This is a genomic window from Methylobacterium sp. TK26 (genome assembly GCF_055361565.1).
The window spans coordinates 3,216,522-3,439,856 of record NZ_CM143965.1; the positions used below are offsets into that span (position 1 = coordinate 3,216,522).

At 70.2% G+C, this 223,335-nt stretch carries 204 protein-coding genes, 2 tRNA genes and 2 pseudogenes (2 of these 208 running past the window's edge); 107 read left to right on the forward strand and 101 right to left on the reverse strand.

Going from position 1 to position 223,335, the window contains the following annotated elements; translation table 11 throughout:
• Positions 1–820, forward strand: partial view of a bifunctional diguanylate cyclase/phosphodiesterase gene (locus ACXJ1Y_RS15630; RefSeq protein WP_463847103.1) — the 3' end only. 1,808 nt of this gene lie to the left of the window's left edge; 820 of the gene's 2,628 nt are visible here — the last part of the coding sequence; its start codon lies beyond the left edge, outside the window; the stop codon is at positions 818–820.
• 15 nt (positions 821–835) lie between these two features.
• Entirely contained in the window at positions 836–1,420 is a 585-nt protein-coding gene (locus ACXJ1Y_RS15635) for a PilZ domain-containing protein (protein ID WP_463847104.1), read from the forward strand.
• A 72-nt stretch (positions 1,421–1,492) separates the two neighbouring features.
• Here the strand turns inward: ACXJ1Y_RS15635 and ACXJ1Y_RS15640 are convergent, their stop codons facing one another.
• The 3 genes from ACXJ1Y_RS15640 to ACXJ1Y_RS15650 all read right to left on the reverse strand — a co-directional run bounded on the left by ACXJ1Y_RS15640 (position 1,493) and on the right by ACXJ1Y_RS15650 (position 4,985).
• Positions 1,493–2,980 (reverse strand): carbohydrate porin, encoded by a 1,488-nt coding sequence (locus ACXJ1Y_RS15640; protein ID WP_463847105.1) that lies wholly within the window; start codon positions 2,978–2,980, stop codon positions 1,493–1,495.
• Between the two features lie 59 nt (positions 2,981–3,039).
• Complete coding sequence (locus ACXJ1Y_RS15645) at positions 3,040–3,228, reverse strand: hypothetical protein (RefSeq protein WP_463847106.1); 189 nt, start codon at positions 3,226–3,228, stop codon at positions 3,040–3,042.
• An 83-nt stretch (positions 3,229–3,311) separates the two neighbouring features.
• Positions 3,312–4,985 carry a thiamine pyrophosphate-binding protein gene (locus tag ACXJ1Y_RS15650; RefSeq protein WP_463847107.1) on the reverse strand — a complete coding sequence of 558 codons (1,674 nt, stop codon included), beginning with the start codon at positions 4,983–4,985 and terminating at the stop codon, positions 3,312–3,314.
• Between the two features lie 235 nt (positions 4,986–5,220).
• On the opposite strand from ACXJ1Y_RS15650, the gene ACXJ1Y_RS15655 reads away from it, so the two are divergent.
• The 9 genes from ACXJ1Y_RS15655 to ACXJ1Y_RS15695 all read left to right on the forward strand — a co-directional run bounded on the left by ACXJ1Y_RS15655 (position 5,221) and on the right by ACXJ1Y_RS15695 (position 15,948).
• Positions 5,221–6,453 (forward strand): ABC transporter substrate-binding protein, encoded by a 1,233-nt coding sequence (locus tag ACXJ1Y_RS15655; protein ID WP_463847108.1) that lies wholly within the window; start codon positions 5,221–5,223, stop codon positions 6,451–6,453.
• 13 nt (positions 6,454–6,466) lie between these two features.
• The gene (locus ACXJ1Y_RS15660; RefSeq protein WP_243956639.1) at positions 6,467–7,342 is read left to right on the forward strand and encodes a branched-chain amino acid ABC transporter permease; all 876 of its coding nucleotides are present in this window, start codon (positions 6,467–6,469) and stop codon (positions 7,340–7,342) included.
• On the forward strand, positions 7,342–8,262 hold the full coding sequence (locus ACXJ1Y_RS15665) for a branched-chain amino acid ABC transporter permease (protein WP_463847109.1): 921 nt from the start codon (positions 7,342–7,344) through the stop codon (positions 8,260–8,262). The genes ACXJ1Y_RS15660 and ACXJ1Y_RS15665 overlap by 1 nt, the downstream gene beginning before the upstream one ends.
• On the forward strand, positions 8,259–9,761 hold the full coding sequence (locus ACXJ1Y_RS15670; protein WP_463847110.1) for an ATP-binding cassette domain-containing protein: 1,503 nt from the start codon (positions 8,259–8,261) through the stop codon (positions 9,759–9,761). The genes ACXJ1Y_RS15665 and ACXJ1Y_RS15670 overlap by 4 nt, the downstream gene beginning before the upstream one ends.
• Before the next feature lie 38 nt (positions 9,762–9,799).
• A complete protein-coding gene (locus tag ACXJ1Y_RS15675; RefSeq protein WP_463847111.1) occupies positions 9,800–11,029 on the forward strand; it encodes an acyl-CoA dehydrogenase family protein in 1,230 nt (409 codons plus the stop codon).
• On the forward strand, positions 11,026–12,084 hold the full coding sequence (locus ACXJ1Y_RS15680) for a phosphotransferase family protein (protein WP_463847112.1): 1,059 nt from the start codon (positions 11,026–11,028) through the stop codon (positions 12,082–12,084). The genes ACXJ1Y_RS15675 and ACXJ1Y_RS15680 overlap by 4 nt, the downstream gene beginning before the upstream one ends.
• 10 nt (positions 12,085–12,094) lie before the next feature.
• A complete protein-coding gene (locus ACXJ1Y_RS15685; RefSeq protein ID WP_463847113.1) occupies positions 12,095–12,865 on the forward strand; it encodes an SDR family NAD(P)-dependent oxidoreductase in 771 nt (256 codons plus the stop codon).
• The gene (locus ACXJ1Y_RS15690; RefSeq protein ID WP_463847114.1) at positions 12,862–14,598 is read left to right on the forward strand and encodes a class I adenylate-forming enzyme family protein; all 1,737 of its coding nucleotides are present in this window, start codon (positions 12,862–12,864) and stop codon (positions 14,596–14,598) included. The genes ACXJ1Y_RS15685 and ACXJ1Y_RS15690 overlap by 4 nt, the downstream gene beginning before the upstream one ends.
• 102 nt (positions 14,599–14,700) lie before the next feature.
• Positions 14,701–15,948 (forward strand): ABC transporter substrate-binding protein, encoded by a 1,248-nt coding sequence (locus ACXJ1Y_RS15695; protein ID WP_463847115.1) that lies wholly within the window; start codon positions 14,701–14,703, stop codon positions 15,946–15,948.
• A 3-nt stretch (positions 15,949–15,951) separates the two neighbouring features.
• On the opposite strand, the gene ACXJ1Y_RS15700 is transcribed toward ACXJ1Y_RS15695, so the two are convergent.
• From ACXJ1Y_RS15700 to ACXJ1Y_RS15715, 4 genes are all read right to left on the reverse strand, one after another.
• On the reverse strand, positions 15,952–16,344 hold the full coding sequence (locus tag ACXJ1Y_RS15700; protein ID WP_463847116.1) for a hypothetical protein: 393 nt from the start codon (positions 16,342–16,344) through the stop codon (positions 15,952–15,954).
• 78 nt (positions 16,345–16,422) lie between these two features.
• Positions 16,423–17,115, reverse strand: a complete 693-nt coding sequence (locus ACXJ1Y_RS15705; RefSeq protein WP_463847117.1) for an HWE histidine kinase domain-containing protein — start codon at positions 17,113–17,115, stop codon at positions 16,423–16,425.
• A gap of 185 nt (positions 17,116–17,300) precedes the next feature.
• Positions 17,301–18,410: a fumarylacetoacetate hydrolase family protein gene (locus tag ACXJ1Y_RS15710; RefSeq protein ID WP_463847118.1), complete on the reverse strand. Its 1,110-nt coding sequence runs from the start codon at positions 18,408–18,410 to the stop codon at positions 17,301–17,303.
• Positions 18,411–18,505: 95 nt separating this feature from the next.
• The gene (locus tag ACXJ1Y_RS15715) at positions 18,506–20,812 is read right to left on the reverse strand and encodes a Tex family protein (RefSeq protein WP_463847119.1); all 2,307 of its coding nucleotides are present in this window, start codon (positions 20,810–20,812) and stop codon (positions 18,506–18,508) included.
• A 126-nt stretch (positions 20,813–20,938) separates the two neighbouring features.
• Here ACXJ1Y_RS15715 and ACXJ1Y_RS15720 point away from each other — a divergent pair.
• Positions 20,939–21,925: pseudogene (locus ACXJ1Y_RS15720) on the forward strand (L,D-transpeptidase family protein); the annotation flags it as partial.
• 122 nt (positions 21,926–22,047) lie between these two features.
• On the opposite strand, the gene ACXJ1Y_RS15725 reads toward ACXJ1Y_RS15720, so the two are convergent.
• The 5 genes from ACXJ1Y_RS15725 to ACXJ1Y_RS15745 form a co-directional block, all read right to left on the reverse strand.
• Entirely contained in the window at positions 22,048–23,118 is a 1,071-nt protein-coding gene (locus ACXJ1Y_RS15725; protein ID WP_463847120.1) for a hypothetical protein, read from the reverse strand.
• Between the two features lie 143 nt (positions 23,119–23,261).
• Entirely contained in the window at positions 23,262–24,602 is a 1,341-nt protein-coding gene (locus ACXJ1Y_RS15730; RefSeq protein WP_463847121.1) for an LLM class flavin-dependent oxidoreductase, read from the reverse strand.
• Complete coding sequence (locus ACXJ1Y_RS15735; RefSeq protein ID WP_463847122.1) at positions 24,599–25,252, reverse strand: methionine ABC transporter permease; 654 nt, start codon at positions 25,250–25,252, stop codon at positions 24,599–24,601. The genes ACXJ1Y_RS15730 and ACXJ1Y_RS15735 overlap by 4 nt, the downstream gene beginning before the upstream one ends.
• The gene (locus ACXJ1Y_RS15740) at positions 25,233–26,366 is read right to left on the reverse strand and encodes a methionine ABC transporter ATP-binding protein (protein WP_463847123.1); all 1,134 of its coding nucleotides are present in this window, start codon (positions 26,364–26,366) and stop codon (positions 25,233–25,235) included. The genes ACXJ1Y_RS15735 and ACXJ1Y_RS15740 overlap by 20 nt, the downstream gene beginning before the upstream one ends.
• Before the next feature lie 2 nt (positions 26,367–26,368).
• A complete protein-coding gene (locus tag ACXJ1Y_RS15745) occupies positions 26,369–27,169 on the reverse strand; it encodes a MetQ/NlpA family ABC transporter substrate-binding protein (protein ID WP_463847124.1) in 801 nt (266 codons plus the stop codon).
• A gap of 500 nt (positions 27,170–27,669) precedes the next feature.
• Here ACXJ1Y_RS15745 and ACXJ1Y_RS15750 point away from each other — a divergent pair, with 500 nt between their 5' ends.
• From ACXJ1Y_RS15750 to soxA, 8 genes are read left to right on the forward strand one after another with little or no spacing between them, the layout of a single operon-like run.
• Positions 27,670–28,131 carry a (2Fe-2S)-binding protein gene (locus ACXJ1Y_RS15750; protein ID WP_463847125.1) on the forward strand — a complete coding sequence of 154 codons (462 nt, stop codon included), beginning with the start codon at positions 27,670–27,672 and terminating at the stop codon, positions 28,129–28,131.
• Positions 28,132–28,141: 10 nt separating this feature from the next.
• Positions 28,142–30,325, forward strand: a complete 2,184-nt coding sequence (locus ACXJ1Y_RS15755) for a xanthine dehydrogenase family protein molybdopterin-binding subunit (protein ID WP_463847126.1) — start codon at positions 28,142–28,144, stop codon at positions 30,323–30,325.
• Positions 30,322–30,609, forward strand: coding sequence for a c-type cytochrome (locus ACXJ1Y_RS15760; RefSeq protein WP_463847127.1), 288 nt, complete (start codon positions 30,322–30,324; stop codon positions 30,607–30,609). The genes ACXJ1Y_RS15755 and ACXJ1Y_RS15760 overlap by 4 nt, the downstream gene beginning before the upstream one ends.
• Positions 30,606–31,874 carry an FAD-dependent oxidoreductase gene (locus tag ACXJ1Y_RS15765; protein ID WP_463847128.1) on the forward strand — a complete coding sequence of 423 codons (1,269 nt, stop codon included), beginning with the start codon at positions 30,606–30,608 and terminating at the stop codon, positions 31,872–31,874. Before ACXJ1Y_RS15760 ends, ACXJ1Y_RS15765 begins: the two co-directional genes overlap by 4 nt.
• Entirely contained in the window at positions 31,871–32,338 is a 468-nt protein-coding gene (soxX, locus tag ACXJ1Y_RS15770; RefSeq protein ID WP_463847129.1) for a sulfur oxidation c-type cytochrome SoxX, read from the forward strand. Before ACXJ1Y_RS15765 ends, soxX begins: the two co-directional genes overlap by 4 nt.
• Positions 32,335–32,814: a SoxY-related AACIE arm protein gene (locus ACXJ1Y_RS15775; RefSeq protein WP_463847130.1), complete on the forward strand. Its 480-nt coding sequence runs from the start codon at positions 32,335–32,337 to the stop codon at positions 32,812–32,814. Before soxX ends, ACXJ1Y_RS15775 begins: the two co-directional genes overlap by 4 nt.
• Positions 32,815–32,820: 6 nt before the next feature.
• The gene (locus ACXJ1Y_RS15780; RefSeq protein WP_463847131.1) at positions 32,821–33,141 is read left to right on the forward strand and encodes a thiosulfate oxidation carrier complex protein SoxZ; all 321 of its coding nucleotides are present in this window, start codon (positions 32,821–32,823) and stop codon (positions 33,139–33,141) included.
• Between the two features lie 8 nt (positions 33,142–33,149).
• Positions 33,150–33,941, forward strand: coding sequence for a sulfur oxidation c-type cytochrome SoxA (soxA, locus tag ACXJ1Y_RS15785; protein WP_463847132.1), 792 nt, complete (start codon positions 33,150–33,152; stop codon positions 33,939–33,941).
• A 1-nt stretch (position 33,942) separates the two neighbouring features.
• Here the strand turns inward: soxA and ACXJ1Y_RS15790 are convergent, their stop codons facing one another.
• The 6 genes from ACXJ1Y_RS15790 to ACXJ1Y_RS15815 all read right to left on the reverse strand — a co-directional run bounded on the left by ACXJ1Y_RS15790 (position 33,943) and on the right by ACXJ1Y_RS15815 (position 39,413).
• Positions 33,943–34,407 (reverse strand): four-helix bundle copper-binding protein, encoded by a 465-nt coding sequence (locus ACXJ1Y_RS15790; protein ID WP_463847133.1) that lies wholly within the window; start codon positions 34,405–34,407, stop codon positions 33,943–33,945.
• A gap of 202 nt (positions 34,408–34,609) precedes the next feature.
• Positions 34,610–36,469 (reverse strand): ABC transporter ATP-binding protein, encoded by a 1,860-nt coding sequence (locus ACXJ1Y_RS15795; protein WP_463847134.1) that lies wholly within the window; start codon positions 36,467–36,469, stop codon positions 34,610–34,612.
• Positions 36,470–36,503: 34 nt separating this feature from the next.
• Positions 36,504–36,713 (reverse strand): hypothetical protein, encoded by a 210-nt coding sequence (locus tag ACXJ1Y_RS15800; RefSeq protein ID WP_463847135.1) that lies wholly within the window; start codon positions 36,711–36,713, stop codon positions 36,504–36,506.
• A gap of 51 nt (positions 36,714–36,764) precedes the next feature.
• A complete protein-coding gene (locus ACXJ1Y_RS15805) occupies positions 36,765–37,637 on the reverse strand; it encodes a type 1 glutamine amidotransferase (RefSeq protein ID WP_463847136.1) in 873 nt (290 codons plus the stop codon).
• 130 nt (positions 37,638–37,767) lie between these two features.
• Positions 37,768–38,652, reverse strand: a complete 885-nt coding sequence (locus ACXJ1Y_RS15810) for an NAD(P)H-hydrate dehydratase (protein WP_463847137.1) — start codon at positions 38,650–38,652, stop codon at positions 37,768–37,770.
• Complete coding sequence (locus ACXJ1Y_RS15815) at positions 38,649–39,413, reverse strand: histidine phosphatase family protein (protein ID WP_463847138.1); 765 nt, start codon at positions 39,411–39,413, stop codon at positions 38,649–38,651. Before ACXJ1Y_RS15815 ends, ACXJ1Y_RS15810 begins: the two co-directional genes overlap by 4 nt.
• A 96-nt stretch (positions 39,414–39,509) precedes the next feature.
• On the opposite strand from ACXJ1Y_RS15815, the gene ACXJ1Y_RS15820 reads away from it, so the two are divergent.
• The gene (locus ACXJ1Y_RS15820) at positions 39,510–40,127 is read left to right on the forward strand and encodes a phosphatase PAP2 family protein (protein ID WP_463847139.1); all 618 of its coding nucleotides are present in this window, start codon (positions 39,510–39,512) and stop codon (positions 40,125–40,127) included.
• Positions 40,128–40,141: 14 nt separating this feature from the next.
• Here ACXJ1Y_RS15820 and ACXJ1Y_RS15825 read toward each other — a convergent pair whose 3' ends face one another.
• Entirely contained in the window at positions 40,142–41,197 is a 1,056-nt protein-coding gene (locus ACXJ1Y_RS15825) for a diguanylate cyclase domain-containing protein (RefSeq protein WP_463847140.1), read from the reverse strand.
• Between the two features lie 336 nt (positions 41,198–41,533).
• Between ACXJ1Y_RS15825 and ACXJ1Y_RS15830 the strand changes: the two genes are divergently transcribed.
• From ACXJ1Y_RS15830 to aqpZ, 4 genes are all read left to right on the forward strand, one after another.
• Complete coding sequence (locus ACXJ1Y_RS15830; protein WP_463847141.1) at positions 41,534–43,570, forward strand: YgiQ family radical SAM protein; 2,037 nt, start codon at positions 41,534–41,536, stop codon at positions 43,568–43,570.
• Between the two features lie 52 nt (positions 43,571–43,622).
• Positions 43,623–44,750 carry a metallophosphoesterase gene (locus ACXJ1Y_RS15835; RefSeq protein ID WP_463847142.1) on the forward strand — a complete coding sequence of 376 codons (1,128 nt, stop codon included), beginning with the start codon at positions 43,623–43,625 and terminating at the stop codon, positions 44,748–44,750.
• A gap of 7 nt (positions 44,751–44,757) precedes the next feature.
• The gene (locus ACXJ1Y_RS15840; protein WP_463847143.1) at positions 44,758–45,732 is read left to right on the forward strand and encodes an NAD(P)H-binding protein; all 975 of its coding nucleotides are present in this window, start codon (positions 44,758–44,760) and stop codon (positions 45,730–45,732) included.
• A gap of 340 nt (positions 45,733–46,072) precedes the next feature.
• Positions 46,073–46,810, forward strand: a complete 738-nt coding sequence (gene aqpZ / locus ACXJ1Y_RS15845) for an aquaporin Z (protein WP_463847144.1) — start codon at positions 46,073–46,075, stop codon at positions 46,808–46,810.
• A gap of 7 nt (positions 46,811–46,817) precedes the next feature.
• Here aqpZ and ACXJ1Y_RS15850 read toward each other — a convergent pair whose 3' ends face one another.
• The 5 genes from ACXJ1Y_RS15850 to ACXJ1Y_RS15870 form a co-directional block, all read right to left on the reverse strand.
• Positions 46,818–47,576 carry a DeoR/GlpR family DNA-binding transcription regulator gene (locus ACXJ1Y_RS15850; protein ID WP_463847145.1) on the reverse strand — a complete coding sequence of 253 codons (759 nt, stop codon included), beginning with the start codon at positions 47,574–47,576 and terminating at the stop codon, positions 46,818–46,820.
• 60 nt (positions 47,577–47,636) lie between these two features.
• The gene (pdxA, locus tag ACXJ1Y_RS15855) at positions 47,637–48,638 is read right to left on the reverse strand and encodes a 4-hydroxythreonine-4-phosphate dehydrogenase PdxA (protein ID WP_463847146.1); all 1,002 of its coding nucleotides are present in this window, start codon (positions 48,636–48,638) and stop codon (positions 47,637–47,639) included.
• Positions 48,635–49,879, reverse strand: a complete 1,245-nt coding sequence (locus tag ACXJ1Y_RS15860; protein WP_463847147.1) for a four-carbon acid sugar kinase family protein — start codon at positions 49,877–49,879, stop codon at positions 48,635–48,637. Before ACXJ1Y_RS15860 ends, pdxA begins: the two co-directional genes overlap by 4 nt.
• 1 nt (position 49,880) lies before the next feature.
• Positions 49,881–50,885 carry a 2-keto-3-deoxygluconate permease gene (locus ACXJ1Y_RS15865; protein WP_463847148.1) on the reverse strand — a complete coding sequence of 335 codons (1,005 nt, stop codon included), beginning with the start codon at positions 50,883–50,885 and terminating at the stop codon, positions 49,881–49,883.
• Positions 50,886–50,979: 94 nt separating this feature from the next.
• Positions 50,980–51,888 carry a LysR family transcriptional regulator gene (locus tag ACXJ1Y_RS15870; RefSeq protein ID WP_463847149.1) on the reverse strand — a complete coding sequence of 303 codons (909 nt, stop codon included), beginning with the start codon at positions 51,886–51,888 and terminating at the stop codon, positions 50,980–50,982.
• Positions 51,889–51,977: 89 nt separating this feature from the next.
• Here ACXJ1Y_RS15870 and ACXJ1Y_RS15875 point away from each other — a divergent pair, with 89 nt between their 5' ends.
• A complete protein-coding gene (locus ACXJ1Y_RS15875) occupies positions 51,978–52,421 on the forward strand; it encodes a PACE efflux transporter (protein WP_463847150.1) in 444 nt (147 codons plus the stop codon).
• A gap of 60 nt (positions 52,422–52,481) precedes the next feature.
• On the opposite strand, the gene ACXJ1Y_RS15880 is transcribed toward ACXJ1Y_RS15875, so the two are convergent.
• Complete coding sequence (locus tag ACXJ1Y_RS15880; protein WP_463847151.1) at positions 52,482–52,781, reverse strand: hypothetical protein; 300 nt, start codon at positions 52,779–52,781, stop codon at positions 52,482–52,484.
• A gap of 342 nt (positions 52,782–53,123) precedes the next feature.
• On the opposite strand from ACXJ1Y_RS15880, the gene ACXJ1Y_RS15885 reads away from it, so the two are divergent.
• Together ACXJ1Y_RS15885 and ACXJ1Y_RS15890 are read left to right on the forward strand one after the other, a co-directional pair.
• Positions 53,124–55,565, forward strand: coding sequence for a hybrid sensor histidine kinase/response regulator (locus ACXJ1Y_RS15885; RefSeq protein ID WP_463847152.1), 2,442 nt, complete (start codon positions 53,124–53,126; stop codon positions 55,563–55,565).
• A 131-nt stretch (positions 55,566–55,696) separates the two neighbouring features.
• Positions 55,697–58,417, forward strand: coding sequence for a hybrid sensor histidine kinase/response regulator (locus ACXJ1Y_RS15890; RefSeq protein ID WP_463847153.1), 2,721 nt, complete (start codon positions 55,697–55,699; stop codon positions 58,415–58,417).
• On the opposite strand, the gene ACXJ1Y_RS15895 is transcribed toward ACXJ1Y_RS15890, so the two are convergent.
• Positions 58,401–59,660, reverse strand: coding sequence for a flavin monoamine oxidase family protein (locus ACXJ1Y_RS15895; protein WP_463850136.1), 1,260 nt, complete (start codon positions 59,658–59,660; stop codon positions 58,401–58,403). The two genes, ACXJ1Y_RS15890 and ACXJ1Y_RS15895, sit on opposite strands and share 17 nt — an antisense overlap.
• Before the next feature lie 230 nt (positions 59,661–59,890).
• Between ACXJ1Y_RS15895 and ACXJ1Y_RS15900 the strand changes: the two genes are divergently transcribed.
• From ACXJ1Y_RS15900 to ACXJ1Y_RS15920, 5 genes are all read left to right on the forward strand, one after another.
• On the forward strand, positions 59,891–62,146 hold the full coding sequence (locus ACXJ1Y_RS15900; RefSeq protein WP_463847154.1) for an ATP-binding protein: 2,256 nt from the start codon (positions 59,891–59,893) through the stop codon (positions 62,144–62,146).
• Between the two features lies 1 nt (position 62,147).
• Positions 62,148–62,609: a response regulator gene (locus tag ACXJ1Y_RS15905; RefSeq protein WP_243956535.1), complete on the forward strand. Its 462-nt coding sequence runs from the start codon at positions 62,148–62,150 to the stop codon at positions 62,607–62,609.
• Positions 62,606–64,330: a hybrid sensor histidine kinase/response regulator gene (locus ACXJ1Y_RS15910; RefSeq protein WP_463847155.1), complete on the forward strand. Its 1,725-nt coding sequence runs from the start codon at positions 62,606–62,608 to the stop codon at positions 64,328–64,330. The genes ACXJ1Y_RS15905 and ACXJ1Y_RS15910 overlap by 4 nt, the downstream gene beginning before the upstream one ends.
• A gap of 44 nt (positions 64,331–64,374) precedes the next feature.
• Complete coding sequence (gene msrA, locus ACXJ1Y_RS15915) at positions 64,375–64,899, forward strand: peptide-methionine (S)-S-oxide reductase MsrA (RefSeq protein WP_463847156.1); 525 nt, start codon at positions 64,375–64,377, stop codon at positions 64,897–64,899.
• Positions 64,900–65,141: 242 nt separating this feature from the next.
• Positions 65,142–65,690 carry an SAM-dependent methyltransferase gene (locus ACXJ1Y_RS15920; protein ID WP_463850137.1) on the forward strand — a complete coding sequence of 183 codons (549 nt, stop codon included), beginning with the start codon at positions 65,142–65,144 and terminating at the stop codon, positions 65,688–65,690.
• 4 nt (positions 65,691–65,694) lie between these two features.
• Here ACXJ1Y_RS15920 and ACXJ1Y_RS15925 read toward each other — a convergent pair whose 3' ends face one another.
• Positions 65,695–67,008: an APC family permease gene (locus ACXJ1Y_RS15925; protein WP_463847157.1), complete on the reverse strand. Its 1,314-nt coding sequence runs from the start codon at positions 67,006–67,008 to the stop codon at positions 65,695–65,697.
• A gap of 251 nt (positions 67,009–67,259) precedes the next feature.
• Here ACXJ1Y_RS15925 and ACXJ1Y_RS15930 point away from each other — a divergent pair, with 251 nt between their 5' ends.
• The 4 genes from ACXJ1Y_RS15930 to ACXJ1Y_RS15945 all read left to right on the forward strand — a co-directional run bounded on the left by ACXJ1Y_RS15930 (position 67,260) and on the right by ACXJ1Y_RS15945 (position 72,173).
• Positions 67,260–67,538, forward strand: coding sequence for a hypothetical protein (locus tag ACXJ1Y_RS15930; RefSeq protein WP_463847158.1), 279 nt, complete (start codon positions 67,260–67,262; stop codon positions 67,536–67,538).
• A gap of 270 nt (positions 67,539–67,808) precedes the next feature.
• On the forward strand, positions 67,809–69,980 hold the full coding sequence (locus tag ACXJ1Y_RS15935) for a TonB-dependent receptor (RefSeq protein WP_463847159.1): 2,172 nt from the start codon (positions 67,809–67,811) through the stop codon (positions 69,978–69,980).
• A gap of 1 nt (position 69,981) precedes the next feature.
• Complete coding sequence (locus tag ACXJ1Y_RS15940; protein WP_463847160.1) at positions 69,982–71,532, forward strand: PepSY-associated TM helix domain-containing protein; 1,551 nt, start codon at positions 69,982–69,984, stop codon at positions 71,530–71,532.
• A 122-nt stretch (positions 71,533–71,654) separates the two neighbouring features.
• A complete protein-coding gene (locus tag ACXJ1Y_RS15945; RefSeq protein WP_463847161.1) occupies positions 71,655–72,173 on the forward strand; it encodes a cysteine dioxygenase in 519 nt (172 codons plus the stop codon).
• Positions 72,174–72,181: 8 nt separating this feature from the next.
• On the opposite strand, the gene ACXJ1Y_RS15950 is transcribed toward ACXJ1Y_RS15945, so the two are convergent.
• Positions 72,182–72,643, reverse strand: coding sequence for an Lrp/AsnC family transcriptional regulator (locus ACXJ1Y_RS15950; RefSeq protein WP_463847162.1), 462 nt, complete (start codon positions 72,641–72,643; stop codon positions 72,182–72,184).
• A gap of 353 nt (positions 72,644–72,996) precedes the next feature.
• On the opposite strand from ACXJ1Y_RS15950, the gene ACXJ1Y_RS15955 reads away from it, so the two are divergent.
• The 9 genes from ACXJ1Y_RS15955 to ACXJ1Y_RS15995 are packed head-to-tail and all read left to right on the forward strand — an operon-like array spanning position 72,997 to position 81,798.
• Positions 72,997–73,758, forward strand: a complete 762-nt coding sequence (locus tag ACXJ1Y_RS15955; protein WP_463847163.1) for a GntR family transcriptional regulator — start codon at positions 72,997–72,999, stop codon at positions 73,756–73,758.
• Positions 73,755–74,522: an ABC transporter ATP-binding protein gene (locus tag ACXJ1Y_RS15960; protein ID WP_463847164.1), complete on the forward strand. Its 768-nt coding sequence runs from the start codon at positions 73,755–73,757 to the stop codon at positions 74,520–74,522. Before ACXJ1Y_RS15955 ends, ACXJ1Y_RS15960 begins: the two co-directional genes overlap by 4 nt.
• A complete protein-coding gene (locus ACXJ1Y_RS15965; RefSeq protein ID WP_463847165.1) occupies positions 74,516–75,331 on the forward strand; it encodes an ABC transporter permease in 816 nt (271 codons plus the stop codon). The genes ACXJ1Y_RS15960 and ACXJ1Y_RS15965 overlap by 7 nt, the downstream gene beginning before the upstream one ends.
• Before the next feature lie 55 nt (positions 75,332–75,386).
• The gene (locus ACXJ1Y_RS15970) at positions 75,387–76,370 is read left to right on the forward strand and encodes an ABC transporter substrate-binding protein (RefSeq protein WP_463847166.1); all 984 of its coding nucleotides are present in this window, start codon (positions 75,387–75,389) and stop codon (positions 76,368–76,370) included.
• Between the two features lie 43 nt (positions 76,371–76,413).
• Entirely contained in the window at positions 76,414–77,418 is a 1,005-nt protein-coding gene (locus tag ACXJ1Y_RS15975) for an SDR family NAD(P)-dependent oxidoreductase (protein WP_495885046.1), read from the forward strand.
• A gap of 33 nt (positions 77,419–77,451) precedes the next feature.
• Positions 77,452–77,871, forward strand: coding sequence for a PaaI family thioesterase (locus tag ACXJ1Y_RS15980; protein ID WP_243956516.1), 420 nt, complete (start codon positions 77,452–77,454; stop codon positions 77,869–77,871).
• Positions 77,868–78,668: a VOC family protein gene (locus ACXJ1Y_RS15985; protein ID WP_463847168.1), complete on the forward strand. Its 801-nt coding sequence runs from the start codon at positions 77,868–77,870 to the stop codon at positions 78,666–78,668. Before ACXJ1Y_RS15980 ends, ACXJ1Y_RS15985 begins: the two co-directional genes overlap by 4 nt.
• Positions 78,665–80,182, forward strand: coding sequence for a class I adenylate-forming enzyme family protein (locus tag ACXJ1Y_RS15990; RefSeq protein ID WP_463847169.1), 1,518 nt, complete (start codon positions 78,665–78,667; stop codon positions 80,180–80,182). Before ACXJ1Y_RS15985 ends, ACXJ1Y_RS15990 begins: the two co-directional genes overlap by 4 nt.
• Positions 80,179–81,798 (forward strand): gamma-glutamyltransferase family protein, encoded by a 1,620-nt coding sequence (locus tag ACXJ1Y_RS15995; protein WP_463847170.1) that lies wholly within the window; start codon positions 80,179–80,181, stop codon positions 81,796–81,798. Before ACXJ1Y_RS15990 ends, ACXJ1Y_RS15995 begins: the two co-directional genes overlap by 4 nt.
• A 178-nt stretch (positions 81,799–81,976) precedes the next feature.
• Here the strand turns inward: ACXJ1Y_RS15995 and ACXJ1Y_RS16000 are convergent, their stop codons facing one another.
• Positions 81,977–85,609 (reverse strand): glycosyltransferase family protein, encoded by a 3,633-nt coding sequence (locus tag ACXJ1Y_RS16000; RefSeq protein ID WP_463847171.1) that lies wholly within the window; start codon positions 85,607–85,609, stop codon positions 81,977–81,979.
• Entirely contained in the window at positions 85,606–86,667 is a 1,062-nt protein-coding gene (locus ACXJ1Y_RS16005) for a CgeB family protein (RefSeq protein ID WP_463847172.1), read from the reverse strand. Before ACXJ1Y_RS16005 ends, ACXJ1Y_RS16000 begins: the two co-directional genes overlap by 4 nt.
• A gap of 161 nt (positions 86,668–86,828) precedes the next feature.
• Between ACXJ1Y_RS16005 and ACXJ1Y_RS16010 the strand changes: the two genes are divergently transcribed.
• Together ACXJ1Y_RS16010 and ACXJ1Y_RS16015 are read left to right on the forward strand one after the other, a co-directional pair.
• Positions 86,829–88,481, forward strand: a complete 1,653-nt coding sequence (locus ACXJ1Y_RS16010; RefSeq protein ID WP_463847173.1) for a hypothetical protein — start codon at positions 86,829–86,831, stop codon at positions 88,479–88,481.
• A 4-nt stretch (positions 88,482–88,485) separates the two neighbouring features.
• Positions 88,486–90,243, forward strand: coding sequence for a glycosyltransferase (locus tag ACXJ1Y_RS16015; RefSeq protein ID WP_463850138.1), 1,758 nt, complete (start codon positions 88,486–88,488; stop codon positions 90,241–90,243).
• 47 nt (positions 90,244–90,290) lie between these two features.
• On the opposite strand, the gene ACXJ1Y_RS16020 is transcribed toward ACXJ1Y_RS16015, so the two are convergent.
• Positions 90,291–91,079, reverse strand: coding sequence for a S1 family peptidase (locus ACXJ1Y_RS16020; protein ID WP_463847174.1), 789 nt, complete (start codon positions 91,077–91,079; stop codon positions 90,291–90,293).
• A gap of 331 nt (positions 91,080–91,410) precedes the next feature.
• Here ACXJ1Y_RS16020 and ACXJ1Y_RS16025 point away from each other — a divergent pair, with 331 nt between their 5' ends.
• The 14 genes from ACXJ1Y_RS16025 (at position 91,411) to ACXJ1Y_RS16090 (ending at position 103,370) form a co-directional block, all read left to right on the forward strand.
• Positions 91,411–93,300 carry a methanol/ethanol family PQQ-dependent dehydrogenase gene (locus tag ACXJ1Y_RS16025; RefSeq protein WP_463847175.1) on the forward strand — a complete coding sequence of 630 codons (1,890 nt, stop codon included), beginning with the start codon at positions 91,411–91,413 and terminating at the stop codon, positions 93,298–93,300.
• 83 nt (positions 93,301–93,383) lie between these two features.
• Positions 93,384–94,292 (forward strand): methanol oxidation system protein MoxJ, encoded by a 909-nt coding sequence (moxJ, locus tag ACXJ1Y_RS16030; protein WP_463847176.1) that lies wholly within the window; start codon positions 93,384–93,386, stop codon positions 94,290–94,292.
• A 43-nt stretch (positions 94,293–94,335) separates the two neighbouring features.
• On the forward strand, positions 94,336–94,929 hold the full coding sequence (gene moxG, locus ACXJ1Y_RS16035; protein ID WP_463847177.1) for a cytochrome c(L), periplasmic: 594 nt from the start codon (positions 94,336–94,338) through the stop codon (positions 94,927–94,929).
• A 56-nt stretch (positions 94,930–94,985) separates the two neighbouring features.
• A complete protein-coding gene (locus ACXJ1Y_RS16040; protein ID WP_463847178.1) occupies positions 94,986–95,273 on the forward strand; it encodes a methanol dehydrogenase [cytochrome c] subunit in 288 nt (95 codons plus the stop codon).
• 62 nt (positions 95,274–95,335) lie between these two features.
• Positions 95,336–96,367 carry an AAA family ATPase gene (locus ACXJ1Y_RS16045; protein WP_463847179.1) on the forward strand — a complete coding sequence of 344 codons (1,032 nt, stop codon included), beginning with the start codon at positions 95,336–95,338 and terminating at the stop codon, positions 96,365–96,367.
• The gene (locus ACXJ1Y_RS16050; protein WP_463847180.1) at positions 96,364–97,224 is read left to right on the forward strand and encodes a DUF58 domain-containing protein; all 861 of its coding nucleotides are present in this window, start codon (positions 96,364–96,366) and stop codon (positions 97,222–97,224) included. The genes ACXJ1Y_RS16045 and ACXJ1Y_RS16050 overlap by 4 nt, the downstream gene beginning before the upstream one ends.
• Before the next feature lies 1 nt (position 97,225).
• The gene (locus ACXJ1Y_RS16055; RefSeq protein ID WP_463847181.1) at positions 97,226–98,119 is read left to right on the forward strand and encodes a nonribosomal peptide synthetase MxaA; all 894 of its coding nucleotides are present in this window, start codon (positions 97,226–97,228) and stop codon (positions 98,117–98,119) included.
• A 1-nt stretch (position 98,120) separates the two neighbouring features.
• On the forward strand, positions 98,121–99,158 hold the full coding sequence (locus tag ACXJ1Y_RS16060; protein WP_463847182.1) for a vWA domain-containing protein: 1,038 nt from the start codon (positions 98,121–98,123) through the stop codon (positions 99,156–99,158).
• Positions 99,155–99,721, forward strand: coding sequence for an MxaK protein (locus ACXJ1Y_RS16065; protein WP_463847183.1), 567 nt, complete (start codon positions 99,155–99,157; stop codon positions 99,719–99,721). The genes ACXJ1Y_RS16060 and ACXJ1Y_RS16065 overlap by 4 nt, the downstream gene beginning before the upstream one ends.
• Complete coding sequence (locus ACXJ1Y_RS16070; protein WP_463847184.1) at positions 99,718–100,701, forward strand: vWA domain-containing protein; 984 nt, start codon at positions 99,718–99,720, stop codon at positions 100,699–100,701. Before ACXJ1Y_RS16065 ends, ACXJ1Y_RS16070 begins: the two co-directional genes overlap by 4 nt.
• Complete coding sequence (locus ACXJ1Y_RS16075; RefSeq protein ID WP_463847185.1) at positions 100,698–101,231, forward strand: SRPBCC family protein; 534 nt, start codon at positions 100,698–100,700, stop codon at positions 101,229–101,231. Before ACXJ1Y_RS16070 ends, ACXJ1Y_RS16075 begins: the two co-directional genes overlap by 4 nt.
• A complete protein-coding gene (locus ACXJ1Y_RS16080) occupies positions 101,228–102,163 on the forward strand; it encodes a YncE family protein (protein WP_463847186.1) in 936 nt (311 codons plus the stop codon). The genes ACXJ1Y_RS16075 and ACXJ1Y_RS16080 overlap by 4 nt, the downstream gene beginning before the upstream one ends.
• A complete protein-coding gene (locus ACXJ1Y_RS16085; protein WP_463847187.1) occupies positions 102,160–102,675 on the forward strand; it encodes an MxaH protein in 516 nt (171 codons plus the stop codon). The genes ACXJ1Y_RS16080 and ACXJ1Y_RS16085 overlap by 4 nt, the downstream gene beginning before the upstream one ends.
• A complete protein-coding gene (locus tag ACXJ1Y_RS16090) occupies positions 102,672–103,370 on the forward strand; it encodes a response regulator transcription factor (RefSeq protein WP_463847188.1) in 699 nt (232 codons plus the stop codon). The genes ACXJ1Y_RS16085 and ACXJ1Y_RS16090 overlap by 4 nt, the downstream gene beginning before the upstream one ends.
• A 9-nt stretch (positions 103,371–103,379) precedes the next feature.
• On the opposite strand, the gene ACXJ1Y_RS16095 is transcribed toward ACXJ1Y_RS16090, so the two are convergent.
• From ACXJ1Y_RS16095 to ACXJ1Y_RS16120, 6 genes are all read right to left on the reverse strand, one after another.
• On the reverse strand, positions 103,380–103,745 hold the full coding sequence (locus tag ACXJ1Y_RS16095) for a hypothetical protein (RefSeq protein WP_463847189.1): 366 nt from the start codon (positions 103,743–103,745) through the stop codon (positions 103,380–103,382).
• A 441-nt stretch (positions 103,746–104,186) separates the two neighbouring features.
• Positions 104,187–104,369, reverse strand: a complete 183-nt coding sequence (locus ACXJ1Y_RS16100) for a DUF3606 domain-containing protein (protein ID WP_003600567.1) — start codon at positions 104,367–104,369, stop codon at positions 104,187–104,189.
• 348 nt (positions 104,370–104,717) lie between these two features.
• On the reverse strand, positions 104,718–104,966 hold the full coding sequence (locus tag ACXJ1Y_RS16105) for a hypothetical protein (protein ID WP_463847190.1): 249 nt from the start codon (positions 104,964–104,966) through the stop codon (positions 104,718–104,720).
• A 396-nt stretch (positions 104,967–105,362) separates the two neighbouring features.
• Positions 105,363–105,803 (reverse strand): hypothetical protein, encoded by a 441-nt coding sequence (locus ACXJ1Y_RS16110; RefSeq protein WP_463847191.1) that lies wholly within the window; start codon positions 105,801–105,803, stop codon positions 105,363–105,365.
• A 361-nt stretch (positions 105,804–106,164) separates the two neighbouring features.
• Positions 106,165–106,380, reverse strand: a complete 216-nt coding sequence (locus ACXJ1Y_RS16115; RefSeq protein WP_463847192.1) for a hypothetical protein — start codon at positions 106,378–106,380, stop codon at positions 106,165–106,167.
• Complete coding sequence (locus ACXJ1Y_RS16120; RefSeq protein ID WP_463847193.1) at positions 106,377–106,613, reverse strand: hypothetical protein; 237 nt, start codon at positions 106,611–106,613, stop codon at positions 106,377–106,379. The genes ACXJ1Y_RS16115 and ACXJ1Y_RS16120 overlap by 4 nt, the downstream gene beginning before the upstream one ends.
• A gap of 444 nt (positions 106,614–107,057) precedes the next feature.
• Between ACXJ1Y_RS16120 and ACXJ1Y_RS16125 the strand changes: the two genes are divergently transcribed.
• Positions 107,058–109,682, forward strand: a complete 2,625-nt coding sequence (locus ACXJ1Y_RS16125; protein ID WP_463847194.1) for a cadherin-like domain-containing protein — start codon at positions 107,058–107,060, stop codon at positions 109,680–109,682.
• A gap of 45 nt (positions 109,683–109,727) precedes the next feature.
• On the opposite strand, the gene ACXJ1Y_RS16130 is transcribed toward ACXJ1Y_RS16125, so the two are convergent.
• The 7 genes from ACXJ1Y_RS16130 to ACXJ1Y_RS16160 form a co-directional block, all read right to left on the reverse strand.
• A complete protein-coding gene (locus tag ACXJ1Y_RS16130) occupies positions 109,728–111,623 on the reverse strand; it encodes a hypothetical protein (RefSeq protein ID WP_463847195.1) in 1,896 nt (631 codons plus the stop codon).
• 17 nt (positions 111,624–111,640) lie between these two features.
• Complete coding sequence (locus tag ACXJ1Y_RS16135) at positions 111,641–112,156, reverse strand: phage virion morphogenesis protein (protein ID WP_463847196.1); 516 nt, start codon at positions 112,154–112,156, stop codon at positions 111,641–111,643.
• A 259-nt stretch (positions 112,157–112,415) separates the two neighbouring features.
• Entirely contained in the window at positions 112,416–113,108 is a 693-nt protein-coding gene (locus ACXJ1Y_RS16140) for a hypothetical protein (RefSeq protein ID WP_463847197.1), read from the reverse strand.
• Positions 113,109–113,112: 4 nt separating this feature from the next.
• Entirely contained in the window at positions 113,113–113,505 is a 393-nt protein-coding gene (locus ACXJ1Y_RS16145; protein WP_463847198.1) for a hypothetical protein, read from the reverse strand.
• A 25-nt stretch (positions 113,506–113,530) separates the two neighbouring features.
• Positions 113,531–113,800 (reverse strand): hypothetical protein, encoded by a 270-nt coding sequence (locus ACXJ1Y_RS16150; RefSeq protein WP_463847199.1) that lies wholly within the window; start codon positions 113,798–113,800, stop codon positions 113,531–113,533.
• Positions 113,800–115,296, reverse strand: coding sequence for a hypothetical protein (locus ACXJ1Y_RS16155; protein ID WP_463847200.1), 1,497 nt, complete (start codon positions 115,294–115,296; stop codon positions 113,800–113,802). Before ACXJ1Y_RS16155 ends, ACXJ1Y_RS16150 begins: the two co-directional genes overlap by 1 nt.
• Positions 115,293–115,508, reverse strand: a complete 216-nt coding sequence (locus tag ACXJ1Y_RS16160) for a hypothetical protein (RefSeq protein ID WP_463847201.1) — start codon at positions 115,506–115,508, stop codon at positions 115,293–115,295. The genes ACXJ1Y_RS16155 and ACXJ1Y_RS16160 overlap by 4 nt, the downstream gene beginning before the upstream one ends.
• A 451-nt stretch (positions 115,509–115,959) precedes the next feature.
• On the opposite strand from ACXJ1Y_RS16160, the gene ACXJ1Y_RS16165 reads away from it, so the two are divergent.
• A complete protein-coding gene (locus tag ACXJ1Y_RS16165) occupies positions 115,960–116,223 on the forward strand; it encodes a hypothetical protein (RefSeq protein ID WP_463847202.1) in 264 nt (87 codons plus the stop codon).
• A gap of 496 nt (positions 116,224–116,719) precedes the next feature.
• On the opposite strand, the gene ACXJ1Y_RS16170 is transcribed toward ACXJ1Y_RS16165, so the two are convergent.
• The 8 genes from ACXJ1Y_RS16170 to ACXJ1Y_RS16205 form a co-directional block, all read right to left on the reverse strand.
• Positions 116,720–117,982, reverse strand: coding sequence for an AAA family ATPase (locus ACXJ1Y_RS16170; protein ID WP_463847203.1), 1,263 nt, complete (start codon positions 117,980–117,982; stop codon positions 116,720–116,722).
• Positions 117,982–118,242: a hypothetical protein gene (locus tag ACXJ1Y_RS16175; RefSeq protein WP_463847204.1), complete on the reverse strand. Its 261-nt coding sequence runs from the start codon at positions 118,240–118,242 to the stop codon at positions 117,982–117,984. Before ACXJ1Y_RS16175 ends, ACXJ1Y_RS16170 begins: the two co-directional genes overlap by 1 nt.
• On the reverse strand, positions 118,239–118,733 hold the full coding sequence (locus ACXJ1Y_RS16180; protein ID WP_463847205.1) for a RuvC family protein: 495 nt from the start codon (positions 118,731–118,733) through the stop codon (positions 118,239–118,241). The genes ACXJ1Y_RS16175 and ACXJ1Y_RS16180 overlap by 4 nt, the downstream gene beginning before the upstream one ends.
• A complete protein-coding gene (locus ACXJ1Y_RS16185; RefSeq protein ID WP_463847206.1) occupies positions 118,730–119,161 on the reverse strand; it encodes a hypothetical protein in 432 nt (143 codons plus the stop codon). Before ACXJ1Y_RS16185 ends, ACXJ1Y_RS16180 begins: the two co-directional genes overlap by 4 nt.
• A gap of 207 nt (positions 119,162–119,368) precedes the next feature.
• Positions 119,369–119,596 (reverse strand): helix-turn-helix domain-containing protein, encoded by a 228-nt coding sequence (locus ACXJ1Y_RS16190; RefSeq protein ID WP_463847207.1) that lies wholly within the window; start codon positions 119,594–119,596, stop codon positions 119,369–119,371.
• Between the two features lie 129 nt (positions 119,597–119,725).
• On the reverse strand, positions 119,726–120,271 hold the full coding sequence (locus ACXJ1Y_RS16195) for a hypothetical protein (RefSeq protein ID WP_463847208.1): 546 nt from the start codon (positions 120,269–120,271) through the stop codon (positions 119,726–119,728).
• A gap of 27 nt (positions 120,272–120,298) precedes the next feature.
• A complete protein-coding gene (locus ACXJ1Y_RS16200) occupies positions 120,299–121,477 on the reverse strand; it encodes a tyrosine-type recombinase/integrase (protein WP_463847209.1) in 1,179 nt (392 codons plus the stop codon).
• 143 nt (positions 121,478–121,620) lie between these two features.
• Positions 121,621–121,710: transfer RNA gene (locus ACXJ1Y_RS16205), tRNA-Ser, on the reverse strand.
• A gap of 229 nt (positions 121,711–121,939) precedes the next feature.
• Between ACXJ1Y_RS16205 and ACXJ1Y_RS16210 the strand changes: the two genes are divergently transcribed.
• The 3 genes from ACXJ1Y_RS16210 to ACXJ1Y_RS16220 all read left to right on the forward strand — a co-directional run bounded on the left by ACXJ1Y_RS16210 (position 121,940) and on the right by ACXJ1Y_RS16220 (position 127,128).
• Positions 121,940–124,087, forward strand: coding sequence for a xanthine dehydrogenase family protein molybdopterin-binding subunit (locus ACXJ1Y_RS16210; RefSeq protein ID WP_463847210.1), 2,148 nt, complete (start codon positions 121,940–121,942; stop codon positions 124,085–124,087).
• Between the two features lie 261 nt (positions 124,088–124,348).
• On the forward strand, positions 124,349–126,232 hold the full coding sequence (gene mdoH / locus ACXJ1Y_RS16215) for a glucans biosynthesis glucosyltransferase MdoH (RefSeq protein ID WP_463847211.1): 1,884 nt from the start codon (positions 124,349–124,351) through the stop codon (positions 126,230–126,232).
• Between the two features lie 230 nt (positions 126,233–126,462).
• Complete coding sequence (locus tag ACXJ1Y_RS16220; RefSeq protein WP_463847212.1) at positions 126,463–127,128, forward strand: L,D-transpeptidase; 666 nt, start codon at positions 126,463–126,465, stop codon at positions 127,126–127,128.
• A 62-nt stretch (positions 127,129–127,190) separates the two neighbouring features.
• Here ACXJ1Y_RS16220 and deoA read toward each other — a convergent pair whose 3' ends face one another.
• From deoA to ACXJ1Y_RS16255, 7 genes are all read right to left on the reverse strand, one after another.
• Positions 127,191–128,486 (reverse strand): thymidine phosphorylase, encoded by a 1,296-nt coding sequence (deoA, locus tag ACXJ1Y_RS16225; RefSeq protein WP_463847213.1) that lies wholly within the window; start codon positions 128,484–128,486, stop codon positions 127,191–127,193.
• A gap of 2 nt (positions 128,487–128,488) precedes the next feature.
• Positions 128,489–129,220 (reverse strand): deoxyribose-phosphate aldolase, encoded by a 732-nt coding sequence (gene deoC / locus ACXJ1Y_RS16230; RefSeq protein WP_463847214.1) that lies wholly within the window; start codon positions 129,218–129,220, stop codon positions 128,489–128,491.
• Positions 129,217–130,050: a purine-nucleoside phosphorylase gene (locus ACXJ1Y_RS16235; RefSeq protein WP_463847215.1), complete on the reverse strand. Its 834-nt coding sequence runs from the start codon at positions 130,048–130,050 to the stop codon at positions 129,217–129,219. The genes deoC and ACXJ1Y_RS16235 overlap by 4 nt, the downstream gene beginning before the upstream one ends.
• A complete protein-coding gene (gene cdd, locus ACXJ1Y_RS16240) occupies positions 130,032–130,463 on the reverse strand; it encodes a cytidine deaminase (protein ID WP_463847216.1) in 432 nt (143 codons plus the stop codon). The genes ACXJ1Y_RS16235 and cdd overlap by 19 nt, the downstream gene beginning before the upstream one ends.
• A gap of 42 nt (positions 130,464–130,505) precedes the next feature.
• Positions 130,506–131,252, reverse strand: a complete 747-nt coding sequence (locus ACXJ1Y_RS16245) for an anti-sigma factor family protein (protein WP_463847217.1) — start codon at positions 131,250–131,252, stop codon at positions 130,506–130,508.
• A gap of 78 nt (positions 131,253–131,330) precedes the next feature.
• Positions 131,331–131,927 (reverse strand): sigma-70 family RNA polymerase sigma factor, encoded by a 597-nt coding sequence (locus ACXJ1Y_RS16250; protein WP_463847218.1) that lies wholly within the window; start codon positions 131,925–131,927, stop codon positions 131,331–131,333.
• A 39-nt stretch (positions 131,928–131,966) separates the two neighbouring features.
• Positions 131,967–133,091, reverse strand: a complete 1,125-nt coding sequence (locus ACXJ1Y_RS16255) for a patatin-like phospholipase family protein (RefSeq protein ID WP_463847219.1) — start codon at positions 133,089–133,091, stop codon at positions 131,967–131,969.
• 240 nt (positions 133,092–133,331) lie between these two features.
• On the opposite strand from ACXJ1Y_RS16255, the gene ACXJ1Y_RS16260 reads away from it, so the two are divergent.
• The 3 genes from ACXJ1Y_RS16260 to ACXJ1Y_RS16270 are packed head-to-tail and all read left to right on the forward strand — an operon-like array spanning position 133,332 to position 135,117.
• Entirely contained in the window at positions 133,332–134,492 is a 1,161-nt protein-coding gene (locus tag ACXJ1Y_RS16260) for an iron-containing alcohol dehydrogenase (RefSeq protein ID WP_463847220.1), read from the forward strand.
• A gap of 59 nt (positions 134,493–134,551) precedes the next feature.
• On the forward strand, positions 134,552–134,836 hold the full coding sequence (locus ACXJ1Y_RS16265) for a CopG family ribbon-helix-helix protein (RefSeq protein WP_463847221.1): 285 nt from the start codon (positions 134,552–134,554) through the stop codon (positions 134,834–134,836).
• Positions 134,824–135,117, forward strand: a complete 294-nt coding sequence (locus ACXJ1Y_RS16270; protein ID WP_463847222.1) for a type II toxin-antitoxin system RelE/ParE family toxin — start codon at positions 134,824–134,826, stop codon at positions 135,115–135,117. The genes ACXJ1Y_RS16265 and ACXJ1Y_RS16270 overlap by 13 nt, the downstream gene beginning before the upstream one ends.
• Before the next feature lie 62 nt (positions 135,118–135,179).
• On the opposite strand, the gene ACXJ1Y_RS16275 is transcribed toward ACXJ1Y_RS16270, so the two are convergent.
• A complete protein-coding gene (locus tag ACXJ1Y_RS16275) occupies positions 135,180–136,421 on the reverse strand; it encodes an ABC transporter substrate-binding protein (protein WP_463847223.1) in 1,242 nt (413 codons plus the stop codon).
• A 255-nt stretch (positions 136,422–136,676) separates the two neighbouring features.
• Here ACXJ1Y_RS16275 and cpaB point away from each other — a divergent pair, with 255 nt between their 5' ends.
• The 7 genes from cpaB (at position 136,677) to ACXJ1Y_RS16310 (ending at position 144,614) form a co-directional block, all read left to right on the forward strand.
• Entirely contained in the window at positions 136,677–137,489 is an 813-nt protein-coding gene (cpaB, locus tag ACXJ1Y_RS16280) for a Flp pilus assembly protein CpaB (RefSeq protein ID WP_243951904.1), read from the forward strand.
• A gap of 35 nt (positions 137,490–137,524) precedes the next feature.
• Positions 137,525–139,060, forward strand: coding sequence for a type II and III secretion system protein family protein (locus ACXJ1Y_RS16285; RefSeq protein WP_463847224.1), 1,536 nt, complete (start codon positions 137,525–137,527; stop codon positions 139,058–139,060).
• 37 nt (positions 139,061–139,097) lie between these two features.
• The gene (locus ACXJ1Y_RS16290; RefSeq protein ID WP_463847225.1) at positions 139,098–139,853 is read left to right on the forward strand and encodes a CpaD family pilus assembly protein; all 756 of its coding nucleotides are present in this window, start codon (positions 139,098–139,100) and stop codon (positions 139,851–139,853) included.
• A gap of 67 nt (positions 139,854–139,920) precedes the next feature.
• Positions 139,921–141,174 carry a CpaE/TadZ family protein gene (locus ACXJ1Y_RS16295; RefSeq protein WP_463847226.1) on the forward strand — a complete coding sequence of 418 codons (1,254 nt, stop codon included), beginning with the start codon at positions 139,921–139,923 and terminating at the stop codon, positions 141,172–141,174.
• 18 nt (positions 141,175–141,192) lie between these two features.
• Positions 141,193–142,629 carry a TadA family conjugal transfer-associated ATPase gene (locus ACXJ1Y_RS16300; RefSeq protein ID WP_463847227.1) on the forward strand — a complete coding sequence of 479 codons (1,437 nt, stop codon included), beginning with the start codon at positions 141,193–141,195 and terminating at the stop codon, positions 142,627–142,629.
• Between the two features lie 4 nt (positions 142,630–142,633).
• Positions 142,634–143,635 carry a type II secretion system F family protein gene (locus tag ACXJ1Y_RS16305; protein WP_463847228.1) on the forward strand — a complete coding sequence of 334 codons (1,002 nt, stop codon included), beginning with the start codon at positions 142,634–142,636 and terminating at the stop codon, positions 143,633–143,635.
• Positions 143,636–143,645: 10 nt separating this feature from the next.
• Positions 143,646–144,614 carry a type II secretion system F family protein gene (locus ACXJ1Y_RS16310; RefSeq protein ID WP_463847229.1) on the forward strand — a complete coding sequence of 323 codons (969 nt, stop codon included), beginning with the start codon at positions 143,646–143,648 and terminating at the stop codon, positions 144,612–144,614.
• 13 nt (positions 144,615–144,627) lie between these two features.
• On the opposite strand, the gene sorB is transcribed toward ACXJ1Y_RS16310, so the two are convergent.
• From sorB to ACXJ1Y_RS16325, 3 genes are read right to left on the reverse strand one after another with little or no spacing between them, the layout of a single operon-like run.
• Positions 144,628–144,942 (reverse strand): SorB family sulfite dehydrogenase c-type cytochrome subunit, encoded by a 315-nt coding sequence (sorB, locus tag ACXJ1Y_RS16315; RefSeq protein WP_463847230.1) that lies wholly within the window; start codon positions 144,940–144,942, stop codon positions 144,628–144,630.
• Complete coding sequence (gene sorA / locus ACXJ1Y_RS16320; RefSeq protein WP_463847231.1) at positions 144,942–146,138, reverse strand: SorA family sulfite dehydrogenase catalytic subunit; 1,197 nt, start codon at positions 146,136–146,138, stop codon at positions 144,942–144,944. Before sorA ends, sorB begins: the two co-directional genes overlap by 1 nt.
• 20 nt (positions 146,139–146,158) lie before the next feature.
• Positions 146,159–147,529, reverse strand: coding sequence for an MFS transporter (locus ACXJ1Y_RS16325; RefSeq protein ID WP_463847232.1), 1,371 nt, complete (start codon positions 147,527–147,529; stop codon positions 146,159–146,161).
• Positions 147,530–147,881: 352 nt separating this feature from the next.
• Here ACXJ1Y_RS16325 and ACXJ1Y_RS16330 point away from each other — a divergent pair, with 352 nt between their 5' ends.
• From ACXJ1Y_RS16330 to ACXJ1Y_RS16350, 5 genes are all read left to right on the forward strand, one after another.
• Positions 147,882–148,646, forward strand: a complete 765-nt coding sequence (locus ACXJ1Y_RS16330; RefSeq protein ID WP_463847233.1) for a GntR family transcriptional regulator — start codon at positions 147,882–147,884, stop codon at positions 148,644–148,646.
• A gap of 68 nt (positions 148,647–148,714) precedes the next feature.
• The gene (locus ACXJ1Y_RS16335; RefSeq protein ID WP_463847234.1) at positions 148,715–149,002 is read left to right on the forward strand and encodes a UxaA family hydrolase; all 288 of its coding nucleotides are present in this window, start codon (positions 148,715–148,717) and stop codon (positions 149,000–149,002) included.
• Between the two features lie 7 nt (positions 149,003–149,009).
• Entirely contained in the window at positions 149,010–150,287 is a 1,278-nt protein-coding gene (locus tag ACXJ1Y_RS16340) for a UxaA family hydrolase (RefSeq protein WP_463847235.1), read from the forward strand.
• 195 nt (positions 150,288–150,482) lie between these two features.
• Positions 150,483–151,475: an Ldh family oxidoreductase gene (locus ACXJ1Y_RS16345; RefSeq protein ID WP_463847236.1), complete on the forward strand. Its 993-nt coding sequence runs from the start codon at positions 150,483–150,485 to the stop codon at positions 151,473–151,475.
• 20 nt (positions 151,476–151,495) lie between these two features.
• Positions 151,496–152,428 carry a hydroxyacid dehydrogenase gene (locus ACXJ1Y_RS16350; protein ID WP_463847237.1) on the forward strand — a complete coding sequence of 311 codons (933 nt, stop codon included), beginning with the start codon at positions 151,496–151,498 and terminating at the stop codon, positions 152,426–152,428.
• 4 nt (positions 152,429–152,432) lie between these two features.
• Here ACXJ1Y_RS16350 and ACXJ1Y_RS16355 read toward each other — a convergent pair whose 3' ends face one another.
• The 4 genes from ACXJ1Y_RS16355 to ACXJ1Y_RS16370 form a co-directional block, all read right to left on the reverse strand.
• The gene (locus tag ACXJ1Y_RS16355; protein ID WP_463847238.1) at positions 152,433–152,735 is read right to left on the reverse strand and encodes a type II toxin-antitoxin system RelE/ParE family toxin; all 303 of its coding nucleotides are present in this window, start codon (positions 152,733–152,735) and stop codon (positions 152,433–152,435) included.
• Entirely contained in the window at positions 152,728–152,997 is a 270-nt protein-coding gene (locus ACXJ1Y_RS16360; protein WP_463847239.1) for a type II toxin-antitoxin system ParD family antitoxin, read from the reverse strand. The genes ACXJ1Y_RS16355 and ACXJ1Y_RS16360 overlap by 8 nt, the downstream gene beginning before the upstream one ends.
• Positions 152,998–153,075: 78 nt before the next feature.
• Positions 153,076–156,213: an efflux RND transporter permease subunit gene (locus tag ACXJ1Y_RS16365; protein WP_463847240.1), complete on the reverse strand. Its 3,138-nt coding sequence runs from the start codon at positions 156,211–156,213 to the stop codon at positions 153,076–153,078.
• Positions 156,206–157,297 carry an efflux RND transporter periplasmic adaptor subunit gene (locus ACXJ1Y_RS16370; RefSeq protein ID WP_463850139.1) on the reverse strand — a complete coding sequence of 364 codons (1,092 nt, stop codon included), beginning with the start codon at positions 157,295–157,297 and terminating at the stop codon, positions 156,206–156,208. The genes ACXJ1Y_RS16365 and ACXJ1Y_RS16370 overlap by 8 nt, the downstream gene beginning before the upstream one ends.
• A gap of 172 nt (positions 157,298–157,469) precedes the next feature.
• Between ACXJ1Y_RS16370 and ACXJ1Y_RS16375 the strand changes: the two genes are divergently transcribed.
• Entirely contained in the window at positions 157,470–158,474 is a 1,005-nt protein-coding gene (locus ACXJ1Y_RS16375) for an SDR family oxidoreductase (RefSeq protein WP_463847241.1), read from the forward strand.
• Between the two features lie 38 nt (positions 158,475–158,512).
• Positions 158,513–159,331: an alpha/beta fold hydrolase gene (locus tag ACXJ1Y_RS16380; RefSeq protein ID WP_463847242.1), complete on the forward strand. Its 819-nt coding sequence runs from the start codon at positions 158,513–158,515 to the stop codon at positions 159,329–159,331.
• 14 nt (positions 159,332–159,345) lie between these two features.
• Here ACXJ1Y_RS16380 and ACXJ1Y_RS16385 read toward each other — a convergent pair whose 3' ends face one another.
• The 4 genes from ACXJ1Y_RS16385 to ACXJ1Y_RS16400 form a co-directional block, all read right to left on the reverse strand.
• Positions 159,346–159,672 (reverse strand): NIPSNAP family protein, encoded by a 327-nt coding sequence (locus tag ACXJ1Y_RS16385; protein WP_463847243.1) that lies wholly within the window; start codon positions 159,670–159,672, stop codon positions 159,346–159,348.
• Between the two features lie 79 nt (positions 159,673–159,751).
• Positions 159,752–162,127: a bifunctional diguanylate cyclase/phosphodiesterase gene (locus ACXJ1Y_RS16390; protein WP_463847244.1), complete on the reverse strand. Its 2,376-nt coding sequence runs from the start codon at positions 162,125–162,127 to the stop codon at positions 159,752–159,754.
• 153 nt (positions 162,128–162,280) lie between these two features.
• Positions 162,281–163,312: a fumarylacetoacetate hydrolase family protein gene (locus tag ACXJ1Y_RS16395; protein ID WP_463847245.1), complete on the reverse strand. Its 1,032-nt coding sequence runs from the start codon at positions 163,310–163,312 to the stop codon at positions 162,281–162,283.
• Between the two features lie 85 nt (positions 163,313–163,397).
• On the reverse strand, positions 163,398–166,574 hold the full coding sequence (locus ACXJ1Y_RS16400) for an efflux RND transporter permease subunit (RefSeq protein WP_463847246.1): 3,177 nt from the start codon (positions 166,572–166,574) through the stop codon (positions 163,398–163,400).
• Positions 166,575–166,671: 97 nt separating this feature from the next.
• Here ACXJ1Y_RS16400 and ACXJ1Y_RS16405 point away from each other — a divergent pair, with 97 nt between their 5' ends.
• A complete protein-coding gene (locus tag ACXJ1Y_RS16405; RefSeq protein ID WP_463847247.1) occupies positions 166,672–167,883 on the forward strand; it encodes an efflux RND transporter periplasmic adaptor subunit in 1,212 nt (403 codons plus the stop codon).
• Positions 167,870–168,172, forward strand: coding sequence for a hypothetical protein (locus ACXJ1Y_RS16410; RefSeq protein ID WP_463847248.1), 303 nt, complete (start codon positions 167,870–167,872; stop codon positions 168,170–168,172). Before ACXJ1Y_RS16405 ends, ACXJ1Y_RS16410 begins: the two co-directional genes overlap by 14 nt.
• A gap of 13 nt (positions 168,173–168,185) precedes the next feature.
• Here ACXJ1Y_RS16410 and ACXJ1Y_RS16415 read toward each other — a convergent pair whose 3' ends face one another.
• Both ACXJ1Y_RS16415 and ACXJ1Y_RS16420 read right to left on the reverse strand, forming a co-directional pair.
• Positions 168,186–175,796 (reverse strand): autotransporter-associated beta strand repeat-containing protein, encoded by a 7,611-nt coding sequence (locus tag ACXJ1Y_RS16415; protein ID WP_463850140.1) that lies wholly within the window; start codon positions 175,794–175,796, stop codon positions 168,186–168,188.
• 105 nt (positions 175,797–175,901) lie between these two features.
• Positions 175,902–176,534, reverse strand: a pseudogene (locus ACXJ1Y_RS16420) (hypothetical protein); the annotation flags it as partial.
• A 10-nt stretch (positions 176,535–176,544) separates the two neighbouring features.
• Here ACXJ1Y_RS16420 and ACXJ1Y_RS16425 point away from each other — a divergent pair.
• The 4 genes from ACXJ1Y_RS16425 to ACXJ1Y_RS16440 all read left to right on the forward strand — a co-directional run bounded on the left by ACXJ1Y_RS16425 (position 176,545) and on the right by ACXJ1Y_RS16440 (position 179,125).
• Positions 176,545–176,820, forward strand: coding sequence for a hypothetical protein (locus ACXJ1Y_RS16425; RefSeq protein ID WP_463850198.1), 276 nt, complete (start codon positions 176,545–176,547; stop codon positions 176,818–176,820).
• Positions 176,821–177,451: 631 nt separating this feature from the next.
• Entirely contained in the window at positions 177,452–177,661 is a 210-nt protein-coding gene (locus tag ACXJ1Y_RS16430) for a hypothetical protein (protein WP_463847249.1), read from the forward strand.
• A 24-nt stretch (positions 177,662–177,685) separates the two neighbouring features.
• On the forward strand, positions 177,686–177,814 hold the full coding sequence (locus ACXJ1Y_RS16435) for a hypothetical protein (RefSeq protein WP_463847250.1): 129 nt from the start codon (positions 177,686–177,688) through the stop codon (positions 177,812–177,814).
• Between the two features lie 417 nt (positions 177,815–178,231).
• Positions 178,232–179,125 (forward strand): outer membrane protein, encoded by an 894-nt coding sequence (locus ACXJ1Y_RS16440; protein WP_463847251.1) that lies wholly within the window; start codon positions 178,232–178,234, stop codon positions 179,123–179,125.
• A 101-nt stretch (positions 179,126–179,226) separates the two neighbouring features.
• On the opposite strand, the gene ACXJ1Y_RS16445 is transcribed toward ACXJ1Y_RS16440, so the two are convergent.
• Entirely contained in the window at positions 179,227–179,430 is a 204-nt protein-coding gene (locus tag ACXJ1Y_RS16445; protein ID WP_463847252.1) for a hypothetical protein, read from the reverse strand.
• 434 nt (positions 179,431–179,864) lie between these two features.
• Here ACXJ1Y_RS16445 and ACXJ1Y_RS16450 point away from each other — a divergent pair, with 434 nt between their 5' ends.
• Positions 179,865–180,434, forward strand: coding sequence for a peptidase S14 (locus tag ACXJ1Y_RS16450; RefSeq protein WP_463847253.1), 570 nt, complete (start codon positions 179,865–179,867; stop codon positions 180,432–180,434).
• A 76-nt stretch (positions 180,435–180,510) separates the two neighbouring features.
• Positions 180,511–180,969: a tellurite resistance TerB family protein gene (locus ACXJ1Y_RS16455; RefSeq protein WP_463847254.1), complete on the forward strand. Its 459-nt coding sequence runs from the start codon at positions 180,511–180,513 to the stop codon at positions 180,967–180,969.
• Between the two features lie 98 nt (positions 180,970–181,067).
• Here the strand turns inward: ACXJ1Y_RS16455 and ACXJ1Y_RS16460 are convergent, their stop codons facing one another.
• The 4 genes from ACXJ1Y_RS16460 to ACXJ1Y_RS16475 form a co-directional block, all read right to left on the reverse strand.
• The gene (locus tag ACXJ1Y_RS16460) at positions 181,068–181,286 is read right to left on the reverse strand and encodes a hypothetical protein (protein WP_463847255.1); all 219 of its coding nucleotides are present in this window, start codon (positions 181,284–181,286) and stop codon (positions 181,068–181,070) included.
• A 302-nt stretch (positions 181,287–181,588) separates the two neighbouring features.
• Positions 181,589–181,852 (reverse strand): hypothetical protein, encoded by a 264-nt coding sequence (locus ACXJ1Y_RS16465; RefSeq protein ID WP_463847256.1) that lies wholly within the window; start codon positions 181,850–181,852, stop codon positions 181,589–181,591.
• Between the two features lie 171 nt (positions 181,853–182,023).
• Complete coding sequence (locus ACXJ1Y_RS16470) at positions 182,024–182,299, reverse strand: hypothetical protein (RefSeq protein ID WP_463847257.1); 276 nt, start codon at positions 182,297–182,299, stop codon at positions 182,024–182,026.
• Positions 182,300–182,358: 59 nt separating this feature from the next.
• A tRNA-Ala gene (locus ACXJ1Y_RS16475) sits at positions 182,359–182,434 on the reverse strand.
• A 121-nt stretch (positions 182,435–182,555) separates the two neighbouring features.
• Between ACXJ1Y_RS16475 and ACXJ1Y_RS16480 the strand changes: the two genes are divergently transcribed.
• Together ACXJ1Y_RS16480 and ACXJ1Y_RS16485 are read left to right on the forward strand one after the other, a co-directional pair.
• Complete coding sequence (locus tag ACXJ1Y_RS16480; protein WP_238248522.1) at positions 182,556–182,858, forward strand: YggT family protein; 303 nt, start codon at positions 182,556–182,558, stop codon at positions 182,856–182,858.
• Between the two features lie 13 nt (positions 182,859–182,871).
• Entirely contained in the window at positions 182,872–183,915 is a 1,044-nt protein-coding gene (locus tag ACXJ1Y_RS16485; protein WP_463847258.1) for a MaoC family dehydratase, read from the forward strand.
• A 54-nt stretch (positions 183,916–183,969) separates the two neighbouring features.
• Here the strand turns inward: ACXJ1Y_RS16485 and ACXJ1Y_RS16490 are convergent, their stop codons facing one another.
• Complete coding sequence (locus ACXJ1Y_RS16490; protein ID WP_243956034.1) at positions 183,970–184,545, reverse strand: L,D-transpeptidase; 576 nt, start codon at positions 184,543–184,545, stop codon at positions 183,970–183,972.
• 237 nt (positions 184,546–184,782) lie between these two features.
• Here ACXJ1Y_RS16490 and ACXJ1Y_RS16495 point away from each other — a divergent pair, with 237 nt between their 5' ends.
• The 3 genes from ACXJ1Y_RS16495 to ACXJ1Y_RS16505 all read left to right on the forward strand — a co-directional run bounded on the left by ACXJ1Y_RS16495 (position 184,783) and on the right by ACXJ1Y_RS16505 (position 189,737).
• Positions 184,783–185,169 carry a hypothetical protein gene (locus ACXJ1Y_RS16495; RefSeq protein WP_463847259.1) on the forward strand — a complete coding sequence of 129 codons (387 nt, stop codon included), beginning with the start codon at positions 184,783–184,785 and terminating at the stop codon, positions 185,167–185,169.
• Between the two features lie 146 nt (positions 185,170–185,315).
• The gene (locus tag ACXJ1Y_RS16500; RefSeq protein ID WP_463847260.1) at positions 185,316–186,560 is read left to right on the forward strand and encodes an efflux RND transporter periplasmic adaptor subunit; all 1,245 of its coding nucleotides are present in this window, start codon (positions 185,316–185,318) and stop codon (positions 186,558–186,560) included.
• A 12-nt stretch (positions 186,561–186,572) separates the two neighbouring features.
• Positions 186,573–189,737, forward strand: a complete 3,165-nt coding sequence (locus ACXJ1Y_RS16505; protein WP_463847261.1) for a multidrug efflux RND transporter permease subunit — start codon at positions 186,573–186,575, stop codon at positions 189,735–189,737.
• A gap of 303 nt (positions 189,738–190,040) precedes the next feature.
• Here ACXJ1Y_RS16505 and purQ read toward each other — a convergent pair whose 3' ends face one another.
• The 5 genes from purQ to ACXJ1Y_RS16530 all read right to left on the reverse strand — a co-directional run bounded on the left by purQ (position 190,041) and on the right by ACXJ1Y_RS16530 (position 193,464).
• Complete coding sequence (purQ, locus tag ACXJ1Y_RS16510; RefSeq protein WP_463847262.1) at positions 190,041–190,721, reverse strand: phosphoribosylformylglycinamidine synthase subunit PurQ; 681 nt, start codon at positions 190,719–190,721, stop codon at positions 190,041–190,043.
• Positions 190,721–190,960: a phosphoribosylformylglycinamidine synthase subunit PurS gene (gene purS, locus ACXJ1Y_RS16515; protein WP_243956038.1), complete on the reverse strand. Its 240-nt coding sequence runs from the start codon at positions 190,958–190,960 to the stop codon at positions 190,721–190,723. Before purS ends, purQ begins: the two co-directional genes overlap by 1 nt.
• Positions 190,961–191,094: 134 nt before the next feature.
• Complete coding sequence (locus ACXJ1Y_RS16520; protein ID WP_463847263.1) at positions 191,095–191,325, reverse strand: hypothetical protein; 231 nt, start codon at positions 191,323–191,325, stop codon at positions 191,095–191,097.
• A 99-nt stretch (positions 191,326–191,424) separates the two neighbouring features.
• On the reverse strand, positions 191,425–192,024 hold the full coding sequence (locus ACXJ1Y_RS16525) for an ActR/PrrA/RegA family redox response regulator transcription factor (RefSeq protein WP_243956041.1): 600 nt from the start codon (positions 192,022–192,024) through the stop codon (positions 191,425–191,427).
• A 36-nt stretch (positions 192,025–192,060) separates the two neighbouring features.
• The gene (locus tag ACXJ1Y_RS16530) at positions 192,061–193,464 is read right to left on the reverse strand and encodes an ActS/PrrB/RegB family redox-sensitive histidine kinase (protein WP_463847264.1); all 1,404 of its coding nucleotides are present in this window, start codon (positions 193,462–193,464) and stop codon (positions 192,061–192,063) included.
• 189 nt (positions 193,465–193,653) lie between these two features.
• Between ACXJ1Y_RS16530 and ACXJ1Y_RS16535 the strand changes: the two genes are divergently transcribed.
• A complete protein-coding gene (locus tag ACXJ1Y_RS16535; protein WP_463847265.1) occupies positions 193,654–194,931 on the forward strand; it encodes a polyhydroxyalkanoate depolymerase in 1,278 nt (425 codons plus the stop codon).
• A gap of 12 nt (positions 194,932–194,943) precedes the next feature.
• Here the strand turns inward: ACXJ1Y_RS16535 and ACXJ1Y_RS16540 are convergent, their stop codons facing one another.
• From ACXJ1Y_RS16540 to tsaE, 4 genes are all read right to left on the reverse strand, one after another.
• Complete coding sequence (locus ACXJ1Y_RS16540) at positions 194,944–195,162, reverse strand: hypothetical protein (protein WP_463847266.1); 219 nt, start codon at positions 195,160–195,162, stop codon at positions 194,944–194,946.
• A gap of 140 nt (positions 195,163–195,302) precedes the next feature.
• The gene (locus ACXJ1Y_RS16545; protein WP_463847267.1) at positions 195,303–196,097 is read right to left on the reverse strand and encodes an SDR family NAD(P)-dependent oxidoreductase; all 795 of its coding nucleotides are present in this window, start codon (positions 196,095–196,097) and stop codon (positions 195,303–195,305) included.
• Between the two features lie 42 nt (positions 196,098–196,139).
• Positions 196,140–196,883, reverse strand: coding sequence for a nucleotidyltransferase family protein (locus ACXJ1Y_RS16550; RefSeq protein ID WP_463847268.1), 744 nt, complete (start codon positions 196,881–196,883; stop codon positions 196,140–196,142).
• A gap of 26 nt (positions 196,884–196,909) precedes the next feature.
• Positions 196,910–198,484, reverse strand: coding sequence for a tRNA (adenosine(37)-N6)-threonylcarbamoyltransferase complex ATPase subunit type 1 TsaE (tsaE, locus tag ACXJ1Y_RS16555; RefSeq protein WP_463847269.1), 1,575 nt, complete (start codon positions 198,482–198,484; stop codon positions 196,910–196,912).
• Between the two features lie 195 nt (positions 198,485–198,679).
• Between tsaE and cynS the strand changes: the two genes are divergently transcribed.
• Entirely contained in the window at positions 198,680–199,168 is a 489-nt protein-coding gene (cynS, locus tag ACXJ1Y_RS16560; protein WP_243956051.1) for a cyanase, read from the forward strand.
• 6 nt (positions 199,169–199,174) lie between these two features.
• Here cynS and ACXJ1Y_RS16565 read toward each other — a convergent pair whose 3' ends face one another.
• The 4 genes from ACXJ1Y_RS16565 to ACXJ1Y_RS16580 all read right to left on the reverse strand — a co-directional run bounded on the left by ACXJ1Y_RS16565 (position 199,175) and on the right by ACXJ1Y_RS16580 (position 203,221).
• Positions 199,175–199,342, reverse strand: coding sequence for a hypothetical protein (locus ACXJ1Y_RS16565; protein WP_463847270.1), 168 nt, complete (start codon positions 199,340–199,342; stop codon positions 199,175–199,177).
• Positions 199,343–199,429: 87 nt separating this feature from the next.
• Complete coding sequence (locus tag ACXJ1Y_RS16570) at positions 199,430–201,682, reverse strand: xanthine dehydrogenase family protein molybdopterin-binding subunit (protein WP_463847271.1); 2,253 nt, start codon at positions 201,680–201,682, stop codon at positions 199,430–199,432.
• 7 nt (positions 201,683–201,689) lie between these two features.
• Positions 201,690–202,697, reverse strand: coding sequence for an FAD binding domain-containing protein (locus ACXJ1Y_RS16575; RefSeq protein ID WP_463847272.1), 1,008 nt, complete (start codon positions 202,695–202,697; stop codon positions 201,690–201,692).
• Positions 202,694–203,221: a (2Fe-2S)-binding protein gene (locus ACXJ1Y_RS16580; RefSeq protein ID WP_243956060.1), complete on the reverse strand. Its 528-nt coding sequence runs from the start codon at positions 203,219–203,221 to the stop codon at positions 202,694–202,696. The genes ACXJ1Y_RS16575 and ACXJ1Y_RS16580 overlap by 4 nt, the downstream gene beginning before the upstream one ends.
• 214 nt (positions 203,222–203,435) lie before the next feature.
• On the opposite strand from ACXJ1Y_RS16580, the gene ACXJ1Y_RS16585 reads away from it, so the two are divergent.
• Together ACXJ1Y_RS16585 and ACXJ1Y_RS16590 are read left to right on the forward strand one after the other, a co-directional pair.
• The gene (locus ACXJ1Y_RS16585; RefSeq protein ID WP_463847273.1) at positions 203,436–204,824 is read left to right on the forward strand and encodes a M20/M25/M40 family metallo-hydrolase; all 1,389 of its coding nucleotides are present in this window, start codon (positions 203,436–203,438) and stop codon (positions 204,822–204,824) included.
• 108 nt (positions 204,825–204,932) lie between these two features.
• Positions 204,933–205,811: a transporter gene (locus tag ACXJ1Y_RS16590; RefSeq protein WP_463847274.1), complete on the forward strand. Its 879-nt coding sequence runs from the start codon at positions 204,933–204,935 to the stop codon at positions 205,809–205,811.
• An 89-nt stretch (positions 205,812–205,900) separates the two neighbouring features.
• Here the strand turns inward: ACXJ1Y_RS16590 and ACXJ1Y_RS16595 are convergent, their stop codons facing one another.
• The 4 genes from ACXJ1Y_RS16595 to ACXJ1Y_RS16610 form a co-directional block, all read right to left on the reverse strand.
• Positions 205,901–206,191, reverse strand: a complete 291-nt coding sequence (locus ACXJ1Y_RS16595; RefSeq protein WP_463847275.1) for a hypothetical protein — start codon at positions 206,189–206,191, stop codon at positions 205,901–205,903.
• 198 nt (positions 206,192–206,389) lie between these two features.
• Positions 206,390–207,073 (reverse strand): nucleotide-binding protein, encoded by a 684-nt coding sequence (locus ACXJ1Y_RS16600; protein WP_463847276.1) that lies wholly within the window; start codon positions 207,071–207,073, stop codon positions 206,390–206,392.
• Positions 207,074–207,195: 122 nt separating this feature from the next.
• Entirely contained in the window at positions 207,196–207,972 is a 777-nt protein-coding gene (locus ACXJ1Y_RS16605) for a YoaK family protein (RefSeq protein WP_463847277.1), read from the reverse strand.
• 68 nt (positions 207,973–208,040) lie between these two features.
• The gene (locus ACXJ1Y_RS16610; RefSeq protein WP_463847278.1) at positions 208,041–208,982 is read right to left on the reverse strand and encodes a class I SAM-dependent DNA methyltransferase; all 942 of its coding nucleotides are present in this window, start codon (positions 208,980–208,982) and stop codon (positions 208,041–208,043) included.
• A gap of 79 nt (positions 208,983–209,061) precedes the next feature.
• On the opposite strand from ACXJ1Y_RS16610, the gene ACXJ1Y_RS16615 reads away from it, so the two are divergent.
• The 4 genes from ACXJ1Y_RS16615 (at position 209,062) to ACXJ1Y_RS16630 (ending at position 213,175) form a co-directional block, all read left to right on the forward strand.
• Positions 209,062–210,108 carry a ligase-associated DNA damage response exonuclease gene (locus ACXJ1Y_RS16615; protein WP_463847279.1) on the forward strand — a complete coding sequence of 349 codons (1,047 nt, stop codon included), beginning with the start codon at positions 209,062–209,064 and terminating at the stop codon, positions 210,106–210,108.
• Positions 210,105–211,811 carry a cisplatin damage response ATP-dependent DNA ligase gene (locus tag ACXJ1Y_RS16620; RefSeq protein WP_463847280.1) on the forward strand — a complete coding sequence of 569 codons (1,707 nt, stop codon included), beginning with the start codon at positions 210,105–210,107 and terminating at the stop codon, positions 211,809–211,811. Before ACXJ1Y_RS16615 ends, ACXJ1Y_RS16620 begins: the two co-directional genes overlap by 4 nt.
• On the forward strand, positions 211,808–212,275 hold the full coding sequence (locus ACXJ1Y_RS16625) for a secondary thiamine-phosphate synthase enzyme YjbQ (protein ID WP_463847281.1): 468 nt from the start codon (positions 211,808–211,810) through the stop codon (positions 212,273–212,275). The genes ACXJ1Y_RS16620 and ACXJ1Y_RS16625 overlap by 4 nt, the downstream gene beginning before the upstream one ends.
• Before the next feature lie 108 nt (positions 212,276–212,383).
• Entirely contained in the window at positions 212,384–213,175 is a 792-nt protein-coding gene (locus tag ACXJ1Y_RS16630) for a flagellar hook basal-body protein (RefSeq protein ID WP_463847282.1), read from the forward strand.
• A 6-nt stretch (positions 213,176–213,181) separates the two neighbouring features.
• Here the strand turns inward: ACXJ1Y_RS16630 and ACXJ1Y_RS16635 are convergent, their stop codons facing one another.
• From ACXJ1Y_RS16635 to ACXJ1Y_RS16645, 3 genes are all read right to left on the reverse strand, one after another.
• Positions 213,182–214,747 carry an efflux transporter outer membrane subunit gene (locus ACXJ1Y_RS16635; protein WP_463847283.1) on the reverse strand — a complete coding sequence of 522 codons (1,566 nt, stop codon included), beginning with the start codon at positions 214,745–214,747 and terminating at the stop codon, positions 213,182–213,184.
• Between the two features lie 145 nt (positions 214,748–214,892).
• Positions 214,893–218,042 (reverse strand): efflux RND transporter permease subunit, encoded by a 3,150-nt coding sequence (locus ACXJ1Y_RS16640; protein WP_463847284.1) that lies wholly within the window; start codon positions 218,040–218,042, stop codon positions 214,893–214,895.
• Positions 218,043–218,052: 10 nt separating this feature from the next.
• Complete coding sequence (locus ACXJ1Y_RS16645) at positions 218,053–219,384, reverse strand: efflux RND transporter periplasmic adaptor subunit (RefSeq protein ID WP_463847285.1); 1,332 nt, start codon at positions 219,382–219,384, stop codon at positions 218,053–218,055.
• A gap of 313 nt (positions 219,385–219,697) precedes the next feature.
• Here ACXJ1Y_RS16645 and ACXJ1Y_RS16650 point away from each other — a divergent pair, with 313 nt between their 5' ends.
• A complete protein-coding gene (locus ACXJ1Y_RS16650) occupies positions 219,698–220,678 on the forward strand; it encodes a CobW family GTP-binding protein (RefSeq protein ID WP_463847286.1) in 981 nt (326 codons plus the stop codon).
• A 4-nt stretch (positions 220,679–220,682) separates the two neighbouring features.
• Here the strand turns inward: ACXJ1Y_RS16650 and ACXJ1Y_RS16655 are convergent, their stop codons facing one another.
• Positions 220,683–221,792 carry an ATP-dependent DNA helicase gene (locus ACXJ1Y_RS16655; protein WP_342162182.1) on the reverse strand — a complete coding sequence of 370 codons (1,110 nt, stop codon included), beginning with the start codon at positions 221,790–221,792 and terminating at the stop codon, positions 220,683–220,685.
• Positions 221,793–221,805: 13 nt separating this feature from the next.
• Positions 221,806–222,738, reverse strand: coding sequence for an oxygen-dependent coproporphyrinogen oxidase (hemF, locus tag ACXJ1Y_RS16660; RefSeq protein ID WP_463847287.1), 933 nt, complete (start codon positions 222,736–222,738; stop codon positions 221,806–221,808).
• A 146-nt stretch (positions 222,739–222,884) separates the two neighbouring features.
• Between hemF and addB the strand changes: the two genes are divergently transcribed.
• Positions 222,885–223,335, forward strand: the start of a protein-coding gene (addB, locus tag ACXJ1Y_RS16665; RefSeq protein WP_463847288.1) for a double-strand break repair protein AddB. 2,699 nt of this gene lie beyond the right edge of the window; only the first 451 of its 3,150 coding nucleotides appear in the window; its start codon is at positions 222,885–222,887; the stop codon falls past the right edge of the window.

Consider the following 223,335-nt stretch of genomic DNA (forward strand, 5'->3'; position numbering starts at 1 on the left):
GTCCGGGCGGAACACCTACTGCCGGTTCGAGGCCACCGTGCTCACCCGCAACTCGACGCGCGGCCTGCTCGCCCTCGACATGAAGGACGCGATCCGGCGGGGCGACTTCTTCCTCGTCTACCAGCCGGTCCTCGACGTGGTCTCCGGCGCGGTGGTGAGCTTCGAGGCGCTGATGCGCTGGCAGCACCCGACGCGCGGCATGATCTCCCCCGCCGACTTCATCCCCGTCGCGGAGGAGACCGGGATGATCGCCCAGCTCGGCGCCTGGGCCCTGGTGGAGGCCTGCCGCGAGGCCCGGACCTGGGACGAGGACTTGTGGATCGGCGTCAACGTCTCGCCGGTGCAGTTCCGCTGCGGCCTGGAACAGGCGGTGCTGGCCGCCCTCGCCGCCACGGGTCTGCCGGCCGGGCGCCTAAAGCTCGAAGTGACCGAAGGCGTGCTGATGCAGGACGCGGACGGGGCGATCGCCTGCCTGCACCGGCTGCGGGCGCTGGGGGTGCGCATCGCGCTGGACGATTTCGGCACCGGCTATTCCAGCCTGAGCTACCTGCGCCGCTTCCCCTTCGACAAGCTGAAGATCGACCGGGCCTTCATCCGCGACATCACCGAGCCCGACGCCGCCGCGATCATCCGCGCCGTCGTCGGCATCGGCCAGAGCCTCGGCATGAGCATCGTCGCCGAGGGCGTCGAGACGCCGGAGCAGTTGGAGGCGGTGCGGCGCGAGGGCTGCAACGAGGTCCAGGGCTTCCTCTTCAGCAAGCCCCTTCCGGCGGCGGAGGCCCGCGCCTTCGTCGCCAACCGCGCCGCCCGCGCGGCCTGACGGGACGACCCGCCGATGGCACACGCGCCGTTCGACAGCCCCTTGCCCGCCGACGCCGCCATCGACGGGCGCGTGTCGATCGCCGGGCAAGCCGAGGCGGCCTGCCGGGCGCTGTTCCTCGCGCCGGACGAAGCGCTCGTCGCCACGGCGGCGGTGGGCCGGGCGGGGCAGGACGCGATCTGCTACCTCGACGCCATCGGCGCCCTGCCCGGCCGGATCGGCGGACGGCGCGAGGACGGGTTCGTGCTGCACCTGAGCCTGACCCGGACGCGCGCGGCGCGGGTGGCGGCGCGGCTCCTGTGGCAGGCGGAGCAGCGCGGGCGCCCCGTGGAGCAGCGCGGCGACCCGCGCATCGTCCCCCAGCACAGGCAGGTGACGGTGCGGCTCCCCGACGGATCGGCGGCGGAGGGCCGGATCGACAACCTGTCGAAATCCGGCGCCCTCGTCACCCTCGCCGCCCCCGTGCGCCTGCGCGTCGGCGCGGGCGTGACGCTGGGCAAGCGCTACGCCACCGTGGTGCGGCTCCAGCGCGACGCCATCGCCGTGCAGTTCCGCCTGCCCTTCTGCGACGGGACCTTCCACCCCGGCCTCGTCCTGTGAGGCCGAGGGCGGCCACCGTGTCCCACACGCCGATGACGTACGCCCCTCCCCGACTCGACTGAGTCGCGGCGATCAGTATTGCACCGTCGCGCGCATCCCGAGCACCACGGCGTTCTTCACCCGGCCGGCATTGGGATCGCGGGGGTTGGCGATGCCGCCGCCGGGATGGAGCACGAGCTGCGCGTCCGGCTGGAGGGTGAAGCCGGGGACCACCACCGCCTGATAGGTCGCCTCCACGATGCTCTCCGCGCGGCGGCGGGGCATCGCCTGCCCGGTGACGCGGATCATGTCCGTGTCGGCGCGGCGGGCGTCGTCGCCGAGGCGGGCATAGGCGACGCTGAGGCCGACGGTGTCGTCGTCGCGGCCGGGGATCAGGCCCTTGTAGGCGAGGCCGGCGTCGAGATACGCGCTCACGAGGCTCGACCGGGTGGGCGAGTAGGCGGCGCGCACGAAGAAGCCGAGGCCCTCGTCGTCCTTGCCGGTTTCCCGGTAGAGGGTCTGGTCGTAGACGACGTAGATCCCCGCATTGCCGCGCAACGGGCGGCCGATGCCGGTGGCGTTGGGATCGGCGAGCGACAGCCCGGTGATGTCCGTGCGCAGGGAATCGAACCGGCCGAAATGCTGCCAGCCGCCGAGGGTGATGTCCCCCGGCAGTTCCCGCGATCCGGCCTCGGTGTTGTAGGCGTAGGTCGCCTCCGCCACGACGAGGGCGGGGTCGCCCAGGCGGAAATTGGTGCCGGTACGGTTGAGGCGCTGGGCCTCCGGGTCGTCGCCGGGGCGGCTGGCCCCGGCGGGGTCGCCGTCATAGAGGCCGACCTGCAGGGAGAACCCGTTGCCCGGCACGTATTTCGCCCGGATCGCTGGGGTCGCGAGGGGATAGGCGGGCCCGCCGCTCGGCAGGTCGAGGCCGGTGATGGCGGGCCAGCCGAAGGTCGAGTTCACGAACAGCGTCGCGGTCTGGCTGACGAAGAACTCGGTGTCGGCGGCCTGCTGGCCGATGCGCAGGCCGAGGGTGTTGTCGAACAATTGCTGGTCGAGCCACAGCACGTAGAGGCGGCTCGACGGCAGCGCCTCGATCACGCTGACCGGCAGCAGGTTGCCCACATAGTAGCGCGACAGGCCGGTGCCGTGGATGAAGTAGGCGTTGGCATGGATGGTGGCCCCCTCCCAGCCCGCCAGCCGCTCCAGATCGAGGTTGAGCCGCAGGTTCAGCCGGTCCTCCACCGCCGCGCCCCGGCGGACACCCCCGACCGGGTTGCCGAGGACGTCCGCGACGTAGGTCACGCTGTACTCGATGCCCTTTTCCTTCAGGACCGGGCGCAGGCCGAACGGGTCCCCAAACGGACCGAGGGAGGGCTCGATGGAGCGGCTGTAGCCGCCGGAGGCCTGGCTCGTCGTCTCGGGCTGCGAGACGGAGATGCGTGGGTCGCCACCGGCCCCCTCGAAGACCGGGCGGCTCTGTTCCGCCCGGGGCGAGCCGGCACCGAGGAGGCAGAGCCCGAGGACGCCGCCGACGAGGGAGACCCGACCGGATCCGCGCGCGCCGCGCCGGATGGGCATGACGACACCCTCGCCCCGTTCCATGAGGGAAGAGCGTTAGCGCGCGCCGGGACCCTTGCCTATCGCGCGGGCACCACAGGGGGCTCGGCCACGGTGGAGGACCCGAGCGTGATCCGCGTGGGCCGCGACGAACCGAACGGGGCGAAGGCCGGATAGATGCAAACCGACACCGCCAGCACGAGGAGCAGCATCTCCGGCAGCGTCAGGCTGCGGGCGGAGGATGGCGGAGCGGGCTTTTCGGCTTGCACGACACTCCCTCCCGACGACCTGGCGCCCTGAGTTAATCGACCGAAAGTTAATCCTCTCTTTTCAGAGCGTATCTGCGATTGCATCAGCGCCCGAGCGCCAGGGCGTCGTCGCGGATGGCGTCGAGGGTCCGGGTCGGGGTGAGGGCCTGCGGGTCCACGAGGCAGTGGAGCATCGCGGGCAGGCCGGAGGCGAGGGCCCGCTCGAAGGCGGGGGCGAAATCCTCGGTGCGCTCGACCCGCTCGCCGTGCCCGCCGAAGGCCGTCGCCAGGGCGCGGAAATCGGGGTTCCGCAGGCTCGTCGCCGAGACCCGGCCGGGATATTCGCGCTCCTGATGCATGCGGATCGTGCCGTACATGCCGTTGTCGAGCACCACCACGACGATGGCCGCGCCGTATTGCACGGCGGTGGCGAATTCCTGCACGCACATCATCACGTCGCCGTCGCCCGCGAAGGCCACGACGATCCGCTCCGGGTTCATGCGCTTGGCCATCACGGCGGCGGGCAGGCCGTAGCCCATCGAGCCGGAGGTCGGGGCGAGCTGCGTCCCGAAGGCGCGGAACCGGTGGTAGCGGTGGACCCAGGTCGCGAAGTTGCCCGCGCCGTTGCAGATCATCGCCTCGGGCGGCAGGCGCCCGCGCAGCCACAGGATCGCCTCGCCGTACTGGAACGCGCCGGGCTGGGGCGCGGGCGTCTCCGACCACGCGCGATAGGCGGCATGGGCCTCCGCCGCCCGCCCGTCGCCATGCTCCGGCGCGTCGAGGCCGGCGAGCGCCGCACAGAACGGGCCGGGGGCCGACGGGATGGCCAGCAGCGGCTGGTAGACCCGCCCCAACTCCTCCGCATCGGGATGGACATGGACGAGGGGCACGCCGGGCTCGGGGATGCCGAGCAATGTGTAGCCCTGCGCGGGCATCTCCGAGAGCCGCCCGCCGACCATCAGCAGCAGGTCCGATTGCCGGATGCGCTCGACGAGGGCGGGGTTCGGCCCGATGCCGAGTTCGCCCGCGTAGTTCGGGTGATCCGCCGGGAACAGGCCGGCGCGGCGGAAGGAATTGGCGACCGGCAGGTCGAACCGCTCCGCGAAGGCGGCGAGCGCCGCGCTATCGGCGGCCCGCCAGCGGGAGCCGCCGACCAGCACCAGCGGCGCGCGGGCCCGGGCCAGGAGGGCGGCGAGCCTGTCGAGGTCGGCGGGGGACGGCGCCGGTTCGGCGGGCTCGACGCGGGGGGCGTCGCCGACCTCCGCCACCTCGTCCAGCATGTCCTCCGGCAGGGCGACGACGACGGGGCCGGGCCTGCCCTGCATCGCCACCCGGAAGGCGCGGGCGACGATCTCCGGGATGCGCGCGGCCTCATCGATCTCCACCGCCCATTTGGCGAGGTCGCCGAAGGTCTGGCGGTAATCCACCTCCTGGAACGCCCCGCGCCCGCGCATCGACCGGGCGATCTGCCCGACGAACAGGATCATCGGCGTCGAATCCTGGCGGGCGATGTGCACGCCCGACGCCGCGTTGGTGGCGCCGGGCCCGCGCGTCACGAAGCAGATGCCCGGCCGCCCGGTGAGCTTGCCGGCGGCCTCGGCCATCATCGCCGCGCCCCCCTCCTGGCGGCAGACCATCACGTCCACGGCGGCGTCGTGCAGGGCGTCGAGCACCGCGAGGTAGCTCTCGCCCGGCACGCAGGTCAGCCGCTCGACCCCCTGCGCGACGAGTTGGTCCACGAGGATGCGGGCGCCGGTGCGGGGACGATGGGCCGTCATGGATCCCTCTCAACCTGTCTCGATCCCTCGCTGCCACCGTGCGGGCGGCAAAGCAATGCGGGCGGCAAGACTTCGCGAGGGCGGTATTGTCTCGCAGCTGCGAAGAGAAACAGGGCCCGGAACGAGAGATCGGGAAACGTCAGCGAAATCCCGGGCGGGCTCTTGCATCCGGCTACGGAGGGTTTCACACAATGAGACAAAATAAAGAATGACGACATAGTCGAGAGGAAACGCCATGTTCGACAAGGTCGGGCGGATACTATCCGCTGCGGTGACGGCGACGCTCGTTCTCAACGCGTCCGCGCAGGCGGCGGACCCGATCAGGATCGGCGTCATCGCCGAGGCGCAATCGGTGGCGGGGGCCTCGATCCCGCAGGCGGTGCAGCTCGCCGCCGACGAGATCAACGCCACGGGCGGCGTCGACGGGCGGATGATCCAGGTCGTCACCTACGACGACAAGTCCTCGGCGGCCGACGCGGTGCGCGCCTTCCAGCGGGCGGTGAGCGAGGACAAGGTGCAGCTCGTCATCGCGAGCTACATCTCGGAAGTCGTGCTGGCGCTGATGCCCTGGGCGGCGAGGCTGAAGACCCCCCTCATCACGCCGGGCGCGGCCTCGAACGAGATCAGCGTCAACGTCCACAAGGACTATGCGCGCAACAAGTACACGTTCCACGGCTACCTGACCTCGCATGCCCTGGCGCAGGCGGTGTGCGATTCCGCGAAGGAGACCCTGGTCGGGCTCCTGAAGGCGAAATCGGCGGCGATCATGAGCGAGGACGCGGCCTGGACCCGGCCGCTCGACGCCGCCTACCAGGAATGCCTGCCGAAGGCCGGGCTGAAGGTGGTGGAGCATGTCCGCTTCTCGCCGGATACCGGCGATTTCACCCCGATCTACAACAAGATCGAGGCGGCCAAGCCCGATCTCATCGTCACCGGCATCGCCCATGTCGGCGTGCAGCCCACGGTGCAGTGGCAGAACCAGCAGGTGCCCATCGCCATGACCGGCATCAGCGGGCAGGCCACCTCCTCGACCTTCTGGGCCAACACCAACGGCGGCACGCAGGGCGTGCTGTTCGACAGCGTGGCCCTGCCCGACGTGGCGCTGACACCGAAGACGATCCCCTTCACGCAGACCTTCACCAAGCGGTTCGGCGGGGCGCCCTCCTACGCGGGCTACATGGCCTACGACGCGACCTACTACACGGCGGAAGCAATCAAGCGGGCGGGCTCCACGGAGGCCGACAAGCTGATCGAGGCCCTGGAGAAGACCGACTACACCGGCACGGTCGGCCGCATCACCTTCTACGGCAAGGACGAGCCCTTCACCCATTCGATCCAGTACGGGCCGGGCCTGATGACCAGCGTCCTCGGCCAGTGGCAATCGGGCAAGCAGGTGGCGATCTGGCCGGCGAACGTCGCCACGGGCAAGATCGTCCTGCCACCCGCCGTCAAGCCGGCGGTCCAGTAGCGGGGCCGCACCGATGATCGGCCTCCAGATCCTCGTCGACGGCTTCGCCATCTCGGCGCTCTACGCGCTCGGCGCGATGGGCTTCACCCTCATCTTCGGCGTCTCGGGGGTGCTGAACCTCTCCCACGGGGCGCTCATGGTCACGGCGGCGGTGGCCGCCTGGGCGGCCTCCGCGCAATACGGCTTCGGCTCCTATGCCGGCGCGGCCATCGGCGTGGTCTGCGGCCTCCTCGGGGCGCTCGTCACGTACTTCGCGGTCGTCGCGCCCATCGAGCGCAGCAAGGCGATCCCCCGCGCCGAGAAGGAGATCTTCATCCTCACCGGCACGCTGCTCTGGGGGATCATGATCCAGCAGCTGGTCGCCTACTTCTACACCGACAACCCCAAGACCGTGCTGCCGTTGATCGAGGGCGTGGTGGAGTTCGCGGGCGTGCGGACGCCGCGCAACGAGTGGTTCACGGCTCTCGTCTGCTGGGTGGTGATCGCCCTGCTCTGGGCCTTCGTGAACAAGGCGAGGGCGGGCAAGGTGCTGCTCGCCGCCTCCATGAACCCGCGCGGCGTGACGCTGCTCGGCCACGACATGGGCCGCATCTACATCGCGGTCTGGGCGATCTACGGCCTGCTCGCGGGAATCGCCGGGGTGCTGCTCGGCATGTTCCTCGGCGTGTCGTCCTATTCGGTCGGGCCGCTCACCGCGAGTGCCTTCTCCATCGTGGTGCTGGGCGGGCTCGGCAGCGTCACCGGCTCGCTGATCGCGGCCTATGTGGTGGGCTACCTCGAAACCGCCACCGCCTACCTCGTCTCGCCCGCCTACCGGGTGATCCCGGCGCTCCTGCTCCTGGTGGCCGTCATGTACCTGCGTCCGCAGGGCTTCCTGGGGAGGCGCTGATGAGCCTGATCCCGGCCCGCTTCGTCCTGATCGCCCTGCCGATCCTCGCCGCGGCGGCGCTGCTGCCGCTCGGCGTCTCCGGCTACATCCTCGGCCTGCTCACCATCGCCTATTACTTCGCCGTGTTCTCCATGGCCTGGGACCTGCTCTTCGGCTTCGCGGGCGAGGTGAATTTCGGGCCGACCTTCCTGATCGGCCTCGGCGCCTACGGGGCCGGCATCCTCAACAACCGCTACGGGCTCGACATCCCCCTCTGCCTGCTCGCGGGCACGGCGCTCGCCGTCATCGGCGGCCTCGCCCTGGCGGTGCCGGCCCTGAAGCTCAGCGGGCCGTATTTCGGCCTCGTCACGCTCGTCGCCGTGCTGCTGCTGCAGAACCTGATCGTCGTCTTCTCGGACCTGACGGGGGGCGAGATCGGGCTGACCGTGCCCGACGTCATCTCCATCGACGCCGACACGAACTACTGGATCGCGCTCGGCTTCATGACCGTCTCCGGCCTGATCCTCACCGCCATCTCCCGCTCGCCCGCCGGGCTGATCCTGCAGGCGGCGGGGCAGGATCCGGTGGTGGCCGGGGCGCTCGGCTTCAACGTCGCCAAGCACAAGATCGCGGCGTTCGCCGTCAGCGCGGCCTTCTCCGGCCTCGCGGGGGGGCTCATCGTCTTCTACATGGGCACCGCCTCGGTCGGCACGCTGATCGACACGAGCGTCGGCGTGCAGATCATCATCGCCGCCGTGCTCGGCGGGCGGCGCACCATCGTCGGCGGGGCGCTCGGCGCGGTGTTCCTGATCGCGGCGGGCGAATTGCTGCGCCCGCTCGGCTCGCTCTCGACCTTCGTCGTCTCGGCGGCGGCGCTCGCCGTGATCCTGTTCGTGCCCACCGGGCTCCTGGGCCTCGCCTCGTTCCGGAGGGCGTCATGACGGTGGCCGTGAAACCGCCCGCCGCCGCGACCGTCAGGGCCGAGCCCTGCCTGACCGTGCGCGGCCTGACGAAGCGCTACGGCGGCCTGGTCGCGGCCAAGAACGTCGATCTCGACCTCCGGCCCGGCGAGATCCTGGGGCTGATCGGCCCGAACGGCTCGGGCAAGTCGACGGTGATGAAGCTGGTGATGGGGCTGGAAAAGCCCAGCGCCGGCTCGATCCGCCTCGACGGCACCGAGATCGCCGGCTGGCCCGCCCACAAGGTCGCCCGCGCCGGCATCGGCCTCGTCTTTCAGCACGCCAGGCCGCTGATGCGCCAGACGGTGCTGGAGAACATCGTGCTGGCGCTGCTGCCCGACAGCCTCCTGCGTCTGACCCCCGATTCCTCCGTGACGGACAGGGCGCGGGCCATCGCCGAGCGGGTCGGCCTCGGCGCCGTCATCGACCGGCGGCCGGGGACGCTGGCCTTCGCCGACCTGCGGCGGCTCGAACTCGCCAAGGCCATCGCCCGCGATCCCAAGGTCGTGCTGGTGGACGAGCCATTCGCCGGGCTCACCGGCCCGGAGGTCGCGACCTTCTCGGCGCTGATCCGGGGGTTCCGGGACGAGGGCAAGGCGGTGCTCCTCGTGGACCACAACGTGAAGAGCGTCGCGGCCCTCGTGGACCGGGTCTTCGCCCTGTATCTCGGCGAGCGCATCGCCGAGGGCAGCGCCGAATCCGTGATGGCCGACCCGACCGTGCGGCGGGTCTATCTCGGCGGCAGCATCGAGACGGCGGCCCGGCCGGAGGCTGCCTTCAAGACGGAATCGCTCCTGACCGTCGAGGGCGTCGATGTGCTCTACGGCAAGGCGCAGGCCCTGCGCGGCGTGTCGATCCACGTCCACGAGGGCGAGTTCGTCTCGGTGGTCGGCCTCAACGGCGCGGGCAAGACCACCCTGTTCAATGCGGTCTCCAACCTCGTGCCCCATGCGGGCACGATCCGTTTCGGCGGCCAGGACCTCGCCCGCATGACCCCCGCCGCCATCGCGCGGGCCGGCATCGTGCAGGTGCCCGAGACCCGCGAACTCTTCGGCGACCTCAGCGTGCTGGAAAACCTCGACCTCGGCGGCCATCACCTGTCGAAGGCGCAGGCCGCCAAGGAGCGGGACAAGCTCTACGAGCTGTTCCCGATCCTGAAGGCCCGCGAGGGGCAGAGCGCGCGCACCCTGTCCGGCGGCGAGCAGCAGATGCTGACCATCGCCCGCGCCCTGATGATGCGCCCGCGCCTTCTGATCCTCGACGAGCCGACGCTCGGCCTCGCGCCCGTCATCCTGGAGCAATTGTCGAAGGCGCTGGAACGGCTGCGGCAGACCACGCCGATCACGGTGCTGCTCGGCGAGCAGAATGTGACCTTCGCCCTGCCCCATGCCGACCGGGTCTACGTGCTGGAACAGGCGAAAATCGTCTGGGAAGGCCCGCCGGACCGCTTCGCCACGGAGATGGGGGCGGCCTACTTGTAGGCGCCCGGCGCACCCGATCACGGACCAGGAGCACTCGCTTGGATTTCAGCCTCTCGCCCACCCAGCGCCACTGGCTCGACCGCGTGCAGGCCTTCATCGCCCGCGAGATCGAGCCGGCCCAGGGCGCCGTGGCGGCGGAGCGGGCGACAGGCCCCTCCCCCACCATGGAGCGGCTGAAGGACAAGGCGCGGGGCGAGGGACTGTGGAACCTGTTCCTGCCGCCCTCGCCTGAGCACGACACGCCGGAATATCGCGGCGCCGGCCTCACCAACCTCGATTACGCCCTCTGCGCCGAGGCGATGGGCCGGGTCGGCATCGCCTCCGAGTGCTTCAACTGCGCGGCGCCCGACACCGGCAACATGGAGGTGCTGCACCGCTACGGCACCGACGCCCAGAAGGCGCGCTGGCTGAAGCCGCTGATGGCCGGCGAGATCCGCTCGGCCTTCCTGATGACCGAGCCGGATGTGGCCTCCTCCGACGCCACCAACATCGCCACATCGATGAAGCGGGAGGGCGACGAGTACGTCATCGACGGCCGCAAATGGTGGTCGACCGGCGTCGGCGATCCCCGCTGCCGGATCGCGATCCTGATGGGCAAGACCGCCCCGGACGCCCCGCGCCACGCGCAGCAATCGCAGATCCTCGTGCCCCTCGACACGCCCGGCCTGCGGGTGGCGCGCCTGCTGCCGGTCTTCGGCTACGAGGACGCACCCAAGGGCCACGGCGAGGTGGTGCTGGAGGGCGTGCGGGTGAGCGCCGACAACCTCATCCTCGGCGAGGGGCGCGGCTTCGAGGTGGCGCAGGGGCGCCTGGGGCCGGGGCGCATCCACCATTGCATGCGCACCATCGGCGTCGCCGAGGCGGCCCTGGAGGCCATGGCCCGGCGGCTCGTGTCGCGGGTCGCCTTCGGCAAGCGGATCAGCGATCAGTCGGTCTGGGAGCAGCGGGTGGCCGAGGCCCGCACCGGGATCGAGATGACCCGCCTCCTCTGCCTCAAGGCGGCGGACATGATGGACAAGGTCGGCAACAAGGGCGCCAAGCTCGAAATCGCCATGATCAAGGTCGCCGCCCCGCGCATGGCGCTGAAGGTCATCGACGACGCGATCCAGGCCCACGGCGCGGCGGGCGTCAGCGAGGATTTCGGCCTCGCCCATGCCTACGCCCATATCCGCACGCTGCGCCTCGCGGACGGGCCGGACGAGGTCCACAACCGCTCCATCGCGAGGCTCGAATTCGCCCGCCACACCCATGCGAGGGCGGGGGCGTGAGCGCGGCCCTCGACTTCACGGGGGTGAAGCCGGTCGAGCCCCGCCACCGGATCGACGAGGCCCGCCTCGCCGGGTGGATGGCCGAGCATGTGAAGGGCTTCGCCGGCCCGCTAACCGTGATGCAGTTCCGGGGCGGCCAGTCGAACCCGACCTACCGGCTTGAGACGCCGGGCCAAGCCTATGTGCTGCGTCGAAAACCCTTCGGCACGCTGCTGCCCTCGGCCCATGCGGTCGAGCGCGAGTTTCGGGTGATCGGCGCCCTCTACGCGGAGGATTTCCCCGTGCCGCGCCCCTTCGCCCTCTGCGAGGACGCGGGCGTGATCGGCGCGGCCTTCTACGTGATGGAGGCGGTGGAGGGCACGGTGCATTGGGACGGGGCGCTGCCCGGCCTCGACCCCCACGCCCGCCACCGGCATTACGCGGCGATGATCGGCACCCTGGCGCGGCTTCACGCCATCGACCCGGATTCGGCCGGGCTCTCGGATTACGGCAAGGCCGGCAACTCCTTCGCCCGGCAAGTGGACCGCTGGACGAAGCAGTACCGCGCCGCCGAGGACGGGCGGCTCGAAGAGGTCGAACGGCTGATCGACTGGCTGCCCCGCACCGTGCCGGAGCAGGCGGGCACGGCCATCGTCCACGGCGACTATCGCCTCGACAACCTCGTCTATCGCCCGGACGGCGCGGTGGCCGCCGTCCTCGACTGGGAACTCTCGACGCTCGGCGATCCCCTCGCCGACTTCAGCTACCTGCTGATGCAGTGGGAACTCCCCGCCGACGGCCGCAGCCCGCTGGGCGGGCTCGACCTGAAGGCCCTCGGCATCCCCGACCGGGACGAGGCGGCGGCGATCTATTGCCGGGCGGCGGGCCGGGCCGACATGCCCGCCCTCGACTGGTACTTCGCCTACAACCTGTTCCGGCTCGTCGGCATCCTGCAAGGCGTGGCGGCCCGCGCCCGGGCCGGCAACGCGGCGAGCGAGCATGCCGCCGCCATGGCCGCGCGGGTGCCGACGCTCGCCGCCGCCGCGTGGGCCTTCGCCGAACGGGCGGGGGCGTGAGGGAGGATCGATGTCGCTGTTCGACCTGACCGGCAAGGTCGCGCTCATCACCGGCTCCTCGAAGGGCATCGGCCGGGCCATCGCCCTGCGCATGGCCGAGCAGGGCGCGAAGGTGGTCATCTCCTCCCGCAGGCGCGAGGCCTGCGAGGCGGTGGTCCGCGAGATCGACGCCGCCCACGGCCCCGGCCGGGCGGTGGCGATCCCGGCGAGCATTTCCGTGAAGGAGGAGTTGCAGACCCTCGTCGCCGGGACGGAGGCGAGCCTCGGCCCGGTGGACATCCTCGTCTGCAACGCGGCGAGCAATCCCTATTACGGGCCGCTGGCCGAGATCACCGACGCCCAATTCCGCAAGATCCTCGACAACAACGTGCTGTCGAACCACTGGCTGATCCAGCTCTGCGCGCCGGGGATGGTCGCGCGGCGGGATGGGGCCATCGTGATAATGTCGTCCATCGGCGCCCTGAAGGGCTCTCCGGTGATCGGCGCCTACAACGTCTCGAAAGCGGCCGACCTGCAACTCGCGCGGAACTACGCGGTCGAGTACGGACCCCACAATGTGCGGGTGAACTGCCTCTGCCCGGGGCTGGTCCGCACCGATTTCGCCCGCGCCCTCTGGGAGGACCTCGCCATGCTGGCCCAGACCGAGGGCACCGCGCCGCTACGCCGGATCGGCGAGCCGGACGACATCGCGGGAGCGGCCGTGTTCCTCGCCTCCCCGGCGGGGCGGTTCGTGACCGGACAGGCCCTCGTCGCCGATGGCGGCGTGACCATCGCGCGATGACCAACCCGGCCCTCCCCCCCGGCTGGCCGGCGATGCCGTTCGCGGAGGCCGAGACGCGCCTGACCGCGCCGGGCTCGCCCTATGCCGTCGAGACCCGGACCATCCGGGGCGTGCCGACCCGGATCTGGGTGAACGCCCCGGGGACGCTGCGCGACCTGTTCCTCCGCGGGCAGGGCCACGGGGACCGGACCTTCCTTGTCTACCGCGACGAGCGGACGACGTTCTCGGGCTTCGCCAAGGCGGCGATCACGCTCGCCCATCACCTGATCGGCCTCGGCGTCACGAAGGGAGACCGGGTCGCCATCGCCATGCGCAACCTGCCGGAATGGCCCGTCTGCTATCACGGCGCGCTGCTCGTGGGCGCCGTCGCCACGCCATTGAACGCGTGGTGGACCGGGCCGGAACTCGCCTATGCGCTGGCCCATTCCGGCGCGCGGGTGCTGATCGCCGACGGCGACCGCCTCGCCCGGCTCGCGCCCCACCTGCCCGAATGTCCGGCGCTGACGCACGTGATCGCCACCCGCGCCGAGCCGGGCGCCGCCCCGGCGCTCACCGACCTCATCGGCCCCACGGGCGCGTGGGCCTCCCTGCCCGAGCGTCCCCTGCCGGGCCTCGCCCTCGACCCCGAGGACGACGCCACCCTGTTCTACACCTCCGGCACGACGGGGAAGCCGAAGGGCGCCATCGGCACCCACCGGGCGGCCGCCTCGACGGTGATGGCCTATCCCTATTCGGCGGCGCGCACGGCCCTGCGCAAGGGTGTGGCGCCGCCCCGGCCCGATCCGAACGCCCCTCAGCGGGTGGCCCTGCTGGCGATCCCGCTGTTCCACGTCACCGCCTGCCACGCCTCCCTCGGCAGCGCCCTGTATGGCGGGCACCGGCTGGTGATGATGCACCGCTGGGACCCGCAAGACGCCCTCGACCTCGTGGAGGCGGAGGGCTGCACCACGGCGGGCGGCGTGCCGACCATCGCATGGCAATTGGCGGAGGCCGCCCACGCGACCGGTCGCCCCCTGCCGAGCCTGGACGCGATCTCCTACGGCGGCGCCCCCGCCGCCGCCGACCTCGTGCGCCGTCTCGGCGACGCCTTCCCGAAGGTCGTGCCCGCGACGGGCTGGGGCATGACCGAGACCTCCGCCACCTTCACCCACCACCAGGGCGAGGATTACATCGCCCATCCCGGATCCTGCGGGCCGCCCCTGCCGGTCTGCGAGATCCGCATCCGCGATCTCCGCGGCCGCGACCTGCCGCCGGGGGAGGTCGGGGAACTCTGCGTGCGCGGGCCCGGCATCGTGCGCGGTTACTGGGACGCCCCCGAGGCCACGGCGGAGACGTTTCGCGACGGCTGGCTCCACACCGGCGACCTTGCGGTCGCCGACGCGGAGGGCTTCGTCACCGTCGTCGACCGGATGAAGGACATGCTGATCCGGGGCGGCGAGAACATCCATTGCATCGAGGTGGAGGACGTCCTGTTCGCCCATCCCGACGTGATCGACGCCGTCGTCCTGCCGGTGCCGCACCCGACCCTCGGCGAGGAGCCCGGCGCCGTCGTGACCCTCGCGGCCGGCTCCGGCGCCACGCCCGAAGCGATCCGCGCCTTCGCGGCCGGGCGGCTCGCCGCCTACAAGGTGCCCGTCCGGGTGCGGATCTGGGACGGGATGCTGCCGCGCAACCCCGCCGGCAAGATCATGAGACAAGCTTTGGGTGATGTTTTCACCCCGACTCCGAATTGAGCCGGGCGGCGCATTGCCATTCGCTCGTATTGGATACAGAATTCGTCAAGACGACCGAAGCCGAACTTCAAGAGAATCGGCACGGCGTCAGGAGGAAGCGTCATGTCCAACGCCGCCGGCCGCCGATTTTTTCTGCACAGTACCGCCCTCGCCACAGTCGCAGCCCTGGCCCTGTCCGGCCCGGCGCGGGCGGCGGACCCGATCAAGATCGGCGTCATCGCCGAGGCGCAGGCGGTGGTCGGCGCCTCGATCCCGCAGGCGGCGCAGCTCGCCGCCGACGAGATCAACGCCAAGGGCGGGGTCGAGGGGCGGATGATCCAGGTCGTCACCTACGACGACAAATCCTCCGCCGCCGACGCGGTGCGCGCCTTCCAGCGGGCGGTGAGCGAGGACAAGGTCCAAGTCGTCATCGCGAGCTACATCTCGGAAGTCGTGCTGGCGCTGATGCCCTGGGCGGCGCGGCTGAAGACGCCGATGATCACGCCGGGCGCCGCCTCGAACGAGATCAGCCTCGCGGTCCGTAAGGATTATGCCCGCAACAAATACACGTTCCACGGCTACCTGACCTCGGCCGCCCTGGCGCAATCGATCTGCGACGGCAGCAAGGCCGTGCTCATCGACCTGCTCAAGGCGAAGTCGGCGGCGATCATGAGCGAGGACGCGGCGTGGACCCGCCCGCTGGACGTCGGCTACGAGGAATGCCTGCCGAAGATCGGGCTGAAGGTGGTGGAGCACATCCGCTTCTCCCCCGACACGGGGGATTTCACGCCGATCTACAACCGGATCGAGGCGGCCAAGCCCGATCTGATCGTCACCGGCATCTCGCATGTCGGGGTGCAGCCGACGGTGCAGTGGAAGAACCAGCAGGTGCCGCTCGCCATGACCGGCATGAACTCGCAGGCCACCGCCTCGACCTTCTGGAACGACACCAACGGCGGCACGGACGGGGTGATCTTCCAGAGCCTCGCGGTGCCGGGCGTCGCCATGACCGACAAATCCGTGCCCTTCGGCGAGGCGTTCAAGAAGCGCTTCAACAGCGCCCCGTCCTACGCCGGCTACATGGCCTACGATCAGGTCTATTACGTCGCCGACGCGATCAAGCGGGCGGGGTCGAGCGAGGCCGACAAGCTCGTGGACGCCCTGGAGAAGACCGATTGGACGGGCGTCGCCGGCCGCATCCAGTTCCAGGGAAAGGACGATCCCTTCACCCACTCGATCAAGTACGGCGAGGGCTACGTCACCGGCCTCCTGGCGCAGTGGCAGGGGGGCAAGCAGATCGCCATCTGGCCGTCCAAGATCGCCAACGGTCAGGTGATCCTGCCCGCCGCCGTGAAGGCTGCCGCGCGCTGAGCGCTAATGCGGGGCGCCGGGCGCCGGGGAGACATCCCCGACCCGGCGGCCCGCCTCGCCGAGGCCGAGCTTCACCGCCTGCCGGTTGGCGAGGCCGAAGCGCAGCACCGCCTGCTCCAGATAGTCGATCGCGTCCACAAGGCCGGCGCGGGCGGTGTCGATCTCGTCCTCCTCGTCGGGCGGCGTCTCCGCGAGCTTGACGGCGGCGATGAGCACCCGGTCGCGCTCGTCCTCGATGCGGGGGTCGCGCTCCAGATGGCCGCGCACGTCGGCATCGTAGGCCTCGATCACCGCCCAGGGCAGCCTGTCCTTGGCCAGCACGCCCGGGAAGCGGTGGGCGTGACGGCGGGCCGAGGTGGCGGCGCGGGCGACGAGGTCGGCAAGCATCGTGACCATTCCCGTTCCCGCGCACCCGGCTCACCCCGCAAGTGGCAGCGCGGCCGGCTGTTGGCAACCGCTCTGGCGGCGGCGCATTCAGTCGCCCCCGGCGAGATAGCCCATGCGGGGCGGGAACGGGCAGCGGAGGGTCCAGTGCAGCCCGTCCGGCGCGAAGGCGAGGGTCGTCCGCCCGGCGAGGTCGTGGCCGACCATTTGGCTCAGCACCTCCGCGCCGAAGCCGCGCCGGGCCGGGGTGGCGAGCCCTCCCAGCCCGGTCTCCGTCCAGGCGAGGGTGAAGAGCGGATCGGGGTCGCCCGGCTCCACGTGCCAGGACACGGCGATCCGCCCCGTCTGCATCGCCGCGCCATGCTCCACCGCGTTGACCGCGAGTTCATGGATCGCCAGCCCCAGGACCTGCGCCGCCCGCGCCCGCAGGCGGATCCTGGGCCCGCTCAGGTGCAGGCGGTCGCCCTCCTGCACCGTGTAGGTCAGCAATTCCTCGGCGATGACCGCGTGCAGGTCGACGTCGCCGGTATGGTCGATGGCGACGTGCATCCGCACGATGGAATCGAGCCGGTCGCGCAGGTGCGCCGCGTATGCGGCGGCCTCCTCCCGCGCCTCGGCGGAGCGGTGGATGACCTCGCGCAGCAGGCCCAGGGTCGTGCGCAGGCGCTGGCGCAGGTCGGCGGGGGTGTCCCGCCGGTCGAGGAGCCGGCGCAAGCGCGCGTTGTCGGCCTCGAGCTCGGCGTTGCGCGCGATCAGGGCGGCGATCGACGTGTCGGGGTCCATCCGAGCCTCGCGTGTACCGGGGCATTCCGCTGCATCAACCGGCCGGTTCCGCGAAGCGATCCTGGCCTTCAGCGCACCAAACGGTCGCCGGCGGCGCGCGCCTGCCGGGGCTCGCCTGTCGGGGCGCGGCCGTGGGCCGGTCGCGTCCGAGAGGCCGTAGCGCTCCGTGCTGCGAGCTATGTCGCTCAGGCGAGCAGCCCCCGCCCGGCGAGGTTGCGCATCAGGGCGCCGATGCCCTCCGTCCAGGGGGCCGCGTCCTTCGAGGTGGTGACGCGGTTCACGAGCCGGCCGAGCCGGGGGCTCGCGATCGTCACCCGGTCCCCGACCTTGTGCGTGAAGCCCCGGCCGGGCTCGTCGCGGTCCTGGATCGGGGCGAACAGGGTGCCGAGGAACAGCACGAACCCGTCCGGGTACTGGTGCTCGCTGAGGGACTGGCGGACGAGATCGAGGGGATCGCGGCTGATCTGGCTCATCGCGCTGGCGCCCGCGAGGCGGTAGCCGTCCTCGCCCTCCACCACCAGTTCGAGTTCGGCGTGGCGCACGTCGTCCATGGTGAAGCGGTCATCGAACAGCCGCACCAGCGGGCCGAGGGAGCAGGAGGCGTTGTTGTCCTTGGCCTTGCCGAGGAGCAGGGCCGAACGGCCCTCGAAATCGCGCAGGTTGACGTCGTTGCCGAGGCTCGCCCCGACCGGCGTGCCGTCCGGGGCGACGAGCAGCACGATCTCCGGCTCGGGGTTGTTCCAGGTCGAATCCGAACGGATGCCGATCTCGGCCCCCCAGCCCAGGGTCGATAGGACGGGGGACTTGGTGAAGATCTCCGCATCCGGCCCGATGGCGACTTCGAGATACTGCGACCACAGGCCGTCCGCCATCAGGGCGCGCTTGAGGGCGGCGGCCTCCTCCGTGCCGGGCACGACGGCGCGCAGGCTTCCCCCGATCTGCCCTTCGAGGCGGGTGCGGATGGCGGCGGCGGCGGCCGGGTCGCCATCCGCGCGCTCCTCGATGACCCGCTCCAGGGCCGAGACCGCGAAGGTGACGCCGGAGGCCTTCACGCATTGCAGGTCGATGGGGCTGAGCAGGGCGAGGCCGTCCGGCCCGTCGAGAGGGCGCCCGCCCGCCCCGGTGAAATGTCGGGCCTCGACCAGCGCCGACACGGTCGGCGCGACGGCGGCCATGTCGTAGACGCGCCCGCCCTCGATTAAGATCGGGGACGGCCCCTCCGGCAGTCGCGCCCGGCCGAGGAACAGGCCCTCGCGCCAATCCGCCGGCAATGCCTCCGCCGCCGAAAATGCCATGCGCGTCGCGTCCCTGGTTCGGCGGCGCCGATGAGTCACCGCTCTCGTGATGATCTCCAGGGAGGGCCCGCGCGGCCGGGCCTGTCAAGCAAAGGCTAGCGGCCGGGCCGGGTCGTCGCCCGCCGGAGGGCGGCCGCCAGGGCGCCGTCCGGCGGGCTGGAGGGCGCGGGCGCAGGTGCGGGCCGCGCGGCCGGGGGCCGGGAACCGGTATTCGGGGCAGCGCGGTCGATCGGATCGTCGAGGCGCATCGAGAGGGCGATCCGCTTGCGCGGCACGTCCACCGACAGGACGAGGACGCGCACCACGTCCCCGGCCTTCACCACCTCGGAGGGGACGGAGATCCGCCGCCGCGCCATGGCCGAGATGTGGACGAGCCCGTCCTGGTGGACGCCGATATCCACGAAGGCCCCGAAGGCGGCGACGTTCGTCACCACGCCTTCGAGCTGCATGCCGGGCTTCAGGTCGCCGAGGGTCTCGACGCCCTCCTGGAACGTCGCCGTCCTGAAGGCGGGGCGCGGGTCGCGGCCGGGCTTTTCCAACTCGGCGATGATGTCGCGCACGGTCGGCACGCCGAAGCGCTCGTCCGCGAAGGCGGCGGGCGAGAGGGCCTTGAGCTTGGCGCCGTCGCCGATCAGGGCGCGGATGTCGCTCTTCGTCGTCTCCAGGATGCGCCGCACCACCGGATAGGCCTCCGGGTGGACGCCGGACCTGTCGAGGGGGTTCTCGCCGCCCTGGATGCGCAGGAAGCCCGCCGAGAGCTCGAAGGTCTTGGGGCCGAGACCCGGCACCTTCTTCAGCGCCACACGGCTGCGGAACGGGCCGTTCCCGTCGCGATAGGCCACGATGTTGGCGGCGAGCGACGCGCCGAGCCCCGAGACCTGCGCCAGCAGGGCGGGCGAGGCGGTGTTCACGTCGACACCCACCGCGTTCACCGCGTCCTCGACCACCGCCGAGAGGGAGCGCGAGAGCTTCGCCTCGGTCACGTCGTGCTGGTACTGGCCGACGCCGATGGATTTCGGGTCGATCTTCACGAGTTCGGCCAACGGATCCTGCAGCCGCCGGGCGATGGAGACCGCGCCGCGATGGGAGACGTCGAGGTCGGGCAGTTCCCGGCTCGCGATCTCGGAGGCCGAGTAGACCGAGGCGCCGGCTTCCGAGACCATGACCTTGGTCATCCTGAGGTCGGGGTTGGCGGCCAGCACCTCGGCGGCGAGCTTGTCGGTCTCGCGGGAGGCGGTGCCGTTGCCGATGGCCACGAGGTCCACCTTGTGCGCGCGGCAGAGCCGGCCGAGGGTTTCGACCGTCTCGCGCCAGCGGCGCTGCGGCTCGTGCGGATAGGTGGTCTCGACGGCCACAACCTTGCCGGTGGCGTCCACCACCGCGACCTTCACGCCGTTGCGGTAGCCGGGATCGAGCCCGATCGTCGCGCGGCCCCCCGCCGGGGCGGCCAGCAGCAGGTCCTTGAGGTTACCGGCGAAGACCTTCACCGCCTCGGCCTCGGCCTTCTCGAACAGGCGGGTGCGCAGGTCGGTCTTGATGCCGGTGCGGATCTTGGTGCGCCACGCCCCGCGCACCGTCTCCAGCAGCCACGCGTCGCCGGGGCGGCCATGGGCGGCGACACCGTGACGATGGCAGATCGCCCGCTCGAACGGGCCGGGGGTGCCGGCGGGCATGTCCTCGCCCTCGGCGGCGAGGTCGAGATCGAGGATGTCCTCCTTCTCGCCCCGGAACAGGGCGAGGATCCGGTGCGAGGGCATGCGCTCCAGCCGCTCGCTCCAGTCGAAGTAATCCGCGAACTTGGCGCCCGCCGCCTCCTTGCCCTTGCGGACGCGGGAGACCGCCTGGCCGGCGCGCCAGAAATCCTCGCGCAGGCGCCCGACGAGGTCGGCATCTTCCGCGAAGCGCTCCACGAGGATGTGCCGCGCGCCCTCCAGCGCCGCCTCGGCGCCGGGCACGCCCTTGTCCGGGGCGACGTAGCGGGTGGCGACGCCCGCCGGGCTCTGCGTCGGGTCGGCGAGCAGGGCCTCGGCCAGCGGGCCGAGACCGGCCTCGCGGGCGATCTGCGCCTTGGTCCGCCGCTTGGTCTTGTAGGGGAGGTAGATGTCCTCGAGCCGCGCCTTGGTGTCGGCGGCGGCGATGGCGGCGGCGAGTTGCGGCGTGAGCTTGCCCTGGGCGCGGATGCTCTCCAGCACGCTCGCCCGCCGGTCCCGGAGCTCGCGCAGGTAGCCGAGGCGCTCCTCCAGCAGGCGCAGCTGCGAATCGTCCAGCGAGCCCGTCGCCTCCTTCCGGTAGCGGGCGATGAAGGGGACGGTCGCGCCCCCGTCAAGGAGGGCGACGGCGGCCTCGACCTGGGCCTCCCGCACGCCGAGTTCCCCGGCGATCAGCTGATTCACCGACGTCATCTCGCCCCCTCGCCTTCCGCACCACCGTGAGGCGGGCGCTGTAGCGCCTGGCGGCGGTTCGGACCAGGGCCACGGGGTTCGTCGGCTGCCCCGGTCTGGCCAATCTCTTGGGACACAGGGGGTGGCATGATCCGCATCCGCGCCACGGCAGCTCTCCTGATCGGCCTGACCGGGCTCGCCGGCTGCCACGAGACCTCGACCCGCCACCTCGATCCGATCCCGCCCCGGACGCTCTCGCTGATGGCGAAAGCCGGCATGAGCCCAGCCGACCCGATCCTGATCCGCGCCTACAAGAAGGAATCGGAGATGGAGGTGTGGAAGCGGGGGCCGGACGGCCGCTACGCCCTGCTGAAGACCTATCCGGTCTGCCGCTGGTCCGGCCAGCTCGGGCCGAAGGTGAAGGAGGGCGACCGCCAGACGGTCGAGGGATTCTACACGATCACGCCGGGGCAGATGAACCCGAACTCGTCCTACTACCTCTCCTTCGACACCGGCTTCCCGAACGAGTTCGACCGCGCCAACGGCCGCACGGGCAGCTACCTGATGGTCCACGGCACCTGCTCGTCCATGGGCTGCTTCGCCATGACCGACCAGACCATCTCCGAGATCTACGCCCTGGCCCGGGAGGCCTTCGCGGGCGGGCAGCGGAGCTTCCAGTTCCAGGCCCTCCCGTTCCGCATGAACGCCCAGAACCTCGCCACCTTCCGCAACGACCCGAACATGCCGTTCTGGAAGAACCTGAAGGAGGGCTCGGACATCTTCGAGGCGACCGGCCAGGAGCCGCAGGTCGGCGTCTGCGGCCTGCGCTACAGCTTCGGCGGCCCGGAGATCGCCACGAACCCCTGCGCCCCCGTCATCGACCCGGCCGTGGCCGCCAAGCAGGCGGCCGACGAGCGCCGCGTGGCGGAACTCGCCGCGGGCGTGGCGGCCAAGCGCCTCGTCTACAAGGACGGCGGGCAGAACCCGGTCTTCAGCACGAACTTCGCGCCCCCCGCCGAGGAGGCCGCCCTGCCCTACAGCGCCAAGGAATACGGCCAGCGCGACCTCGGCACGGTCAGCCGCCCCGACGCCCTGGTCGGCGGCCCGCAGGAGATCGCCGCGACGGCCGGCGGCCCCGTGGCGGCGCGGCGCTAGGGCAGCGACGCACTCACTCCGTTCATGCGTCTCTGCCCTAGCTTCTTGTTTTTGCATCAATTTTTCTAGACACGGCTGACGCCGTCGTCTGGATCGATGCACTAGCGCATCCGCCAGGTCGGCCGCCCGATCAGGTCGGTCAGGCGCTCGATCCCGTCCTCGACGATGGCATCGACCCGCCGCAGCCACCGGGGCGGCGCCCGATGGCCCGCATGGGCCATCACATCCGCAACCAGCCCCTCGACCTCCGCCTCGCTCTCCGGCGACAGGGGCCGGCAAGCCAGCTCGTTCGGCGGGAGGCCGGGGCTGCGGGCCACGACCGCATCCCAGTTCCGCCCCCAGGCGAGGGCGGCGAGCCGTTCGTTCGCCTCTCCGTGATAGGCCTCGACGGCGGCGACCGCCTCGCGCGCCTCGCCCCGGAAGGTCTCGGCATCGAGGCCCCGCGCCCAGGCGAGGTTGTCGAGGAGATGCCCGAGCCGCCGCCTCTGCCCGGCGGCGCGGCGCTGCAGGCCGAGCGCGTGCAGGCGGCGGGACGCCTCCACGGCGAAGGGGCCGGACCTGCGGTTGCCCCGCTCCAGCAGGTCGCCGGACGCCAGCAGCGGATCGAGCCGTTCCGTCAGCCCCAGTTCCGCGAGGAGGCGCACGATTAGCGGCGCGGGCGAGCGCCGGTCGCGGACGGGCACGACGCGGATCCGCTCCCCGGCGGCGCGGCGCCAGGGATCGAGCAGGGCGAGGGGATCGTAGCGATCCGAAAAGCCCTCGCGCCGGACGAAGCCCCGGAAGGTCCGCGCCTCCGCGAGAACCTGCGTCCGCAGGGCGTAGGCGCAGGCCAGCCGCTCGGCCTGCGGCGTCGCCACCAGGGCCACCTCCATGGCGAAGCCGAACCGGCCGAACAAAGCGGCGAGGCGCGCAGGGCCGCCGGGATCGGACCGCTGCACGGAAAAATCCTCGCAGGCGACGATCACCGTGTCGGCGTCGGTCTCGGCCAGGATTGCGGCGAGGCGGGCGAGACGGTGATGGCTCACGTCGGCCGAGCCGTGCGGGACGGGCGGCGCGAGCTTCGGGAAGCACAGCCCGACCTCGCCGAGGCTCGGCCGCAGCCGCGTCAGCACCTCGTGGAACGAGGTCGCGCCGGTTCGCGGCAGGCCGAGGGTGACGATCGCGCGGCGCATCGGGCCAACTCCTGTGTGGGCATAATTCCCACTCGGCCCGGACACGACATCACGCCGCCCGAGCCCTCAAGCTTGCCCTCCGCTATAAGTGGGAATTTTGCCCACGCAAAGCCCGTCGGGACGCAGGGCGTGCGCCCTGGCACTCAGCCCGAGGCGCCCCGGCGGCGGCGGTCGCCCGCACCGAAGAGCTTGTTGCGGAGCGTGCCCGGCGCGTAGGCGGTCTTGTAGAGGCCGCGATCCTGCAATTCGGGGATCACGATGTCGATGAAGTCCGAAAAGCTTTCCGGCACGACGATGCGGCTGAGGTTGAACCCGTCGACCTCGCCTTCCTCGACCCAGGATTGCAGCTCGTCGGCGATGGACACGGCATCGCCGGTCAGCACCGCGTAGCGCCCGCCGAGCCCGAGTTCGCCCAGGAGATCGCGTTTGGTCAGGCCGCGCTGGGCGGCGGCGGCCGTGGCCGACTGGATCGCGTTGCCCGGCGCGTAGGGGATCGGCTCGTCGAGGCCGTAGCGGGCGAAGTCGATGCCGGTGGAGGCGGAGAAATGCGCGAGCCCCGCCTCGGAACTGGCGTAGCGGCGATACTCGTCGCGCTTGTCCTCCGCCTCGGCGCGGGTGCGGCCGGGGATGGCGGCGAGACCGAGGAACACCTTCACGTCCTGCGGGTCGCGCCCGGCGGCCGCCGCCTCGGCCCGGATGGCGCGGACGGAGTCGCGGGCCGTCGCCTTGTCCCGGGCGGAGATGAACACGCATTCCGCGTGGCGCCCGGCGAAGGCCCGGCCCCGGCCGGAGGCCCCCGCCTGGTAGAGGACGGGCGTGCGCTGGGGCGAGGGCTCGCAGAGATGGATGCCCTCCACCGACAGGAACTCCCCGCGATGGGCGATCTTGCGGATCCGCGCCGGATCGCTGAACACCCGCGCCTCCCGGTCCCGGCGCACGGCGGCATCGTCCCAGCTCTCCTCCCAGAGCTTGCCGAGCACTTCCAGATACTCGTCCGCGTAATCGTAGCGGCGGTCATGGGGCGGCAGCACCTCGCCCCGGCCGCGATGGGCGCTGTCGAGATAGCCGGTGACGACGTTCCAGCCGATCCGCCCGTTGGTCAGGTGGTCGAGGGTCGAGATCCGCCGGGCGAAGGTGTAGGGCGCCTCGGCGAAGACGTTCACGGTGACGCCGAAGCCGAGATGCTCCGTCACCGCCGCCATGGCCGGGACGATGAGGGTCGGGTCGTTGACGGGAAGCTGCACCGCCTCCCGCGCGGTCACGTCGATGCCGCCGCCGTAGATGTCGTAGACGCCGATGATGTCGGCGATGAACAGCCCGTCGAACAGGCCGCGCTCCAGGAGCTTCGCCTGATCGGTCCAGTAGGCGAGGGTGTTGTACTCGGGCGAGCGGTCGCGCGGATGGGTCCAGAGACCGTGGTTGATGTGGCCGACGCAGTTCATGTTGAACGCGTTGAGCCGGATCTGCTTGGCGGGGGGCTTCATCGCGCGCGGAGCCTCCGCACCGCACTGTCGCCCGCGAACTGCACGAGGCAGACGAGGGCGATCAGGATGGCGATCACCACCGTCATCACGGTGGTGTCGAAGCGTTGGTAGCCGTAGCGGATCGCGACGTCGCCGAGCCCCCCGGCCCCCACCGCCCCGGCCACCGCCGAGGCGCCGATCATCGAGACGAGGGTGATGGTGAGGCCGCCGACGATCCCCGGCAGGGCTTCCGGCAGCAGCACGTGGAGCAGGATGTGGCGGCGGCGGCAGCCGATGGACTGTGCCGCCTCGATCAGCCCCGGATCGACCTCCCGCAGGGACACCTCCGCGATCCGCGCGAAGAACGGCGTGGCGCTCACCGCCAGCGGCACGATGGCCGCCCAGACGCCGATGGTGGTGCCGACCACGAGCCGGGTGAAGGGGATGAGCGCCACGAGCAGCACGATGAAGGGCACGGCCCGGAAGCCGTTCACCACGATGCCGACCGCGCGGTTCGCGCGGGGCGCCGGGAAGATTCCGCCCGCCCCGGAGGTGACGAGGAACAGCGCCAGGGGGATGCCCGCCGCCACCGCGACCGAGGCCGACACGCCGACCATGAACAACGTGTCGAACGCCGCCTGCCAGAGGCGGTCAATCATCTGCGGCGACATGGCCGATCCCCTCGACGTTCAGCCCGATGGCCCGCAGGCGGGCCTCCGCCTCCGGCCGTTCGGCGGCGACGAGCATCCGCCCGACCGCGTGGCCCTGGATGCGCTCGATCTCCGCCTGGAGCAGCCGCACCGGCCCGCCCGCCGCCGCGACGAGGGCCGACAGGTCCGGCGCCTCCCGCCCGGCGAGGGCGATCCGCAGCAGGGCCCACGCGCCGGGCACGGGATGCGGCGTGACCCGCCCCGCCAGATCCTCCGGCAGGGCGCGGGTGAGCGGCGCGAGCAGCGCCCGCGTGGCCGGGTGCTCCGGCGCGCCGAAGACCCGCCAGACCGGCCCGGTCTCGGCGACCCGCCCGGCTTCCAGCACCACGACCTCGGAGCAGATCTCGCGGATCACGCTCATCTCGTGGGTGATGAGGATGATGGTGAGCCCGAGTCGCCGGTTGATGTCCCGCAGCAGGCCGAGGATCGACAGGGTGGTCTCGGGGTCCAGCGCCGAGGTCGCCTCGTCGCAGAGCAGGATCTCCGGGTCGCTGACCAGGGCGCGGGCGATGCCCACCCGCTGCTTCTGCCCGCCCGACAGGCGCGACGGATAGGAATCGGCCTTCCCCTCCAGCCCGACGAGGCGCAACGCCTCTTCCACCCGCCGGGCGGTCTCGGCCCGGTCCACCCCCGCGATCCGGAGGGGCAGCGCCACGTTCTGCCGGACGGTCTTGGCCGAGAGCAGGTTGAAGTGCTGGAAGATCATGCCGATGCGGCGGCGCAGGGCCACGAGCCCGTCCGTGCCGAGCCCGGCGATGGGCTCGCCGTCGATCAGCACCCGGCCGGAGGTCGGCTCCTCCAGCCGGTTCACCGTGCGCAGCAGGCTCGACTTCCCCGCCCCCGAGCGGCCGATGATGCCGACGATCGCGCCCGCCGGGACGGCGAGGGAGATGTCCTCCAGGGCGCGGACCTCGCCCCCGGCGGATTGGTAGGTCTTGGAGACGCCCTCGAACCGCACGGTCCCGCCCGTCCGGGGCGCGGCGGGCGCCGGGGCGGCCGCGACGGCGCGGGAGGCGGCGGCGCCCGCCGCCCAGGCCTCCGCGTCGTGGAGGCCGACGAAAGCCAAGCCGTCCATCGTCACTTCTGCCAGGCCAGCACGTACAGCTTGTCGCTGCCGGCGAAGGACTTGTGGATCTGTCGTTTCACGGCATCCGAGTTCTGGAACAGCGCCACGAACGTCTTGACGACCGGATCGTCCTTGCGCGCGGCCTTGGTGACGAAGCTCACCGTGAAGAGCTTGTCCTCGATGCCGGAATAGATGAGCGCGCCGGTCGGATCGAAGGTCCCGGCGGCGACGATGAAATGCGGGTAGCCCTGCGCGAGATCGACATCGCCGGTGATCCGCACGAGTTGCGGCCCCTCGACCTCGGTGAATTTCAGCTTCTTCGGGTTCTCGGTGATGTCGTCGACCGTGCCGAGGAAGCCGACGTCGTCCTTGAGCTTGATGAGCCCCGCCTTCTGCAGGAGCAGCAGGCCGCGCCCCTGGTTCACCGGATCGTTGGCGATGGCGACCTTCCCGCCCACGGGGATCTGGTCGAAGCTCTTATGCTTCAGGGAATACAGGCCGACATTCTGCAGGATGCCGAGGCCGACGATGTCGAACGCGTAGCCCTTCTGCTTGGAGGCGTTCTCCATGAAGGGCCGGTGCTGGAAGAAGTTCAGATCGATGTCGCCGGCATCCAGGGCGACGTTGGGCGTGGTCCAGTCGCTGAACTCCACGACCTTGATGTCGATGCCCTGCGCCTTGGCCTCCGGGATCAGCGCGTTGACGGCGTCGCTGTAGGCGCCCGGCACGGTGCCGACCTTCAGGGTCTCGGCCTGGGCCAACGTCGCGCCGAGGGTGAGAAGGGCGGCGGCGAACACTCTCGGAAGGCGCATCGGCGGGAAGCTCTGGCAGGCTGTTGTCGTCGGCAACTGTGTAGATCGGCCGGCCGCCTCCCGACATTCCAAAGATCTTCGCCCGCAAGGACGAATGATCTCTGCGGGCCCGGAAAAAGAGGAGCCCGTCGCGGCGGGTCGGGGCGCACGAAAGGCGATCCGCGCTGACGTGCGAAAACCGCGCATCGTTTTCGGCGCATCGTGCGTTCCCGCAAAGAGAGCATCAGCTCACGGGGGGATGGAACGACAGCGAGGAGGCAAATATGCTGCGTGGTGGATTGCTTTGGTTGTTGGGGATACCGCTGCCGATCATCCTGCTTCTGTGGTTCTTCGGCGTGTTCCACTAAGCATCGACAGACAGCGGGCGTCTTCCATGGACGGTCCTGGAGCGGCGCCCGCCCGCGACATTGTCTGCGGCGTGACTTGCGCCCTTGCCCCTTGAGGCGAACGCTCCTCCGAGGATACGGTATACATTACGCCTGTTCCAGAGAGGGAATCCGATGGCGCGTTTGAACGTCAACGGCGTCGTCCGCGAGGTCGATGCCGAGCCCGACACGCCGCTTCTCTGGGTGATCCGCGAGCAGATCGGATTGACCGGCACCAAGTATGGCTGCGGCATCGCCCAGTGCGGCGCCTGCACCGTGCATATCGACGGGGCGGCGGTGCGCTCCTGTTCGATGCCGCTCTCGGCGGTGGGGCCGGGGCAGAAGATCGTCACGATCGAGGGGCTGGCGGCGGGCGCCGCCCATCCGGTGCAGCAGGCCTGGGCCGAGCTCGACGTGCCGCAATGCGGCTTCTGCCAGCCGGGCATGATCATGGCCTCGGCGGCCCTGCTGGCGCAGACGCCGCACCCGAGCGAGGAGCAGATCCGCCAGGAGATCACCAACATCTGCCGCTGCGGCACCTACAACCGCGTGCTGGCGGGCATCAAGCTCGCCGCCGAGCGCGGCCAGTCCGGTTGAGGGGTTCCGCATGAGCGTCGATCAGAAGGCCCCCCGCCCCTCCCGCCGCGCGATGCTGGCCGGTGCCGGCCTGTTCACCCTCGGCTTCCACATCCCGTTCAAGGCCACGGCCGCGATCCTCGGCGGGGCGCCCCTGGCCCCGGAGGTGAACGCCTGGGTCGTGGTGAAGCCCGACGAGACCGTGGTGATCCGCATCGCCCGTTCGGAGATGGGCCAGGGCACGCTCACCGGCCTCGCCCAGCTCGTCGCCGAGGAACTCGGCTGCGATTGGGCCCGCGTCACCACCGAATATCCGAGCCCGGGCCAGAACCTCGCCCGCAAGCGCGTCTGGGGCGACTATTCCACCGGCGGCAGCCGGGGCGTGCGCGATTCCCATGAGTATGTGCGCAAGGGCGGCGCCGCCGCCCGGATGATGCTCGTCGCCGCCGCCGCGAAGGGCTGGGGCGTGCCGGAGGCCGAGTGCCGGGTGGAGCGCGGGGTGATCACCCACGGCCCGTCCGGCCGCAGCACCACCTTCGGCGCGGTCAGCGCCGAGGCGGCGAAGATCGCCCCGCCCCAGGACGTGGTGCTCAAGGATCCGAAGGACTGGACCATCGCCGGCAAGCCGCTGAAGCGGCTCGACACCCTGCCGAAGCTCGACGGCAGCCAGGTCTACGGCCTCGACCTGAAGCTCCCCGGCCTCCTCAACGCCGCGATCCGCGATTGCCCCGTCACCGGCGGCACCGTGAAGGGCTTCGACGCGGCCTCGGTGGCGGCCATGCCCGGCGTGAAGCGGGTGATCCCGGTCGGCGACAGCGCCATCGCGGTGGTGGCCGACACGTTCTGGCGGGCCAAGACCGCCCTCGACGCCCTGCAGATCGTCTGGGACGAGGGGCCGAACGCGGCGGTCTCCAGCGAGACCATCGCGGCGACCCTGCGCGAGGGGCTCGACGCCGATGAGGCCTTCGTCGGCAACAAGGCCGGCGACGTGGCGGGGGCGCTGAAGGGCGCCGCCAGGGTGGTGGAGGCCGTCTACGGCGTGCCGTTCCAGAACCACGCCACGATGGAGCCGATGAACGCCACCGCGCTCTGGACGCCGGAGCGCTGCGAGGTCTGGACGCCGACGCAGAACGGCGAGGCGGCGCTCGCCGCGACCGCCGACGCCGCCGGCCTGCCGGCCACGTCCTGCGAGGTCTACAAGATCCATCTCGGCGGCGGCTTCGGCCGGCGCGGCGCCACGCACGATTGGGTGCGCCAGGCCGTGCTGATCGCCAAGGAGATGCCAGGCACGCCGGTCAAGCTGATCTGGACCCGCGAGGAGGACATGACGCATGGCCGGTATCACCCGGTCACGCAGTGCCGGATGCGCGCCGCCCTCGACCCGGACGGCAACCTGACCGGGCTGCACATGCGCATCTCCGGCCAGTCGATCCTGGCCTCCGTCGCCCCCCAGCGCATGGTGGAGGGCCGCGATCCCGTCACCTTCCAGGGGCTCAACCCCGGCGGGCCGGAGGCGGCGATCGGCTACACGATCCCGAACATCCTGATCGACCACGCCATGCGCAACCCGCACATCCTGCCGGGCTTCTGGCGGGGCGTGAACCTGAACCCGAACGCCATCTACCTCGAATGCTTCATGGACGAGCTGGCCCACGCCACCGGCCAGGATCCCCTTGCCTTCCGGCTGAAGCTGATGGACAAGCACCCGAAGCACCGGGCCGTGCTGCAGGCGGTGGCCGAGCGGATCGGCTGGGACAGCAAGCCGCCGGAGGGCGTCTTCCGCGGCCTCTGCCAGACGATGGGGTTCGGCAGCTACGTGGCGGGCGCGGCCGAGGTCTCGGTCTCCGACCAGGGCGAGCTGAAGATCCACCGCATCGTGGCGGCCACCGATCCCGGCCACGCGGTCAACCCGCAGCAGATCGACGCGCAGGTGGCGGGCTCCTTCGTCTACGGCCTGTCGGCGGCCCTCTACGGCGCCTGCACCGTGAAGGACGGGCGGATCGAGCAGACGAACTTCGACAGCTATCCCGTCATGAAGATGGACGCGATGCCGGCGGTCGAGGCCATCCTGATGCCCTCCGGCGGGTTCTGGGGCGGCGTCGGCGAGCCGACCATCGCCGTGGCGGCGCCGGCCGTGCTGAACGCCGTCTTCGCGGCCACGGGTAAGCGGGTGCGCCACCTTCCCCTGAAGGACACGGACCTGCGCCGGGCATGAGGACGCCGCTGCCGGGGCTCGCGCTCCTCGCCGCCCTCACCACGGCGGCGGGGGCCGTCGAGATGCGCCCGCCGCCGGGTGCCTCGTCCTGCACCGGCTGCCATGCCGAGGGCGCCGCGATGGGCGCCCTGGCGGGGCGGCCGGAAGCCGAGATCGTCGGCGCCCTCGACGCCTTCCGCAGCGGCACCCGCCCGGCGACGATCATGAACCGCATCGCCAAGGGGTTCGACGCGGGGGAATCCCAGGCCATCGCCGCCTGGTTCGCGGCGCAGGCGCCCCGATGAGGCGCGAGGTCCCATCCGCGCCGACGCGCCGCGCGGTGATCGGCGCCGCCGCCGCCAGCGTTCTGGCGCGCCCGGCGCTCGGCGGCACGCCCCCGCGCGTCGTGGTGATCGGCGCCGGGTTCGGCGGCGCCACGGCGGCGCGCTGTCTCGCCGCCGGGGGCGTCGACGTGACCTTGGTCGAGGCGGCGGAGCGCTACGTCGCCTGCACCGGCAGCAACGCGGTCGTCGTGGGCCTGCGCGGGATCGACGCCCAGACCTTCGGCTACGACGCCCTCGGCCGGGCCGGGCTCCGGTTCGTCCGCGCCACCGCGACGGGAATCGATGCCACCGCCCGCCGGGTGAGCCTCGGCGACGGGACGGCGCTGCCCTACGACCGCCTGATCCTCTCGCCGGGCATCGACCTGCGCTTCGACGCCATACCGGGCTACGACGCGCAGGCCATCGAGGCGATGCCCCATGCCTGGAAGGCCGGGGAGCAGACGGTACGCCTCGCCCGCCAGCTCGACGCCATGCCGGAGGGCGGCACGGTGGTGCTCTCGGCGCCGGCCAACCCCTATCGCTGCCCGCCCGGCCCCTATGAGCGCGCGAGCCTGATCGCCCACTTCCTCAAGACGCGGAAGCCACGGGCGAAGCTCGTCCTGCTCGACGCCAAGGACACGTTCTCGAAGCAGAAGCTGTTCGAGGCGGCCTGGAAGACGCGCTACCCGGACGTGATCGAGTACGTGCCCCTCGCCGCGGGCGGCGCGGTGACGGAGGTCGATCCGGCGGGGATGGTCGTGCGCACCGACTTCGCCGAGTACAAGGCGGATGTGGCCTGCATCATCCCGCCCCAGCGCGCCGGGCGCATCGCGGCGCAGGCCGGCTGCGCCGACCGCAGCGGCTGGTGCCCGATCGACCCCGTGACCTTCGAATCGCGCCTCGTGCCGGGCATCCACGTGATCGGCGACGCCGCCATCGCCGGGGCGATGCCGAAATCCGCCTTCTCCGCGAATTCGCAGGGGAAGGTCTGCGCCCAGGCGGTGATCGACCTGCTGGCCGGGCGGGAGCCCGAGAGCCCGAAGCTCATCAACACCTGCTGGAGCCTCGTCGCGCCGGGCCACAGCATCTCCATCGCGGGCGTCTTCCACCCGGCCGACGGCCTCCTCGCGGATGTGCCCGGCGCGGGCGGCATCAGCCCCCTCGACGCGCCGGAGGACGTCCAGGCGCGGGAGGCGGCCTATGGCGAGAGCTGGTACCGGACGATCACCCGGGACGTGTTCGGGTGAGGCGGCGCGACCGGGCCGCACGCCTCCTCGCGGCCCTGCTGGGGCTCGCCGCCGCGCCGACGCGGGCCGGGGACGGCGTGGTGCCCTACACCGTCGTCGGCGACGCGATCCCCGAATCCCTGACCGGCGCGCCCGGCGACCCCGTCCGGGGGCGGGCCATCGTCGCGGACAGGACCCGGGGGCTCTGCCTGCTCTGCCATGCCGGGCCCTTCCCGGAGGAGCGCTTCCAGGGCAACCTCGCCCCCGACCTCGCGGGGGTCGGCGCGCGCCGTAGCCCGGCGCAGCTGCGCCTGCGGCTGGTGGACGGGCGGGCGTTGAACCCCGACACGATCATGCCATCCTATTACAGCCTCGCGGGGCTCGCCCGCGTGGGGACGGCGTGGCAGGGGCGCCCGATCCTCGGAGCGGGCGAGATCGAGGACGTCGTCGCCTTCCTGGCGACCCTGCGCGAGGAGAGCCGATGAGCACGCGGAGCGGACGGAACGCGGTGGACCGGCGCCGGGTGCTCGCCGGGGCGGCCGGGGCCACCCTGGCGGTAGCCCTGCGCCCCGCCACGGCGGCGACACTGCCGCGCACCGAGACGACCGAATCCGCCATAAGGCGTTTCGCGGGCGACAACCCGATCCGGCCGGGGCGGGTGACGCTGGACCTGCCGCCGCTGGTGGAGAACGGCAACACGGTGCCGCTCGCCGTGAGCGTCGAGAGCCCGATGACCCCCGAGGACCATGTGCGCCGCATCGGCGTGTTCAACGAGAAGAACCCGCAGCCGAACGTGGTCACGGTGCATCTGCGGCCGGGCGCCGGCCGGGCGCAGGTCTCGACCCGGATCCGCCTCGCCGACACGCAGCGCATCACCGCCATCGCCGAGATGAGCGACGGCACCTACTGGTCGGCGAGCGCGGACGCCATCGTGACCCTCGCCGCCTGCCTGGAGGGCTGAACCCGCATGGCCCGTGCCCTGATCAACCTGCCCAAGACCGCCAAGGCCGGCGACGTGATCGCGATCAAGACGCTGATCGCGCACCCGATGGAGACGGGGTTCCGCCCCGGCGCGGACGGCCGCATCCTGCCGCGCAACATCGTGACGGAGTTCGTCTGCCGCTTCGAGGACGAGGAGATCTTCCGGGCCGAACTCTTCCCCGCCTCGGCGGCCAACCCGTTCCTGACCTTCACCTGGGTGGCGACGAGGAGCGGCCGCTTCAGCTTCACGTGGCACGGCGACGGGGGGTTCGACCAGACCGAGACGGCGTCGATCACCGTGGCCTAAGCCCGGCCATGCCGCCCCGCTCCGGCACGTCGCCGCCGGCCGCCCTCCTGGCCATCCTGCTCTCCGGCACCCTGGCGGGGGCGGAGCCCATCGCCCCGGCCGACCGGCGCTCGGGCTTCGACCAGATGAGCCCGGCGATCCAGGCCATGCAGCGGGACGACGAGGCCAATCCCGGCCTGCTCGCGGTCGCGGACGGGGCCGAACTCTGGACGGCGCGTCCGCCCTCCGGCCGGCCGGCCTGTTCCGGGTGCCATGGCGAGGCCGCGTCGAGCCTGCGCGGGGTGGCGGCGCGCTACCCGGCGTGGGACGCGCGGACGGAACGGCCCATCGACCTGCAGGACCGGGTGAATGCCTGCCGCCGGGAGCACCAGGGCGTGGAGCCCCTCGCCTACGAGAGCCCCGACCTGCTGGCGCTGACGGCCTTCGTCGCCGTGCAATCGCGCGGCCTGCCCATCGCCCCGCCGGACGATGACCGTCTCACGCCCGCGCGGCGGCAGGGCCGCGCGCTGTTCGAGGCCCGCCAGGGGCAGCTCGGCCTGTCCTGCGCGATCTGCCACGACGACCATTGGGGCCGCCGCCTCGGCGCGGCGGTGATCCCGCAGGGGCAGCCGACCGGCTACCCACTCTACCGCCTCGAATGGCAGGGGCTCGGCTCCCTGCAGAGGCGCCTGCGCAACTGCCTCACCGGCATGCGGGCGGAGCCCTTCGCCTACGGTGCGCCGGACTTCGTCGCCCTCGAACTCTACCTCGCGACGCGGGCCGCGCCGCTGCCGGTGGAGACTCCGGCCGTGCGGCCCTGACTCAGGCCGCGATCTTCCTGCACTCGGCCGCGCACGCCTTGCACGAATCGCGGCAGGCGCGGCACTCGGCGATGTCGGGGAACTTGCCGCACTCGGTCTCGCACGCGGTGCAGATTTCGGCGACGGCGCGGGCCATGACGCGGGTGTGCGGCGAGTTCACCGCCGCGATGGCTTGCAGGGCGTCGCAGGCCGCGATGAGGTCGTGGACCGAGGCCATGCACGACACCATGCTGGTGTCCTTCATCGCGACCATGCCGAAGCAATGGCGCAGACAGTTGTTGCCGGTCTCGACGCAATGGGCGCTCGCCGCGCTGAGCGCCGCATAGAGCGGCGGGTGGTCGTGCGCGCCGTCCGCCGCCGCCCCGTGATCGTGGCCGTGATGGTGCCCGGCCTCCTCCGCGCGGGCCGCGACGCTCGTCGCCAGACCCGCCATCATCCCCGCCGCGATGAACCGACGCCGTTCCATGATGAATCCCCCAGAGACGACGCCGTGGCGTCGGCGGGAGGCTAGCACGGGCGGGGTGAAGACGCGAAAACGGCCGAGCCTGCGGCGATGCCCCGGCCTAGTGCATCGATCCAGACGAAGGCGTCAGCCGTGTCTGGAAAAATTGATGCAAAAACAATGAGCTAGGGCAGAGACGCATGAATGGAGTGAGTGCGTCACTGCACTAGCGGTAGGCCGCCGCCTGCAGCTCGAACAATTCGGCGTAGCGCCCGCCGTCGCGGACCAGTTCCTCGTGCGTGCCCGCCTCCCGCACCCGGCCGTCCCCGAGCACGACGATCCGATCCGCGCGGCGCACGCTTGAGAAGCGATGCGAGATCAGCAGGGCGGTGCGTCCCAGGGCGAGGGCGCGGAGGCGGGCGAACACCTCGGCCTCCGCGCGGGCGTCCAGGGCGGCGGTCGGCTCGTCGAGGATCAGCACCTCGGCCTCGCGCATGTAGGCGCGGGCGATGGCGAGCTTCTGCCACTCGCCCCCGGAGAGATCGACCCCGTCCTCGAAGCGGCGCCCCAGCCGCTGGCCGTAGCCCGCCGGCAGCCGCTCCACCACGGTGTCGGCCAGGGCGCGGCCCGCCGCGTCCTCGATGCGAGGCGCGTCGTCCTGCGCCTCGATGCGCCCGACCGCGATGTTCTCCCCCGCCGTGAGGTCGAAGCGGACGAAATCCTGGAAGATCACGCCGATGCGCGTGCGCAGGACGTTCGGGTCGTAGTCGCGCAGGTCCCGCCCATCGAGCAGGATGCGCCCCTCGGTCGGGTCGTAGAGACGCGCCAGGAGCTTGACGATCGTGGTCTTGCCGCTGCCGTTCTCGCCCACCAGCGCCACGACCTCGCCGGCCCGGATCGTGAGGGAGAGGTCGCGCACCGCCCAGCGCTCGGCACCCGGATAGCGATAGCCCACCGCCTCGAACACGAAGCCGTCGCGGATCGGCGTGGGGAACGGGGCCGGCACGGCGGGCGCGCGGACGCGCGGGGCGAGGGCGAGGAACGTGAACAGGTCGTCGAGATACTGCGCCTGCCCCGACAGCTGCGAGAGGCCGAGCAGAAGCCCCTCGACGAGGCCGCGCAGCCGCAGGAAGGCGCCCGTCAGGAAGGTGAGGTCGCCGAGCGTGAGCGTGCCGGTGGCCGTGCGCAGGGCGATCACGAGGTAGGCGAGGTAATAGGCGAGCGTGCCGAGGCTGGCGAAGAGCCCGCCCGCCACCGCCCGGCGCAGGGCGAGGCGGGTGTTCTCCCGCAGGGCGCGGTCGGCGAGGATGCCGAAGCGCGCGGCGAGGTAGCCGCTCAGGCCGAACAGCTTGATCTCCTTGGCGGTCTCCGCCCCGGCCCCGAGCTGGCGCATGTAATCGCCCTCCCGCCGCTCCGGCGAGCGCCGGTAGGCGAGGCGATAGCCCTGCCGGTTGAAGTGAAGCTCGTTGAGGAAGGCCGGGATCAGGGCGAGGACGAGCAGGACGACGAGCCAGGGCAGGAACGCCACGACGGCCACGGCCAGGGAGAGGGCGGTCAGGCCGTCCTGAAGCTGGCCGAGGAGCTGGCCCATCGGGTTCGCGCGCCACGCGACCTGACGCCGGGCGCGCTCCAGCCCGTCCTGCACGGCGGGGTCCTCGAACTGCGCGAGATCGAGGGTGGCGGCATGGGCCATCAGCCGCAGGGTGATGGCGTTGCCGGTCCTCTCGGCCAGCACGCCGTCCACGAGGGTCGTCGCCCGCCCGAGCAGGTCGGAGGCGAGGGCGAGCGCGAGCTCGATCCCGATCAGCAGTTCGACGTGCCGCTGGATCGGCGCGGTGAACCACGTTTCGGCACCCGCCGCCCCGGCGGGGTCGGCCCGCCCGGCCACGACCGTGTCGACCACGAGCTTGGCGACGTAGAGCATCAGCGCCGGCACCGCCGCGCGGGCGAGCCGCAACCCGACGCTGAGGAGCGTCAGGGCGCGGCTCGTGGACCAAGCGAGCCGGAACAGGGCCGGCAGGTGCCGCAGGGGGCCGATCCGTGTCGCGGCGGCGCGGCGGAGCCGTTCGGTGGCTGACGACGACAAATCGGATCTCGCGCCGCTGGATCGTGTCCCGACCTTACCGCAGGGTGGCCGGCTCGCCCGGCTTCAGATGCGGCTCGCCCCCATTGGGGCCGCCGGGGGAGACGTGGTCGTTCAGCCGCGTCAGATGCTCGAACACATGCTCGAAGGCCGCCGTGACGGCCTTCTCGAAGGATCCGTCACGCTTGTCCTGGGCAACCTTCAGGGCGTTCAGCAACTGATGGTGCGTTTCGGTGTCGCTCGACATGACACTCCTCCTGGCCGACGAGAGGTCGGCACGGGGGGCAAGCCCGCGGCATCAGTGCGGGTTCCTGTTCTCGACCCGACGAAGGCTTTCGAGGAAGTTGCGCAGCTCGGTCAGCCGCCGCCGCTCGTCCGTCACCTGCTCGTCGAGGCCGAGGCGCCATGCGAGGTCGGGCCGCTCCGGCGCCCGGTGGAGCGCGTCGATCTGCCCGGCATAGCCCTCGATGTCGGCGCGGTCGCGGCCGAGCCCCGCCTCCACGAGGCCGTCCGCCTGCCGCCGCAGGGCGCCGGCCACCTCGTCCAGGCCGATCTCGGGATGGTACTGCACGCCCCAGAACGTGCCCCGTCCGAAGCGGATCTCGGCGGCCTGGACCGTCGTGAGGCCGTTCTCCGCCAGCAGCACGGCGCCGGGCGGCAGCGCCTCGACCTCGTCGGTGTGGATCGACGGCGCGTCGAAGGCGGCGGGCCGTCCGGCCAGGAGCGGATGCGCGCGGCCCGCCTCGGTCGGGGTGATCCGCCGCGCGAAGGCCGCCTCCGGCCGGCGGACGTTCGGGCGGACGCTGCCGCCCGCCGCCACGGTCGCGACCTGCAGGCCGGCGCAGGAGCCGAACGAGGGCGTGCCGGCGTCGAAGACGGCCCGCATGAAGGCGATGGCGCGCCGGGTCTCGCGCGTCTCGTCGTAGAGGTGGAGGGGCGATCCGCTGAACAGCACCGCGTCGTAATCGGCGGGCGAGGTGCCCGCCGGGAGCGCGGCATCCGCGTCGGCGGGGAAGACCCGGTCGCAGACGGCGCCGGGCGCGAGCCGGTTCAGGACGTCGAGATAGGTCTCGCCGGAGGAGCGGCCCACGCTGGCGCGGCGCTCGTCCCGCGCCTCCGGGGTTTCGCTCTCGGCGACGAGCAGGCGTGGGGTCGGACGGTCGGAGGCCACATTCTGCCTTTGCGATGGGGGTCCTCGGGCGGGCTCGGCGAGCGGGACGGAGCGCGAGGATGCGATGCCTCGCACCAACCCCCGAAGGCGCGCGCGTATGCGTGCGGCATGCTGGCAGGCGGGAGGGGGACTAGCCCATCGTCTCGCGCAGCAGGCCCGGCACCACGCCGGAGATCTCCCGCGCCAGGAAGCCGATGGGACCGATCGAGGCGGCCAGACGACGGCCGGCTTCACCGTGCAGGAACACCCCCCACAGGGCGGCGGAGAGGGGTTCGAGGCCTCGGGCGAGGAGCCCGGCGACGAGGCCGGCGAGCACGTCGCCCGAGCCCGAGGTCGCCAGCCCGACGCCGCCGCCCTCGTAGAGCCAGTGGCCGCCCTGCGGGTCCACGATCGTCGTCGCGGCGCCCTTCATCACCACCACCGTCCCGAGCAGGGTGGCGGCCGCCCGCGCCGCGTCGAGCGGGTCCGCCTCGACCGCGTCCCGGCTCCGGTCGAGGAGTTGCGCCATCTCGCCGGCATGGGGCGTGATCACGGCCCGCCCGCCAACCGCCCTCACCGCCTCCGCATGGACGGCGAGGCCGCACAGGGCCGTGGCGTCGAGGACGAAGGCGGGAGACCCATCCGCGCGGAGCAGCCCAGCCGTGAGCGAGGCGGAGGCGTCGTCGCCCATCATGCCGGGCCCGATCAGGACGGCCTGGCAGCCCCCCGCCATGCGGCGCAGGTCGTCGGCGGCGCGCGGGGCGTCCACGCCGCCATCGGAGGCTTCGGGCAACCCGACGACCATCGCCTCGGGCACCATCAGCCCCATGCCGGCGGCCGCGCTGGCGACGGTGGCGATCTTGAGCTTTCCGGCGCCCACCCGCAGGGCCGCGACGCCGGCCAGCAGGGCCGCCCCCGGAACCGAGGCCGAGCCGCCGATGACCAGCACGCTGCCGCGCGCGTCCTTGCTGCCCTCCCGGGGGACCGGGAGCGGGTGCTCCCGGAGCAGGGAGGGGGTGAGGATGCTGGGGGTCATCGGGCCGCCACGTTCGCGTCGGGATCGGACGTCACCGTCGCGCCGCCTGCGGTGATCGGCGCGACGAAGTTGTAGCGGTCCAGCGCGAGGTGGCCGGTGCCGCCCCCGGAGGAGCGGAAGGCGTATTCGGTCACGGAGCAATTCGCGACGTCGCCCTCGGCGTCGATGCCCAGGATCTGCGCCTCGGTCATGTCCTCGATCAGGTAGCGCAGGCACAGGACCACGACCTGATGCGCGACGATCAGCACCCGCCGCTCCGCGTAATGCAGGGACACGGTGTCCAGGGCGCTCCGCAGGCGCAGGATCACGTCGCACCAGCTCTCGCCGGATGGCGGCCGGTGATAGAACTTGCCGAGGCGGCGGCGCATGGCGGCCTGCTCGGGATGCAGTTGCTCGACGCCAGCGCGGGTCAGCCGGTCGAGGACGCCGAGTTCCCGCTCGCGCAGCCGCTCGTCGATGTGAAACGCGGGCGCCCCCGGCGACAGGCCGCCTACGGCGCGGATGCGGTCGGCGGTCTGCCGCGCCCGGAGGTAGGGCGAGGTCAGCACGATCTCCGGGCGGGCTCCGTCCGGCTGGTCCGCGAACCAGCGCCCGACCGTGTCGGCCTGGTGCGCGCCGCGCGCGCTCAGGGGCACGTCGACGTCGCGCTCGGCAATGTCGATCCGGGCGAGGCTCGCGCCATGGGCGGCCTCCGCCGCGACATTGCCGGCGCTCTCACCGTGCCGCACGATCCACAGCCGGCTCGGCCAGCGCTGGTGCATGAACTTCGCCCTTCGATTGCGTTCGGCAACGCCGTTCGGGGCCCCGGGTTCGCGGGCGTCGGGCGCGCACCGAACGAACGCCGGCCCCGCGCGTTCATGGCCATGCTTGCACGCCCGACCGACCGGCCCCCCCACATCAGCCCCGCCGACCCCGCCAACCGGTTCGAGGCGGCGGACGTCGCCGCCGGCCTCCGGCTGGCGCGCGGCAAGGATCATCCCGTGGTGCGCAGGCTCGGGAGCGCGAGCGAGATCGGAAGCTGGAAATCGCTGCTGGCGCTGTCCGCCGGCACCCTGGCCCTGGGCCTCGCGGCGCGGGACCGCCGGCTCGCGGCGGCGGGGCGGCACATGCTGGAGGCCGGCATCCTGGCCAGCCTCGTGAAGACGAGCCTGAAGCGGACGGTGCACCGGACCCGCCCCAACGTCGTCCTGGACGAGGGGTATTACGCGCGGGGATGGCCGGGGACGAATGTCGGGCCGTGGCAATCCTTCCCGTCGGGCCATTCCGCCCTGAGCGCCGCCGTCGCCTGCGCCGCCGTCCGGGCCTACCCGGAGGTCGCGGGGCCCGCCTATGCCGTCGCCGCCGGGATCGTCGCAGCGCAGGTCCTGCGCGGGGCCCATTTCCCCGCCGACGTGCTGGCGGGGGCGGCCATCGGCGTCGCGGCGGAATACGCCGTCGACCGGGTGACGCACGAGCGCCGCCGGCCCCCGCGCTGAGGGCGATCAGCCGCTCACGCCGCGCCCCTCCGGCGCAGCGCGGGCTCGCGCGCGCCGTCCTCGACGGCCTGCGCGAACCGGAAGGTGCAGCGGCCGGAGGCCTTGGCCGCGTAGAGCGCCTTGTCGGCGCGCGTATGAAGGGCCTCGCCGTGAACCGCCCCGGCGGCGGCGAGGGCGATGCCGATGCTCACGCCGATCTGCCGTTCATGGCCGTCGAGGTCGAAGGGTGACGAGAGCGCGGCGATCAGCCGTTGCGCCAGGGTGATGGCCCTCGCCCGGTCCGCCCCCGGCTGGATCACGACGAACTCGTCGCCGCCGAGCCGCGCCACCACGTCCTCGTCCCGGACCGCAGCGCGCAGGCGGTCGGCGACGGATTGGAGCAGCCGGTCGCCGGCATGGTGGCCGAAGCTGTCGTTGATCGCCTTGAACCGGTCGAGGTCGAGGCAATGCAGGGCGAAGCCGTCATGGCCCCGCTGCGCCCGCGCGATCTCGCCCTGCAGGCATTCGCGGAATTGCAGCCGGTTCGGCAGGCCGGTCAACGGATCGTGCCGCGCCAGATGGGCGAGCCGCGCCTCGCGCTCGCGCAGGAGGCGCTCCGTCTTGTGCAGCCGTAATTGCGCGGTGACGATCCGGGCAAGGTTCTCCAACTGCCCGCGCTGCCGGGCCGTGAAGCTGCGCGGGACACGGTCCATCACGCACAGGCTGCCGACCTGAAGGCCGGGGGCGACCTCCAGCGGGGCGCCGGCATAGAACCGGACCCGTTCCGCCCCCGTCACGAGGAGGCTGTCGCGGAAGCGTGGGTCCCGCGCCGCATCCTCGACGACGAGGACTTCGTCCGACACCACGGTGTGGGTGCAGAAGGATTCGCTGCGCGCCGTGCCCGGCAGGCCGATGCCGCAGCGGCCCTTGAACCACTGGTCGGTCTCGGTGACGAGGGACACGAGGGCGATGGGGGCGCCGAACAGGTCGCGGGCCGTCTCGCAGATCGCGGTGAACTGGTCCTCGGGCGCCGTATCCAGGATGTCGAGATCGAGAAGGGCATCGAGCCGGGCGGCTTCGCGGGGATGCACCGGTACCATCGGGAGCCCTGACTTCCGCTACGTGACGCGCCACTCGGTAACGGCGCAGTTTCGGGAAGGGTCACAGTAGGTTCGAAGACTTACGGGGAATTAAACGTGCAAGGTAAACTGAAAATCGCTGCGCAGCTCGCAATTTCGGTTTCCACGTACACGACCGTCAAGCTTCCTCGACACTTGTGCCGCCGGTGGCATCACCTCCCCATCTCGTCGGCTCCGCCCACGCGTGTCGCCCGGCCCCCCCGAGGCAGAGTCCAAGTGTCGCGCCGGCAGTAAAGGAACGGGTGCCATTCGTTGAGGTCTTGAGCCCGGCGCATTATGCAGTGGCCCATGGAACTTCAGATTTCACCCGAACGGCCCGTGGCGCCCCTCGCCTGCAAGCTGCCGCACGCCGGAAAGGCGGCGCCGTTCCTGCCGATGAGCCGCGCCGAGATGGCCGCCCTCGGCTGGGATGCCTGCGACATCGTGCTGGTGACGGGCGACGCCTACGTGGACCATCCGAGCTTCGGCATGGCCATCATCGGCCGGCTGCTCGAATCGCAGGGGTTCCGGGTCGGCATCATCGCGCAGCCCGATTGGCAGTCGGCGGAGCCGTTCAAGGCGCTGGGCAAGCCGCGGCTGTTCTTCGGCGTGACCGGCGGCAACCTCGATTCGATGGTGAACCGCTACACGGCCGACCGCCGCCTGCGCCACGACGACGCCTACACAGCCGGCGGCGAGGGCGGCCGGCGGCCCGACCGCTGCACCATCGTCTACACGCAGCGCTGCCGCGAGGCCTACAAGGACGTGCCGATCGTGCTCGGCGGCATCGAGGCGTCGCTGCGCCGGATCGCCCATTACGATTACTGGTCCGACAAGGTACGCCGCTCGATCCTGGCGGACGCGAAGGCCGACCTGCTCCTCTACGGCAACGCCGAACGGGCGGTGATCGAGGTGGCGAACCGCCTCGCGGTCGGCGAGGCCCCGAACGAGCTCGACTCCGTGCGGGGCGTCGCCCTGTTCCGCCGCGTGCCCGCCCACTACACCGAGCTGCCCGCCGACGACCTCGACTCCGCGGACGAGGCCGCCTCCCGCAAGCCCGGCGAGACCGTGATCCGGCTCCCCGCCTACGAGCAGGTGAAGGACGACAAGGAAGCCTATGCCCGCGCCTCGCGGGTGCTGCACCGGGAGGCCAACCCCGGCAACGCGCGCCCGCTGGTCCAGCGCCACGGCGACCGCGACCTGTGGCTGAACCCGCCGCCGATCCCGCTGACCAGCGAGGAGATGGATTCGGTCTACGACCTGCCCTACGCCCGCGCCCCCCATCCGTCCTACGGCGATGCGAAGATCCCCGCCTGGGACATGATCAAGTTCTCGGTGACGATCATGCGCGGCTGCTTCGGCGGCTGCACCTTCTGCTCCATCACCGAGCACGAGGGCCGGGTGATCCAGAACCGCTCGGAGGGCTCGATCCTGCGCGAGATCGAGCACATCCGCGACAAGACCCCCGGCTTCACGGGGGTGATCTCGGATGTCGGCGGGCCGACCGCGAACATGTACCGGATGGCCTGCAAGGACCCGAAGATCGAGTCCGCCTGCCGCCTGCCCTCCTGCGTGTTCCCGGACATCTGCCCGAACCTCAACACCTCGCACGACGACCTGATCCGGCTCTACCGGAAGGTCCGCGAGGTGAAGGGCGTCAAGAAGGTGATGGTCGCCTCCGGCGTGCGCTACGACCTCGCGGTCCGGAGCCCCGAATACGTCAAGGAACTCGTGACCCACCATGTCGGCGGGCGCCTCAAGATCGCGCCGGAGCACACCGAGCGCGGCCCCCTCGACAAGATGATGAAGCCGGGGATCGGCACCTACGACCGGTTCAAGGCCATGTTCGACGCCGCCGCGAAGGAGGCGGGCAAGAAGTACTACCTGATCCCGTACTTCATCGCCGCGCATCCCGGCACGACCGACGAGGACATGATGCACCTCGCGCTCTGGCTGAAGAAGAACGATTACCGCGCCGATCAGGTGCAGACCTTCCTGCCCTCCCCCATGGCGACCGCCACCGCCATGTATCACACCGAGATCAACCCGCTGCGCGGCGTGCGGCGGGGCGGCAGCGAGCCGGTGGAGGCGATCAAGGGGATGCGCCAGCGGCGGCTGCACAAGGCGTTCCTGCGCTACCACGACCCCGAGAACTGGCCGGTCCTGCGCGAGGCGCTGCGGGAGATGGGCCGGGCCGACCTCATCGGGCCGAGGCCGGACCAACTGGTGCCGTTCTCGCAGCCGCCGGGGACCGGCGCGGGCGCAGGCTTGGGCAAGCCCGGGGGCCGGAGCCGCCACGCGGGTCGCCCGGTCTTCACCACCAAGGGCGTGCCGCTGAGGAAGTGACGGCCGGGCGGCAAGCTTTGCTTTGCACGGGCCGCCCGCCATGTAGCGGCCTATGATCCGATTGATCCCCAGCCTGCCCGCCCTCTACGTCGCCGCGCGGGTCGTGTGGCCGAGCCCCTGGCCCCTCGCGGTCAAGCTCGGCGCCACCATCCTGCTGATCGCGGCATCCCAGTATCACCTGTGGAGCCGCCTCTCGTCGGGATCGGTCTTCGCGCCGGAATTCCCCCGCCCGGTGGTGATCCTGTTCAACGGGGCGTTCGGCGCGCTGGCGCTGGCCGCGCCGATGCTCCTCGCCCTCGATGCCGTGGCGCTGGCGGGCTGGGCCGTGCCCGGCGGCGGATGGGCCGTCCCCCTGGCCTGGCGCTACGCGGCGGTGCTCGCGGCCGTGGTCCTGGCGGCGCTGGCCGTGGCCCAGGCCGTGCGCGTGCCGCCGCTGAAGGACGTGACGGTGGCGATCCCCGACCTGCCCCCCGCCTTCGACGGCTACACGCTCCTGCACCTCTCCGACCTGCACATCAGCCGGCTGTTCCCGGCTCCCTGGGCCGAGGCCGTCGTCGCCCGCGCCAACGCCCTCCGCACCGACCTGATCGTGGTGACGGGCGACTTCATCGACGGCGCCCTCGCCTCCCGGCGGGACGACGTCGCGCCGCTGCGCGCCCTGACGGCGCCGGACGGGGTCTGGGCCGTGCCCGGCAACCACGAATACTTCTTCGATTACGCGGCCTGGATGCGCCACCTCGCCGGGATGGGGATCCGCATGCTGGCCAACGGCCACACGGTCCTCCGGCGCGAGGGCGGGGCCCTCGTGGTGGCGGGCGTGACCGACCGCTCGGCCCCCGCCACGGGCAATCCGGGGCCCGACCTCGCCGCCGCGCTGGCGGGCGCCCCGCCTGACGCGCCGGTCGTGCTGCTGGACCACCAGCCCGGCAACGCCGCCAGGGCGGCCGCGCAGGGGGTGCGGCTGCAATTGTCGGGTCACACCCATGGCGGCATGATCCGGGGCCTCGACCAGCTGGTGGCGCGGGGGAATGCCGGGTTCGTCTCCGGGGCGTACCGGGTCGGGGGCATGGTGCTCTACGTCAGCAACGGGACCGCCCTGTGGCCGGGCTTCGCCCTGCGCCTCGGCCGCCCCTCCGAACTGACGCGGATCACCCTGCGGGCGGGCGGAGCGTTGCAATGAGGCGGTCATGACCCCGGATCGGCCGGACGGCGCGAGGCCCCGCCGCGTCCTCGTCCTGGGGGCGACGGGCACGATCGGCCGCGCGACCGTGCGGGCGCTCGCCGCGCGCGGCCATGACATCACCTGCCTCGTCAGGCGCCCCGCCGAGACCGGCACCGCCACCCGGATCGTGGACCTCACCGATCCGGTCTCGGTGGCGCGCGAGGGCCTGCGCGGCGAGACCTTCGACGTGCTGGTGTCCTGCCTCGCGTCGCGCACCGGCCTGCCCGACGACGCCTGGGCGATCGATCACCGCGCGCAGGTGAACGCCCTCCACGCCAGCCGGGCGGCCGGCGTGACCCATGTCGTGCTCCTGTCGGCGATCTGCGTCCAGAAGCCCCTCCTCGCCTTCCAGCACGCCAAGCTCGCCTTCGAGGCGGAGCTGATCGCGTCGGGGCTCGACTACACGATCGTCCGGCCGACGGCCTTCTTCAAATCCCTCTCGGGGCAGATCGAGCGGGTGAGACGCGGCAAGCCGTTCCTCGTGTTCGGCGATGGGACCCTGACGGCCTGCAAGCCGATCAGCGACGACGACCTCGGCCGCTACCTCGCGGATTGCCTCGACGCCGAGGGGCGGCGCAACCGCGTGCTGCCGATCGGCGGCCCCGGCGAGGCGATCACGCCGAAGGCGCAGGGCGAGCGGCTCTTCGCCCTGCTCGGGCGCGAACCGCGCTTCAGGCATGTTCCGGTGGCGCTCCTCGACGGCATCGTCGCCGTGCTGTCGACCCTCGGGCGATGGGTGCCGTCCCTGGCGGCCAAGGCCGAACTCGCGCGGATCGGCCGCTACTACGCGACCGAATCCATGCTCGTCCTCGACCCCGCGACCGGGCGATACGACGCGCAGGCCACCCCCTCCACCGGGTCGGAGACGCTGTTCGACTATTACGCCCGCGTGCTCCGTGGCGAGGCCGCCGCCGAGCGGGGGGACCACGCCGTGTTCTGACGGGGCGCGGCGCCATCGGGCACAGCCGGCCGGGCGAGGGCAGCCAATCCGAGAGATTGCGGATCGGCCGCAGCCCGAGTTCGCCGCGCCTGGCATCCAGGCAGGTCGGGCAGGACCGGCGGTCAATGGCGGCTGCGCATCAGGAACGGCGACAGGAACACCCGCTCGACCGTTTCCGGAAACGGCTCGCCGTCGAACGCGGGGAAGCCTAAGCTGCCCTCGCTGAACGACACTCATGATTCGGTCTTCGTTTGTAGTTCCAGGCCGGATCGGGCCCCAAGGACCCATTTCGAAAGCTCATAATGACCTGAATTCAGAGATTTTCCGAGGGAGAACGACCATGGACCATGACATGAAACGACGCACGGCTGCCGAATTCTTCGGCACCTTCTGGCTCGCCTTCGGCGGCTGCGGGGCCGCCGTCCTGTCAGCGGCCTTCCCCGAACTCGGGATCGGCTTCGTCGGCGTCGCCCTGGCCTTCGGCCTGACGGTCCTCAGCATGGCCTACGCGGTCGGCCACATCTCCGGCGGGCACTTCAACCCCGCCGTCACCCTCGGCCTCTGGGCCTCGGGCCGCTGCGCCAACAAGCACGTCGCGCCCTACATCGTCGCGCAGGTCGTCGGCGCCGTCGTCGCGGCGGGAACCCTCTACCTGATCGCCTCGGGCAAGGCGGGCTGGGTGCCGAAGGGCTTCGCGTCGAACGGCTACGGCGACCTCAGCCCCGGCCAGTACGGGCTCGGCGCCTGCCTCGCCATCGAGGTGCTGACGACCTTCTTCTTCCTGCTGATCATCATCGGCGCGACCTCGAAGGGCGCCGCCAGCGGCTTCGCCGGCATCCCCATCGGCTTCGCGCTGGTGCTGATCCACCTCATCTCGATCCCGGTGACGAACACCTCCGTGAACCCGGCCCGCTCGACCGGCGTCGCCCTGTTCGCCGGCGGCGACTACGTGGGGCAGCTCTGGCTGTTCTGGCTCGCCCCCATCGCGGGCGCCATGATCGCCGGCACCCTGGCGAAGTGGCTCTACGACGACACCAAGATCGTCGACACCGTCGTCGTCGAGCGGCGGATCGCGTAGCGGCCGCTCAGGCCTCGGCCACCACGACATGCGCGCCGGCCTCGGCCAGGGCCTGCCGCTGGTCCCGCGAGGCGCGGGCGTCCGTCACCAGGGTCCAGCGGCGGGGCAGAGGGGCCCAGGCCATCTGCTCCGCGCGGCCGAGCTTGCCGGCGGTGGCGAGGACGATCGTGTCCTCCGCCTGCGCCATCATCGCGGATTTGAGCGCGACCTGATCGAGGCTCGCCTCGCACAGGCCCCGTCCGGCGACGACGCCGTCCGCGCTCGTCACCAAACGGTCCGCCGTCACCCGGCGCAGGGCCTCGACGGCGATGGGGCCGACGGTGCTCATGCTCGTCGCCCGCAACCCGCCGCCGAGGACGATCAGGTCGATGTCCGGCGCGCGGGCCAGACAGGGAAGCAGCGCGAGGTTGTTGGTGATGATGCGCAGCCGGCGGTCCACCAGGAGGCGGCCGAAGGCCGTCACGGTCGAGCCGGCATCCAGGATGAGGGTCTCGCCGTCCGCGATCAGGGCGAGGGCCGCCCGCGCGATGGCCTGCTTCTCCGGGCCGTCGATCGCGAGCCGTTGGTCCAGGGTGGTCTCGGGCGGTCCTCCGGCGAGGATGGCGCCGCCATAGGTCCGCCGCACGGCCTTGGTGTCCGACAGGTGCTGGAGGTCGCGCCGGACGGTCGAGGCCGAGACGCCGAACCGCCGGGCGAGATCGTCCACGTCGATCTCCCCGAGTTCGAGCGCCGCCAGCAGCCGCGCGCGGCGTTCCGTCCCCCGCATGCCCGTGCCATCTCCCTCGGCCCCCGGCAGGGGGGCCGGCGCTATATGCAAGGGGAGGCGTCAGGCCGCCAGCGATTTCGGCGCCAGACCCACCGCCTGCCGCAGCGCCTCGATGAGGCTCCGCTCGTCCGCCACCCCGGTGCCGGCGATGTCGAAGGCGGTCCCGTGATCGACCGAGGTGCGGATCACCGGAAGGCCGACGGTGATGTTCACCCCGGCTTCGAGGCCGAGCACCTTGATCGGGCCGTGGCCCTGGTCGTGGTACATGGCGACGACCATGTCGTAATCGCCCCGCCCCGCGAGGAAGAACAGGGTGTCGGCCGGCAGCGGCCCCCGGACGTCCCACCCCTTCGCGCGGCAGGCCTCCACCGCCGGGGTGATCTTCTCCGCCTCCTCGCCGTGGCCGAACAGGCCGTTCTCGCCGGCATGGGGGTTGATGGCGCAGACGCCGATCTTCGGATTGACGATCCCGGCCTTCACGAGGACGGCGTGGCCGCGCCCGATGACCCGCTCGACGAGGCCCGGCTCGATCCGCGCGATCGCGTCGATCAGGCCGATATGCGTCGTGACGTGGATCACCCGCAGCTTGGGCGAGACCAGCATCATCGAGACCTCCGGCGTGCCGGTGAGGTGCGCGAGCATCTCGGTATGGCCGGGGAACTTGTGGCCGGCGGCGTGCAGCGCCTCCTTCGACAGGGGCGCCGTGCAGATGCCCTGCGCCTGCCCCGCCTGCACGACCTCCACCGCCTTGGCGATGCACCGGTACGCCGTCTCGCCGGCCACGGGCGAGACGCGCCCGAACGGCAGATCCTCCGGGACGCAAGCGAGGTCCACGCATTGGACGGCGCCCGTGCGGAAGGTCGCCTCGCCCGCCTCGGCGTGGGCCTCGACCGTCAGGCCGGACCCGACGATGCGGCCCGCCTGCCGGAGGCGCCCGGCATCGCCGATCACCAGGGGCCGGCAGAGGTCGTTCACCTCGGGATGGGCCAGGGCCTTCATGATGATCTCCGGCCCGATGCCGGCGGGATCGCCCATGGTGATCGCGATGGTCGGACGGGTCATGTGAGACTTCCTTCGGTTCGCGCCTTGCGCAGGCGGTCACGGATGCGGACGAGGCTGTCGGCATCGCCGAACGCGCCCGCCTTGGTCGCGATGGGGATCGAGAGCCGCCCCAGGGTGAGCCCGAGGGACACGCCGGGCTCGATCTCGTCCGCGAGGTGAATGCCCCGGATGTCGAGGCGCGTCAGGAGGGCGGCGGCGGTCTCGCCCCCCGTGGCGGCCAGCGCGCCGATCTCCCCGGCGACGGAGGCCAGCGCGTCGGCCAGGGCATGCGCCAGCCGGAGGCCGAGGCTCAGGTCGGGCTCGCCCGCGAGCACGATCTCCACCAGGACGTCGCCCCCCGCCGCCAGCCGCTGCGCGACCTGGGCGGCGAGGCCCGCGCGCCCGTCCTCATCCGTCAGCAGGGTGTGCGGCGTGACCGGCAGGTGCAGGACGGCGCCGTCGGCCACGAGGCGCCGGGCGCCGGCCCGCGAGATGTCGGCCATGGAGCCGACCACGAACAGCGCGCCCCGCCCGTCCGGCCCGATGCGCACCGGGTCCAGCCCCTGCGGCGGGGTGGAGGCCGCGAGGGCATGGGCCAGCCCGGCGCTGCCGATGAAGAAGGGCGAGCCGTCCATCGCCAAGCCCGCCTCGGCGATCCGGCACAGGTCGTCGTCGGTTTCGGCGTCGCAGACGGCGATCCGGTCGGGAACGGAGGCAGCCTCCGCCAGCGCCCCGGCCAGCCCGCCGCCGCGCACGGTCTCCAGGGGGAGCACCCGCGACGCGAGCCCGGCCGTCGCCAGCATCGCGCCGAGTTCGGCGGTCTCGTAGCGGTGGTCGCGCCGCCAGACCTCCGTGTCCTCCAGCGGACGGCCGCCCACCCGCACCCGGCCATCGACCGTCGTGCGGCCGGTGCCGGGGAATGCCGGCGCCAGGATGCCGAAGGCGTGGCCGTGAACGGCCCGCAGCGGGGCCAGGCTCGCCGCGATCTCGGCGGCGGGGTGCCCCCGCAGGGTCGAGTCGATCTTCTTGAACAGGCGGCGCCCGGCCGTGTGGAACCGCTGCAGCAGCGCCGCGTGGCGCTGCGCGGCGGCCGCCTCGGAGAGCCCCCGGCTGTCCGCATCGTAGGACAGGACCGGGACCTCCTCGTCCCAGGCCGTCTCACCCCAGATGACGGCGGCCGCGCGCCCCCGCCGACGGAACGCGATCGCGCAATCGGCGGCTCCGGTCAGGTCGTCGGCGAGGATGAGCCAGGCCGCGTCCATCTCAGGCGCGGCCCGCCGGGGCGGGCTCGGCCACGACGTCCTCCGCCTCGGCCTCGCCGGGGCCGACGACCTTCGCCGTCCAGGCCGTGACGACCGGAACGAGGATGGCCGTGACGACGACGCAGGCCGCCACCAGGATCGTCGCGGGGCCGGCGGCATCGGCATAGGCCGGGTTCGCGGCGGCGACGATGGCCGGGACGGCGGCGGCGTTTCCGGCCGTCGAGGCGGCGGCGACACCGGCGACGCCGGTGCCCCCGGTGAGGCGGTCGGCCAGGAACAGGGGAATGCCCGTCAGCACCACCACCGCGACCCCCATCGCGAGACCCAGCAGGCCCGCCTGCCAGACCTTGGTGAGGTCGAGGCCCGCGCCCAGGGCGAAGGCGAAGAACGGAATCATGACCGGGATCGCCTTGCTCAGGAAGGCGCGCATCTCGCGGTCGAGGTTCCCGATGATCATCCCGACGACGAGGGGCAGGACGGCGCCCACCAGGGTCTGCCAGGGAAAGGCCGAGAGGCCGGCGACGCCCAGCGTCACCATGGTGAGGAACGGGCCGCTTTCCAGCGACATGACCGTGTAGGCGCCGACATCCCGGGGGCGGCCGTACTGGCCCATCAGTGCCATGTAGAGGCCGCCATTCGTGTCGTTCATGCTGGCGACGACGGCCAGGGTGGACAGCCCGGCGAACATGCCCGCCGCGACCGGGGCCTCCCCGAGGACGCGCCCGAAGATCAGCCCGAGGATGAGCGCGATCCCGATCTTCACGATCAGCAGCGTGCCGCCCTTCTTCACGATGTACGGCGTGGCGCGGAAATCGATGCTCGCCCCCATGCACACGTAGAAGACCGCCAGGATCGTCAGGGCGCCCGAGAACAGCGCCCCGGTGAAGGAGCCGAAGAACTTCGGCGTGCCGGGAAAGAAGGTCGCGATCAGCGCGCCCGCCAGCAGCGGCACGACCATCATGCCCCCCGGAACGCGGTCAATGGTCCGTTTGATCGGCAACTGCATCGCCGCGTCCTCCCTGATTGTCGCGAGCACTTTCGTTGATGGCCCTGGCGCAGGCCGGTGCTCGCGGACAACTTTGCGCAGATCGCGCATTCCGTCAACGCAGTTGCGCAATCTGCGCATTCGCGCCGACCCGCTCCGCCGCGAAGCGCGCGCGCAGCCACGCGGCGGCCGGGCCGCAGGGCCTCTGCTTGTGCCAGACGAGTTCGAGGGCGATGGGCCAATCGCCCTGATCGAAGTGGAGGTCCGGCGTCACGAGATACGGCGCCGTAAGGGACGAGGCGATGACGTGGTCGGTGACGAAGGCCCAGCCGATCCCGTGCTTGACCATCTCCAGGATGACCCAGTGGCTCTCCACCCACCAGACTTCGGCGGCCACCCGCAGGCGGCGCTTCTCCGCGCCGTCGCCCCGTGCGGCCACGAGGATTTGGCGGTGCCGCTTCAGCTCCTCCCACTCCACCCGCTCCTTGGCGAGGGGGTGATCGCGGCCGCAGACGAGCTTGAGCGGCACCCAGCCGATGGTCTGGAAGCCGAGTTCCGTGGGAAGCGCCTCCTGGCGCCACATCACGCCCAGGTCGGCCGCCCCGGACCGGACCATGCGGCTGACATCCTCCATGAGGGGGAAGAGCAGTTCCAGTTCCACGAAGGGGAAGCGCCGGGCGAAGTCGGCGAAGAGCGCGCCGAGGGCATGCTCCGGGTAGAGTTCGTCGATGGCGACCACCAGCCGGTTCTCGACGCCCTGTTCCAGGCTGCTGGCGACGCCGATCAGGTGCTCCCGCCGGTCGAGGACGACGCGCGCTTCGAGCAGCAGCCGTTCCCCCGCCGGGGTCAGGATCGGATTGCGGCCCGTCCGGTTGAACAAGGCCAGCCCCAGATCGGTCTCCAGGTTGGCGACCTGCGTGCTGACGGCCGATTGCGCCTTCCGCAGAACCCGCGCCGCACCGGAAAAGGAGCCGGCCTCCGCCGCCGCCACGAAGGCTTGAAGCTGATCGAGCGACACGGCCATCTATCTGATTCTCAGATACGTCCTAACTTGTGGATCGGCTTATCACAGATAGACAGCGGGCAACCCAGTCGGCTTCCGCAGAGGAGATCATGCGCAGCACACGAGACCGTATCCGTCACGCCATCCTGTTCGAGGTGATCGGCCTCCTGCTCATCGTGCCCCTCGGGACCGCGGTGTTCGGCCTGCACGCGGCCGACATGGGCGTGATCGGCCTCGGGAGCGCGCTGGTCGCGACGACGTGGAACTACGTCTACAACCTCGGCTTCGACCGGGCGATGCAGCGGTTCGCCGGGCACACGCGCAAGAGCGTCGTCCTGCGGGTCGCGCACGCCGTCCTGTTCGAGGCGGGGCTGCTCATGATCCTACTGCCGCCGATCGCGTGGTATCTCGGCATCGGCCTGGTCGAGGCCTTCTTCATGGACCTCGCGATCGCGGCCTTCTACGTGGCCTACGCCTTCGTCTTCAATCTGGCCTACGACCACGCCTTCCCCCTGGCGAGCTGGGGCGACGTCGCGGCCAAGCCGTCCCGCTGAGGGGGGCTGACGTTCCTGAAAGCGACCCGTCTTCCCGTGATTGCCGGGCGCCCGGCCCGGCTACGGCAGCCGGTCGCGTTGCTGCCACTGCACGAGATGCTCGGGCGCCCCCCAGGCCGCCTTCAAGCGGGCGATGTGACCGTCCACCCGGTTGACCGACCCGGCGTCCTTGAACGCGGCCCAGATCTCAAAATGCTCGGTGCCCCGGGGGCTCAGCCGCCATTCGCTGTGGTCCTTGTTATCCTGAACAAGCCACGCGTGGATCATGACGACCTGCGGCCCCACCATATCGAAATGATGTTCGAGGTAGCCCGCGAAATTGGGTCGGATGGCACGACACCATAAGATCGTTGTATTCACTGTTGCTCCCCCATATGAGGCAACATAATTTACTTTCGATCCGCGGTCATTGTTTATTTTTATTGACGACTTTGCGTTGTAAATTCATGAGACAACTTATCTAGTGCGTGTTTCGTCGCAAATCGAATTGTTGCTGATGTTTGAGGATGTTATGCGGCCTCGGACCTATCCCGGAGGCATCGAAGTCGGCGGCGGCGGTCCCGGCGCGGCGGGTTCCAGGCTTGAATACGCCGCGTGGCCGGCATAGCGCGGTCCCGGCGCCGGACGGATGGCCGCACCCGACCGTGACGGCTGCGGGCCGGGGGGCGTTGGTCCCGGCAGCCGCACCGGTTAGAGAGGCGCATGACCGACGGAGATCTTCGACACGAGGTCGAGCGGCTGCGCCAGCGCGAGAGCGAACTGGTGGCGGAGGTCGGGCGCCTCCGCGCCGGCCGGGAGCCGGATGCCCCCTCGACCGCCAACGAGGCCGGCGTCGGGACCCTCCGGTCCGACCTGCTGTTCACCGCCTCGGACAAGACCCGGATGGCGATGATCGTCACCGATCCGAACCTGCCGGACAATCCCATCGTCTTCGCCAACCGCGCGTTCCTGGAACTCTCCGGCTACGCGGCCGAGGAGCTGATCGGCCGCAATTGCCGCTTCCTGCAGGGGCCCGGCACCGACCCGGCCCACGTCACCCGCATCCGCGACGCCGTCGCGGCGCGGCGGGACGTGGTGGTCGAGTTGCTGAACTACCGGCGTGACGGCAGCCCCTTCGTCAACGAGCTGTACGTCAGCCCCGTCTTCGGCCCGCACGGCGAATTGCTGTACTTCTTCGGAAGCCAGCTCGACCTGACGCGCTTCCGGGAGATGGAGGGGATGGCCGTGCGGCGGGGCGCCTCCTTCCGCAGCCTGCTGGAGGACGGCGAGGCCGGCTTCTGCATCATCGAGATGCGCTTCGACGCGCGGGGGCGGGCCGAGGATTACCGCTTCGTCGAGGTCAACGCCGCCTTCGAGCGCCAGTCGGGACTCGCCGACGCGGAAGGCCGCTGGATGCGCGAGCTCGAACCGGAGCACGAGCAGCACTGGTTCGACACCCTGGGGCAGGTCGCCTGCACGGGCCGCGACGCGCGGTTCCGGGGCGCGGCCTCGCAGCGGGGGCGCGTGTTCGACGTCCACGCCGTGCGCATCGGCAGCCAGGCGCAGAACCGTGTCGCGGTGCTGTTCGAGGACGCCACCGTCCGGCTGGAGACCGAGCGCCGCCGCGATGCGCAGGACCGCGACCGGCTCGTCGAGCGCGACCTCGTCTGGCGCACGAGCCGCGACCTCCTCGTCGTCTGCAGCCTCGACGGGACCATCCGCGCGGTCAACCCGGCCTGGACGGACCTGCTCGGCTGGCCGGCGGGCAGCCTCGTCGGCACCGGCATCGACGCCGTGATGCACCCGGACGAGCAGGACGCCGCCGCCCAGGGCTTCGAGATGGTGCGCACCGGCCGGAACGTCTCCAACATCGACATCCGTCTCAGGACCGCCGACGGCGCGCATCGCTGGATCTCGTGGAACGCCATCCTGCAGGGGGACCGCTACTACGCCACCGGCCGGGACGTGACCGAGCGCCGGGCGCTGGAGGAGCAGTTGCGCCAGTCGCAGAAGATGGAGGCGGTCGGGCAACTCACCGGGGGCGTGGCGCACGATTTCAACAACCTGCTGACCGTCATCAAGTCCTCGACCGACCTCCTGAAGCGGCCGAGCCTGAGCGAGGAGCGGCGCGCGCGCTACATCGACGCCATCTCCGACACGGTGGACCGCGCCGCCCGGCTCACCAGCCAATTGCTCGCGTTCGCGCGCCGGCAGGCGCTGCGCCCCGCCGTGTTCGACGCCGCCCAGTCGGTGGCGGCCATCGCCGACATGGTCGGCACGCTCACCGGCGCCCGCATCCACGTCGAGACCGATACGAATGCCGGCACGGACGAGGCCGGGTGCAGGCTGCCCTGCCACGTCGACGCCGATCCGAGCCAGTTCGACACGGCGCTCGTGAACCTCGTGGTGAACGCCCGCGACGCGATGCAGGGCGAGGGGCGCCTGCGCATCGCGGTCCGGCGCGCGGACCGCATCCCGCCCCTGCGCTCGCACCCGGCGGTGCCGGGCGACTTCGTGGCCGTGTCGGTCTCGGATACCGGCGCCGGCATCGAGGCGGACCTGCTGGAGCGCATCTTCGAGCCGTTCTTCACGACGAAGGGCGTGGGGCACGGCACTGGGCTCGGCCTCAGCCAAGTGTTCGGCTTCGCCAAGCAATCGGGGGGCGACGTCGCGGTCGACAGCGCGGTCGGCGTCGGGACCACCTTCACCCTGTTCCTCCCCCATTCCGCCGACGCCGGGGCGCGGGAACCCGCGCGGGACGATCCGGGGCCGCTCGCGGAGGGGCACGGCACGCCGGTCCTCGTCGTCGAGGACAACGTGGAGGTCGGCGCCTTCGCCACCCAGGCGCTGGGGGAACTCGGCTACCAGGCCGTCTGGGTGAAGGACGCGCAGGCCGCCCTGGCCGAGATCGAGGCGTCCGGCCAGCGGTTCGAGGTGGTCTTCTCCGACGTGGTGATGCCCGGCATGAACGGGGTCGACCTCGCCCGGGAGATCCGGCGGCGCTGGCCCTACCTGCCCGTGGTGCTGACCTCCGGGTACAGCCATGTCCTGGCCTCCGAGGGCACGGACGGTTTTCCGCTGCTCGGCAAGCCCTACTCCGTCGCCGACCTCAGCCGGGCCCTGCGCAAGGCCCTGCGGGAGCGGTTGGCGCTGACCTTCGGCTGACGGTGGAAAGCGCCGGCCAGGGCGCATCCGCCGCGGGTCGCGCGCGTTGACGTGCGACGCCCGCCGGGCGCGCTGAGGGATCCCGCTCCTTTCGAGCCATCATGCACGCACCCCCACACGACCCGGGAACGATGTCCCGCGCAGATCTGGAAGCCGAGGTTCGGCGCCTGCGGGGGCATTCGGCCTCCCTCGCGCAGATGTTCGAGCAGGCCCCCAGCTTCATCGCCCTCCTGAGCGGCCCCGAGCACCGCTTCACGCTGACGAACGCCGCCTACCAGCGCGCCGTCGATGGCCGCGACGTGGCCGGGCGCACCGTCGCGGAGGCGCTGCCGGAGGCCGCCGCTCAGGGCTACGTCGCCCTGCTCGACGAGGTGTTCCGCACCGGACGGCCTCACCAGGCGATGGGGGCGAGGCTCGATCTCCAGCCCGTGCCGGGGGGCCCGATCACGGAGCGCTACCTCGACTTCGTCTACCAGCCGGTCGCGGGGGCGGACGGCCGGGTCGAGGGCATCTTCGTGGAGGGCCACGACGTCACCGAGCGCACCCGCGCCGAGGCCGCCTTGCGCGAGAGCGAGGCGCGCTACCGCACCCTGTTCGAGAGCATCGAGGTCGGGTTCTGCATCATCGCGATGAAGTTCGAGGGCGACCGGGCCGTCGATTACCGCATCGTCGAGGCCAACCCCGCCTTCGTGCGGCAGACCGGCGCCGACGTCGCCGGACAATGGGTGAGCGACTTCGCGCCCGACCTCGAACGGCACTGGTTCGACACCTACGGGCGCGTCGCCCTGACCGGCGAGCCCGCGCATTTCGAGCATTTCGCCGACGTGTTCGGCCGCTGGTTCGACGTGCGGGCCCTGCGCATCGGCGAGCCGTCCGAGCACCGGGTCGCGATCTTCTTCTCGGACATCACCGAGCGCCGCGAGGTCGAGCGGCGCGCCGAGGCGGGGGAACGGGAACTCCGCCTGATCGCGGACGCCCTGCCGGTGCTCATCGCCTTCATCGGCGCGGACCACGTCTACCGCTTCGCCAACGAGGCCTATGACGACTGGTTCTTCATGCCCGCCCGGGAGATCGTCGGCCGGGACGTGCGCGACCTGCTCGGGCCGGATGGCTACGCGGCACGCCGGCCGTTCATCGACCGGGCGCTCGGCGGCGATCCCGTCACCTTCGAGATGGACTGGCCCCACCGCGACGGGCGCCCCCGCATCGCCGAGATCCGCTACCTGCCGCGCCGGGACACCCAAGGCCGCGTCGACGGCTTCCACGTCTTCGTGCAGGACGTGACCGTCCGCGCGCAGACCGAGGCCGACCTCGCCCGTCAGGTCGCCGCCCGGACCGCCGAGCGCGACCAGATCTGGCAGGCGTCGTCCGACCTGCTCTGCGTGGCCAATTTCGAGGGCTACTTCGTCAGCCTCAACCCGGCCTGGCCCCGGACCCTCGGGTGGACCGACGCCGAGATGAAGGCGCGGCCGTTCCTCGACTTCGTGCATCCCGACGACATCGCGGCGACCGTGGCGGCGGCGGGAGGGCTGGCGCGCGGGGAGGCCCAGCTCACCTTCGAGAACCGCTACCTCCACAAGGACGGCGGCCATGTGTGGCTGTCCTGGAACGCCGTGCCCCGCGACGGCCTGATCTACGGCTCCGTGCGCGACGTGACCGCGATCAAGCGGCAGGCCGAGGCCCTCGCCAGGACCGAGGAGGCCCTGCGGCAATCGCAGAAGATGGAGGCGGTGGGGCAACTGACCGGCGGCCTCGCCCACGACTTCAACAACCTGCTCGCCGGCATCTCGGGCTCGCTGGAACTGATGCAGACCCGGATGAGCCAGGGCCGGATCGGCGACCTCGACCGCTACATGGCGGTCGCCCAGGGCGCGGCCAAGCGCGCCGCCGCGCTGACCCACCGGCTCCTCGCCTTCTCCCGGCGCCAGACCCTCGACCCCAAGCCCACCAACGTGAACCGCCTCGTCACCGACATGGAGGAGTTGATCCGGCGCACGGTCGGCCCGTCCGTCCACCTGGAGGTCGTCGGCCTCGCCGGGCTGTGGCCGGCGCTGATCGACGCCGGCCAGTTGGAGAACGCGCTGCTCAACCTGTGCATCAACGCCCGCGACGCGATGCCGGAGGGCGGCCGCATCACCATCGAGACCGCCAACCGGTGGATCGACGAGGTCGGCGGCCGCCAGCACGACCTGCCGCCGGGGCAGTATCTCAGCGTCTGCGTGAGCGACACCGGCACCGGCATGGCGCCGGACCTGATCGGCAAGGTGTTCGAGCCGTTCTTCACCACCAAGCCCACCGGCGAGGGCACGGGCCTCGGCCTGTCCATGGTCTACGGCTTCGCCCGCCAGTCGGGCGGGCAGGTGCGGATCTATTCCGAGGTCGGCGAGGGCACGATGGTGTGCCTCTACCTGCCCCGCCATTACGGCGAGGCCGACGAGGCCGAGGTCGCGCGCCGGCTCGCCGAGGTGGAGCTGGCGGGCCAGGGCGAGACGGTGCTGATCGTGGACGACGAGCCCTCCGTGCGCATGCTGGTCACGGAGGTGCTGGAAGACCTCGGCTACACCGCCATCGAGGCCGCCGACAGCGTCGCCGGCCTGAAGGTGCTGCAATCGGACGTGCGCATCGACCTGCTCGTCACCGATGTCGGCCTGCCCGGCGGGATGAACGGGCGGCAGATGGCCGATGCCGGCCGCGAGCGGCGGCCGGACCTGAAGGTGCTGTTCATCACCGGCTACGCCGAGAACGCCGTCCTCGGAAACGGCTACCTGCGGCCGGGCATGCAGGTCCTGACCAAGCCGTTCGTGCTGGAAACACTCGCCACCCGCATCAAGGACCTCATCGCCGAGCCGTGAGCGCGCGGCGCGGCCGGAGCGCCGCCATCGCCTCGTCGGCGGCCCTCTGCCCGCTGTCGTGGGCCCCGTGGGCGGTGGTGAAGTCGTGCGGGTGCGTCGCCTCGCCCGCGAAGAACAGCCTGTCCTCGAAGGGCCGGGCGAGTTGCGCCCGCGCCCCGGAGCGGCCCGGCAGGGCGCAGCTATACGCCCCGCCGATGGTGCCCATCCGGCTCCACGCGGTCGCCGCCAGCGGCCGGATCGCCGAGGCCACGTCCCCGCCGAACAGGGCGGTGAGCTGGGCCGCAACGAACGCGAAGCCGGCGGCCGGGCCCTCCTCGGCCACCATGCGCGCGCCCTCGCCCCCGAGGAACGCCTCGATCACCGGCCATCCGTTGGGCCGGATGGAATAGGCGGCCGACCTCGCATCGTGGATGTCGCCGTAGGCGTGCGAATCCGGCGCGAACGCCGAGTCGCGCGCGATCTCCAGGAACACCTTCTCGTTGTGGCCGAGCGGCAGGGCGGCGGCGGCCTCCCGCCAGGGGTCCGTCCCCGCGGGCAGACGGATCGCGTCGCCGGCCAGGATCGCGGTCGAGACCGTCAGGATGGCGGCCCCGGCGTGGAGGGTGCCGGCGCGCGTGGTGACGGCGACCCCGTCCGCCGTCAGGTCGATCCCCTCGGCGGGGGTGGCGAGGCGCAGGGCCGTCGAGGCCGGCAGGCTGGCGGCGACCAGCGTCCCGTAGCCGAGGGGCAGGTGCCAGTTCCGGCCCGTCGAGGCCTCGTCGTAGGCGAGGTAGTCGGTGGCGGAGATCGCCTCGGGCCCGACGCCGCTCATGAAGCCGGCGATGGACCGCACGTAGGCGTTGTAGCGGCCGCCGGGCTCCAGGGCATCGCCGGCCCGGTCGCTGCCGGCCGCGACGGCACGGAGCCGGTCCTCCCACGTGCCGTACGCCCGCTGGGCCGCCTCCTGGTCGTCCCGGTCCTGGGCGATGCTGGGATGGGCCTTGGCCCAGGGCGGATCGCCCCGGTCGACCGGGAAGCCCGCCGCCTCGGCGATGCCGACCCAGGCGTTGCGGTCGCCCGAATGGAGCCATTCGCAGCCGAGATCGAGGGGATACCCGCCGAGATCCTGCGTATGGGCGCGCCCTCCGAGACGCGACGACGCCTCCAGCAGCACGGCCGACGCGCCCTCGGCCGCGAGCCGCCGCGCGGCACCGATCCCGGCGGCCCCTCCCCCTACGATGATGACGTCGAACACGCTGTGCATGGGGCTCATGTGAGATCGCAGACCGCCATCATAACCCCCTCGCCGGGAGCGGGGACACATGCCGGCCCCGCACGCCTGGGCTGCGCCGGTACGGACGGACCTGTGACCTTTGGGCCTAGGCGTCACCGGCCGGACGGCCCGGTTCGGACGTGGCCAGGCCGGCGGCCCGATGTTAATCCGCGTTAAATGGCGTGGCCCCCTGGGCACCCATCCGAGATGGGAATGTCGGTTTGAAGCCATCGCACGACGACGAACCGAGGATCGACCTCACCGCCTGCGACCGTGAGCCCATCCACATCGTCGGCAGCGTCCAGCCGCACGGATTCCTGCTCGTCCTCGAACCGCCCTCCCTGACCGTCGTGCAGGCCAGCGCCAACGCCCCGGCCGAGGCGGCCGTCGGCACGTCCCTGGACGCGGTCTTCCCGCACCTCGCCGCCATCGTCCGCCGCCATCTGGACGAGCCCGGCGCGCAGACCGGCGCGTCCTACCTCCGCACCGTGACCCTCACCTCCGATGCCGCCCGCCTGACCTACGAGGTCGCGGCGCACCGGGTCGATGGCCTCGTGGTGCTCGAACTGGAGGAGGTCGATGCCGCCGCGGCGGATCTCGGCCTCGATGTGCTCACGCCGCGTCTGCGGTCCTTCGTCGAGCGCCTGCACGCCGCCCACGACATCGCGGAACTCTGCCACCTCGTCGCGCAGGACATCCGCGCCGTCACCGGCCTCGACCGGGCGCTGGTCTACCGCTTCGACCGGGATTGGCACGGCACGGTGCTGGCCGAGGACGGCAACGGCGCGCTGCCGTCCTACCTCGACCTCCGCTTCCCCGCCTCGGACATCCCGGCGCAGGCGCGCGAACTCTACCGCCGCAACCGCATGCGGATCATCCCGGATGCGGGCTACGCCCCCGTGCCGATCCTGCCGGCGGCGACGCCCTCGGGGAAACCCCTCGACCTCAGCCAGTCCGTCCTGCGCTCCGTCTCGCCGGTTCATGTCGAGTACATGCGCAACATGGGCACGATGGCGTCCATGTCGGTGTCGATTCTGATCGACGGCGCGCTGTGGGGCCTGATCTCCTGCCACAACGCCGCGCCGAAGCGCGTGCCGCTGCACGCCCGCAATGCCTGCGACGTGCTCGCCCAGATCTTCGCCCTGCAGCTCTCGGCCCGCGAGCGTGGCGCCCAGGCCGAGCAGCGGCTGGCGCTCGGGCAGGTGCAGGCCCGTCTCCTCGGGTTCATGGCGGAGGAGGACAGCTTCGTCGATGGCCTGCTCAAGCATCCCGACGACGTCCTGGCCCTGGTGAACGCCTCCGGCGCGGCCGTCGTCACCGCCGACCGGTGCCGGCTGATGGGCGCGACGCCGGAAGAGCGCGACGTGCGCGCCATGTACGACTGGCTGTCGGGCCGCGGCGACACCGACGACGTCTTCGTGTCCGAGGCCCTGTCCGAGACCATCCCAGGCGCGGCGGGCTACGCCGACCACGCGAGCGGGCTGCTCGCCATCTCGGTCTCGAAGAAATACGCGAGCTACATCCTCTGGTTCAGGCCGGAGGTGGTGCGCACGGTCAAGTGGGGCGGCAACCCGGTGAAGCCCGCCGTGCCGGATCCGGCGGGCGGGCCGGACCGCCTGCACCCGCGCAAATCCTTCGAGATCTGGAAGGAGACGGTGCAGGGGCGCTCGCTGCCGTGGTCGATCCCGGAGGTCGAAGCCGCCAAGGACCTGCGCGCCTCGGTGCTCGGCATCGTGCTGCGCCGGGCCGAGGAACTCGCGGCGATGAGCGAGGAGTTGCAGCGCTCGAACAAGGAATTGGAGGCGTTCTCGTACTCGGTGAGCCACGACCTGCGCGCGCCGTTCCGGCACATCGTCGGCTACTCGAACCTGCTCAAGACGCGGGAGGGCGCCAACCTCTCGGAGAAGGGCCGGCACTACGTCGACACCATCATCGAGGCGGCCTTCTCGGCCGGCACCCTCGTCGACAACCTGCTGTCGTTCTCGCAGATGGGCCGCAACGCCCTGAAGAAGGTCACGGGCGACATGAACGCCCTGGTCGAGGAGGTCCGGCGGAAGGTCCTGCGCGACGTCCCGGCGGACCGGGCCGTGCGGTGGGAGATCGAGCCCCTCGGCCGGGCCTATGCCGACCCGGTGATGCTGCGCCTCGTCATCGAGAACCTGCTCTCGAACGCGGTGAAGTACACGCGCGGCAAGCCCGAGGCGGTGATCGCGGTGGGGCGGCTGCCGCCGAAGGACGGCGAGGCGGTGTTCTTCGTGCGCGACAACGGCGCCGGCTTCGACATGGCCTATGTCGACAAGCTGTTCGGCGTGTTCCAGCGCCTGCACCGGGTCGAGGATTTCGAGGGCACCGGCATCGGGCTGGCCAACGTCCGCCGCATCGTCGAGCGCCACGGCGGCCGGACCTGGGCCGAGGGCCATCTGGGTCGGGGCGCGACCTTCTACTTCACGCTACCGCTTCGGGAGGAGGCGCACTGACATGGCCGGACTGAAGCCGTTCCTCCTCGTCGAGGACAATCCGAACGACATCGAGCTGACCCTCGCCGCGCTGGAATCGAGCAACCTCGCCAACGAGATCATCATCTGCCGCGACGGGGCGGAGGCGCTCGACTTCATCTACCGGCGCGGCACCCACGAGGGTCGGCAGGCGCAGGACCCGGCGGTCGTGCTGCTCGACCTGAAGCTGCCCAAGGTCGATGGGCTGGAAGTGCTCGCCAAGATCAAGGGCGACCCGGCCACGCGCGGCATCCCGGTGGTGATGCTCACCTCCTCGCGGGAGGAGACCGACGTGGTCCGCTCCTACGATCTTGGGGTGAACGCCTTCGTGGTGAAGCCGGTCGGGTTCGATGAGTTCTTCGCCGCGATCAAGGATATCGGCGTGTTCTGGGCGCTCCTGAACGAGCCGCCGCCGCATCGGGGAGGCTGGCCATCGAACGCGTGATCGGACCCTCCGCCGGTCCGCTGCGCATCCTCCACCTGGAAGACAGCGACCTCGACGCGGAGCTCATCGAGGCTGAACTAGACAACCTCGGCCACCCGTTCGTGATCGAGCGGGTGATGACGCGCGCGGAGTTCGCGGCGACGGCCTGGCCGGAGCGCCACGACATCATCCTGGCGGATTACGTCCTGCCGACCTTCGACGGCGTCAGCGCGCTCGGCATCGCCCGCGAGCAATGCCCCGACATCCCGTTCATCTTCTGCTCCGGCACGCTGGGCGAGGACGTGGCCGTCGAGGCGCTGAAGAACGGCGCCACCGACTACGTGGGCAAGCAGCGCCTCGACCGGTTGTCCCGCACCATCGTCCGGGCGCTGGCCGAGGCGCGGGCCCGGGCCGACAAGCGGGCGGCCGAGGAGGCCCTGCAGGCGCTGAACGAGACCCTTGAGGTGCGCATCGCCGAGCGCACCCGCGAACTGGCCGAGACGAATGCCGAGCTTCAGCGCCAGATCGGCGAGCGGGAGCGGGCCGAGGAGGCGCTGCGCCTCAACCAGCGCCTGGAGGCCGTCGGGCAATTGACCTCCGGCGTCGCGCACGACTTCAACAACCTGCTCACGGTGATCGCCGGGAACATCGAGTTCCTGGAACGCGCGGTCGCCGACGACCGGTCGAAGCGCCGCCTCGCGATGATGAAGGGGGCGGCGGACCGGGGCGCAAGGCTCACGGCGCAGCTCCTCGCCTTCTCCCGGCGCCAGCGGCTGGAGCCGACCCCGGTCGGCCTGAACGACACCGTCGCCTCCATGCGCGACCTGCTGCAGAGCTCGATCGGCGGCGCGGTCCAGATCGAGACGACGCTGCAGGCCGACCTCTGGCCGGCCCTGGTCGACGCGACGCAGATCGAGCTCGTCATCCTCAACCTCGCCATCAACGCCCGCGACGCGATGGCGGTGGGCGGCCGCCTCACCATCGAGACCGCCAACGTGACCGTCACTGGCGCGCCGAGCCGTCCCGAGCAGCCCCCGCCCGGGGAGTACGTGATGGTGGCGGTGAGCGACACCGGCACCGGCATGCGGCCGGAGGTGCTCGCGCGGGTGTTCGAGCCGTTCTTCACCACCAAGGAGGTCGGTAAGGGCTCGGGCCTCGGGCTCGCGCAGGTCTTCGGGTTCGTGAAGCAATCGGGCGGCGGCATCCGCATCGACACGGTGCTCGGCGAGGGCACGTCGATCAAGGTCTACCTGCCCCGGGTCGAGGGCGGGGGATCGGCCTCCGCCGAGAAGGCCAGGGCTGTCGATTGCGCCCTGGCTCACCCGCCGGGAAGCCACCCGACCCTCCTCGTCGTGGACGACGACGCGGAGGTCCGGGAAGTCACCGTGACGCGCCTCTCCGAGGCCGGGTACGCGGTGCGCGAGGCGGCCTCGGGGCTCCAGGCCCTGGCCGCCCTGGAGGCCGACCCGTGCGTGGACCTCGTGGTGCTCGATTTCGCCATGCCGGGCATGAACGGGGCCGAGGTCGCCATCGAGATCCGCAAGCGCTGGCCGGGGATGCCGGTGCTGTTCGTCACCGGCTTCGCGGACACGACGGCCCTGACGCTGGCCGGCGCGAGCGGCTCCGACGCGGTCGTCCTGAAGCCGTTCCGGCAGGGCGAGCTCGAACGCAAGGTCGCCACGGCGCTGGAGGCGCGGCCGGTGGCCGGGCTCCGCCTCGTCTCCGACCGGGGAAAAGCCTGACCGGCGACCCCATATAGCGGGGACGTGCAGAGCGAGGAGAGGACATGACCATGCAGACCGAGAGGGCCGTGCTGGCCGGTGGGTGCTTCTGGGGCATGCAGGACCTGATCCGGCGCCAGCCGGGCGTGGTCTCGACTCGCGTCGGGTATACGGGCGGCGACGTACCGAACGCGACCTACCGCAACCACGGCACCCACGCGGAGGCCATCGAGATCGTCTACGATCCGGCCCGGACGAGCTTCCGGCGCATGCTGGAATTCTTCTTCCAGATCCACGACCCCACGACGCCGAACCGCCAGGGCAACGACCGGGGCCTGAGCTACCGCTCGGCGATCTACTTCACCGACGACGGGCAGCGCCGCGTCGCCGAGGAGACCATCGCCGACGTCGACGCCTCCGGCCTCTGGCCGGGGAAGGTCGTGACCGAGCTGGCGCCGGCCGGGCCGTTCTGGGAGGCCGAGCCGGAGCACCAGGATTACCTGGAGCGCCGGCCCGACGGATACACCTGCCATTTCGTCCGGCCGAACTGGGTCCTGCCCGTCCGCGCCCCCGCCGCGCAGGCTTCATGAGGCGCCGAGGGGGGCGGCAGGAACCGTCCCCCTCACGTGGGGTTCCCGTGGGACGGTGACTGGCGCCATCTTGTGTATCGTGGGGGTGTATCGTGCGTGACCGCGAACCACTCTCACGGCGCGTCCTGCTTCAGTCCGCAAGCGTGGCCGCCACGGGCACCCTGCTGGGCATTCGCGGCGCCGCAGGCGAGGCGCCGACCGGTCGGCGGCCGACGACCCTCGATCCCGATTACTTCAAGGGCATGTACGCCACCGAGGCGGACCCGTGGAAGTTCGCCTCGAGCCCGTACGAGCGCGCCAAATACGCGGCCACGCTCAAAGCCCTGCCGCGCCCCCACTACGCGTCCGCCCTGGATGTCGGGTGCTCCATCGGCGTGTTCACCCATGAGCTCTGCCCGCGCTGCGATGCGCTGATCGGGCTCGATGTGGTTCCCTCGGTGCTGAACGAGGCGCGGGCGCGCTGTGCCGATTGCCCGAACGCGCGTTTCAGCCTCGCCGCCGTTCCGGGAACATGGCCGGAGGGGCGTTTCGACCTCATCGTGATCTCGGAGGTGGCCTATTACCTCGACCGCCCCGACCTCGCCCGGCTCGTCGCGCGGGTCGAGGGCGCGGTCCTGCCGGAGGCGGACATCGTGCTGGTCCATTGGCTCGGCGTCACCCATTACCCGCTCTCCGGCGACGACGCGGCCGAGGGCTTCATCGCGGGCGCACGCGGCTTCGCGCGGGTCCTGACGCAATCGCGAACCGCCGAGTACCGCCTCGACGTGCTGCGGGTGACGAAGCCCGCCTGATCGATCACCGCCGCCCGGCGAGGCGGGAGACGCCGTACAGCGCCAGGCCGAGGAGCATCACGGCGAGGCCGCCGAGCGATTGCATCGGCCGCGCGGTGACGAGGTAGGCCAGCATGAACGCGGTCACGCCCAGGAACACGAGCGGCGTGACGGGATAGCCCCAGGCGCGATAGGGCCGAGGCAGGTCCGGCCGCGTGATCCGCAGCTTGATCAGGCCGAGCACCGCCAGGAACGAGCACAGGATGAGGCCGAACTGGATGAATGCCAGAACCGCCTCGTAGCTCTGCGTCAGCAGCAGCAGGCTCGCCACGCCGCATTGGAGGAGGATCGCGAGCACCGGCACGCCGTGGCGGGTGCGGCGCGCGAAGGCGCGCAACAGCCGCACATCCTCGCCCATCGTGACCGTGACGCTGGGGCCGATCCACATCATCGCGCCGATCGTCGGGATCAGGCCGACGCAGATGACCGCGCCGACGACCCGGCCGCCCTCGGCCCCGAAGACATGCCGCCCGCTGATCATCGCGACGTCGATCTGCCCGGCGAGTTCGGGCAGCGGGGTGGTGCGCAGGAACACCGCGTTCAGCGCGACGTAGAGCACGATCACGACGCCCGTCCCGAGGAACAGGGCTCTCGGCAGCGTATAGGACGGGTCGGCCAGATCGCCCGCGATGTAGGTCGCGGCGTTCCAGCCCGAATAGGCGTACATCACGAAGACGAGGCTGACGGCGAAGCCGGCGGTGAACACCTGCGCCGGGTCGAACGCGCGCGGCGAGAAGCTGACCGGCGCCCCACCCTCCACGGCGAAGCCGGCGCCGATGAAGGCCACGATGAGCAGCAGCTTCACCAGCGTCGCGCCCACCTGGAACGCCTCCCCGAAGCGCCCGCCCGTCAGGCGGATGGCGGTGACGACCCAGATCACCGCAAGCCCGAGGGGGAGCGGCGGGGCCGCCGGGTGGAAGGCTTTCGCGTATTGGCCGAACGCCATCGCGGCCAGCGCAACGGGGGTCGCGAAGCCGACGGTGGCCGAGAGCCAACCCGCCATGAAGCCGAGGGCCGGGCCGTAGGCGCGGGTGAGGAAGTTGTACTCGCCGCTGGAGCGGGGAAACATCGTGGCCAACTCGGCGTAGCTGAACGCCCCGCAGAGCGCGACGAGCCCGCCGACGCCCCACAAGAGCAGCAGCCCGAAGCCGGACGGGACGTCCGTCACCTGGAACCCGAGGCTGGTGAACACCCCGACGCCGATCATGTCGGCGACCACGAGGGCCGTGGCCGCCAGCGTCTTCACGCCCGGCGTCGCGCCCTGGGACAGACACGCCATCGCGGCCCCCTCTCCTCACGCGGCAACCGGCGATCGCGGGCCGGGTTCGGCCGCAGGCCCCCCGTGCGACGAATGGCCGATCGGGGTCCCCCCGGCACGGGAGGGCGGCGATGCGCTGTGCGTTTTTGCCCCAAGCCTCCGGCGATCTGCGGAGGCGCCTGCGGACCTAGTTCCATCCGCAAGCCCGTTTGCCGGCCGGCTTCCCGTCTCGGCGAGCGGGCGCCAATCCTTCCTCGTTCGAGGCTCACGCCATGCGCATCCTTCCCGTCGGCCTGTTCACCCTCGCCCTGATGGCGACGCCCGCCCTCGCCTTGAGCGCGGGGGATTCGATGCAGGATTGGGCGGCAGCCTCCACTGCGGACAAGGAGGCCCTCCTGCGCAAGCTCGACGCGGCGAGCGGCGGGGATGCCGCCCGGGAGCGCGTGCGCTCCTGCCTCGACGACACGTCGAGAACGACCGGCCACGCGAGCCTGCCGATCTCCGAGGTGGCAAAGGCCTGCTCCGAACAGGCGGCCCGCGAGAACATCTGATCATCGCCGGGCACCGTGAGCCCGGCGGCCGAACTACAGATTGATATTAGAATAATTCCTCTTTGTTGCTTGCATAACACTTGCCCACATGAGCGTGATGTTTGGCCTTGTTCACGGTTCCGTGATGCCGTAACGCCGAAGGAGATGATCGATATCCGCGATACATTAGTCAGTTTCTAAACTGGCGAAGTGGCCATCGCTGCGATGTTCGAAGAACTTCTTTAGGGCACGGTGATGCGTAAGTTCGAGTCTGTCCTTGGCGACACTTCCGTGCGTGTCGCGATCGGCGTGGCATCACTGGGGCTGGGTTGGGCAGGCCTGGCCCTCGACGTCGCCGCGCAGGAGGCCGTCGTGCTCGATGAGCTGTCCGTCGCGAGCGTGGCAGGCAGTAACGGCCGGGCCGGCCAGGGCGTTGGACTTCAGAAGGACTTGCCGGCGCCTTATGCCGGCGGACAATTCGCGCGCGGCGGATCGCTCGGGATCCTCGGCACGCGCGACGCGCTGAACACCCCCTTCAGCACCGTGAACTTCACCGAGCAGGTCATTCGGGATCAGCAGGCGCGAACCGCCGCCGATACGCTGGTCAACGATTCCTCCGTCCGTCTCACCACCGGCAACAACGGGTTCGACGACACGTTTCAGATCCGCGGCTTCCCGGTCCAGGCACAGGACGTCGGGTTGAACGGCCTCTACGGTCTGGTCTCGTCCAACCGCGTCGCGGCCCAGTACATCGAGCGGATCGAGGTGCTGAAGGGCCCCGGCGCGTTCATGTACGGCATTCCGCCGGGGGGCAGCGTCGGCGGCAGCATCAATATCGTCACCAAGCGCGCCCTCGATCTGCCGCTCCTCCAAGTCACGCCGCAATACATCAGCCCCGGAAACTTCGGCGTTCATGTCGACGCCAGCACCCGTGGCGGCGAGAACAAGGAGTGGGGCATCCGCTTCAACGGCCTGGGCCGCACCGGGGAAGCCTCGATCGACGGCGGCAACTGGCAGACGGGCCTCGGCGCGGTGGCGCTCGATTACCAGGGCGAGCGGCTGCGCTGGGCGCTCGATATCATCACGCAGAACGACGACACGAAGAACTTCCGCCCGCAGATCACCCTGCGTTCGGACATCCCGTACATCCCGTCCCCACCGGATGCGCGCGGCAACTGGTATCCCGGAACGCAGCTCCAGCAACGGGACAACACCGTCGCCACCTTCCTCGAATACGACCTCACCGATTGGCTCACGGCTTACGGCGGGATCGGCTATCGCGCGGGCTCCAACCGGCAGACCTTCCCGGATTCGCGCGTCGCGGGGTTCACGAGCGGGGCCGATGCCCTGGGCAACTTCCGGCTCGTCAACGGATACTACGATTCCTACAGCAGCTCCGTCAGCGGCAATGCCGGGCTGAAGGCGCGCTTCGACACCGGGTTCATCAATCACGCCCTCAACGTGGTGTTCACGGGGTTCAGCCGCGAGGAAGGCTTCGCCTACACCGCGAACACCGCCGCCGAATCGGTCCCGTCGAACATCTACCGGCCGGCGCCGCTGCCCGTGGTGCGCGGCGCCCGCCTCGACCCGCGTCGCTCGGCGGACACGACGCTCACCAGTGTCGCCGTGGCGGACACGATGTCGTTCCTCGACGAGAGCGTCCTGCTCACGGCCGGCGTGCGCTACCAGATGGTGAACCAGCTCGCCTACAACACGACGACCGGGGCACGGACGAGCGAGTACGATGCCGACGCCACCTCGCCGCTGGCCGGCATCGTGGTGAAGCCCTGGCAGAACGTGGCCGTCTACGCGAACTACGCCGAGGGCCTCACCTCGGGCACGATCGTAGGCCCCGGATACACCAACACCGGCGCGATCCTCAGCCCCTTCAAGTCCGATCAGCAGGAGGTCGGCGTCAAGATCGACTGGGGCGCCATCACGACGACGGCGGCCCTGTTCCAGATCAGCCGGCCGAGCCAGGTCCGGACGGCCGCGAACACCCTCGCCTACGATGGCGAACAGCGGAACCGGGGATTGGAGGTGTCGGCGTTCGGCGCGGTGCTGCCGAACCTGCGCGGCTTCGCCAGCGCCACCTTCCTGCGCCCCGAACTGACCAAGCCGACCAATCCGGCCGAGCGCGGCAACGACGCCCCCGGCGTGCCCGATCTGACCGTGTCCGCCGGACTCGAATGGGATACGCCGTGGGTTCCCGGCCTCTCCCTGAACGGCCGGGTGATCTACACGTCCGGCTCCTACCTCACGACCGCCAACCGGCTGCGCTTCCCGGACTGGACGCGGTTCGATCTCGGCCTTCGCTACGCGACGCTCGTGGGGGAGCAGCCGGTCACGCTGCGCTTCAACGTCGAGAACATCGCCGACAACCGCTACTGGCTCACGACCGGAACCTTCGTGACGGTCGCCTCGCCGCGGACGTTCATCCTCTCGGCGTCGGTGAACTTCTGACGTGGGCAAGACCTTCCGCCAATCGATGGCGTGGCTGCACGCGTGGTCCGGGCTCGTCGTCGGCTGGATCCTGTTCTCCGTCTTCGTGACGGGCACGGCGAGCTACTACCGCGCCGAGATCTCGCAATGGATGCGCCCGGAGCTGCGGTATGGCCGGACATTCGGCCCGGATGAGATGGCGGCGACCGCCGAGCGCGGCGTGGCCTATCTCCGGGAGCATGCCGGCGGGGCGCGGACGTGGTTCATCACGCTGCCACGGCCCGAGATGCCGCTGCTGGACCTGTTCTGGCGGACGGGACCCGGCCGTCCGCCGGGCCACGTCCTGCTCGATCCCGACAGCGGGGCGCCCGCCGAAGTCCGCGAGACCCGGGGCGGCGACTTTCTCTACCGCTTCCACTTCGAATTGAGCCTGCCGCCGCTCTGGGGCCGGTGGATCGTTGGCCTGTGCGCGATGATCATGCTGGTCGCCCTGGTCTCGGGGATCGTCACCCATCGGCGCCTCTTCGTGGACTTCTTCACGTTCCGGCGCCGCGCCGACCAGCGCGGCTGGCTCGACGCGCACAACGTCACGGGCGTCCTCGCCCTGCCCTTCCACGCGATGATCACCTACACGGGGCTCGTGACCCTCGCGTCCCTCTACATGCCGTGGGGCGTGAAGACCGCCTACCGGGGCGACGCCCAGCACTACTACGTCGAATCCGGCCAGATCACCGCGCCGCGCCCGCCCGCCGGCACGGCCGGCACGCTGGCCCCCGTCGGCCCCATGGTCGTGCAGGCCCTGAGCCGCGTCCCGCAGCCGCTGGAGCGGCTGACGATCGTCAATCCCCGGGATGCGCATTCCGTGGTGGTGGCCGTGTTCGAGGAGCCCCACGGCCTGTCGCACCAGCATCCGCAGATCGCCTTCCACGGGTCCAGCGGCGAGATCGCCGAGATCCGCGCGGGCGACCTCCGCCCCGCGACCAGGACCTTCACCACGATGGTCGGCCTGCACGAGGCGCATTTCGCCGGCTCGGCGTTGCGGGTGCTGTTCTTCCTCTCGGGCCTCCTCGGCTGCGCGATGGTCGCGACGGGGCTCGTGCTGTGGTCGGTGGCGCGCCTGCCGAAGGGGCCCGCCCCTTCGCGGATGCCGTGGTCCCACCGGCTGGTCCACACCCTCAACGTCGGCACCGTGGCCGGGCTGCCGTTCGCGGTGGCGTGCTACTTCCTGGCCAACCGGCTCCTGCCCGTCGCGATGCCGGGGCGCGCGGAGGCCGAGATCCAGGCGTTCTTCGGCGGATGGGCGGTGGTGGGTCTCCTCGGCCTGGGCCTCGCCCCGCGCCGCGCCTGGATCGTCGCCCTGGCGACGGTCGCCCTCGCGTATCTCCTCCTGCCCCTCGTCGGCGGGTTGCGCGAGGGCGGCACCGTCTCGGTCGCCTTCGACGTGATCGTCCTCGGCATCGGAGCCGGCTTCGGTTTCGCCGTCCACGCCCTGGCCAAGAGCCGGTTCGACCGGGACGGGCTCGGGCGAACCGGGATTCCCGGCGGGGCCGTCGCGACGCGCCCGTTGAAATGAGATTTCGCGAGGCCGCGCTTTCGTAAAACGGCACCCCCGTCTTTACCCGTCATCCCGTCCGAAATTGAGAGCGATTTGTGCGCCCCCGCGAATAGACTTTTCGCACCGCACAGGAGATCGCCATGCTCACCCCGGTCGCCGACCCCCGCACGGCTTGCCTGGCCGCCCTGGCCAGGGGTGCCGGCACATCCGCCTCCGACTATCTCCGTCTCGCGCGGAGGACGCTGGAAGACCTGATGGCGCGCGACGACCTGCTCGCCGGAATCACCCTTCAGCGGAAGCCCGGCGGCTACGCGCGGACCCTGTTGTTCGGCGAGAACGGGATCAGCGTCTGGGCGATCACCTGGAGCCCGGGTTCACGGACCTCGGTGCATGACCACCACTGCTCCTGCTGCTTCGGGGTCTGGAGCGGCGCGCTGCGGGAGGTCTGGTTCCGCGCCCTGAGCGAGACCGACGCCGTCGCCACCGGCGAGGCCCTCCGTGAGCCCGGTTCCGTCGCCTGCATGATGCCGAGCGGGCCGAACCTTCACCAGATGCTCAATGCCGGGCCGGACGAGGCGATCTCGATCCACGTCTACGGCTTCGATCCCGAAATCCGCGCCTCCTCGATCGAGCGCGAATACCGCATCGTCGCCGGCTGAGCCGGCCCTCACGCCATGTAGATCGTCGGCACGGCCGTCGTGTACTTCATCTCCTCCATCGCGATGGAGGCGGAGAGGTTCGAGAATTCGAGCCGCGCCGTCAGGCGCTGGTACACGGTGTCGTAGGTCTCGATGTCCGGCACGACGATGCGCAGAAGATAGTCGATCTCCCCGGTCAGGCGCCACGCGCCGACGATCTCCGGAAAGTCGTCCACCGTCCTGCGGAACGACGCCGACCATTCGGCCGTATGCCGGGGCGCCTTCACCGCGACGAAGACCGTGATCGGCACGTTGACCTTGCGGCGGTCGACGAGCGCCACCCGGCGGGTGATGACGCCGCTCTCCTCCAGCCGGCGGATGCGCCGCCAGCACGGGGCGGCGCTCAAGCCGACCCGTTCCGCGATCGTCGCCACCGGCAGCGTCGCATCGACCTGAAGCACGTCCAGGATCTTCCGGTCGATCTCATCCATTGTCCCGCGCCCCGCCCAGCATCGCCCGTCCGATGAGCCGCCGCAGCGACGATGTTCTGCGGCATCGGCATGATGAAGACGTATCGTCCTCGCGATCTACTCGAATTGGAATTCCGGTTCTATTTACAGACATCGTGGCGGTTGCGCATAAATGAGCCATGGGATGCTCACCGAATGAGCTGAGATGATCACGCCGTAGGGGTGGCCATCTCTACTGAATCGGGCTGGGCATCCGTCCATTGGCCTGCGTCCCATCGTGAAAACGGCCCCCGAGCCGGTGTTGGCACGCGACCTGCAAATGGTGAGCCGCTCACAGCACGCTGTGGGCAACCCAAGCGCGATGGCGAGGTGCCATGACGAGCGACGAGGAAACCGGACGGGGCGGCCGGCCGGCCGGCGTGCTCTCCGTCCCGGACGCGACGCGCAAGGCCAACCAGGCCTACGACCTGATGCGGCGGGAGATCGTCTCCTGCCGCCTGCTCCCCGGCACCCGCTTCACCGAGGCCGAGGTGATGGAGCGGTTCGAGATCGGGAAGGCGAGCTGCCGCATCGCCCTGCAGCGGCTCGCGCAGGAAGGGTTCGTCAGCTCGATGCCCCGCCACGGCTACCGGGTCAGCCCCGTCACCGTGAAGGACGTCGATGAGGTCTTCGCCCTCAGGATGGAGCTGGAACCCCTCGCCGCGCGGGGCGCCGCCGGCCGGGTGAACCGGGCGCAGCTGGAACGGCTGGAACAGGCCTGCCGCCGCCGGATCACGGTGGATGTCGGCAACCAGATCGACTTCTTCCTCGAAGCCAACCGCAGCTTCCACATGGCGATCGCGGCGGCGGCGGGGAACGGGCGCCTGTACCGGACGCTGTCCGGCCTCCTCGACGAGATGACGCGCCTCGTCGCCCTGGGCTTCGGCGTGCAGGGCGTGCGGCCGAACATCGAGAACGACCACACCGCGATGATCGAGCACCTCGCGGCGGGCGACGCCGAGAGCGCCGCGCTCGTGGCCCGCCGCCATGTGGAGACCTTCCGCGAGATGACCCTGGAGAAGGTCATCGCGAGCCTGCGCGACACGGCGGTGGTCCCGCCCCGGAGCGCCCCCCGGGCCGAGGGAGGCGAGCGATGAACGCCGTCCAGCTCGATCACGTGAGCAAGTGGTTCGACCGGCGCGAGGGCGCGCCGCTCCACGTGCTCGACGCCATCGACATCGCGATCCCGCAGCACGCCATCGTCGCCCTCCTCGGCGCCTCCGGCTGCGGCAAGAGCACCCTGCTCAACATGATCGCCGGGTTGATCGAGCCCGACGAGGGCGCGGTCCTCCTCGACGGGATCCCCTCGCACGCCTTCCGCGACTGGCGGGCCATGACCTACATGTTCCAGGAGGACAGGCTGCTCCCCTGGCGGACGGCGGCGCAGAACGTCGCCTTCGGGCTCGAAGCCGGCGGCATGGGGCGGGAGGAGCGGCGGCGGCGGGTCGACGAGACCCTGGGCCTCGTGGGCCTCGACGGGTTTCGGGATGCCTACCCGCACGAGTTGTCGGGGGGCATGCGCAGCCGCGTGGCCCTGGCGCGCAGCCTCGTCACCGAACCCCGGATCCTCCTCCTCGACGAGCCCTTCTCGAAGCTCGACCCGGAGATCCGCGCGCAGATGCACGGCGAATTGCTGCGCATCGCCGCCCTGCGGGCCATGACCCTGGTCTTCGTCACCCACGACGTGGAGGAGGCCGTGGTGCTGGCGAGCCGCGTGGTCGTCCTGCAGCCGCGCCCCGGCCGGATCGGCGAGGTCCGCGACATCGCCCTGCCCTATCCCCGCGATCCCCTCTCCCCGGAGGTGGCCGAGGAGGTCCGGCGCCTGCGGATCGGCCTCTCGGGCGCGAGGGCGGCATGCTAGTGCGGACCCCTTCCCGCCTCGTTCCCCGCACGCGCCCCTCCGGCGCCGGCCGCCGCACGGGGATCGTCCTGCAGCGGCTCGCCCTCATCGGCCTGGCGCTGGCCGTGTGGCAGGTCGCCTCCCTGGGCGCGCCCTCCTTCGTGCTGCCGAGCCCCGCGCGGGTCTGGGCCACGTGGCTGCACCTCGTCGCCTCGCCGAGCTTCGCCGGGGATCTCGGCATCACCCTCGGGCGCATCGGCGCGGGCTTCGCCTTCGCGGCGCTGGTCGGCCTGCCGCTCGGCCTGCTGCTCGGCGCGAGCCGCCGCCTCGGGAGCTTCTTCGAGCCGGTCCTGACGGTGACGAACACCGTCTCCTCCGCGATCTGGGCGATCTTCGCGCTGATCTGGTTCGGCCTGTCGAACTGGACCACGATCTTCGTGGTGTTCATGACGGCGATGCCGCTGATCCTGACCAATGTCTGGCAGGGCACGCGCACCGTCAGCGCCGAGCACCTCGAACTCGCCCGGACCTTCCGGATGCCGCGCCGCATGGTGCTGACCAAGATCTACCTGCCGACGATCCTGCCCTCGTTCTTCGCGGGCGCGCGGCTGGCCATCGGGTTCGGGGCGCGGGTGGTCCTCGTGGCCGAATCCCTCGGGGCCAGCAGCGGCATCGGCTACCGCCTGCGGCAGGCGGCAGACCTCGTCCAGACCGATCAGGTCTTCGCGTGGACCCTGACCCTCGTCGCCCTGATGATCGGGCTCGAAACCCTCGTCCTCAAGCCCGCGGAACAGCGGCTGTTCGTCTGGAAGAAGGCGGCGCAGCCGTGATGGCGCCGCCGCCCGGGGAAACGCCGGTTCGCAACCCAAGCTTACGGAGAAGCCCTTGAAACGGATCGGTGTCCTTGCCGCCGCCGCCGCGCTCTGCGCCCTCGGCGTGGCCGGCCCCGCGCAGGCCGAGAGCGTTCGCATCGGCTACTGGAGTTCGGGGATCAGCCTCGGCTTCGGCGCCGTGCTGGAAGCCGGGAAATTCATGGAGAAGGAGGGCCTGACGCCCGAATACGTGAAGTTCCCGGATGTGAACGCGCCGACCAAGGCCATGGCCGCCGGGGCCATCGACTTCGCCATCGCCGCCAGCGCGGGCACCTCGCTCAGCGTCACCGCCGACGGCCTGCCCCTGAGCATCGTGCTGGCGACGCAGGTCGCCGACCTCGACTTCGTGGTGCCGGAGGATTCGCCGATCAAGGCGATGGCGGACCTGAAGGGCAAGAAGATCGGCACCTCGCCATCGGGAAGCGCCACGGCGGCGATCACCTCCGCGATCCTCGAAACCAACTACAAGTTCACGCCGGGCGACTACCAGGGCGTCCCGGGCAACGACCCGCGCCTCGCGCAATTTCTCGTCCAGAAGGACATCGACGCCGCCGCCCTGCGCACGGTGACGATCGCCCTCCTGCCGGAGGCGAAGCTGCGCCGGATCGGCTCGTTCCGCCAGGAATGGAAGACCCTCACCAAGCAGGACGCGCCACCCATCCTCGGGGTCGGGCTGATGCGCAACGCCTGGATGGCGCAGAACCCGGACGCGCCGGCCAAGGTCGTGGCCGCGATGCGCAAGGCCTACGCCTTCGGCCAAGCCGACAAGCCGGCGGTCGCCAAAATCCTCCAGGCCTCCGCCAACCTGAGCGAGCCCGACGCGACGGCCTACGCCGCCCTCTGGGACAGCATCTACACCGTGAGCCTGGAGCCGGCGGACATCGCCTCGCTGAAGCGGGAGTTCGAGGTCTTCAAGGCGGTCGGCGCCGTCCAGGGCACCCTGCCGGACACCGCCCTCGATCCCCGCCCCTACGCGCGGTCGAAGACGATCCCGTAGCCCGCCCCACACCGGAAAAGGACACCCCACGATGACTGAGACGATGAAGGCCCTCGTCCTCGACGCGCACGGCGACATCGATGCGCTCAAGGTCACGAGCGATTATCCCAAGCCCGTGCCGGGTCCGGGGGAGGTGCTGATCCGCGTCGGCGCCTCCTCGTTCAACTATCACGACGTGTTCACCGTGAAGGGCATGCCCGGCATCAAGGTGCCGATGCCGGTGATCATCGGCCTCGACATGGCCGGGCAGATCGTCGAACTCGGGGAGGGCGTCTCGGACTGGACGGTCGGCGACCGGGTGCTGGTCAACCCGCTCAACAGGGCCAAGGGCCTGATGGGCGAGATGCTCGACGGCGGCATGGCCGAGTATTGCCGCGTCTCCACCGGCCAGCTGATCGCGATGCCGCCGGACGTCAGCTACGAGGACGCCGCCTCCCTGCCGGTGGCCTACGGCACGGCCCACCGCATGCTGATCACCCACAACACGGTGAAGGCCGGCGACACGGTGCTGATCCTCGGCGCCAGCGGCGGGGTCGGCACCGGCTGCGTGATGCTCGCCAAGCAGCTCGGCGCGGAGGTGATCGCCTGCGCCGGCAGCGAGGACAAGATGGCCCGGCTGAAGGAACTCGGCGCGGACCACGTGGTGAACTACCGCGAGGCCGATTTCTCGAAATGGGCGATCCAGCAATACGGGAAGCCCCAGCGCCGGACCTACGAGGGCGGCGTCGATGTGGTGATCAACTTCACCGGCGGCGACACCTGGGTGCCCTCGCTGAAGTGCCTGAAGCGGGGCGGCACGCTCCTCGTCTGCGGCGCCACCGCCGGGCACGATCCGAAGGAAGACCTCCGCTACATCTGGAGCTTCGAGTTGAAGGTGATCGGCTCGAACAGCTTCTACGACGACAACCTGTCGGCGCTGATGGACATGATCCAGGCCGGCACCCTCAAGCCGACCATCGACAAGGTCCTACCCCTCGAACAGGCCGCCGAGGGCCTGCGGATGATCCGCGACCGCGAGGTGATGGGCAAGATCGTCGTCACCCCCTGATCCCGCTCCCGGCCACGAAGGGTCCCCGATACGATGTCCGATACCCCCCTCAGCAAGGAACAGGTCGAGGCGCTGCTCCTGCGCGGCCCGTTCCATCAATGGCTCGGCCTCTCCGTCGTCAGCGTCGGCGAGGGCGAGATCGAACTGAAGGCGACGTGGCGGCCGGAATGGGTCGTCAACGCCGAGCGCGGCTACGTCCACGGCGGCATCCTGGCGACGCTCGTCGACCTCACCGCCGACTGGGCGCTGGTCTCCCGCACCGGCCGGGGCGTCCCGACCGTGGACCTGCGGGTCGATTACCACCGCGCCGCGATGCAGGGCGACCTGACCTGCCGGGGCAAGGTGGTGAAGTTCGGCGGCCAGATCTCGGTGGCCGAGGCGCAGATCCTCGACGGCGAGGGCCGGCTGCTGGCGAGCGGCCGGGGCGTCTACATGACCGCGCCGGCCAAATGACCGGCGCCGCCGCACCGGGCAGCCTCGACCACGTCGTGGTCAACGTGCTGCGGCGGATGGACGAGGCGGCGGACCTGTTCGCCGCCCTCGGCTTCCGGCTCACGCCGCGTGGCCACCATTCCCTCGGCTCGATCAACCACCTGATGATGGTGCCGGGGGCCTATCTCGAACTGGTCGGCCTGCCCGAGACCGGGCCGCAGCGGCAGGAGCTGAAGGACAGCCCGTTCGGCCTGAACGGCCTCGTGGTGGCGAGCGGCGACGCGGACACGACCCGGGCCCGCCTCGCCGGGGCGGGCTTCGAGGTCGGATCGCCCGTGGCCTTCTCCCGCCCCGTCGCCCTGGACGGAGGCGAGGTCGAGGCGCGGTTCCGCACCGTGCGCCTGCCGGCGGGCCTGTTCCCGGCGGGCCGGGTCTATCATTGCGAGCACCTGACGCCGGAGCTCGTCTGGCGCCCCGAATGGTTCGCCCACCCGAACGGCTTCACGGGGCTCGACGGAGTGACCGTCGAGAGCCCGACCCCCGAGGCGGAGGCCCGCCTCTACGCCGCCGCCTGCGGCGCCACGGCCGAGCCCGGCGATGGCGGGTGGCGCATCCCCCTCGGGGACGCCTCCGTCACGGTGGTGCCGGGCCCCCACGGGCGCTTCGCCGCCCTGGCCCTGCGCTTCGCGGACCTCGACGGCATCGAGGCCCGCGCCCGCGCCCTCCCCGAAGCCGAATGGATCCGGCGCGGGCCGGGGGCGGGCGCGCTGACGCTGCCGGCCTTCGGCCTCCACCTCCGGTGCGAGGCGACCTCATGACGAGCGCGGCGACGAATCTCGGCGACCTCGTGGACCGATCCGGCCCCCCGGACAGGCCGCTGCTCGTCGGCTTCTCCCCGGCGGGGGAGCCCGAGACGATGACCCGCGCCGGCCTCGACGCCCGGGCCGACGCCTTCGCCCGGGGCCTCCTGCGCGGGGGGATCGCACGGGGCGAGCGGATCGCGATCCTCTCCGCCAACCGGCCGGACACCCTCGCGGCGCTCCTCGGCGCGATGCGGGCCGGGGTGGTGCCCGTGCCGGTGAACCACAAGTTCCCGCCCGCGACCGTCGCCGCCGTGCTGGCCGATTGCGGCGCGCGGCTCGTGCTCTGCGACGGCCCGCGCCGGGCGGCCCTGCCGCCGCTGGCACCCGGTGTCGGCCTCGCCGCGTTCGACGGCGAGGGGCCGGAGGGCTTCTCCGCGTGGCTCGATCCCGGCCCGTTCGTGCCGGTCACGCCCGAGCCCGACGAGGCGGCCCTGTTCCTGTACACGTCCGGCTCCACCGGCCGGCCGAAGGGCGTGCGCCTCAGCCATGCCAGCCACCTCTGGGTGGCGCGGACCCGCGCGGCGGAGACGGACCTGCGCGGCGACCGCCTGCTCGTCGCGGCGCCGCTCTACCACATGAACGCGCTGGCGCTGGCGCTGCTCGTCTGCGCGGCCGGCGCCACGATGGTGCTGCTGCCGCAATTCGAGGCGCGGAGCTACATCGCGGCCATCGACCGCCACCGGTGCACATGGCTCACCGCCGTGCCGCCGATGATCGCCATGATGCTGCGGGAGAAGGACCTCCTCGCCTCCTGCGACCTCACCGGCGTGCGGACGGTGCGGATGGGCTCGGCGCCCGTCAACGACACCCTGGCCCACCAGATCCGCGCCCTGCTGCCGAACGCCCGCATCCTCAACGCCTACGGCACGACCGAGGGCGGGCCGATCGTGTTCGGCGACCATCCGGACGGCCTGCCCACGCCCATCGCCTCCGTCGGCGCCCCCCGCCCCGACGTGGCGATCCGGCTCGTCGGACCCGAGGCCCCCGGGGCCGGCGTGCTCCAGATGCGCAGCCCCGCGATCATGCTCGGCTACCACAACCGGCCGGACGTGCCCGTTCCGATCACCCCGGACGGCTTCTACGACACGGGGGACGTGTTCCGCCGGGACGAGGAGGGCTTCCATTATTTCCTGGGCCGCACCGACGACATGTTCGTCTCCGGCGGCGAGAACATCTTCCCCGGCGAGGTCGAACTCGTCCTGGAACGCCACGCGGACGTGCTGCAATCCTGCGTCGTCCCGGTGGAGGACGCGATCAAGGGCACCAAGCCCGTCGCCTTCGTCGTCCGCCGGCCCGGCGCCACCCTCGACGAGGCGGGCATCAAGGCGCACGCCCTCGCCCACGCCCCGGCCTACCAGCACCCGCGCCGGGTGTGGTTCGTGGAGGCGCTGCCCCTCGCCTCGACCAACAAGATCGACCGCGCCACCCTGCGCCTGCGCGCCGAGGCGGCCATGAGGACGCAACCATGACATCCTTCAACTGGAACCAGGCCTACCCCACGGTGCGCATGCCGATCTTCGGCCGCAACGTGGTGGCGACCTCCCACCCCCTCGCCGCCCAGGCGGGGCTGAGGATGATCTGGAAGGGGGGCAACGCCGTGGATGCGGCCATCGCCACCGCCGCCGCCAAGACGCTCACCGAGCCCTGCAGCAACGGCCTCGGCTCGGACGCCTTCTGCATCCTCTGGGACGGCGAGCGCCTGCACGGCCTCAACGCCTCCGGGCCCGCCCCGGCGGCCTGGACCCCCGAGTACTTCGCGCGCAAGCACGGCGGGGCGCGCACGCCCCCGATGCGCGGCTGGGATTCGGTGACCGTGCCCGGCGCGGTCGCGGCCTGGGCGGCGCTCTCCGAGCGGTTCGGCCGCCTGCCCTTCGCCGACCTGATGGAGCCCGCGATCGAGATCGCCGAGCGCGGCTACCTCGCCCCCATCGTCGTGCAGCAGAAATGGGCGGCGGCCGCCGCCCTCCCGTCGCTGGCGGGCCAGCCGGGCTTCGCCGAGACCTTCCTGCCCCGCGGCCGGGCCCCGGCGGTCGGGGAACGGGTGACGATCCCCCACGCCGCCCGGGCCCTGCGCGCCATCGCCGAGACCAAGGGCCGGGCCTTCTACGAGGGGGAGATCGCGCAGGCCATCGCCCGCCACGCGGCGGCGCATGGGGGCGCGATGACGGTGGCCGACCTCGCCGCCTTCAGGCCGGAATGGGTGGAGCCCCTGGCCAAGGATTACCGGGGCTACACGCTGCACGAGATCCCGCCGAACGGGCAGGGCATCGCCGCGCAGATCGCCCTGGGCATCCTGGAGAATTTCGACCTCGCGTCCCTGCCCGTCGACGGGCCCGACGCGCAGCACATCCAGATCGAGGCGATGAAGCTCGCCTTCGCCGACACCTACCGCTACGTCGCCGACCCGAGCGGCATGGGCGTCAGCCCGGAGGCGATGCTGGACCCGGCCTATCTCGCCACCCGCGCCAAGCTGATCGACCGGACGAAGGCGCAGGATTTCGGCGCGGGCAACCCCGTCCGCGGGGGCACGATCTACCTCACCACCGCCGATTCCTCGGGCATGATGGTGAGCTTCATCCAGTCGAACTACATGGGCTTCGGCTCAGGGATCGTCGTGCCCGAATGGGGCGTCTCCCTGCAGAACCGCGGCCACGGGTTCAGCCTCGACCCGGCGAGCCCGAACGTGGTGGCCCCCGGCAAGCGGCCGTTCCACACCATCATCCCCGGCTTCCTGACCCAGGGGGGCGCCCCCGTGATGAGCTTCGGGGTGATGGGCGGCAACATGCAGCCGCAGGGCCATGTCCAGACCCTGGTGCGCATGATCGACCACGGCCAGAACCCGCAGGCCGCCTGCGACGCCCCGCGCTGGCGGGTCGCCGACGGGCTGAGCGTGAACACCGAATCCACGATGCCGGCGGCCACGGTCCAATCCCTCGTGGAGCGCGGCCACCACCTCGAGGTGATCAACGACAGCTACCAGGATTTCGGGGCCGGGCAGTTCATCTGGCGGATGGGGGATCCGGCCGAGGACGGCTACGTCGCGGCCAGCGACCCCCGGCGGGATGGACAGGCGGTGGTGTGCTGAGCGAACGCCGCCGGCGCACCGATTTCCCTCCTTTCGTCGTCGTGCTGGCGTTCTCCATTCGCCAGCACCCGTTCGCTGGCAAACCCCTGGATGGCCGCCACAGCCGACAAGTTCGCGAGACGGAGGGAAGGACACGCGAAGGCTTTTGCCGGCAAAAAAGACCGAGACCGATCGCGCCTCACGTCACGTCGAGTGCCATGATCAGGGCTTCACGGAAGCCCGTGAATTCGACCGTGCGCCAGCGGTAACATTGATAGAACCGCACGCGACCGCTGGTGACGGCTTGGACCGGGATCACGAGATCGAAACCGGGGGTGCGAGCGGTCGGGGTATTGAGGTGCGCCTCGATGTCCGGCCGTTCGAGGGGAGCCCCGATACAGATCCGGCTTCGCCCGTTCTCCTCCCAGCGGGCCACGACGCAGAGGGCGGGACCGAGCCCTCGCAGGAAGGCCCAGCCCTGGCACCGGATTCGGCGGGCGTCCTTGTCGGGAGAGAGCGTGACCGCGTTGAGGTTCGGCGCCCGGCGGACCACCTTGATGAAGCGGCGCCGGAAGGCGGCGGGGAGCGTCTCCGTGTCCCGACAACGGCCGTGCTGCTCGCGCACCTGGAGCCGGTCGGGCAGCGCGATCGCCGGCCCTTCGCCGCGCCCGGTGCGCAGGACGATCTCGTAAGGGGTCTGCTGCAATCCGTTCAACGCGGCCACGAAGCGGAGCGTCCCGTCCGGCGCGGCATGCGCTTCGGCATCGAGCCGCAGCTTCGTGCCGTCGAGACCCTGAAGCCAGACTTCGACCGCCTCGGCCGGTGTATCGGGCAGCCGGGCCTCGAAGGCCCAGAGTTCCGCGGTCGAGCCGAGGAGCACGCCGTCGCAGGCGGGTAGGCTCTGCCGGGTGCGGGTGGGCAAGGCCCTGCGCGGCGCCGTTGCCGGGACTTGGCTGGCCTTCTGCACGGCGCGGAAATGGCCTGCCCGCGCCACGTCGAGACCGCTCGCGGCGAAGATCCGCAGCAGCCCGCGGATGACGACGCGGTGGGTCGCCGTCACGTGGATCAGGTCCACCGCGTGGCTTCCGAAGCTCAGGCCGTCCAAGTCCACCTGTCCGGCGAACCCGGCATCCCGGGCCGCGGAGGCTTGGAGATGGTCCACCACGTCCTGCCGGCTTTCCGTGCGGAGGGGCGCGTAGGAGGTGCTCACGCCGTCGCTGAAGCGGAGGTAGGTCCGGTAGGGGCCGTGGCTCTCCGTGAGATGCATCCAGCCGCGCAAGGACAGGCTGTGAAAGACGACGGCGTGTCCGCTCCGATCCAGGCGGCGGCGCTGATCGGTCCAGAGGCCGTCGAGGGCCCATGCCAGGGTGGGATGGCTCAACGGCCGTTCCAGGGCGGGCTTGGCCGCGTCCTCCTCCGGAAGGGCATCGATGCGGGTCACCGCCGGGAAGGTGTCCGGAAAGCCGCTGCCGTTCGGGACGCGGTTTCGGTCCCAGAGGATGTCGCCGCTCACCCAGGAGGGCGCGTTCACCTGGAGGGCCAGGTCATCGAGGCACAGGTCGTAGCTGCCGGGGCGTCGGTTCGGGATGCGGTCGTGCGGACAGGGCCGCTGTTCCATCAGGCCGGCATAGAGCGCGTGCAGGGCGTCCAGATGGGAATCCACCGAGGGGAAGACCTTGCGCCGGATGGTGGCGCGCAGCTCCGCGAGCCGGTCCCGGTCGAAGAGGAGGGTCAGGAGCTTGGCCCGGACCGCGCCGGCATCGTGCGGCGGCACGCGGAAGCCGTCGATCCCGTCACTGACCCGTTCGGAGGGCGCACCGAGGTCCGTGACGATGGGAACGAGGCCGGCCTGCCACGCCTCCGTGAGCGCGATCAGGTAGGTCTCGGGCCAGATCGAGAGATGAAGCGAGACGTCACAGCCCTGCAGGAGCGCGACGATACCGCGCTGGTCGTAGGCGCCGTGGACCGTCACACGCTCCGCCGGCAGGCCGCGCAGACGGCCCGCATGATGGGCGCTGACCTGACCGTAGATCCGGAAATGGAGGGGATAGTCCTCGCAGGTCCGGATCAACTCGATGATGTCGTCCCCACCCTTGTGGTGGGTGAAGTTGCCGACCACCGCGACGACGAGGGGCTTTCGCGCATCGGCCTCGGCTCGCTCCTCGCGCACGGCGTGGGACGGCGTCGGGGTCAGCATCGCGATCTCGACGACGCGGTCCGGCGTGACCTGCGGATAGACGGCGCGCAGGTAGGCGCCCGTGGCGGGGGTGCTGGTCACGAAGGCATCCACCGCACCGACCACATGGTCCATGAACGCGTCCCGCCGCGCCTTGGCGCCGGCGGGGTAGTTGTGGCTGGCGGCGAGGCAGGCATCGCACTGCTCGCGCCCGCGGTGGGCCACGTCGCAGAAACGCCCGCTGTGATCGAGGAGGAGCCAGCGCTCGCAGATCAGGTAATGGTCGTGGAGGTGATAGACCACCGGCACGCCGCAGGCGCGGGCGATGAGCGGCAGGCTCAGGGGCCAGTGCAGCAGGTGGTGGATATGGACGAGGTCCACCCGATACTCGAACAGGATGCGGGCGAAGTGCCCTTCCACGAGCGGGTCGGTGAGCCGGGGCAGGCCGACGGATCCCGCCGGCAGGCTCAGCGCGACGCCGGGCCCCTCCAGACGCATCTCCCACTCCTCGCCCCGGAACACCGGGAACAGGAACAGCAGATCGTATCGGTCCGCGAGGCCCGCGAGCGCCTCCTGATACACCTCGACGCCGCCGCCCTCGCGCTGGCCCATGCGGTTGTGGGTGAGGATGAGCACGGTCCTGCGCGGGAGCGTCGCCGGCGCCCTCCGGCCGAGGGGAGATTCAGGCCGCCGACAGGCAGCGGCCCGCTCCAGCATCGTCGCGATCCGGTGGTCGTAGAGATGCTCGGCCAGCGTTCGCGCCCGCGCGGCGCGGGCCTGTGCCAGACGCTCCTCGGGCGCCGCCAGCATGCTGGCGATGGCCTCGGCCGCCTCCGCATCACCCGAACAGAGCAGGAATTCCGTGCCGGCGGTGTAATAGTCCCGCACCTCCGGTTCGGGAGACACCATGACCTGGAAGCCGCCCGCCAGGGCGGTCTCGAAGAGGCGCGGCGGCGGCGTCGATCCGGCCGCCTGCTCGACGGCGCTGCCCGTGAAGACGCGCGGCAGGGTGAGGACGACGCGGCTCCGGTTCGCCAAGCGTGCGAAATCGACGTTGCCGCAGCGCCAATCCGTGGCGAGCGAGCGGTCGTGCAGGTCGGGCGGCCCCAGATGGACGTTCCAGGGCAGAGCGATCTTGACCCGCAGGTCGGCGGGCAGGAGCCCCAGGATCGTGTTCAGGCTGGCGACGCGGTTGGGCCAGGCGGTTCCGACGAAGAGCAGATCGTAGAGGAAATGGCGGTCGTCCGAACCGACCTCGAAGTCCTGGAAGAGCCGGCTCGCGGCCAGGGGCAGGTGGACGGCGCGGCCCTCGTAGGCGGCGACGCTGCTCCGATCGTTGGTGAAGACGATGTCGAAACAGTCGGAGAAGCGGACGTTCGACGAGCGCTCGTAGGGGTCCTCGGTGGTCCACAGGATGCTGAGCCGGGCCAGGCGCGCGAGCCGGCCGAGCAGCGGCGCGTGCATCTTGGCCCCGCCGAAGGCCAGAAAGGTGTCGAGGCCTTCCGTCACGAAGGTCGCGAGCGCGTCGCCGTGGTGCGCGACGACCACCCGCGCCACATCGGGATGACGCCGCAAGGCGTCCGCGATGGCGAGGGCGATGTAATGGTTGTGGGTCCGCGGCTCCGTGTCGAGGAGCAGGATCGAAAGGCCCGTCATACGCGGACCGATGCCTGCGGCTCCGCATGGTCTCCCGCGAACAGGTCCCTGAAGTCGACCGCAGTGATGCCGGGGCGAAATCCACACAGGTCGAGCAGACGCTCGGCGCGGCATGCATAGGTGTGGTCCCGCAGGGCCCGCCGCTGCGCCCGCTCGGCGATCGCGAGGATCGCGGCCGGCTCATCCCGGGTCCGCTCGATGGCCCGCGCGATGTCGCGGGGGCCGTCGATGAGGAGGATCTCCCGCTCCGGTTCGAAGACGTCGCAGATCTCCAGGCCGGTGGCGAAGAAGAGCTGCGTCGAGCCCGACAGCGCCACCTCGAAGGTGCGCGGCCCCGGGGTCGCCTGCGGCAGGGCGAAGCGTCGGTTCGCGATGTCGAGGTCGCGGCCGATGTTCAACGTCAGCCAGGCGGCGGCGGCATGGTCCGCCATCTCGTCCGCGGTGAGGCGTCGGTTGCTCGCGCACCGCAGATCGGCCGGCCAGTCGGACCCGAGGATTTCCACCGGGTGTCGGGACAGAAGCGCGTCCGCCTGTCGGAGCAGGGCGATGCGGTTCGGATAGGCCACGCCGCAGAAGAAGACGGCGATGTCGCGCGACAGATCCGGACGGATGGGACGGAGGTGGCGCGTCGGGGATGCCGCCAACGGAAGATGGTGCACCGACCCGTGCCTGTAGTGGTGGGTCGCCCAGCCATCGTTGGAGAAGACGACGTCGGCCAGGATCTCCGCCTTGAAGGCATAGTCGAATTCGTAGGGATCTTCGGTGAGCCAGAATGCGAGCTGCGCCCCCACGGCATCGGCGGCCCGCCGCAGGGCGCCAAGACCGGCGGCATCGGGCACGAGACTGCCGACGGCGATCACCAGCTTCGGGCGCAGGCGTCGAACCCGCTCGCACGCCAATTCCAACGGCGCATGCGCGACGGCATTCTGCCCGACACATTTTATCAGACCTTCGACAAGATAGGATCTGATTGCCGAATTGACGTTGAGCGCGTCAGAATTTGTGCCTGTTACAAAAATCTGGACTGCATCAGTATCGATATGCTGCGCAATATTCATTCGTTTCGCCTGTCGGCGGCTGGCGTTGTGAGTGTTGGATTTCCTCTTCAAGTAGCAGTAAACGCAACTCTCAGTTTTGTCCATAAAACTTCAGATCAGTTCTACAGAAGGGCAAGTTAAGCATTACGGGAATTAGCTTTCGGCAATATCATCGGGATAAAATGGCAATCAGCACCAAGGAACGCGTGGCCGAAGAGGCTCGACCCGAGCCGGCACCGGAGCCGAGGGGGCCGGGCGACCTGACGGCGGCCAACATCCTGCTGCCCGTCGAGGATTTCCTGTCCGGGGACGTGCTCCTGCTCGGGTCGGTCGCGCCGGGCATACGCGGTCGCGCCGCGGAACTTGCGGCCACATTGACCGTCCGCGGCCGAATGCCCTGCGAGGGGGAGCCCCCCGATGCGTCCTACAGCTACGACACGATCATGGCCTTCGATGTCCTCCCTGCGGTGGAGGCCACCGGCCGGCACAGTTCAGTCCGGCAAAACCTGAGGCCGGAGGGCCGGCTGATCCTGGCCCTCGACCATGGGTCGGCGGAGCAACGCGGGGCCGGTGCCGCGCAGGGCGCCTCATGGCATCCGGGCCGCCGGGCGAGCCCCTGGACCCGCCTGCGTGAAACGCTGGAGGCCGCCGGCCTCGCGCATCAGCGCTGGTGGTTCCCGTTTCCCGATCATCGCGAGGCGCGCACCATCCTGTCCGAACACGGCCTGTCGCCGCATTCGGGGCTCGATGCCGGAGCGATGGCGGGCGAGGCCATCGACGCGCGCAGGGCTTGGCGGCGGATTGCGGAGGCGGGAGACCTCGCGGATCGCGCCCCCGCCGCGCTCGTCGTGGCCTCGGCCGTCGCCCTCCCGGCGGATGATCGTCTCGCCGTGCACATCGGCCATGAGCGGCGGCCGGAGTTCAACAAGGTCGCCACCATCCGGGCTCGGACGGAAGGACCTCCGAGGGTCCTGCGTGTACCGCGCCATCCCGGGCTGGCCCGTCATGCGGCCGGCATCACCAACCGGTTTCCGGCCGAAACCCTCGCGCCCGGCCGGCCCTGGCCCGAGGCGCTGGAGGAGATGCTGGCTCACGACGGCTGGACCGAGGCCGATCTTGCACCATGGGCGGAGCGTTGGATCACGGCCCTCCGCGCCGCGTTCCTGGGCGCCGGTGAAGGCGACCCGCTGCCCGACATCGACACGCGCCTACCCGGTCATGCCTTCGATGCCATTCCGCGCAACCTGCTCGTCCACGGCGACCGGGCGACCTTCATCGACCTGGAATGGGAACTCGACGCGCCCCTGGACTTCGGGCACCTGCTCGTGCGCGGCCTCGTCGATACCGTTCTGACCACCCCCATCGCCGGCTGGCCCGCACCGGGGAGCGATCCGACCTATCTGAGCCTGCTGCGTGCCGCCACCGCTCCCCTCGGCATCCCCCTCTCCGACGCGGCCATCGCCGAGCGCCTCGACCGCGAGGCCCGTTTCCAGCGGATCGTGAGCGGGCGTGAGACGAACCGCGACTTCGCTTGGCTCGCCGCCACGCACCCCGTGCCCCGCGCGCAGCTGCTGATGCGCGGGAGGGGCCTCGCCGGCGAGGTCAGAGCGCTGCGGACCGAACGTTCCGACCTCATCGCTGCCATCGACGACGCGCGGGCGCAGACCGACCGTGTCATCGCCTATGCGGCGGAACGCGACCGCGCGGTGGAGCGCCTTGAGGCCGAGCTGGCCGCGATCGAAGCCCGTCTCGCGCTTCCCCCGCCGGAGCCGCCGCGCCCGGCCATCCGCCTCGGCCGGGTATTCCGGAACTTGGTTTCCTCGAAGCGGACCTAGCGTGATGCGTCTGTTGGTGGCCTGCGATCATCTGGCCCTCACGGGAGGGTTGATGCGGTTCGAGCGCGTCGGGCAGGTCCTGGCACGCTGGGGCGGCGAACTCGCCTTCCTGAGGTTCGGCGAGGGGGGCGAGGATCGCCCGGCCGGCTTCGCGAGTGCGCTCCGGTCCTTGTCGCGCGAGGCCGCGCTGGACGAGAACTGGGATGCCGTGATGGTCCCGGGCGGCGGCTTTCCCGACGCCGTCGTGGCGCGCTTCGCGAGCCTGCGCCACCCCCGCCTGGGTCTCCGCGTCCAGCATTTTCTGAACGGCCCCGGCCGCCGTGACGCCTATGAGCGCGTGACGCGGGCTTTCGAGCCCGACCTCATCCTCGTCAACAATGCGCATTGGCCGGAAGCGGATCTCGCGGCGTTCGGCCGTCCGTTCCGCCGGGTCGTGGGCGGGGTCGACGCGACCCTGTTCGCGCCCCCCGTAGTCCGTCCTCCCCGCACCGGGCGGAACCGCCTCGGCGCCATCGCGAACAAGAATCCGGTCGCCCTGGTCGGCGCCCTGCGCGACCTCGGCGACGATTGGGAACTCCACTGGTTCGGCCGGCCCGACCCCCGCGAACCGGCGCCGCCGGACGACCTTCTGGCATCGGGGCGGATCGTCCGGCACGGGCCCCTGTTCGGAGAGGAGCTTGCCGCCTTCTACGCCGGCCTCGACGTGTTCTGCAGCGCCGAGCCTCAGGCGGGCTGGTGCAACCCCGCCGCCGAAGCCATGGCCTGCGGAACGCCCCTCGTCACGACCCCGCACGGCACCCTGGCCTTCGCCGAGCACGATGTCACCGCGCAGGTCCTCCCCACGGCCACGGGCCCGGCCATCGCAGCGGCCGTCCGAAGCCTGCGCGCCGATCCCGACCGGGCCGCCCGATGCGCGGGTGCCGGGCGCGCCCGCATCCGCAGCCTCAGCTGGGAGACCTACACGGCCGATCTCCTGGCGGCGATCCGCGACGGGCTCGCCGACGGGACCGGTCCGGCCTGGGCCACCAAACGCATCGAGGACCTCGCCGTCGCGCACGGGCCTGCGCCGGGGGACTTCGACCCTCTCGGGTACATCGGTCTCCACGCGGATCTCGCGGACCTGTTCGGGCGCCCGTGGCAGGGCATCCTGCACTACCTCGAACATGGACGCCGCGAGGGACGCCTCTATCCCTCGACGCGCAGCCGGGCGCAGGAAAAGGCCGAGCAGGCCTCGCGCATCGCCCTCGTCCTCGACGGGCTCGACGGTTCCGGCAAGTCCAGCATCGCCCGGGAGGTCGCGCAGCGGATCGGGGCGACGGTCCTCAATCCCTTCGGCGGCCAGATCGGCGGCCTCATGGTCCTGCTGGCCGAGCGGGGCGAGCACGCCCTGGCCGATGCCGTCGCGCATGCGGCCGTGGCCCTCGCCCTGCGACACGCTCCCGACGGCCCCGTGGTCTTCGACCGCCACTGGTTCACCGCGTCCCAACTCCTCTCGCCCGCCTACCGGGCCGGCTGGGCGCCCCACCCGTACACGGTCATGTGCTGGGCGGATCGGCCCACGACCGTGGCGCGCATGATCGCGCGCGGCGATGTCCACGCACGCGAGCGCATGAGCGCCGAACGGATCCAGACTTACCGGCGCTTGGCGGACGAGCTCGGTCTTCCTCTCATCGACACCTCTCACCTGTCCGCAGCGGCCGCCGCCGAGCGGATTCTGGACGACATGCGGAGCGTCGTCGGGGAATCGCCCGCCCTCGCATGACGAGGAGCCGGTCGCGGGCCCGGCTCATCGGTCTTGCGGGCCCCCTCTCACTCTGGCCGGGGCCGGGTGAGAGACTTCAGCGCGTCGACGAGCCGCCCTTCGAAGAGCAGGGCCGAGCCGTGGTGGAACTCCGGGTCGAACCCGTGTTTCGCGTTCATCACGGAGGACGCGCTCTGCATCGCGATCAGGCGGCCCGCCTCGTCGAACAGGCCCGAGCCGGACCCGCCATAGCCGTCGTTGCAATCGTGGCGGGCGCGCCGGATCGCATCCTCGCCCGGCGGGTCGATGCGCCGGATCGTGCAATGCTCCAGGCTGCTCGGGCCGCGATAATTCTCGTGTCCGGCCGGCGAGACCATCGTCACCCGTATGGAGACCTCGCCGGTCGGCAGGTCCGGCGGTTCGGGCAGGGGTTGCGCGACGGCATCGGCCGGACTGGCGAGGCGCAGGATCGCCCAATCGTCCGTGATGTGCAGCGCGCGGGCATCCGGGGCCGTCCCGAGCCGAAGACTGTCGGGCACGAATTCGTAGTTGCGCCCGCCGATCTGGAAGTAACAGTCGGCCACCGGCCGCGTCTGCTCCAGGCGCCGATCGCGGAAATTGTGCGCGTTGAGCACGACCACCGACGGGTCCGCCACCAGCCACGCCGCCGCCGCCTTCTGCGGCACGCCGTCCGGCCGGCGGCACCAGAGCACCCCCGCGCCCCTGTAGCGGGCGAGGTCATCCCCGGTCAGGTCGCGGCGGCCGTCGTGAGGGTAGAGCGCGGCGGTCGCGAGACCCGCCCCACCCCAGAGCGGCACAGCCAGGAGGCACAGGTGCCACGCCCGCCCGCGTCCCATCCCGCCTCCGTCTCGATCTCCGCCGACCCGGCCACAGAAGTGAGCGCCGCGGATCGTCCCGTCAAGCAATCCAGAAGAATTCCACACTATCCAACGCCGGTTGCCGATTCATCCCGACAACAAATAACCGAGATCCTAGAGACAATCGCCGCTGCACCTCTGTAAAAATAACAAGCGATAGCGGTCGTAATAAGTCTTTTATAAGAGATAGACGACGTCAATCTCTTGTGTCGGACGGCCGATCGATGGGATCGACTTTCGGTTGATCTTGCATCGCACAACCATCAGCCGCGAGGCCACAAGGCGCGGCGGCCCGGCGAGGAGATGCACAATGAGATTGGGACAACTTTCGCGCTCGGCGTCGGTGCTGGCGATGGTCGCGGTCGCACCGCTCGGCCTCGCCGGAGCCGCCTTCGCCAACGACAAGCTGAACGAGCTTGCCAAGAGCGAAGACAACTGGGTGATGCCCGGCAAGAACTACGATTCGAACAATTACAGCGAGCTGACGCAGATCAACAAGTCGAACGTCAAGCAGCTGCGGCCCGCCTGGACCTTCTCCACCGGCCTGCTCAATGGCCACGAGGGGGCGCCGCTGGTCGTGGACGGCAAGATGTACGTCCACACCTCGTTCCCGAACTACACCTTCGCCCTCGATCTCGACGATCCGGGCCACATCCTGTGGCAGGACAAGCCGAAGCAGAACCCGGCCGCGCGGTCGGTGGCCTGCTGCGACCTCGTCAATCGCGGGCTGGCCTATTGGCCGGGCGACGGCAAGACCCCGCCGCTGATCCTGAAGACCCAGCTCGACGGCCACGTCGCGGCGCTGAACGCCCAGACGGGCGAGACGGTGTGGAAGATCGAGAATTCCGACATCAAGGTCGGCTCGACCCTGACCATCGCCCCCTACGTGGTGAAGGACAAGGTGATCGTCGGCTCCTCGGGCGCCGAACTCGGCGTGCGCGGCTACCTGACCGCCTACGACGTGAAGACCGGCGCGCAGGTCTGGCGCGCCTACGCCACCGGCCCGGACCAGGACCTGCTGCTGGCTGACGACTTCAACATCAAGAACGCCCATTACGGCCAGAAGAACCTCGGCACGACGACCTGGGAGGGCGACGCCTGGAAGATCGGCGGCGGCACCAACTGGGGCTGGTACGCCTACGACCCCGGCACGAACATGATCTACTTCGGCACCGGCAACCCGGCGCCGTGGAACGAGACCATGCGGCCGGGCGACAACAAGTGGACCATGACCATCTTCGGCCGTGACGCCGACACCGGCCAGGCCCATTTCGGCTACCAGAAGACGCCGCACGACGAGTGGGACTATGCCGGCGTCAACGTGATGATGCTGTCCGAGCAGAAGGACAAGGACGGGAAGATGAGGAAGCTCCTCACCCACCCGGACCGCAACGGCATCGTCTACACCCTCGATCGGACGGACGGCTCCCTCGTCTCGGCCAACAAGATCGACGACACGGTCAACGTGTTCAAGTCGGTCGACCTGAAGTCCGGCACCCCGGTCCGCGACCCGGAATACGGCACCCGGATGGACCACCTCGCCAAGGACATCTGCCCCTCGGCGATGGGCTACCACAACCAGGGCCACGATTCGTACGATCCGAAGCGTCAGGCCTTCTACATGGGCATCAACCACATCTGCATGGATTGGGAGCCCTTCATGCTGCCCTACCGGGCGGGTCAGTTCTTCGTCGGCGCGACGCTGAACATGTATCCCGGGCCGAAGGGTGACAGGCAGAACTACGAAGGTCTCGGCCAGATCAAGAGCTACAACGCCATCACCGGCAAGTTCAACTGGGAGAAGATGGAGCGCTTCGCGGTCTGGGGCGGCACCACCGCCACCGCCGGGAACATCGTGCTCTACGGGACGCTCGACGGCTTCATCAAGGCGCGGGACTCCGACAACGGCGACCTGCTCTGGAAGTTCAAGCTTCCCTCGGGGGCGATCGGCTACCCGATCACCTACAGCCACAAGGGCCAGCAATTCGTCGCCATCAATTACGGCGTCGGCGGCTGGCCGGGGGTGGGCCTCGTCTTCGACCTTCAGGACCCGACCGCCGGCCTCGGCGCGGTGGGGGCGTTCAAGAAGCTCGCCAACTACACCCAGATGGGCGGCGGCGTGATCGTGTTCTCGCTCGACGGCAAGGGTCCCTACGACGACCCGAACGTCGGCGAGTACCAGCAGGCGGCCAACAAGTAACGCGACCCTCGACCTCGCCGGCGCGACAGCCGGCGAGGCTTCCGGTGTGCCGATTACCCGACCATCATCAGGGATAGACGCCCATGCCGCTCCTCGGCGGACTTCTTCGCGCGGCGACCTGTGCCGCCGCCCTCCTCGCCCTCACGGCCCTGCCCGGCCCATCGCGCGCCCAGGAGTCGGAGGCCCAGGCCGTCCAGTCCGACGCCGCGAAGGCCCCGGCGGCGCCGGCCGCCGACCCCTCGATCCTGCGGATCTGCGCCTCCGAGAAGCAGCCGCCCCTGTCGATGAAGGACGGGACCGGCCTCGAGAACCGCATCGCGGTGGCGGTGGCCGAGGGGATGGGCCGCAAGCCCGTCTTCGTCTGGCTCGCGAAGCCCGCGATCTATCTCGTCCGCGACGGGCTGGAGAAGCGCCTCTGCGACGTGGTCGTCGGCCTCGACAGCGACGACCCGCGCGTCCTCACCACCAAGCCCTATTACCGCGCCGGCTACGTCTTCCTGACGAAGGCCGACAGCGGCCTCGACATCGCCTCCTGGAAGGACCCGCGCCTCAAGACCATCGACCACATGGTGGTGCCGTTCGGCTCCCCCGGCGAGGCGATGCTCAAGGATATCGGCCGCTACGAGGAGGACATGGCCTACCTCTACTCGCTGGTCGGCTTCCGCGCCCCGCGCAACCAGTACACGCAGATCGACCCCGGCCGCCTCGTCAGCGAGGTGGCGCAGGGCAAGGCGGCGGTGGGCGTGGCCTTCGCCCCCGACATCGCCCGCTACGTGAAGGACTCCGCCGTGCCCCTGCGCATGGCCCCCGTCCCGAACGACACGGTGACGAGCGACGGCCGGACGATGCCGCAGGATTTCGACCAGTCGATGGGCGTGCGCAAGGACGACGCCGCCCTGAAGGACGCCCTCGATGCCGGCATCGCGAAGGCGAAGCCGCGGATTGACGCCATCCTGAAGCAGGACGGCGTGCCGGTCGCCGCCACCAACTGAACCCGCCCCGGCGGTTCTCTCAAGAGAGATGTGAAGTCTTCGTATGATCGGATCCAAGCGATTTCTCACGGCGGCCCTCGGCCTCGGCGCGGCGGTGGCGGCGGGCGCGGTGCTCGCCCAGCCGCAGGCCGGGCCGCAGGGCGGCCTCGTCTTCCGCAACACCATCACCGGCGAGGCGATGGACACGGCCGAAGGAAAGCCCGGCGGACGGGATACGCCGGCCGTGAAGACGTTCTTCCAGACCGGCCAGAACACCTACATCGGCGACAAGTCCTGCCTGCGCAACGGCGAGAGCCTGTACCTCACCTCCTGCTCCGGGTGTCACGGCCACCTCGCCGAGGGCAAGGTCGGGCCGGGCCTCAACGACAATTACTGGACCTATCCGGCCAACACCGAAGATGTCGGCCTGTTCTCGACCCTCTGGGGCGGGGCCAACGGCATGATGGGTCCGCACAACGAAGACCTGAACCCGGACGAGATGCTGCAGGTGATCGCCTGGATCCGGCATCTCTACACCGGCCCGGTCAAGGATGCCCTCTGGCTGAACGACGAGCAGAAGAAGACCTACACGCCGTTCAAGGAAGGCGAGCACTTCGCCAAGGACACGCCCGGCCAGTGCAAGCCCCTGGCGGAATGAGCGGTCCAGCGAGGAACGGCCCCGGTTCGAGGGGCGAGGAAGCGAGGAGACGGCAGATGCGCAAGACGGTGATGGTGGCCATGCTGTTCGCGGGAGCGGCCTTCGCGGGCCCGGCGCTCGCCTATGACGGACAAACCTGCAAGGCGCCGGGCAATTGCTGGGAGCCGAAGCCCGGCTTCCCGGAGAAGGTCGCGGGATCGAAATACGACCCGAAGCACGACCCCAGGGAAATCTCGAAGCAGGCGGACTCCATCAAGCAGATGGAGGAGCGCAACAAGAAACGCGTCGAGAATTTCAAGAAGACCGGCAAGTTCGAATACGACGTCGCCAAGATCACGAACTGAGCGTCACGGGCATGGGCAGCTCCGGCCCATGCCCGCCCCGTCGTCCATCAACCGAGCCAACCATGAATCCTCCGCGCCCCGGCGACGCGATGCTGACCGACTGGCGCGAGGCGGCGGGCCGGTTCGAGGCCGAGATCGCCAAGGCGGTGGTGGGCCAAGCCCGCGCCATCCGCCTCGTTACGATCGCGATCTTCGCCCGGGGCCACGTCATGCTGGAGGGCGATGTCGGCACCGGCAAGACGACGCTGCTGCGGGCCGTGGCCCGCGTCCTGGGCGGCGCCTACGAGCGGATCGAGGGCACGGTCGACCTGATGCCGACCGACCTGATCTACCACACCTTCCTCGGCGCGGACGGGCGCCCCCGGGTGGAGCCCGGCCCGGTGCTGCGGCAGGCGGAGGACCTGTCGGTCTTCTTCTTCAACGAGATCAACCGCGCCCGGCCGCAGGTCCACGCGCTGCTCCTGCGCCTCATGGCCGAGCGGACGGTGACGGCCTTCGAGCGCGAATGGCACTTCCCCACCCTCCAGGTCTTCGCCGACCGCAACCGCGTCGAGCGCGAGGAGACCTTCGAACTCCCCGCCGCCGCCCGCGACCGGTTCCTGATGGAGATCGGCATGGAGGCGCCCCGCGATGGGCAGACCCGCCGGGCGCTGGCCTTCGATCCGCGCTTCCACGACACCGACCGGCTGATCGCGGAGGTGGCCCCGGCCGTGCTCGACCACCGGAGCATCGGCGGCATCGCGAGCGCCATCCAGCACGCGGTCGCGGCGGCCCCGGAGATCGAGACCTACGTCGTCGCCCTCTGGGACGCGCTGCTGCGCCCGGCGGAGGCCGGCATCCGCCTGCCCGGGATCGCCATGGAGCACCTCGTGCAGGGGGGCGCCTCGCCCCGCGGCCTCGCCTTCCTCGTGCGCGCCGCCCGGGTCCGCGCGTGGCTGGAGGGCCGCGACTGGCTCGTGCCGGAGGATATCCGCGCGGTCTTCCCCGAGGTGATGGCCCACCGGATCTTCCTCGAACCGGTCCACGAGATGCGCCGGGCCGAGATCGTGCCGGCCCTGTGCCGGGCGGTGTTCGACACGGTGCCCGCCCCATGAGCGACGGCCCGCCTTCCGCCGAGATCGTCTACCGGCCCCGCTGGCGCCCGCGGGGGAGCCGCCCCGGCGCCCATCGCGGGCGGGATGCGGGCGGGCTCGGCCCGTTCCGGGATCAGGTGCCGTTCCTCAGCCTGCCGGATGCCCGGCGGATCGACATCCGCGCCACCCTGCGCGACCCGTTCGAGGGCGTGCATGTCCGCCGCTTCGAGACCCGCGTGCCGGTGGAGATCTACGCCCTCGTCGATCTCTCGGCCTCCATGCGCGACCGGGGCGAGGCCGACCGCTTGGCCCTGGCGGCCGAACTCTGCGCGGGCCTCGCGGCCTCCGCGACGCGGATCGGCGACGGGTTCGGGCTGATCGCCGCCGACGGGGCGATCCGCGCCGACCTCACCCTGCCGGCGACCCGCCACCGCAGCGCCGCCCGGACCCTCGCGGGCCGGCTCGCGGGCGCCCCCTGCCGGGACGGGAGCGCCGAGGGGATGGTCGCGGGGGCCCACAGCCTCCTCGGACGGCCCAAGATGGTCTTCGTCGTGTCGGATTTCCGCTGGCCTGCGGACCTGATCCGCCGGGTGTTCTCTGCCCTGGCGCTGCACGACACGGTGCCGGTGCTCCTCGCCGACAGCGCGGAGGACGAGGGGCTTCCGCCATGGGGGCTCGCCGAACTGGAAGATTCCGAAGGGGCCGGGCGCCGGCTCGTGCTCCTGCGGCCGTCCCTGCGCCGCCGCTGGATCGCCCGCGAGCGGGAGCGACGCGAGGCGCTCGCGGCCATCGCCGCCGCGTCGGGCGCCCGCCGGCCCTTCGCCCTCATCGACCGGTTCGATGCGCAGGCGCTGAGCCGCCACCTGCTGACGGGTTGAGATGCGCGTCCTCGCGATCCTGTTCCTGATCCTCCAGGCCGGCGCGGCGGTCGCGCAGGTGCGCTCCGTCGAGGTGCGCGTGCCGAGGAGCTTCGGCTATGTCCTCGGCGACCTGTTGCAGGCCCAGGCCGACATCGCCCTGGAGCCCGGCTTCACCGTGCAGCGGGCCTCGCTGCCGAAGCCCGGCCCCGTCACCTATTGGCTCGACCTGCGCGACGTCGCCGTCGAGCGCCGGCCGGGCGGCCTCCGCCTGCGCCTGACCTATCAGACCTTCTACGCCGCCCTCGACGCGCGGCGGCTCGACGTGCCGGGCCTCACCATCGCCCTCGCGGACGAGAACCCCGGCGGGACCACGACGGCGCGGGCGGAGATCCCGCCCTGGTCCTTCGGCGTGTCGCCCCTGCGCGAGGTCCAGCCGGAGAAGCGCGACGACCCGGCCGACTACCTGCAGCCGGATGGCCCCCCGCGCCGGATCGACCCGGAGCCGGCCGCCGCGGCGGCGCTCGCCCTGGCCGGTCTCGGCCTCCTGGCCCTCGGCGTCCTCGCCTACGACCGGGCGTGGTTCGGCCGCCGGAGGGGCCGCCCCTTCGCCCGCGCCGCCCGGCGCCTGCGCCGGCTCGCGGGGACCGACGGGGAAGGCTACCGGGACGGCCTGCGCCTGATCCACCGCAGCCTCGACGAGACGGACGGGCGACGGCTCCTCGCCGACGACCTGCCGGCCTTCCTCGACCGTCACCCGGCCTTCCGGGGAGAAGGGGAGGCGCTGCGCCGCTTCTTCGAGGCGTCCCGCCGGGCCTTCTTCGGCCGCGAGGTGCAGGCGGCGCGGGAGGTCTGGCCCTGGCCCGAGATGCAGGCGGCCCTGCGCCGCCTCGCCGCCGCCGAGAGGGCCACCTGACATGCCGGCCTTCCTCGCCCCCTACGGCGTCGCGACCCCGTGGGCGCTGTGGCTGCTGCCGCTCGCCCTGCTGCCCCTCGTCGCCTCCGGGCGGCGCCGCCGGGCCGTGCCCGCCATCGCGGCGGCACCGGGCGACCCCCTCTCCCGCTGGATCGGCGTGTCGCTGACCGTCTCGGGGATCGCCGCCCTCGGCGGGCTCGTGGTGGGGCTGTCCGGGCCCTACCGGGCGGGGGAGCGGACCACGCGCACCGGCATCGGCGCGCAGGTCTCGATGCTGATCGACCGCTCGGGCAGCATGAACGAGACCTTCGCCGGCAAGCAGCCCTCGGGACTGGAGGAATCCAAGGCGGCGGCCTCGCGGCGCCTGCTCTCGGGCTTCGTCGGGGAGCGGGCGCACGACCTCTTCGCCGTGACGGCCTTCTCGACCGCGCCGATGCTCGTCCTGCCGATGACCGACCGCCACGACGCCGTGCGGGCGGCCATCGCGGCCATCGACCGGCCCGGCCTCGACTACACCAACGTCGCCCGCGGCCTCGCCATGGCCCTGTCGCAGTTCGGGATGGACCGGGGCATCTCGCGGGTGCTGCTGTTCGTCTCGGACGGGGCGGCGGTGATCGACCCGCGGGTGCAGGACCAGCTCCGCGCCGAGTTCGCCAGGGTGCGGCCGAACCTCTACTGGCTGTTCCTGCGCACCAAGGGCTCGCCCTCGATCCACGACCGGCCCGAGGGCGAGGACACGCCCCAGGCCGCCCCCGAGCGCCATCTCGACCTGTTCTTCCGGAGCCTGCACATCCCCTACCGCGCCTTCGAGGCCGAGGGTCCGCAGGCGGTGGCCGACGCCATCGCGCAGATCGAGAGCCTGGAACGCGATCCCATCCCCTACACGGAGATCCGCCCGCGCCACGACCTCACCGGGTGGGCCCACGGCGTGGCGGCGCTCGGCCTTCTCCTGCTGGCGCTCGCGGCGCTGGCGGAGGCGGATGTCTCGGCCCGCCGGGCGGCGAAGGCCGCGGACGAGCCGGCGCGGAGGGCGGCATGAGGCACCGCCTCGCCCGCCTGCGCCCGAGCCTGCTTTTGGCGCTGCCCGTGCTGCTGCTCGGCCTCGCCGCCGCCTTCGGCGTCCAGGCGTGGCGCTTGGACCGGGCGAACCGGACCATCGCCGCCCTCGAAGCCGGCACCGACGCGGAGGTCGCCTCCGGTGCCGCGCCGCCTCTGCTCGCCGCGCGGATCGCCTTCCTCGCCAAGCGCGGACGGTTGGACGAGGCCGAGCCGCTGCTGGCGGGCCTGCAAGGTGGCGATGACCGGGGGGACCTCGCCCGCGCCCGCTATGCCCTCGCCAACGCCCGGATGCGCGACGCCTTCGGCCTCCTCGCCCGGGGCGAATTGGACAAGGCCGGGCCGCTCGTGACCCTCGCCCGCCAGGATTACCGCCGGGCGCTGCGCGAGCGTCCCGATTTCTGGGACGCCAAGTTCAACCTCGACGTCGCGTCGCGCCTGATCCGCGACTACCCGGAGATGAACCGCACCGACGGCGACGAACTCCAATCGGAGCCGAAGACGATCTGGACCGACATTCCCGGCCAGCCGCGGGGCGGGCCGTGAGTCTCGCCCTGCCCCTCGCCCGCAACCTGCGCGGCTGGCGCTTCCTCGCCCTGGCGCTGGCCCTCGTCCTGACGCTCGCCGCCCTGGTCGCGCCGGCGCTCCCGGTCACGCGCAGCGGCGCCGAGATCCTGATCGTGGTGGACATCACCGGGTCGATGAATGTCCGCGACTACGCGCGGGACGGCAGGCCGGTGAGCCGCCTCGATACGGGCAAGGCGGCGCTCCGGCGGCTGGTGGCCGACCTGCCCTGCGGCTCGCGGGTGGCCCTGGGGCTCTTCACCGAGCGGCGGCCCTTCCTGCTGTTCGCGCCCATCGAGACCTGCGCGGATTTCGCCCCCCTCGACGGGGCCCTCGCCGCCCTCGACTGGCGCATGGCCTGGGAGGGCGACAGCCGCATCGCCGCCGGCCTCCACCGGGCGATCGCGATGGCCGCCGGCCTCGGCACCGACCTCGTCTTCGTCACCGACGGCCAGGAGACGCCGCCCCTGCCCGGCGGCGAGCCCCCCGCCTTCGACGGTCAGCCGGGGGCGGTGCGCGGGCTCATCGTCGGCGCGGGCGGCTACACCCTGTCGCCGATCCCCCGCTACGACGAACGCGGCCGGGAGAAGGGGTTCTTCGGCGAGGCCGACGTGGCGCAGGAGAACCGCTTCGGCCCGCCCCCGGGCGATGCCGAGGGCCGCGAGGGCTACAACCCGCGCAACGCCCCCTTCGGCGCCGCCGCCGCACGGGGCAGCGAGCATCTGTCGTCCGTCCGCGAACCCTACCTGCAGCGCCTCGCCGGGGCGGCGGGCCTCGCCTACGCCCATCTCGACGGGCCGGGCGGCCTCGACGCCCCCGTCCGCGCGGCGGTGACGCCCCGCGCCCTGGCAGGCTCCCTCGACCCGCGCCCCATCCTCGGCGCCCTGGCGCTGGCCCTGGTGCTCGCCACCTTCTGCGCCGGCCTGCCGCCCTCCCTCACCCCCTCAGCGAGACCGCGATGATCCGTACCCTGGCGACCTTGGCCCTGTTCCTGAGCGCGGGCACCGCCCTGGCCCACGGCCCGACGCCGCAGAAGGTGGCCGGGACGGTGACGATCAAGGCGAAGCCCGACGCGGTCTGGAAGGTCGTCGGCGATTTCGGCGGCATCGCCGCGTGGCATCCCGATGTGGCCAAAGCCGAGGCGACGGGCGGCAACGCCGAGGGCGCCACGCGCAAGGTGACGCTCAAGGCCGGCGGCACCCTGGTCGAAGGGCTCGACGAGTGGAAGGGGCCGGAGCGCACCTATTCCTACCGGATGTCCGACCCGGACCTGACGGCGCTGCCGGTCTCCTCCTATTCCGCGACGCTGACCGTCACGCCTGACGGCGACGGTTCCAGGGTGGAGTGGATGGGCCGCTTCTACCGGGGCGACACGGGCAACGAGCCGCCGGAGACCCTGAGCGACGAAGCCGGCCGCGCGGCGATGAACCGCTATGTCGGCGATGGCCTGAAGGGCCTGAAGGCCAAGCTGGAGGGCGGGCCGACGCCATGACCGGCGGCGCGCGCCTCATCGGCCTCCTCGCCCTGCTGGCGGCCTGGCCGGCGGCGGGCGAGGGCCTGTTCGTCGCGAGCCAGCAGGCGGCCCGGCTGACGCGGATCGAGGCCGGCGCGGGGTCGGCCGCCCGGCCCGTGGCGCCCGCGCCGGCCGTCGTGGCGGCGGATGCGGACGGGCGCCTGTATCTCAGCCACCCGGACGGGAAGGCGATCTCGGTGGTCGCGCCGGACGGGTCCGTGCGCAGCCTGCCATTGGAGGCCCAGCCCTTCGGCCTCGCCGTCGAGCCGGATGGACGGCGGATCTATGTCGGCGACTGGTCCGGCAACCGGGTGATCGCCCTGTCCGCCGACGGCGCCGTTGAGGGCGAGGCGGCCACCGGCCCCGATCCGGCCCATCTCGTCCTCGGGCCGCCGGGCCGCCTCTACGTCGCCGAGCGGGAAGGCCGGTCGGTCGGCGTGATCGACACCCGCGCCATGCGCCGCGTCGGCGGCTTTCCCGTGGGAGACGGGCCCTTCGCCCTCGCCGCCGATCCGGCGCGCGCCCGCCTCTACGTCGCGAACGTGCGCAGCAACGACGTGACGGTGATCGACACGGCCGCGGGCCGCGTCCTGGCGACGGTGGCGGCGGGGGCGAGCCCCTACGGCGTCGCCGTCACCCCGGACGGCGCACGGGTGCTCGTCAGCGACCAGCACGCGGCCAAGGTCTCGGTCATCGATGCCGCCGCCCTCGCGGTGACGGCGACGGTGCCGGTCGGCCATTACCCGGAGGGGGTGGCGATCCTCGGCGGCTTCGCCTACGTCGCGAACTGGTTCTCGGACGACGTCTCCGTGATCGATCTCGCCACCTTGCGCGAGACGCGCCGCATTCCCGTGGCCGAGGGGCCGCGCAGCCTCGCCGTGGTGCCCCGCGCGCCGGAGGCGTCACGATGAGGAGTGTCCTCCTGTCCGCCCTGGCCCTGCTGACGCCGCTGGCCGCCTGCGATCGCGCCGAGGAGGATGCGAAGACGGAGCACACGGTGGTGGCGCGCACCTCCGAGACCGACCTCGCCCCCTGGCTCACACCCCAGGACGGGACCGACCCGGCCCGCTGGCTCGCCGGCCGCGAGGCGGGGCATCCCCTCGCCGGGGATGCGGCCCCGGTCCAGGCGATGGGCGCGAGCCTCGCCCGCGCCGCCGGAGGCTTCGTGGAGGACCGGCGCATGATCGCCAACCGCACGGTGCAACTCGGCCAGATGCTGGGGGAGATCGGAATCGGCGAGGGCTACGGCAGCCTGCTCGACGGGCTCGGGCAGGTCGCCGCCGCGCGCGGCCGGCACAAGAGCCTCTACGGCGAGATGTGCCAGCACTACTTCAACATCCGCAACCGGGGCCTCGGCCATGCGGCGGCGCTCGCCGAACTCTCCGCGAACGAGGTGAGGCCCCTCACCCGGAGCGCCCCGTGAGCGCCGGGCTCGACATCGCCCCGCGCCGGAAGGCGCCCCCGGTGCGCGAGGGAATCCTGATCGTGGACGACCATCCGGTCGTGCTCCAGGGCTTCCGCCAGCTCGCCGAGATGGAGGGGATCGAGGACGTGTTCGAGGCGGGCGACATCGTCTCCGGGTACCGGGCCTTCCACCGGCACCGGCCGGGCCTCGTGGTGACGGATCTGTCCTTCGGGGAGGACGGGCTGTCGGGCCTGTCGCTGATCCGCCGGATCCGGGCGCTGGAGCCGGCGACCCGCATCCTCGCCTTCAGCATGTACGACGACCCCGTCATCGCGGCCCGCGTGCTGCAATCCGGGGCGCTGGGCTTCGTGATGAAGGACACCTCCGTCGCGGTCTTCCTCGAAGCCCTCGACGCGGTGCGGGCGGGCCGGAGCTACCTGCCCCACGCCATCGCCACCCACATCGCGATCCTCGATCTCGCCACCGACCGCTCGCCGCTGTCGCGCCTGAACGCGCGAGAGCTCCAGATCCTGTCCCTGCTCGGCAAGGGCAAGACCTACACCGAGATCGCCCGCATCCTGGCGTTGCACTATCGCAGCGTCGTGAGCACCACGTCGGCCATGCGCGTGAAGCTCGGCGCGGGGAGCCTCGCGGAGCTCATCCACATCGCGCTGTCCCAGCCGGGGGCGCGGTCCGGCTTCCCGGACCGCTGAGGGGCGTCTTCAGCGGGGAAGGACGATGCCGGGGATGATCCGGCCCGATTGCCCGAACAGCTCCACCGCGCGGGCACAGCTGCCCGGCACGTCCTTCTGATAGGCCGCGAGGTAGGACCGCGCCTGCAGCATCAGGGCGTCACGATCGAGATCCGCCGGATCGACGCCCATCGACTGGATTGCCCGCCGGAATCGCTCCCCGTCGGTGCGCAGCGTCTCGCAGGACAGGTTCACGAAGCCGATCAGCCCCGCGAGCTTGGCCGCGTTCGTCGCCTGCGGAGAGGGTGAGGGGGCGTCCTCGGCCCAGCCGGCCGATCCGCAGACCGACAAAGCGAGAGCCGCCATGGCCCTGGTGAGGGTCCGCTTCGTGTTCATAAGCCTAGCCCTGCTTTCCCGGTCATTCACGCCCATGCCGAACTATCCCGCCGCTCTTTGCCAAAAAATATGCCTGCCCGACCGAAATATCCCAGATCATTCTAGGATTATATCGTATCTGTCTTTTCGAACGTTGAATATCTTCTATAAGGCAGGATCGGCAAAGATTGCAATAATAGTTTAACCGGCTTCGACTGAGTGATTTGGCACTTGGTAGCAACGCCGGGCCAGAGGCGACCCATCAATCGATATCGCGGTGACGCAGAACGGCAACGGCATCGCCTCTTCTGATCGGCGTCCGCGCAACTCCTTCCCATCCCTCAGCCGATTCACCGGGTCGCCGCGTGACCGTGATGCCAAGATCGGCCTGCGAGGAGTTCGCGACGGCTTTGCCCTCGCCAACACCTCCTCCCGAGCGATCCCATAGCGGCAAGCAAGCCGCTAACGCTTCTTGCCCAATTCGGCGGCGATATCCTTGGTCATCCGGCCAACCTTCCGATGAGCGGCCGTAAGCTGGTCCTGGGTGACGCCCCACCGCTTCATCCAGAACTCGACCGCCTTGCGTTCCGACAGATCGAGTCGGTCCTTATCGATGAAGCCGCGCTTGTCCTTCAGACCGGCCATGGAGGGTCCTTGTTGGGTTGCCGACACGCCGTTCAGCGCTTGCGCACACGAGGCCGCACTGTCCATCGCAGTCCGGTGACAACCGGTACAAGCCGTTTAAAATCGTGGGTTGTACAGTAGGCTTGGCTCGCGGTCCAAACCTAAAAGGTCAATCTCAGCAAGCGCTTAGCACAGTAAACTGGCGGAGAGGGGGTCCGCCGATCTATCCGAAATTATCGTTCTCTGGCTCATACTTAGCTCCTTCGCTCATCGTGCTACCCACATCGCAACCCACGTGGATAGGGCAAGTATTGGCGAACACGAGCGAACTGCTCCCGTCGAGGCATCGCATTCACTGGCGTGAATGCTTCACCCAATCGAGACGCTGGTCAGCACGTCCGCTGCTCGTTTCACCTCGGCAGCAATCAGCTCTTCGCTCGGTCCATCGATTGGAAGGTCGCCGAGGATCACGGCGACGTCGCGCTTCACGTCCTCCCGAATTTCGGGGTTCTCCTCAGCCAAGCGGCCGATCAGGACGCCAAGCACGATCTCCAAGGCCGACATTTTCGCGTGCAGGCGGGTGAAGTCGTCCACGGGTTCGGGATCGTTCGCGTTCATGTGTGGCTCCGCTGCACAGGTGAGGCTATCGACGGCCAACGCTCCACGCGGCAGCCGAGGTCGGCATTGGCAGCCAGAAAGAGAGCGCTGGCCAATTGATCCGTTAACCGGCCGGTCGCATCCCCTTCTTACGATTGAGGCGTTGAGACCCACCTCAACCGCCCGCGTCGTCCAATGGCCCCACCAAACCCTCTCCCCTTGAGGGTGGAAGACGCGGGCGTCAGGACCTTCAGCCACCCGCCTCTTTGAACCCCGCCCGCCGGGCGAGGTCATTGGCGAGATCCACCCGTCGCCTGGATCGGGCGAAGGCTTCATCTGCGTCCCGCAACAGTAGGTCGGATCGCATAAGGTCGTGCCGGGCGAGACGGATCTGCGCGACTGCGAGGAGGGAGAGGATCAGGCGCATTGCCGACCATCCCTTAGTCCGATCAGATCAACGACGATGGCGAGCGCCACGTCGTCCAGGTAGGCATGCCCGTCCCGGTCCTTGAGGTTCGCCGTCAGTTCCTCGCGCCCGTCGTCGTAGGGCTGCGAAAGCCCGTAGGCTCGGACCTTCAACATGATGTCCGCCATGGTCGCGACCGGGTGAAGGCATATCCGGCTGCGCAGCGCCCCGCAGATGCCGATCAGCCTGTCGTGATAGTCGTTGCGGAATTGCCAGCGTGCCTTGTCGAGCTTCTCAGTTTCGGCCTGCAAGAGTGCGTCGAACCGTTCGTACCGCGCGATCAGATTGGTGAGCGAAGAACTCGCAGCAGCGGCAAGGACCGGCCCAGACGCCAACGGAGCGGCGAGGATAGCGCCGAGCGCGGCGCGGCGGGTTGAGGCGTTCACGGACATGCTGAGCCCTCCCGCCAATCGCAGCCGACCGTGCTGAGTACGAGTGCGGCGCGGGTCGATGGGAATGACACCCCGTCGCCCATCATCCGCCCCTCGCTGTCTGGGCGAAGCTCGCCGTGTGCGCGATGCCAGCGGTAGGCACTGCCGAGAGCGCAGTCCGGCCCAAAGCGCGTCGGGTTGCCCGCCTCCATCTCCCGGATAAGGCTACTGCGTTCGAACATGAGCCAGTCGTGATACTCGCGCAGTAGGCGAGGCGTGACCGGCTCCGCCACGGCAGACGGGGCGCCAATGAGTGTCACGCCACCGCCGATCAGCGGGAGCGAGACGAGGCTGCGGAGAAAGCCGCGACGATCAAAGGCGTTCATTGCTCGCGCCTCAGCGCGTCCGTCGCGTCCTTCCAATCGCCTTCGAGGCTGAGCCCGAGGTTCCGGATCGCACCGGCCAGAACATAGAGTTCCTCCGGCTGAACGGCGTGCGGACTGCAACCAAGGTGATCTAGCACGGCTGCCCAGCGGCGGATGGCGAGCAAGTCGTTCTCCATGCCACTCAGGATCGAATGCGCGGGATGCGGCTTCATGCGCACCTCCCGTTGTCGGAGAGGCGCTGCGCATCGAGCGCGTCGAGCAGGGCGATGTCGGCTTTGATCCGCTCGGCGATCCGGCGGCGCAACTCGCCGATGTAGTCAGCATGCAGATGCCAACTTGGCGTCCGCATCGCGCGGATGGCCTGCGTGACCGGTCCAGTCTGTGCGGAAGGCAAGCGCAGGCGTTCACCGCCGCGAATGGGCGGTGTAAGGTGGTGAATAGCCATGAACAGCACTCCCGGTGCGGTTGGTGGTTAGAGCTGAGGTTAGGTTGCAGCCTTGCCTCAGCTCGTATTTTATGGTTGCATCAAATTATGCGGCCGTCAATTCCTGCATCCAAGAAATCTCGCGGCCGCCCGGCCACCGGTGTCGGCATACCCGTGCAGGTTAGATTGCAGCCAGCGCAGGTTGCTCCACTCGATGCATGGATCGCTGCACAACCCGACCCCAAGCCCTCTCGGCCGGAAGCAATCCGCTACGCCCTTACCGACTGGCTCACCGGCCAGGGTTACGTGCGGCACCGAGAAGACCCTGAAGGAGCAAACTGATCTCCTCCGTCGGCGCTGCGGTTCGGGATGGAGAGTTCGCGCTCATTTAGCTCTTAATTAAGCCCTGCCGCGAACCAGCGAACTCAGTACGGGCGTGGACCAGATCCGCAAACGCAGTACCGTATGTTGCGATACTGCTACACCGCGCGAAATCCGCAGCACTGCACAATCCTGACGAAAAAAAATCGTTATGGTTTGCCATCAGGCATTAGCTGGGCGTCAAGCAACAGGACCAACGCGCTCGGCGACCAAATAGTTAAAGATTGTGATCGGTGGGGGCTCATTGTGACAATTTATAATTACGCTTCTTTTGGCCAGTATCAGCCTACATGGCAGAACTATACCATAAATGGAATTGGCAGTTCCGGGCAGATTTACGGCGATTATTACGATGGATCGACTCACGGCGGGTATGTTATAGTCAATGGCACTATAACGACGATTAATCCCTTAGGCGGAACTAACATCGATATAAATGGAGTAAACGCTTCAGGCCAAGTAGCGGGTCGTTATTTCGACGGCGTAAATTATAACGCTTTCATCTCGACAAACGGTGCCGCTAGCAAAATCAGCATCAACGGCGCAAAGAACTTCTATTCTTATGGTATAAGTGATGCGGGACAGGTTGCGGGCGTATATCAAGACGCTTCGTCAAACCTGAAATCGTATGTTTATAGTAACGGAATCACCAGCGACTTCAATCTTTCCGGAGTTAAAAGCACATATGTCAGCGGCATCAACGCTGCTGGGAAGATATATGGAAATTATATTGACAATACGGGTGCAAATCATAGCTTCGTCTACGGCAACGGTTCATTCTCGAGTTATGACATCTCAAATGCAACATATACCTCAATTGCTGGTGTATCAAATTCTGGACAAGTTTATGGCAGTTATTCGGACAACAGCGGCAAAACTCACGGTTTTATAAATACAAATGGTATTTCCACTACCATCGATATGTCCGGGGTATCCTATACACGAGTGACTGGAATAACGTCCACCGGTCAAATCCTGGGGACATACAATGACTCTAATAATAGACCGCATGCCTTTGTTGACGACGCAGGCGCGTTCACGACAATCGACTATCCAGGTTCTGCCTTTTCATACTCCATTGGTATAATTGGCGGGAATAAAATCATTGGCCTTTACGGAGACACAAATTACAACGGCTATTACTATTCAGCTTCCATTGCGCCGCCAATGGTCATCAATGCGAAGGCGCTCGTGGCCGTAGGGGGCATCACTCAGGGCACTGGCGGCCAATCCGGCACCGGCCTTCTGTCTGGTGATACAGATCCCAATGGCTACTCACTGAAGATCTCTAGCATTGCCGGGGGAACAGTTGGGCAGTCGTTAGCAGGAACCTATGGCCATATCACCGTAAACGGCGATGGATCGTACTCCTATAAAGCTGATAATTTCAGTTCTCTTTCTAGCGCGTCGACTTCCCTAGTACACGATGTCTTCAACATAACGGTAGATAACGGCCACGGTGGTAGCTCCACTGCAAGCCTGGATGTAACTGTCGAAGCAAAGCCACCCACGGTTCTCTTCGCAAGCGAAGTCATTTCCATTGCCAAAGCAGGGACCAACATCAGAGTAATTGGAACAGCGGACAATGTCCCTGAATTGGCAATCCATGTTCTTGATAAAGGTTCAGATATTGGCGCGCGCTATGCGATTGCTGGCGGCAATACTGGCTCTTCGAAGAGTTGGGCGACAAGTTTTTCAGTCCCGTCGGGTACCCATGATTACTTTATTTCTGCAACAGATAATGCGGGAACTAACACCTTAAGGATACCTGCTAGCGTAAGTAACGATACCATTAATTTCCATTTTGGTGTCAACGATGTAATGAGTTCCTTCAGCGGTGGAACAACGTCGCTTTTCAATGTCGGAGCGCAAGACATCTCTGCTACTTTTGCATCTATTTCATTTTCCGGCGGATCTCATTTCGTCTTTAATGACGGAACGATTGATCAAAATACTGGATCCGCGGCTCTAGTAGATAATCTATTTTATAACTTAAAAAATCATGATGTATTCAATTCGCACATCGACCCCACGACTGATTACAATTCATCGGGATGGCAGAAGGGCCGGGATCCAAGTGCCTTCTTCTCTACCAATGGCTACCTCGCTGCCAATACCGACGTGGCCAAGGCCGGCCTGAACCCTCTTAGCCATTACGATCAGTATGGCTGGAAGGAGGGCCGCGACCCGTCCGCCGGCTTCGACAACGAGCAGTACCTCACGCACAATGCCGACGTGAAAGCCGCCGGGATCGACCCACTACTCCACTACCTGCAATTCGGGCAGGCCGAGGGACGCCAAGCCTACGCCGCCATCGGCAAAGCCGCCGACTTCACCCACGGCTCCTTCGACGCTGAGTACTACCTGCTTGCCAACCCCGACATCGCTAAGGCCGCGCTCGCCTCCGGTGGAGACACCTTCAACTTCGCCTACCAGCATTATCAGTCCTACGGTGCTCAGGAGGGGCGTGCAGCTGACGCCTACTTCGACTCGGCCTACTACCTCGCCCACAACCCGGACGTGGCGGCCGCGCATCTCAACCCGCTGACCCATTACGACCAGTACGGGTGGAAGGAAGGCCGCGATCCCTCCGCAGCGTTCGACACCAGCGCCTACCTCGCCGCTAATCCAGACGTCGCGGCGGCCCATCTCGACCCGCTGCAGCACTACCTTCAGTTCGGAGCGAACGAGGGACGCCACCTCGCCTGAGGAACGGCGGCTGGCACGGGTACGCCGTGCCAGCCGCAAATTGGCTCAGCGGATCGCCGTCTGCACGTTCCGCAAGCTCATGTCATGCGCCTGCCCAACGCCACGCGTCACGGCCGAGGCCGTCGCCTGCGGATCGCTCGTCCCGTTGATGTTCACCGTCACAGGGTTGTTCTGAGAGACTGTGCGGCTGTTGTCGTTGCTGGTGGAGGTTGAACCCATCGGCTGCGAACGGAGATAATCGTCCGCGTTGAATGTGCTTGGCATCGTGCTGAAGCGAGGCGCTGCCGGCTGCTGTAGCGCATCCGGCTTGGGGTCACGGTACGGTGCGTAGGGCCCGTTTGCAGCGCCGGGTTCATAGGCGAAGCGATTGCCGCCGATGACAGGCGCGTCCCGATGCTTCTGATACCACGGCCCACGATAGCTCCCGGCGCGATAGGCGTTCGAGCCACTGGTGTTGTCGGGCACCCCGCCCGAAGCGATGGCGCGGATGCGGGACCGGATGAACTCTGTCTCAGCTGGGTTGGCCTTCGAGCCCTTCCACGCCGCCTCATACTGACCCGGTGCCGTCGCAACCTGCAGAAGGTTCTTGCTCGGCCCCCAGCCCTTCGAGCCGACCCGGTTCATCATGTTGTTGATGACGGCATCAATGCTCTCGGGGTTCCTGCGGATAGCCTCGCCTGCAATGATGTCCGCCGTGCGCTGGCTCAGGTCTGCGTCCGAGAGCGCGTAGACGGGCCGGTACTTGCCTGCCGCTTCTGGCGCGCGGGCCTGCATGCCGTCCGTGGCCCCGCCGCCGAGGCCGAGGGCGCGCTTTACCGCGTTCACACCGCGCTGGACGATGCCGGGCTTGCTCTGCGAGGCAGTGGTATCACCCTCGTCGTTTGTCGCTGCCTGCGCCGACGATGGCGTGATGAAGTCCAGGAATTTCTCTCGGAAGTATCCCGGATTGATCCCGCCGAGCAGCTTCCCGATGGGGCTGTTGCGAACATACTCGAACAGGATCACGAACTGATCGTAGAGCGCCTTCACCCACCGCACCATCTCCTTGATCGCGGCGATAGGCTTGTCGAAGTAGGACGCGAAGGCGGCGACGTTCTCCTCGTTCGTGAGGATCTTCAGGAGGTCGGTCATGCCCTTCGCGACCGCCTCAATGGCGGGCAGGAAGAACGACACGAGCTTGTCCTTCAGCACCTCAAGGACGGCGCTGAACTCGCCCATCGCACGGCTGATCGACGTGGAGGCGCGGGCCATCTCCCCGCCGTTCACACCGAAGGTGCGCTGAAGGTCCTTGTATTGCTTGTTGAACTCCGCGATCTCTTTCCGGTAGCGGATCCAGTGATCCACCTCGTCGGGGGAGATGCCGAGCAGACCACCGACTTGCTGCGCGGTGTACTGCGGATGGCGCTTCGTGATGGCGTCCAGCGCGTTGGACAGAACCTCGCTGCTGTCGCCCTCCGTGCTGATCCCGTAGCTGCGAAGTAGCCCGTCGATGCCGGGATTGGCGCGGCGCGCGCGGGCGAAGTTGTCTACGGATTGAAGCGCGGCCTCGGCGGAACTGCCGGTCTGCGCAAAGGCGTAGCCCAGCGCCTTGAGATTGTTGACCGAAGCGCCTGAGCGGCCCGAGATGTAATAAAGCCGGTCGAACTCCCCGATGCTGTTCTTGATCGCGACGGCAAGGGCGCCCATCGCAGCGCCGGCTACGGTGGCGAAGCCCGCGACGGCGACGCCGACCATGCGAAGCGAGGAGGCGACTTCAGCGGCGCGGAGGGTTTGGGCGGCAACGCGGGCCTTCTCGCCGGCATCACGCTCGCGCGAAGCCTTGTCGTTGGAGACAAGCTGCTTCTCGACGCCGGCCATCAATGTCGTGGCGCGCTTATAGCTGCTCTCGTCGGTCTTAAAACCAACTGCAACCAGCAGTTCTCTCAGTACCTCGTGCGACATGATTGTGGCCGTTCGGATCAGTTGCGGATGACGTAGGTGATTGAGCGGAGAAATTGCGCCGTATCGATCAGGGGCTTCATGTCCGGCCCGCTCCGCCGGTTCTTCTTGCGGTGCAGCCGGGCGTAGACGGTGCGCTCGGCAAGCGGTGGCGCGAGACCGGCGGTGATCTGAGATTGCACGGTGGTCGCGGCCTTCAGGCCGATGCGGTGCATGCCATCGGTCAAGGCGGCCTTACCAGCCGACACGTCACCCTCGGCGGCGAGACCTAGGGCCTTCTCTGCGGAACGCCGAAGCTCGGCGATGATCATCGCCTCAGACTTCTCCATGCCGGGACCCAGGAAGGGCCGCGCCGGAATGTTGGCTTCGGGTGCGCCGTACTCGTGGATGTAGCCCAGCGTGGCATTATCGATGGCGCCGCCGCTTCGTCCTGCCTTCTCGGCCGGAATGCCGACCAGCACCTTTTGCCGAACGGCGAACTTCAGCACCCGGTCAATATTCTGAACCGCCTCGGCGAGGCTGCGCGGCTTTGCCATCAGGGCGTTCTCAATTTTGGGGACGACGAGCAGTTATGCCGAACCTTGCGCCTCGATAGGATGCCCCCGGCACGAACTGCGCCGGGGGCCATGATCAGGACGCCGACCCGATAGGATGCGAGCCTCATCCAGTGCTGCCGGTTACTTGGAGAGCGCCATCCGGTAGCTGGGCGCCGCGCGGGGTGAAGCCCTGAAGCCCCCGCACTCGCTGCACGGCCGACCCGCTTACCGCTGAGAACGGGGCGGTGATCGCGCGGCATCAGGCAGCCGAGAGCGACGGCGCTTCGGCGAAGACATCCTCCGGCATGGGGAGCAGGGCATCCGGGTCGGAAGCCAAGTGGTCCCGTGCAGCCTGCCATGGACAGGGCGGCAGGGTCGGAAGGCCTCGAACAACATGATGCTCGGCCATCGAAGTGCCCCCGCCGGGAAACCGGACGTTCAGGGCACCTTCGATGGCGCGGTCCAGCATCCGTAGCTGCGTCTTCAGCTTGGCGTACTCAGCGACCGCTGCCGCCGTGGCCGGCTCGGCGACGATGACAGCCCCAGCCGCCTCCCGCACCGTGTCCGCTGCCATGCTGTGTGCGCTTTCCAACAGCCGGAGGTCGCTATCGATCACACCCTCCTGCTCGCGCAGGCTGGCGACCTCGCCATTCACCTTCTCAAGCTCGGCCCGCATCGCCTCAAGCGGGCTGACTTCCGGGGGCGTCTCGCCACTCAAAAGCGCATCCAGCCGCGCCGTATCGCTCGGCGGGGCGCGGCGGTACTTCAGATCTTCCTCAAGCGCGAACCGCCGCGACCAGAGCGGCTGATACTGCTCCATCAGGGCGACCTTCTCGGCGCTCCTGGCCTGAACCAGCGCGGCGCGGCGCTCGCGCTCAAGGATGGCATCGGCCAGCCGCTGCCGTTCGGGCGTGCGGCCCGGCGAGATAAGAGAGAGGGAAGCCTTCGCCACGACGTCAGTCCCCCTTAAACATGTGGGGGAACATCCTGGCACTCTCAGCCTGCTCGGCCTTCGTCATCGGGCGGGAGGGAGCCCGATTGAGGATCACCTTGCCGGGCGGCACGGCGCCGATACGATTGCCGTCACCGAGCCGGAACATGTCCGGGTGCAGCGCCTCGATGGCCGCGCGATCCTGAACGATGTCATGCATGACGCGCTTGCGCGTGACGGCGTAGCCCCGCGCCTGACAGTCCATCGCCAGCAGCTCGCGGCGCTTGATGGCAGCGTCGGCGGCCATGTCCTTATCGGGCACGCCCTTCGCCAGCATGTCTTCCAAGGTCAGCAGATCGTCATCGGGGATCTTGCCCAGGCAAAATTCAAGGATGCGTTCCATGGTCTGCGGGGTCATCGGTTCTGCTCCTGCGGGTGGGGGTTCAGTTCGTCCAAGGGACGAAGTTCGCAGCCGGCACGTCGCTCGGCTTCTCGGTGACGGGGTAGAGTTCGATCACACCGCCATCGGCAGGGTCGCCCGTCACCTGCGCGGCAGGGACGAAGGCCGGAGCCATTGAGTCCACCGGGGAGAAGATCGCGAAGAACCGAGGATCATTCGTGATGCCGGTGTAGCCAGCGGCCGGAAAGCGGCGGCAGCGGCGCCCATCCAAGGTGATGGAGGCGTTGGTGTAGAGGCAGATGCGGTAGCCCATCAGATCGTGCTCCCGTAGCGGTGGCGGTCACGGTTTCGGCCGAGGCCGGGCCCTTTGAAGGAAGCGGCCATCTCTGCGGTGACGACGATGGGCTTGGGGCCACTGCCAACCAGCACCACCGCGCCCGCCGCAGCGTTGGCCACATCGTCGTGGGCGCCCTTCACCTGCGGGTGGTCGATAATGTCCCGGCCGGTCCCGCGCGTGGTCCGGCGCTCAAGCGAGACGATCTGCGTCTCAAGCTTCGGCGCCTCGATCAGGCGGGCGGTCTGCGAGTTCAGGATCGGCAGGAAGGCCGCATAGATCTCGGTCTTGCTCTTGTCCGAGATTTCGTAGGTCACACCGTGCTTGGCGAACTGCTCGCGCGGCCACTCGCCCGCGTACTTGTCGCCCGTGACCTTCCGAACGCCGTAGGCCTTCAGCGTCTCCGCGAACCGCTCCACCACCAGCGCCGGAGAGGTGCCGACAATCTCCTCGCGGATCACATCGAGGATCGTCAGATCACCCTGCCGGTGCGCGATGCCGAGCGTCATGCTGTCGGCACCGCCGCCGGCCGGATCCACGAAGGCGACGTAGCGAGTGCCCTGGACCGGAGGCCGCTCGCGGACACCCACGTCCATGCAGGCCTGCACCGCCTCCAACGTGATGAAGGCTTCCACGTCCCGGCGGAACTCGGCGCCGTACTCGGCCGAGGCTGCCGCCGGATCGCGGGTGTAGGCCCGCTTCACCACCGCCGGGTCCAAGCTCGGGTTCATGGTCTGCGACGGCGCCCGCAGCACTAGCACCGCCGGGTCACCGTTCGGCCCGAAGTCCCGCTGGTGAGTGCGGTACAACTCGCCCTTGCGTGCGTAGGGGCTCGACAGCACGCAGAGCGGGCCGCCCGTCGTTGCCAAGCCAGGACGAACCGCGTCGAGGATCAGCGTGTCCGGGTTGGCGCTGTTCTCAAGGTGCCAGAACGCCACCTCATCGGCGAGGCAGCCTGCCAACGTCTCGCCCCGGATCGTCTTGAAGTTCGCCGGGCGGACCTCGATGTCCACGCCAGCGTTCAACCGGATCGTGTCGGCGGTCGGATCACCGTCCACCATGTCCCGCATCTCGGCCGAGTGCTCGAATACCCCCAGCATGTACGAGAAGATCTTGGCGGCCTGGACCGTGGTCGAGGCCATGATCGGCAGCTTGATCCGCTCGCCGGGGGCCTGCACGCCGCTGTAGTCCACCAGCCCAGCGAGGTAGGCGCCCAGCACGCTGAACGCGCGGGACTTGCCGCCGCGACGGCCGACGATGCCCCAAAGCTCGTCTACCGGGCGCTCGGGCTCGCGATCACGACCGGTCAGGGCGGCGTAGATCACCCGCTCGTCGTCGGTCAGCGGCTCGCCCCGCGACGCGATCAGGATGGCCCGCCACGGCGCCCAGGTCTCACCGGGCAGGATCTCCGCGAAGATGGCGGGATCGGCCAAGGCCTCGCGCATGGTGCAGAGGGGGCGACAGGCAGGGTTCACGGGCGGCGCCTCGCGTAGCGCTCGCGGACGCCCTCCCGCTCAGGGGCCTTCGGAGCCCCCATGCGGCGGGCCTGACGGTCCATGCGGTCGCCGATCTGGCCGAGGGCTTCCAAGTCCACGTTCTGACCGCCCGCCATGGCCGCGTGCAGCTTGGCGAGTTCCACCGCCAGCCCAGCATAGGCGCGGGCCGCCTCGCGCTGAGTGACCGACATCGCGGCTCGGCCACCGCGCTCGGCCTCAACCTCGTCAAGCACAGACTTGTAGTGGCGCGCTGCCTCTGTGCTGCCGGGGACAGTCACGAGGAACGGCCGACTGCCGTTGGCAAGCGCTGAGCGTTGCTTGGCCGAACGAGGACTGACAGTTAGTGGCTGGATCAACATCCGATCACCCAAATCCGATCTCACGAATATAGGTCGTAATCGAATATTTGTCCAATAAACCGCGATATTGTTCGCGCTAGTTCGTAGACGTTCGCAGCAGTTCTATTTGATGCACCCCCGCCGAGGGGCCGAGGTCACAAAGTCCGGCTTTTGCTGGGTGTCTGTATCGAGAGTAAGCCAGAGGCAACCATGTCTTTGGATCGTATTTGCCTCGGCCCGGTGGCGCACGTAATTTTGAATACGATGGTGAAACCCGAGGCATCTCCAATTCGTAGCTTGTGCCATGACCAAGCTTCCGAACGCCTACAATCCGCTGCTCGACGCCATCGCTGCCGCACTCGGTGTGCCCGTGGAGGACTTCTTCGCCAATTCCACGGGGTCTGAGAGTGAGAACGTGCTCGACCTGCTCAAGGCGTGGGTTGCCATCGGAAATGCCCAAGGCCAACGCCGGGTGCTGAGCCTCGCGCAACATGAAGCGGAGCGGTCCACCGCGAGCGCGGCAACGCCCCGTCCAGACGTCGTGCCGTTCAGACGAGGCGAGAACTGACACTCTCGGCTCGCACGAGACGCGAGCAGCGCATTGCTAAGAACCGCATCAATCATGGGCGAGAACGTGGGTAGTACCTGAACGCAAAACCCAAACAGCTGTAATCACTCAGCTTTTCCGACCGCACGGCGGAGGACTCATCCGCCGCTAGGGTTTCCGGCGGGTCGCGCTGCCTGAGCCAGATTTTTCGGCCGGGGCGGTTAGGGCGTGGGGCGCAATCCTAAAGCCTTGGAATGGCCGTCTCTACAGCGGCGTGCCTTCTCAAATCCCCGCTGGCTGCAAATTTCCTGCGCCGATCTCTCTTAGGCCATCCACGGAACTACCAGCCGTCTTTCGGCCGACTAGTCCGACGCGCCCAAAAGCATCTGCGGCACCTCGAAAAGGTGGAGCGCCGCAAGGTGGCGCAGTGGAGCGGAAAGGATCTTTGCGCCACTGCGCCACTTGCGCCACCCCCTTATAGGGGTGCGCAGTGGTGGTGGCGCAGATCCCGGCCATTTCAGGTGTCATCCGAGGTGGAGCACGCGAGGGTGCCGACCTCGACAAACGTGCGGATCTTGCGGCCCTCGTCGTGACCCTCGACCGTCACGAACATGCCGTTGGCAATCCAGGTCTTGAGCACGCGCCCGATGCGCTGTCGGTCGGTCTTGCTGTCCGGATCGAGGCGCAGGGCTTTGGCGATGGGGTAGCCGATCCACTGAGGCGATTGGGGACTCTGCCGCCATGGGCCGCCGGCCATGACTTCGGTTTGCGCGGCCAGCAGATCTCGGACTTCGATGCCCTCGAAAGCGTCTGGCCACTGCCATGCCTCGACCACACCGACGCTATCGCCGAACTCCAAGTTTCCGGGGCCGCCGTTCCCGAGATCGACAGAGGCAAGGTGAAACCACGTCGAGGCGTCGCTGCTGGGCGGCGCGAGGTTTCCCTTGCCCCTATCGACGCGGAAGTAGGTGCCACGCATCGTGACCCCTGCTCTCTCCGCCTCGTCCTTCGTCATGGGATTGAGGACGCGGGCGGCGCGGGCTTTGGAGAGAAGAGCGACGGCACCGCGTGCGTCCTCGGCCGTGACTTCCTGGCCGCCCGTCTTTCGGGAGTGATGGACGAGTTCGATGGCCGTGCCGGTGCTATCCGCGATCTGCGCCCAAGCGGTCGCGACGGCGTTGATGGCGCCATTGTCGTTCTCGTTGACCGCGTGGCAGCTCACGAACGGGTCGATCACCACCACGTCGATCAAGTTGCCGAGGATCGTCGCGCGGATCGCCTCAACCACGGGCACGGCGACGACGGTCCCGCTCCGCTCCTGCCGTGCGATGACGATCTCGGTATCGCGGCCCGAATTCACGAAGAGGCGACCGCCGATGTCCTTCTCGGTGATCCCGTAGTGCATGGCCGTGGCAATAACCCGGCGCTGCAACTCGTCCTCGGGATCTTCGCCGTTCCACAACCAGACCCGGTAGGTGCCATGGGGCTCGTGCCCTATCAGATTGCGACCCGTGACGAGGGACAACGCCTCGGCGATGCTGAGACTGGACTTTCCGACGCCGCCGGGACTGACGGTGGTCGAGACGAACTTGCGGATCAGATGCCGCCCGAGAACCCATTCGCGGCGGGGAAGCTTGGTCGGATCAATCCACTCGAACCTCTGCGCGCGGATGGGTGGCGCAACCTGCGCCACCTCCGCTTGTGTGTAATTTAGCCAACGACCGTCATCGTCGGGCTCGCCGAGTGGCGGAAGGTCATCGAGGCTTTCGTACTCCGGCATCAGACACCTCGCCCAGGTCCGATGTCCTCCGCGCGGGTGCGCAGCATGACGAGAGCACGTGACCGCTCGACCTCCGCGCTCGCTGCCTGCATCGCGCGCAGGTAAGCGACCGTGCAGCGGGTGGCGTAGTCGAGGCCCGGCAGGAACCGGATCTCGGCGTATTGCTGCATGACAGTGGCGTGGGCGATGACACCCGCTGCCATCTCCGCGAGGTTGTCGCAGGCTTTCTCGACAGTGCCGTAGGGGGCTGGATCGCTCATGCGACACCTCCCTTCGCGAAGGTGTCGGCGGCAAAGCGAGCGAGCAGAGCGGCATCGCTTCGGCCGTGGTCCTTCTTCCGGCTGAAGCTCTCGGCCGAGGCTGGGAACAGCCTGAGTGCAAGCGCCCGGCTGGCCTCCTTCGGGTCGGCGGCGGCGAGGATGCTGTGATGCCGCTTCCAGACGGATGGCGTCACCAGATGGATTGGCAGGTGGCAAAGGGCGGCCACGGTCTTCACCGTGGCGTAGGCCGAGCCGATGCCGAAAGCCTGCCGGCAACCGTCGCGGGGCTGCGGTCCCTGCCGCTCAATCACCGCGACGGTCGGGCCGAGTTGCTTGATCCGCCGCTCCAATGCGTGCGGGTCCACTTCGCCGTTCACCACGGGCATGTCCTCAACGGACACACGTTCCGGGTTACTCGGGAAGTAGAAGGCGACCGCGCCCGTCAGGCCAGGGTCAATCGCCAGGACGCAGATTTCGGGAGACGTGCTCATGCCTCACCTCCCTGATTGCGGAAGGCTTGCATCGCCCAGGCAGCCCGATCCTTTGCTGACGGGATGTGTGCTGTGAGCGCGTTCAGCGCGGCGACACCGGCGAGGCAATAGTCACGGTCCACCACCTCGGGTGTGGTGGTGATGCCTTCTCCGACTTCCTTAGCCATGCCGATTAGGCCTTGAGCGACGAAGTGCGGCGCGATTAGCACCGGCTCACCATCGACCTCGATGGTGTGGCAGGCTTCCGCCCAACTCTTCAGAAGTGCCGCTTTCAAGGCTCGGCGAAGGTCGCGAGGCAATGCCAAGGCCGCTAGCAGCTCCTCATGGGCGTGCCACGGCATGTCCGGGTTATCCGTCGGCCCACGGAAGAAGCGAACCGAAACGCCGGCGATGATAGCAGTATGAACAGGGGCAGCTTCCGCAATCATGTGCGGGCCCTCCATGTGTCGAGGGCGGGAAAAGCAAGCTCGGCCAGCATCGCCGCCGTCGCGGGCGTGACACCGAAGCGGCTAGTAATTCTATGGACGGCGAAGGAGTGAGGCGCTATATCGGAAGGGTCGATGCGATACGACAATTCCGAAGCCCGCTGGCGTGCCACCGCCGTGCGGGCTTCACCTTTTCTGGATGCCATTCTGCTACGCGGCCTCCTGCTCAAGAGAGGCCACGAAAGCGCGTAGTGAAGCATCGGTGATGTGCGTGCTCGCCCCGATTTTCACGGCCTTCAGTTTACCCTCGCCGATCAAGCGATAGAGCGTGGTGTTGCCGATGCCGAGCGCTTCGCGGACCTCGGTTGGCCGATGCAAAAGCTTCAGCGTTGGCGGACGCAGATCATCCTGCGCCGCCTGAAACCTCTCGGTATTCATGGCTGTTGTCCTCTACTTTCGCTGGATTGCCAGCGAAGACAGACGAATAATGCCTCTAACTTTTCTTAAGTCACGCAGCTTAGGTGGAGGCTTGTCAGGATGTCGGACACGCAGACAGAGTGTCCGAAATTAGCGAATGTGCTTCTCAATCCACCGCTCAATCGTCTTCCTATCTGGACCGCTCTCTCCTCCCAGAGCAGCGAAATTGTCTTCCGCCTGCCTCTCGATAGACTTTGCGATTTTATAGTTGCTCAAACGATCCCATTCTAAGTCTTTTATGGACATAGCTGCGTCAAAAATTGCGGCTTCTCGACGCCTAATTTCATCAAGTAGTGTCGCATCATCACGCCGAGCTTTTCTAGCTTCGAAAGTATTCTTTCTAAAAGTGGATTTTACGGATGTTTGAAGAGTTGTGCTGAAACCGCCGCAAACATACGCGCCATGCAAAAGCAATCTGAGGCATCGCTCAGCTTCATCGGCAGCGACTTTGTCTACGTCTGCAAGCTTCGATAATATCTCTGCTCGTAGCGCGTCGCCATTATTCAATTGGTCTACGGCTCGCTGCGCCAAAATCTTCTCTTGGCCAGTGAATTGATCGGCTTCGATTTTCTCCGACAGCATCTTAAGGTACCAGCGAATAATCCCCCCGCTGCCGTAGTCTCCAAGACCGCTCACGCTCACCCCCGATTTCAGCATGCGACGCTACACGCAGCAGAATTCCGCCCAGGCAGCCATCAGATCGCGCCGCTTCTCGAACAGATCGCCGCGCCGATAGGCCCGCTCAACCTTCGACTCGACGGTATGGGCCAGCGCCATCTCGACCACCTCGGACGGGAAACCCGTGGTTTCAGAAGCCCAGTCCCGAAACGAGCTGCGGAAGCCGTGGACGGTGATGTCCTCCCGCTCCATCCTCCGGAGCAGAACCAGCATGGCCATGTTGGAGAGAGGCTTGCCGCGCCGGCCGCCGGGGAAGACGTAGGTGGCGTCCAGGCCCTTCATCACCGTGAGGATAGCTAGCGCTGCCAATGAGAGCGGTACGCGGTGTTCGGCCCCGGCCTTCATCCGCTCGGCCGGGACGATCCAGATCCCAGCATCCAAATCAACCTCAAACCACCGGACCCCTAGCGCCTCGCCTGTCCGGGCCGCCGTGAGGATCGTGAAGGCCATCAGCTTTGCAGCGACGCCCGTCTGCTCGGTGAGCGACTTCATGAAGGCTGGCACCTGCGCGAAGGGAAGCGCGGCGTGGTGCTCAACCTTCTGCACCCGCGACCGCTTCGGTAGTAGGTTGGCAAGATGGCCTTTCCAGCGGGCGGGGTTCTCCCCGCGCCGGTAGCTATGAGTCGTCGCCCAATCGAGGATTGCTTCGACTCGGCCGCGCACCCGCGTTGCCGTCTCGGCCTTCGTCGTCCAGATCGGCTGCAACGCCTGCATCACCAAGCCGGTATCGACCGCTGCAACGGGCAGATCGCCGAACATGGGAAAGGCGTAGGCTTCGAGTGTCGCCGTCCACTGCGCTGCATGCTTCGCGTTGCGCCAGCCGGCTTTATGCGCCTCGATGTACCGCTCGGCGCAGCTTCGGAAGGTGATTGCCTTCGCAGCCTCAATCGCCGCGTCCTGGCGCTGGCCGCGCCGCATCTCAATAGGGTCGATGCCTTCGTAGCAGAGCTTGCGACAGGTCAGTGCCTTGTCGCGTGCCTCGGCCAGCGTGAACGTGCCTGCCGAGCCGAGCCCCATCTCACGCGACTTACCGCGCAGCGTGAAGCGGAAGATCCAGCTTTTCGAGCCCTTACCCGTCACCTGAAGCCAAAGGCCGCCGCCGTCCCCGTACATGCCGGGGGTCTTCAGCTTGGCGACCCCAAGGGCGGTGAGCTTGCCAGCCATGTCTGTTTCACCCACGCGGCTACCCACATGGCAGTCGCGAATTTGGGCGAACGCGTGCGAACCCCGGCGGTTCCCCGACGTGGTGAAAACACTGATATTTCTGGTGCTTAGCGGACGCTGGCGAACTTCAGCGAACGGGTAACTGGCGGAGAGGGGGGGATTCGAACCCCCGATGGGCTTGCACCCATGCCGCATTTCGAGTGCGGTGCATTCAACCGCTCTGCCACCTCTCCAGCCCGGCTCGGACAGGACACCGAAGCGTCGCGGCCGGAACCGTGCGCCGCCGAGACGGGGCCGGCACGGGGCGCGACCGTCGAACTCTGCGGATAGGCGCTCATAATCGGCCGGGGCGTCGAGGGCAAGGGGTTGCCGCGCTCGCTTCGCTCCGAGCCCCAGCGCCGCAGGGGGGAGCCCCCGGCGGGGCTGGCCGGTTGGCCCCAGCGCGTGTTGCGGGAGGCGGCGATGGAATCTGTGCTCGGCAGGAGCCACACTCGGGTCGAGGGGGCCACCAAGGTCACCGGCTCGGCCGTCTATGCTTCCGATACGCTCCGCAGCGAGGCCGGAGGCGAGGTCGCGCATGCGGCTCTCGTCACCAGCACCATCGCCCTGGGGCGGATCGTCGGGTTCGATCTCGCCGCCGCGCAAGCTGTGCCCGGCGTGCTCGCCGTGTTCACCCATCGCGATTGCGCCGGCCGCGTCGCCCCCGTGGCGCACCTGATGGCCGGGGGCTACGTCAACTCCTCGCACCGGCCGCTCGACTCCGATGCGGTCGCCTATGCCGGGCAGATCGTCGCCCTGGTGGTCGCCGAGACCTCCGAGGCCGCCGCGGCGGCGGCCGCCGCCGTGCGGGTCGCCTACGACGAGGCGCCGGCCTCGGCCGGGTTCGACGCGCCCGGCGCCGAGACCATCCGCCTCGCGGACCTGAAGGCCCAGCACGAGGATGTCCGCGTCGGCGATGCGGAGGCGGCGCTGGGGGCCTCGGCCCACCGGGTCGAGGCGCGCTACGCGACGCCGATCCAGCATCACAACCCCATCGAGTTGTTCACCACCCGCTGCGCCTGGGAGGGCGACCGGCTCACCGTGCACGAGCCGACGCGCTTCGTCGGCGCCGTCCAGCACGGGCTCGCGGCCCAGCTCGGGCTCGATCCCGCCAACGTGCGTGTGGTCTCGGGGCTCATCGGCGGGCATTTCGGCTCGAAATTCGCCCTGTCGCAGCACACGGCCCTCGTGGCGCTCGCCGCGCGGCGCCTCGGGCGACCGGTTTCGCTGGTGCCGACAAGGCGGCAATGCTTCACCATCGCCAATTACCGGCCGGAATCGCGCCACGACATCCGCCTCTCCGCCGATGCGGAGGGGCGCCTCACCGCCCTGGTGCACGAGGCGGAAGTGGTGACCTCGCGCTTCGACCCCTTCGCCATGGAGGGCGCCGACGTCACCGCGAGCCTCTATGCCTGCCCGGCGATCCGCACGGAGGAGCGGGCGGTGCGGGTGGACCGCAACACGCCGGGCCCGATGCGGGCGCCGCCGGAGGTGCCGTATCTCTTCGCCCTCGAGAGCGCGATGGACGAGATGGCGTGGCGCCTCGGCCTCGATCCGATCGAGTTGCGCCGCCGCAACGACACGGCGCGCGATCCCGTCAGCGGCAAGCCCTTCACCTCGCGCCCGCTCATGGCCTGTTTCGACGCCGGGGCGAAGGCCTTCGGCTGGGGGCGGCGCCTGCCGCGCCCCGGCGCCCTGCGGGACGGGCCGTGGCGGGTCGGCCTCGGCTGCGCCACCTCGGTGCGTCCGGTGAAGATCGCCGCCGCGACGATCCGGGTCCGGCGCAACGCCGACGGCGCGGTCGAGGTCGCCGCCGCCCACCACGAGATCGGCAACGGCATCACCACCCTGCTGGCCATGGGCGCCGCCGAATGGCTCGGCGTCCCCGTCGGGCGGGTGAGCGTCCATCTCGGCGACACCGATCTGCCGCCGGCCGGCATCTCCGGCGGGTCGAGTACCACCACGAGCCTGATGAACGCCCTCTCCCTCGGCTGCGCGCAGTTGCGCGACAAGCTCGCGGGGGCGCCGGAGGGGGAGGCGGTGGAGGTCGTGGCCGCGTTCGTGCCGCGCGGCGGCAAGCCGGATGCGCTGAAAGCGTTGCGCGAGGGCCATATCGGCCTGACCCTGCCGGACGATGCCCTCTCCTGGGCCTTCGGCGCGCAATTCGCGGAGGTGCATGTCCATGCCGAGACCGGGGAGATCCGGGTGCCCCGGCTCACCGGCGCCTTCGCGGCGGGGCGGGTGCTGAACCCGCTCACCGCCCTCAGCCAGTTGAAGGGCGGGATGATCTGGGGCCTCGGCTCGGCCCTGCTGGAGGAGACGGTGCTCGACGGCGCGGCCTACCGCAACCCGGACCTCGCCGAATACCTCGTGCCGACCAGCGCCGACGCGGAGACGGTGGAGGCCATCCTCGTGCCGGACCCGGACGACAGGGTGAACCCGCTCGGCGTGAAGGGCCTCGGCGAGCTCGGGATCATCGGGGTGAACGCGGCCATCGCCAACGCGGTGTACCATGCCACCGGGGTCCGCCAGCGCCACCTGCCGATCCGCATCGAGGACATGCTGGCCTGAAAACGACCGCCCGCGTCGGAAAGTCCCGCCCGAACGGCAGCTTGCGCCGTCGTTCTGTCGATATTCAGGCCGATGCCGCTACTCAAAGTTTGACCGGCCGCCCGGTGCGAGGCATCGCGGCGGCGGCATGGGGGGACCGATCGGTCGGCTTCCGGCGATACGCCGGGGGTGCGGGGTCTTCGCCCTGCGCCGATCGTTCCGTCCCACGGCGCCCGCCCGGTTGCTGCGCCGCATGCCCGCCTCGGTCGAGTATCCGCGCCCATGTCCCACAGCGCCCTTCCTGACCGCGATCCGCCCGCCGCCCCGCCCCTGCGCGAGGCGTGGCACGGGGCGCCGCGCGCCCTCATGGGGCGGCGCCTCGCCCTGGCGGTGCCGAGCCTCGCCACCGCCGCCGCCATCGCGTGGCTCGCCGCCCGCGCCTACCCGGCGGTGGATGCGCTTTCGACGGCGGTGCTCGTCACCTTCTCCCTGGTCCTCGGCTGGCAGGCCTTCACCGCCTGGCAGTACCTCTACGGCTTCCTCGCCGGCCTGTTCGGCGACCGGACGGTCTCCGCCCTGGAGCGCGCCGCCGAGGCGGCGGGCCCCCTGCCGCAGGGTGCGGGGCGGACGGCGGCCATCGTCGCGATCCATGCCGAGGATGCGGTCGCGGTGTTCGCGCGGCTGCGGGTCATGGCCCGCTCCCTGGCGCGGGAGGGCACGGACGACATCGACATCTTCGTCCTCTCGGACACCCGCGACGGCGCCATCGCCGCCGTGGAGGAGCACGAATTCGCCCGCATCCAGGCCTGGGCGGCGGCGGACCCGGCCCTGCCGCGCATCCGCTACCGCCGGCGGCGGGAGAATGTCGGGCGCAAGGCCGGCAACGTCGCGGAGTTCTGCGCGAGCCACGGCCAGGACTACGCGTTCATGATCGTGCTGGACGCCGACAGCCTGATGACCGGCGCGGCGATGACCCGCCTCGTCCGGCTGATCCAGGCGAGCCCGAAGGTCGGGCTGATCCAGACCGTCTCCTACGCCGCCGGCCGCGACACACTGTTCGCCCGCGTGCAGCAATTCGCGGTGCGGCTCTATGCGCCGCTGGCCCTGCGCTGCCTGGAGACGTGGCAGGGGCCGGAGGGCAGCTACTGGGGCCACAACGCGATCCTGCGGATCGAGGCCTTCGCGGCCCATGCCGGCCTGCCGGTGCTCCCCGGCCGGGCGCCGCTGGGCGGCGAGATCCTGTGCCACGACATCGTGGAGGGCGCGCTGATGGTCCGCGCCGGCTGGGAGGTGCGCCTCCTGCCGGAATTCGGCGGCACCTGGGAGGAGATGCCCACCAACCTCATCGACCTGCTCGGCCGCGAGCGCCGCTGGTGCCAGGGCAACCTGCAGCACCTGCGCGTGCTGCCCTGGAAGGGTTTGCGGGCGGCGAGCCGCTGGCACATCGTGGTTGGCATCCTCTCCTACGGGGTCCTGCCCCTCTGGATCGCCTTCCTCGGCCTCGGCGCGTGGCAGGCCGCCCGCAGCGGCGACCTCGGCCTCCTGGCCTACGGGCTCGGCGGCGCGGGCCCGGCCGCCCATGCCCTGGCGGCGCTCTCCATCGGGGTGCTGGCGGCGCCGAAGCTCCTGAGCCTCGTCCATGTGCTCGCCTCCCGCGAGCGCCGCGCCGCCTTCGGCGGCACCGGCCGGCTGCTCGCCAGCGCGGCCCTGGAACAGGCCGTCTGGGTGTTCCTGTGGCCGGTGATGACCCTGTTCACGGCGGGCGCCGTCTGCGCGACCTTCCTCGGCAAGGTGGTGCGCTGGGAGACGCAGGCGCGCGACGACCGGCAGGTCTCCTGGGCCGAGGCGTTCCGCCTCCAGGTGGATGCGGTGGTGGTGGGCGCCACGATGCTCCTCGGCCTCGCCTGGGCTGGCAACCTCTGGCTCGGCCTGTGGCTCGCCCCCGTGGCGCTGGCGCTCCTCACCAGCCCGGCCCAGAGCGTCTGGACCAGCCGCTCCGACCTCGGCCGCGCGGCGCGGGCACGGGGCCTGTTCCTGACGGCGGACGACACCGCCCAGGCGCCGGAACTGGCGGACCTCGCCCAGATCCGCGGCATCCCCGCCGGCCCGACCCGCACCGCCGTCCGCGAGCCCGCCGTGTGGATCCCCGCCGCCGACGAGGTGTGAAGTTCGGCAGAGTGCACGCAGCAATCATCGCCACACTTGCAGCAACCTTATGGCCACGCCGCCACAGTGTTGCCATGACATCACGGCGGCGGCGGAATGGCCGGGGGCACGGGTTTCAGGCTTGGCTTTGGGGCCGGAGCGTTTAGGCCTTGGTGAGGATCGGCACGGCATCGTGTCCGCCAGCGTTCCTGCGTTCTCCGCCATTTTGCGCCTGCCCTCGTGAGGCTTTGATGCGTCGCTTAATTCCCGCCCTCGCCGGCCTTGCCGGCGCGGCCGTTCTCGCCGCGCCCGCCTTCGCCTACGAGATCGATCCGCTGACTCGCCAGCCCATCGACAACGTACTGACGGTGCGCGTGCGGCCCCAGGCCGCCGAGCCTGCCTCCGTGCCGGTGGTCAACACCGCCCTCACCACCGCCGACCCGCTCCAGCAGAGCGCGGCCGTCCCGCAGATGTCCGCGATCCAGCGCGAGACGGTGGCCTATGACGGCCCCTACGGCGCCGGGACCATCGTGGTCTCCACCGCCGAGCGGCGCCTCTACTACGTGCTCGGCGGCGGCCAGGCCCTGCGCTACGGCGTCGGCGTCGGCCGTCCGGGCTTCACCTGGGGCGGCGTCCAGATCATCACCATGAAGCGTGAATGGCCGGATTGGCGCCCGCCGGCCGAGATGATCCGCCGCCGGCCCGACCTGCCGCGCTACATGAAGGGCGGGGTCGAGAACCCGCTCGGCGCCCGCGCCATGTATCTCGGCGGCACCATGTACCGCATCCACGGCTCCAACGAGCCGGAGACGATCGGCACCGCCGTGTCCTCGGGCTGCATCCGCATGACCAACGAGGACGTGATGGACCTCTACACCCACGCCAAGGTGGGCACGAAGGTCATCGTCCAGCGCTGATCCGCGCCACGCGGAACGGAGTCAGGGGCCGGCGGCGACGCCGGCCCTTTCGTTTGGGCGCGTCAGGCGCCGACCCGCTCGATCACCGCCGGGCGCTCCGGCGGGGCCTCGCCCATCCGGTAGGCGGCGCGCAGGGCCGCCTCGGCTCGGTCGGCGCCCGCCTTGTCCGCCGCGTGGACGATCCCGAGCAGGCCCCCCGCATCGCCCGGCCGGGCGAGGTCGGTGAGGCCCACCGCCGGGTCGATGTCGTCCTGCGGCCGGGTGCGCCCGCCGCCGAGGGCGATCACCGCGAGGCCGACCTGCCGCGTCGCCACCGACGCCACCGTGCCCGGCGCCTCCACCCGGCGGCGGACGGGCGCGGCGGGCAGATGGGCCTCCGGCCTGTCGAGGAGATCGGACGGGCCGCCCAACGCCGCGACCATGCGGGCGAAGCACTCCGCAGCCCGGCCCGAGGCGAGGGCGTCCTCCAGCCGCGACGCCGCCTCCTCACGGGTGGCGGCGAGGCCGCCCAGCACCAGCATCTCGGCGCCGAGCGCCAGAGTGACGGCGTGGAAGCGCGGCTCCCGCCGCCGGCCGGTTAGATAGTCGAGGGCGTAGGCGACCTCGAGGGCATTGCCGGCGGCCGAGGCGAGCGGGGCATCCATGTCGGTGATGAGCGCCGTCGTGGGCAGGCCGGCGCCGACCGCCACGGACACGATGCTCTCGCCGAGGGCGCGGGCCTCCGGCAGCCCCTCCATGAAGGCGCCCGAGCCCTGCTTCACGTCCATGACGAGCCCACCGAGCCCGGCCGCGAGCTTCTTCGAGAGGATCGAGGCGGTGATCAGGTCGAGGGATTCGACCGTGCCGGTCACGTCGCGGATGGCGTAGAGCCGCTTGTCGGCCGGCGCCATCCGCGCGGTCTGGCCGATGATGGCGCAGCCGGTCTCGGCCACGACCCGCCGGAACAGGTCGGGATCGGGGGCGACGTCGTAGCCGGGGATGCTCGCGAGCTTGTCGAGGGTGCCGCCGGTATGGCCGAGGCCCCGGCCGGAGATCATCGGCACGTAGCCGCCGCAGGCCGCCACCATCGGCGCCAGCGGCAGACTCACCGTGTCGCCGACGCCCCCCGTCGAGTGCTTGTCGAGGACGGGGCCCGGCAGGTCCCAGGCGAGCACCGCGCCGGACTGGGTCATGGCCCGCGTGAGGGCGACCCGCTCCGGCACCGACAGGCCCCGGAAGAACACCGCCATGGCGAAGGCCGCCGCCTGCCCCTCGGTGACGGCCCCGCCCGTGAGGCCCCGGATGAAGGCGGCGATCTCGTCGTCGGAGAGGATGCCGCCGTCGCGCTTGGCGCGGATGGTCTCCTGCGGCAGGCGCATCCTCAGCCCTCCCGCACCTGCATCAGCACGCCGAACAGGCTGCTCGCCCCGAGCCGGAAGGTCGCCGGGCGCGCCCAGGCGGGGCCCATCGCCCGGTCGGCCAGCGCCAGATAGGTCCGGGCGTCGTCGAGGGTGCGCAGGCCCCCGGAGACCTTCACCCCCGCCGGCCGCCCGGAGGCCAGGACCGCGTCGAGGAGGATGCGTGCGGCCTCGGGCGTCGCCGAGACCGGGCTCTTGCCGGTGGAGGTCTTCAGGAAGTCGGCCCCGGCCGCCAGCGCCAGATCGGCGGCGGCGCGGATGGCGGCGGGGGTGCGCAGCTCGCCGGTCTCCAGGATGACCTTGAGCAGGGAATCCGGACAGGTCTCGCGCACCGCCTCGATCACCTCCCGGGCCACCGCCTCGTCGCCACGCAGGACGGCGCGGTAGGGCAGGACGAGATCGATCTCGCCCGCCCCGTCGCGGCAGGCCTCGGCGGCATCGTCGGCGGCGCGGGCGGCATCCTCGTCGCCGGCGGGGAAGTTGATCACCGTCGCGATGCGGATGCCGGTGCCGGCCAGCGCCTGCGCGCTCCGCGCCACGAAGGAGGGCCAGACGCAGATCGCCGCCACGCCCCCGGCGCGGGCATCCCGGCACAGGGCGTCGACTTTCGTCTCGGTACAGGTGTCGCCGAGATCGGTCAGGTCCAGCAGGGCGAGCGCCCGTGTGGCGACGGCGCGGGATTCGTCGGTCGTCATGGGCTCTCTCCCGGCTCGGGCAGGGCGGCGGCGAAGGCGCGCACCAGCCGCGTGAGGTCTCCGGCGGCGGCGGCGGCCACCGCCTTGGTTTCGGCGTGGTGGGGCGCTCCGCCCGCGATCCCCGCCGCGAGGTTCGTGACCGCCGAGACGGCCACGACCGGCAGGCCGAGGAAACGGGCGAGGATGGTCTCGGGCACGGTCGACATGCCCACGAGGTCGGCCCCGAGGAGGCCGGCCATGCGCACCTCGGCCGGGGTCTCGAAGCTCGGGCCGGAGAACCACGCATAGATCCCCTCGGCGAGCGGGATCCCCTCCCCCCGCGCGGCGTGCGCGAGCCGCGCGCGCAGGGCGGGATCGTAGGCGTCGGTCATCGGCACGAAGCGGGCGTCGTCCGCCTCGCCGATCAGCGGGTTGAGGCCCGACAGGTTGATGTGGTCGGTGAGCAGGGCGAGCCGCCCCGGCCCGACCTCCGGCCGGAGCGAGCCGGCCGCGTTGGTGAGGAACAGGCAGCGTGCCCCGAGGTCGCGGGCGCAGGCCAGGGGCAGGCGCATCGCCGCCGGGTCGCCGGATTCGTAGGCGTGGGCGCGGCCCTCGAAGACCAGCACCGGCCGCCCGGCGATCCGGCCCCGGTGCAGCCGCCCGCGATGGCCGCTGACGCCCGCCCCCGGAAAGCCGGGGATCGCCGCGTAGTCGAGGCTCGTGGCGTCGTCGAGGCCGGCGGCCAGCGCCCCGAGGCCGGTTCCGGCCACCACGGCGCAGGCATACGGCCCCTGGAAGCCGGCTTCTCGCAGGGTCGCGAGGGCATCGCCCGTCACGACAGGGTCTCGCACGACAGGGTCTCGGGCCCGAAGGAGGCCGGCAGCAGGGCGTCGAGGGTGTGGCGGGCGAGAACGCCGCCCGGCCCGGCGGCGAAGACGGGGGTGTCGGGACCGGCGAATTCGCGGATGCGCTGGCGGCAGGCGCCGCAGGGCGTCACCGGCACGGCCCCGTCCGCGCAGACGAGGATCGCGGCGATCCGCCTGCCCCCGGCGGCGATCATGGCGGCGACGGCCCCCGCCTCGGCGCAGGTGCCGACCGGATAGGCCGCGTTCTCGACGTTGCAGCCGGCATGGAGGGCCCCGGTCTCATCACGCAGGGCCGCGCCGACGCTGAACCGGGAATAGGGCGCGTAGGCCCGTCGGCGGGCGGCCAGGGCCGCCTCGAACAGGGCGCCGAGCCCTTCGTCTTCCGATCCCGCCCGCATGGGCCGTGTTTCGCACCAAGCGGGCCGCTCTGTCGAGGGCGCTCAGCCCCCGAGCAGGCTCGCCGCACGCTGCAGAACCGCATCCCGCAGGGGCCCGCTGACCGCATAGGCGTTGCCGCCGGAGGTCCAGGCGAGGACGCGGCCTTCCGCGGTGTCGCCCAGCATGGCCGGGCCGGAGCGGCCGTCGGCGCGGGTGGCGAAGAGGGACACCTCGCCGATGGATTCCGCCTCGAAGGCGACCTCGATGCCGGTGCCGTGCCGGGACGGGAAGACCTGCAGGTCGCGGACCCGCCAGCCCTCCGGCAGGGGCGGCAGTTCGACCCCGGTGGCCCGGCGCAGGCGGTCCCGGTCGTAGGAGGCCGCGTCCGCCGCCGTCACGAGGCGCAAATGGGCCACGGTGCGGGCTTGGCGCGCATCCTCCACGAGGCTCGCATCGATGGGGGAGGCCAGCGTATCCGGCACGCCGAAGCGGCCGATCTCGTCATGGGCGAGCCAGCCCGCGCCGACCAGCACGGCGATGGCCGCCGCCCGCTTCATCCGCGAGGCGACGCGGCCCCAGCGGAGGGAGCGGTCGAGACGCCGGGCGAGGGCGAAGTTGCGGTCAGGCCCCGGGCCGAGGCGCTCGCGGAAGCTGGCGCGCAGGGCGTCGCGGTCGTGGAAATCCGCCATGACGCGGGCTGCCGCCTCGGGATGGGCGGCCAGATGGGCCTCGACCTCGAGGCGGCGCATCGGGTCGATCTGCCCATCGACGAAGGCGATGAGATCGCTGTCTGTGATCGGATCCATCATCGGTGACATCCTAAAGTCTGCCGGTCTCCCGTCCGGCGTGACGGGCTCCCGGAAAGGGGGCGGGCGCAGCGCCCCGAATCACGAATCACCCACGGCCCGCCGTGGGGCGCCGTTGCCGGTGACGAGCCGCAGCGGCGGACGGGCCGGCCGGGCCGGGCCCGGTGGATCGTCCGCCTCGCGGCCGAGGCGCGTGCCCTCCTCGAAGGCGCGCAGGGCGGCGCGCCCGCGCCCGAGGCGGGACATCAGCGTGCCGATGGGGATGCCGAGCACGGCCGCCGCGTCGGCATAGGCCATGCCCTCGATGGTCACGAGGTGGAGCGCGGCGCGCTGCTCTTCCGGCAGGGTGGCGAAGGCTTCGCGGATCTGCGCGAGCCGCACCTGACCCTCCTGGGCAGGCGGGCTCGTCTCGTCGTGCATCCGCACGAGGGCGTCGGCGTGACGCACCTCGACCTGGCGGCGGCGCTGCTCGTCGATGAAGACGTTGTGCAGCACCGTCATCATCCAGGTGCGCAGGTTGGTGTTGGGGCGCAGCGTCCCCTTCGCCTCCAGGGCGCGCACCAGGGTGTCGTGCACGAGGTCGTCGGCCTTCAGGGAATCCCGTGTCAACGCACGGGCATAGCGCCGAAGCGGCACCAGGAGGTCGACGATGTCCGGTAGGGCGTTCTTATCGGGCATGACAGGTGAACGCCGCAGGGTCCGGGATTAATCCCGGCGCTACTGATAGGCCTCGCGCAGGTTGATGGTGCAGGTCTGGCCGACCTGATCGAAATGCTGGCCGAGCCAGGCCCGGGCCGCCGCTCGCCCCTTGTCGCGCAGGCGCAGGAACACCTTCCAGCGGGCGTCGAGCTTCGAGGCGGCGTTGTAATCCTCCAGGGCGTCGGTGCCGTCGATCCGGTGGATCAGCACGCGCTCGTAGCCGTTGCGCGCCAGCGTCCCCTCCTCGATCAACCCGTCCACGAAGTCGATGGCCCGCAATTCGCGCATCAGGTTGGCGTTGAAGGTGATCTCGTTCAGCCGGTCGCGGATCTCGGCCTCGGTGCGCGGGGTCTCCCGCCGCTCGACGGGGTTGATCTGCACCAGCAGGATGTCGCGGGTCCGCGCCCCCCGGTAGAGGGGGTAGAGGGGCGGGTTGCCGAGATAGCCGCCATCCCAATAGGGCACGCCCTCGATCTCCACCGCCTGGAACACCGTGGGCAGGCAGGCCGAGGCCATCAGGTGATCGACGGTGAGGGTATCGCGCTCGAACACGGCGAGCTTGCCGGTCCAGACATTGGTGGCCGACACGTACACCCCCGCCGTCGGCGCATCGCGCAGGCGCTCGAAATCCACCTGCTTCGCCAGGGCCTTGCGCAGCGGGTTGATGTTGAGCGGGTTCGACACGTAGGGGCTCGGCGTCAGCGCCTTGAGCCAGAACTCGGCGACGGGGTTGCCCTTCCACAGGTTGAGCAGGCCCGAGACCATGTTGCGCTGGGTCGGGCCGAGGTCGCCGTCGAGGCTCACCTCCCGCCAGAACTGCTCCAGCGCCTCGCGGGCGCCGTCCGGGCCGCCCTTGACCCAGCCATCGACCATCACAACGGCGTTCATCGCCCCCGCGCTCGCGCCGGTCAGAGCCTCGAAGCCGAGCCGCCCGTCCTCGATCAGGGCGTCGAGGACGCCCCAGGTGAAGGAGCCGTGCGCGCCGCCCCCCTGCAGGGCGAGGGCGACCGTCTTCTCGGCCTTCGGGCCAGCGAGGACGTGGCCCGCGAAGCGCGCGGTCTCGGGGGCCACCATGTCCGGCGAATGTTCGGGGACGGCGGTGACGGGGTTGGTCGGCTCGGCGCCGTGGGGGTGCTCGCTCATGTTGGCCTCCTTTCCTGGCCTGGGAAGATCGGGGGGACGCGCGCCGGCCGCAACGGGCGTTTTTGCAATGCAGCAATCCGGCACCGAACGCGCGGCGGCGGGCGCGGTTCACGCCGGCAGGTGCGCCAGGGCACGGGTGAAGCGCCCGCGCTTGTCAGGATCGCCGGTTTCGCCCGGCCCTCCCGAGGCTTATGGAAACAGGGGAAAGGCCCCGCGCCGGCGGGCCGCATGGAGGAAACAATGGTCGCCTCGATCGCCCTGCCGCGTCTCATGCGCGTCGGCGCCGGGGCCTCCCGGCTCCTGCCGGAGGTGCTCGGCCAGCTCGGCCTGTCCCGTCCCTTCGTCGTCACCGACCCGTTCCTGGCCGGCAGCGGCGCGGTGGAGACCCTGACGGAGCGGCTCGCGGCCGGCGGGGTGAAGGCGCGGATCTTCTCCGAGACGGTGCCCGACCCGACGGTGGCCTCGGTCGATGCGGCGCTGGCCGCGCTCCAGCAGGGCGACTACGATTGCGTCGTCGGCTTCGGCGGCGGCTCGCCCATGGACACGGCCAAGGCGGTGGCGGTGCTGGCCCGGCACGGCGGCCCGATGCGGCGCTACAAGGCGCCCCACCTGCAGGAGGAGGCGGGCCTGCCCATCGTGGCGATCCCGACCACCGCCGGCACCGGATCGGAGGCGACGCGCTTCACCATCGTCACCGACGAGGCCAACGACGAGAAGATGCTCTGCATCGGCCTCGCCTACCTGCCGGTGGCGGCGCTGGTCGATTACGAGCTGACGCTGACGAAGCCCAAGCGCCTGACGGCCGACACGGGCATCGACGCGCTGACCCACGCCATCGAGGCCTACGTCTCGCGGCGGTCGAACCTCTTCTCGGACGGGCTCGCCCTGCAGGCGATGGGGCTGATCGCCCCGAACCTGCGCCGGGTCTGGACCGACCCCGGCGACCGCGCCGCCCGCGAGGCGATGATGCTCGGCGCGACCCAGGCCGGCATCGCCTTCTCGAACAGCTCCGTGGCGCTGGTCCACGGGATGAGCCGGCCGATCGGCGCGCATTTCCACGTGGCGCACGGCCTGTCGAACGCGATGCTGCTGCCGGCGGTGACGGCCTTCTCGGCCCCCGGCGCGATCGACCGCTACGCCGCCTGCGCGCGGGCGATGGGTGTGAAGTCCGGCCCCGGCGACGAGGCGGCGGCCTCGGCGCTGGTCAACGAGCTGCGCGCGCTCAACGACGACCTCGACGTGCCGAGCCCGCAGGAATACGGCCTCGACGCCGCGAAATGGGACGCGCTGATCCCCACCATGGCCGAGCAGGCCCTGGCCTCCGGCTCGCCGGGCAACAACCCGCGCATGCCGAACGCGGAGGAGATCGCCGCCCTGTACCGGGAGGTGTGGGCGGGGTAGCGGGGGCCGAGGCGGCGCGCTATTTTCGGTATTACCTTTAGATACCGAGGAGCGAGTCGATGCCCGCCACGCGCCCCGTCGTCGTGAAGCTGGACGTCGAGGTCCATGCGCGGGTGCGTGAGCTCGCCAAGGCTCAGAACCGTTCCGCGCATTACCTGATGCGCGAGGCCATCACCGAATACGTCGCCCGCGAGGAGAAGCGCGAGGCCTTCCGGCAGGAGGGCGTTGCCGCCTGGGCGAACTATGAGGCGACGGGGTTGCACCTGACCGACCGCGAAGCCGATGCCTGGATGGCGCGGCTCGAGGGCGGACAGGACGTCGAGCCGCCGGAATGTCACGACTGATCTGGTCGCCTGAGGCGCTCAAGGGCGTCCAGCGCTGCTACCGCTTCCTGGCCGACAAGAATCCCGCCGCCGCGACGCAGGCGGTGCGCGCCATCCGTGACGGGATGCGGACTATCCAGGCCCACCCGGCGGCGGGGCGCCCCGTAGCCCATCTCGCGCCCGAATTCCGCGAATGGCTGATCCCCTTCGGATCGAGCGGCTACGTCGCCCTCTATCGGGCGGACGGCGAGCGGATCGTGGTGCTCGCGGTCAGGCACCAGCGGGAAGCCGGGTACGGGTAGCGGGACGCCCCCGGCATCATTGCTTCGCTTGGCTCGCAATGACGCCGGGGGTTCGAGACCCCCTACTTCCCCGCCACCAGCGGGCAGCCGCTTTCGGCCTCGGTGGCGTAGGCTTCCTTGCCGGGGATGGTGGAGACCAGCTTGTAGAGATCCCACTCGCCCTTCGAATCGGCGGGCTTCTTGATCTCGAACAGGTACATGTCGTGCACCATCAGGCCCGTCTGCTGGACGTGGCCGTTATGGGTGAACACGTCGTCCACCGGCAGCGCCTTCAGCTTGGCGTTGACCGCGTCGGTCTCGTCCGTCCCCGCCGCCTTCACCGCCTTGAGGTAGGACAGAACCGCCGAATAGGTGCCGGTCTGGATCATGTTCGGCATCCGGCCGGTGCGCTTCATGAATCGCTGGCCGAAGGCGCGGGTCTCGTCGTTGAGGTCCCAGTACCAGCCCTCGGTGAGGGTCAGGCCCTGGGCCGCCTTGATGCCGAGCCCGTGGACCTCCGACAGGGTGAAGAGCAGCGCCGCGAGCTTCTGGCCGCCATCGGTGATGCCGTATTCCGCCGCCTGCTTGATCGAGTTCGAAGTGTCGAGGCCGGCATTGGCGAGCCCGATCACCTGCGCCTTCGACCCCTGGGCCTGGAGCAGGAACGAGGAGAAGTCCTGGCCGGACAGGGGATGGCGCACCGAGCCCACCACCGAGCCGCCATTGGCCTTCACGACCGCCGAGGTGTCGTTCTCCAGCGCCGTGCCGAAGGCGTAGTCGGCGGTGAGGAAGAACCACGTCTTGCCCCCCGCCCGCGTCAGGGCCCCGCCCGTGCCGACGGCCAGCGCATGGGTGTCGTAGGCCCAGTGATAGCCGTAGGGCGTGCAGGCCTTGCCGGTGAGGTCGCTGGAGGCCGCGCCCGTCGTGATGGTGATCTTCTTCTTCTCCTTCGACAGGCCCTGCACCGCGAGCGCCACCGAGGAGGTCGTGAGTTCCATGATCGCGTCGACGCCGTCGCGGTCGTACCATTGGCGTGCGATGCCCGAGGCGATGTCGGGCTTGTTCTGGTGGTCGGCCGAGACGATCTCGATCGGCACACCGCCGACCTTGCCGCCCATGTCCTCGACGGCCATCTTCGCCGCCTCGACGGAGCCGGCGCCGCCGAACTCGGCGTAGAGGCCGGACTGATCGTTGAGGATGCCGATCTTCACCGCGTTGCCCGAATAGGCCCCCTGCGCCGGGGCCTGTGCCGCGGCGGGGCCCGAACCGAGCACCGAACCCGCGAGGGCGGCCGCGAGCGCCGCGCCGCCGATACCCTTGACCATGCGTTTCATCCCGTCGTGCTGGTATCCCCGGCCTCTGACGGGCCGGGTCGGGCGCAAGCCTAGGACAAGCGCCGGAGCCGCGCCACGGCGGCGGGCACGGGGACGTGACGGTTCCCGCCTCCTTTCGCACGGCGAGACAGGCCCGCCTGCGCATCGGTCAGCAACACTTAACCATGTTTACACCAATCGAGCGCAACTTCCGGTCATGTCCGCCGATCCGGCGCTCCGCTGACCCCAGGCCCGACCGGAAGCCCGATGAAACCCGCCCGCCTCGCCGTCCTCGGCATCGCCCTCCTCGCGGGCAGCGGGGCGGCCTACCTCATGGGGGGCAGCCCGCCGCCCCCGCCGCCCCCGCCGGAGAAGGTCGTGCAGGCGCCCCCGCCGCCCACGACCGACGTGCTGGTCGCCGCCGCCGACGAGGCGATGGGGCAGGTGCTCCAGGCCGCCGACCTGCGCTGGCAGCCCTGGCCCGAATCGGCCGTCTCCCCCGGCTTCGTGACGCGTAAGGACAAGCCCGACGCCCTGGAGACGACGGTGGGCGCCACGGTGCGCTCCCCCTTCCTCGCCGGAGAGCCGATCCGCGCGCAGAAGCTCGTGCGGCCCGAGAGCGGCTTCATGGCCGCGATCCTGCCGGCCGGCATGCGGGCGGTGGCCATCGTCACCGACAGCCGGGGCACCAACTCGGCCGGCGGCTTCATCCTGCCGAACGACCGGGTCGACGTGATCCGCACCTTCCGCGACGACGCCGCCTCGAAGAACGCGGGGTCGGACGTGCAGGTCTCCCAGACGATCCTGCGCGACATCCGGGTGCTGGCCGTGGGCCAGCTCATCCAGGAAAAGAACGGCACCAACGTCGTCACGGGCGAGACCGCGACGCTGGCCCTCACGCCGCCCCAGGCCGAGACGGTGACGCTGGCCCAGAAGATCGGGTCGCTCTCCCTGGCCCTGCGCAGCCTCGCCGATGCCGGCCACACGGCCGAAGCCGAAACGCCGGTCGCCGAGGCGGCCGGTCCCGAACAGGGGCTGACCGTGGTGCGCTTCGGCATCACCCGCCAGCACACGCCGTGAGCGCCATGACGGTTCGCGACAGGAAGGCTCGCGCCATGATCACCCGCCCCGCCGCCCCGCGCCGCCTCGGCGCGCTGGCGCTCGCCGCCCTCACCGCCCTGCCGGGTCCGGCCACGGCCCAGTTGCGCGGCTCGCAGGAGCGCGGCGCCCTCGGGCCGGCGCCGGTCGTCACCGTGGGCGTGGCGGAAGCCAACACCAGCCGCCGGGTCGAGTTGACCGCCGGCCGCTCGGTCATCGTCGACCTGCCGCGCGACGCCAAGGAAGTGTTCGTCGCCAACCCGGCCGTGGCGAACGCCGTGGTGCGCTCGACCCGCAAGGTGTTCGTGATCGGCATGGCCGACGGCGCCACCACCATCTTCATCATGGATGCGGAGGGGCGGCAGATCGCCGCCCTCGACGTCACCGTCGCCCGCGACCTCAACCTCAGCACCCTGCGCGACCTGCTGCAGCAGAGCATCCCCGGCGGGCGGTTCGACGTGCGCTCCTCCGGCGCCTCGGTGCTGCTCTCCGGCTCGGTGAACTCCTCGGCCGAGGCGCAGCAGGCCATCGACATCTCCAACGCCTTCGTCGGCATCGGCGCCGGCGGGGCGACGGGCGGCGGCTCCACGGGCGGCGTCGCCTCCGGCGCGCGCGGCGCGGTGATCAACAACCTCACGATCCGCAACAAGGATCAGGTGATGCTGCGCGTCACCGTGATGGAGGTCTCGCGCAACGCCATCAAGCAGTTCGGCGTGAACCTGAACGGCAACTGGTCGGCCATCAACCCGCTCGGGTCGCTGGCGACCTCGCCCGCCCTCAGCAACCCGACCGCCTTCCCGATCACCGGCGGCAGCACGGGCAGCGGCCAGTTCCAGGCCTCGGCGCAGGGGGCGGGCTTCTCGCTCACGGCGACCGTCAAGGCCCTGGAACAAGCCGGCGTCTCGCGCATCCTCGCCGAGCCGACGCTGACCGCGATCTCCGGCGAGGCGGCGAAGTTCCTGGCCGGCGGCGAGTTCCCGGTTCCCTCCTCGGCCTCCTGCACCACCGGCTCCTGCACGCCGGGCATCGAGTTCAAGCAATACGGCGTGGCGCTCTCGTTCACGCCGGTCGTGCTCGCCGACAACCGCATCTCGATCCGCGTCGCCACCGACGTGACCGAGATCGATCCGCAGCAGAGCTTCAACTACACGTTCGGCACCGCGTCGGTCGCCGTGCCGGGCACGCGGGTCCGCCGCTCCGAGACGACGGTGGAACTGCCCTCCGGCGGCGTGATGATGACCGCGGGCCTCATCCAGCAGGTCAACAAGCAGGCGCTCACCGGCCTGCCGGGCCTGATCAACCTGCCGATCCTCGGCGCCCTGTTCCGCTCCCGCGACTACCAGCGCCAGGAGACGGAGCTGATGATCATGGTGACGCCGTACATCGCCAAGCCGGTGGAGCCGCGCCAGGTCGCCCGGCCGGACGACAACCTCGTCGACACGCCCGACACCCAGGCCGTGCTGCTCGGCCAGTTCAACCGCCTCTACGGCAAGGCCGGCGCCCCGCCGCTGGCGACCACCTATCGCGGCCGCGTCGGCTTCATCGTCGAGTAGCCCCCCACCGAGCGCGGCCCGACCGCCGAGGACCGAGATGACCGGACGCACGACGCCCGCCCCCTCGCCGATTGTCACCAGGCTGCGGCTGCAGCTCGCCTGTGCCTGCGCGCTGGCGGCCCTGGCCGGCGCCTGCAAGGCCGAACCGCCCGTGACGGGGGCGATCAGCCCCTCCGACTACCGCGCCCGTCACCCGATCGTGCTGGCGGACGGCACCCGCAGCCTCGACGTGTTCCCCACCGGCCCCGGCCATCTCGACCCCCGCCAGGGGGACGACGTGGACGCCTTCATGCTCGAATACCGCCGCTTCGGGCGCGGCGGGATGCTGATGGAGGTGCCGCGCGGCCTGCCCCCGGCCCAGGCGGCGGCCACCGAGCGGACGGCGGGCCACATCCTGCAGCGGGCGGGCCAGGACGGCGTCGCCCGGCGCGACATCGTCGCCAACCCCTACGCGGTGGCCGCCCCCGGGCTCGCGTCGCCGATCCGCCTCAGCTTCCAGCGGATGCAGGCCAAGGTGGCCGATGCCTGCGGAACCTGGCCCGAGGATCTCGGCGCCAGCGACTTCGCGCGGGACAACAGCAACAAGCCTTTCTGGAACTTCGGCTGCTCGACCCAATCGATGGTGGCCGCCCAGGTCGCCGACCCGGTCGACCTCGTGCGCGGGCGCCCGGAAGGCCGGATCGACTCGGTCAAGCGCATCCGCGACGTCGGTCAGCTGCGCGAAGGCAAGGATCCGTCAACCCAGTGGCGTCAGGATGGCCAGACATCCGTGAAGGCTCAGGTCGGCAACTGATGTGTCACGCCGGGGCCTGGGTGGCCCCCGGCGCCGAATAGTGAGTTTCAACCCCGAGAGTCCGTTGATGTCGGAGCAGAGCGATTCGGGCGAGCGCGTGATCTCCCCGGTGCCCCGGATCACGATTCAGGCCTTCTGCGAATTGTCCGAGACGGCGGCCATGATCGAGGCCGCCGCCGAGGACAGGCGTCTGCAGCGGGCCAGGGTCAAGGTCCGCATGGGCGGCGGCGCGGCCGCCATCGAGGCGTTCCGACACGCCCCGACGCCGAACGTCATCGTCATCGAGGTGCAGGGCGCCCGCTCGAAGCCGCTGGAATGCCTCGACGCCCTGGCCGAGGTCTGCGACGAGGGCACCCGCGTCGTGGTGATCGGCCACCTGAACGACGTGACGCTCTACCGCCAGCTCCTCCAGCGCGGCGTCTCCGACTACCTGATGGCCCCGGTCGAGCCCCTGGGGCTGATCGCCGCCATCTCCGAGATGTTCACCGCCGCCGGGGTGAAGCCGATCGGGCGCACCATCTCGGTCTTCGGCGTGCGCGGCGGCATCGGCGCCTCGACCGTGGCGCACAACCTCGCGTGGTCCATCGCCCGCAGCCAGGGCGTGCCGACGGTGATCGCCGACCTCGACATCGCCTTCGGCACCGCCTCGCTGAACTTCAACCAGGACCCGCCGCAGGGCATCGCGGAGGCGGTGTTCGCCCCCGAGCGCCTGGACGCCGCCCTGGTGGAGCGCCTGCTCTCGAAGTGCAGCGACAACCTCAGCCTGCTCTCGGCGCCCGCGAGCCTCGACCGGACCATCGACCTGTCGGAGCCCGCCTTCGACACGCTGATCGAGCACCTGCGGGCCAACGTGCCCTGCCTCGTCCTCGACGTGCCGCACCAGTGGAACGCCTGGACGAAGCGCGTGCTCGCGGCCTCGGACGAGATCCTCGTCGTCGCCGGCCCCGACCTCGCGAGCCTGCGCAACGCCAAGAACCTGATGGGCGCCCTGAAGAACGGCCGCCCCAACGACGCGCCCCCGCGCATCCTGCTCAACGGCAGCGGCATGGCCAAGCGGCCGGAGATCGCGGCGGCCGAGTTCGCCAAGGCCCTCGACGTGCCCCTGGCGGCGACCATTCCCTTCGATCCGGCCCTGTTCGGCACCGCCGCCAACAACGGCCAGATGATCGCCGAGGTGCAGCCCGGCTCCAAGGTGGCCGAGCTGTTCAACGACCTCGCCGCCACCGCCATCGGCCGGGTCGAGACGCGGCGCAAGGGCGGGGGCGCCAGCCTGCTCGAGCCGCTGCTCGCCAAGCTCGCCGCCCGCCGCAAGGCTTCGTGATGCGAGTCCGCAACGATCATGTTCGGTAGACGGCAATCCGGTTCGGCCTCCGCGCCTCCCCCCGTCGTCCAGGCGCGGGCGATGCAGCAGCCCGCCCCCGCTCAGGCCCCCGCGCGCGAGGCGCCCCCACCCGCGCGCCAGGCGCCGGTGGTGGTCGAGGCCGCGCGCTCGGACGAATATTACCGCACCAAGAGCCTGATCTTCGGCGCCCTCATCGAGGCGATCGACCTGACGCAGCTCGCCCATCTCGACGCCGAGACGGCGCGCGAGGAAATCCGCGACATCGTCACGGAGATCATCGGGCTCAAGAACATCGTCCTGTCGATCTCCGAGCAGGAGGAACTGCTCGACGACATCTGCAACGACGTGCTGGGCTACGGCCCGCTCGAACCGCTGCTCGCCCGCGACGACATCGCCGACATCATGGTCAACGGCGCCGGGCGGACCTTCATCGAGGTCTCCGGCAAGATCCAGCTCACCAGCGTGCGGTTCCGCGACAACCAGCAGCTGATGAACATCTGCCAGCGCATCGTGAGCCAGGTCGGCCGCCGCGTGGACGACGCCTCGCCGATCTGCGACGCGCGCCTGCCGGACGGCTCCCGCGTCAACGTCATCGCCCCGCCGCTGGCCATCGACGGCCCGGCCCTGACGATCCGTAAGTTCAAGAAGGACAAGCTGACCCTCGACCAGCTCGTCCGCTTCGGCGCCATCTCCCCCGAGGGCGCGGAGGTGCTGAAGATCATCGGCCAGTCGCGCTGCAACGTCGTCATCTCCGGCGGCACCGGCTCCGGCAAGACGACGCTCCTGAACTGCCTGACCGCCTTCATCGAGCACGACGAGCGCGTCATCACCTGCGAGGACGCGGCGGAGCTTCAGCTCCAGCAGCCGCATGTGGTGCGCCTGGAAACCCGCCCCCCCAACATGGAGGGCCAGGGGCAGGTGACGATGCGCGACCTCGTGAAGAACTGCCTGCGCATGCGCCCCGAGCGGATCATCGTCGGCGAGGTGCGCGGCCCGGAGGCGTTCGACCTCCTGCAGGCCATGAACACCGGCCACGACGGCTCGATGGGCACGCTGCACGCCAACAGCCCGCGCGAGTGCCTGTCGCGTATCGAATCGATGATCTCTATGGGCGGGTTCACCCTGCCCTCGCGGACGCTGCGCGAGATGATCTGCGGGTCGATCGACGTGATCATCCAGGCGACCCGCCTGCGCGACGGCTCGCGCCGCATCACCCACATCACCGAGGTGCTGGGGATGGAGGGCGAGGTCATCACCACGCAGGACATCTTCCTCTACGACATCCTCGGCGAGGACGCGAACAGCAAGATCATCGGCCGCCACCGGGCGACCGGCGTGGGCCGCCCGCGCTTCTGGGAACGCGCCCGCTATTACGGGCTGGAAGGCCGCCTGGGCGCGGCCCTCGACGCCGCCGAAGTCGTCGAGGGGGCCTGAGGCCATGCCCGACCTCTGGCCCGATCTCGGCGCGCTCCTGCCCGGCCTGCCCATCGCCACGGGTCTCATGGGCGTCGCCGTCGCGCTGATCACCTATGCCGGCATCGTCGCCCTGATGCCGGGCGAGCGCCGCGCGACCAAGCGCCTGAAGTCCATCGCCGTGACCAACGTCGCCGCGACCGGACGGGGCGGCGGCGTCAACCGGCGCGATCAGGTCGCCAAGACGCTGAGCGAGATCGAGGCCAAGGCCAAGGGCGCGGCCAAGGTCACGCTGGAACTGAAGATCGCCCGCGCCGGCCTCGACTGGACCAAGAAGACCTACTGGACCTTCGCCGGCATCGCCGGCTTCGTCTCGGCGTTCTTCCTGTTCCTCCTCACCGACAGCGTGTTCGCGGCCCTCGGCGGCGCCTTCTTCGGCGCCTGCGGCCTGCCGCCCTTCCTGCTGCGCTGGCTGCGCCTGCGCCGGGTGGCGAAGTTCAACAAGGAACTGCCCAACGCCGTCGACGTGGTCGTGCGCGGCATCAAGACCGGCATCCCCGTGGGCGATTGCTTCCGCATGGTCTCCCGCGAGGCGGAGGAGCCCCTGCGCGGCGAGTTCCGCACCATCGTGGAGACGCAGGCGCTCGGCCTCTCCCTCGGCGAGGCCGTGGCCCGGCTGCACGAGCGCGTGCCCACCGCCGAGGTGAACTTCTTCTCGATCGTCATCAACATCCAGCAGCAATCGGGCGGCAACCTCTCCGAGGCGCTGAACAACCTCTCGCGGGTGCTGCGCGACCGCGCCAAGATGCGCGGCAAGATCCAGGCGATGAGCATGGAGGCGAAGGCCTCCGCCTCGATCATCGCCGCCCTGCCCTTCGGCGTGGCGGGCATCACCACCCTCACCAGCCCCGACTACATCTCGCTGCTCTGGACCACCGACGCGGGCAAGATCGCCCTGGTGGGCTCGGCGATCTGGATGAGCCTCGGCATCTTGGTCATCAAGAAGATGATCGCCTTCGAGATCTGACGGGGACGGGATGGTCGAGGAGATCGCCGCAAAGCTGTTCGACGCCCGCTTCGTGGGCACGGCGCTGGCCGCCCTCGCGGCGGCGGCGACCGCCTTCGCCGTGGCGCAGCCCTTCCTCGAACCCGACAAGCTCGGCAAGCGGATGAAGCTCGTGAGCGACGAGCGCGAGATCATCCGGCGGCGCGAGCGCGAGAAGCTGACGACCAAGGGCAGCCTGCGCACCGAGCCCAAGGCGTACATGAAGGAGGTCGTGGACCGGTACAACCTGCGCCGCTGGCTCGGCACGGACACCGCCAAGCGCAAGCTCCTGATGGCGGGCTACCGGGGCCAGGGCGCCGAGACCGCCTTCCTGTTCTTCCGCCTCGTGGCGCCGGTCGGCGCGTTCATCGCGGCGGTCTTCTACCTGTTCATCCTGGAGGCGTTCGACGTCTCCTACCTGATGCGCGTCGCCATGACGATCGGCGCGGCCTTCCTCGGCATCAAGGCGCCGGAGGTGTTCCTCGTGAACGCCGCCAAGAAGCGCCAGACCGAGATCCGCAAGGCGTGGCCCGACGCCCTCGACCTGACGCTGATCTGCGTCGAATCCGGCATGGCCATCGAGAACGCCTTCCGCAAGGTGAGCACCGAGATCGCGGTGTCGTCCGTGGTCCTCGCGGAGGAACTGGCGGTGATGGTGGCCGAGATGTCGTTCCTGCCGGACCGGCGCATGGCCTACGAGAACCTCGTGATGCGCACGGCCCTGGAGCCGGTGAAGGCGGTGGCCGTAGCGCTCAGCCAGGCCGAGCGCTACGGCACCCCGGTCGGCCAGGCCCTGCGGGTGCTCAGCCAGGAGAGCCGCGACATGCGCATGATCGAGGCCGAGAAGAAGGCCGCCGCGCTGCCGCCGAAGCTCACCGTGCCGATGATCCTGTTCTTCCTGCCGGTGCTGTTCGTGGTGATCATCACCCCGGCGGTCATCCAGATCATGCGCACCCAGTGAGGGCGCGCCGCCCTCAATAGGTGGCGGCGAGGTAGGCGGCGATGGCCTTGGCGTCCGCCTCGCCGACGGGGGCGTGGTAGACCTTGACCATCTTGGTCACCTCGGACTCCCAGAACCCCGCCCCCTTCCTCGGCGGCTGCATCGCGATGTAGTCCACCGAGTGGCAGACCATGCAATTGCCCTGCGCCGCCTCGAAGCCCGGCCGGTGCGCCGGGTCGGCGGGCGCCCGCAGCTGCGCCGTGGGTTCGGGCAGGGCGTAATCCTGCGGCGCGGCGGCGAGGGGGCCGCCCAGTGCGAGCAGGAGCGCGACGGATCCGGTCAGTCTCATCAGGCCGCCCTCACCCGGGTCGTCTCGACCACGTTGCGCATGTACCCGGCCGGGTTCCAGCGCGGTTCCATCGGCTGCGTGCCGCCGTCGTTGCCCGTCGCCCGCACCCGCAGGGCATGCGCGCCGGGGGCCAGCGCGACCTCGCTGGTCCAGGTGCGGAAGGCGTAGCGGCCGAGATCCTGGCCGAGGCTCGCCCCCGCCCAGCTCCTGCCGTCGTCGGTGGAGACCTCGACCGCGCGGATGCCCGATCCGCCGTCGAAGGCGATGCCGCGCAGGGGCACTTGACCCGCCCTCACCTCCTGCCCGTCCGTCAGGTTCGTCACGAAGGAGCGGACGTTGAGCCGGCCGATCGGCACCGTCCTGTCCGCCGCCTTGCCGGGCTCGGTGCAGGCGCACTCGTTGTCCGGGATGCGGTAGGCGCTCTTCATCCAGAAGCCCTCGAAGGGCTTGTCGAGGACGCTCACCGCGTTGAGGTGCTTGACCCAGTAGGTGCCGTAATAACCCGGCACGACGAGGCGCAGGGGGAAGCCGTTGAGCCAGGGCAGATCCTGCCCGTTCATGCCCCAGGCCAGCATCACCTCGCCGTCGCGGGCGTGGTCGAGGGTGAGCGCCTTGGCGAAGTCCGGCGTCTCCGGCAGGACCGGCCCGTCGAGGCCCTCGAAGGCGACCTGCACCGCCCCGCCCTTCACGCCGGCCTTGTCGAGCACCGCCTTCAGCGGCACCCCGGTGAAGCGGGCGCAGCCCATGGCGCCGTTGGCCAATTGCCCGCCGGCCATGCGTGGTTCGAAGAAGCCGCGCGAATTGCCGGAGCACTGGTTGACCGCGACCACCTCCGCCCCCGGCATCCCCTTGAGGTCGGCGAGCGAGAGGGAGAGCGGGCGCTCGACATGGCCCTTCACGTCGAGGCGGAAGGCATCCGGGTCGATGCGGGTGGGGATGTCGGCGAGGTGGTAGCGCACGAAGAACGCGTCGTTCGGGGTGATCGCCCCGTGGTCGAAGACCGAGAACGGCGTCTCCAGCTGCGGCGGACGCGCCGTCATCTGCAGGAGCGGGCGCTTGCCGGGAAAGGCGACCAGCGGGCGCTCACCGTTGCCGAAGGGCAGCATCGCCTCCTCGGCGTGCAGGGCGCGGGCCGAGAGGCCCGCCCCGCCGAGCCCGATGGCCATGCCTCTCAGGAGGTCTCGCCTGTCGATCATCGCCCGCTCCCTTTCGCCACTCAAGTGGGCGCCCCGCAGGCGACCTTGCTCCTGGCACCAGCCTGGCCGTCCTGGGCCTCGGCGAATTCGTCGAGGCGGCGATTCCGCGTCTCGGGGGTGAGGGCCAGGGCCGCCACCGCGATGACGGCGTAGATGCCGTAGACGACAGGAATATAAAACCAATTCCCCGCCACGTCCTGCCCGATGAGCCCGGCGAGCAGCGGCGGCGCGATGCCGCCGCCGAGGATCGCCGACAGGCTGTAGGAGATGCCCGCGCCGGAATAGCGGTACTTGGTCGGGAAGCTCTCCGAGGTCAGGATCGGCGCGAGCCCGTGCAGGATGCCGACGCCCGTGAGGGTGATGACGAATTGCAGGCCGAGCACCAGCCAGACCTGCTGGTGCAGGATGGCGAGCGCGTAGGGCACGGACAGCACGGCCGTGAGGATCACCGCGATGTAGCCGAGCTTCTTCCGGGTCATGAAATCCGCGGCCGGGCCGCTGATCACCACGCCGAGGACATCGCCGATCCGCGCCACGAAGATGATCACCGCCGTCGTCGCGAGCGGGATGCCCGCCGACTTCATGAACGAGATGGCGTAGGTGCCGCTGACATAGCCGTCCATCTGCTGGAAGGCGCAGAACAGGGCGAGCAGGAGGATCGGCCGCCAGTGCTTCCGCGTGACGTCGAGGCTCGGCATCTTGGACAATTCGTCCTTGGCCTTCAGCTGCTCGAAGAGGGGCGAATCCGCGAGCTTGAACCGGGCGAGCAGGCCGGGCACCACCACGACCACCGAGAGCAGCATCGCGACGCGCCAGCCATAGGTCGAGAAGCTGTCGGCCAGGATGTAGAGCACCGCGCTCGCCGCCATCGCCCCGCCGGGGATGCCGAGATTGGCCAGCGACACCCAGAAGGCCCGGTGCTTGCGCGTGGCGCCGAACTCCGCGAGCAGCGAGGCCGCCCCGCCGAACTCGCCGCCGAGGCCGATCCCCTGGACGATGCGCAGGGTGACGAGCAGGATCGGCGCGGCGATGCCGATCGTGTCGTAGCCCGGCAGCAACCCGACCGCGAAGGTCGTGGCGCCGACGATCAGGATGTTGATGAGGAACGAGGTCTTCCGGCCGGCGCGGTCCCCGAAATGGCCGAACAGGTAGGCCCCGAGGAGGCGGGCCGGGAAGCCGGCGCCGAAGGTGAGGTAGGAGAAGATCAGCGCCCAGGTGGGCGAGATGTTCGGGAAGAAGATGTGCGGGAAGGCGCTCGCCGCCGCATAGCCGAAGATGAAGAAGTCGTAGAATTCGACCAGGACCCCCGATGTCGCCGAGAAGGCGAGGAGGGCGATGGTCTTGCGGTCCGTCGCCTCCGGTACGGGCGGTGCGGGCTGGCGCGTGGTCATTGGCTCGACATCTCCGGGCTGGCGGTCTCGGCCGCGAGGAGCCCCGGCCCCGCCCATCCTTACCGGAAGGGGCCGGAGGCGCATGTCGGAAGGCCCCGCTGCTGCGGAGCGTATGTCAGCGATGTCGGTCTTTGGAATGACGGCGCGTGCGCGCGGGACGGGGGGCCCCGCCGGTGCCGGCTTCTCGCCTCATCGCTCCCTCCCAGGAACGCTTGTGATAGAACCGGCCGAGCCGGTTCGCCTGCCCCCTTTGCGAGGGTCTGCCACTCAACTGGTCGGGAAGTCTTATATAAGATATCTGACGCAGTCAAGGCAGCGCATGCCGCCCTTCCGACGCCCCCCCGAGCCCGCGATGAACGACCACCCCACCGCGACCTTCAAGCCGGAGCTGAGGCCGCTCTACGTCCAGATCCAGGGCCTCATCACGAAGCGGATCGCGGACGGGGCCTGGAAGCCCGGCGACCTCCTACCGACGGAGCACGAACTCGCCGCCGAATACGGGGTGAGCCAGGGCACCGTGCGCAAGGCGCTGATCGCGCTGGAGGGCGAGAAGCTGATCGTGCGGCGCCAGGGGGTCGGCACCTACGTCGCCCGGCACGCGCGGGACACGGTGCTGTTCCGCTTCTTCCGCATCGTCACGCCGGAGGGGGCGCGGCTCTCCCCCAAGAGCCGGCTGATCGCGCAGGAGATCCGCCCCGCCACGGCGGAGGAGGCACGGCAGCTGGCCCTGCCCGAGGGCGTGCCCCTGCACGCCGTCACCCGGGTGCGGACCCTCCGCGACGCCCCCTCGATCTACGAGTTCGTGGTCGTGCCGGCCGCGATCATCCCCGTCCTCGATCTGCCGGCGACGGAGGAGATGAGCGAGGAGATGTACGTGATCTACCAAGAGCGCCACGGCATCCTGATCACCCGCGTGCAGGAGCGGCTCCAGGCCATCGCCGCCGGGCCGGAGGAGGCGCGGGCGCTGGGCGTGCCGGAGGGGCTGCCCCTGTTGGAGATCGTCCGCGTCGCCTTCGACGTGAGCGGGCGCCCGGTGGAACTGCGCATCAGCCGCTGCGACACCCGGGAGAACCGCTACTCGGCCGATATCGTCGACACGGACGGCGCCCAGGCCTGAGGCCGCCCTTGACCGCCCACTCTTAGGTCTTATACAAGACAGGCGGACCAAGCAGCGGGAGGCGCGCAATGGGAGTTCCCCAACTCCTCGTCCATGACCCCAAGGATTCGGTGGGCGTCGTCGTGGTCGAGAACCTCATGGCCGGGACGGAGATGCTGTGCGTGGTCACGCACGACAATTCGGACTTCCGGCTGACGGCCAAGCAGGAGATCCCCATCGGCCACAAGGTGGCCCTGCAGGACATCCGCTCCGGGGACACGGTGTGGAAGTACGGCCAGGACATCGGCAAGGCCGTCGCCGACATCGCCAAGGGCGAGCACGTCCACACCCACAATCTCAAGACGAAGCGTTGGTGAGGGTCCCATGAGCTTGCAGGCCGCCTTCGAGCATTCCATGCCCGCCGCTTATGCCGGCGGGGCCCCCGACCAGTTCACCACCCAGGCGCTGCCGACGACGCGCGCCTCGGCGGATCATGCCGGCGCCACCTTCATGGGCTGGCGGCGGGAAAACGGGCGGGTCGGCGTGCGCAACCACGTCGTCCTCCTGCCCCTCGATGATCTGTCGAACGCCTCCTGCGAGGCGGTGGCCAACACAATAAAGGGCACGATGGCCCTGCCGCACGCCTATGGCCGGTTGCAGTTCGGCGAGGATCTGGAGATCCACTTCCGCACCCTGATCGGCATCGGCGCGAACCCGAACGTCGCCGCCGTGGTGGTGATCGGCATCGAGGACGGCTGGACCGCCCGCGTCGTGGAAGGCATCGCCAAGACCGGCAAGCCGGTGGTCGGCTTCGGCATCGAGGGCCACGGCGACATCGCCACGATCGCCAAGGCGAGCTACGCCGCCAAGCGCCTCCTGCAATGGGCGAGCGAATTGCCCAAGGAGGAATGCCCGATCACCGACCTGTGGGTCTCGACCAAATGCGGCGAGTCCGACACCACGACGGGCCTCGCCTCCTGCCCGACCGTCGGCAACATGTATGACAAGCTAATCCCCCACGGGATCTACGGCGTGTTCGGCGAGACCTCCGAGATCACCGGGGCCGAGCACCTGTGCCGCGAGCGCGCGGCGAGCCCGGAAATCGCCGAGAAGTGGTACGCGATGTGGAAAGCGTACCAGGAAGACGTGATCGAGGCGCACAAGACCGATGACCTCTCGGATTCCCAGCCGACCAAGGGCAACATCGCGGGGGGCCTGACCACGATCGAGGAGAAGGCGCTCGGCAACCTGGAGAAGATCGGCCGGGAGTGCCGCTACATCGACGCCCTGCAGCCGGCGGAAGCCCCGGCCAAGGGTCCGGGCCTCTACTACATGGACACGTCCTCGGCGGCGGCCGAATGCGTGACCCTGATGGCGGCGGCAGGCTACGTGATCCACACCTTCCCGACGGGCCAGGGCAACGTGATCGGCAACCCGATCGTGCCGGTGATCAAGATCAGCGGCAACCCGAAGACGCTGCGCACCATGGGCGAGCACATCGACGTGGACGTGACCGGCGTGCTGCGCCGGGACATGACGCTCGACGCGGCGGGCGATGCGCTGATCGACATGGTGGTCCGCACGGCCAACGGCCGGCTCACGGCGGCCGAATCCCTCGGCCACCGGGAATTCGTGATGACGAAGCTCTACCGGAGCGCGTGACGCCTCCGGTTCAGCACATCGGTAGGCTGATCCGACCCTATCCCCTCATCCTGAGGTGCCCGCGCCAGCGGGCCTCAAAGGAGGGCTCCAGGATTCGTGAGCGATCTGGAGATCTCCTTCGAGGCTGCTCCGCAGCACCTCAGGATGAGGACGAGGGTGGGATCACGACGGACAACTGAACCCCTTCAGAGCGCCATGGCCGACATCCTCACGATCCCGGACGCCGAGACGTTGGTCGCCGACGCCCTCGTCCGGGCGAACACGGCGCCGGGCAATGCCCGGCATGTCGCCTCCGCCCTGGTGCGGGCCGAGGCGGATGGCTTGAAGGGCCACGGTCTCTCGCGGGTGCCGAGCTACGCGGCGCAGGCCAAGGCCGGCAAGGTCGACGGCCACGCGACCCCCACCCTCACCCGCCCCCGTCCGGCGGTGGCGTCCATCGACGCCGCGCACGGCTTCGCCTACCCGGCCCTGGCGCTCGCCCTCGATGCGCTGCCCGGCATGGCGCGGGAGGGCGGCCTCGCCGCCGCCGCGATCCGGCGCTCGCACCATTGCGGCGCGGCGGGGCTGTTCGTGGAGGATCTGGCTAGCCGGGGCCTCGTCGCCCTGCTCTTCGCCAACACCCCGGCGGCCATCGCCCCCTGGAACGGCCGGCGCGCCGTGTTCGGCACCAACCCCATCGCCTTCGCCTGCCCCCTGCCGGGGCGGGAGCCGGTGGTGGTCGATCTCTCCCTGTCGAAGGTGGCGCGGGGCAACATCGTCTCGGCCCGGCAGCGGGGCGAGCCGATCCCCGAGGGCTGGGCCGTCGATGCCGAGGGCCGCCCGACCACCGACGCCGCCGCCGCGCTCGCGGGCACCATGCTGCCGCTCGGCGACGCCAAGGGCACGGCGCTCGCCCTGATGGTGGAGCTGCTGGCCGCCGGCCTGACCGGCGCGACCTTCGCGGCCGACGCCTCCTCCTTCCTCGACGACAAGGGCGGCCCGCCCGGCACCGGCCAGCTCATCCTGGCCTTCGACCCGCAAGCCTTCGGGGACGGCGCCCTGGACCGCTTCGCCGGTCTCGCCGCCGCCATCGAGGACCAGCCCGGCGCGCGCCTGCCCGGCCAGCGCCGGCTCGGGCTTCGCCACAAGGCCGCGCGCGACGGGCTCGCGGTCGAGGCCAAGCTGCTGGCCGAAATCGCCGCGATCTGACCCCATCCAAGGAACAGAAGATGCCGGACATCGTCGTCACCGAGTTCATGGACGAGGACGCGATCCGCGAATCCCTGTCGGGCTTCGACGTGGCCTACGATCCGACCCTGGTGGACAGGCCCGACGACCTGCGCGCCGCCCTGTCCGGAGCGCGGGCGCTGATCGTTCGCAACCGGACGAAGGTGAACGCGGCGCTCCTCGCCGCCGGCCCGGCCTTGCGCGTCGTCGGACGCCTCGGCGTCGGCCTCGACAACATCGACCAGCCGGCCTGCCAGGCGCGGGGCATCACGGTGATCCCGGCGACGGGAGCGAACGACGTCTCGGTGGCCGAATACGTCGTCGCCACGGCGATGCTGCTGCTGCGCGGGGCCTATGGCGCGACGGCGGACGTCGCCGCCGGGACATGGCCGCGCGGGCGGCTGATGGGCCGGGAGATTGCCGGCAAGCGCCTCGGCCTCGTCGGCTTCGGCTCCATCGCCCGGGAGACGGCCCAGCGCGCCGCCGCCCTCGGGATGCGGGTGAGCGCGCACGACCCCTTCCTGCCGGCCGACCACCCCGCCTGGGAACAGCCCGGCGGCCGCGTCGCCAGCGTGCCCCTGCAGGACCTCGTGGCGGGGGCGGACGTGCTCTCGCTGCACGTACCCCTGACCGACGCGACGCGCGGGCTCATCGACGCGCGGATGCTGGCGCGGATGCCGAAGGGCGCGATCCTCATCAACGCGGCGCGCGGCGGCGTCGTGGACGAGGCCGCCGTGGCGCAGGCCCTGCGGGACGGCCACCTCGGCGGCGCGGCCCTCGACGTGTTCGACGCCGAACCCCTCTCGGCCGAGGCCGGGGCGGTGTTCGCGGACTGCCCGAACCTCATCCTCACGCCTCACATCGCGGGGGTGACGGTGGAATCGAACGTGCGCGTCTCGCGGATGATCGCCAAGGCCGTGGCCGAGGCGTTGTAGGCGTCTACCCATCCTCCCGCAGCGTGAGGCGCCTCACGCTGCGGCGGTGAACGAGGGCCAGGATCAGGACGCCGGTACCCACGCTCTCGTACAGGATGACGTGGGAGGCATGCTCGTGCCGGCGCACGCCCGGCCGGATCACGTCAGCCCTTCGGCCCATGCCGGGATTGTCGGCGAGGAGTTCGAACGCGTGCTCAAGCCCGGCTGCGTAGGCTTCCGCTTGGCGGGCGCCGAACTGCCGGTAGCCGTGAACGGCGATGTCGAACAGGTCCGCCTCCGCTCGCTTCGTGAGACGGTAGTCACTCATCCGGCGGCGGGTCGCCCTGCACATGCGTCCTGGCGCGTGCCAGGATATCGCGGACCTTGAGCGGGCTCGGTCCGCTCGCGCGCGACTCGTCCACGATCCTGCGAAGATCCTCGAGGGTCAGCTCGGGCTTGGCCCGCCGCTCCCGGTCGCGGCGCACGAGATCACGGACATAGTCGCTCGTGCTGGCGTACTCGCCCCGTTTGATCTGAGCCTCGATCCATTCCTTCATCGGATCGGGCAGGGAGATGGTCATCGTTGCCATGGCGCCCCTCGGCAGCGGCCGACGCTCATCGCGATAAGCGTTTTTCACAGATGTTCTTATCACGAGAGCCGAGGCGCTTTAAGCCGCCTCGCGCCACGCCTCCCCCCGCCGGAAGCGGGCGAAGCGCAGGGCGAGGATCGGCAGGATCAGGAGGTTCAGCACCGTCGAGGTGACGAGGCCGCCGAGGATCACGGCGGCCATCGGGCCCTCGATCTCGCGGCCGGGCTCGCCCGCGCCGAGCGCCAGCGGCAGCAGGCCGAGGCCGGTGACGAGGGAGGTCATCAGGATCGGCACCATCCGGTCGGCGGCGCCCTCGAAGGCCGTTTCCCTGTCCCAGGGGCGGCCCTCGCGGGCGACCATCTGCTCGTAATGGGCGATCATCATCACGCTGTTCCTGAGCGAGATGCCCGACAGGGTGACGAAGCCGACGATGGAGCCGAGCGACAGCGTGCCCCCCGTCAGCACCACCGCCGCGACGCCGCCGACGAAGGCGAAGGGGAGGTTCGCCAGCACCAGGGTGAGGTTCGCCCCGGAGCCGGTGACGATGGCGAGCAGCACCACGATGCCGAACCCGGCCAAGGCCGTGTGGAACAGGAGATCGCGCCGCGCCCGCGCCTGCGCCTCGGCGGCGCCGGCGAAGGTGACGTAGACGCCCGCCGGCAGGCGCACCTCCTTGGCGATCTTGCGCTTGGCCGCCGCAACGAAGCCCGCGATGTCCCGCCCGGCGACGTTGGCCGTCACCGCCTGTACCCGCTGCGCGCCCTGGTGCTGCACCTGATAGCGGCCGGTGCTCTCGTAGACGTCGGCCACCTGCGACAGCCGGAGGTAGCGCCCGCCCGGCGTGCGCAGGGGCAGGTCGCCGATGGTGCTCAGGCGCTCCCGCGCGCGGGCCTCCAGCAGGACGATGACGTTGAACACCGCGTTGCCCCGGTAGGTCTGGCCCACCGTGTCGCCCTGGTAGGCGGTGCGCACCGATTCCAGCACGTCGATCGCATCGAGGCCCCAATGGCGCAGATCGACCTGCCGCAGGGCGACCGTCACCTGCGGCAGGCCGGCGGGGGCGGCCTGCTGCACGTCCCGCGCGCCCCGGACCTCGGCGAGCTCCCGCGCGACGGCGCGGGCGGCGGCCTCGATCCGGTCGAGGTCGTTGCCGACCACGTTGACCACGACCGGCGCCGTGAAGCCGGAGATGACCTCCTCGATCCGCTCGGTCAGGAACGACTTCAGGGAGAAGGCCGGGCCGGGGAAGCCCGCGATCAGGTCGCGGATGCGCCCCTCGATGGCACGCTGCGCCGCCCCGCCGAGGCCGGGTTCGAGGTCGATGTGGATCTCGCTGTAATGCGGCCCGGCGGTGTCCTCGCCGGTCTCGGCCCGGCCGATCTGCGAGGCGACCGCGCGCACGCCGGGAATGGCCTTCAGGTCCGCCGTGATGAGGGTGCCGAGCCGCTGCGATTCCGTCAGCGACGTGCCGGGCGCGGCCACCATGTGGAGGATCAGGTGCCCCTCCCGCAGGTCGGGCAGGAAGGACAGGCCGAGGCCGGGCACGAGCGCCGCCCCGGCCAGCGCCGAGACGAGTCCGAAGGCCATCACCATCCGCGGCGCGCGGCCGGCGCGGGTGAGCAGCGCGAGGTAGAACCGGCGGCTCCAGCGCACGGCGGGCGGGTCCGCCGCCGGCCCGGCCTGCCCGGTCCTGCCGCCGAGGAGGACGAGCGACAGGGCGGGCGTCACCGTCAGGGCGACGAGGAGCGAGGCGACGACGGCCGCGACATAGGCGAGCGCCAGGGGCCCGAACAGCCGCCCGGCGATGCCGGTCAGCGCCAGCACCGGCAGGAACATCAGCAGCACTGCAAGCGTCGCGTAGGCGACGGAGCTGCGCACCTCCAGGATGGCGTCGCGCACCAGCCGCGCCCGCTGCCCGAGGGTGACCCGCCCGGCCTCGCGCAGGCGGCGGGTGACGTTCTCGACGCCGATCACTGCGTCGTCCACCACCTCGCCGATGGCGAGCGCGAGGCCGCCCAGCGTCATGGTGTTGAGGCTCTCGCCCCAGGCCTGCAGCACGAGGGCCGCCGCCACGAGGGAGAGGGGGATCGCCGCCGCGCTGATGAGCGCCGTGCGCCAATCCCCCAGGAAGACGAGGAGCACGATCACCACGAGCCCGCCGCCGAGGCCTAAGGCGAACAGCACGTTGCCGGTGGCGACGCCGACGAAGTCGGCCGGGCGGAACAGGTCCGGGCGCAGGGACACGCCCTCGCGGTCGAGGGCCGGGCGCAACTCGTCGAGGGCGGCTTCGAGCCGGGCGGTGACGGCGAGGGTGTCGACGCCGACCTGCGCGCCGACCATCATGAGCACGCCGGGCCTGCCATCGACCAGGGCGGCGCTGATCGCCGGCTCCGGCGCGGCGGTGACGGTGGCGACGTCGGCCAGGATCACGCTGGCCCCGCCCTCGTTGGCGAGCACCGTGCGGCCCAGCGCCTCCGGCGTGAGGGCCTGCCCCTCGGTGCGCAGCACGACGCGCTGGTTCGGCGTGTCCACGAAGCCCGCCCCGCGCACGCCGGTCGCCTTGCGGGCGGCGGCGAGGACGTCGTTGAGGCCGATCTGGTGGCGGATCAGGTCGTCGGGGCGCACCTGCACCTGAAGGGAGCGCACCGCGCCGCCATAGACCGAGACCTGGGCGATGCCCGGCACCGCCTGCAGGCGCGGGCGCACGGTCCAGTCGGCGAGCGTGCGCAGGGCCATCGCGTCCCGCCGCTCGGAGGTGAGGCCGACGAGGAGCACCGTGAGGGTCGAGGAGGTGAGCGGCGTCATCGACGGCGCCGAGACGCCCTGCGGCAGGCGCCCCGGCAGGACGGCGATGCGCTCGTTCACCCGCTGGCGTAGCTGATCGACGCCGCTGCCCGCCCGGAAGGTGGCCGTGACCACGGACAGGCCCTGGATCGAGGAGGAACGCAGGGTCTCCAGCCCCGGCAACCCGGCGACCGCCCCCTCCACGATCTGCGTCACCAGCACCTCGACCTGCTCCGGGTCGAGGCCGGGCGCCTCGGTCTGGATCGTGGCCGTGGGCGGCGTGAATTCGGGGAACACGTCGTAGCGCGCCCCCGCCAGGGCCGAGAGCCCGAAGACGAGGAGGGCGCAGGCGAGCGCCAGCACCACCCGGGGCAGCCGCACCGAGGCGCCGACCAGGGCCGCCTGGAGGCCGGAGGGTTTCTCCTCAGTCATCGTCGTCGCCGACGACGCGGATGCGGCTCCTCAACTCCTCCGACAGGAGCGCCTGCGCCCCCGACAGGACGATCTCGCTACCGTCCGGCAGATCCTCCACGACGAAGCTGTCGGCCGACATCGGCGCGTCGGGCCGCACGGGGTGGCGCACGTAGGAATCGTCCCCGAGGCCGCGATAGACCCAGGTGCCGCCCTCGGCATGGACCACCGCATCCTCTGGCACGAGGACCCCCGTGGCGGCCTTGCCGGTGGGCAGGAAGGCCATCACGCTCATGCCGGGCAGGAGCCCGCTGTCGCCGGAGACGAGATAGTAGAAGCTCTGGCCCTGGATCCTGGGATCCGTGCGCGTCGCGGGGGAGACGAGGCGCAGGCTCACCCGCACGCTCTGCGGCGGCACCTCCGCGAAGGCGGTCTGGGGCGGCTTCGCCAGGGCTTCCCCCGGCGGCAGCGTCACCTGCATCAGCAGGTCGTCGCGCTCGATGAGCCGCGTCACCAGGGCCCCGCGCTCGATGATCGCCTTGCCGATCACCGCGCCCCATTCCTGCCGGGCGGTGGCGGCGAGCGTGCGCACCTGCGATTCCGCCGCCGTGACCGCCGCCTGCTCGGTGAGCGCCGTGCCCTCGGCGGTCTCGATCTGCGCCGTGGCGACCGCCGCCGCGCCGAGGCTCCGGAGCCGGCGGGCGGCGCTCACCGAGACCTCGGCGCGGGCCTTGGCGGTCTGAAGAGCGGCCACCGCCCCGGCGTAGCTGTTCGTGAGTTCGGTGACGCGGGCGAGGTCGAGGAGGCTGCCGTAGCCGGTGGATTCGCGCGGATGCGGCTCCGCCGGCAGGACCTTCGTGACGATGCCGACCCGCGCCCGCTCGGCGGCGGTGAGGCGGACCACGGTGCGCCCGTCCTCGACGGCGGTGCGCGGCGCCGGGAGCCGGGCGGCGGGGGCCGGCGTCCGGCCGGGCAGGAGGGCGTCCAGGGATTCGCGCCACCCGGCGAGGGTGGCGGTGGCGCCCGGCCGCGTCATGGCGAAGGCACCGCCCGCGACGAGGGCGAGCAGCGTTCCGGTGAAGAGAACCCTGCGCGCCTGGCCCAACGCCAATCCCCTTCCCACCGATTGCCGAATCGTCCCGGTTTTCAGGCGATACACGAAAACGGCGGCGCTGGCCTACCCGGCGTTGCACGGACGATCGGGAAACTTGAGCGCAGTCTCGGGGGTAGCCAACCCGAGCGGCCTGCGGGCCGCGTCAGTTTCGGGAACGCCGGCCATGCAGCACAAACCCCTCGCGGATCAGACGATCGTCGTGACCGGCGCCTCGTCCGGGATCGGGCTGGCCACGGCGCGGAGGGCCGCCGCCCAGGGCGCGCGGGTCGTGCTGGCGGCCCGGAGCGGCGCGGCCCTCGACCGGATCGCCGCCGACATCGTCCGGGAGGGCGGGCAGGCGGTGGGCGTCGGCGCCGATGTCGGCGAGCGGGAGCAGGTGGAGGAGATCGCCGCCAAGGCGATGGCCGCGTTCGGCGGCGTCGACACCTGGGTGAACGTCGCGGGGCTGACGATCTACGGCTCCCTCGGGGAGGTCAGCCAGGAGGACCACGAGCGCCTGATGCGCACGAACTTCTGGGGCACCGTCAACGGCTCGCTGGTGGCGGTCGGGCTGATGCGGCGCCGGGGCGGCGCGCTCATCAATGTCGGCTCCATCGCCTCGGACCTCGCCTTCCCCTACCAGGGCATGTACGCGGCCTCGAAGCACGCGGTGAAGGGTTTCACCGACGCCCTGCGCATGGAACTGCGCCTCGACGACGCGCCGATCTCGGTGACGCTGGTCAAGCCCGCCTCCATCGACACCCCCCTCCCCCGCCGGGCGCGCAACTACCTCGACCGGGAGCCGATGCTGCCGCCGCCGGTCTACTCGGCGGACGAGGTGGCGCGGGCGATCCTGCACGCCGCCGTGCGCCCGCAGCGGGACATCGTGGTCGGCGGGGCCGGCAAGATGTTCATCGCCGGCAAGGAGTTCGCGCCGGGGGCCTACGACCACCTCGCCGGACAGATCGCCGCCCTGCAGAAGCGCAGCATGGCGCCGCGGCGCCCGGCGGGAGCGCTGCACGCGCCGCAGCTCGACGACACCGGGCATGTCCACGGCGACCAGCCCTTCCCGGTGCTGCGCCGGAGCGCCTACACGCGGGCGAGCCTGCACCCCCTCGCCATGGCCTCGGCGGTTTTGGGCCTCGGCCTCGCCGCCGCGACCCTGCTCCGGTCGGGACGACGCTCCTGAACCGGGACGGGCCGGCGGGCGACGTCGCGCGGACCCTCGTGCCCCTGGCGGACGGGGGCAGCATCGCCTGCGCGGAGGCGGGCGGGGGCGAGGGCTGCGACGTGGTGCTGATCCACGGCACGCTCATGGCTCTGGAGGACATGTGGCTGCCCCTCGCGCCCCGCCTCGCGGGCCGGCACCGGGTGGTGGCCGTGGACCGGCCGGGCCACGGGCTCAGCGTCCGGCGGCGGCTCGTGGACGCCTCGCCCTGGCGGCAGGCGGCGGCGATCCGCGAGGCCATGGACCGGCTCGGCCTGCAGCGGCCGGTGGTGGTCGGCCATTCCTTCGGGGCGACGGTGGCGCTCTGCCTCGCCCTGTCGCATCCCGACGCGGTGCGGGGCGTGGTGGCCCTGGCGCCCCTGTGCTTCCCGGAGCCGCGCCTGGAACAGGCCCTGTTCGGCCCGCGCGCCGTGCCGGGCCTCGGCGACGGCCTCGCGACGATGCTGGCCGGGAGCCTCGACCGGGCGATACTGCCGCTCCTGTGGCGGGCGATCTTCCTGCCGCAGGCGGTGCCGCCGGATTTCGCCGCGCGCTTCCCCTGGCTCCACGCCAGCGGCCCGGCCCGGATGATCGCCGAGGGCGAGGATGCGATGAGCGTGTGGCCGGCCCTGGCGCGGGCGGCCGCCGCCTACCCGACCTGCCGGGTGCCGGTGCGCATCCTCGGCGGGGCGGCGGACATCGTCGTCAACAACGCCCTCCACGGTGCGCTCGCCGCCGCGATGATCCCCGGCGCCCGCTTCGCGTGGCTGCGCGGCACCGGGCACATGCTCCACCATTTCCACCAGGACCGGGTGGTGGCGGAGGCGGAAGCCCTCTGATCGTGGGGCCCGCCTCAGCGCAGGGCCGAGAAGTCCGTGGGCGAGAGGAAGGTGTTCTCGATCCGCGCCACGATGGGCTTGTCCTTCTCGGTCTCGGCGCGCTTGGCGATCCATTCGGGATCGGCCTGGAAGGCGTTCCACTTCCGCTCGCGCTCGGCGAGGCTGTCCCACTTGAGGAAGTAGGTCAGGGCGTGGTTGTCCGGCCCGACGAGGGTCGTGAAGAAGCCGGCCTGCTCGATGTCGTACTTTTCGAAGAAGCCCATCGTGATGGTGCGGAACCGGTCGAGGAGGGCGGGAAGCCGGGTCGGGGCGCAGTAATAGACGCGCATTTCGACGATCATCGCTCGGTCCTTCGCGAGGGAGGCGGGGCGATTCCGGGCGTAGGCGCCGGCCGCGCCCGCGTCAATTTCCCGAAGCCCCTCACGCGGCGAGGGTGCTGTCCTGCGGCGGATGGGTGAGGTGGGCGAAGGTCGCGATCCGGCTGGGGCGGCCCATCAGGAAGCCCTGCACCGCCGAGCAATTCTCGCCCATGAGGAAGTTCAGCTCCTCCACCGTCTCGACGCCCTCCGCGAGGACCGGCATCCCGAGGCCCCGGCCGAGGCCGAGCACCGAGCGGACGATGGCCGCCGTCTGCTCGTTCGAATCCACGGTGCGGATGAACGAGCCGTCGATCTTGATCTTGTCGAACGGGTAGGCGCGCAGGTTCGAGAGCGACGAGTAGCCGGTGCCGAAATCGTCCATGGCGATGCGCACGCCGAGGGCCTTCAACTGGCGCAGCGTGAGCTGGGCGCGGGCGGGCTCGCGGATCAGGGCCGTCTCCGTCACCTCGATCTCCAGGCGCTCGGGGGCGAGGCCGGTCTCGCGCAGGACCTCCTCCACCAGGGGCACGAGGTTCGGCGCGTGGATCTGCACCCCCGACACGTTCACCGCCACGGTGAGCGGGCTGGTCCAGCCCGCCGCCTCGCGGCACGCCTCGCGCAGCACCCATTCGCCGATGGGCAGGATCAGGCCGCTCTCCTCCGCGATGGGGATGAAGACCGCGGGCGAGACCGACCCGCGCACGGGATGCTGCCAGCGCAGCAGCACCTCGAACCCGATCACCCGGCCCGAGGCGACGTCGCTCTGCGGCTGGTAGACGAGGTGCATCTCGTCCCGCGCCACGGCGTGGCGCATGTCGTGTTCGAGGTGCCGCCGGTCGCGCACCTGCGCGCCCATCGTCGCCTCGAAGAAGCGGTAGGTGTCCCGCCCCTCCGATTTCGCCCGGTAGAGGGCGGTGTCGGCGTAGCTCAAGAGCAGCGCACGCTCGTCGGCGTTGTCCGGGTAGATCGCGATGCCGAGGCTGGTGCCGGCGGACGGCCCGACCATGTCGCGGTTCTCGGCGCGCAGGGCATCGAGCACCGCCTCCGCGAGGCGGCCCGCCGCCACGGCGTGGTCGCAGGGCATGAGGATCGCGAACTCGTCGCCGCCGAGGCGGGCCATCAATTGGTTCTCGCCGAGGAGCCCGGTGATCGTGCGGGCCACGGTGACGAGGAGCGCATCGCCGGCCGCGTGGCCGAACAGGTCGTTGACCTCCTTGAAGCGGTCGAGGTCGAGGCACAGCACCGCGAGCTTGCCGCCGGTCGCCGCCGCGAGCTTCATCTCCCGGTCCAGCCGCAGGTTGAAGCTCGCCCGGTTGGCGAGGCCGGTGAGCGCATCGTGGTGGGCAAGGAACTGGATCTGCCCCTCGGCCTTGCGCCGGGCACGCAGGTCGCGCACCGCGACGGCGAAATGGGGCTCGTTGCCGTAGGTGACGGGGCGGACGATGAGTTCCACGGGGATCGTCTCGCCCCCGGCCCCGCTCAACTCGGCCTCGATGGGCTGGTCCGGCTGCCCGCCGAGGGCGATCTGCGCCCCGGCCTCCGGCAGGAAGCGCGCCAGCGGCACGCCGCCGAGATCCGAGGCGGGCAGGCCGACGAGGGCGCCGAAACTGTCGTTGCCGTTCACGATGGTCGTGCCCCGGCAGACCAGAAGCCCCTCGACGGCGGCGTTGGCGAGGCTGTTCAGCCGCTCCCGCGCCAGGATCGCCTGCCGGCGCTCGCGCAGGTCGAGCAGCAGCGCCGCGCCCGCCATCAGGAGGATCGCGACGCTCGCCAGCGCCACGCCGACGCCGAGCCAGCGGGCCGGCAGGGCGCTGTCGGTGATGGCGACCGAGGGGTCGGGCACGATGGTGATCGCGCCCATGGCGGTGAAATGGTGGCTGCAGATCGCCGCCAGGAGCAGGAGCGCGCCGACGACCTGCCCGGTCGGCCCCTCGCGCCGCAACCCGACCTGAAGGGCGGCCGCGCCGAGCACCCCGCCGAGGATCAGCGAGACGGCGACGAGGGTGCGGTCCCACCGGAGGTGGCCCGGCACCTCGAAGGCCGCCATGCCGGTGTAGTGCATCGCCGCGATGCCGCCGCCGAGGACCAAGCCGCCCAGCACCGGCGCCGCCGGCAGCCGCCGGGACAGCGCCACCGCCAGCCCGGCCCCGGTGAGGGCGATGGCGTAACCGAGGGAGAGGATCGTCAGCCGGGTCGCGTAGCCCGTCGGCAGGCTCGGCTCGAAGGCGAGCATGGCGATGAAGTGGGTCGCCCAGATTCCCGAGCCGCCCGCCACCGCCGCGACGGCGATCCACACCCCCTGCCAGGGGCTCTGGCTCCGCCGGGCATGGTGGAGCAGGGCGACGCAGGCGGCCGAGGCCAGCGTGCAGATGAGAGCGGCGAGCCCGACCAACCAGAGGTCGTGCTCGCCGAAGAAACATCCCAACACGGTGAGCATCAGGCAGCCGAAGGTAGATTTGTCGTTGCCCCTTACGTTACCTGCCTGACCTTAACTTCCTTTTACGTTCGACTCGGCGGCCGCCGCGATCGAAAGAAAAAACGTGGCGCGTTTTGTCGCGATGCCACATTCGGCTCGGGCTATAGCCTGCGCTCAGGAATGGACCTGTTGGATCACGTTGCGCAGGGTGCCGAGGCCGACGATCTCGGTCTCCATGACGTCGCCGGGCTTCAGGAATTCCGGCGGCTTGCGGGCGAAGCCGACGCCGGGGGGCGTGCCGGTGGCGATGATGTCGCCGGGCACCAGGGTGAGGCCGCGCGACAGTTCCGAGACGATCCGCGCGACCTTGAAGTACATCTGCTTGGTCGAGGCGTCCTGCTTCACCACGCCGTTGACGCGCAGGAGCAGGCGCAGGTCCGTGGGGTCGATGTCCGAGGCCGGGACGATCCAGGGTCCGATCGGCCCGTGGCCGTCGAGGCTCTTGCCCTTGAACCACTGGCCGCCGTGCAGGGTGCGCTGCATGTCGCGGGCGGTGGTGTCGTTCAGGACGCTGTAGCCGAAGACATGGTTCAGGGCGTCGGCTTCCTTGATGTTGCTTCCGCCCGTGCCGACGATGATCGCGAGTTCCGCCTCCCAGTCGATCTGCGTCGAGACCTCGGGATCGTAGGGGATCGGGTCGTAGGGGCCGTTCACCGTGTTCACGCCCTTGGTGAAGAACACGGGATGGGCCGGGTATTCGGTCTTGGCGAGGCTGGTCGCCTGACCTTCAGCGAAGTGTTCGAGGTAATTCCAGCCCACGGCGTAGACGTTGCGCGTCGGGGCCGGGATCGGCGCCAGCAGCCGCACCGTCTCGACCTTCGGCCCGTCGCCGGAGGCGGCGGCGCGGCGCACCACGTCGAGGGCCTTCGGGCCCGCCTCGATCAGCGAGACCATCCGCGTCGTGTCGAGCCCCGGCACGGCGACCTGCGAGAGGTCGATCACGCGCCCGTCGCCCTTCACGGCGCCGAGGCGCGGGGCCTTGCCCGTCTCGGGGATGAAGGTGACGAGGCGGAGCATGTCACCGCCGCTCGGAGGGATCGGGTGCCCCGGCCCGCTGGCCGGGCTCTGGGCCCTGGCCGGTGCCGCCAGGGCGCCGACGGCGGTGGCCGCCGCCGTCAGGTGTAGGAAGTCGCGCCGTGTGCTCATGGAAACCGTCTCCTCCGGCCCACCCTTCGTTGGGGCGGTACCGGAGAAGCTTCGGCCTCGCGCATTCAAAATGCAATGCGCTGTTTCACGTCGGCGCCGGCTCGGCCTCCCGCGCCTTCTCTGCCGGCTTTCCGGGCTCGTCCTTCGCCCTGTCCCGGCTGCCGAGCAGGCGCTCGAAGGCGACGTAGAAGGTTGGCGTCACGAACAGGGTGATGAAGGTCGCCACCACGAGGCCGCCGATGACCACCGTGCCCATGGAGACGCGGGCGTTGGCGCCCGCCCCCGAGGCGATGGCCAGCGGGATCGAGCCGGTGATGAAGGCGAAGGAGGTCATCAGGATGGGGCGCATCCGCAGCCGCGCCGCATCCTGCGCCGCCTTGAGGGCGTCCTCGCCCTGGCGCCGCAGATCCTCCGCGAAGGAGACGAGCAGGATCGAGTTCTTCGCCGCGAGCCCCACGAGGAGCAACAGGCCGATCTGCCCGAAGATGTCGAGTTCGAGCCCGCGCAGGGCGAGCGAGCCCACCGCGCCGAAGATCGCGATGGGCGTCGCGAGCAGGATCACGAAGGGCAGGCGCAGGGATTCGTACTGCCCGGCCAGCAGCAGGAAGATCATCAGCACGCCGAGGCCGAAGATCAGCGGCGCGTAGCCGCCGGCGACCTTCTCCTGATAGGCGACGTCGGTCCATTCCACGGCGTAGTCCGAGGGGAGCTTGCTCTTGGCCAGCGCCTCGACCTCCTTCAGCACCGTGCCGGAACTCGCGGTGGAGGCCACCTCGATGGCGACCTCGATGGCCGGATAGGTGTTGTAGGACAGGACCGCCGTCGGCCCGGTGGTGAACTCCGCCCGCACCAGGGAGCCGATCCGCACCGGCTCGCCGCGCCCGTTGAGGACCGGCAAGGCCTCCAGGTCCTGGATCGTGCGCCGGCCCGAGGCCTCGCTCTGCACGTAGACCTGATAGACGAAGCCGAACCGGTTGAAGAGGTTCACGAAGCTCGACCCGACATAGGTGCCGAGGGCGTCGAACAGGTTCTGGAGCGGCACGCCGAGCTGCTCGGCCTTCGCCCGGTCGATCTCCAGCCGGATCTGCGGCACGCCGTAGCTCGTGGTCGGCAGCGCCTGGCCGATATTCGGGCTCTTGCTCATCTCGTCGATGAACTTTTGCGCCGCCTCCGCGAGCTTGATCCCGCCCTCGCCGCTGCGATCCTGGATCTCCAGGGTCAGGCCGCTGCGGGTGCCGAGACCGGGAAGCGGCGAGGGGTTGACCACCCGCACCTTGCCGTCCGGATCGTGCCGGAACTCCTTCTGCACGCGGGCGATGACGTCGTCGGCGGTGGCCGTGCGCTGGCCCCAGGGCTTCAGGATCGGGATCTGGAAGCCGTAGAACGGCGCCACCGCATCCGCGAGGATGCTGCGCCCGACCACGCCGATCCCGTGCTCGACCTCCGGGATCTCCCGCAGGGACTTGCCCAGGCGCTCCACCATCTTGTCGGTGCGCGCCACCGAGGCGCCCTTCGGCAGGGCGACGTCGGCGAAGAAATAGCCCTGGTCCTCGTTCGGCACGAAGCCGGTGGGGCGCTGCATCACCAGCAGCACCGTCACCGCCGCGAAGGCCGCGAAGGCGAGCCCGACGAGGACGACGTGGCGGCTGAGCGCGCCGATCATCGTCGTCAGCCCGTTCGCCGCCTTCTCCAGCGCCCGGTTGAACCAGCGCAGCGGCGCCTTCCAGCGGCTCTGGCGCGCCTGTGCCCCCTCCGGCCGGTGCTTCAGGATCATCCCGCACAGGGCGGGCGTGAGGGTGAGGGAGACCACCGCCGAGATCATCACCGAGATGGCGATGGTGAGCGCGAACTGGTTGTAGAGCTGTCCCGTGAGGCCGGGGATGAAGGCCACCGGCACGAACAGGGCGGCGAGGACCAGGGTCGTCGCGATGACCGGGCCCGCCACCTCGTTCACCGCCTCGCGGGCCGCCGGGCGGGGCTCCATCCCCTCGTCCATCAGCCGCTCGGTGTTCTCCACCACGATGATCGCGTCATCGACCACGAGCCCCACCGCCAGCACCATGCCGAGCAGGCTCAGGGTGTTGAACGAGAAGCCGAGCAGGGCCATCGGCCCGAACGTGCCCACCAGCGCCACCGGCACCGCGATGGAGGGGATGAGCGTCGCCCGCCAGTTCTGCAGGAAGAGGTAGGTGACGACGACCACGAGGATCAGCGCCTCGAACAGGGTGTGCACCACCTCGGTGATCGCCTCGCGGACGAACTCCGTGCGGTCGAGGGCGATCTTGTATTTCAGCCCCGGGGGAAAGCGCCGGGCCAGTTCCTCCATCGTCGCCTTCACCCCGTCCATGACGTGGACGGCGTTGGCGCCGGGGGTCTGGTAGAGGCCCAGCGTCGCGGAGGGTTTCCCATCGAAGCTGGAGCGTACGCCGTATTGCTCCGAGCCCAGCTCCACCCGCGCCACGTCGCGCACCCGCACCACCGAGCCGTCCGGGTTGGCGCGCAGGAGGATGTTGGCGAATTCCTGCGGCTGGCTGAGGCGCCCCTGCGTCACCACCTGCAACTCGAACGGCGTCGGCTTGCCGTCCGTCGGCGGCTTGCCGAGGGAGCCGGTGGTGATCTGCTCGTTCTGCTGGCTCACCGCCCGGATCACCGCGTCGGGGCTGAGGGCCAGCGCCTCCATCTTCACGGGGTCGAGCCACAGCCGCATGGCGTAGCGCTTCTGCGAGAAGTTCTGGATGCGGCCCATGCCGTCCACCCGGCGCAGCGGCTTGATGACCTGCGTCTCGGCCCAGTTCGCCAGGAACAATTCGTCGTAGGGCGAGCCCGGCTCGGCATAGAGCACGATGTTGCCGAGCTGCTGGCGGGTGCTCTTCTGGATCTCCAACCCTTGCGAGCGCACCGAAGCCGGCAGCCGCGCCTCCGCCCGGTTGGCGCGGGTCAGCACCTCGGCGGCGGCGGCGTCGAGATCCGAACCGATCTCGAACGTGGCATCGAGGTTGACGCTGCCGTCCGTGTTGCTGGTCGAGGCGATGTAGAGCAGGTGCTGCGCGCCGTTGATCTCCTGTTCCAGCGGCGTCGTCACCGCGTCGTAGGCCTGCTGCGCGCTGGCGCCGGGATAGGTCGCCTGGATATTGATGATCGGCGGCGCGATCTCCGGGAACTGCGCGATGGGCAGGGTCAGGCCCGCCACGGCGCCGATCAGGGTGATCAGCACCGAGATCACGCCCGCCAGGATAGGGCGATCGACAAAGCGGGCGAACATCGAACCTCGCCAATACGGGATGGCCGCGAAAACCGGGCATGCAACGCGATCCGGTTTGGCGTGTTCCCCGTCCTGTTCGACGCGGGGGGTCAGCGGCGTGCGCAGGGGCGTGAAGGTTGGGCTGGTGGGCGGCGGGCTTGCCCTCGCCCTGGCGGGCGGCGGCTGGTACGCGGCGGGCAAGCCCTCGCCCTCCGCGATCCTGGCGATGCTGCCGGGGGGGAAGGCGCCGGCCAAGACCGAAGAGGCCGAGCCCACGCTCACCGTGACGGCGGTGCCGGCGCACCGGCAATCGGTGCCGATCAGCTTCGTCTACACGGGCACGATCATCTCGCAGCAGGACGCCGCCCTCCAGGCGCGGGTGACGGGCGACGTGACCGCGCGCCCGTTCGAGCCCGGCAGCCATGTGAAGAAGGGGCAATTGCTCTTCCGCATCGACAAGCGCCCCTTCGAGGTCGCCCTCGCCCAGGCCAAGGCCCAGGAGGCGCAGGCCAAGGCGCAGCTGCAATTCGCCCAGGCCGAGGTGGACCGCACCGATTCCCTCGCGGACAAGGGCTACGCCTCCGAGCAGCGCCTGCAGCAATTGCAATCGAACGCGGCCTCCGCCGCCGCGCAGGTGCAGGGCGCCGAGGCCTCCATCGCCCGCCAGAACCTCAACCTCGACTACGCCGAGGTGAACGCCCCCTTCGACGGGCGGGCCAGCCTCTCGATCGTCAACCCCGGCGACCTCGTCATCGAGAACCAGACGCAGCTCGTCACCGTGGTGCAGCTCGACCCGATCGACGTGCAGATGGCCCTCTCCTCGGAGGATTCGGAGGCCCTGCGCGAGGCGATGCAGAAGGCCCCCGTCTTCGTCGAGGTGCTGGACGAGTCCGGCAAGCCGATCCGCAAGGCGAAGGTCTACCAGCTCGACAACCGCTTCGACCCCCGCACCGCCCGCCGCCTCGTGCGCGCCCTGCTCCCCAACGAGGACGAGCGCTTCCTCCCCGGACAGTTCGTCCGCGCCCGCGTGACCCTCGGCACGGAGGACAAGCTCCTCGTGCCCACCATCGCGCTCTCGGCCCGCCTCGCGCAGCAGATCGTCTACGTGGTCGATGACCAGGGCGTCGTGCGCCAGAAGCCGGTGACGACGGGCGACAGCTTCGGGGACAACACCGCGATCATCGCCGGCCTCAAGGAGGGCGAGCGGATCGTGACCGACCACCTTCAGGACATGCGCCAGGACCTGAAGGTCGAAGTGCGCGCCCCGCAGGACGAGAACCAGGGCATGAAGGCCGACGAAACCGGGAGCGCGCGCCGTGACTCGCAGTGACGCCCTCCGCCTCGCCCTGGTCGCAGGGGCACTGGCCGCCCCCCTCCCCGCCGCCGCGAAGGGGTGCCGGGTGGACCGGGCGCATTACGCCGCCCTCCACAAGGGGATGACCCTCCACCGGGTGACGGAGCATCTCGGCTGCACGGGGCGCCGCATCTCCCACCTCACCATCGGCGACATCCACCGGGCGACCTACAGTTGGGCCGGGCACGGCACCTATGGCGCGAACCTGACCCTGACCTTCCGCAACGGCCGGCTCACCGACAAGGCCCAGCTCGGCCTGCGGTGAGCCTCGCCGCGCCTCAGAAGGCGAGGTTGAAGGCGCCGCGCACTCCCTGCCGGTGCGCCCGCTCGCCGACCTCGCCGGTATAGGACATCGACAGGTTGACGCCCTGCGTGACCTGCGCCCCGATCCCGAGATCGCCGACGAGGCTGTCCTCGTCGAGGGGCACGCCCAGGACCGGGAAGAGGCCGGTTCCGGCAAAGCGCATCGTCCGCACCGGGACCACGTCGCCGAAGGCGTGGCGCCAGCCGAGGGTGCCGGTGGTCTCCACCGCGACGCCGCCGACATCGAAGCCGAACCGCCCGCGCAGGCCCAGCGTCGCGAAGCCGGTGTCCATCTCGCTCCGGTCCACCGCCAGGGCGGCGAGGCCACCCTGCTCGGCGAAGCCGTCGGAGGCCACGCGCACCCCCGCCAGCCCGGCCAGCGGTTCCAGCGCGGCCGTGAAGCGGTCCGTCACGCTCATGTCGAAGCGGTAGGCGACCTCCCCGAAGGCCTGCGCCGTGCCGGATCCGGAATGGCTGCTCAGCCTGTCCGAGAAGCCGGGAAGGGCCACGAACCGGCTCGCCTTCCCATCGTCCCAGGCATAGGACATCCCCGTCCGCAGGCTGAACCGGCCCCAGTCCGCGCTGCCATAGGCGCCGAGGATCGGCGCCTCGGCCGAGGCGGAGCCGCTGCCGCGCGCGCCCGTGAGCGTCTGGCGCTGGTAGCCCGCGAACAGGCCGAGGCGGCTGCCGGTCCAGATCGAGGCATCGAGACCCGCCAGCACGCCGCCGAGGCCGGATCGGACGCCCTGCGCCTCGGCGGTGCCGCCGCTCCGGCCCCAGCTTTCGAGGCCCGCCACCCAGACCGCCGGGCAATCGCGCCGCTGGACCTCGGCGTGCCGGGGCTCATCGAGGCAGGCCGCGCTGCCGTCGCCGCGCATCCGGCCGAGGACGATCTCCCGCGAGGCGGCGCTGCCGGCCGCCTGCAGGCCCATCATCGTGGCATGGAGGCTCCCGGACAGGGCGCTGAACGTCGCCCGCGCCGTGGCGGCGTTGGGCAGGCGCTCGGCCGCGGCGCGCAGGGGCGAGGCGGCCGGCATGGCTTCGAGGCTCAAGGCCACGCCGCGCTGGTTGGTGGTGTGAGCCACATCGACGAAGGTGCTCACCCGCTCCACGTCGAGATAGACCTCGTTCGGCCCGTAATGGTCGCGCAGGCCGTAGAAGGCCGAGACCATCGTGTCGCCCGTGAGGGTGAAGGTGCCGGTCACGCCCCCCGCCGCGTTCATCAGCGTGTAGCGCGTGTTGGGCCGGAACGCGTCCGTGCCGAGGCGGGTGACGGCGAGCATGGCCCCGCTCTCGATCACCGCCCGGCCGCCGATGGTGATCCGGCCCGTGATCGTGCCGGCCGCCGCCAGGGAGACCGCGTAGGCCGAGCCCGCCTGCTGCAGGGTGGAGCCCTTCACCGTGAGGCCGTCCGGCGCGAGGGTGGAGCCCGCCCGCGCCACCACGGCCCCCACGAGCCCCGACCCGGACAGGGTCGTGCCCGAAAGCGCCGTGATCGCGGAGCCCGCCAGCGAGCCGTTCACCCGCAATCCGCCCCCGGCGAGGGTGGTGGGGCCGGCGAAGGCCGCGGAATCCCCGGTGACGACGAGGGTGCCGGAGCCGCGCTTGATGAAGCTGCCGGTGCCGAGGATCGTGTTGGCGAAGGGCGCGTCCGCGCCCTGATCCAGCACCAGCGTGCCCCGGTTCGTGATGGCACCGCTGCCGAAGCTCCCCGCCGACCCGACGAGCGTGCCGGCCTGGATGGACGTGCCGCCGGTATAGGTGTTGGCCCCTGCCAGCGTGGTCGTGCCGGACCCGATCTGGGCGACGCTCCCCGTCCCCGCGATGGGGTTGGCGAGGGTGAACGCATCGCCCCGGTTGACCGCGAGGACGCCCTCGTTCGCCACGGGGCCGGTGCCGACCGTGCCGCTGCCCGCGAGTTGCAGGGTGGCGCCGGGGGCGATGGCGGTGCCGCCGCCATAGGTGTTGGCACCGGCCAGGACCTGCGTGCCGCCCGCCACCGCGAGGCCGCCCGGTCCGTCGATGCGGCCGGCGAACGTGTCCCGCGCGTTCATAAGGGTGAGCGTCCGGGCGCCGAGCGTCACGGTGCCGGTTCCTGAGAGCGTCGTGATCGCGGCGCCCGACGCGGTGCCGGCGATGTCGAACGTGCCGTTGTCGACCACGCCCGACGAGGCGATGCCGCCGCCGGTGCCCGCGAGCGCCAGGGTGCCGCCGGGGGCGATGGTGGTCGCGCCGGTATAGGTGTTGGCACCGGTCAGGGTCTGGGTGCCGCCCGCAACGGTGAGGCTGCCCGTCCCGTCGATGCGGCCGGCGAAGCTGTCCTGCCCCGCCGTGATCGTGAGGGGCTGGCTGCCGAGCGCCACCGTGCCGGTGCCGGCGAGGCTTCGGATCGATGCGCCCGAGGCCGTCCCCGCGATGTCGAGCGTCCCGTTGTCGATGACACGCGACGAGCCCGCGATGCTGCCGGTCCCCGTGAGCGCCAGGGTCGCGCCGGGGGCGAGGGTGGTGGCGCCCGTATAGGCGTTGGCCCCCGTCAGCGTCTCCGTCCCGCCCGCGATGGTGACACCGCCCGTGCCGCCGATGCCGCCCGCGAAGGTGTCCCGCGCATTCGTCAGGGTGAGCGTCCGGTCGCCCAGCACGACATGGCCGGTGCCGGAGAGCGTCGTGATCGCCGCGCCCGCGTTCGTGTCCGCGATGTCGAACGTCCCGTTGTCGGTGACGCCCGACGACGACGCGATGCTGCCATCGCCCGCGAGCGCCAGGGTCGCGCCGGGCGTGAGGGTGGTCGCCCCCGTGTAGGTGTTGGTACCGCCGAGCGTCTGCGTGCCGCCTGCGACGGTGAGGCCGCCCGTGCCGCCGATGGTGCCGCCGAACGTGTCCTGCCCCGCCGTCACGGTCAGAGTCCGGCCGCCGAGGACGACGGTGCCGTTGCCCGCGAGGCTTCCGACCGAGGCGCCCGCATTCGTGCCGGCGATGTCGAACGTCCCGTTGTCGATGACGCGCGACGAGCCCGCGATGCTGCCATTGCCGGTGAGCGTGAGGGTCGCGCCCGGCGCGAGGGTGGTGGCGCCCGTATAGGTGTTGGTTCCGGTCAGGATCTCCGCCCCGCCCGCGACGGTGAGGCCACCCGTCCCGCCGAGGCTGCCGGCGAAGGTATCCCGCGCGTTCGTCAGGGTGAGCGTCCGGTCGCCCAGCACCACATTGCCGCCGCCGGACAGCGAGGTGATCGAGGCACCCGTAGTCGTGCCCGCGATGTCGAACGTGCCGTCGTCGGTGACGCCGGAGGAGGCCGCGATGCTGCCATGGCCGGTGAGCGCCAGGGTCGCGCCGGGGGTGATGGTCGTGGCGCCCGTGTAGGGATTGGCTCCCGCCAGGGTCTGCGTACCGCCCGACACGGTGACACCGCCCGTCCCGCCGATGCCGCCCGCGAACGTGTCCTGCGCGTTCGTCAGGGTGAGCGTCCGGTCGCCCAGCATCACCGTACCGCCGCCGGAGAGCGAGGCGATCGAGGCGCCCGTCGTCGTGCCCGCGATGTCGAACGTCCCATTATCGGTGACGCCGGACGAGGCCGCGATGCTGCCGCCGCCCGCCAGCGCCAGGGTCGCGCCGGGGGCGATACTGGTGGCGCCCGTGTAGGGATTGGCCCCCGTCAGGATTTCCGTGCCGCCGGAGACGGTGACACCGCCCGTCCCGGCGAGGCTGCCGGCGAACGTGTCCCGCGCATTCGTCAGGGTGAGCGTCCGGTTGCCCAGCACCACATTGCCGCTGCCGGACAGCGAGGTGATCGACGCCCCCGCGTTCGTGCCCGCGATGTCGAGCGTCCCGTTGTCGATGACGCCGGACGAGGCCGCGATGCCGCCGGTGCCCGCCAGCGCCAGGGTCGCGCCGGGGGTGATGGTGGTGGCGCCCGTGTAGGGATTGGCCCCCGTCAGGGTCTGCGTGCCGCCGGTCACGGTCACGCCCCCCGTCCCGCCGATGCCGCCCGCGAAGGTGTCTCGCGCATCCGTCAGGGTGAGCGTCCGGTCGCCCAGCACCACCGTGCCGCTGCCCGCGAGGCTCTTGATCGACGCGCCCGCGTTCGTGCCGGCGATGTCGAAGGTCCCGTCATCCGTCACCCCCGAGGAGGCGGCGATGCTGCCGGCGCCGGCGAGCGCCAGGGTGCCCTGGGTGATGGTGGTGCCGCCCGAGTAGGTGTTGGCCCCCGTCAGGACCAGCGTGCCGAGGTCGGATTTGAGCAGGCCGTTGCCGGCCAGGACGCTGCCGATCGTCGCCGTCATGCCCGCGCCGGCCGCGGTGCCGTCGCCGACCCGGATCGGCGTCGCCGCCTGGGTGAGGGTGATGGGATCGCCGACGATCCGGTAGCCATCGACGGCGAACTGGATCCCCGTGACGCGGATCGCCCCCGCGCCGACATCCACCGTGACCGTGCCGGGCTGGCCCTCGAACAGGACATAGGTGCCGTTGGAGAAGGCCGCGTTCGGGGTCCCGTCGGTGGTGGTCCAGTTGTCGATGTTGGGCGCGCCGCGCGTGGCCGCGGCGGTCCACACGCCGTCGCCGCCCTGCACGATCCCGTCGTTCTTCACGGCCGCCGTGCCGTCCCAGACACTGAAGGTCATGCCCTGGGTGTTGACGAGGTTGACCTGCCCCGCCACCGTCGTCTGCAGGATGTTCGCCGAGCCGGTCGGCATGGTGCCGAGGGCGAGCCCGTTGTTCGTCAGCGTCCCGCCATAGGTGAACAGGCGGTAGACGCCCGCGCCGTAGAGGCCGCCCGTCGCCTGGGTCACGTTGAGGGTGCCCGCCAGGGTGAGGTTGCCGCCGACGGCGACGAGATCGTTCATCGATCCGCCCGCGACCCCCGCCTGCCCCAGCTCGAAATTGAGGATCGAGGCCGCCGACAGGACGAGATCGCCCGCGATGGTGAGGGTGCCGGGGCTGTTGCCGGGGGCGAGGATGCCGTCCGCGACGCTCACCGTGCCGCCGAGCGTGCCCCCGCCGCCGAGGGTGCCGCCGCTCGCGACGCTCACCGTGCCGCCGAGCCGGCCGTTCACGCTGAGCGTGCCGGCGGTGATGCCGGTCGTGCCGGCGAAGGCGGACGAGTCCCCCGTGAGCCGGGAGTTGCCCGCGCCGCGCTGGGCGAGGGTGCCGCTACCCGAGATCGCCGCGCCCACCTCGACGGTGTCCGCGCGGTCCAGGGCGAGGGTCCCATCGACGGCCGCCGCCCCGCCGAGCGCCCCCGTCCTGCCGCCGTCGCCGATCTGCAGGGTCGCGCCGCGCCCGACACCGGTCGTGCCCGTGAAGCGGGAGGCATCGCCCGTCAGCACCGCCGTCCCGCGCAGGACGCGGAACGACCCCGAACCGAGGATCGCGTCCGAGAGGGTGGACCTGTCGGTGCGGTTGTAGGCCAGCGTCCCGTCGGCGGTGACGCCGCCGCCGAGGGCGCCGCTCGTCCCGCCGTCGCCGATCTGCACGGTCGCGCCGTTGGCGATGCGGGTGGTGCCCGTGAAGCCGGAGGAATCGCCCGTTAGCACCGCCGTCCCGCCGAGGACGTCGAGGGCCCCCGCGCCGGAGAGCGTGACGGGCAAGGTGGACGTGTCGTTCCGGTTGAAGGCCAGGGTTCCGCGATCGACCACGCTGCCGCCGAGGGCGCCGGCGGCGCCGCCATTGCCGATCTGCAGCGTCCCGCCGTTCGCGACGCGGGTCGTGCCGGTGAAGCCGGAGGCGTCGCCGGTCAGGACGGCGCCGCCGCTCACGTCGAACGTGCCCGCCCCCGTCAGGGTCGCGGACAGGATGGCGCTGTCGCTCCGGCGGGAGGCCAGGGTGCCGTTGACGGCGACGCTGCCGCCCAGGGCACCGCTCGTGCCGCCATCGCCGAGTTGCAGCGTCGCGCCGTTGGCGACGCGGGTCGTGCCCGCGAAGCCGGAGGAATCGCCCGTCAGCACCGCCGTCCCGCCGAGGACGTCGAGGGTCCCCGAACCGGAGATCGCGCCGGCCAGCGTGGACGCATCGCTCCGGTTGTAGACGAGGGTGCCGCTGTCGGTGATGCTCCCGCCGAGGGCGCCGCCGGCATCGATCCGGAGCGTGGCCCCATTGGCGATTCCGGTCGTGCCCGCGAAGCCGGAGGAATCGCCCGTCAACGCCGCCGTCCCGCCGAGCACGGAGAGGCGACCCGAACCGGAGATCACGCCCGGCAGCGTGAACGTATCGGTGCGGTTGTAGGCGAGGGTGCCGTTGTCGGTGAGGCTCCCGCCCATGGCGCCGCCGGCATCGATCCGGAGCGTGGCCCCGCTGGCGATACCGGTCGTGCCCGCGAAGCCGGAGGAATCGCCCGTCAACGCCGCTGTCCCGCCGAGGATGGTGACGGTGCCCGTGCCCGAGATCACGCCGGCCAGCGTGGACGCATCGCTCCGGTTGTAGGCGAGGGTACCGTTGTCGGTGATGTTGCCCCCCAGGGCGCCGTTCGTGCCGCCATCGCCGATCTGCAGCGTCGCGCCGTTGGCGAGACGGGTCGTCCCCGTGAAGCCGGAGGAATCGCCGGTCAGCGTCACCGTTCCGCCGCGCAGTTCGACGCCCCCTCCGCCGGAGATCACGTTCGAGGCGGTGAGGGAATCGGTGCGGCCGAAGGTCAGCGTGCCGCTGTTGGCGATCCGGCCGCCGAGCCGGCCGCCGGTGCCGCCGTCGTCGATCCGCAGGGTCGCGCCGGCGTCGATGGTGGTTTCCCCCGCGAAGGCCGAGGAATCGCCGGTCATGACGACGATCCCGCCGCGCGTGGTGATCGTGCCCGAGCCGGACAGGGTGCCGGCGAAGGACGACGCGTCGGCACGGTCGAAGGCCAGCGTGCCCTCATTGGTGACGGCACCGCCGAGCAGCCCGCTCCGGCCGCCGTTGCCGATCCGCAGGGTTCCCCCCCTGGCGATCGTGACCGTGCCAGCGAAGCCCGAGGCGTCGCCGGTCAGGGTGCCGGTTCCGGTCGCGACGACATCGAGCAGGCCCGCGCCGCCGATCGCACCGCCGAAAACGGCCGTCTCGCCCGTCGCGGCGACTTGCAGGACCGCGCCGTGGGCGACCACCGCAGCGCCGGTGAAGCCGGAGGAATCCCCCACGGCGATGATGCGGCCGCTGTCCACCGCGAGCGCTCCCACCCCCCCGAAGGTGAGGGAGGATGCGGCGGTGCCCGCATACCGGAACAGGCCGTCGACGTGAACGGTCCCGCCGAACGATCCGCTCGTGGCGACCTGCAGGGTCCTGTGGCTGTCGATGCGGGTCGTGCCCGCGAAGGCGGACGAAGCGCCCGTCAGGCGGACGGCGTTCGCCAGCACCTCGAAGGTGCCCGTGCCCGCGAGAACGCCCGCGTAGGTCAGGTCCGGCGCGGTGGTGCCGGTGTCGTTGCCGAATTGCAGCTTCGCCCTGGCGTTGATGGTGGTCGTGCCGGTGAAGCCCGATGGGTCGGCGGCCAGGATCGTCTTGCCCGCCACCAGCGTGATCGCCCCCCCGCCCGACACCTGCGGCGTGAATGCGTAGGCGTCGCCCGTATGGTTGAAGTTAAGGGTGCCGGTCCCGTTGCCGAAGATGAGGGCAGGGACCTGCAACGTCCCCGCCGCCGCCGCAGCGGCATTGGGCGCTGCGCCGATGTTGATCGTGCCAATGGAGCCAGGGCTCTTGGCGAGAAAGGCCGTCGTTGCGGCAACCTGTCCACCATTGGAAATCGTCAGCGTGCCCGTTCCCAGGTTGCCGACTGTCAGGCCGTTGCTGTTGGTCCAAGTAGAGTTATTCCCGTCAACGGAAGCGTTACCGACACCCGTCACGTCGCCGCCCAAGGATCCGTTCTTGGCGGAAAGCGATCCGCCATTCGTAATAGTCAGCCTTCCGTTACCGCCTGCGCCTACAGTAAAGTTGGACGATGCAGCCCAATTCGAGTCAGCGCCATCAATAATGACAGCGCCACTGCCTCTAATGCCGGAACCATTAGATTGGAAGCCAATATTTGCTTTTGTGCTGGAAACTCTACCTCCGCTCTGAATATTTAAGCTTCCAACACCAAAGTACCCAACCTCAATCTCGTCTCCAGCTATGAGTTTTCCGCCGCCTGCAACCTCCAACATACCCGTCCCGTAACTACCAATAGTTACGATACCGTCGGTTGCAATCTGTGAGTTTATGCCAGAAATACCGACTAGACCATTCGACCCAGCATTAAGACCGATCACCAAGCTCTGAGAAATGGACTCCGATATATCTAGGGTTTGGCCACTCCGTACGATCAATGTGCCGCTACTGTCTTTACCGACAATGATTTGATTGGCGCTCGCTCCAGCAGTCTCAACCACGCTTTGGCGCGTGACATCGATCTCGACGGTGTCGACGTTGAGCCTCGGTACGCTGCCGGAACTCCAATTCCCCGCATCCGCCCAATCGGTGCTGATCGTCCCCGTCCATTGGTTCGGCGAGGCGGCATGGGCCGGCGTCAGGGCCGTGGAGGACAGCAGGCAGACGGCGACCGCGAACCGCCGCGCCGGAAGCGGCAGACTGCCCGACGCCGCGGTTGAACAGGCAAGGCGGACGCGTACCGCAAGACGTCTGGGCCCGTCGAACTTCATCCAGCCCATGATGTGATTTGCTTTCACAACGCCATCGAACGCGATGTGACAGGCGCTGACCGCAGGCCGGCCCATGTCTCCGCATGCCAGCCAGCATATGACGCGATGTCTTTCCGAGTCGTTTACCAACCGAACGATGATCGTTCGGCCCATTGGTTGCCCCAATGCCAAAACTCGCGACATCAAATTGATTTAATAGCATCTACAGTTTCCTCTATAGACTTGCGAACAATCCTGCAATGTCACAAAAACGAGCCATCGGTATGCGGAAACAATTTTTCAATACGCTAAACAGTGGCCAGCTTATCGAAACACCTGATTATTCGATCACTTGCTCAAACCACGGCGCCCAGCAAGCCTGAGCCTGAAAACTCAGTTCTGCTGCGATCTCCTTGCCGTGCCCGTGGAGGAGCATGACCGGATCGGGCGAAACCGGATCAAATCCTTCTGCATCCCTGCCCGCCCCGATCGGCAATGCAGGCGTCAAATGGTGGACTCGGGGAGAGACCGCTACCCGGCACTGGGGGCCCTGCCCGACACGCGGCCGAACGCCAATGCGGGCTCCGAGACCCGGATCGGCAAACGCGGTTGCCGCTGCGCCCCGGCGGGTCTACACGCCCCCGCTCCGGTGGAAGCAGGGAGCGGCGATGGGCGACGACATGGTTGCCATCCTGCTGGCCTTGGCGACGGAGAACGCCGAGCTGCGGGGCCAGCTCGCGCAAGCCCAGGACATGCTCGTGGAAACCGCGATTGACGCGGGCAACCTCCACGCCCTGATCGAGGCCATTCAAATCGAACGGGATGCGTGGCAAGCTGAGGCCGAAGCGCTGCGGGCGCGCCTTGCGCGGTCGGCATGACGCTCCACGGCAATGGAGGGCATCATGGGCCTACTCGCCTTCATCCTGATCGGCGGTCCCTGGGTGGCCGCGACGGCGTGGCTCTGGCTTCAGGCGGGCGGCGTCGAGGCCTGGAATCAGGTCGTTCACGGGGCGCCGCCGAACGGCCACTGACCTTTTCACCGCAGGACAGGCGCGCCCGCGCCTGCTAAGGCAGCGCTCTCCCCGCACGCGGCCCCGAGGCGTTCGCGACACCGCACGGTCCGCAGCGGGTGAGCACGCGACGACAGGCGGATGCGAGCCAGTTCCTCCCATCCTGCCCGTGATGCCTCGGCCGGGCGGTCGCGTGAGGGTCGGCGTGGCGGGGGAACTGGACACCGCACGCGCCGGCCCACGGCCCCCATCGAGTTTGCCAAGTCTTAAGCGCGAATGATTGCGCTTACACTTCGGTAACCAGCGTCGATCTTCGAAAACGCCCCCATCTCTGAGCAAATCTCCTTCGGTGGCGGGTGTGTCTGTTCAGCTACAGTCAGGTTTTAGGCAATGATATAGGAAGGGCTCAACCACGGTTTTGTTGAGGACATCCACCCTATGAAGACGCTCATCGCCTCCCTCGCCGCCTTCACGGCCCTGACCGCCGCCGCTTCGGCCGCCGACCTGCCGCGCCGCGCCGCCCCGCCGCCGATCTTCACCCCGGTGCCGGTCTTCACCTGGACGGGCTTCTACGCCGGTTTCAACGCCGGTTACGGCTTCGACGCCTCCTCCAGCCGCGCCCCGACCGTCGTCGGCGTCTCCCCCGGTAACGCCATCTTCGCGACCGGCAACACCCTCCAGAGCGGCGTCCTCGCCTTCTCGAACTCCAACAACAACGAAGGCTTCGTCGGCGGTGGCCAGATCGGCTACAACTACCAGTTCACCCCGGGCTCGGGCGTGGTCGTCGGTATCGAAGCCGACGCCCAGTACGCCGACTTCGGCCGCCAGCGGAACCGCTTCTCCGCCATCGGCGCCAACGGCTCCGCCATCATCCCGGGCACCCTGGTGTTCAACCCGAACGGCCTCTCGGGCCTCGACTACTTCGGCACCGTGCGCGGCCGCCTCGGCTACGCCTTCGACCGCACCCTCGTCTACGCCACGGGCGGCTTCGCCTACGGCTCGGGCGGCGGCCGTCAGTTCGGCACCGGCGTCAACTCCGATGACTTCCAGACCGGCTACGCCGTCGGCGGCGGTGTCGAGTACGCTCTCCCGACCGACTCGTTCCTGAACTTCTTCCGCTCCTCGGCCGTCACCCTGAAGGTCGAAGGCCTCTACGTGAACCTCGAGCAGAACCGCCGCACCGCCGGCTCGTTCGCCCAGAACATCGGCGGCGCCCTCGTCTCCACCACCACCCCCGGCGTCACCCTCGTCTCCGGCCCGGCCAACACCCGCCGCGACACCGAGTTCGCCGTCGTCCGCGCCGGCGTGAACTACAAGTTCGGCTCGTACTAAGACCCTTCGTTCGGACTTGGCCCCAAAGTCAGCCCGATCGAACTGATTTCATCGGCCAAGCAGCGCCCCAGGAGTGTCACAACTCCTGGGGCGTTTGTGCTTTACTCGGCCGCTTCGGTGTTGGCGTCGTCCTCATCCAGGATCACTTCCAGATCCCCGACGAGCGCGTCGAGCTGATCGGGCGTGCCCTTCAGCTTCAGCTTGGTCCCGTCCTCGGCTTCGACCGCGATCTCGATGTGATCGCCGACCTTGGCGGCCATGGCCTGCTTCACGGTGTAGGTGGTCACGTCTGCCTTGTCGGCCATGCCTGTCTCCTTGATGGGCTTCAGGCAACTGGGCGGACGGGCCATCGTCGCTGCGGCAGAACCCCGCGCTGGCCGTTCATGGGCGGCGGAAGGCCCGATGCGGGCACCGGTGCGAAAATGCACCTCTCCGGCCCAATGATCGCGGAATGGCGCGTCGCCCGCCTCGGCGGGCTTGTCTGGTGCAATGCAAAATCTTATAAATGCAGTGCAGGACAGCGATGGCGTCGCCGTCCTGCCGCCCTTCTTGGGCGTTTCCTCCCTAGACTTTCAGCCGCTCCTCGTGGGCGGCTTTTTCTTGTCCGGGACACCGGCCGTAGCCGAGAGTGCGCGGCCATACAAGCAGGATTGCGCTACAAAAGCAGCGCGATGGCAATTTACTGCAGCGATCCGCCCCTGGCCGTGGATCGTCCCCCGCCAGCCGCGATGGTGATCCGATGACCCTCCCGATCCTCCCCGCCTCTGCCTTCAAGGCCCCGACGGTCCTGCTCTCAGGGGCCGTCGACTACGCCCTGTACAAGGATTTCCGGCAGCAGTTCGAACCGGCCCACGAGCACGACCTCGTCGTGATCGAACTGTCGACCCTCGGCGGCGATCCGGAGGTCGCCCGGATGATGGGCGAGGACGTGCGCTACCATAGCGAGATGAACCCGGAGAAGCGGTACGTCTTCCTCGGCAAGGCGGCGATCTATTCCGCCGGCACGACCTTCATGAGCTTCTTCGCCAAAGCCAACCGCTACCTGACGCGGGGGACGCGGTTGATGATCCACGAGCGCAAGATGGACAAGCACCTGCACGTCCAGGGGCCCCTCACCACCTGCGTGGCGGCGGTGAAGGCGACGCTGCACGAGCTCGAGACGTCGATCGCCATCCAGAACGAGGGCTTCGCGAACCTGATCCTCGGCTCGTCCGTGACGATGGAGGAGGTCCTGCAGCGGGCGCCGGCCAATTGGTACCTGGAAGCGGAGGAGGCCAGGGGGCTCGGTCTGATCGAGGCGGTGCTCTGAGGCCGGCCCGCCATCCGGTGGGGAACGAGCCTGTGTATTGCGTCATTGGCCCCCAACCTGACGGAGGTTGTGGCGTATGAGCCTGGTGGCTGATTTTCTCACCCGTGTTGCCCGCGCGGTGACCGCCTATGCCGGCGATGAGACGCTGATGCAGGCCGCCGTGTCCGCTGCCGCCAACGTGATGGTGGCGGACGGCGAGGTGGCGAGCGAGGAATTCGAGACCGCGCTGACAGGCGTGCTGGCCAGTCCCATCCTCGAGAAGGGCTACGATGCCCTGATGGTGGAGGAAGCGCTCTATGAGGCCATAGGCCGGGCGCGCACACGGGCCGGACGGGCGGACAACCTCCGCCGCATCTCGGCGATGGCCGGCCGGCCGGGCGATCAGCGCGAGAGCGTGTTCCTGCTCGCGACGGATGTGGCCGACCATGACGGCATCGCCGAGATCGAGCACGCCGCACTCACGGAGATCGCGGCGGCTCTGATCGTCGACAGGGATCGCCTGCTCGACGCGGTGGCGGCCAAGCCGACACGTTAGAGCCGTGCCCGATCGCGTTGCAATCGTGCGCAGCCCTAAGCCTTTGTCGTGACGCGCTCTCTTACGCCGAACCGGTGTCCACTTCGGCGGAAAGCGCTCTAGCGGGCCAGCACCTCGGCGACGACGCGGGACTTCGCCGGAGCGACCGGCACGAGGCGCGGCGTCGTGGTCAGCTCGGACGCCGGCCGCACCGAGGCGGTGACGCGGGCCTGATCGCGGTACAGCGTGGGGGTGAGGTTGAGGCGCTCATCGGCCAGGGCCGGCCCCGCGAGGGCGACGGCGGCCAGAGCGGCGAGCGTGACGGTACGAACGGTCATTGTGGTTATCCCTCAGGTGCTTGGAGGCTGGTGCCTCCTGTCGAGGGGTAATTTGTACTGCGCCGCACCATCATTCAAACAAATGGTATCGATAGCCGAAATCGATGTTATCGATGCTCCCTCGCCAGGGGCGCACAAACGAAAAAGGCGGGGCTTTCGCCCCGCCATCGATCGTTCGTGGTCCCTGGTCACAGGGCCATCAGCACGCCGGCGGAGCCGATGACGGTCATCACGAGGCCGCCGACGAAGACGGCCGCCATGGCGTAGGAGAACACTTTCAGCATCACACTGTCCTTGTGGGCTTAGCAGCGGTTGCCGCCAGCGGTCTGGCCGTACTGCTTCACCGGGAAGTTCTGCTGATTGGCGTTGCCTTCAGCGGCCGAACTCATCGGACAGGTCGCGGGGTTGCGGTCGTACCGGCTCCCCGAGAGATCGAACGAGCCTGTCGTTTCGACCTCGTAGGGGGTGAGACCGGTCCAGGTGGACCGCTCGAAGGCCATGGCCGACGAGATCGGAGCGACGCCAAGCACGAGCGCGGTGACGACGGCGGCGATACGGGTCTTCATGGCTTTTTATAAACTCCTTTACGCAGATCAGCCCGAGTTATTCGGTCTATTTCTCCTTGCGTGATCCTAAGATGGTGATTGTTTTGCCGACATGACGTGCCTCCGCACACGCGGCGCGGGGGATTAAGATTGGCGGAGATGTTTCGTGAACGGCGCACGGGCGCCGGGTGATCAGGCGATCAGGCGAACCGCCATCCCGAGCAGCACGGCGCCTCCCAGGCAGCGTCGCCACGGATTGACGCCGCGGAGCACCTCGTCGCCCGCCCACACCGCCAGGGCGATCCAGGATGCAATGTCCGCCCAGCGCCCGATGGCGCTCGCCTCCCCGGCGATCCAGGCGACGGCCTGCGCGAGGCCGAACAGCCAGAGCGGGAGGTTCGGCCACTGGCCGATGACGATGCGCCCGCTGGCACGATCGCGGAAGAACCAGGCGAAGGCCGCGTTCAATGGCTGATCAATCGTGAATGCCGACCACCTAAGGCCCGCGCAGGAAGCGCGAAGGCCTTTGGTGGAGCTGAGGGGATTCGAACCCCTGACCTCCGCAGTGCGATTGCGGCGCTCTCCCATCTGAGCTACAGCCCCGTCGAGGCGCCGGCCTTGTAGGCGCGGGTGCCTCAGCCTGTCAATTCCCGTCTCGCATGTCCGGGTCGCTTTCGCGGCCGCGGCACGCGAAATCCGCTCCCCGAGGACATCGCGCGCGCGCATGAACGCCCTGATCTGGCTCTTCGATACGGTCGTCCAACTCTTCATCTACGTGCTCATCGCGAGCGCCGTGCTGAGTTGGCTCGTCGCCTTCAACGTCGTCAACGTGCGCAACCCCGTCGTCGCGCAAATCGGCGAGGTGCTCTACCGGATCACCGAACCCGCCCTGAGGCCGATCCGCAACCTGCTGCCCAACCTCGGCGGCGTCGACATCTCGCCGATCATCCTCATCCTGCTGCTGCTGTTCATCAGCCGCCTGCTGCACGAGTTCGCCGTCCCGGCGGCCTATGTCTACACCCGTTGAGGAGCACCGCCCCGTGAAGACCAATCCCGGCCGGTTCTTCGAGGATTTCCGCCTCGGCGAGACCATCCGCCACGCCACCCCGCGGACGGTGACGACCGGGGACGTGGCCCTCTACACGGGGCTCTACGGGCCGCGCTTCGCGGTGCAGTCCTCGGACGCCTTCGCCCGCGCGCTGGGCTATCCGAAGAGCCCCCTGGACGACCTGCTCACCTTCCACGTGGTGTTCGGCAAGACCGTGCCGGACGTCTCCCTGAACGCCCTCGCCAATCTCGGCTATGCCGAGGGCGGCTTCCGCCGGCCGGTCTATCCGGGCGAGACGCTCTCAACCGTCTCCGAGGTCATCGGCCTGAAGGAAAGCTCCAACCGGCAGACCGGCGTCGTCTACGTCCGCTCGGTCGGCTCGGACGAGCACGGCGAGACCGTGCTGAGCTATTGCCGCTGGGTGCTGGTGCGCAAGCGCGACCCCGAGGCGGTGATCGCCGAGGAGCATGTGCCGACGCTCGCCAAGGCCGTCGATCCGAAGGACATCGCGGGCGCCCTGCCCCCCCTGAACCCCGCCGCCTACGACGTGGCGCTGGCCGGCAGCCCGCACCGCTTCGCCGATTATCAGGCGGGCGAGCGCATCGACCACGTCGACGGCATGACCGTCGAGGAGGCCGAGCATCAGATCGCCACGCGCCTGTTCCAGAACACGGCCAAGGTGCATTTCGACGGGCTCGCCGCCAAGGACACCCGCTTCGGCCGCCGGCTGATCTATGGCGGGCACGTGATCTCGCTGGCCCGGGCCCTGAGCTACAACGGGCTGGGCAACGCCTTCGCCCTCGCGGGCATCAATGCCGGCCGGCATGTCGGCCCGCTCTTTGCCGGCGACACGGTCTATGCGTGGAGCGAGGTGGTCGAGACCGCCGACGTCGGGCGCGAGGATGTCGGCCTGCTGCGCCTGCGCACGGTGGCCACCAAGAACCAGCCCTGCGCCGCCTTCCCCGACAAGTTCAACGACGGCTACGATCCGGCCGTGATCCTCGACCTCGATTACTGGGCCTTCGTGCCGAAGTAGAAGGAAGCCGGGCCTCCGGAGGGCGACACGCCTCCGGAGGCCCGCGATCCGGCATCAGTCCCGGACGACGACCTTCGTGCCGACCTTCACCCGGTCGTAGAGATCGACCACGTCCTTGTTGGTCATGCGGATGCAGCCGGAGGAGACCGCCGCGCCCATCGTCTCGGGCTCGTTCGAGCCGTGGATGCGGTAGAGCGACGAGCCGAGATACATGGCGCGGGCGCCGAGCGGGTTGTCCTGGCCGCCGGCCATGTAGCGGGGCAGGTCGGGGCGGCGGGCCAGCATCTGCTGCGGCGGGCGCCAATCCGGCCATTCCTTCTTCATGGAGACGGTCTTCACCCCCGACCACGAGAAGCCCTCGCGGCCGACGCCGACGCCGTAGCGGATCGCCTCGCCGCCGCCGAGCACGTAGAAGAGCCGGCGCTGGCGGGTGGAGACCACCACCGTGCCGGGCTTCTCCTTGCCCGACCACGCCACCGTCTCCCGCGGAATCGCCTGGGTGCGGAAGCCGTTGAGGAAATCGGCGATCGGCCCCCGGTCGAAGAGGTCGGCCTTGGCGGGAACGGCTCCGAGGGGCACGGCCCCGAGCATCAATCCCGCGATCGCCAGCGTCGCGATGCGTCCCGACATGCGCTATCCTTACGTCCATCACAGAAGGCGGACCCTTCGGTCCTCAACCGGAACGGGCATCGGCATCGCGGCAGGGATGAGGCCGCCGGCCGGAACGGGGGCGGGTTTGCGCGAGGGTGTGCGATTGCCGCCACACACGCTGCGGCACCGGTTGCGATTGCATCCGTGTGAGGCCGTGCTTATCTCAGCGGCGTGATCAGCCCGCCTGCTCCTTCGGCCCGCCTCGATGCGGAGCCCGTGGCCCTTCGGCCCGGCACGCGGCCCGCGGCGTTCGCCTCGGGTCTGGGGTTGCTCGTGCTGGGCCTCGTCGCCCTCGCCTTCGCCGCCTTCGGACCCGGCAGGATGGAAACGTCCGTCCCCGGGATGGCGTTCCGGCCCGCCCTCACCGTGATGGCCCCGCATACGGCCCCCGTCCGGGCGCCGCTGATGCACCGGCTCGACCGGGACGGCACCGCCATCGCCGCCGCCGATGGCGAGATCACCGCCGATCCGGCCCTGCCCTCCCCGGTGGCGCAATCCGTGCCGGTGCCCGGTTTCGTGCCCGCGCCCTTCCGCGAGGGGAGCACGGCCCTGCCCTCGCCCGAGCCCATCGCCTCGCCCCTGCGCCCTCCCCGCGCGGCCTGAGCCTCGCCCTTTCGGAATTTGGACACGGAGCGCGGGCATGATGCCCTGGAGCCCGGACCTGCCGAGAGCGCCGCCTTGAGCCTTTAGGTCTGCCCACACGACTTCCGTCCGCATCCGCGAGACGCCAGTCAGGAGCGTCGCAACCCGTGATCCGCCTGCCCCTCCTTCCCGTCCGCGCCCTCGCGCTGCTCCCCGCCGCCGCGCTCGGCCTGTCCCTGGCCGCCTGCAACCCGCGCGAGGCCGCCGCCCCGACGCCCCCCGTCCCGGAGGTCGGGTACGTCACCGTCCACGCCCAGGCGATTCCCTATGTCCGCGACCTGCCCGGCCGCGTGGCGCCGATGCGCATCGCCGAGGTGCGCTCCCGCGTCTCCGGCCTCGTGGTGAAGCGGCTGTTCGAGCAGGGCAGCCAGGTCAAGGAAGGCGACATCCTCTACAAGATCGACCCCGCCCCCTACGAGGTCGAGCTCGCCAGCGCCGAGGCGGCGCTGGCCCGCCAGGAGGCCGCGCAGGTCCTCGCCCGGCAGCAGGCGGACCGGCTGGAGCAGTTGCTCTCGCGGGCGACCGCCAGCCAAGCGCAGTACGATGCCGCCTTCGCCGGGAAGAAGCAGGCCGAGGCCGAGGTGGCCGGCGCCAAGGCGACCCGCGACCGGGCGCAACTGAACCTCTCCTGGACCGATGTGCGCGCCCCGATCACCGGGCGCATCGGGCGGGCGCTCCTCACCGAGGGCACGCTCATCGAGCCGGGCCAGACGGGGGCGCTGGCCACGATCCAGCAGCTCGATCCGATCTATGTCGACATCACCCAGTCGGTGGGCGAACTGAACCGCCTGCGCCGGGACCTCGCCAGCGGCGAGTTGGCGCGGCTGGAGGAGAATTCCGCCAACGTCCACCTCATCATGGACGACGGCAGCCTCTACCCGCTCGCCGGCCGCCTCCTCTTTTCGGACGTGACCGCCGACCCGAGCACGGGCCAGGTGACGCTGCGCGTGCAGTTCCCGAACCCGCACGACGAGCTGTTCCCCGGCATGTATGTCCGCGCCCGCATCAAGCAGGGCATCGATTCGGACGCCATCGCCGTGCCGCAGCAGGCGATCCAGCGCACCGAGGACGGCCGCGCCGAGGTCTGGCTGATCCGCGAGGACCAGACCGTCATGCGCCAGCCGGTGGAGGTCGGGCCGGTCGTCGGCGGCGACTGGCTGATCCGCTCCGGCCTGAAGGCGGGAGAGCGCGTCGTGGTGGACGGCTTCCAGAAGGTCACGGTGGGGATGAAGGTGAAGCCCCTCGACCAGACCCCGCCCCATGCCGAGCCGGCGCAGCAGACCGACGCCGACGAGGCGAGCGAGAAGGCCGACACGCAGCAGCGGGCGCAAGCCGCCGCGCAGCGTCGCTGAGGGAGGCGCTCCATGGCCCGCTTCTTCATCGACCGCCCGGTCTTCGCCTGGGTCGTCGCGCTGTTCATCATGCTTGGCGGCGCGCTGGCGATCCCGAACCTGCCGGTGGCGCAGTATCCGGTGATCGCGCCGCCCTCCATCGCCCTCTCGACCGCCTTCCCCGGCGCCTCGGTGGAGAGCCTCTACACGGGCACGACCCGGCTCATCGAGGATGAGCTGAACGGGGCGGCCAACATCATGAGCTTCGAGTCGACCACCGACTCGTTCGGCTCCGTGAACATCACCGCCACCTTCCGGCCGGGGACCGACCCGTCGCTCGCCTCGGTGGAGGTGCAGAACAGGCTGAAGCGCGTCGAGGCGCGCCTGCCGGTGGAAGTGCGCCAGAACGGCATCCTCGTGGAGGAGGCCTCCGCCGCGACGCTCAACATCATCACCCTCGTCTCCACCGATGGCGGCATGGACGAGGTGGGGCTCGGCGACTTCCTGATCCGCAACGTCATCAACGAGATCCGCCGCATCCCCGGCGTCGGGCGCGCGACGCTCTACTCGACGGAACGCTCCCTCCGGGTCTGGGTCGATCCCGACAAGCTGCGCGGCCTCTCGCTCACCCCCGGCGACGTCAGCGACGCCATCCGCAACCAGAACATCCAGATCGCCTCCGGCGCGGTCGGCGCGCAGCCGAGCCCGTCCGCCAACGCGCTCACCGCGCCCATCGTGGTGAAGGGCCAGCTCTCCACGGTGGAGGATTTCGGGGCCATCGTCCTGCGGGCGAACCCGGACGGCTCGAACGTGCGCCTGCGCGACGTCGCCCGGATCGAACTCGGCGGCGACGCCTACCAGTTCTCGACCCGCCTCAACGGCGGTCAGGCGGCCGGCATCTCGGTGACGCTCGCCCCCGACGGCAACGCCCTGGAGACCGCCAAGGCCATCCGCGCCAAGATGGAGGAGCTGTCGCAGTTCTTCCCGCCGGGGCTGAAATGGGACATCCCCTACGACATCACCCCGGCCGTGAAGGCCTCCATCGAGAAGGTGCTGCACACCCTCGTGGAGGCGGTGATCCTCGTCTTCCTCGTGATGTTCCTGTTCCTGCAGAACATCCGCTACACGCTGATCCCGACCATCGTCGTGCCCATCGCCCTCATGGGCACGGTGACGGTGATGTGGCTGTCCGGCTTCTCCGTGAACGTGCTCACCATGTTCGGCATGGTGCTCGCCATCGGCATCCTCGTGGACGACGCCATCGTCGTCGTCGAGAACGTCGAGCGCATCATGAACGAGGAGGGGCTGCTCCCGAAGGAGGCCACCAAGAAGGCCATGGACCAGATCACCGGGGCGATCATCGGCATCACCCTGGTGCTGATGGCGGTGTTCGTGCCGATGGCGTTCTTCCCCGGCTCGGTGGGCATCATCTACCGGCAGTTCTCCATCGCGATGGTCACGTCCATCGCCTTCTCGGCGCTGCTCGCCCTGTCGCTGACGCCCGCGCTCTGCGCCACCTTCCTCAAGCCCATCGAGAAGGGCCACGGCCACGCCAAGGGCGGCGTGTTCGGGATCTTCAACCGGTTCGTGGACCGGGAGACCGCCCGCTACGGACGCGGCACCGCGTGGTTCATCGCCAAGGCGGGCCGGGTGATGCTGGTCTACGTCGCCCTGGTCGCGGGCACGGCCTACGCCTTCGTGCAATTGCCGGAGGGCTTCCTGCCGGTGGAGGACCAGGGCTTCTTCACCGTCGACGTGCAGACGCCCCCCGGCGCCTCGTTCAACCGGACCATGACGGCGGTGCGCAAGGTCGAGGAGCATCTCCTCGCCCAGCCCGGCGTCGCCACGGTGACGATCCTCAACGGCTTCTCGTTCTCGGGCCAGGGGCCGAACACCAGCCAGGCCTTCGTGACCCTGAAGCCCTGGGACGAGCGCGACGCGAGCAGTTCCGCATCCGCCCTGGTGAAGGGCACCAACGAGGCCCTCGGCAACTACCGGGATGCGATGATCGACGCGCAGGAGCCGCCGCCGGTCGACAACCTCGGCAACGCGTCGGGCTTCTCGTTCCGCCTGCAGGACCGGGCGCAGCGGGGCTACGCGGCGCTCACCGCCGCGCAGGCGCAACTCCTGTCCATCGCCCGGCGCAGCCCCGTCTTGAAGAACGTGAAGATCGAGGGCCTGCCCGCCACGCCCCAGGCCGAGCTCATCATCGACCGCGAGAAGGCGGCGGCGCTCGGCGTGAAGTTCGAGGACATCAACGACGTCATCCAGGTGAACCTCGGCTCGGTCTACACCAACGACTTCCCGAACCGGGGCAAGATGCAGCGCGTCTACGTCCAGGCCGAGCAGCTGCAGCGGCTCAACGCGGCGGACATCCTCAACTACGCGGTGAAGAACAGTACGGGCACCATGGTCCCGATGTCCTCCTTCGCCGAACTGAAATGGGGGGTGGGGCCGAGCCAGATCGTCGGCTTCAACGGCTACCAGTCGGTGCGCTTCACGGGCGAGCCCCGGGCAGGCTTCACCACGGGCGACGCCATCGCCGAGATGGAGCAGCTGATGCTCCAGTTGCCCAAGGGCTTCGGCTATGCCTGGACCGGCCAGTCCGAGCAGGAGAAGCTGGCGGGCAGCCAAGCGAGCCTGCTGCTCGCCCTCTCGGTGCTGATCGTCTTCCTGTGCCTCGCCGCCCTCTACGAGAGCTGGGCGATCCCCGTCTCGGTGCTCCTCGTCATCCCGCTGGGGGTGATCGGGTCCGTGGCGGCGGTGATGCTGCGGGGCATGCCGAACGACGTGTATTTCAAGATCGGGCTCATCACGATCATCGGCCTCTCGGCCAAGAACGCGATCCTGATCGTGGAATTCGCCAAGGACCTGTGGAAGCCCGGCACCTCCGTGGTGAAGGCGGCCATCGATGCGGCGACGCTCCGCTTCCGGCCCATCGTAATGACCTCGCTGGCCTTCATCTTCGGCGTGGTGCCGCTGGCCATCGCCACCGGCGCCGCCTCGAAGAGCCAGCAGGCCATCGGTACGGGCGTAATGGGCGGCATGATCACGGCGACCGTGCTCGCGGTGTTCTTCGTGCCGGTCTTCTTCGTGGTGGTGATGCGCATCTTCCGCCGGAAGGCGGTGCGGGAGGGCGAGCAGGCCGCCGCGCAGGAGAGCCCCGCGCCCCGCATCCACGCGAGCGCCGCCGAGTGAGGCGGCGCTCCCCTCTCCCCGGGGCGACGAAAAAAGCCGCCCCGAGGGGCGGCTGAGCGAGTCATCAGGGAGGCATCAAACAGAGTGGACGAAACCGGGTCGCACTCGACATCCAGACAACTGGATGCCTTCTTCATGAAGTAAAAACCTTAACGGGCTGTTAAGGAAAGACCGGCGGACACGACAGCGCTGCTCGAAATCAGTCTATCCGAGCTCAAACCTCATCCCGAGGTGCTGCGAAGCAGCCTCGGCGGGCACGTCAGGATGAGGTCGAAGATGGGCCGAAATCGGGAGCGAACGGCGTCAGGCCGCCAAGCTCTCGAACAGGCCGCGCCCATCCGTGCCGCCGATCAGGCCTTCGACGAAATTCTCCGGGTGGGGCATCATCCCGAGGACGTTGGCCTTCTCCGAATAGATCCCGGCGATGCTGTTCAGCGAGCCGTTGCGGTTGGCGGCCACGGTGGTCTGCCCCGCCTCGTCGCAATAGCGGAAGGCCACGCGGCCCTCGCCCTCGATCCGGGCGACGGTGTCGGGGTCGGCGAAGTAATTGCCCTCGCCATGGGCGACGCAGACGTCGATCACCTGCCCCGCCGTGTAGGCGCGGGCGAAGCGCGTGTCGGTGCGCTCGACCCGCAGGGTCTGCCGGTGGCAGATGAAGCGGCGGTCGACGTTGCGCATCAGCACGCCGGGCAGCAGGCCCGATTCGCACAGGATCTGGAAGCCGTTGCAGATGCCGAGCACGAGGCCGCCCCGGGCCGCGTGGGCACGCACCGCATCCATGGCCGCGGCCCGACCCGCAATGGCGCCGCAGCGCAGGTAATCGCCATAGGAGAAGCCGCCGGGCAGGACGGCGAGGTCTGTGCCGGCGGGCAGCGCCGTGTCGGCGTGCCACACCATCGAGACTTTCGCCCCCGAGAGCCGCAGCGCCCGCGCGACATCCGCCTCGCGGTTCGACCCGGGGAAGACGACGATGGCCGCGTGCATCAGGCGATCTCGATCGCGTAATTCTCGACGACGGTGTTGGCGAGAAGCTTCTCGCAGGCCGCCTTCAGAGTCTCCTGGGCCGACGCGGAATCGGCGGCGGCGACCTCAAGATCGAAGACCTTGCCCTGCCGGACACCCTCGATGCCGGCGATCCCGAGCGACTTCAGGGCCGCCTCGATCGCCTTGCCCTGGGGATCCAGCACGCCGGTCTTCAGGGTGACGGTGATTCGGGCTTTCATCGCTGTTTAACTCACCGGTTGCCGAGCGCGCACCGCGCCGGCGACATCGAAAACGTGACCGGCGATCCTTAGATCAGCCCGCTCACCTTGTCGAACGTTGAGAGGGGTCCGCCACCCTGCACGGCACGCAGGATTCAGGACCGTTTGGCTCGGGTGATCGGCTCGATGCTCGTGGCGCGGCGCCAGAGCTGGAGCATGATCCAGGCGGCGAACAGGCTGAACAGGCCCATCAGGACGTGGCCGACCCGGTCGCCGAGGTCGAACAGACCCGCCAGCGCCCAGCCGGCCGCGATCGCCACGGCGAACACCTCCGTGCCCACCAGGACCATCATGCTCAGGATGGTGACCGCATTGCGTGCGTTCACGAGTGCAACCCTTCCCGCCGCCCGTCGAACGGGCTCGCAAGGCGTCCTGCTACCTCAGGGCGGGCAGGCGGCGCAAGCAGCGCCGCCCGTCTCGCCCGCTCAGCGCGGGGCGCGCTTGGCCAGGATGCGCTGAAGCGTCCGGCGGTGCATGTTCAGGCGGCGCGCCGTCTCGCTGACATTGCGACCACAAAGCTCATACACCCGCTGGATGTGCTCCCACCGCACCCGGTCGGCGGACATCGGGTTCTCCGGTGGATCCGCGCGCTCGCCCGGCTGGGCCATGAGCGTGCCGTGGATCTCGTCGGCGTCGGCCGGCTTGGCGAGGTAGTCGAACGCGCCGAGCTTCACGGCCGTCACCGCCGTGGCGATGTTGCCGTAGCCGGTGAGGATGACGCCGCGCGCCTCCGGCCGGCGCTCCTTGAGCCGGGCGATGACGTCGAGGCCGTTGCCGTCGCCGAGGCGCATGTCGATCACCGCGAAGGCGGGGGCATGGGACTCGACGGCCGACACGCCCTCGGCGACGCTTTCGGCCACCTGAACATGGTAGCCGCGGCTTTCCATCGCCCGCGCGAGGCGGGTGGAGAAGGGCTTGTCGTCATCCACGATCAGCAGGCTGCGATCGGTGAAGGCGGCGAGCGGATCGGAATCGCTCAAGATCGCGGCATCGGTCGCCGCGGAGGTCCCGGACTGCGTGAGCATCGGGGGTCCCTTTCGAAGATGTCTCTGTTGAAACCTTTATATAGGCACGATGTCGCGCGGCGGCAGGGGCGCGGAACCACTTATCTCCGGAGAATGGCGCGGAACGGCTCCTCTTTCGAAGATGTGCCGCGCCCACGAAACCCGGACGATGGCACCATGGGCATTGGCGCCGGCCGCGTTCGACAGGCCGATCTGCGCGCCTGACCGCTCGATCAACGTCTTGGCGATGAACAGGCCGAGGCCGAGACCGACCGTCGCGCTGCCGCCGTCCTGCGATTGCTCGGTGCTGCGGGTGGTCACATAGGGCTCGCCCGCGCGCAGCAGCACCTCCGCCGAGAAGCCCGGCCCGTCGTCGCGGATCTCGATCCAGACCCGCTCGTGGTTCCACTGGCCGGCGATGGCGACCCGCGTGCTGGCGAAGTCCACCGCGTTGTCGAGGATGTTGCCCAGGCCAAACATCACGCCGGGGTTGCGGCGGCAGGAGGGCTCGGGCCCCTCCCCGCGGCAGGAGGCGTCGATGACGACGCCGAGCGCCCGCTGCGGCGCCACCAGTTCCTCCACGAGGTGGCTGAACGTGACGGTGGTGAGGAAGTCGCCCCCGTCGCCATCGCCCTCGCCGTCGAGGGAGGTGAGCTTGCCGAGGATGCTGCGGCAGCGATCGACCTGCTCGCGCAGGAGGGCGAGGTCTTCCGCCACCGCCGGCGAGGCATCCGGCCCCAGCTGGCGGATCAGCTCCTTCGAGACGACCATGATCGTGCCGAGCGGCGTGCCGAGTTCGTGCGCCGCCGCCGCCGCGAGCCCGTCGAGCTGCGACAGGTGCTGCTCGCGGGCCAGGACGAGTTCGGTGGCGGCGAGCGCCTGGGCGAGCTGGCGCGCCTCCTCCGCCACCCGCCACGCGTAGACCCCCGTGAAGGCCGTGCCGAGGAGGATCGCGGTCCAGACCCCCGAGACGTAGAGGAACGGCAGTTCGATCTTGCCGTCCGCGAACCAGGGCAGCGGCCGGTGGACCAGGGCGAGCAGCGTCGCGAGGCCGATGGCGAGGAGCCCCAGCGCCAGGGTGCGCTCCGGCGGCAGGGCGGTGGCCGAGATCAGCACCGGGGCGAGGAAGAGGAGCGAGAACGGGTTCTGCAGCCCGCCCGTGAGGAACAGGAGCGCGGCCAGCTGCACGATGTCGAAGGCCAGCAGCAGGGCCGCCGAATCGGCGTTCAGCCGGTAGCTCGCCGGGAAGCGGATGCGCAGGGCGAGGTTCAGCCAGGACGAGGCGGCGATGACCAGGAAGCACCAGCCGAAGGGCAGGTTGAGGCCCAGCCCGAACTGCGCCCCGACCACGGCCGCGCTCTGCCCGGTGATGGCGAGCCAGCGGAGCCTGACGAAGGTATCGAGCCGAAGCTGCCGCGCCCTGCCGTCGAGTCCGGTCAGTCGCTCCTGGATCGTATGCATCCCCGGAAACTAGGGTGCTCCGGCCAGAACCGAAATCGATCGGCGCAGAAAGCCCGGACAATCCGTGGTTTCATTCGCGGGTGGGGCGAGGCGCCGCGCCGTTACGGCCCCGTTCAGGGGGAACCATCATCCTGCGCAGGGTGTTGCCGCTGTCCTGGCGGGGAGAGCCCCGTCGCCGAGGGATCCACCATGCTGCTGGCCTATGGACTGTTCGAAGGCGCGCGGATGATGATGGCTCCGGCGCGTCTCGCAGCCGACATCACCCGCCACAGCATCAAGAGCCCGGCCAACCCGATGGCCTACTCGCCCTACGCCCGCTCCATCGCGGCGGGCTGCGAGATGTTCGAGCGGGTGACGCGGCGCTACGGCAAGCCCGCCTTCGGCTTCACCGAGACCGTCGTCGAGGGCCAGACGGTGCCCGTGACCGAGCGCGTCGTCTCGGAGCGTCCTTTCTGCCGGGTGATCGCCTTCGACCGCGCCTTCCGCACCCCGCCCGCCGAGCCGCAGCCGAAGCTGCTCATCGTCGCGCCGATGTCGGGCCACTACGCCACCCTGCTGCGCGGCACCGCCGAGGCGATGCTGCCGAACCATCAGGTGTTCATCACCGATTGGACCGACGCGCGGATGGTGCCGCTGCTCGCCGGACCCTTCGACCTCGACACCTACATCGACTATCTGCGCGACATCTTCGCCGAGCTCGGGCCGGACCTGCACGTCATGGCCGTGTGCCAGCCGGCCGTGCCGGTGATGGCCGCCGTGGCGCTGATGGAGGCCGAGGACGAGCCGCACGTCCCCGTCTCGATGACGCTGATGGGCGGGCCGATCGACACCCGCCGCTCGCCCACCGCCGTGAACTGCCTCGCCCAGGAGCGCGGGCAGGAATGGTTCGAGCGGAACACGATCAGCCTCGTGCCGCCGATCTATCCGGGGGCCTTCCGGCGGGTCTATCCCGGCTTCCTGCAATTGTCGGGCTTCATGGCGATGAACCTCGACCGGCACGTCACCGCCCACACCGACATGTTCGACCATCTGGTGCGGGGCGACGGCGACTCGGCCGAGAAGCACCGGGACTTCTACGACGAGTACCTCGCGGTGATGGACCTGACCGCCGAATACTACCTGCAGACCGTGCAGACCGTGTTCGTGAACCACGCCCTGCCGAAGGGGGAGATGGTCTCGCACGGGGTGCCGGTGGACCCGGCCGCCATCCGCCGCTGCGCCATCCTGGCCGTCGAGGGTGAAAACGACGACATCTCCGGCGTCGGCCAGACCAAGGCCGCCCTGGACATGACGCCGAACCTGCCCGACTCCCGCAAGGCGTACCACCTGCAGGAGGGCGTCGGCCATTACGGCGTGTTCAACGGTTCGCGCTACCGCGCGATCATCGCGCCGCGTATCGCGTCCTTCATCCGCGAAATGGCCGCCGAATCCACCCGGCGGCCGGTCTATCTGCGCAGCGTCGGCTGAGACGCGGGCGGCTCAGGCCGCCTTCGCCGCCGGCTGCGCGGCGGGGCGCGGGCCGAACAGGGTCCGGTAGAGGGCGCCCGGCGTCACGGAGCGCCCGTCGCCGTCGATGATCGCCACCTCCGCGAGGCCGGCGGCCGACAGGCTCATCGCCTGATCCAGGGCCGCCAGGAGCGAGGCATGGCGATGGTCCCGGCGGCCGACGGCGCAGCGGGCAGTGACGGTGTATTGCACGGGTGGGGTTCCTGGGCAGGCGGGCGGCGCACCTGTCGTGGCCGCCGCCGCCTCCGTCGCCCGCAATAGCGGCAAGACGTTGCCTTAAAGTTGTCCCGCCGACGATACTGTCGAAAATTCCGCGAATTCTGTTTCCGCCATCACCCGTTGTGCCCGCGCAGGGCCGGCAGGCCGATGCCGGTCGCCTCGAAGCCGCCATCGACGGCGACCACCTGCCCCGTCACGTAGGACGCCTTCTCCGAGCACAGGAACACGATGACGTTCGCCAGCTCGCTCTCCAGCCCGTAGCGGGCCAGCGGCACCGCGTCGTGATAGGCGGCGCGGATCTCCGGGCTGTGGACCGCCTTGGCCATGGCGGTGTCCACGGGGCCGGGGGCGACGGCGTTCACGCGGATGCCGTGCTGGGCGAGCTCGACCGCCTGCTGCTTGGTGAGCTGGGCGAGGCCGGCCTTGCTGGTCCCGTAGGCGACCCGCAGCGTCGAGGCGCGCAGGCCCGAGATCGAGGTGAGGTTCACCACCGCCCCGCCGCCATGGGCCGCCATGAGGGGCGCCGCCGCCTGGGTGCAGAGGAACGGCCCCGACAGGTTCACGGCGAGCACCTTCGACCAATCCTCGAAGGTCGTCTCCAGGAGCGGCTTGAAGATCGCGATGCCGGCGTTGTTGACGAGGGCGTCGAGCCGGCCGAACCGCTCCTCGACCTGCCGGACCGCCGCGCTCACCTGCGCCGGATCGGACACGTCGGCCACGATGGCCAGCGTCGCGTCGGGCTTGGCGAGGCGGCCCATCGTGGCCTCCAGGTTGCCGCCGTCGATGTCGAGGAGGGCGACCTTCCAGCCCTCCGCGAGGAAGCGTTCCACGCTGGCGAGGCCGATGCCCCGCGCCGCGCCCGTCACGAGGGCGATGCGGCCTTCAGCCGACCTTGGGGTTTCCTGCACGATGCGATCTCCGTCGCGGGGTGGGCCCGGCGGCCCTTGAACTCAGGGGGTCCGGGTGCTGGCCCGCACCCGTTCCTCGGCGGCGCGGATCGCCTCCGGGGTGCCGACATGCAGCCATTGCCCGTCGAGGCGCATGCCGAAGAGCCGCTCCGAGGCGATGGCCTTGTCGAACAGCCGGTTGAGGGAAAAGGCGCCCTCCGGCGTGTCCGCGAACAGGGCGGGCTTCAGGATCGCGACGCCCGCGTAGATGAAGGGGGCGACCTTGCGCTCGCCGCGCCGTTCCAGGCGCCCGTCCGCCGCCACCAGGAAATCGCCCGCGCCCTCGTAGCCGAGGCTCGTCGTGGTGGGCGCCACGAGGAGGAGCGCATCCATGCGCGCGCCGTCCCAGGCGGCGATGAGGCGGGACAGGTTCGGCTCCGGGCCTTCGAGCCAGAAGGAATCGGAGTTCAGCACCACGAAGGGCGCCTCGCCCATCAGCGGCAGCGCCTTGCGGATGCCGCCGCCGGTCTCCAGCAGCGCCTCGCGCTCGTCCGAGACGGTGAGGCGCGGCGGCCCCGCCCGCCGGGCGAGATGCGCCTCGATCTGCTCCGCGAGCCAGTGGACGTTCACCACCGCGTGCGCCAGCCCCGCCTCGGCCGCCCGGTCGAGGGCGTGGTCGAGGAGCGGCTTGCCCGCCACCGCCACCAGGGGCTTGGGCAGGGTGTCCGTCACCGGCCGCATCCGCGTGCCGAGGCCGGCGGCCAGCACGAAGGCGCGGGTGATCGGGGTCTCGGAGGCGTCGCTCATGCTCGTTGTCCTGGCCGTCGCGGGGGTCAGGCCTCTGGGTTGTCGCCGACGGTGCCGGGCAGGTGCCGCTCATGCCAGTCCCGCACGGCCGCCAGGGCCGGGTGGGCGAGGTTGCGGGCGAGGTAGCCCTCGATCCGCGGCAGGTGGGCGAGGTAGCCGGGCTTGCCGTCCCGCCGGTCGAGCCGGGCGAAGATGCCGAGGATCTTCGTCGCCCGCTGCGCCGCCAGCAGCGCGTAGGCGGTGGCGAAGGCGCCCATGTCGAAGTTCGGATCGCGGGCGCGGCGCTCGCGGACATAGAGGCCGAGCAGCCGCAATTCGAAGTCGGCGCTGGCGTCGACGCGGGCATCCTGCAGCAGCGAGGCGACGTCGTAGGCCGGATGGCCCATCACCGCGTCCTGGAAGTCGATGACGCCGACCCGCTCCAGACCCTCCCGGTTCGGCAGCCAGATCAGGTTGGGGGAATGGTAGTCGCGCAGGGTCCAGGTCGGGCGGGCGGGGACGGCGCCGTCCAGCGCCTCGCGCCACAGGGCGACGAACTCGTCGCGGATCTCCTGCGTGAGGCTCACGCCCCGGATGGCGGGGGCGTACCATTCCGGCAGCAGCTCCGCCTCGAAGAGCAGCGCTTCCTTGTCGTAGGGGGGGATGACGTGGTCGATCCCCTCCGCCACCGGCAGCACGGCGGGCAGATCGGTGGCGTGGAGCTTGGCCAGCAGCCGCACCGCCTCCGCGTAGCGCTCCGGCCGGGGGGCGCCGTTCTCGATCACCGGCTCGCTGCCGAGGTCTTCGAGGATCAGGAGCCCCTCGTTCAGATCCTCGCCGTAGACCTTGGGCGCCGAGAAGCCGAGCGCCCGCAGGCCCCGGTCGAGGGCGACGAAGGCGTGGACGCTCTCCGCGAGGTGGACGATGGCCGAATAGGGCTTGCCGTCGCGCACGGGCGGGCCGTCCGCCCGCGCCGGGGAGATCATCAGCACCGCCGTGGTGCCGTCGGGCTTGCGCAGGCGCTCGTAGGCGCGGGACGAGGCATCGCCCTGCATCAAGATGCGCTCGGCATCGTCCCAGCCGGCGCGGGCCAGGAGCTTGCGCACCGCCCGCGCCCGGTCGATGCGGGCCTGCAGGCCGCCGAAGCCCTCGATCCGGGCGAAGCGCGAGCCCTCGCCGAATTCCGGCCGCAGGGCCAGGGTGACGGAGAGGAGGGGGCCGCCCTGGGCCGGCAACTTCTCCGGCCATTCGACCAGGGTGATCGCCCCCTCGGCCATCTCCTCGAAGCCGAGTTCGACCAGCTCGTCCGGGTCGCGCAGCCGGTAGAGGTCGGCATGGATGATGGATCGCCCGTCGCGGGCCGTATAGGGCTGGATCAGGGTGAAGGTCGGGCTGGGCACCTCCAGGGCGGGATCGCCCGTCAATTCGCGGATGATCGCGCGGGCGAGCGTCGTCTTGCCGTCCCCGAGGCCGCCCGAGAGCGCCACCCGGTCCCCCGGCAGCAGGAACTCGCACAGGAACAGGCCAAGGTCCTCGGTCGCCATCTCATCGGGCAACACGAATTCCCAGGCGGATCCCGCCTCGCCGGATTCCTCGCGCACGTCCTGATCGTCGCCGCCCAAAATTACCTCCGCGAGCTTGCGCGCATGGTCCGTAAAGCAGGGGCCGATGCAAGCCCAATCCCGCCGCCGCGCTGGTAACGCGACGGGGCGGTGCAGGGAAAGCACGCCCGCAACTCCTGGTCCAGGCTGGCACGGGGCTTGCCACGGCGGAACGCCGTGACACCAACGAAGGCACGTCACGGTGCGGAGGACAGGATGAAGCGCGAAGACCTCACCGAGAAGCTGCTCGATATCAAGCGGGAAAAAGGCTGGAGCTGGAAGTACATTCACGAGCAGATCGGCGGCCTGTCGCCCTTCCTGATCACCGCCGCCTGCATGGGCCAAATGAAGCTGCCCAAGGCACAGGCGAAGCGTGCCGCCGAATTGTTCAGCCTCACCGAGGCCGAGGAGCGCATGATCAACGAGGCGCCCTATCGCGGCTCGATCCCGTCCATGCCGCCGACCGATCCGCTGATCTACCGCTTCTACGAACTGGTGATGGTCTACGGCACGACCTTCAAGGAGCTGATCCAGGAGGAGTTCGGCGACGGCATCATGTCGGCCATCGACTTCAACATGGACATGGCGCGCGAGGCCAACAACAAGGGCGACCGCGTGAAGCTGACCATGTCGGGCAAGTTCCTGCCCTACAAGTATTATGGCAACGACGAGGGCACGCCGGAATACGGGTTCAAGGAGGGCTGAGCCCGTCTACCGGGACGCCGTCACGCTGAGCATCGGCAGGGTGACGCGCAAGGCCGCCTCGGGCTCCTTCGGGGGTCCGAGGCTCGCCAGGGCGGCGAGGCCCAGCGCCAGCGTCAGGGCGAGGAGCGACGTTTCGAAGCCGCGATAGACCCATTCCATCGTCACCTCCCGCATTGAGATCCGAGGATCGGCGGGAAAGGTTACGATCCGGCTTACCGACCGGCCCCTCCCCCGCGAGGAGGAGGGGCCGGACTCTCAAGGTCAGAGCAGCTTCTCGATGGTGATCGGCATGTCGCGGACGCGCTTGCCGGTGGCGTGATGCACCGCGTTGGCGATGGCCGCCGCCGTGCCGACGATACCGATCTCGCCGACGCCCTTCACACCGAGCGGGTTCGCCTTGTCCTCCTCGTCCACGAAGATCACGTCGAGGTCGTGGATGTCGGCATGCGCCGGCACATGGTACTCGCCGAGGTTCCGGTTCATGAACCGGCCGAGCCTGTGGTCGAGCATCGATTCCTCGTGCAGGGCCGAGCCGATCCCCATCACCGTGGCGCCGATGATCTGGCTCCGCGCCGTCTTGGGGTTGAGGATCTTGCCCGCCGCGATGGCCGAGACCACCCGCGTCACGCGGACCTGACCCAACTCCTCATCGACCTTCACCTCCACGAACACCGCCTGGTGGGTGAAGCACTCGAACTCCTTGGCGAAGTCCGAATCCGGCCCGGCCTCGCCCACCACCTCGATCCGGTCGTGGCCGCCGGCCTTCATCGCATCCACGATGGCGACGGAACGGGACGGGTCGTCGGCAAGCGCGATGCGCCCCTTCGAGAAGACCACCCGCTCGAAATCGGCGTTGGCGAGCGGCGAATCGTCCATCTGCCGGGCGAGCACGAAGACCTGGGCCGCGATCTCGCGGCAGGCCTTCATCGCCGCCGTGCCGGAGGAGGCCGCCGTCCACGAGCCGCCCGCCACGGGGGCCTCGGCCAGCGACGTGTCGCCGAGTTTCGTCGTCACGTCCTCCATCGACAGGCCGAGCGTGTCGGCGCCGATCTGCGTGAGGATCGTGTAGGTGCCGGTGCCGATGTCGCCGGTGGAGTTGCCGAGTTCGAGCTTCCCGTCGCCGGTGAGCACCGCGCGGCACTTGGAGGGCATCATCAGCGCCTCCCAGATGCCGGAGGCGACGCCCCAGCCGACGAGCTCGCGCCCGTCGCGCATGGAGCGGGGCTCGGGGGTGCGCTTGGCCCAGCCGAAGCGCTCGGCGCCCTGCGTGAAGCAGGATTTCAGCGCCTTCGAGCCGAAGGGCTTGTCCTCGATGGGCTCGCGGTCGGTGTAGTTGATGAGCCGCAGCTCGATCGGGTCCTTGCCCAGCTCCTGCGCCAGCTCGTCCATGGCGCTCTCCAGGGCGAACAGGCCGGAGACCGCGCCGGGCGCACGCATGTCGCCGGGGGTCGCCGTGTCGATCTTGGCGAGCTTGTAGGTGAGCTTGACGTTGTCGCAGGCGTAGAGCGTGCCCGACCAGTTGACGATGTTCTCCTGGTAATCCTCGTATCGCGAGGTGCCGTGGACGGCATCGTGCTTGAGCGCCTGGAGGGCGCCGTCCTGGCCCGCGCCGAGGGAGACGGTCTGCACCGCCTCGGCCCGGTAGGTGAAGCTCCACATCTGCTCACGGGTGAGCACGATCCGCACCGAGCGGTCGAGGTCGCGGGCCGCGAGCATCGCCAGGAAGGCCTGGAATTGCGGGCGCAGGCCCGATCCGAAGCCGCCGCCGAGATAGGGGTTGAGCACCCGCACCTGCTCCGGCTTCAGGCCGAACGCGCCGGTCAGGTATTGCTGCGTGTTCGCAACACCCTGGACCTTGTCGTAGACCGTAAAGCTGCCGCCCGGCTCCACCACCACCGTCGTGGCGTGGGGCTCCATCGGGTTATGGTGCTCGTTGGCCATCCGGTACTGCTGGTTAACCCGGATCGGCGCCTTGGCGAAGGCCCCGTCCGCATCGCCCCACGGCTCCGGCGGCGGCTTGATGCCGTCGCGCTTCTTCGGCGGGTCGTAGGCCTCGCCGACAAGGGCATCGATGTCGGTCTTGGGCGTCTCGGCATTGTAGGTGACGTTGACGAGGGAGGCGGCGTAGCGCGCCGTCTCGAAATCCTCGGCGAGCACCACCGCCACCGGCTGGCCGGAGAACAGGATGTTCGCGTCGAACAGCGGGCGGTAGGGCACGCCGGGGGGGCCGACCATGTCCTGGTAGGCCTTCGGGTCCGCGGCCATGTCCGGGCGGTTCTCGTGGGTGAGCACCTTCACGACGCCCGGAACGGCCTCGGCCTTAGCGGTGTCGAGGCCGGTGATCGTGCCACGGGCGATGGTGCTCGTGACGACGTAGCCGTGGACGAGACCCTCGGCGGTGAACTCGGCGGCATACTTGGCGAGGCCCGTCACCTTGGCGGGGCCGTCGACACGGCTGCGCGGGCTGCCGACATGCCGGTCGCTGCCGGCGGCGGGGCTGATCTGAATGGTCATCGGGACCTCACTGAATGCGCTTGTCGCTGAGCGACTGGGGCGTGCCGGCGGCGGCCTGTTCGAGGCCGCGCACGATGGCCCGCCGGGCGAGTTCGATCTTGAAGCCGTTCTCGGACTGAGGCTTCGCCTCGGCCACGATCATGTCGGCGACCTTGGCGAAGGTCTCCCGCGTGGCGGGCTTGCCGGCGAGTTCGGCCTCGGCCTGAATGTTGCGCCAGGGCTTGTGGGCGACGCCGCCCAGCGCAAGGCGGGCGGTCTTGATGGTGTCGCCGTCGAGGTCGAGGGCGGCCGCCACCGAGACCAGCGCGAAGGCGTAGGAGAGCCGGTCACGCAGCTTCAGGTAGGTGTAGTTCCGCGAAAAACCCTGCTCCGGCAGATCGACGGCGACGACGATCTCGCCCGGCTTCAGGTTCGTGTCCTTCTGCGGCTCGTTCCCCGGCAGACGGTGGAACTCGGCGAAGGGGATCGACCGCTCGCCGTCCGGCCCGCTCACCTGTACCGTCGCCTCCAGGGCAGAGAGCGCGATGCACATGTCCGACGGGTGCGTGGCGATGCACTGGTCGCTGGTGCCGAAGATCGCGTGGATGCGGTTCACGCCGCCGATCGCCGGACAGCCCGAGCCGGGCTCGCGCTTGTTGCAGGGCGTGCCCGCGTCATAGAAATAGTAGCAGCGGGTGCGCTGGAGCAGGTTGCCGCCGGTCGTCGCCGCGTTGCGCAGCTGCGCCGAGGCGCCGGCCAGGATCGCGTTGCGCAGGAGCGGGTAGCGCTCCGCAACGCGGGAATCGTAGGCGACGTTCGCGTTGGTGGCCAGCGCCCCGAGGCGCAGGCCACCGTTCGCCTCCTCGATGCCCTTGAGGGGCAGGTGAGTGATGTCGATGAGCCGGCCGGGCTTCTCGACCTCATACTTCATCAGGTCGAGGAGGTTGGTGCCGCCGGCGATGAACCGGGCGCCGGCCCCGAAGGCGCCGACCGCCTCCGCCACCGTGCCGGCGCGGACGTATTCGAAGCGGTTCATCGTGCGCCCCCCTGGTGCATCACGTCCTCGATGGCATCGACGATGTTGGTGTAGGCGCCGCAGCGGCAGATGTTGCCGCTCATGGCCTCGCGGATCTCCTCGCGGCTATGGGCGTGCCCTTCTTCCATCATGCCCACCGCCGAGCAGAGCTGGCCGGGGGTGCAGTAGCCGCACTGGAAGGCGTCGTGCTCGATGAAGGCTTCCTGGATCGGGTGCAGGGCGTTGCTGCCCTTGCGCTCGCCGAGGCTCGCCAAACCCTCGACGGTGGTGATCTCGGCGCCGTCCTTCATCACCGCGAGGGTGAGGCAGGAATTCACGCGGGTGCCGTTCACCAGCACGGTGCAGGCGCCGCACTGGCCGTGATCGCAGCCCTTCTTGGTGCCGGTGAGGTCCAGGCGCTCGCGCAGGAGGTCGAGGAGGGTCGTCCAGGGCGTGACCTGCAACTCGCGCCGCTGGCCGTTGATGGTGAGCGTGATGCCGATGGGCGTGTCCGCCGAGACCGGCGGACTCTGTTCAAGCTGCATGGCGTCGTCCGCGAAAAGGGCCGGCGGAGCCGGCGGGAATGACGAAGGTTCGGCGGCGGGGCGCATCGCGATGGCCCGTGCACAACCGGTTCCGTCGATAACCATTCCAAACTGAGCCTGTTCCGAAGAGGGACGCCCTGCGACGGAAGGGCATTGCCGCCCGGCGCCGGCCTCGGCTAACCCTGCGCCTGTCCCCGACACGGCGGAGAGAGCGATGGCCGGACTCGACGCGATCCTGAACGACATCGACGCGGATCTCGACAACGCGCTCGAACGGCTCTTCGCCTTCCTGCGCATCCCCTCGATCTCGACCGACCCGGCCCATGCCGGCCAGTGCCGCGAGGCCGCCCAGTGGCTCGCCACGGACCTGACGGCGCTGGGCTTCGAGACATCGGTGGAGGACACCTCCCTCCACCCGGTGGTGCTGGCCCACAAGCCGAAGCCCGGCGCGCCGCATGTCCTGTTCTACGGCCATTACGACGTGCAGCCGGTCGATCCGCTCGACCTCTGGACGCACCCGCCCTTCGAGCCGCGCCTCACCACCGACGCGGCGGGTCACAAAAGGATCGTCGCCCGGGGCGCCTCGGACGACAAGGGCCAGGTGATGACCTTCGTGGAGGCCTGCCGGGCGCATCTCGCGATGAGCGGCGAACTCCCCTGCGGCGTCACCATCCTGATCGAGGGCGCCGAGGAGAGCGGATCGCAGGGGCTGCCGGAATGGGTCGCGGCCAACCGCGACCGGCTCGGCTGCGACGTGGTCCTCGTCTGCGACACGGGGATGTGGGACCCGAGGACGCCGCAGATCACCTCGTCGCTGCGCGGCCTCTGCTACTTCGAGGTGAAAGTCACCTGCGCCGACCGCGACCTGCATTCCGGCTTCTTCGGCGGCGCCGCCCGCAACCCGATCCACGTCCTGTCGCGCATCGTCGCCGACCTGCACGACGCCGACGGCAGGGTGACGGTCCCCGGCTTCTACGAGGGCGTCCACGAGCGCCCGGCGGACGTCATCGAGCAATGGCGCGGCCTCGGCATGACCGCGGAGACGTTGCTCGGCCCCATCGGCCTGAAGGAGCCGGCCGGCGAGAAGGGCCGCCTGCCCCTGGAACTGGTGCAGTCGCGCCCGGCTTGCGACGTGAACGGCATCTGGGGCGGCTACACCGCCGAGGGCACCAAGACGGTGATCGCCTCCACCGCCTCGGCCAAGGTCTCCTTCCGCCTCGTGGACGACCAGGACCCGGCGGCGCTGGCGAAAAGCTTCGAGGCCTTCGTCCGCGAGCGCGTGCCGGCCGATTGCTCCGTCGAGGTCGTCACCTACAAGGGCTCGCGGGCGATCAGCCTGCCCTTCGACATGCCGGAACTCGCCACCGCCAAGGCGGCCCTCGAGGCCGAGTGGGGCGTGCCGGCGGTGACGGTGGGTGCGGGCGGCTCGATCCCCATCGTCGGCGACTTCAAGCGGCTGCTGGGCAAGGACACGCTGCTCATCGGCTTCGGCCTCGACGACGACCGCATCCACTCGCCGAACGAGAAGTACGACCTCACGAGCTTCCACAAGGGCACACGGTCCTGGGCGCGAATCCTTTCCGCGTTGGGCGAACGGAGCTGAGCGCCCCGTGCCATAGGACACGCCGCCGGCCCGCCCTCCCCGCCCCGGCCGGATGAATCCGCGAAGCGTAGCCGTCTCATCGGACAGGGATGGTGCGCGGAGGCGTGAATGCGAAGTGGTGTGAAGTGGGCCACGGCCCTCGGGCTGGGGCTGGGGCTGGGTGCGGCCCTGGCGGGGGGCGCGGCGCAGGCGGGCTCGGCGGCCCAGCCCGGCCAGACCATCGGCCTGCCCACCGGCGCGCAATTGCCGGTCGGCCTGTATTTCGTGAACCTGTCGAGCTTCGGCGTGCGCGACACCTCACCGGCCTCGTCGGAATCGAACGTCAACCTGCCGACGCTCGCCCTCGCGACGCCCTGGACGGTGCTCGGCGCGCGGGTCCAGTTCTTCTTCACGCAGCCGGTGGTGGCGTCCAGCCCGCGCGGCGGCCCCTACCAGAGCGGCATTGGCCAGCCCTTGCTCGCCGGGCAGCTCGCCTGGGACCTCGGCAACGATTTCGGCGTGAGCTATCTGTTCGGCGGCTACCTGCCGATCGACACCCGCTTCCTCACGCAGGAAGCCTCGCTCTCGCACCGTTTCGCGGCGAGCTACACCGGCAACGGCTTCAACCTGACAGCGAACCTGCTCTACGGCACATTCCTGAACGACCGCTCGCCCTTCGGCGTGCTCTACCCGGACTATTTGAACCTCGACATCACCGCGACGAAGAAGTTCGGCAAGTTCGAGATCGGCCCGGTAGCCTTCGGCTCCACCGACCTGCCGACGAACGTCACCGGCTACCAGCGGCAGGGGCAGATCGCGGTGGGCGCCCTCGTCGGCTACAATTTCGGCCCGGTGAACCTTCAGGCCTACGTCACCCGCGACGTGATCGAGCGCAACTACGGCGGCTACGAGACCCGCGGCTGGCTGCGCGCCATCGTCCCCCTCTACCAGGACAAGAAGGACGTCGCGCCCAACCGCACCCTCGTGACGCGGGAACAGGGCGGATAACCGCCCCTTCCTCAGTCTTCGTCTTCGCTTGCTCCAACAAAAAACCCCCGCGATCCTCGGATCGCGGGGGTTCTTCTGTTCAGGTGCGCTTAGCGGTGGGAGCGGCGGGGCGCGGTGCCCGAGGCCCAGTGCGGGGCGACCACGTCGCCGCGGCTGACCGTGGCGCGGTTCCCGTCGTGGAACATCGGCGCGCCGGCGATCTGGCCCGTGCCCATCCGCTGGGAGTGGAGCGACTTCGGGTTGTGGTAGGGGTCGTTGACGTAGCTGCTCATGTGCCCGCCGCCGGCCGCCTGGCGGCTGCCGTCGCCGCCTTCGGCACGGGCCAGGGACGGCAGGGCCAGAGCGGTGACGGCCAGGCCCAGGATCGCAAAGCGCTTCATCTCAATAACCCCTTCGAGGTGTCTTCGCGCCGGACCCGCTGTCCTGCGCCGATGAGAAGAACATAGCGCCTATTTTCGAATGTATAAGTGCGCATACGCACAGTATATCTAGCTGTAATTTAATCCTTTTATTGTCGTTGCTGGGTGCGCCCACACACATGGAAAAACAACGCGCGGACTAATCCCCCGTCCCGGTCGTCAGGGCCGGGCGATCCGCCGGTCGATCCAGGACCAGAGGGCGCGGATCTCGGAGGCCGCGTAGCCGGCCGGTGCGTGCTCCGTGACGCCCCGGCCCAGGGCGATGGCATCCTGGTGATCGACGCGCTGGAGCATGGCGGGCTCGGCCATCATCCCGAGGCCGGCGAGTTGCCGCGCGTAGAGGCCCGTGCGCGGCGAGGGCGGAGGCGGGCACTGGTTGAGGACGAGGGCGAGGCGGTTGCCGAGGCCCTGCCCGGCCAGGAGTTCGATGGTCGGCAAGGCCGCCATCAGGTCGAGCCGCGAGGGGCGGATCGGGATCAGCACGAGGTCGGCGAGCCGCAGGATCGCCGCGACGCCGCCGATGGAGGAGCCCGGCGTATCGATGATCGCGAGGGTGCGCCCCTGCTCGGCCTGCTCGTCGAGGATCGGCTGGAACTGCGCGAATTCCCAGGGACGCAGCCTGTCGACCACCGGCTCGATTCCGCCCCGGAGGGTGCCCCAGGCGCAGAGCGAGCCCTGCGGGTCGGCGTCGAAGGCGGTCACGCGCTCGCCGGCCTCGATCGCCGCGACGGCGAGGGAGGCGGAGAGCGTGGTCTTGCCGGTGCCGCCCTTCTGGACGGCGACCGCGATCACGCGGGGGCGGGGGCTGGGGCTGGGTTGGGGGCCCGTGCGGCGGGGATCCATCGTGCGATTCCATCCCGGTCACGGACGGGAGCCGCCTGATTCCGGGCGGTGCAGGCTTACGGCAGGCGCGGCCCGCGGCAAACCGCAGGCCGCGCCGCGCCGATGACCGGCGGCGGATCGTGTCAGTGGATGGCGTCGATGATCTTCGCCTTGGGGCTGGCATCGGGCGCGGGCGAGGAGCCGGCGACGAGGGTGCTGCCCGGCTTCGCCACGGTGAGCGCGATGGCGATGAGGGCCAGGATCGCCGCGAGGCCGGCGGGGAACAGGAAGGCCATCTCGCCGAAGCGGTAATCGAGCAGGCCGCCGAGCACGGCGCCGGCGCTGAGGCCCGCCCAGAGCGGCGCCTGGATCCAGAAGGAGGGCGCTACGGTGCCCATCAGCAGGTTGGCGCAGCCCGTGCCGAACCGCACCACGGCGCCGGTCACGTAGGTAAGCGCCAGCGAGCGCCCGCCCTCGTCCTGCAGGGTGGCGTTCTGCAGGCCGAGCGCCAGCACGATCGGGTAGGCGTGGAGCGGGTAGGCGAAGGTGCCCCAGGGCATCAGCAGGCCGGTGGCCAGCAGCGCCGCCTGGATCGTCAGCAGCACCGAGAGCCGCCAGCGGCCCACCACCGCCGCGATCAGCGTGCCGAGGAAGGCGCCGAAGCAGAACACCGCGATGGTGCTCGCCACGCGGGTGACGTTGTCCCAGTCGCCGTTCGCCACCGCCACGCCGAAGCGGGTGGTGTTGCCCGACATGAACGACATGAAGAGCTGCGAGAATTCGAGGAAGCCGATGGAATCGGCGGTCCCGGCGAGCATCGCCAGGGCGATGGCAAAGAACAGGCGGGACCGTGGATCGGCGGGGAACGACTTGTCCTCCGGGGCTCCGGACTTGTCCTTCTCGATCCGCTCGTTGACCATGCGTCACCCCCCGTGACTGAGGCCGCCCCATGGCGGCCGACCATTAATGGACGGCACCGCCCGAGGTTTCATCCAAGCACGGGTTGCAGGGCGGCAATGCGGCCGGGCACCGGCCTTCCCCCCTCGAACCGTACCGTCGCCTCGCGCAGGATCCTCACCGCGAGACCGGCCCCCCCGGCCGCCGCGATCACGTGAGCATCCGCATGGGCGTAGCGTCCGTCCGTGCCAAGGCGCACCGGAGGGTCCGTCTCGCCCTCCGGCGGCGACTGGATCGTGAAGGCCGCCCATCCCCCCGGCCGGAGCACGCGGGCGATGCCGGCGAGGATCGGCGCGAGGTCGGCGCAGTAGATGAACACGTCCGCCGCGAGGCAGAGATCGGCCGATTCCGCCGGCTCGTCGTTCAGGAACGCCCCGAGTTCGGCCGCGACCAGCCTGTCGTAGCAGCCCTTGGCGCGGGCCTGCGCCAGCATGGCGGGCGACAGGTCGACCCCCGTGAGCCGCCCGACCCGGTGGGCGATGGCCGCTCCGGCGAGGCCGGTGCCGCAGCCGAGGTCGAGGGCGGCCTCGAACCGCACCGGCGCGGCGGGCAGTACCTCCGCCACGAGCGCGGGCCCGACATAGCGCAGCCCCTCCACGAGATGGCGCTCGAAGCGCGGCGCGTAGCCGTCGAACAGGGCGCGGACATAGGCGGGGGTGAGGGCGGCCCCCTCCCCCACCCCGAGCCGGGCGAGATGCAGCCCGGCGCCGATCCGATCCTCCGGGTCGAGGCCACGCGCCGTCGCGTAGGCCGCGAGCGCCGCCTCCCGCTCGGCGGGGTCGCGGGTGGCGGCGAACAGCGCCTCCCGCGCCCGCCCGAGGAGCAGCCATGCGGGGGCGTAGCGCGGGGCGATCTCCACCGCCTGGGCGGCGAGGTCGGCGCAGGCGGCCGCATCGCCCTCCGCGAGGCAGGCCTCGGCGTAGCGATAACGGCGGTCGGCAAGGAGATCGCCGGAACTCTGGGGGACGTACATGCGTCGAACAGGGTTTCAAAAGGGCGAGCCCTTTTGCGGGCGCGGGGCGGAGCCCCGCAAGGTGTCTGATCGAGGGTCGATGTCCACACGCGCGAGCGATCTGCTCACCCTCACCCGCGAGGGGCTCTACTGCCCCCTCGGGTCGTTCCACGTCGATCCGACCTGGCCGGTGGCGCGGGCGCTCATCACCCACGGCCATGCCGACCATGCCCGCGCCGGCCACGCCCGCGTGATGGCCACCCCCGAGACCCTGCGGATCATGGCCGTGCGCTACGGCGAGGATTTCTGCGGCTCCTCCCAGGAGGCCAAGCTCGGGGAGACGCTGCGCGTCGGCGACGTCTCCGTGCGCTTCGTGCCGGCGGGGCACGTCCTCGGCTCGGCGCAGATCGTCATCGAGCACGAGGGCGTGCGGGTCGTCGTCTCCGGCGACTACAAGCGCGCCCCGGACCCGACCTGCCTGCCCTTCGAGGTCGTCCCCTGCGACGTGTTCATCACCGAGGCGACCTTCGGCCTGCCGGTCTTCACCCATCCCGACACGCGGGGCGAGGTGCGCAAGCTCATCGCGTCCCAGAGGCTCTTCCCCGAGCGCGCCCACATCGTCGGCGCCTACGCGCTCGGCAAGGCGCAGCGGGTGATGGCGCTCCTGCGCGAGGAGGGCTGGGACGGGCCGATCCATCTCCACGGGGCGATGGAGAAGCTGACCGACCTCTACAAGCGCGAGGGCATTCCCCTCGGCGAGACCCGCAAGGTGGTGGCCGCCGAGCGCAAGGATCTGGCGGGCGCCATCGTGATCTGCCCGCCCTCCTCCATCCAGGACGTGTGGTCGCGCAAGTTTCCCGATCCCGTCACCTGCTTCGCCTCCGGCTGGATGCGGGTGCGCGCCCGCGCCCGGCAGAAGGGCGTGGAACTGCCCCTCGTGATCTCCGACCACGCCGACTGGCCGGACCTGTGCCGCACCATCCGCGAGACCGGGGCCGGCGAGGTCTGGGTGACGCACGGGCAGGAGGACGCCCTGGTCCATTGGTGCGGCAGCGTGGGCATCCGGGCCAAGCCCCTGCATCTCCTCGGCTACGGCGACGACGGCGAGGCCGAGCCCGTGGCGGCCGGCACGGAGGAGGCGGCGTGAACGACTTCGCCCATCTCCTCGACCGCCTCGGCTACGAGCCCCGCCGCAACGCCAAGCTGCGGCTGCTGCAGGATTACTTCGCCCGGACGCCCGACCCGGAGCGCGGCTACGCGCTCGGCGCCATGACCGGCTCCCTGAGCTTCCGCGAGGCCAAGCCGGCCCTGATCCGGGGGCTGGTGGAGGCGCGCATCGACCCGGTGCTGTTCCGCCTGTCGCACAATTACGTCGGCGACCTCGCCGAGACGACGGCGCTGATCTGGCCGGCGCCGGCCGAGGCGAACGAGGCCGGCATCGGCCACAACAACCCCCCTCCCCCGAGCCTCGCGGAGGTGGTGGAGACCCTGGCCACGACGGCCAAGAAGGACCTGCCCGGCCATCTCGCCACCTGGCTCGACGCGCTGGACGAGACCGGACGCTGGGCGCTCCTGAAGCTCGTCACCGGAAACCTCCGGGTCGGCGTCTCGGCGCGGCTCGCCAAGACGGCGGTGGGCGCGCTGGGCGGGCACGAGGCCGACGCCGTCGAGGAGGTGTGGCACGGGCTGGAGCCGCCCTTCGCCAGCCTGTTCGCCTGGGTCGAGGGCCGGGCCGAGCGCCCCGAGACCCTGAACCCGGCCCCCTTCCGGCCGCCGATGCTCTCGCACCCGATCGAGGAGCGGGACGACCTCGACAAGCTCGAACCGGAGGCCTTCTCCGCCGAGTGGAAATGGGACGGCATCCGCGTGCAGCTCGTCGGCGGGCGCGACCGCGAGGGCGTGCAGGTGGGGCGCGTCTATTCCCGCACCGGCGAGGACATCACGCACGCCTTCCCCGACCTCGCGGAGGCGATCACGTTCGAAGGCGCCCTCGACGGCGAGTTGCTGATCCTGCGCGAAGGCCGGGTGCAGAGCTTCAACGTGCTGCAGCAACGGCTCAACCGGAAGTCCGTGACGGGCAAGCTGCTGGAGGAATTCCCGGCGCATGTGCGCGCCTACGACCTGCTCGCGAGCGAGGGCGAGGACCTGCGGTCCGAGCCGTTCTCGGCGAGGCGGGAGCGCCTGGAGGCGGTGATCCGCCGCCTCGACCACGCCCGCATCGACATCTCGCCCCTCGTGCCCTTCGCGGATTGGGACGCGCTGGCCGCCGCCCGCGCCGACCCGGCCTCCGTGGGCGCCGGGGAGGATGCGGACGCGATCGAGGGCGTGATGCTCAAGCGCCGCAACAGCGCCTACCTGCCCGGCCGCCCCAAGGGCCCGTGGTGGAAGTGGAAGCGCGAGCCGCACATCGTGGACGCGGTGATGATGTATGCCCAGCGCGGGCACGGGAAGCGCTCGTCCTTCTACTCGGACTACACGTTCGGCGTGTGGCGCGAGGCGCCGGAGGGCGGCGACGAGCTGGTGCCGGTGGGCAAGGCCTATCACGGCTTCACCGACGCGGAACTCGCCAAGCTCGACCGCTACGTCCGCAACCACACGACCAAGCGCTTCGGCCCGGTGCGGGAGGTCGCCTATGGTCGCGAGGCCGGGCTGGTGCTGGAAATCGCCTTCGAGGGCGTGCAACGCTCTACCCGCCACAAGTCGGGGGTGGCGATGCGCTTTCCCCGCGTCAGCCGCATCCGCTGGGACAAGCCCGCGGCCGAGGCGGACCGGATCGACGTGCTGGAGCGCATCCTCGCCCGGGGCGAGAAGGAGATCGCCCCCGGCGCCAGCCTGCAGGAGGATGCATGAGGAGCGGTCGGTTCGGACGGGTCGAGGCGCTGGCCTCCGGGCCGGTGACGCAGCAGGCGAGCGGCCGGTTCATCGTCGCCACGCCCGGCCAGGGCTTCACCGACATCACCGCCGCCATCGCCGGCTTCGTGCACGAAAGCGGCATCGGGAACGGCCTCGCCAGCGTGTTCTGCCGGCACACCTCGGCCTCCCTCACCATCCAGGAGAACGCCGACCCGGACGTGCAGACCGACCTGCTCACCGCCCTCGACGGCCTCGCCCCCCGGCACGACGCCTATGTCCACGGCGCGGAGGGGCCGGACGACATGCCCGCCCATATCCGCACCATGGTCACGGATTCGGGCCTCGTGGTCCCGGTCGTCGGCGGCCGGCTCGCCCTCGGCACATGGCAGGGAATCTACCTGATCGAGCACCGCGACCGCCCGCACCGCCGGGAGGTGCTGCTGACGGCGATGGGCGGGTAGGCCCGAAACATTCGGGAACATACCCTGCCTTAACGGTCCCGAAACCATAAGGTCGGGGCCGGCACCCGCCCCGATCCGCGCGGGACGTCCGGGCAGGACGACGACGCCATGAGCCTCCTCGACGCGGTCTCGAATTCCACCAGCGGCCTCTCCGCCCAGGCCTTCGCCCTCAACAACATCTCCGGCAACATCGCCAATGCCTCGACGGCGGGGTTCAAGAGCACGGAGACGCATTTCGCCGATCTCCTCGCCGAGACGGAGGCCGGCTCGCAGCCGGCGGGGGGCGTCTCCCTCAGCACCCGATCCAGCCTGCAATTGCAGGGCACCATCGCCTCCACCGGGGTCTCGACGAACCTCGCGATCTCCGGCGACGGCTACTTCATCGTGAAGGCCAACACCGGCTCCACCGCCACGCCGAGCTTCGGCGGCCAGACGGGCTACACCCGCCGGGGCGACTTTGCGGCGGATGCCAACGGCTATCTCGTGAACGGGGCGGGCTTTTACCTGTTCGCCGGCCCCTCGGCGAGCACCCCGGTCCAGGTCGCCACGGGCGGCGCCACGCCGGCGAGCCTCGCGATCTCGCCGGCCGGCTCGATCACCGCCACCAACGCGGACGGCAGCACCAAGAGCCTCGGCACGATGACGCTCGCCCAGTTCGACAGCCCGGAGACCCTCGCCCCCCTCGACGGCGGCACCTACCTCGCCACCGACACTTCGGGCACCCCGAGCTACGGCCTCGCCGGATCGAGCGTCACCGCCGGCTCGATCGAACAGTCGAATGCCAGCATCTCGGACCAGTTCGCCAAGATGATCGAGACGCAGCAGGCCTACAGCGCCAACACCAAGGTGCTGAACGCCGCCAACGAGATGCTGCAGGACGCCCTCACCATGTACGTGTGAGGCGTCTCACAAAAACTTCAGCGGGTCCGTCTCCGGCGGCGCGGGGGCGACGTCGTTGCGGTTCCACCAGCCGCCGCCCAGCGCCACGAACAGGGCCGCCGTGTCGGCATATTGCGTGGCGCGGGCCGAGGCCGAGGTGATCAGCGCCGAGAGATAGCCCTGCTGCGCGATCAGCACCTGCGACGAGTTCACGGCGCCCGCCGTGTATTGCTTGCGGATCAGCTCCAGGCTCTGGCCCGTGGCCTTCTCGGCGGCCTGGGCGGCGGCCACCGCCTTGGCGTCGGCCTGGAGGGCGCGCAGCGCGTCCGCGACGTTCTGGAAGGCGGTGATCACGATCGCCTTGTACTGCGCCTGGGCCTGGTTCAGGCTCTCCTCCGAGGCGCGCTGGCGGCGGAACAGGGTGCCCGCGTCGAAGATCGGCGCCGTCGTCTGGCCGATGATCGTGAAGAAGGCCGCGCCGGGATTCGTCACCGAGGCGAGGCGCACCGCGCTCGACCCGCCCGTCACCCCGATGTTGAATTGCGGCAGGCGGTTGGCCACCGCCACGCCGACATTCGCGGAGGCCTGCTGCACCAGCGCCTCGGCCGCCTTCACGTCCGGCCGCTGCTGCACGAGGCGCGAGGGCAGGCTGACGGGCAGCTTCGTCGGCAGGCGCAGCGACGCCAGGGCGAAAGTCTCCGACACCTCGTCCGAGGGCAGGCGCCCGGCCAGCGCCGTCAGCAGGTCGCGCTGGATCGCGAGCTGCTTCTCCAGGGGCGGGAGCAATTGCTGCGACAGCGCCAGCGCCGCCTGCTGCTGCACCACGTCCGCCCCGGCGATCTGCCCGAGGGACAATTGCTTGTTGTAGAGCCCCAGCACCTCGGTCTGGGCCTGGATCACCTTCTTGGTGGCGTCGATCTGCGCCCGCAGGGACGCCTCCTGGATCGCCGCCGCCACCACGTTGGCCGTCAGGCTGAGATAGGCGGCCTCCAGTTGGAACCGCTGGTTCTCGGCCGTCGCCTCCAGGGATTCGATCTGCCGCCGGTCGGCCCCGAACACGTCGGGGCTGTAGGAGACCACCGCCTGCGGGGTGAAGAGCGAGTAGAGATACCGCGTCTGGTTATTGAGCGGCGATTGCAGTTGCAGGCCCGGCGCCAGGGCTTCCTGCGCCAGGGGCGTGGCGGTGAGGGTCGGGTAGAGGGTGCCCTTCTGGGCCAGCACGTTCTGCTGCGCCACCCGCAACCCGGCCTGGGCGGCCTCCAGGTTCGGGTTGTTGGCGAGGGCCTGCTCCACGAGGCGGTTGAGCGCCTTCGAATGGAACAGGGTCCACCATTGTCCGGGGATGTCGGCGCCGGGGACGAAGCTCTGGTCCGCCGAGCCGCCCTGGCGGGTGCGCAAAGTGTCGGCGGCCGAGGGATTCGCCAGGGGCTCCTTGGTGTAGCGCGTGACCGGCGGCGCCTCGGGGGGGACGAAGTTCGGCCCCACGGCGCAGGCCGACAGCCATGCCGCCGCCAGGGATCCGGCGACGACGCCGCGCGTCGTCCGGGCCGCCGCGACCCGCCCGGCACCGTTCCGGCCCCTCCTCGTCATCATGCCCCCGCCGCGGTCCGACACCCGCTCCGCTCCTCGGGAAAAGGGCCGCCGGGACGGCCGGAGTCAATGCGACCCCCGCCCCGCCGGCCGAGTCGGCCCCGCGCCTGTGGCCCGCCGGCCACGGCGTCGCGCGCAAGGCCCGCCATCACGCCGCCATCCGGTGTTCGCGCAGCGCCCGCGCGTCGGGGTTGGTCTTCCGCCGGGAGAACAGGGAGATCAGGATCGGCACGATCACCAGGATCAGGTTCGGCGCCAGGAGGATGCCGCCGACCACCACGAGGGCGAGCGGCTTCTGCACCTGCGAGCCGATGCCGGTGGAGATCGCCGCCGGCAGCAGGCCGACGCAGGCCGCGACGCAGGTCATCATCACCGGGCGCATGCGCACCACGGCGGCGTTCCAGATCGCCTCCGACCGCTCCCAGCCCTCGTCGAGGAGCTGGTTGTAATAGGCGAGCAGGATCACGCCCTCCATGGTCGAGATGCCGAACAGGGCGATGAAGCCGATCGCCGCCGAGATCGAGAACGGCGTGCCCGTCACGAACAGGGCGAAGATGCCGCCGATCATCGCCATCGGGATCACCGAGAGGGTGAGCAGCATGTCGGTGACGGAGGAGAAGTTCACGAACAGGAGCAGCGCGATCAGCAGCAGGGTGATCGGCACGACGAGGCTGAGCCGCGTCGCCGCCTCGGTGAGGTTCGTGAACTGGCCGACCCATTCCGCGTGGTAGCCGGAGGGCATGTCGACCTCCTGCTCAACCCGGCGCTGCGCTTCGAGCACCGTCGAGCCGAGGTCGCGCCCGCGCACGGAGAACTTCACCGGGATGTAGCGCTCCTGATCCTCGCGGTAGATGAACGAGGCGCCGGAGACGAGATCGACGTCGGCGATCTCGGAGAGGGGCACCTGGATCACCCCGCCATTGGGGTTCTGCGCGCCGACCGAGATGTTGCGGATCGTGGCCAGCGACGAGCGGAACTCCTTGGCGAGCCGCACCCGCATGGGGAAGTGCCGGTCCGAGCCGTATTCGTAGAGGTCGCCCACCGTCTGGCCGCCGACCGCCGCCTGGATCGTGGTGTTCACGTCGCTGATCGAGAGGCCGTAGCGGGCGGCCTTGTGCCGGTCGACGTCGATCCGCACCGTCGGCTGCCCGAGGGATTCGAAGACCGAGAGGTCGGTGATGCCCGGAATCGTGGAGAGCACCGCCTTCACCTGGTTGGCGGTCTTCGTCAGCTGCGCGAGGTCGGTGCCGTAGATCTTGACCGAGTTCTCGCCCTTCACGCCGGAGGCCGCCTCCTGGACGTTGTCCTCGATATACTGGGAGAAGTTGAACTCGATGCCGGGGAACTCCTCGGCCAGCTGGGCGCCGAGGTTGCGGATCAGGGTGTCCTTGTCGAGGCCCTTGCGCCACTGGTCGGCGGGCTTCAGGGGCGCCAGGATCTCGACGTTGAAGAAGCCGGTGGCGTCCGTGCCGTCGTTCGGCCGCCCCTGGTGCGAGATGACCGTCACCACCTCCGGCACGTCCTGGAAGATTTTGCGCAGGCGCTGCACGTAGGCGTTGCCGGCCTCCAGGGAGATCGAGGAGGGCATGGTGCCGCGCACGTAGAGGTTGCCCTCCTCCAGCTTCGGCAGGAACTCCAGGCCGAGATGCCGGGCGGCCAGCCCCGAGCCGAGGAGGACCGCAAGCGTCACGGCGACGGTGATCACCCGGTTGCGCAGGCCGAAGCGCAGGGCGGTCTCGTGCCCGACGCGCAGCACCCGCACGATCAGCGTGTCGCGCTCCTCCACCCGCTTCGGCAGCATCATCGCCGAGAGGGCGGGCGAGACGGTGAAGGTGGCGATCAGGCCGCCGACCAGGGCGTAGGCGTAGGTCTTGGCCATCGGCCCGAAGATGTGGCCCTCGACGCCCGACATGGTGAAGAGCGGCAGGAAGCCGACGATGATGATCGTGGCCGAGAAGAAGATCGCCCGGTTCACCTCCGAGCCGGCGATGGCGATGGTGCCGAGCCGCCCCTTCAGGCCCCCCGGCGCCGGCTGCCCCTCGGAATGCTCGGGCTCGGCGAGATGGCGGAACACGTTCTCGACCATGATCACCGTCGCATCGACGATCAGGCCGAAATCGATGGCGCCGAGCGAGAGGAGGTTCGCGGAATCGCCCCGGATCACGAGGATCAGGATGGCGAAGCCCAGCGCGAAGGGGATCGTCGCCGCCACGATGATCGCGCTCGTCAGCGAGCCGAGGAACAGCCACTGCACCACGAAGACCAGCACCACGCCGAAGACGAGGTTGTGCATCACCGTGTGCGTCGTGGTGTGGATCAGGCCCGAGCGGTCGTAGATCCGCTCGATCTTCACGTCCGGCGGCAGGACGGTGGAGGAATTGATCCGATCGATCTCGGCCTCGACCCGCTCCAGGGTCGGCAGGCTCTCGCCGCCGCGGGTCATCAGCACGATGCCCTCGACCACGTCCGCTTGGTTGTCGTGGCCGACGATGCCGAGGCGTGGGGCGTTCGAGACGCGCACGTCGGCCACGTCCCGCACCAGCACCGGCACGCTGTTGACGAGGCTGATCAGCGTGTCCTTGATGTCGTCCATGTCGCGGATCAGGCCGACGCCGCGCACCACCGCCGATTGCTGGCCGACGTTGAGGGTCTGGCCGCCGACATTGATCGAGGCGTTGTTCAGGGCGTTCGTGAGCTGGACCAGGGTCAGGCCCTGCGCCTGGAGCCGGTTCAGGTCGACGGCGACCTCGAATTCCTTGGCCTTGCCGCCGAAGGCGGTGACGTCCACCACGCCGGGAATCGCCTTGAAGCGGCGCTGCAGCACCCAATCCTGCAGGGTCTTCATGTCCATCGGCGAGTAGCCCGCCGGGCCGACGAGCTTGTAGCGCATGATCTCGCCGACCGGGCTCGTCGGCGAGATCGCCGGCTGGGCGCCGTTCGGCAGTTGCGGCGCCTGCGACAGGCGGTTGAGCACCCGCTGGAGCGCTTCCTCGTAAGTGTAATTGTAGTTGAACTGCACCTTCACGTCGGAAAGGCCGAACAGCGAGATGGTGCGCACCGTGGTCGCGTTGGGGATGCCCGCCAGCGCGACTTCCAGGGGAATGGTGATGTAGCGCTCGATCTCGTCCGCCGACTGGCCGGGATTCTGGGTGATGACGTCGACGAGCGGCGGCACCGGGTCCGGATAGGCCTCGATGTTGAGCTTGGTGTAGGCGGCGTAGCCGATGCCGAGCATCAGCACGAAGAGCAGGCAGACGAGGACGCGCTGCCTCAGCGCGAAGACGATCAGAGCGTTCATCGCGCCGGTCTCACGACGCCTTGTCGCCCGTGGCCGCCCTGTCGATGAACAGGGCGCCGCGGGTCACGATCTGCTCGCCGGCCTGCAGGCCGGAGACCACCTGGGCGTTGTCGCCGTTGATGAGCCCGAGCTGCAGGTCGCGGGCCTCCACCGCGCCGTCCGGCCGCGCCACCCAGACATGGGTGCGCCCGCCCTCGTAGACGACGGCGGAGAGGGGCACGCTCGGGCTCGGCTCGCCCTTGCCGGTGACGATCGTGTAGGTGGCGAACATCTCCGGCCGGAGCAGCCGGTCGGGATTGTCGACCTCGCTGCGCACGGCGAGGCGGCGCGTCGCCGGGTCGAGGCTCGCGGCCATGTAGTTCACCCGCGCCTTGAACACGCGGTTGCCGAACCCCGCCACCTTCGCCTCGACCTCCTGGCCGATGCGGATCTTCGGGATCTCGCTCTCGCGCACGTTGGCGATGAGCCAGACGGTGGAGAGGTCGCCGATCACGAATTGCGGATCGCCGGAGGCATTGATGTACTGGCCGGTGCCGACCTTGCGCTGGACGATGGTGCCGGGGATGGGCGCGCGGATCTTCGTCTCCGGGCTCATCGTGCCGTTCTTCTCGTAGGCCGTGATCTCCGCATCGGTCTTGCCGAGCAGCCGCAGGCGGTTCTTCACCGCGTCGAGGGCGGCCTCGGCGGTCCTCAGGTCGCTCTGCGCCGCGATCACGTCGTTCTGCGCGGATTGGTAATCCTTCAGGGCCACCGCCTTGGCCTGGAACAGCTCCTGCTGCCGGGTGGCGATGGTCTGGTCGAGCTTCAGCAGCGCCTGCTGCTTCTGCAGGGTGTTGAGCGCGGCCTGATAATCGTTCTGCGCCTGGACCATGTCCGTGGCCTCGACCACGAACAGCACGTCCCCGGCCTTCACGTCGTCGCCCGCCCGGACCATCACCTTAGTGACGCGGCCGGAATAGGGGGAGACCACGGGCACGTTGTCGTCGTCGTTGAGGGCGATGCGGCCCTCCGCCGCGCCCTCCGGCCGGAAGACCTGGTTCGCCACGGGCAGGATCTCGAAGGAGGCGCGCTGCTCCATGCTCGGGCGGAACACCCGCTCCACCGGGGCGGCCTTGGTCGCCTCGATCCCGGCATCCTGGTCGTCCGAGGCGAACAGCCCCTTGGCCGCCGCCATCGCCCGCTCGCCGAGTTCGTGCGCCTCGTGCGGGCGCAGGGCCGCGAAGGCGCCGAGGCCGCCCAGGACGACGAGCAGGACGAGGAAGACGGAGCCCCGCCGCCGCCGAGCGGGCCGCGTCGGGGAGAGGCCTGCCTGATCCGGGTGGAGGGGGTTGCGGGCGTCCATGGGCGTCGTTTCAGCCGGGCGGTGAGAAATCAGCCGCGATTCGCGCCTGCCTTGGGAGCAAGCGTTGAACCGGAGGTTGGCGCTTTTCCAAGGCAATGACGCGAAAGCACTCGCGCCACCGTCTCGGCACGGGGGTTAGAACCTCGGCCGCCGCGCGGCAAACGACGGTTTCGTGAGGGGCTGCCTCCGTCTGTGATCGACCCGCATGACGGACCTGTGACGGGCTGGGGACGGGGGCCCTTCCGTTGGCGGGGTCGCGTGACAATGTTACAGCGACAACCCCGACGACCCTTCGCGAACACGGCAGGCCGCTATGGCACATTCCCCCCAGACGGACGGCAAGATCCCGGTCACGGTGCTCACCGGCTATCTCGGCGCGGGCAAGACGACCCTGCTCAACCGCATCCTCACCGAGAATCACGGGCGCCGCTACGCGGTCATCGTCAACGAATTCGGCGAGATCGGCATCGACAACGACCTCGTCGTCGGCGCGGACGAGGAAGTGTTCGAGATGAACAACGGCTGCATCTGCTGCACCGTGCGCGGCGACCTGATTCGCATCATGGACGGGCTGGTGAAGCGCCGGGGCAAGTTCGACGCGATCATCGTGGAGACCACGGGCCTCGCCGACCCGGCCCCCGTGGCCCAGACCTTCTTCGTGGACCAGGATGTCGGCGACGCCGCCCGCCTCGATGCGGTGGTGACGGTGGCCGACGCCAAGTGGCTCACCGACCGCCTGAAGGACGCCCCCGAGGCGAAGAACCAGATCGCCTTCGCGGACGTGATCCTGCTCAACAAGGCCGATCTCGTCTCGCCCGCCGACCTCGACCGGGTGGAGGGCGAGATCCGCGCCATCAACCCCCTGGCGCAATTGCACCGCACGACGAACTGCGCGGTGCCCCTCGACGCGGTTCTGGAGCGCAACGCCTTCGACCTCGACCGCATCCTCGACGTGGAGCCCGACTTCCTGGAGGAGAGCCACCACCATCACCACGATTCGGAGATCCACTCGATCTCCGCGAAGATCGAGGGCGAGGTGGACCCGGAGAGGTTCATGCCGTGGATCTCGAACCTCACGCAGGTCCAGGGCCCGGACATCCTGCGCTGCAAGGGCATCGTCGCCTTCCCGAACGAGCCGAAGCGCTTCGTCTTCCAGGGCGTGCACATGATCCTCGACGGGGACGTGCAGGGCGATTGGGGGAAGGACGAGAAGCGCGTCAGCCGCGTGGTCTTCATCGGCCGCAACCTCGACGAGGCGACGATCCGCGAGGGCTTCGAGGAGTGCCGGGCCTGAGGCCCTACACCACCACGGTGATCGCCTGCGCCGCCCGCGTCAGCCCGGTGTAGAGCCACCGGGCCCGGTGCTCGCGGAAGGCGTAGGATTCGTCGAACAACGTCACCTTGTCCCACTGTGACCCTTGCGCCTTGTGCACGGTGAGCGCGTAGCCGTAGGTGAACTCGTCGGTCTCCCGGCGCTGATAGAGGGGGATCTCCTCGTCGGTGCCGGCGATCATCGCCCGCAGCACCTTGATGTCGGTGGGGCGGCGGCGCAGCGCCGGGTCGTCCTCCGGCACGATGTCGAGGCGGACCATGTCCGGCCGGGGCGGCGCGCGGAGCGCATGCACCGTCCAGGTCGAGCCGTTGAGCAGGCCCTTCACCCGGTCGTTGCGCAGGCAGACCAGCTTCTCCCCCACCGCCGGCATCGGATCGGTGTGGCCGGCGATCTCCCGCAGGCGGTTGTTGTAGAGCCGGCGCGTCTTGTTGAGCCCGACCAGCACCTGATCGCACTCCATGACCTGCGCCGGGTCGAGGTCCCGGCGGGAGACGACGCGGCTCGCCCCGAACTCCCCGCGCTCCAGGCGGCCGCCCTCGCGCACGGTCATGGCCATGCGCACGATCGGATCGTCCTTGGCCTGCCGGTGGACATCGGTGAGCATCACGTCGGGCTCGGCCTCGGTGAAGAAGCCGCCGCCGCGCACCGGCGGCAACTGGGCCGGATCGCCCAGGACCAGCACCGGCTTGTCGAAGGACAGGAGGTCGTTGCCGAGGTCGGAATCGACCATCGAGCATTCGTCGATGACGATGAGGTCCGCCTTGGCCACCGGGCCGGAGCGGTTGAGGGTGAAGGTCGGGCCGCCGCCCTCCTCCGCCTCCTTGGTGCGGTAGATCAGCGAGTGGATCGTCGCCGCGTCGTGGCAGCCCTTCTGGCGCATCACCGAGGCGGCCTTGCCCGTGAAGGCGCCGAACACCACCGACCCGTCGACATCCTCCGCGATGCGGCGGGCGAGCGTCGTCTTGCCGGTGCCGGCATAGCCGAACAGGCGGAACACCTGCGCGCCGCCGTCGCGGCGCCACGCATCGATCGCCTTCAGGGCCGCATCCTGCTGCGGCGCGTAGGCATCGGTCATCGCGGGCGCGACCTCACGGCCAGCGCACGGTCGGCGGCATGGAGGACAGGATGGAGGCGACGTTGCCGCCGGTCTTCAGCCCGAAGATCGTGCCCCGGTCGTAGAGCAGGTTGAACTCCACGTAGCGCCCGCGCCGCACCTGCTGCTCGGTGCGGTCCTCCTCCGTCCAGGCCCTGCGCATGTTCTCGCGCATGATCGGCGGATAGGCGTCGAGGAAGGCGAGGCCCACCGATTTGGTGAAGGCGAGGTCCGCCTGCGGCTCCTCGCTCCAGCGGTAATCGTAGAAGATGCCGCCGATGCCCCGGGGCTCGTTCCGGTGCTTCAGGTGGAAATACTCGTCGCACCACGCCTTGTAGGCCGCGTGATCCACCCCGTGGGCCTCGCAGGCCTTCTGCAGGCAGGCATGGAAGTGGCGGCTGTCCGGGTCTTCCTGGTTGCGCCGCCGCTCCAGCACGGGGGTCAGGTCGGCGCCGCCGCCGAACCACGCCTTGGTCGTGGCCACGAACCGCGTGTTCATGTGCACGGTGGGCGCGTGCGGGTTCCAGGGATGGGCGATCAGCGAGATGCCGGTCGCGAAGAAGCGCGGATCCTCCGCCGCGCCGGGCATCTGAGCCCGGAACTCGGGGGCGAATTCGCCATGCACGGTCGAGATGTGGACGCCGGCCTTCTCGAAGGCCCGGCCCCTGAGCATCGCCATCACCCCGCCGCCGCCCGGCACGCCGCTGTGGTCGGTGCGCTCCCAGGGGGTCAGGACGAAGCGGCCGGGCTCGCGCGGGGCGTCCGGGTGGAGGGGCCCCTCCGCCTCGTCCTCGATCGCCTCGAAGGCGGCCACGATCCGGTCCCGCAGGGTGGCGAACCACGACGCGGCCTCCGCCTTCATGGCGGCGACGTCGGCCTCCTTGACCGGCAGGCCTAGGGCGGCGCGGGGATCGGCGGGCATGCTCATGCCCATGGCTTTCCCACCCCGCCAAGCGAGCGTCAATCGGCGGGCGTCAATCGGGGGGCGTCAATCGGGGGCGGCGTCCCGCCGGGGCGTGTATAAGGGCCTCCCCGCGGGGCCCGGTCCCCGCCTCCCGAAACCCCGCCCGCTCCATGACCGCCCGTCAGGCCGTCTTCACCGTGTCCCGTGGCGTGCCGTTCCTGCCGGCCATGGCCGACGCCCTTCTCGACGGGCGCCTCGTCGGGCCGGTGGCGCGGGACCCGCTGGCCCTGGCCTCCGTCTCCGTCTACCTGCCGACCCGCCGGGCGGCCCGCGCCCTGTCGGCGATCCTGGCCGCGCGCCTGGGCGACGCGGCCCTGCTGCCGCGCACCGTGCCGCTGGGCGAGGCGGACGAGGCCGAACTCGACCTCGCCGCCGACCCGCTCCTCGGCGCCGCCCCGGCCCGGCCGCCCATCGCGCCACTGGAACGGCGGCTGATCCTCGCCCGCCTCGTCCGCGCCTGGGCGCAGACGGTCGACCGCTCGCTCCTGCCCCTGCAGGACGAGGTGCCGTTCCTCGTGCCCTCCTCCCCCGCCGACGCGGTGGGGCTGGCGGGCGACCTCG

What these genes read in the sequence shown, in the direction of transcription:
- ACXJ1Y_RS15890 (WP_463847153.1), top strand. Translation starts at nt 55,697, where the DNA reads ATGTCCCGCGCAGATCTGGAAGCCGAGGTTCGGCGCCTGCGGGGGCAT.
- ACXJ1Y_RS16570 (WP_463847271.1), bottom strand. Translation starts at nt 201,682, where the DNA reads ATGACCATTCAGATCAGCCCCGCCGCCGGCAGCGACCGGCATGTCGGC.
- moxJ (WP_463847176.1), top strand. Translation starts at nt 93,384, where the DNA reads ATGCCGCTCCTCGGCGGACTTCTTCGCGCGGCGACCTGTGCCGCCGCC.
- ACXJ1Y_RS16300 (WP_463847227.1), top strand. Translation starts at nt 141,193, where the DNA reads ATGTTCGGTAGACGGCAATCCGGTTCGGCCTCCGCGCCTCCCCCCGTC.
- ACXJ1Y_RS16525 (WP_243956041.1), bottom strand. Translation starts at nt 192,024, where the DNA reads ATGCTCACGCAGTCCGGGACCTCCGCGGCGACCGATGCCGCGATCTTG.
- ACXJ1Y_RS16165 (WP_463847202.1), top strand. Translation starts at nt 115,960, where the DNA reads ATGACCAAGCTTCCGAACGCCTACAATCCGCTGCTCGACGCCATCGCT.
- ACXJ1Y_RS16015 (WP_463850138.1), top strand. Translation starts at nt 88,486, where the DNA reads ATGCGTCTGTTGGTGGCCTGCGATCATCTGGCCCTCACGGGAGGGTTG.
- ACXJ1Y_RS16355 (WP_463847238.1), bottom strand. Translation starts at nt 152,735, where the DNA reads ATGAGTGACTACCGTCTCACGAAGCGAGCGGAGGCGGACCTGTTCGAC.
- deoC (WP_463847214.1), bottom strand. Translation starts at nt 129,220, where the DNA reads ATGACGACCGACGAATCCCGCGCCGTCGCCACACGGGCGCTCGCCCTG.
- ACXJ1Y_RS15745 (WP_463847124.1), bottom strand. Translation starts at nt 27,169, where the DNA reads ATGCGCCTTCCGAGAGTGTTCGCCGCCGCCCTTCTCACCCTCGGCGCG.
- ACXJ1Y_RS15800 (WP_463847135.1), bottom strand. Translation starts at nt 36,713, where the DNA reads ATGTCGAGCGACACCGAAACGCACCATCAGTTGCTGAACGCCCTGAAG.
- ACXJ1Y_RS16290 (WP_463847225.1), top strand. Translation starts at nt 139,098, where the DNA reads ATGACCGGACGCACGACGCCCGCCCCCTCGCCGATTGTCACCAGGCTG.
- cpaB (WP_243951904.1), top strand. Translation starts at nt 136,677, where the DNA reads ATGAAACCCGCCCGCCTCGCCGTCCTCGGCATCGCCCTCCTCGCGGGC.
- ACXJ1Y_RS16175 (WP_463847204.1), bottom strand. Translation starts at nt 118,242, where the DNA reads ATGAGCGATCCAGCCCCCTACGGCACTGTCGAGAAAGCCTGCGACAAC.
- ACXJ1Y_RS15725 (WP_463847120.1), bottom strand. Translation starts at nt 23,118, where the DNA reads ATGCGCCGCGCGATCGTCACCCTCGGCCTGCCGCGAACCGGCGCGACC.
- ACXJ1Y_RS16220 (WP_463847212.1), top strand. Translation starts at nt 126,463, where the DNA reads ATGCGTCGCTTAATTCCCGCCCTCGCCGGCCTTGCCGGCGCGGCCGTT.
- ACXJ1Y_RS16285 (WP_463847224.1), top strand. Translation starts at nt 137,525, where the DNA reads ATGATCACCCGCCCCGCCGCCCCGCGCCGCCTCGGCGCGCTGGCGCTC.
- ACXJ1Y_RS16365 (WP_463847240.1), bottom strand. Translation starts at nt 156,213, where the DNA reads ATGACTGAGGAGAAACCCTCCGGCCTCCAGGCGGCCCTGGTCGGCGCC.
- ACXJ1Y_RS16335 (WP_463847234.1), top strand. Translation starts at nt 148,715, where the DNA reads ATGGGAGTTCCCCAACTCCTCGTCCATGACCCCAAGGATTCGGTGGGC.
- deoA (WP_463847213.1), bottom strand. Translation starts at nt 128,486, where the DNA reads ATGCGCCTGCCGCAGGAGACCATCCGCGCCAAGCGCGACGGCGGCATC.
- ACXJ1Y_RS16625 (WP_463847281.1), top strand. Translation starts at nt 211,808, where the DNA reads ATGAGGAGCGGTCGGTTCGGACGGGTCGAGGCGCTGGCCTCCGGGCCG.
- ACXJ1Y_RS16390 (WP_463847244.1), bottom strand. Translation starts at nt 162,127, where the DNA reads ATGCTCACCGTGTTGGGATGTTTCTTCGGCGAGCACGACCTCTGGTTG.
- ACXJ1Y_RS16105 (WP_463847190.1), bottom strand. Translation starts at nt 104,966, where the DNA reads ATGAACGCGAACGATCCCGAACCCGTGGACGACTTCACCCGCCTGCAC.
- ACXJ1Y_RS16655 (WP_342162182.1), bottom strand. Translation starts at nt 221,792, where the DNA reads ATGACCGATGCCTACGCGCCGCAGCAGGATGCGGCCCTGAAGGCGATC.
- ACXJ1Y_RS16275 (WP_463847223.1), bottom strand. Translation starts at nt 136,421, where the DNA reads ATGGTCAAGGGTATCGGCGGCGCGGCGCTCGCGGCCGCCCTCGCGGGT.
- ACXJ1Y_RS15865 (WP_463847148.1), bottom strand. Translation starts at nt 50,885, where the DNA reads ATGCAGTTGCCGATCAAACGGACCATTGACCGCGTTCCGGGGGGCATG.
- ACXJ1Y_RS15695 (WP_463847115.1), top strand. Translation starts at nt 14,701, where the DNA reads ATGTCCAACGCCGCCGGCCGCCGATTTTTTCTGCACAGTACCGCCCTC.
- ACXJ1Y_RS16125 (WP_463847194.1), top strand. Translation starts at nt 107,058, where the DNA reads ATGTTGCGATACTGCTACACCGCGCGAAATCCGCAGCACTGCACAATC.
- ACXJ1Y_RS16455 (WP_463847254.1), top strand. Translation starts at nt 180,511, where the DNA reads ATGAGCCTGGTGGCTGATTTTCTCACCCGTGTTGCCCGCGCGGTGACC.
- purS (WP_243956038.1), bottom strand. Translation starts at nt 190,960, where the DNA reads ATGAAAGCCCGAATCACCGTCACCCTGAAGACCGGCGTGCTGGATCCC.
- ACXJ1Y_RS15995 (WP_463847170.1), top strand. Translation starts at nt 80,179, where the DNA reads ATGACATCCTTCAACTGGAACCAGGCCTACCCCACGGTGCGCATGCCG.
- soxA (WP_463847132.1), top strand. Translation starts at nt 33,150, where the DNA reads ATGCCGCCCCGCTCCGGCACGTCGCCGCCGGCCGCCCTCCTGGCCATC.
- ACXJ1Y_RS16110 (WP_463847191.1), bottom strand. Translation starts at nt 105,803, where the DNA reads ATGTCCGTGAACGCCTCAACCCGCCGCGCCGCGCTCGGCGCTATCCTC.
- ACXJ1Y_RS15650 (WP_463847107.1), bottom strand. Translation starts at nt 4,985, where the DNA reads ATGACGGCCCATCGTCCCCGCACCGGCGCCCGCATCCTCGTGGACCAA.
- ACXJ1Y_RS16260 (WP_463847220.1), top strand. Translation starts at nt 133,332, where the DNA reads ATGGTCGCCTCGATCGCCCTGCCGCGTCTCATGCGCGTCGGCGCCGGG.
- ACXJ1Y_RS16295 (WP_463847226.1), top strand. Translation starts at nt 139,921, where the DNA reads ATGTCGGAGCAGAGCGATTCGGGCGAGCGCGTGATCTCCCCGGTGCCC.
- ACXJ1Y_RS15740 (WP_463847123.1), bottom strand. Translation starts at nt 26,366, where the DNA reads ATGGACGGCTTGGCTTTCGTCGGCCTCCACGACGCGGAGGCCTGGGCG.
- ACXJ1Y_RS15750 (WP_463847125.1), top strand. Translation starts at nt 27,670, where the DNA reads ATGGCGCGTTTGAACGTCAACGGCGTCGTCCGCGAGGTCGATGCCGAG.
- ACXJ1Y_RS15670 (WP_463847110.1), top strand. Translation starts at nt 8,259, where the DNA reads ATGACGGTGGCCGTGAAACCGCCCGCCGCCGCGACCGTCAGGGCCGAG.
- ACXJ1Y_RS16080 (WP_463847186.1), top strand. Translation starts at nt 101,228, where the DNA reads ATGACCGGCGGCGCGCGCCTCATCGGCCTCCTCGCCCTGCTGGCGGCC.
- ACXJ1Y_RS15755 (WP_463847126.1), top strand. Translation starts at nt 28,142, where the DNA reads ATGAGCGTCGATCAGAAGGCCCCCCGCCCCTCCCGCCGCGCGATGCTG.
- ACXJ1Y_RS16130 (WP_463847195.1), bottom strand. Translation starts at nt 111,623, where the DNA reads ATGTCGCACGAGGTACTGAGAGAACTGCTGGTTGCAGTTGGTTTTAAG.
- ACXJ1Y_RS15920 (WP_463850137.1), top strand. Translation starts at nt 65,142, where the DNA reads ATGTACGCCACCGAGGCGGACCCGTGGAAGTTCGCCTCGAGCCCGTAC.
- ACXJ1Y_RS16075 (WP_463847185.1), top strand. Translation starts at nt 100,698, where the DNA reads ATGATCCGTACCCTGGCGACCTTGGCCCTGTTCCTGAGCGCGGGCACC.
- msrA (WP_463847156.1), top strand. Translation starts at nt 64,375, where the DNA reads ATGACCATGCAGACCGAGAGGGCCGTGCTGGCCGGTGGGTGCTTCTGG.
- ACXJ1Y_RS15710 (WP_463847118.1), bottom strand. Translation starts at nt 18,410, where the DNA reads ATGGCATTTTCGGCGGCGGAGGCATTGCCGGCGGATTGGCGCGAGGGC.
- ACXJ1Y_RS16605 (WP_463847277.1), bottom strand. Translation starts at nt 207,972, where the DNA reads ATGGTCAACGAGCGGATCGAGAAGGACAAGTCCGGAGCCCCGGAGGAC.
- ACXJ1Y_RS16650 (WP_463847286.1), top strand. Translation starts at nt 219,698, where the DNA reads ATGGCACATTCCCCCCAGACGGACGGCAAGATCCCGGTCACGGTGCTC.
- ACXJ1Y_RS16055 (WP_463847181.1), top strand. Translation starts at nt 97,226, where the DNA reads ATGCGCGTCCTCGCGATCCTGTTCCTGATCCTCCAGGCCGGCGCGGCG.
- mdoH (WP_463847211.1), top strand. Translation starts at nt 124,349, where the DNA reads ATGTCCCACAGCGCCCTTCCTGACCGCGATCCGCCCGCCGCCCCGCCC.
- ACXJ1Y_RS15820 (WP_463847139.1), top strand. Translation starts at nt 39,510, where the DNA reads ATGGCCATGCTTGCACGCCCGACCGACCGGCCCCCCCACATCAGCCCC.
- ACXJ1Y_RS15965 (WP_463847165.1), top strand. Translation starts at nt 74,516, where the DNA reads ATGCTAGTGCGGACCCCTTCCCGCCTCGTTCCCCGCACGCGCCCCTCC.
- ACXJ1Y_RS16045 (WP_463847179.1), top strand. Translation starts at nt 95,336, where the DNA reads ATGAATCCTCCGCGCCCCGGCGACGCGATGCTGACCGACTGGCGCGAG.
- ACXJ1Y_RS15730 (WP_463847121.1), bottom strand. Translation starts at nt 24,602, where the DNA reads ATGAAGCCCCCCGCCAAGCAGATCCGGCTCAACGCGTTCAACATGAAC.
- ACXJ1Y_RS15735 (WP_463847122.1), bottom strand. Translation starts at nt 25,252, where the DNA reads ATGTCGCCGCAGATGATTGACCGCCTCTGGCAGGCGGCGTTCGACACG.
- ACXJ1Y_RS16400 (WP_463847246.1), bottom strand. Translation starts at nt 166,574, where the DNA reads ATGTTCGCCCGCTTTGTCGATCGCCCTATCCTGGCGGGCGTGATCTCG.
- ACXJ1Y_RS15955 (WP_463847163.1), top strand. Translation starts at nt 72,997, where the DNA reads ATGACGAGCGACGAGGAAACCGGACGGGGCGGCCGGCCGGCCGGCGTG.
- ACXJ1Y_RS15685 (WP_463847113.1), top strand. Translation starts at nt 12,095, where the DNA reads ATGTCGCTGTTCGACCTGACCGGCAAGGTCGCGCTCATCACCGGCTCC.
- ACXJ1Y_RS16255 (WP_463847219.1), bottom strand. Translation starts at nt 133,091, where the DNA reads ATGAGCGAGCACCCCCACGGCGCCGAGCCGACCAACCCCGTCACCGCC.
- ACXJ1Y_RS16615 (WP_463847279.1), top strand. Translation starts at nt 209,062, where the DNA reads ATGTCCACACGCGCGAGCGATCTGCTCACCCTCACCCGCGAGGGGCTC.
- ACXJ1Y_RS15875 (WP_463847150.1), top strand. Translation starts at nt 51,978, where the DNA reads ATGCGCAGCACACGAGACCGTATCCGTCACGCCATCCTGTTCGAGGTG.
- ACXJ1Y_RS16050 (WP_463847180.1), top strand. Translation starts at nt 96,364, where the DNA reads ATGAGCGACGGCCCGCCTTCCGCCGAGATCGTCTACCGGCCCCGCTGG.
- ACXJ1Y_RS16550 (WP_463847268.1), bottom strand. Translation starts at nt 196,883, where the DNA reads ATGAGCGACGCCTCCGAGACCCCGATCACCCGCGCCTTCGTGCTGGCC.
- ACXJ1Y_RS16350 (WP_463847237.1), top strand. Translation starts at nt 151,496, where the DNA reads ATGCCGGACATCGTCGTCACCGAGTTCATGGACGAGGACGCGATCCGC.
- moxG (WP_463847177.1), top strand. Translation starts at nt 94,336, where the DNA reads ATGATCGGATCCAAGCGATTTCTCACGGCGGCCCTCGGCCTCGGCGCG.
- sorA (WP_463847231.1), bottom strand. Translation starts at nt 146,138, where the DNA reads ATGATCGACAGGCGAGACCTCCTGAGAGGCATGGCCATCGGGCTCGGC.
- ACXJ1Y_RS16610 (WP_463847278.1), bottom strand. Translation starts at nt 208,982, where the DNA reads ATGTACGTCCCCCAGAGTTCCGGCGATCTCCTTGCCGACCGCCGTTAT.
- ACXJ1Y_RS16210 (WP_463847210.1), top strand. Translation starts at nt 121,940, where the DNA reads ATGGAATCTGTGCTCGGCAGGAGCCACACTCGGGTCGAGGGGGCCACC.
- ACXJ1Y_RS16645 (WP_463847285.1), bottom strand. Translation starts at nt 219,384, where the DNA reads ATGGACGCCCGCAACCCCCTCCACCCGGATCAGGCAGGCCTCTCCCCG.
- ACXJ1Y_RS15700 (WP_463847116.1), bottom strand. Translation starts at nt 16,344, where the DNA reads ATGGTCACGATGCTTGCCGACCTCGTCGCCCGCGCCGCCACCTCGGCC.
- ACXJ1Y_RS16450 (WP_463847253.1), top strand. Translation starts at nt 179,865, where the DNA reads ATGACCCTCCCGATCCTCCCCGCCTCTGCCTTCAAGGCCCCGACGGTC.
- ACXJ1Y_RS15780 (WP_463847131.1), top strand. Translation starts at nt 32,821, where the DNA reads ATGGCCCGTGCCCTGATCAACCTGCCCAAGACCGCCAAGGCCGGCGAC.
- ACXJ1Y_RS16310 (WP_463847229.1), top strand. Translation starts at nt 143,646, where the DNA reads ATGGTCGAGGAGATCGCCGCAAAGCTGTTCGACGCCCGCTTCGTGGGC.
- ACXJ1Y_RS15905 (WP_243956535.1), top strand. Translation starts at nt 62,148, where the DNA reads ATGGCCGGACTGAAGCCGTTCCTCCTCGTCGAGGACAATCCGAACGAC.
- ACXJ1Y_RS16385 (WP_463847243.1), bottom strand. Translation starts at nt 159,672, where the DNA reads ATGATCGTCGAAATGCGCGTCTATTACTGCGCCCCGACCCGGCTTCCC.
- ACXJ1Y_RS16005 (WP_463847172.1), bottom strand. Translation starts at nt 86,667, where the DNA reads ATGAATATTGCGCAGCATATCGATACTGATGCAGTCCAGATTTTTGTA.
- ACXJ1Y_RS16190 (WP_463847207.1), bottom strand. Translation starts at nt 119,596, where the DNA reads ATGAATACCGAGAGGTTTCAGGCGGCGCAGGATGATCTGCGTCCGCCA.
- ACXJ1Y_RS16535 (WP_463847265.1), top strand. Translation starts at nt 193,654, where the DNA reads ATGCTGCTGGCCTATGGACTGTTCGAAGGCGCGCGGATGATGATGGCT.
- ACXJ1Y_RS16270 (WP_463847222.1), top strand. Translation starts at nt 134,824, where the DNA reads ATGTCACGACTGATCTGGTCGCCTGAGGCGCTCAAGGGCGTCCAGCGC.
- ACXJ1Y_RS16375 (WP_463847241.1), top strand. Translation starts at nt 157,470, where the DNA reads ATGCAGCACAAACCCCTCGCGGATCAGACGATCGTCGTGACCGGCGCC.
- ACXJ1Y_RS16430 (WP_463847249.1), top strand. Translation starts at nt 177,452, where the DNA reads ATGGGCGACGACATGGTTGCCATCCTGCTGGCCTTGGCGACGGAGAAC.
- ACXJ1Y_RS16040 (WP_463847178.1), top strand. Translation starts at nt 94,986, where the DNA reads ATGCGCAAGACGGTGATGGTGGCCATGCTGTTCGCGGGAGCGGCCTTC.
- ACXJ1Y_RS16000 (WP_463847171.1), bottom strand. Translation starts at nt 85,609, where the DNA reads ATGACGGGCCTTTCGATCCTGCTCCTCGACACGGAGCCGCGGACCCAC.
- ACXJ1Y_RS16460 (WP_463847255.1), bottom strand. Translation starts at nt 181,286, where the DNA reads ATGACCGTTCGTACCGTCACGCTCGCCGCTCTGGCCGCCGTCGCCCTC.
- ACXJ1Y_RS16305 (WP_463847228.1), top strand. Translation starts at nt 142,634, where the DNA reads ATGCCCGACCTCTGGCCCGATCTCGGCGCGCTCCTGCCCGGCCTGCCC.
- ACXJ1Y_RS16530 (WP_463847264.1), bottom strand. Translation starts at nt 193,464, where the DNA reads ATGCATACGATCCAGGAGCGACTGACCGGACTCGACGGCAGGGCGCGG.
- ACXJ1Y_RS16635 (WP_463847283.1), bottom strand. Translation starts at nt 214,747, where the DNA reads ATGATGACGAGGAGGGGCCGGAACGGTGCCGGGCGGGTCGCGGCGGCC.
- ACXJ1Y_RS15870 (WP_463847149.1), bottom strand. Translation starts at nt 51,888, where the DNA reads ATGGCCGTGTCGCTCGATCAGCTTCAAGCCTTCGTGGCGGCGGCGGAG.
- ACXJ1Y_RS16010 (WP_463847173.1), top strand. Translation starts at nt 86,829, where the DNA reads ATGGCAATCAGCACCAAGGAACGCGTGGCCGAAGAGGCTCGACCCGAG.
- ACXJ1Y_RS15930 (WP_463847158.1), top strand. Translation starts at nt 67,260, where the DNA reads ATGCGCATCCTTCCCGTCGGCCTGTTCACCCTCGCCCTGATGGCGACG.
- ACXJ1Y_RS16590 (WP_463847274.1), top strand. Translation starts at nt 204,933, where the DNA reads ATGCGAAGTGGTGTGAAGTGGGCCACGGCCCTCGGGCTGGGGCTGGGG.
- ACXJ1Y_RS15635 (WP_463847104.1), top strand. Translation starts at nt 836, where the DNA reads ATGGCACACGCGCCGTTCGACAGCCCCTTGCCCGCCGACGCCGCCATC.
- ACXJ1Y_RS15895 (WP_463850136.1), bottom strand. Translation starts at nt 59,660, where the DNA reads ATGCACAGCGTGTTCGACGTCATCATCGTAGGGGGAGGGGCCGCCGGG.
- ACXJ1Y_RS16445 (WP_463847252.1), bottom strand. Translation starts at nt 179,430, where the DNA reads ATGGCCGACAAGGCAGACGTGACCACCTACACCGTGAAGCAGGCCATG.
- ACXJ1Y_RS16135 (WP_463847196.1), bottom strand. Translation starts at nt 112,156, where the DNA reads ATGGCAAAGCCGCGCAGCCTCGCCGAGGCGGTTCAGAATATTGACCGG.
- ACXJ1Y_RS15980 (WP_243956516.1), top strand. Translation starts at nt 77,452, where the DNA reads ATGTCCGATACCCCCCTCAGCAAGGAACAGGTCGAGGCGCTGCTCCTG.
- ACXJ1Y_RS15765 (WP_463847128.1), top strand. Translation starts at nt 30,606, where the DNA reads ATGAGGCGCGAGGTCCCATCCGCGCCGACGCGCCGCGCGGTGATCGGC.
- ACXJ1Y_RS16250 (WP_463847218.1), bottom strand. Translation starts at nt 131,927, where the DNA reads ATGCCCGATAAGAACGCCCTACCGGACATCGTCGACCTCCTGGTGCCG.
- ACXJ1Y_RS15975 (WP_495885046.1), top strand. Translation starts at nt 76,414, where the DNA reads ATGAAGGCCCTCGTCCTCGACGCGCACGGCGACATCGATGCGCTCAAG.
- cdd (WP_463847216.1), bottom strand. Translation starts at nt 130,463, where the DNA reads ATGCGGGCGGGATCGGAAGACGAAGGGCTCGGCGCCCTGTTCGAGGCG.
- cynS (WP_243956051.1), top strand. Translation starts at nt 198,680, where the DNA reads ATGAAGCGCGAAGACCTCACCGAGAAGCTGCTCGATATCAAGCGGGAA.
- ACXJ1Y_RS16325 (WP_463847232.1), bottom strand. Translation starts at nt 147,529, where the DNA reads ATGACCACGCGCCAGCCCGCACCGCCCGTACCGGAGGCGACGGACCGC.
- ACXJ1Y_RS15850 (WP_463847145.1), bottom strand. Translation starts at nt 47,576, where the DNA reads ATGCGGGGGACGGAACGCCGCGCGCGGCTGCTGGCGGCGCTCGAACTC.
- ACXJ1Y_RS16025 (WP_463847175.1), top strand. Translation starts at nt 91,411, where the DNA reads ATGAGATTGGGACAACTTTCGCGCTCGGCGTCGGTGCTGGCGATGGTC.
- ACXJ1Y_RS15985 (WP_463847168.1), top strand. Translation starts at nt 77,868, where the DNA reads ATGACCGGCGCCGCCGCACCGGGCAGCCTCGACCACGTCGTGGTCAAC.
- ACXJ1Y_RS16630 (WP_463847282.1), top strand. Translation starts at nt 212,384, where the DNA reads ATGAGCCTCCTCGACGCGGTCTCGAATTCCACCAGCGGCCTCTCCGCC.
- ACXJ1Y_RS15950 (WP_463847162.1), bottom strand. Translation starts at nt 72,643, where the DNA reads ATGGATGAGATCGACCGGAAGATCCTGGACGTGCTTCAGGTCGATGCG.
- ACXJ1Y_RS16640 (WP_463847284.1), bottom strand. Translation starts at nt 218,042, where the DNA reads ATGAACGCTCTGATCGTCTTCGCGCTGAGGCAGCGCGTCCTCGTCTGC.
- ACXJ1Y_RS15835 (WP_463847142.1), top strand. Translation starts at nt 43,623, where the DNA reads ATGATCCGATTGATCCCCAGCCTGCCCGCCCTCTACGTCGCCGCGCGG.
- ACXJ1Y_RS16505 (WP_463847261.1), top strand. Translation starts at nt 186,573, where the DNA reads ATGGCCCGCTTCTTCATCGACCGCCCGGTCTTCGCCTGGGTCGTCGCG.
- ACXJ1Y_RS15925 (WP_463847157.1), bottom strand. Translation starts at nt 67,008, where the DNA reads ATGGCGTGTCTGTCCCAGGGCGCGACGCCGGGCGTGAAGACGCTGGCG.
- ACXJ1Y_RS16115 (WP_463847192.1), bottom strand. Translation starts at nt 106,380, where the DNA reads ATGAAGCCGCATCCCGCGCATTCGATCCTGAGTGGCATGGAGAACGAC.
- ACXJ1Y_RS16150 (WP_463847199.1), bottom strand. Translation starts at nt 113,800, where the DNA reads ATGGGCTACCGCATCTGCCTCTACACCAACGCCTCCATCACCTTGGAT.
- ACXJ1Y_RS15705 (WP_463847117.1), bottom strand. Translation starts at nt 17,115, where the DNA reads ATGGACCCCGACACGTCGATCGCCGCCCTGATCGCGCGCAACGCCGAG.
- ACXJ1Y_RS16340 (WP_463847235.1), top strand. Translation starts at nt 149,010, where the DNA reads ATGAGCTTGCAGGCCGCCTTCGAGCATTCCATGCCCGCCGCTTATGCC.
- ACXJ1Y_RS16120 (WP_463847193.1), bottom strand. Translation starts at nt 106,613, where the DNA reads ATGGCTATTCACCACCTTACACCGCCCATTCGCGGCGGTGAACGCCTG.
- ACXJ1Y_RS16060 (WP_463847182.1), top strand. Translation starts at nt 98,121, where the DNA reads ATGCCGGCCTTCCTCGCCCCCTACGGCGTCGCGACCCCGTGGGCGCTG.
- ACXJ1Y_RS16465 (WP_463847256.1), bottom strand. Translation starts at nt 181,852, where the DNA reads ATGAAGACCCGTATCGCCGCCGTCGTCACCGCGCTCGTGCTTGGCGTC.
- ACXJ1Y_RS16395 (WP_463847245.1), bottom strand. Translation starts at nt 163,312, where the DNA reads ATGAGCACACGGCGCGACTTCCTACACCTGACGGCGGCGGCCACCGCC.
- ACXJ1Y_RS16085 (WP_463847187.1), top strand. Translation starts at nt 102,160, where the DNA reads ATGAGGAGTGTCCTCCTGTCCGCCCTGGCCCTGCTGACGCCGCTGGCC.
- pdxA (WP_463847146.1), bottom strand. Translation starts at nt 48,638, where the DNA reads ATGACCCGTCCGACCATCGCGATCACCATGGGCGATCCCGCCGGCATC.
- ACXJ1Y_RS15665 (WP_463847109.1), top strand. Translation starts at nt 7,342, where the DNA reads ATGAGCCTGATCCCGGCCCGCTTCGTCCTGATCGCCCTGCCGATCCTC.
- ACXJ1Y_RS15960 (WP_463847164.1), top strand. Translation starts at nt 73,755, where the DNA reads ATGAACGCCGTCCAGCTCGATCACGTGAGCAAGTGGTTCGACCGGCGC.
- ACXJ1Y_RS16170 (WP_463847203.1), bottom strand. Translation starts at nt 117,982, where the DNA reads ATGCCGGAGTACGAAAGCCTCGATGACCTTCCGCCACTCGGCGAGCCC.
- ACXJ1Y_RS16180 (WP_463847205.1), bottom strand. Translation starts at nt 118,733, where the DNA reads ATGAGCACGTCTCCCGAAATCTGCGTCCTGGCGATTGACCCTGGCCTG.
- ACXJ1Y_RS15715 (WP_463847119.1), bottom strand. Translation starts at nt 20,812, where the DNA reads ATGACGTCGGTGAATCAGCTGATCGCCGGGGAACTCGGCGTGCGGGAG.
- ACXJ1Y_RS16440 (WP_463847251.1), top strand. Translation starts at nt 178,232, where the DNA reads ATGAAGACGCTCATCGCCTCCCTCGCCGCCTTCACGGCCCTGACCGCC.
- sorB (WP_463847230.1), bottom strand. Translation starts at nt 144,942, where the DNA reads ATGAGACTGACCGGATCCGTCGCGCTCCTGCTCGCACTGGGCGGCCCC.
- ACXJ1Y_RS15655 (WP_463847108.1), top strand. Translation starts at nt 5,221, where the DNA reads ATGTTCGACAAGGTCGGGCGGATACTATCCGCTGCGGTGACGGCGACG.
- ACXJ1Y_RS15990 (WP_463847169.1), top strand. Translation starts at nt 78,665, where the DNA reads ATGACGAGCGCGGCGACGAATCTCGGCGACCTCGTGGACCGATCCGGC.
- ACXJ1Y_RS16345 (WP_463847236.1), top strand. Translation starts at nt 150,483, where the DNA reads ATGGCCGACATCCTCACGATCCCGGACGCCGAGACGTTGGTCGCCGAC.
- ACXJ1Y_RS15640 (WP_463847105.1), bottom strand. Translation starts at nt 2,980, where the DNA reads ATGCCCATCCGGCGCGGCGCGCGCGGATCCGGTCGGGTCTCCCTCGTC.
- ACXJ1Y_RS15945 (WP_463847161.1), top strand. Translation starts at nt 71,655, where the DNA reads ATGCTCACCCCGGTCGCCGACCCCCGCACGGCTTGCCTGGCCGCCCTG.
- ACXJ1Y_RS15860 (WP_463847147.1), bottom strand. Translation starts at nt 49,879, where the DNA reads ATGGACGCGGCCTGGCTCATCCTCGCCGACGACCTGACCGGAGCCGCC.
- ACXJ1Y_RS15815 (WP_463847138.1), bottom strand. Translation starts at nt 39,413, where the DNA reads ATGCACCAGCGCTGGCCGAGCCGGCTGTGGATCGTGCGGCACGGTGAG.
- ACXJ1Y_RS16330 (WP_463847233.1), top strand. Translation starts at nt 147,882, where the DNA reads ATGAACGACCACCCCACCGCGACCTTCAAGCCGGAGCTGAGGCCGCTC.
- ACXJ1Y_RS16265 (WP_463847221.1), top strand. Translation starts at nt 134,552, where the DNA reads ATGCCCGCCACGCGCCCCGTCGTCGTGAAGCTGGACGTCGAGGTCCAT.
- ACXJ1Y_RS16200 (WP_463847209.1), bottom strand. Translation starts at nt 121,477, where the DNA reads ATGGCTGGCAAGCTCACCGCCCTTGGGGTCGCCAAGCTGAAGACCCCC.
- ACXJ1Y_RS16185 (WP_463847206.1), bottom strand. Translation starts at nt 119,161, where the DNA reads ATGATTGCGGAAGCTGCCCCTGTTCATACTGCTATCATCGCCGGCGTT.
- ACXJ1Y_RS16490 (WP_243956034.1), bottom strand. Translation starts at nt 184,545, where the DNA reads ATGTCGGGACGCATCGCGACGCTGGCGATCGCGGGATTGATGCTCGGG.
- ACXJ1Y_RS16245 (WP_463847217.1), bottom strand. Translation starts at nt 131,252, where the DNA reads ATGATGGATCCGATCACAGACAGCGATCTCATCGCCTTCGTCGATGGG.
- ACXJ1Y_RS16145 (WP_463847198.1), bottom strand. Translation starts at nt 113,505, where the DNA reads ATGACCCCGCAGACCATGGAACGCATCCTTGAATTTTGCCTGGGCAAG.
- ACXJ1Y_RS16095 (WP_463847189.1), bottom strand. Translation starts at nt 103,745, where the DNA reads ATGAACACGAAGCGGACCCTCACCAGGGCCATGGCGGCTCTCGCTTTG.
- aqpZ (WP_463847144.1), top strand. Translation starts at nt 46,073, where the DNA reads ATGGACCATGACATGAAACGACGCACGGCTGCCGAATTCTTCGGCACC.
- ACXJ1Y_RS16600 (WP_463847276.1), bottom strand. Translation starts at nt 207,073, where the DNA reads ATGGATCCCCGCCGCACGGGCCCCCAACCCAGCCCCAGCCCCCGCCCC.
- ACXJ1Y_RS16585 (WP_463847273.1), top strand. Translation starts at nt 203,436, where the DNA reads ATGGCCGGACTCGACGCGATCCTGAACGACATCGACGCGGATCTCGAC.
- ACXJ1Y_RS16580 (WP_243956060.1), bottom strand. Translation starts at nt 203,221, where the DNA reads ATGCAGCTTGAACAGAGTCCGCCGGTCTCGGCGGACACGCCCATCGGC.
- ACXJ1Y_RS15810 (WP_463847137.1), bottom strand. Translation starts at nt 38,652, where the DNA reads ATGACCCCCAGCATCCTCACCCCCTCCCTGCTCCGGGAGCACCCGCTC.
- ACXJ1Y_RS16595 (WP_463847275.1), bottom strand. Translation starts at nt 206,191, where the DNA reads ATGAAGCGCTTTGCGATCCTGGGCCTGGCCGTCACCGCTCTGGCCCTG.
- ACXJ1Y_RS15775 (WP_463847130.1), top strand. Translation starts at nt 32,335, where the DNA reads ATGAGCACGCGGAGCGGACGGAACGCGGTGGACCGGCGCCGGGTGCTC.
- ACXJ1Y_RS16100 (WP_003600567.1), bottom strand. Translation starts at nt 104,369, where the DNA reads ATGGCCGGTCTGAAGGACAAGCGCGGCTTCATCGATAAGGACCGACTC.
- ACXJ1Y_RS15690 (WP_463847114.1), top strand. Translation starts at nt 12,862, where the DNA reads ATGACCAACCCGGCCCTCCCCCCCGGCTGGCCGGCGATGCCGTTCGCG.
- ACXJ1Y_RS15830 (WP_463847141.1), top strand. Translation starts at nt 41,534, where the DNA reads ATGGAACTTCAGATTTCACCCGAACGGCCCGTGGCGCCCCTCGCCTGC.
- hemF (WP_463847287.1), bottom strand. Translation starts at nt 222,738, where the DNA reads ATGAGCATGCCCGCCGATCCCCGCGCCGCCCTAGGCCTGCCGGTCAAG.
- ACXJ1Y_RS16020 (WP_463847174.1), bottom strand. Translation starts at nt 91,079, where the DNA reads ATGGGACGCGGGCGGGCGTGGCACCTGTGCCTCCTGGCTGTGCCGCTC.
- ACXJ1Y_RS16480 (WP_238248522.1), top strand. Translation starts at nt 182,556, where the DNA reads ATGAACGCCCTGATCTGGCTCTTCGATACGGTCGTCCAACTCTTCATC.
- ACXJ1Y_RS15885 (WP_463847152.1), top strand. Translation starts at nt 53,124, where the DNA reads ATGACCGACGGAGATCTTCGACACGAGGTCGAGCGGCTGCGCCAGCGC.
- ACXJ1Y_RS16575 (WP_463847272.1), bottom strand. Translation starts at nt 202,697, where the DNA reads ATGAACCGCTTCGAATACGTCCGCGCCGGCACGGTGGCGGAGGCGGTC.
- ACXJ1Y_RS16565 (WP_463847270.1), bottom strand. Translation starts at nt 199,342, where the DNA reads ATGCGGGAGGTGACGATGGAATGGGTCTATCGCGGCTTCGAAACGTCG.
- ACXJ1Y_RS15840 (WP_463847143.1), top strand. Translation starts at nt 44,758, where the DNA reads ATGACCCCGGATCGGCCGGACGGCGCGAGGCCCCGCCGCGTCCTCGTC.
- ACXJ1Y_RS15760 (WP_463847127.1), top strand. Translation starts at nt 30,322, where the DNA reads ATGAGGACGCCGCTGCCGGGGCTCGCGCTCCTCGCCGCCCTCACCACG.
- ACXJ1Y_RS16435 (WP_463847250.1), top strand. Translation starts at nt 177,686, where the DNA reads ATGGGCCTACTCGCCTTCATCCTGATCGGCGGTCCCTGGGTGGCCGCG.
- ACXJ1Y_RS15660 (WP_243956639.1), top strand. Translation starts at nt 6,467, where the DNA reads ATGATCGGCCTCCAGATCCTCGTCGACGGCTTCGCCATCTCGGCGCTC.
- ACXJ1Y_RS16160 (WP_463847201.1), bottom strand. Translation starts at nt 115,508, where the DNA reads ATGTCGGTCACTCAGCGCGAGGCGGCCCGCGCCTATGCTGGGCTGGCG.
- ACXJ1Y_RS15790 (WP_463847133.1), bottom strand. Translation starts at nt 34,407, where the DNA reads ATGGAACGGCGTCGGTTCATCGCGGCGGGGATGATGGCGGGTCTGGCG.
- purQ (WP_463847262.1), bottom strand. Translation starts at nt 190,721, where the DNA reads ATGCACGCGGCCATCGTCGTCTTCCCCGGGTCGAACCGCGAGGCGGAT.
- ACXJ1Y_RS16065 (WP_463847183.1), top strand. Translation starts at nt 99,155, where the DNA reads ATGAGGCACCGCCTCGCCCGCCTGCGCCCGAGCCTGCTTTTGGCGCTG.
- ACXJ1Y_RS16360 (WP_463847239.1), bottom strand. Translation starts at nt 152,997, where the DNA reads ATGGCAACGATGACCATCTCCCTGCCCGATCCGATGAAGGAATGGATC.